The organism is Acinetobacter sp. ANC_7635 (genome assembly GCF_056779945.1).
Map to the genome: position 1 here is coordinate 403,700 of NZ_JBWYIS010000001.1, position 230,686 is coordinate 634,385.

The 230,686-nt window shown below is 38.9% G+C and carries 248 protein-coding genes, 1 tRNA gene, 1 other RNA gene, 1 pseudogene and 2 riboswitches (2 of these 253 cut by a window edge); of the genes and pseudogenes, 164 read left to right on the forward strand and 87 right to left on the reverse strand.

Going from position 1 to position 230,686, the window contains the following annotated elements:
• The 5 genes from rpsA to AC1M89_RS01985 form a co-directional block, all read left to right on the forward strand.
• Positions 1-1,130: the 3' portion of a 30S ribosomal protein S1 gene (rpsA, locus tag AC1M89_RS01965; protein WP_035264556.1), read on the forward strand. The gene continues 547 nt to the left of window position 1, outside the view; 1,130 of the gene's 1,677 nt are visible here — the last part of the coding sequence; its start codon lies beyond the left edge, outside the window; its stop codon occupies positions 1,128-1,130.
• Positions 1,131-1,292: 162 nt separating this feature from the next.
• On the forward strand, positions 1,293-1,598 hold the full coding sequence (locus tag AC1M89_RS01970) for an integration host factor subunit beta (protein WP_035264555.1): 306 nt from the start codon (positions 1,293-1,295) through the stop codon (positions 1,596-1,598).
• 20 nt (positions 1,599-1,618) lie between these two features.
• Positions 1,619-1,984 carry a lipopolysaccharide assembly protein LapA domain-containing protein gene (locus AC1M89_RS01975; RefSeq protein ID WP_035264552.1) on the forward strand — a complete coding sequence of 122 codons (366 nt, stop codon included), beginning with the start codon at positions 1,619-1,621 and terminating at the stop codon, positions 1,982-1,984.
• A 139-nt stretch (positions 1,985-2,123) separates the two neighbouring features.
• Entirely contained in the window at positions 2,124-2,822 is a 699-nt protein-coding gene (pyrF, locus tag AC1M89_RS01980; protein ID WP_481591148.1) for an orotidine-5'-phosphate decarboxylase, read from the forward strand.
• Positions 2,823-3,157: 335 nt separating this feature from the next.
• Positions 3,158-3,370, forward strand: a complete 213-nt coding sequence (locus AC1M89_RS01985) for a hypothetical protein (RefSeq protein WP_481591147.1) — start codon at positions 3,158-3,160, stop codon at positions 3,368-3,370.
• 427 nt (positions 3,371-3,797) lie between these two features.
• Here the strand turns inward: AC1M89_RS01985 and dapC are convergent, their stop codons facing one another.
• From dapC to AC1M89_RS02010, 5 genes are all read right to left on the reverse strand, one after another.
• A complete protein-coding gene (gene dapC / locus AC1M89_RS01990; RefSeq protein WP_481608414.1) occupies positions 3,798-4,967 on the reverse strand; it encodes a succinyldiaminopimelate transaminase in 1,170 nt (389 codons plus the stop codon).
• 31 nt (positions 4,968-4,998) lie between these two features.
• Positions 4,999-7,665 (reverse strand): [protein-PII] uridylyltransferase, encoded by a 2,667-nt coding sequence (gene glnD / locus AC1M89_RS01995; protein ID WP_481591145.1) that lies wholly within the window; start codon positions 7,663-7,665, stop codon positions 4,999-5,001.
• 23 nt (positions 7,666-7,688) lie between these two features.
• On the reverse strand, positions 7,689-8,906 hold the full coding sequence (gene purT / locus AC1M89_RS02000) for a formate-dependent phosphoribosylglycinamide formyltransferase (RefSeq protein ID WP_481591144.1): 1,218 nt from the start codon (positions 8,904-8,906) through the stop codon (positions 7,689-7,691).
• Between the two features lie 185 nt (positions 8,907-9,091).
• A complete protein-coding gene (ygaH, locus tag AC1M89_RS02005) occupies positions 9,092-9,433 on the reverse strand; it encodes an L-valine transporter subunit YgaH (protein ID WP_179998205.1) in 342 nt (113 codons plus the stop codon).
• The gene (locus AC1M89_RS02010; RefSeq protein ID WP_180027874.1) at positions 9,430-10,158 is read right to left on the reverse strand and encodes an AzlC family ABC transporter permease; all 729 of its coding nucleotides are present in this window, start codon (positions 10,156-10,158) and stop codon (positions 9,430-9,432) included. The genes ygaH and AC1M89_RS02010 overlap by 4 nt, the downstream gene beginning before the upstream one ends.
• Before the next feature lie 125 nt (positions 10,159-10,283).
• On the opposite strand from AC1M89_RS02010, the gene AC1M89_RS02015 reads away from it, so the two are divergent.
• Entirely contained in the window at positions 10,284-10,766 is a 483-nt protein-coding gene (locus AC1M89_RS02015) for a hypothetical protein (protein WP_035264529.1), read from the forward strand.
• A 66-nt stretch (positions 10,767-10,832) separates the two neighbouring features.
• Here the strand turns inward: AC1M89_RS02015 and AC1M89_RS02020 are convergent, their stop codons facing one another.
• Positions 10,833-11,525, reverse strand: coding sequence for a Crp/Fnr family transcriptional regulator (locus AC1M89_RS02020; RefSeq protein ID WP_481608415.1), 693 nt, complete (start codon positions 11,523-11,525; stop codon positions 10,833-10,835).
• A 99-nt stretch (positions 11,526-11,624) separates the two neighbouring features.
• Between AC1M89_RS02020 and AC1M89_RS02025 the strand changes: the two genes are divergently transcribed.
• Positions 11,625-12,179: an Mpo1 family 2-hydroxy fatty acid dioxygenase gene (locus tag AC1M89_RS02025; protein ID WP_035264513.1), complete on the forward strand. Its 555-nt coding sequence runs from the start codon at positions 11,625-11,627 to the stop codon at positions 12,177-12,179.
• Positions 12,180-12,241: 62 nt separating this feature from the next.
• On the opposite strand, the gene ychF is transcribed toward AC1M89_RS02025, so the two are convergent.
• From ychF to AC1M89_RS02065, 8 genes are all read right to left on the reverse strand, one after another.
• Positions 12,242-13,333 carry a redox-regulated ATPase YchF gene (ychF, locus tag AC1M89_RS02030; protein ID WP_035264512.1) on the reverse strand — a complete coding sequence of 364 codons (1,092 nt, stop codon included), beginning with the start codon at positions 13,331-13,333 and terminating at the stop codon, positions 12,242-12,244.
• Between the two features lie 123 nt (positions 13,334-13,456).
• Positions 13,457-14,116, reverse strand: a complete 660-nt coding sequence (locus AC1M89_RS02035; RefSeq protein ID WP_481613775.1) for a methionine ABC transporter permease — start codon at positions 14,114-14,116, stop codon at positions 13,457-13,459.
• A complete protein-coding gene (locus tag AC1M89_RS02040; RefSeq protein WP_481594333.1) occupies positions 14,097-15,167 on the reverse strand; it encodes a methionine ABC transporter ATP-binding protein in 1,071 nt (356 codons plus the stop codon). Before AC1M89_RS02040 ends, AC1M89_RS02035 begins: the two co-directional genes overlap by 20 nt.
• A gap of 11 nt (positions 15,168-15,178) precedes the next feature.
• Entirely contained in the window at positions 15,179-16,012 is an 834-nt protein-coding gene (locus AC1M89_RS02045; RefSeq protein ID WP_481613776.1) for a MetQ/NlpA family ABC transporter substrate-binding protein, read from the reverse strand.
• Positions 16,013-16,021: 9 nt separating this feature from the next.
• Entirely contained in the window at positions 16,022-16,864 is an 843-nt protein-coding gene (locus tag AC1M89_RS02050) for a MetQ/NlpA family ABC transporter substrate-binding protein (RefSeq protein ID WP_481613777.1), read from the reverse strand.
• Between the two features lie 25 nt (positions 16,865-16,889).
• On the reverse strand, positions 16,890-18,320 hold the full coding sequence (locus AC1M89_RS02055) for an LLM class flavin-dependent oxidoreductase (RefSeq protein WP_481613778.1): 1,431 nt from the start codon (positions 18,318-18,320) through the stop codon (positions 16,890-16,892).
• Entirely contained in the window at positions 18,320-19,543 is a 1,224-nt protein-coding gene (locus AC1M89_RS02060) for an SfnB family sulfur acquisition oxidoreductase (protein WP_481587041.1), read from the reverse strand. Before AC1M89_RS02060 ends, AC1M89_RS02055 begins: the two co-directional genes overlap by 1 nt.
• 9 nt (positions 19,544-19,552) lie before the next feature.
• Positions 19,553-20,755 (reverse strand): SfnB family sulfur acquisition oxidoreductase, encoded by a 1,203-nt coding sequence (locus tag AC1M89_RS02065; protein ID WP_481613779.1) that lies wholly within the window; start codon positions 20,753-20,755, stop codon positions 19,553-19,555.
• A gap of 373 nt (positions 20,756-21,128) precedes the next feature.
• Here AC1M89_RS02065 and AC1M89_RS02070 point away from each other — a divergent pair, with 373 nt between their 5' ends.
• Together AC1M89_RS02070 and AC1M89_RS02075 are read left to right on the forward strand one after the other, a co-directional pair.
• A complete protein-coding gene (locus tag AC1M89_RS02070; RefSeq protein WP_481589873.1) occupies positions 21,129-21,893 on the forward strand; it encodes a glutathione S-transferase family protein in 765 nt (254 codons plus the stop codon).
• Positions 21,894-22,006: 113 nt separating this feature from the next.
• The gene (locus AC1M89_RS02075) at positions 22,007-22,477 is read left to right on the forward strand and encodes an Lrp/AsnC family transcriptional regulator (RefSeq protein ID WP_035264497.1); all 471 of its coding nucleotides are present in this window, start codon (positions 22,007-22,009) and stop codon (positions 22,475-22,477) included.
• 76 nt (positions 22,478-22,553) lie between these two features.
• Here the strand turns inward: AC1M89_RS02075 and AC1M89_RS02080 are convergent, their stop codons facing one another.
• Positions 22,554-23,303: a YebC/PmpR family DNA-binding transcriptional regulator gene (locus tag AC1M89_RS02080; RefSeq protein ID WP_035264495.1), complete on the reverse strand. Its 750-nt coding sequence runs from the start codon at positions 23,301-23,303 to the stop codon at positions 22,554-22,556.
• Positions 23,304-23,410: 107 nt separating this feature from the next.
• Positions 23,411-23,977: a 1-acyl-sn-glycerol-3-phosphate acyltransferase gene (locus AC1M89_RS02085; protein WP_171076734.1), complete on the reverse strand. Its 567-nt coding sequence runs from the start codon at positions 23,975-23,977 to the stop codon at positions 23,411-23,413.
• A 328-nt stretch (positions 23,978-24,305) separates the two neighbouring features.
• Here AC1M89_RS02085 and AC1M89_RS02090 point away from each other — a divergent pair.
• Positions 24,306-24,382: transfer RNA gene (locus tag AC1M89_RS02090), tRNA-Ile, on the forward strand.
• 153 nt (positions 24,383-24,535) lie between these two features.
• On the opposite strand, the gene AC1M89_RS02095 is transcribed toward AC1M89_RS02090, so the two are convergent.
• From AC1M89_RS02095 to AC1M89_RS02160, 14 genes are all read right to left on the reverse strand, one after another.
• On the reverse strand, positions 24,536-24,985 hold the full coding sequence (locus AC1M89_RS02095; protein WP_481613780.1) for a hypothetical protein: 450 nt from the start codon (positions 24,983-24,985) through the stop codon (positions 24,536-24,538).
• A gap of 29 nt (positions 24,986-25,014) precedes the next feature.
• The gene (locus AC1M89_RS02100) at positions 25,015-25,233 is read right to left on the reverse strand and encodes a hypothetical protein (RefSeq protein ID WP_481613781.1); all 219 of its coding nucleotides are present in this window, start codon (positions 25,231-25,233) and stop codon (positions 25,015-25,017) included.
• On the reverse strand, positions 25,233-25,433 hold the full coding sequence (locus AC1M89_RS02105) for a hypothetical protein (protein ID WP_481613782.1): 201 nt from the start codon (positions 25,431-25,433) through the stop codon (positions 25,233-25,235). The genes AC1M89_RS02100 and AC1M89_RS02105 overlap by 1 nt, the downstream gene beginning before the upstream one ends.
• Positions 25,426-25,854, reverse strand: a complete 429-nt coding sequence (locus tag AC1M89_RS02110; RefSeq protein ID WP_481613783.1) for a DUF2528 family protein — start codon at positions 25,852-25,854, stop codon at positions 25,426-25,428. The genes AC1M89_RS02105 and AC1M89_RS02110 overlap by 8 nt, the downstream gene beginning before the upstream one ends.
• The gene (locus AC1M89_RS02115) at positions 25,847-26,146 is read right to left on the reverse strand and encodes a hypothetical protein (RefSeq protein ID WP_481613784.1); all 300 of its coding nucleotides are present in this window, start codon (positions 26,144-26,146) and stop codon (positions 25,847-25,849) included. Before AC1M89_RS02115 ends, AC1M89_RS02110 begins: the two co-directional genes overlap by 8 nt.
• Positions 26,143-26,628, reverse strand: coding sequence for a hypothetical protein (locus AC1M89_RS02120; RefSeq protein WP_481613785.1), 486 nt, complete (start codon positions 26,626-26,628; stop codon positions 26,143-26,145). The genes AC1M89_RS02115 and AC1M89_RS02120 overlap by 4 nt, the downstream gene beginning before the upstream one ends.
• A complete protein-coding gene (locus tag AC1M89_RS02125; protein ID WP_481613786.1) occupies positions 26,628-26,867 on the reverse strand; it encodes a hypothetical protein in 240 nt (79 codons plus the stop codon). Before AC1M89_RS02125 ends, AC1M89_RS02120 begins: the two co-directional genes overlap by 1 nt.
• A 130-nt stretch (positions 26,868-26,997) precedes the next feature.
• On the reverse strand, positions 26,998-27,615 hold the full coding sequence (locus AC1M89_RS02130) for a lambda exonuclease family protein (RefSeq protein WP_481613787.1): 618 nt from the start codon (positions 27,613-27,615) through the stop codon (positions 26,998-27,000).
• On the reverse strand, positions 27,596-28,444 hold the full coding sequence (gene bet, locus AC1M89_RS02135; protein ID WP_481613788.1) for a phage recombination protein Bet: 849 nt from the start codon (positions 28,442-28,444) through the stop codon (positions 27,596-27,598). The genes AC1M89_RS02130 and bet overlap by 20 nt, the downstream gene beginning before the upstream one ends.
• Positions 28,445-28,455: 11 nt before the next feature.
• Positions 28,456-29,472 (reverse strand): hypothetical protein, encoded by a 1,017-nt coding sequence (locus AC1M89_RS02140; protein ID WP_481613789.1) that lies wholly within the window; start codon positions 29,470-29,472, stop codon positions 28,456-28,458.
• 10 nt (positions 29,473-29,482) lie between these two features.
• Entirely contained in the window at positions 29,483-29,884 is a 402-nt protein-coding gene (locus tag AC1M89_RS02145) for a hypothetical protein (RefSeq protein ID WP_481613790.1), read from the reverse strand.
• Positions 29,859-30,080, reverse strand: a complete 222-nt coding sequence (locus AC1M89_RS02150; RefSeq protein ID WP_481613791.1) for a hypothetical protein — start codon at positions 30,078-30,080, stop codon at positions 29,859-29,861. Before AC1M89_RS02150 ends, AC1M89_RS02145 begins: the two co-directional genes overlap by 26 nt.
• Entirely contained in the window at positions 30,077-30,307 is a 231-nt protein-coding gene (locus tag AC1M89_RS02155; protein WP_481613792.1) for a hypothetical protein, read from the reverse strand. Before AC1M89_RS02155 ends, AC1M89_RS02150 begins: the two co-directional genes overlap by 4 nt.
• 190 nt (positions 30,308-30,497) lie before the next feature.
• On the reverse strand, positions 30,498-31,244 hold the full coding sequence (locus AC1M89_RS02160) for a LexA family transcriptional regulator (protein ID WP_481613793.1): 747 nt from the start codon (positions 31,242-31,244) through the stop codon (positions 30,498-30,500).
• 134 nt (positions 31,245-31,378) lie between these two features.
• Here AC1M89_RS02160 and AC1M89_RS02165 point away from each other — a divergent pair, with 134 nt between their 5' ends.
• The 45 genes from AC1M89_RS02165 (at position 31,379) to AC1M89_RS02385 (ending at position 57,283) form a co-directional block, all read left to right on the forward strand.
• Positions 31,379-31,609 (forward strand): hypothetical protein, encoded by a 231-nt coding sequence (locus tag AC1M89_RS02165; RefSeq protein WP_481613794.1) that lies wholly within the window; start codon positions 31,379-31,381, stop codon positions 31,607-31,609.
• Positions 31,610-31,645: 36 nt separating this feature from the next.
• Positions 31,646-32,314, forward strand: coding sequence for a phage antirepressor KilAC domain-containing protein (locus AC1M89_RS02170; protein ID WP_481613936.1), 669 nt, complete (start codon positions 31,646-31,648; stop codon positions 32,312-32,314).
• A complete protein-coding gene (locus AC1M89_RS02175; RefSeq protein ID WP_481613795.1) occupies positions 32,311-32,949 on the forward strand; it encodes a hypothetical protein in 639 nt (212 codons plus the stop codon). The genes AC1M89_RS02170 and AC1M89_RS02175 overlap by 4 nt, the downstream gene beginning before the upstream one ends.
• Entirely contained in the window at positions 32,946-33,683 is a 738-nt protein-coding gene (locus tag AC1M89_RS02180) for a replication protein (protein WP_481613796.1), read from the forward strand. Before AC1M89_RS02175 ends, AC1M89_RS02180 begins: the two co-directional genes overlap by 4 nt.
• Positions 33,683-34,282, forward strand: coding sequence for a restriction endonuclease (locus AC1M89_RS02185; protein WP_481613797.1), 600 nt, complete (start codon positions 33,683-33,685; stop codon positions 34,280-34,282). Before AC1M89_RS02180 ends, AC1M89_RS02185 begins: the two co-directional genes overlap by 1 nt.
• Positions 34,279-34,527, forward strand: coding sequence for a hypothetical protein (locus AC1M89_RS02190; RefSeq protein WP_481613798.1), 249 nt, complete (start codon positions 34,279-34,281; stop codon positions 34,525-34,527). The genes AC1M89_RS02185 and AC1M89_RS02190 overlap by 4 nt, the downstream gene beginning before the upstream one ends.
• Before the next feature lie 2 nt (positions 34,528-34,529).
• Positions 34,530-35,048, forward strand: a complete 519-nt coding sequence (locus tag AC1M89_RS02195; protein WP_481613799.1) for a hypothetical protein — start codon at positions 34,530-34,532, stop codon at positions 35,046-35,048.
• Entirely contained in the window at positions 35,045-35,224 is a 180-nt protein-coding gene (locus AC1M89_RS02200; protein ID WP_481613800.1) for a hypothetical protein, read from the forward strand. The genes AC1M89_RS02195 and AC1M89_RS02200 overlap by 4 nt, the downstream gene beginning before the upstream one ends.
• Positions 35,221-35,595 carry a hypothetical protein gene (locus AC1M89_RS02205; RefSeq protein ID WP_481613801.1) on the forward strand — a complete coding sequence of 125 codons (375 nt, stop codon included), beginning with the start codon at positions 35,221-35,223 and terminating at the stop codon, positions 35,593-35,595. The genes AC1M89_RS02200 and AC1M89_RS02205 overlap by 4 nt, the downstream gene beginning before the upstream one ends.
• On the forward strand, positions 35,592-35,963 hold the full coding sequence (locus tag AC1M89_RS02210) for a hypothetical protein (RefSeq protein ID WP_481613802.1): 372 nt from the start codon (positions 35,592-35,594) through the stop codon (positions 35,961-35,963). Before AC1M89_RS02205 ends, AC1M89_RS02210 begins: the two co-directional genes overlap by 4 nt.
• Entirely contained in the window at positions 35,960-36,334 is a 375-nt protein-coding gene (locus AC1M89_RS02215) for a hypothetical protein (RefSeq protein WP_481613803.1), read from the forward strand. Before AC1M89_RS02210 ends, AC1M89_RS02215 begins: the two co-directional genes overlap by 4 nt.
• Positions 36,331-36,822: a RusA family crossover junction endodeoxyribonuclease gene (locus AC1M89_RS02220; RefSeq protein WP_481613804.1), complete on the forward strand. Its 492-nt coding sequence runs from the start codon at positions 36,331-36,333 to the stop codon at positions 36,820-36,822. The genes AC1M89_RS02215 and AC1M89_RS02220 overlap by 4 nt, the downstream gene beginning before the upstream one ends.
• Positions 36,823-36,832: 10 nt before the next feature.
• On the forward strand, positions 36,833-37,393 hold the full coding sequence (locus AC1M89_RS02225; RefSeq protein ID WP_481613805.1) for a hypothetical protein: 561 nt from the start codon (positions 36,833-36,835) through the stop codon (positions 37,391-37,393).
• A gap of 158 nt (positions 37,394-37,551) precedes the next feature.
• A complete protein-coding gene (locus tag AC1M89_RS02230) occupies positions 37,552-37,947 on the forward strand; it encodes a Gp49 family protein (RefSeq protein WP_481613806.1) in 396 nt (131 codons plus the stop codon).
• Positions 37,948-38,328: 381 nt separating this feature from the next.
• Positions 38,329-38,577 (forward strand): hypothetical protein, encoded by a 249-nt coding sequence (locus AC1M89_RS02235; RefSeq protein WP_481613807.1) that lies wholly within the window; start codon positions 38,329-38,331, stop codon positions 38,575-38,577.
• A gap of 82 nt (positions 38,578-38,659) precedes the next feature.
• Positions 38,660-38,851: a hypothetical protein gene (locus tag AC1M89_RS02240; protein WP_481608564.1), complete on the forward strand. Its 192-nt coding sequence runs from the start codon at positions 38,660-38,662 to the stop codon at positions 38,849-38,851.
• Positions 38,826-39,104: a DUF968 domain-containing protein gene (locus AC1M89_RS02245; protein ID WP_481613808.1), complete on the forward strand. Its 279-nt coding sequence runs from the start codon at positions 38,826-38,828 to the stop codon at positions 39,102-39,104. Before AC1M89_RS02240 ends, AC1M89_RS02245 begins: the two co-directional genes overlap by 26 nt.
• 104 nt (positions 39,105-39,208) lie before the next feature.
• Complete coding sequence (locus tag AC1M89_RS02250; RefSeq protein ID WP_407410733.1) at positions 39,209-40,276, forward strand: (p)ppGpp synthetase; 1,068 nt, start codon at positions 39,209-39,211, stop codon at positions 40,274-40,276.
• Between the two features lie 48 nt (positions 40,277-40,324).
• A complete protein-coding gene (locus AC1M89_RS02255) occupies positions 40,325-40,813 on the forward strand; it encodes a recombination protein NinB (protein WP_481613809.1) in 489 nt (162 codons plus the stop codon).
• Positions 40,814-40,855: 42 nt separating this feature from the next.
• Positions 40,856-41,032 (forward strand): hypothetical protein, encoded by a 177-nt coding sequence (locus AC1M89_RS02260; protein ID WP_481613810.1) that lies wholly within the window; start codon positions 40,856-40,858, stop codon positions 41,030-41,032.
• A gap of 52 nt (positions 41,033-41,084) precedes the next feature.
• The gene (locus AC1M89_RS02265; RefSeq protein ID WP_481613811.1) at positions 41,085-41,744 is read left to right on the forward strand and encodes a putative metallopeptidase; all 660 of its coding nucleotides are present in this window, start codon (positions 41,085-41,087) and stop codon (positions 41,742-41,744) included.
• Positions 41,745-41,790: 46 nt separating this feature from the next.
• Positions 41,791-42,258 (forward strand): DUF2280 domain-containing protein, encoded by a 468-nt coding sequence (locus tag AC1M89_RS02270; protein WP_481613812.1) that lies wholly within the window; start codon positions 41,791-41,793, stop codon positions 42,256-42,258.
• Positions 42,248-43,651: a phage terminase large subunit gene (gene terL / locus AC1M89_RS02275; protein WP_481613813.1), complete on the forward strand. Its 1,404-nt coding sequence runs from the start codon at positions 42,248-42,250 to the stop codon at positions 43,649-43,651. Before AC1M89_RS02270 ends, terL begins: the two co-directional genes overlap by 11 nt.
• Positions 43,652-43,653: 2 nt before the next feature.
• Positions 43,654-45,081: a DUF4055 domain-containing protein gene (locus AC1M89_RS02280; RefSeq protein ID WP_481613814.1), complete on the forward strand. Its 1,428-nt coding sequence runs from the start codon at positions 43,654-43,656 to the stop codon at positions 45,079-45,081.
• A 51-nt stretch (positions 45,082-45,132) separates the two neighbouring features.
• Positions 45,133-45,777, forward strand: coding sequence for a hypothetical protein (locus AC1M89_RS02285; RefSeq protein WP_481613815.1), 645 nt, complete (start codon positions 45,133-45,135; stop codon positions 45,775-45,777).
• Between the two features lie 10 nt (positions 45,778-45,787).
• The gene (locus tag AC1M89_RS02290) at positions 45,788-46,918 is read left to right on the forward strand and encodes a minor capsid protein (RefSeq protein WP_481613816.1); all 1,131 of its coding nucleotides are present in this window, start codon (positions 45,788-45,790) and stop codon (positions 46,916-46,918) included.
• A gap of 24 nt (positions 46,919-46,942) precedes the next feature.
• Entirely contained in the window at positions 46,943-47,086 is a 144-nt protein-coding gene (locus tag AC1M89_RS02295; RefSeq protein ID WP_481613817.1) for a hypothetical protein, read from the forward strand.
• Between the two features lie 40 nt (positions 47,087-47,126).
• Complete coding sequence (locus AC1M89_RS02300) at positions 47,127-47,396, forward strand: hypothetical protein (protein WP_481613818.1); 270 nt, start codon at positions 47,127-47,129, stop codon at positions 47,394-47,396.
• Between the two features lie 198 nt (positions 47,397-47,594).
• On the forward strand, positions 47,595-48,350 hold the full coding sequence (locus AC1M89_RS02305) for a DUF6651 domain-containing protein (protein ID WP_481613819.1): 756 nt from the start codon (positions 47,595-47,597) through the stop codon (positions 48,348-48,350).
• A gap of 14 nt (positions 48,351-48,364) precedes the next feature.
• Complete coding sequence (locus AC1M89_RS02310; RefSeq protein WP_481613820.1) at positions 48,365-49,321, forward strand: major capsid protein; 957 nt, start codon at positions 48,365-48,367, stop codon at positions 49,319-49,321.
• A gap of 43 nt (positions 49,322-49,364) precedes the next feature.
• Positions 49,365-49,832 carry an ATP synthase subunit B family protein gene (locus AC1M89_RS02315; protein WP_481613821.1) on the forward strand — a complete coding sequence of 156 codons (468 nt, stop codon included), beginning with the start codon at positions 49,365-49,367 and terminating at the stop codon, positions 49,830-49,832.
• Between the two features lie 7 nt (positions 49,833-49,839).
• On the forward strand, positions 49,840-50,223 hold the full coding sequence (locus AC1M89_RS02320; RefSeq protein WP_481613822.1) for a hypothetical protein: 384 nt from the start codon (positions 49,840-49,842) through the stop codon (positions 50,221-50,223).
• On the forward strand, positions 50,220-50,606 hold the full coding sequence (locus AC1M89_RS02325; RefSeq protein ID WP_481613823.1) for a hypothetical protein: 387 nt from the start codon (positions 50,220-50,222) through the stop codon (positions 50,604-50,606). Before AC1M89_RS02320 ends, AC1M89_RS02325 begins: the two co-directional genes overlap by 4 nt.
• On the forward strand, positions 50,599-50,976 hold the full coding sequence (locus AC1M89_RS02330) for a hypothetical protein (protein WP_481613824.1): 378 nt from the start codon (positions 50,599-50,601) through the stop codon (positions 50,974-50,976). Before AC1M89_RS02325 ends, AC1M89_RS02330 begins: the two co-directional genes overlap by 8 nt.
• Positions 50,943-51,323, forward strand: a complete 381-nt coding sequence (locus AC1M89_RS02335; protein ID WP_481613825.1) for a hypothetical protein — start codon at positions 50,943-50,945, stop codon at positions 51,321-51,323. Before AC1M89_RS02330 ends, AC1M89_RS02335 begins: the two co-directional genes overlap by 34 nt.
• Complete coding sequence (locus tag AC1M89_RS02340) at positions 51,320-51,580, forward strand: hypothetical protein (protein WP_481608581.1); 261 nt, start codon at positions 51,320-51,322, stop codon at positions 51,578-51,580. The genes AC1M89_RS02335 and AC1M89_RS02340 overlap by 4 nt, the downstream gene beginning before the upstream one ends.
• Entirely contained in the window at positions 51,564-52,046 is a 483-nt protein-coding gene (locus AC1M89_RS02345) for a hypothetical protein (RefSeq protein WP_481613826.1), read from the forward strand. Before AC1M89_RS02340 ends, AC1M89_RS02345 begins: the two co-directional genes overlap by 17 nt.
• Positions 52,033-52,662, forward strand: a complete 630-nt coding sequence (locus AC1M89_RS02350; RefSeq protein ID WP_481613827.1) for a hypothetical protein — start codon at positions 52,033-52,035, stop codon at positions 52,660-52,662. Before AC1M89_RS02345 ends, AC1M89_RS02350 begins: the two co-directional genes overlap by 14 nt.
• A gap of 10 nt (positions 52,663-52,672) precedes the next feature.
• Complete coding sequence (locus AC1M89_RS02355) at positions 52,673-53,071, forward strand: hypothetical protein (RefSeq protein WP_481613828.1); 399 nt, start codon at positions 52,673-52,675, stop codon at positions 53,069-53,071.
• A complete protein-coding gene (locus AC1M89_RS02360; protein WP_481613829.1) occupies positions 53,068-53,469 on the forward strand; it encodes a hypothetical protein in 402 nt (133 codons plus the stop codon). The genes AC1M89_RS02355 and AC1M89_RS02360 overlap by 4 nt, the downstream gene beginning before the upstream one ends.
• Positions 53,470-53,709: 240 nt before the next feature.
• On the forward strand, positions 53,710-54,240 hold the full coding sequence (locus AC1M89_RS02365; RefSeq protein ID WP_481613830.1) for an antA/AntB antirepressor family protein: 531 nt from the start codon (positions 53,710-53,712) through the stop codon (positions 54,238-54,240).
• 85 nt (positions 54,241-54,325) lie between these two features.
• Positions 54,326-55,264, forward strand: a complete 939-nt coding sequence (locus AC1M89_RS02370; protein WP_481613831.1) for a phage tail tube protein — start codon at positions 54,326-54,328, stop codon at positions 55,262-55,264.
• A 38-nt stretch (positions 55,265-55,302) separates the two neighbouring features.
• Positions 55,303-55,818, forward strand: a complete 516-nt coding sequence (locus AC1M89_RS02375; RefSeq protein WP_481613832.1) for a hypothetical protein — start codon at positions 55,303-55,305, stop codon at positions 55,816-55,818.
• Between the two features lie 344 nt (positions 55,819-56,162).
• On the forward strand, positions 56,163-56,864 hold the full coding sequence (locus tag AC1M89_RS02380) for a hypothetical protein (RefSeq protein ID WP_481613833.1): 702 nt from the start codon (positions 56,163-56,165) through the stop codon (positions 56,862-56,864).
• Between the two features lie 11 nt (positions 56,865-56,875).
• Positions 56,876-57,283 (forward strand): hypothetical protein, encoded by a 408-nt coding sequence (locus tag AC1M89_RS02385; protein WP_035266196.1) that lies wholly within the window; start codon positions 56,876-56,878, stop codon positions 57,281-57,283.
• Between the two features lie 221 nt (positions 57,284-57,504).
• Here the strand turns inward: AC1M89_RS02385 and AC1M89_RS02390 are convergent, their stop codons facing one another.
• Entirely contained in the window at positions 57,505-57,774 is a 270-nt protein-coding gene (locus tag AC1M89_RS02390) for an Arc family DNA-binding protein (RefSeq protein WP_481613834.1), read from the reverse strand.
• 111 nt (positions 57,775-57,885) lie between these two features.
• Here AC1M89_RS02390 and AC1M89_RS02395 point away from each other — a divergent pair, with 111 nt between their 5' ends.
• The 14 genes from AC1M89_RS02395 to AC1M89_RS02460 all read left to right on the forward strand — a co-directional run bounded on the left by AC1M89_RS02395 (position 57,886) and on the right by AC1M89_RS02460 (position 71,769).
• A complete protein-coding gene (locus AC1M89_RS02395) occupies positions 57,886-58,047 on the forward strand; it encodes a toxin-antitoxin system HicB family antitoxin (protein WP_481613835.1) in 162 nt (53 codons plus the stop codon).
• A gap of 77 nt (positions 58,048-58,124) precedes the next feature.
• Positions 58,125-58,982: a BRO family protein gene (locus AC1M89_RS02400; protein WP_481613836.1), complete on the forward strand. Its 858-nt coding sequence runs from the start codon at positions 58,125-58,127 to the stop codon at positions 58,980-58,982.
• A gap of 82 nt (positions 58,983-59,064) precedes the next feature.
• A complete protein-coding gene (locus tag AC1M89_RS02405) occupies positions 59,065-59,538 on the forward strand; it encodes a hypothetical protein (protein ID WP_481613837.1) in 474 nt (157 codons plus the stop codon).
• Positions 59,535-59,873, forward strand: coding sequence for a hypothetical protein (locus tag AC1M89_RS02410; RefSeq protein WP_481613838.1), 339 nt, complete (start codon positions 59,535-59,537; stop codon positions 59,871-59,873). Before AC1M89_RS02405 ends, AC1M89_RS02410 begins: the two co-directional genes overlap by 4 nt.
• Positions 59,874-59,944: 71 nt before the next feature.
• The gene (locus AC1M89_RS02415) at positions 59,945-63,340 is read left to right on the forward strand and encodes a hypothetical protein (RefSeq protein WP_481613839.1); all 3,396 of its coding nucleotides are present in this window, start codon (positions 59,945-59,947) and stop codon (positions 63,338-63,340) included.
• Positions 63,341-63,342: 2 nt separating this feature from the next.
• Positions 63,343-63,813, forward strand: coding sequence for a hypothetical protein (locus tag AC1M89_RS02420; protein WP_481613840.1), 471 nt, complete (start codon positions 63,343-63,345; stop codon positions 63,811-63,813).
• A complete protein-coding gene (locus AC1M89_RS02425) occupies positions 63,810-64,310 on the forward strand; it encodes a DUF1833 family protein (RefSeq protein WP_481588281.1) in 501 nt (166 codons plus the stop codon). Before AC1M89_RS02420 ends, AC1M89_RS02425 begins: the two co-directional genes overlap by 4 nt.
• Entirely contained in the window at positions 64,307-64,687 is a 381-nt protein-coding gene (locus AC1M89_RS02430; RefSeq protein ID WP_481613841.1) for a hypothetical protein, read from the forward strand. Before AC1M89_RS02425 ends, AC1M89_RS02430 begins: the two co-directional genes overlap by 4 nt.
• The gene (locus AC1M89_RS02435; protein ID WP_481613842.1) at positions 64,653-67,532 is read left to right on the forward strand and encodes a host specificity factor TipJ family phage tail protein; all 2,880 of its coding nucleotides are present in this window, start codon (positions 64,653-64,655) and stop codon (positions 67,530-67,532) included. Before AC1M89_RS02430 ends, AC1M89_RS02435 begins: the two co-directional genes overlap by 35 nt.
• A 38-nt stretch (positions 67,533-67,570) precedes the next feature.
• Positions 67,571-69,511, forward strand: a complete 1,941-nt coding sequence (locus AC1M89_RS02440) for a hypothetical protein (RefSeq protein ID WP_481613843.1) — start codon at positions 67,571-67,573, stop codon at positions 69,509-69,511.
• 9 nt (positions 69,512-69,520) lie between these two features.
• Complete coding sequence (locus AC1M89_RS02445; protein WP_481613844.1) at positions 69,521-70,384, forward strand: hypothetical protein; 864 nt, start codon at positions 69,521-69,523, stop codon at positions 70,382-70,384.
• Positions 70,385-70,593: 209 nt separating this feature from the next.
• The gene (locus AC1M89_RS02450; protein WP_481613845.1) at positions 70,594-70,851 is read left to right on the forward strand and encodes a holin; all 258 of its coding nucleotides are present in this window, start codon (positions 70,594-70,596) and stop codon (positions 70,849-70,851) included.
• A complete protein-coding gene (locus tag AC1M89_RS02455) occupies positions 70,835-71,374 on the forward strand; it encodes a glycoside hydrolase family protein (RefSeq protein ID WP_481613846.1) in 540 nt (179 codons plus the stop codon). The genes AC1M89_RS02450 and AC1M89_RS02455 overlap by 17 nt, the downstream gene beginning before the upstream one ends.
• The gene (locus AC1M89_RS02460) at positions 71,374-71,769 is read left to right on the forward strand and encodes a hypothetical protein (RefSeq protein ID WP_481613847.1); all 396 of its coding nucleotides are present in this window, start codon (positions 71,374-71,376) and stop codon (positions 71,767-71,769) included. Before AC1M89_RS02455 ends, AC1M89_RS02460 begins: the two co-directional genes overlap by 1 nt.
• A gap of 218 nt (positions 71,770-71,987) precedes the next feature.
• Here AC1M89_RS02460 and AC1M89_RS02465 read toward each other — a convergent pair whose 3' ends face one another.
• From AC1M89_RS02465 to AC1M89_RS02475, 3 genes are all read right to left on the reverse strand, one after another.
• Positions 71,988-72,833 carry a hypothetical protein gene (locus AC1M89_RS02465; RefSeq protein WP_481613848.1) on the reverse strand — a complete coding sequence of 282 codons (846 nt, stop codon included), beginning with the start codon at positions 72,831-72,833 and terminating at the stop codon, positions 71,988-71,990.
• A 229-nt stretch (positions 72,834-73,062) separates the two neighbouring features.
• Entirely contained in the window at positions 73,063-73,293 is a 231-nt protein-coding gene (locus AC1M89_RS02470; RefSeq protein ID WP_481613849.1) for a hypothetical protein, read from the reverse strand.
• A 46-nt stretch (positions 73,294-73,339) separates the two neighbouring features.
• On the reverse strand, positions 73,340-74,611 hold the full coding sequence (locus AC1M89_RS02475; protein ID WP_481613850.1) for a tyrosine-type recombinase/integrase: 1,272 nt from the start codon (positions 74,609-74,611) through the stop codon (positions 73,340-73,342).
• Between the two features lie 543 nt (positions 74,612-75,154).
• Here AC1M89_RS02475 and AC1M89_RS02480 point away from each other — a divergent pair.
• From AC1M89_RS02480 to AC1M89_RS02510, 7 genes and pseudogenes are all read left to right on the forward strand, one after another.
• Positions 75,155-76,538 (forward strand): annotated as a pseudogene (locus AC1M89_RS02480) (methylenetetrahydrofolate reductase C-terminal domain-containing protein).
• Between the two features lie 207 nt (positions 76,539-76,745).
• The gene (locus AC1M89_RS02485) at positions 76,746-77,426 is read left to right on the forward strand and encodes a GntR family transcriptional regulator (RefSeq protein ID WP_481613851.1); all 681 of its coding nucleotides are present in this window, start codon (positions 76,746-76,748) and stop codon (positions 77,424-77,426) included.
• Between the two features lie 214 nt (positions 77,427-77,640).
• Complete coding sequence (locus tag AC1M89_RS02490; protein WP_481613852.1) at positions 77,641-79,734, forward strand: TonB-dependent receptor; 2,094 nt, start codon at positions 77,641-77,643, stop codon at positions 79,732-79,734.
• Positions 79,734-80,750 (forward strand): ABC transporter substrate-binding protein, encoded by a 1,017-nt coding sequence (locus AC1M89_RS02495; protein WP_481608427.1) that lies wholly within the window; start codon positions 79,734-79,736, stop codon positions 80,748-80,750. Before AC1M89_RS02490 ends, AC1M89_RS02495 begins: the two co-directional genes overlap by 1 nt.
• Positions 80,747-81,763 (forward strand): FecCD family ABC transporter permease, encoded by a 1,017-nt coding sequence (locus tag AC1M89_RS02500; protein WP_481608428.1) that lies wholly within the window; start codon positions 80,747-80,749, stop codon positions 81,761-81,763. The genes AC1M89_RS02495 and AC1M89_RS02500 overlap by 4 nt, the downstream gene beginning before the upstream one ends.
• A complete protein-coding gene (locus AC1M89_RS02505; protein ID WP_481608429.1) occupies positions 81,760-82,524 on the forward strand; it encodes an ABC transporter ATP-binding protein in 765 nt (254 codons plus the stop codon). Before AC1M89_RS02500 ends, AC1M89_RS02505 begins: the two co-directional genes overlap by 4 nt.
• A 1-nt stretch (position 82,525) precedes the next feature.
• Complete coding sequence (locus tag AC1M89_RS02510) at positions 82,526-83,029, forward strand: GNAT family N-acetyltransferase (protein WP_481589882.1); 504 nt, start codon at positions 82,526-82,528, stop codon at positions 83,027-83,029.
• A 54-nt stretch (positions 83,030-83,083) separates the two neighbouring features.
• Here the strand turns inward: AC1M89_RS02510 and AC1M89_RS02515 are convergent, their stop codons facing one another.
• On the reverse strand, positions 83,084-83,752 hold the full coding sequence (locus AC1M89_RS02515) for an epoxyqueuosine reductase QueH (RefSeq protein WP_481613853.1): 669 nt from the start codon (positions 83,750-83,752) through the stop codon (positions 83,084-83,086).
• Between the two features lie 336 nt (positions 83,753-84,088).
• On the opposite strand from AC1M89_RS02515, the gene AC1M89_RS02520 reads away from it, so the two are divergent.
• From AC1M89_RS02520 to uca, 9 genes are all read left to right on the forward strand, one after another.
• Positions 84,089-85,072, forward strand: a complete 984-nt coding sequence (locus AC1M89_RS02520) for a putative oxygenase MesX (RefSeq protein ID WP_481613854.1) — start codon at positions 84,089-84,091, stop codon at positions 85,070-85,072.
• Positions 85,073-85,122: 50 nt separating this feature from the next.
• Positions 85,123-86,166: a methionine synthase gene (locus AC1M89_RS02525; protein WP_481608431.1), complete on the forward strand. Its 1,044-nt coding sequence runs from the start codon at positions 85,123-85,125 to the stop codon at positions 86,164-86,166.
• A 96-nt stretch (positions 86,167-86,262) separates the two neighbouring features.
• Positions 86,263-86,757 carry a flavin reductase gene (locus AC1M89_RS02530; RefSeq protein WP_481608635.1) on the forward strand — a complete coding sequence of 165 codons (495 nt, stop codon included), beginning with the start codon at positions 86,263-86,265 and terminating at the stop codon, positions 86,755-86,757.
• A 43-nt stretch (positions 86,758-86,800) separates the two neighbouring features.
• Positions 86,801-87,601 carry a sulfite exporter TauE/SafE family protein gene (locus tag AC1M89_RS02535; protein WP_481613855.1) on the forward strand — a complete coding sequence of 267 codons (801 nt, stop codon included), beginning with the start codon at positions 86,801-86,803 and terminating at the stop codon, positions 87,599-87,601.
• A 103-nt stretch (positions 87,602-87,704) separates the two neighbouring features.
• Positions 87,705-88,622: a LysR family transcriptional regulator gene (locus tag AC1M89_RS02540; RefSeq protein ID WP_092766426.1), complete on the forward strand. Its 918-nt coding sequence runs from the start codon at positions 87,705-87,707 to the stop codon at positions 88,620-88,622.
• A 299-nt stretch (positions 88,623-88,921) separates the two neighbouring features.
• A complete protein-coding gene (locus tag AC1M89_RS02545) occupies positions 88,922-89,584 on the forward strand; it encodes a hypothetical protein (protein ID WP_481596963.1) in 663 nt (220 codons plus the stop codon).
• Between the two features lie 232 nt (positions 89,585-89,816).
• Positions 89,817-89,928: riboswitch (guanidine-I (ykkC/yxkD leader) on the forward strand.
• Positions 89,929-89,956: 28 nt separating this feature from the next.
• Complete coding sequence (locus AC1M89_RS02550) at positions 89,957-90,694, forward strand: urea amidolyase associated protein UAAP1 (protein ID WP_481613856.1); 738 nt, start codon at positions 89,957-89,959, stop codon at positions 90,692-90,694.
• A 15-nt stretch (positions 90,695-90,709) separates the two neighbouring features.
• The gene (locus AC1M89_RS02555) at positions 90,710-91,363 is read left to right on the forward strand and encodes an urea amidolyase associated protein UAAP2 (RefSeq protein ID WP_481596965.1); all 654 of its coding nucleotides are present in this window, start codon (positions 90,710-90,712) and stop codon (positions 91,361-91,363) included.
• Between the two features lie 2 nt (positions 91,364-91,365).
• Entirely contained in the window at positions 91,366-94,986 is a 3,621-nt protein-coding gene (gene uca / locus AC1M89_RS02560; protein WP_481613857.1) for an urea carboxylase, read from the forward strand.
• 58 nt (positions 94,987-95,044) lie between these two features.
• Here the strand turns inward: uca and AC1M89_RS02565 are convergent, their stop codons facing one another.
• Together AC1M89_RS02565 and AC1M89_RS02570 are read right to left on the reverse strand one after the other, a co-directional pair.
• Positions 95,045-96,094: a hypothetical protein gene (locus AC1M89_RS02565; protein ID WP_481613858.1), complete on the reverse strand. Its 1,050-nt coding sequence runs from the start codon at positions 96,092-96,094 to the stop codon at positions 95,045-95,047.
• 237 nt (positions 96,095-96,331) lie between these two features.
• Positions 96,332-96,709, reverse strand: a complete 378-nt coding sequence (locus tag AC1M89_RS02570) for a winged helix-turn-helix transcriptional regulator (RefSeq protein WP_481594561.1) — start codon at positions 96,707-96,709, stop codon at positions 96,332-96,334.
• A gap of 128 nt (positions 96,710-96,837) precedes the next feature.
• Between AC1M89_RS02570 and AC1M89_RS02575 the strand changes: the two genes are divergently transcribed.
• The 10 genes from AC1M89_RS02575 to AC1M89_RS02620 all read left to right on the forward strand — a co-directional run bounded on the left by AC1M89_RS02575 (position 96,838) and on the right by AC1M89_RS02620 (position 105,639).
• On the forward strand, positions 96,838-97,695 hold the full coding sequence (locus AC1M89_RS02575) for an SDR family oxidoreductase (RefSeq protein ID WP_481613859.1): 858 nt from the start codon (positions 96,838-96,840) through the stop codon (positions 97,693-97,695).
• A gap of 41 nt (positions 97,696-97,736) precedes the next feature.
• Complete coding sequence (locus AC1M89_RS02580; RefSeq protein ID WP_035263843.1) at positions 97,737-98,369, forward strand: NAD(P)H-dependent oxidoreductase; 633 nt, start codon at positions 97,737-97,739, stop codon at positions 98,367-98,369.
• Positions 98,370-98,623: 254 nt separating this feature from the next.
• On the forward strand, positions 98,624-98,749 hold the full coding sequence (locus tag AC1M89_RS02585; RefSeq protein ID WP_257219874.1) for a hypothetical protein: 126 nt from the start codon (positions 98,624-98,626) through the stop codon (positions 98,747-98,749).
• Positions 98,742-99,185, forward strand: coding sequence for a CopG family ribbon-helix-helix protein (locus tag AC1M89_RS02590; protein WP_035263841.1), 444 nt, complete (start codon positions 98,742-98,744; stop codon positions 99,183-99,185). The genes AC1M89_RS02585 and AC1M89_RS02590 overlap by 8 nt, the downstream gene beginning before the upstream one ends.
• Before the next feature lie 11 nt (positions 99,186-99,196).
• The gene (atzF, locus tag AC1M89_RS02595) at positions 99,197-101,005 is read left to right on the forward strand and encodes an allophanate hydrolase (protein WP_481613860.1); all 1,809 of its coding nucleotides are present in this window, start codon (positions 99,197-99,199) and stop codon (positions 101,003-101,005) included.
• Positions 101,002-102,018, forward strand: coding sequence for an ABC transporter substrate-binding protein (locus tag AC1M89_RS02600; RefSeq protein ID WP_481587094.1), 1,017 nt, complete (start codon positions 101,002-101,004; stop codon positions 102,016-102,018). Before atzF ends, AC1M89_RS02600 begins: the two co-directional genes overlap by 4 nt.
• 271 nt (positions 102,019-102,289) lie before the next feature.
• Positions 102,290-102,538 (forward strand): TIGR03643 family protein, encoded by a 249-nt coding sequence (locus tag AC1M89_RS02605; protein WP_035263835.1) that lies wholly within the window; start codon positions 102,290-102,292, stop codon positions 102,536-102,538.
• 20 nt (positions 102,539-102,558) lie between these two features.
• Positions 102,559-103,728 carry an efflux RND transporter periplasmic adaptor subunit gene (locus AC1M89_RS02610; RefSeq protein ID WP_481608443.1) on the forward strand — a complete coding sequence of 390 codons (1,170 nt, stop codon included), beginning with the start codon at positions 102,559-102,561 and terminating at the stop codon, positions 103,726-103,728.
• A 2-nt stretch (positions 103,729-103,730) separates the two neighbouring features.
• On the forward strand, positions 103,731-104,942 hold the full coding sequence (locus AC1M89_RS02615; RefSeq protein WP_481613861.1) for an ABC transporter permease: 1,212 nt from the start codon (positions 103,731-103,733) through the stop codon (positions 104,940-104,942).
• Positions 104,935-105,639 (forward strand): ABC transporter ATP-binding protein, encoded by a 705-nt coding sequence (locus AC1M89_RS02620; RefSeq protein WP_481595391.1) that lies wholly within the window; start codon positions 104,935-104,937, stop codon positions 105,637-105,639. Before AC1M89_RS02615 ends, AC1M89_RS02620 begins: the two co-directional genes overlap by 8 nt.
• A 91-nt stretch (positions 105,640-105,730) precedes the next feature.
• On the opposite strand, the gene AC1M89_RS02625 is transcribed toward AC1M89_RS02620, so the two are convergent.
• Positions 105,731-106,624 (reverse strand): ABC transporter ATP-binding protein, encoded by an 894-nt coding sequence (locus tag AC1M89_RS02625; RefSeq protein WP_481607460.1) that lies wholly within the window; start codon positions 106,622-106,624, stop codon positions 105,731-105,733.
• Positions 106,624-107,568, reverse strand: a complete 945-nt coding sequence (locus AC1M89_RS02630) for an ABC transporter permease (protein ID WP_481588250.1) — start codon at positions 107,566-107,568, stop codon at positions 106,624-106,626. The genes AC1M89_RS02625 and AC1M89_RS02630 overlap by 1 nt, the downstream gene beginning before the upstream one ends.
• Positions 107,569-107,808: 240 nt before the next feature.
• Between AC1M89_RS02630 and AC1M89_RS02635 the strand changes: the two genes are divergently transcribed.
• From AC1M89_RS02635 to AC1M89_RS02655, 5 genes are all read left to right on the forward strand, one after another.
• Positions 107,809-108,246, forward strand: a complete 438-nt coding sequence (locus AC1M89_RS02635; protein WP_481587099.1) for a cation efflux protein, CzcI-like — start codon at positions 107,809-107,811, stop codon at positions 108,244-108,246.
• Between the two features lie 45 nt (positions 108,247-108,291).
• Entirely contained in the window at positions 108,292-109,611 is a 1,320-nt protein-coding gene (locus AC1M89_RS02640; RefSeq protein WP_481609549.1) for a TolC family protein, read from the forward strand.
• Between the two features lies 1 nt (position 109,612).
• On the forward strand, positions 109,613-110,830 hold the full coding sequence (locus AC1M89_RS02645) for an efflux RND transporter periplasmic adaptor subunit (RefSeq protein ID WP_481613862.1): 1,218 nt from the start codon (positions 109,613-109,615) through the stop codon (positions 110,828-110,830).
• Positions 110,820-113,963: an efflux RND transporter permease subunit gene (locus tag AC1M89_RS02650; RefSeq protein WP_481613863.1), complete on the forward strand. Its 3,144-nt coding sequence runs from the start codon at positions 110,820-110,822 to the stop codon at positions 113,961-113,963. The genes AC1M89_RS02645 and AC1M89_RS02650 overlap by 11 nt, the downstream gene beginning before the upstream one ends.
• A gap of 76 nt (positions 113,964-114,039) precedes the next feature.
• Positions 114,040-114,945: a cation diffusion facilitator family transporter gene (locus AC1M89_RS02655; RefSeq protein WP_481608449.1), complete on the forward strand. Its 906-nt coding sequence runs from the start codon at positions 114,040-114,042 to the stop codon at positions 114,943-114,945.
• 49 nt (positions 114,946-114,994) lie between these two features.
• Here the strand turns inward: AC1M89_RS02655 and AC1M89_RS02660 are convergent, their stop codons facing one another.
• Positions 114,995-116,410, reverse strand: a complete 1,416-nt coding sequence (locus AC1M89_RS02660) for an LLM class flavin-dependent oxidoreductase (RefSeq protein WP_481608450.1) — start codon at positions 116,408-116,410, stop codon at positions 114,995-114,997.
• 207 nt (positions 116,411-116,617) lie between these two features.
• Between AC1M89_RS02660 and AC1M89_RS02665 the strand changes: the two genes are divergently transcribed.
• Together AC1M89_RS02665 and AC1M89_RS02670 are read left to right on the forward strand one after the other, a co-directional pair.
• Positions 116,618-117,868: an SfnB family sulfur acquisition oxidoreductase gene (locus AC1M89_RS02665; protein WP_481596982.1), complete on the forward strand. Its 1,251-nt coding sequence runs from the start codon at positions 116,618-116,620 to the stop codon at positions 117,866-117,868.
• Between the two features lie 13 nt (positions 117,869-117,881).
• Positions 117,882-119,144 (forward strand): acyl-CoA dehydrogenase family protein, encoded by a 1,263-nt coding sequence (locus tag AC1M89_RS02670; protein WP_481608451.1) that lies wholly within the window; start codon positions 117,882-117,884, stop codon positions 119,142-119,144.
• Positions 119,145-119,305: 161 nt separating this feature from the next.
• Here the strand turns inward: AC1M89_RS02670 and AC1M89_RS02675 are convergent, their stop codons facing one another.
• Positions 119,306-120,625, reverse strand: a complete 1,320-nt coding sequence (locus AC1M89_RS02675) for an acyl-CoA dehydrogenase family protein (RefSeq protein ID WP_481608452.1) — start codon at positions 120,623-120,625, stop codon at positions 119,306-119,308.
• 197 nt (positions 120,626-120,822) lie between these two features.
• Here AC1M89_RS02675 and AC1M89_RS02680 point away from each other — a divergent pair, with 197 nt between their 5' ends.
• Positions 120,823-121,032: a hypothetical protein gene (locus AC1M89_RS02680; RefSeq protein ID WP_481608453.1), complete on the forward strand. Its 210-nt coding sequence runs from the start codon at positions 120,823-120,825 to the stop codon at positions 121,030-121,032.
• Positions 121,033-121,078: 46 nt separating this feature from the next.
• Here AC1M89_RS02680 and bioB read toward each other — a convergent pair whose 3' ends face one another.
• Positions 121,079-122,068: a biotin synthase BioB gene (gene bioB, locus AC1M89_RS02685; protein ID WP_481608454.1), complete on the reverse strand. Its 990-nt coding sequence runs from the start codon at positions 122,066-122,068 to the stop codon at positions 121,079-121,081.
• A gap of 290 nt (positions 122,069-122,358) precedes the next feature.
• Positions 122,359-123,462 (reverse strand): tRNA epoxyqueuosine(34) reductase QueG, encoded by a 1,104-nt coding sequence (queG, locus tag AC1M89_RS02690; protein WP_481589909.1) that lies wholly within the window; start codon positions 123,460-123,462, stop codon positions 122,359-122,361.
• Positions 123,463-123,482: 20 nt separating this feature from the next.
• Here queG and AC1M89_RS02695 point away from each other — a divergent pair, with 20 nt between their 5' ends.
• A complete protein-coding gene (locus tag AC1M89_RS02695) occupies positions 123,483-124,994 on the forward strand; it encodes an NAD(P)H-hydrate dehydratase (protein WP_481613864.1) in 1,512 nt (503 codons plus the stop codon).
• Positions 124,995-125,009: 15 nt separating this feature from the next.
• Complete coding sequence (locus tag AC1M89_RS02700) at positions 125,010-125,288, forward strand: acylphosphatase (protein ID WP_092766403.1); 279 nt, start codon at positions 125,010-125,012, stop codon at positions 125,286-125,288.
• Between the two features lie 23 nt (positions 125,289-125,311).
• Here the strand turns inward: AC1M89_RS02700 and ruvC are convergent, their stop codons facing one another.
• Positions 125,312-125,857: a crossover junction endodeoxyribonuclease RuvC gene (gene ruvC, locus AC1M89_RS02705; protein ID WP_035263804.1), complete on the reverse strand. Its 546-nt coding sequence runs from the start codon at positions 125,855-125,857 to the stop codon at positions 125,312-125,314.
• A gap of 122 nt (positions 125,858-125,979) precedes the next feature.
• Here ruvC and AC1M89_RS02710 point away from each other — a divergent pair, with 122 nt between their 5' ends.
• On the forward strand, positions 125,980-126,564 hold the full coding sequence (locus AC1M89_RS02710) for an FxsA family protein (protein WP_035263802.1): 585 nt from the start codon (positions 125,980-125,982) through the stop codon (positions 126,562-126,564).
• A gap of 106 nt (positions 126,565-126,670) precedes the next feature.
• The gene (locus AC1M89_RS02715; protein WP_179998148.1) at positions 126,671-127,312 is read left to right on the forward strand and encodes a LysE family transporter; all 642 of its coding nucleotides are present in this window, start codon (positions 126,671-126,673) and stop codon (positions 127,310-127,312) included.
• Here the strand turns inward: AC1M89_RS02715 and AC1M89_RS02720 are convergent.
• The gene (locus tag AC1M89_RS02720; RefSeq protein WP_035263798.1) at positions 127,256-127,465 is read right to left on the reverse strand and encodes a hypothetical protein; all 210 of its coding nucleotides are present in this window, start codon (positions 127,463-127,465) and stop codon (positions 127,256-127,258) included. The two genes, AC1M89_RS02715 and AC1M89_RS02720, sit on opposite strands and share 57 nt — an antisense overlap.
• Before the next feature lie 306 nt (positions 127,466-127,771).
• Here AC1M89_RS02720 and AC1M89_RS02725 point away from each other — a divergent pair, with 306 nt between their 5' ends.
• Complete coding sequence (locus AC1M89_RS02725) at positions 127,772-128,014, forward strand: hypothetical protein (protein ID WP_035263796.1); 243 nt, start codon at positions 127,772-127,774, stop codon at positions 128,012-128,014.
• Between the two features lie 45 nt (positions 128,015-128,059).
• Here AC1M89_RS02725 and metK read toward each other — a convergent pair whose 3' ends face one another.
• Entirely contained in the window at positions 128,060-129,226 is a 1,167-nt protein-coding gene (gene metK, locus AC1M89_RS02730; RefSeq protein WP_035263794.1) for a methionine adenosyltransferase, read from the reverse strand.
• A 443-nt stretch (positions 129,227-129,669) separates the two neighbouring features.
• On the opposite strand from metK, the gene tkt reads away from it, so the two are divergent.
• Together tkt and AC1M89_RS02740 are read left to right on the forward strand one after the other, a co-directional pair.
• Entirely contained in the window at positions 129,670-131,658 is a 1,989-nt protein-coding gene (gene tkt, locus AC1M89_RS02735; protein WP_481607447.1) for a transketolase, read from the forward strand.
• Between the two features lie 114 nt (positions 131,659-131,772).
• Positions 131,773-131,988: a hypothetical protein gene (locus tag AC1M89_RS02740; protein ID WP_035263790.1), complete on the forward strand. Its 216-nt coding sequence runs from the start codon at positions 131,773-131,775 to the stop codon at positions 131,986-131,988.
• Positions 131,989-132,047: 59 nt separating this feature from the next.
• Here AC1M89_RS02740 and AC1M89_RS02745 read toward each other — a convergent pair whose 3' ends face one another.
• Positions 132,048-132,575 carry a nuclear transport factor 2 family protein gene (locus AC1M89_RS02745; protein ID WP_035263788.1) on the reverse strand — a complete coding sequence of 176 codons (528 nt, stop codon included), beginning with the start codon at positions 132,573-132,575 and terminating at the stop codon, positions 132,048-132,050.
• A 330-nt stretch (positions 132,576-132,905) separates the two neighbouring features.
• Here AC1M89_RS02745 and AC1M89_RS02750 point away from each other — a divergent pair, with 330 nt between their 5' ends.
• A complete protein-coding gene (locus AC1M89_RS02750; RefSeq protein ID WP_481613865.1) occupies positions 132,906-133,490 on the forward strand; it encodes a YceI family protein in 585 nt (194 codons plus the stop codon).
• Between the two features lie 394 nt (positions 133,491-133,884).
• Positions 133,885-134,466: a hypothetical protein gene (locus AC1M89_RS02755; protein WP_179998143.1), complete on the forward strand. Its 582-nt coding sequence runs from the start codon at positions 133,885-133,887 to the stop codon at positions 134,464-134,466.
• Positions 134,467-134,626: 160 nt separating this feature from the next.
• Here the strand turns inward: AC1M89_RS02755 and AC1M89_RS02760 are convergent, their stop codons facing one another.
• Together AC1M89_RS02760 and AC1M89_RS02765 are read right to left on the reverse strand one after the other, a co-directional pair.
• Positions 134,627-135,328, reverse strand: coding sequence for a glutamine amidotransferase (locus AC1M89_RS02760; RefSeq protein ID WP_481613866.1), 702 nt, complete (start codon positions 135,326-135,328; stop codon positions 134,627-134,629).
• Between the two features lie 88 nt (positions 135,329-135,416).
• Positions 135,417-135,989, reverse strand: coding sequence for a TetR/AcrR family transcriptional regulator (locus tag AC1M89_RS02765; RefSeq protein WP_481613867.1), 573 nt, complete (start codon positions 135,987-135,989; stop codon positions 135,417-135,419).
• A gap of 86 nt (positions 135,990-136,075) precedes the next feature.
• Here AC1M89_RS02765 and AC1M89_RS02770 point away from each other — a divergent pair, with 86 nt between their 5' ends.
• From AC1M89_RS02770 to AC1M89_RS02780, 3 genes are all read left to right on the forward strand, one after another.
• Entirely contained in the window at positions 136,076-136,846 is a 771-nt protein-coding gene (locus AC1M89_RS02770; RefSeq protein ID WP_035263780.1) for an SDR family oxidoreductase, read from the forward strand.
• 22 nt (positions 136,847-136,868) lie between these two features.
• Positions 136,869-137,471 (forward strand): 2-hydroxychromene-2-carboxylate isomerase, encoded by a 603-nt coding sequence (locus AC1M89_RS02775; RefSeq protein WP_481613868.1) that lies wholly within the window; start codon positions 136,869-136,871, stop codon positions 137,469-137,471.
• A 101-nt stretch (positions 137,472-137,572) separates the two neighbouring features.
• Positions 137,573-138,625, forward strand: a complete 1,053-nt coding sequence (locus AC1M89_RS02780) for an NAD(P)-dependent alcohol dehydrogenase (RefSeq protein ID WP_481613869.1) — start codon at positions 137,573-137,575, stop codon at positions 138,623-138,625.
• Positions 138,626-138,684: 59 nt separating this feature from the next.
• On the opposite strand, the gene exaC is transcribed toward AC1M89_RS02780, so the two are convergent.
• Complete coding sequence (gene exaC / locus AC1M89_RS02785) at positions 138,685-140,196, reverse strand: acetaldehyde dehydrogenase ExaC (protein WP_481613870.1); 1,512 nt, start codon at positions 140,194-140,196, stop codon at positions 138,685-138,687.
• 204 nt (positions 140,197-140,400) lie between these two features.
• Between exaC and AC1M89_RS02790 the strand changes: the two genes are divergently transcribed.
• Positions 140,401-141,576 carry a sigma-54-dependent transcriptional regulator family protein gene (locus AC1M89_RS02790; protein ID WP_481595370.1) on the forward strand — a complete coding sequence of 392 codons (1,176 nt, stop codon included), beginning with the start codon at positions 140,401-140,403 and terminating at the stop codon, positions 141,574-141,576.
• Positions 141,577-141,778: 202 nt separating this feature from the next.
• Here AC1M89_RS02790 and mdh read toward each other — a convergent pair whose 3' ends face one another.
• The 3 genes from mdh to AC1M89_RS02805 all read right to left on the reverse strand — a co-directional run bounded on the left by mdh (position 141,779) and on the right by AC1M89_RS02805 (position 145,105).
• Positions 141,779-142,951, reverse strand: coding sequence for an iron-dependent methanol dehydrogenase (gene mdh, locus AC1M89_RS02795; RefSeq protein WP_035263769.1), 1,173 nt, complete (start codon positions 142,949-142,951; stop codon positions 141,779-141,781).
• A 306-nt stretch (positions 142,952-143,257) separates the two neighbouring features.
• Positions 143,258-144,235, reverse strand: a complete 978-nt coding sequence (locus AC1M89_RS02800) for an alpha/beta hydrolase (RefSeq protein WP_481613871.1) — start codon at positions 144,233-144,235, stop codon at positions 143,258-143,260.
• 39 nt (positions 144,236-144,274) lie between these two features.
• Positions 144,275-145,105 (reverse strand): SDR family oxidoreductase, encoded by an 831-nt coding sequence (locus AC1M89_RS02805; RefSeq protein ID WP_481613872.1) that lies wholly within the window; start codon positions 145,103-145,105, stop codon positions 144,275-144,277.
• A 229-nt stretch (positions 145,106-145,334) separates the two neighbouring features.
• Here AC1M89_RS02805 and AC1M89_RS02810 point away from each other — a divergent pair, with 229 nt between their 5' ends.
• The 3 genes from AC1M89_RS02810 to AC1M89_RS02820 all read left to right on the forward strand — a co-directional run bounded on the left by AC1M89_RS02810 (position 145,335) and on the right by AC1M89_RS02820 (position 149,627).
• Positions 145,335-147,377 (forward strand): hypothetical protein, encoded by a 2,043-nt coding sequence (locus tag AC1M89_RS02810; protein WP_481613873.1) that lies wholly within the window; start codon positions 145,335-145,337, stop codon positions 147,375-147,377.
• Positions 147,378-147,490: 113 nt separating this feature from the next.
• Positions 147,491-149,206: an AAA family ATPase gene (locus tag AC1M89_RS02815; protein WP_481589920.1), complete on the forward strand. Its 1,716-nt coding sequence runs from the start codon at positions 147,491-147,493 to the stop codon at positions 149,204-149,206.
• 52 nt (positions 149,207-149,258) lie between these two features.
• Entirely contained in the window at positions 149,259-149,627 is a 369-nt protein-coding gene (locus AC1M89_RS02820; protein WP_035263762.1) for a 5-carboxymethyl-2-hydroxymuconate Delta-isomerase, read from the forward strand.
• Positions 149,628-149,661: 34 nt separating this feature from the next.
• On the opposite strand, the gene thiM is transcribed toward AC1M89_RS02820, so the two are convergent.
• The 3 genes from thiM to AC1M89_RS02835 all read right to left on the reverse strand — a co-directional run bounded on the left by thiM (position 149,662) and on the right by AC1M89_RS02835 (position 152,167).
• Positions 149,662-150,534: a hydroxyethylthiazole kinase gene (gene thiM / locus AC1M89_RS02825; RefSeq protein ID WP_481613874.1), complete on the reverse strand. Its 873-nt coding sequence runs from the start codon at positions 150,532-150,534 to the stop codon at positions 149,662-149,664.
• 9 nt (positions 150,535-150,543) lie between these two features.
• Positions 150,544-151,704 (reverse strand): hypothetical protein, encoded by a 1,161-nt coding sequence (locus tag AC1M89_RS02830; RefSeq protein WP_481613875.1) that lies wholly within the window; start codon positions 151,702-151,704, stop codon positions 150,544-150,546.
• A gap of 199 nt (positions 151,705-151,903) precedes the next feature.
• A complete protein-coding gene (locus AC1M89_RS02835; protein ID WP_035263756.1) occupies positions 151,904-152,167 on the reverse strand; it encodes a hypothetical protein in 264 nt (87 codons plus the stop codon).
• Between the two features lie 304 nt (positions 152,168-152,471).
• On the opposite strand from AC1M89_RS02835, the gene pepN reads away from it, so the two are divergent.
• Positions 152,472-155,081 carry an aminopeptidase N gene (pepN, locus tag AC1M89_RS02840; protein WP_481613876.1) on the forward strand — a complete coding sequence of 870 codons (2,610 nt, stop codon included), beginning with the start codon at positions 152,472-152,474 and terminating at the stop codon, positions 155,079-155,081.
• Between the two features lie 51 nt (positions 155,082-155,132).
• Here the strand turns inward: pepN and putA are convergent, their stop codons facing one another.
• Positions 155,133-158,882 carry a trifunctional transcriptional regulator/proline dehydrogenase/L-glutamate gamma-semialdehyde dehydrogenase gene (gene putA, locus AC1M89_RS02845; RefSeq protein WP_481613877.1) on the reverse strand — a complete coding sequence of 1,250 codons (3,750 nt, stop codon included), beginning with the start codon at positions 158,880-158,882 and terminating at the stop codon, positions 155,133-155,135.
• A gap of 125 nt (positions 158,883-159,007) precedes the next feature.
• Here putA and AC1M89_RS02850 point away from each other — a divergent pair, with 125 nt between their 5' ends.
• Positions 159,008-159,499, forward strand: coding sequence for an Lrp/AsnC ligand binding domain-containing protein (locus AC1M89_RS02850; protein ID WP_035263751.1), 492 nt, complete (start codon positions 159,008-159,010; stop codon positions 159,497-159,499).
• Positions 159,500-159,544: 45 nt separating this feature from the next.
• Here AC1M89_RS02850 and putP read toward each other — a convergent pair whose 3' ends face one another.
• Positions 159,545-161,059: a sodium/proline symporter PutP gene (gene putP / locus AC1M89_RS02855; protein ID WP_180027777.1), complete on the reverse strand. Its 1,515-nt coding sequence runs from the start codon at positions 161,057-161,059 to the stop codon at positions 159,545-159,547.
• Positions 161,060-161,427: 368 nt separating this feature from the next.
• Between putP and AC1M89_RS02860 the strand changes: the two genes are divergently transcribed.
• A complete protein-coding gene (locus AC1M89_RS02860; protein ID WP_481613878.1) occupies positions 161,428-162,885 on the forward strand; it encodes an aspartate ammonia-lyase in 1,458 nt (485 codons plus the stop codon).
• 168 nt (positions 162,886-163,053) lie between these two features.
• The gene (locus AC1M89_RS02865) at positions 163,054-163,941 is read left to right on the forward strand and encodes a DUF4349 domain-containing protein (RefSeq protein ID WP_481613879.1); all 888 of its coding nucleotides are present in this window, start codon (positions 163,054-163,056) and stop codon (positions 163,939-163,941) included.
• Positions 163,942-163,950: 9 nt separating this feature from the next.
• On the opposite strand, the gene AC1M89_RS02870 is transcribed toward AC1M89_RS02865, so the two are convergent.
• The 3 genes from AC1M89_RS02870 to AC1M89_RS02880 form a co-directional block, all read right to left on the reverse strand.
• Positions 163,951-164,673, reverse strand: a complete 723-nt coding sequence (locus AC1M89_RS02870) for an SIR2 family NAD-dependent protein deacylase (protein WP_481613880.1) — start codon at positions 164,671-164,673, stop codon at positions 163,951-163,953.
• Positions 164,674-164,748: 75 nt separating this feature from the next.
• Positions 164,749-165,657 carry an alpha/beta fold hydrolase gene (locus tag AC1M89_RS02875; protein WP_481613881.1) on the reverse strand — a complete coding sequence of 303 codons (909 nt, stop codon included), beginning with the start codon at positions 165,655-165,657 and terminating at the stop codon, positions 164,749-164,751.
• 11 nt (positions 165,658-165,668) lie between these two features.
• Positions 165,669-166,211: a PadR family transcriptional regulator gene (locus tag AC1M89_RS02880; RefSeq protein ID WP_092766380.1), complete on the reverse strand. Its 543-nt coding sequence runs from the start codon at positions 166,209-166,211 to the stop codon at positions 165,669-165,671.
• A 138-nt stretch (positions 166,212-166,349) separates the two neighbouring features.
• Between AC1M89_RS02880 and AC1M89_RS02885 the strand changes: the two genes are divergently transcribed.
• From AC1M89_RS02885 to AC1M89_RS02895, 3 genes are all read left to right on the forward strand, one after another.
• Positions 166,350-168,374 (forward strand): 2,4-dienoyl-CoA reductase FMN-binding domain-containing protein, encoded by a 2,025-nt coding sequence (locus AC1M89_RS02885; RefSeq protein WP_481613882.1) that lies wholly within the window; start codon positions 166,350-166,352, stop codon positions 168,372-168,374.
• Between the two features lie 146 nt (positions 168,375-168,520).
• Positions 168,521-168,928: a nuclear transport factor 2 family protein gene (locus AC1M89_RS02890; protein ID WP_035263736.1), complete on the forward strand. Its 408-nt coding sequence runs from the start codon at positions 168,521-168,523 to the stop codon at positions 168,926-168,928.
• Between the two features lie 51 nt (positions 168,929-168,979).
• Positions 168,980-170,080: a YheT family hydrolase gene (locus AC1M89_RS02895; protein ID WP_481613883.1), complete on the forward strand. Its 1,101-nt coding sequence runs from the start codon at positions 168,980-168,982 to the stop codon at positions 170,078-170,080.
• A 97-nt stretch (positions 170,081-170,177) separates the two neighbouring features.
• Here the strand turns inward: AC1M89_RS02895 and AC1M89_RS02900 are convergent, their stop codons facing one another.
• A complete protein-coding gene (locus tag AC1M89_RS02900) occupies positions 170,178-170,576 on the reverse strand; it encodes an internalin (protein ID WP_481613884.1) in 399 nt (132 codons plus the stop codon).
• A gap of 227 nt (positions 170,577-170,803) precedes the next feature.
• On the opposite strand from AC1M89_RS02900, the gene AC1M89_RS02905 reads away from it, so the two are divergent.
• Genes AC1M89_RS02905 through eno form a run of 3 tightly spaced genes read left to right on the forward strand, consistent with a single transcriptional unit; the run spans position 170,804 to position 174,670 of the window.
• A complete protein-coding gene (locus tag AC1M89_RS02905; protein ID WP_035263731.1) occupies positions 170,804-172,444 on the forward strand; it encodes a CTP synthase in 1,641 nt (546 codons plus the stop codon).
• Positions 172,445-172,476: 32 nt separating this feature from the next.
• Positions 172,477-173,334 carry a 3-deoxy-8-phosphooctulonate synthase gene (gene kdsA, locus AC1M89_RS02910; protein ID WP_035263729.1) on the forward strand — a complete coding sequence of 286 codons (858 nt, stop codon included), beginning with the start codon at positions 172,477-172,479 and terminating at the stop codon, positions 173,332-173,334.
• A 46-nt stretch (positions 173,335-173,380) separates the two neighbouring features.
• On the forward strand, positions 173,381-174,670 hold the full coding sequence (gene eno / locus AC1M89_RS02915; RefSeq protein ID WP_180027787.1) for a phosphopyruvate hydratase: 1,290 nt from the start codon (positions 173,381-173,383) through the stop codon (positions 174,668-174,670).
• Positions 174,671-174,732: 62 nt separating this feature from the next.
• Here eno and AC1M89_RS02920 read toward each other — a convergent pair whose 3' ends face one another.
• Positions 174,733-175,290, reverse strand: coding sequence for a hypothetical protein (locus tag AC1M89_RS02920; RefSeq protein ID WP_481589931.1), 558 nt, complete (start codon positions 175,288-175,290; stop codon positions 174,733-174,735).
• A 254-nt stretch (positions 175,291-175,544) separates the two neighbouring features.
• On the opposite strand from AC1M89_RS02920, the gene ftsB reads away from it, so the two are divergent.
• The 4 genes from ftsB (at position 175,545) to AC1M89_RS02940 (ending at position 179,713) form a co-directional block, all read left to right on the forward strand.
• A complete protein-coding gene (gene ftsB, locus AC1M89_RS02925) occupies positions 175,545-175,934 on the forward strand; it encodes a cell division protein FtsB (RefSeq protein ID WP_035263725.1) in 390 nt (129 codons plus the stop codon).
• Entirely contained in the window at positions 175,900-176,625 is a 726-nt protein-coding gene (gene ispD / locus AC1M89_RS02930) for a 2-C-methyl-D-erythritol 4-phosphate cytidylyltransferase (RefSeq protein ID WP_481613885.1), read from the forward strand. Before ftsB ends, ispD begins: the two co-directional genes overlap by 35 nt.
• Before the next feature lie 82 nt (positions 176,626-176,707).
• On the forward strand, positions 176,708-177,844 hold the full coding sequence (gene rodA / locus AC1M89_RS02935) for a rod shape-determining protein RodA (RefSeq protein ID WP_481613886.1): 1,137 nt from the start codon (positions 176,708-176,710) through the stop codon (positions 177,842-177,844).
• Between the two features lie 396 nt (positions 177,845-178,240).
• Positions 178,241-178,329: riboswitch (glycine riboswitch) on the forward strand.
• A 139-nt stretch (positions 178,330-178,468) separates the two neighbouring features.
• Positions 178,469-179,713, forward strand: coding sequence for a D-amino acid dehydrogenase (locus AC1M89_RS02940; protein WP_481613887.1), 1,245 nt, complete (start codon positions 178,469-178,471; stop codon positions 179,711-179,713).
• 42 nt (positions 179,714-179,755) lie between these two features.
• Here AC1M89_RS02940 and nfsB read toward each other — a convergent pair whose 3' ends face one another.
• From nfsB to AC1M89_RS02960, 4 genes are all read right to left on the reverse strand, one after another.
• On the reverse strand, positions 179,756-180,409 hold the full coding sequence (gene nfsB / locus AC1M89_RS02945) for an oxygen-insensitive NAD(P)H nitroreductase (RefSeq protein ID WP_035263717.1): 654 nt from the start codon (positions 180,407-180,409) through the stop codon (positions 179,756-179,758).
• Positions 180,410-180,522: 113 nt separating this feature from the next.
• Positions 180,523-180,942: a hypothetical protein gene (locus AC1M89_RS02950; RefSeq protein WP_035263715.1), complete on the reverse strand. Its 420-nt coding sequence runs from the start codon at positions 180,940-180,942 to the stop codon at positions 180,523-180,525.
• Positions 180,943-181,077: 135 nt separating this feature from the next.
• Positions 181,078-181,809 carry a UDP-2,3-diacylglucosamine diphosphatase gene (locus AC1M89_RS02955; RefSeq protein WP_035263713.1) on the reverse strand — a complete coding sequence of 244 codons (732 nt, stop codon included), beginning with the start codon at positions 181,807-181,809 and terminating at the stop codon, positions 181,078-181,080.
• Between the two features lie 117 nt (positions 181,810-181,926).
• On the reverse strand, positions 181,927-182,436 hold the full coding sequence (locus tag AC1M89_RS02960) for a peptidylprolyl isomerase (RefSeq protein WP_035263711.1): 510 nt from the start codon (positions 182,434-182,436) through the stop codon (positions 181,927-181,929).
• 165 nt (positions 182,437-182,601) lie between these two features.
• On the opposite strand from AC1M89_RS02960, the gene AC1M89_RS02965 reads away from it, so the two are divergent.
• Positions 182,602-184,323, forward strand: a complete 1,722-nt coding sequence (locus tag AC1M89_RS02965) for a glutamine--tRNA ligase/YqeY domain fusion protein (protein ID WP_035263709.1) — start codon at positions 182,602-182,604, stop codon at positions 184,321-184,323.
• Between the two features lie 218 nt (positions 184,324-184,541).
• Here the strand turns inward: AC1M89_RS02965 and AC1M89_RS02970 are convergent, their stop codons facing one another.
• The 5 genes from AC1M89_RS02970 to AC1M89_RS02990 all read right to left on the reverse strand — a co-directional run bounded on the left by AC1M89_RS02970 (position 184,542) and on the right by AC1M89_RS02990 (position 188,174).
• Positions 184,542-185,129, reverse strand: a complete 588-nt coding sequence (locus tag AC1M89_RS02970) for a lecithin retinol acyltransferase family protein (RefSeq protein ID WP_051586486.1) — start codon at positions 185,127-185,129, stop codon at positions 184,542-184,544.
• A 147-nt stretch (positions 185,130-185,276) separates the two neighbouring features.
• Positions 185,277-185,513 carry a hypothetical protein gene (locus AC1M89_RS02975; protein WP_092766368.1) on the reverse strand — a complete coding sequence of 79 codons (237 nt, stop codon included), beginning with the start codon at positions 185,511-185,513 and terminating at the stop codon, positions 185,277-185,279.
• 115 nt (positions 185,514-185,628) lie between these two features.
• On the reverse strand, positions 185,629-185,862 hold the full coding sequence (locus AC1M89_RS02980) for a hypothetical protein (protein ID WP_035263705.1): 234 nt from the start codon (positions 185,860-185,862) through the stop codon (positions 185,629-185,631).
• A 241-nt stretch (positions 185,863-186,103) separates the two neighbouring features.
• Complete coding sequence (gene trmA, locus AC1M89_RS02985) at positions 186,104-187,189, reverse strand: tRNA (uridine(54)-C5)-methyltransferase TrmA (protein ID WP_481613888.1); 1,086 nt, start codon at positions 187,187-187,189, stop codon at positions 186,104-186,106.
• An 85-nt stretch (positions 187,190-187,274) separates the two neighbouring features.
• Positions 187,275-188,174 carry a LysR substrate-binding domain-containing protein gene (locus AC1M89_RS02990; protein WP_035263702.1) on the reverse strand — a complete coding sequence of 300 codons (900 nt, stop codon included), beginning with the start codon at positions 188,172-188,174 and terminating at the stop codon, positions 187,275-187,277.
• 186 nt (positions 188,175-188,360) lie between these two features.
• Between AC1M89_RS02990 and AC1M89_RS02995 the strand changes: the two genes are divergently transcribed.
• Positions 188,361-188,684 (forward strand): hypothetical protein, encoded by a 324-nt coding sequence (locus tag AC1M89_RS02995; protein ID WP_481592687.1) that lies wholly within the window; start codon positions 188,361-188,363, stop codon positions 188,682-188,684.
• Positions 188,685-188,929: 245 nt separating this feature from the next.
• On the opposite strand, the gene AC1M89_RS03000 is transcribed toward AC1M89_RS02995, so the two are convergent.
• The 4 genes from AC1M89_RS03000 to ilvA form a co-directional block, all read right to left on the reverse strand.
• Entirely contained in the window at positions 188,930-190,279 is a 1,350-nt protein-coding gene (locus AC1M89_RS03000) for a TrkH family potassium uptake protein (RefSeq protein ID WP_180027881.1), read from the reverse strand.
• Positions 190,279-190,935 carry a potassium channel family protein gene (locus tag AC1M89_RS03005; RefSeq protein WP_035263698.1) on the reverse strand — a complete coding sequence of 219 codons (657 nt, stop codon included), beginning with the start codon at positions 190,933-190,935 and terminating at the stop codon, positions 190,279-190,281. The genes AC1M89_RS03000 and AC1M89_RS03005 overlap by 1 nt, the downstream gene beginning before the upstream one ends.
• Before the next feature lie 107 nt (positions 190,936-191,042).
• Complete coding sequence (locus AC1M89_RS03010; RefSeq protein WP_179998108.1) at positions 191,043-191,390, reverse strand: hypothetical protein; 348 nt, start codon at positions 191,388-191,390, stop codon at positions 191,043-191,045.
• Between the two features lie 114 nt (positions 191,391-191,504).
• The gene (gene ilvA, locus AC1M89_RS03015) at positions 191,505-193,043 is read right to left on the reverse strand and encodes a threonine ammonia-lyase, biosynthetic (protein WP_481589942.1); all 1,539 of its coding nucleotides are present in this window, start codon (positions 193,041-193,043) and stop codon (positions 191,505-191,507) included.
• A gap of 104 nt (positions 193,044-193,147) precedes the next feature.
• Here ilvA and rpiA point away from each other — a divergent pair, with 104 nt between their 5' ends.
• From rpiA to AC1M89_RS03055, 8 genes are all read left to right on the forward strand, one after another.
• Complete coding sequence (gene rpiA, locus AC1M89_RS03020) at positions 193,148-193,819, forward strand: ribose-5-phosphate isomerase RpiA (RefSeq protein ID WP_481591051.1); 672 nt, start codon at positions 193,148-193,150, stop codon at positions 193,817-193,819.
• A 112-nt stretch (positions 193,820-193,931) separates the two neighbouring features.
• Positions 193,932-194,615, forward strand: a complete 684-nt coding sequence (locus AC1M89_RS03025; RefSeq protein ID WP_481613889.1) for a M48 family metallopeptidase — start codon at positions 193,932-193,934, stop codon at positions 194,613-194,615.
• Positions 194,616-195,263: 648 nt separating this feature from the next.
• A complete protein-coding gene (gene argC, locus AC1M89_RS03030; RefSeq protein WP_481589944.1) occupies positions 195,264-196,313 on the forward strand; it encodes an N-acetyl-gamma-glutamyl-phosphate reductase in 1,050 nt (349 codons plus the stop codon).
• Positions 196,314-196,389: 76 nt separating this feature from the next.
• Entirely contained in the window at positions 196,390-197,139 is a 750-nt protein-coding gene (locus AC1M89_RS03035; protein WP_035263690.1) for a DUF6776 family protein, read from the forward strand.
• 16 nt (positions 197,140-197,155) lie between these two features.
• On the forward strand, positions 197,156-197,569 hold the full coding sequence (gene clpS / locus AC1M89_RS03040) for an ATP-dependent Clp protease adapter ClpS (RefSeq protein WP_035263688.1): 414 nt from the start codon (positions 197,156-197,158) through the stop codon (positions 197,567-197,569).
• Positions 197,570-197,578: 9 nt separating this feature from the next.
• Positions 197,579-199,855 carry an ATP-dependent Clp protease ATP-binding subunit ClpA gene (gene clpA / locus AC1M89_RS03045; protein WP_481613890.1) on the forward strand — a complete coding sequence of 759 codons (2,277 nt, stop codon included), beginning with the start codon at positions 197,579-197,581 and terminating at the stop codon, positions 199,853-199,855.
• 61 nt (positions 199,856-199,916) lie between these two features.
• Positions 199,917-200,270, forward strand: coding sequence for a YnfA family protein (locus AC1M89_RS03050; RefSeq protein ID WP_481613891.1), 354 nt, complete (start codon positions 199,917-199,919; stop codon positions 200,268-200,270).
• Between the two features lie 215 nt (positions 200,271-200,485).
• Positions 200,486-201,778 carry an MFS transporter gene (locus AC1M89_RS03055; protein ID WP_092766357.1) on the forward strand — a complete coding sequence of 431 codons (1,293 nt, stop codon included), beginning with the start codon at positions 200,486-200,488 and terminating at the stop codon, positions 201,776-201,778.
• Positions 201,779-201,827: 49 nt separating this feature from the next.
• Here AC1M89_RS03055 and argF read toward each other — a convergent pair whose 3' ends face one another.
• Together argF and AC1M89_RS03065 are read right to left on the reverse strand one after the other, a co-directional pair.
• Entirely contained in the window at positions 201,828-202,748 is a 921-nt protein-coding gene (gene argF / locus AC1M89_RS03060; protein ID WP_092766356.1) for an ornithine carbamoyltransferase, read from the reverse strand.
• Between the two features lie 118 nt (positions 202,749-202,866).
• Entirely contained in the window at positions 202,867-203,520 is a 654-nt protein-coding gene (locus AC1M89_RS03065; protein ID WP_092766355.1) for a TetR/AcrR family transcriptional regulator, read from the reverse strand.
• A 219-nt stretch (positions 203,521-203,739) separates the two neighbouring features.
• Between AC1M89_RS03065 and prpB the strand changes: the two genes are divergently transcribed.
• Both prpB and prpC read left to right on the forward strand, forming a co-directional pair.
• Positions 203,740-204,624 (forward strand): methylisocitrate lyase, encoded by an 885-nt coding sequence (gene prpB / locus AC1M89_RS03070; RefSeq protein WP_035263679.1) that lies wholly within the window; start codon positions 203,740-203,742, stop codon positions 204,622-204,624.
• 4 nt (positions 204,625-204,628) lie between these two features.
• Positions 204,629-205,759, forward strand: coding sequence for a bifunctional 2-methylcitrate synthase/citrate synthase (gene prpC / locus AC1M89_RS03075; protein WP_092766353.1), 1,131 nt, complete (start codon positions 204,629-204,631; stop codon positions 205,757-205,759).
• 32 nt (positions 205,760-205,791) lie between these two features.
• On the opposite strand, the gene AC1M89_RS03080 is transcribed toward prpC, so the two are convergent.
• The 3 genes from AC1M89_RS03080 to glnL form a co-directional block, all read right to left on the reverse strand.
• Positions 205,792-206,445, reverse strand: a complete 654-nt coding sequence (locus AC1M89_RS03080; RefSeq protein ID WP_481588197.1) for an aminotransferase — start codon at positions 206,443-206,445, stop codon at positions 205,792-205,794.
• Between the two features lie 104 nt (positions 206,446-206,549).
• On the reverse strand, positions 206,550-208,040 hold the full coding sequence (glnG, locus tag AC1M89_RS03085; RefSeq protein WP_481591044.1) for a nitrogen regulation protein NR(I): 1,491 nt from the start codon (positions 208,038-208,040) through the stop codon (positions 206,550-206,552).
• Complete coding sequence (glnL, locus tag AC1M89_RS03090) at positions 208,027-209,136, reverse strand: nitrogen regulation protein NR(II) (RefSeq protein ID WP_180027802.1); 1,110 nt, start codon at positions 209,134-209,136, stop codon at positions 208,027-208,029. Before glnL ends, glnG begins: the two co-directional genes overlap by 14 nt.
• Positions 209,137-209,497: 361 nt before the next feature.
• On the opposite strand from glnL, the gene rimO reads away from it, so the two are divergent.
• The 12 genes from rimO (at position 209,498) to lpxA (ending at position 221,808) form a co-directional block, all read left to right on the forward strand.
• Positions 209,498-210,841 (forward strand): 30S ribosomal protein S12 methylthiotransferase RimO, encoded by a 1,344-nt coding sequence (gene rimO, locus AC1M89_RS03095; RefSeq protein ID WP_481608485.1) that lies wholly within the window; start codon positions 209,498-209,500, stop codon positions 210,839-210,841.
• 47 nt (positions 210,842-210,888) lie between these two features.
• Positions 210,889-211,617: a UMP kinase gene (gene pyrH, locus AC1M89_RS03100; RefSeq protein ID WP_035263670.1), complete on the forward strand. Its 729-nt coding sequence runs from the start codon at positions 210,889-210,891 to the stop codon at positions 211,615-211,617.
• Positions 211,618-211,693: 76 nt separating this feature from the next.
• The gene (gene frr, locus AC1M89_RS03105) at positions 211,694-212,248 is read left to right on the forward strand and encodes a ribosome recycling factor (RefSeq protein WP_035263669.1); all 555 of its coding nucleotides are present in this window, start codon (positions 211,694-211,696) and stop codon (positions 212,246-212,248) included.
• A gap of 8 nt (positions 212,249-212,256) precedes the next feature.
• A complete protein-coding gene (gene uppS / locus AC1M89_RS03110) occupies positions 212,257-213,003 on the forward strand; it encodes a polyprenyl diphosphate synthase (RefSeq protein WP_481587503.1) in 747 nt (248 codons plus the stop codon).
• A 2-nt stretch (positions 213,004-213,005) separates the two neighbouring features.
• A complete protein-coding gene (locus AC1M89_RS03115) occupies positions 213,006-213,830 on the forward strand; it encodes a phosphatidate cytidylyltransferase (protein WP_035263666.1) in 825 nt (274 codons plus the stop codon).
• Positions 213,831-215,027 carry a 1-deoxy-D-xylulose-5-phosphate reductoisomerase gene (gene ispC, locus AC1M89_RS03120; protein ID WP_481592676.1) on the forward strand — a complete coding sequence of 399 codons (1,197 nt, stop codon included), beginning with the start codon at positions 213,831-213,833 and terminating at the stop codon, positions 215,025-215,027. It abuts the gene before it with no gap.
• A 1-nt stretch (position 215,028) separates the two neighbouring features.
• The gene (gene rseP, locus AC1M89_RS03125) at positions 215,029-216,384 is read left to right on the forward strand and encodes an RIP metalloprotease RseP (protein ID WP_481613892.1); all 1,356 of its coding nucleotides are present in this window, start codon (positions 215,029-215,031) and stop codon (positions 216,382-216,384) included.
• A 41-nt stretch (positions 216,385-216,425) separates the two neighbouring features.
• Entirely contained in the window at positions 216,426-218,948 is a 2,523-nt protein-coding gene (bamA, locus tag AC1M89_RS03130) for an outer membrane protein assembly factor BamA (protein ID WP_092766346.1), read from the forward strand.
• Positions 218,949-218,976: 28 nt separating this feature from the next.
• Positions 218,977-219,465, forward strand: coding sequence for an OmpH/Skp family outer membrane protein (locus tag AC1M89_RS03135; RefSeq protein WP_373683274.1), 489 nt, complete (start codon positions 218,977-218,979; stop codon positions 219,463-219,465).
• 3 nt (positions 219,466-219,468) lie between these two features.
• Positions 219,469-220,539, forward strand: coding sequence for a UDP-3-O-(3-hydroxymyristoyl)glucosamine N-acyltransferase (gene lpxD, locus AC1M89_RS03140; RefSeq protein ID WP_092766345.1), 1,071 nt, complete (start codon positions 219,469-219,471; stop codon positions 220,537-220,539).
• Between the two features lies 1 nt (position 220,540).
• Positions 220,541-221,023 (forward strand): 3-hydroxyacyl-ACP dehydratase FabZ, encoded by a 483-nt coding sequence (gene fabZ, locus AC1M89_RS03145; protein ID WP_035263658.1) that lies wholly within the window; start codon positions 220,541-220,543, stop codon positions 221,021-221,023.
• Complete coding sequence (lpxA, locus tag AC1M89_RS03150; RefSeq protein ID WP_035263657.1) at positions 221,020-221,808, forward strand: acyl-ACP--UDP-N-acetylglucosamine O-acyltransferase; 789 nt, start codon at positions 221,020-221,022, stop codon at positions 221,806-221,808. Before fabZ ends, lpxA begins: the two co-directional genes overlap by 4 nt.
• A 46-nt stretch (positions 221,809-221,854) precedes the next feature.
• On the opposite strand, the gene AC1M89_RS03155 is transcribed toward lpxA, so the two are convergent.
• A complete protein-coding gene (locus AC1M89_RS03155) occupies positions 221,855-222,682 on the reverse strand; it encodes a YbgF trimerization domain-containing protein (RefSeq protein WP_481608487.1) in 828 nt (275 codons plus the stop codon).
• A 285-nt stretch (positions 222,683-222,967) separates the two neighbouring features.
• Between AC1M89_RS03155 and ffs the strand changes: the two genes are divergently transcribed.
• An RNA gene (gene ffs, locus AC1M89_RS03160) (signal recognition particle sRNA small type) lies at positions 222,968-223,064 on the forward strand.
• A 27-nt stretch (positions 223,065-223,091) separates the two neighbouring features.
• On the opposite strand, the gene AC1M89_RS03165 is transcribed toward ffs, so the two are convergent.
• The 4 genes from AC1M89_RS03165 to AC1M89_RS03180 all read right to left on the reverse strand — a co-directional run bounded on the left by AC1M89_RS03165 (position 223,092) and on the right by AC1M89_RS03180 (position 226,093).
• Complete coding sequence (locus AC1M89_RS03165; protein WP_481613893.1) at positions 223,092-223,718, reverse strand: regulatory protein RecX; 627 nt, start codon at positions 223,716-223,718, stop codon at positions 223,092-223,094.
• A gap of 68 nt (positions 223,719-223,786) precedes the next feature.
• Positions 223,787-224,830 (reverse strand): recombinase RecA, encoded by a 1,044-nt coding sequence (recA, locus tag AC1M89_RS03170; RefSeq protein ID WP_035263652.1) that lies wholly within the window; start codon positions 224,828-224,830, stop codon positions 223,787-223,789.
• A gap of 146 nt (positions 224,831-224,976) precedes the next feature.
• Positions 224,977-225,417 carry an RNA-binding S4 domain-containing protein gene (locus tag AC1M89_RS03175; RefSeq protein WP_035263651.1) on the reverse strand — a complete coding sequence of 147 codons (441 nt, stop codon included), beginning with the start codon at positions 225,415-225,417 and terminating at the stop codon, positions 224,977-224,979.
• Positions 225,401-226,093: an HAD-IA family hydrolase gene (locus tag AC1M89_RS03180; protein WP_481587498.1), complete on the reverse strand. Its 693-nt coding sequence runs from the start codon at positions 226,091-226,093 to the stop codon at positions 225,401-225,403. The genes AC1M89_RS03175 and AC1M89_RS03180 overlap by 17 nt, the downstream gene beginning before the upstream one ends.
• A gap of 297 nt (positions 226,094-226,390) precedes the next feature.
• Here AC1M89_RS03180 and AC1M89_RS03185 point away from each other — a divergent pair, with 297 nt between their 5' ends.
• The 3 genes from AC1M89_RS03185 (at position 226,391) to AC1M89_RS03195 (ending at position 228,498) form a co-directional block, all read left to right on the forward strand.
• Entirely contained in the window at positions 226,391-226,528 is a 138-nt protein-coding gene (locus AC1M89_RS03185) for a hypothetical protein (RefSeq protein ID WP_171076720.1), read from the forward strand.
• A 322-nt stretch (positions 226,529-226,850) separates the two neighbouring features.
• Entirely contained in the window at positions 226,851-227,699 is an 849-nt protein-coding gene (locus tag AC1M89_RS03190) for a 3'(2'),5'-bisphosphate nucleotidase CysQ family protein (RefSeq protein ID WP_481613894.1), read from the forward strand.
• A 61-nt stretch (positions 227,700-227,760) separates the two neighbouring features.
• Complete coding sequence (locus AC1M89_RS03195; RefSeq protein ID WP_092766340.1) at positions 227,761-228,498, forward strand: histidine phosphatase family protein; 738 nt, start codon at positions 227,761-227,763, stop codon at positions 228,496-228,498.
• Positions 228,499-228,576: 78 nt separating this feature from the next.
• On the opposite strand, the gene rpsT is transcribed toward AC1M89_RS03195, so the two are convergent.
• Entirely contained in the window at positions 228,577-228,846 is a 270-nt protein-coding gene (gene rpsT, locus AC1M89_RS03200) for a 30S ribosomal protein S20 (RefSeq protein WP_035263646.1), read from the reverse strand.
• A 215-nt stretch (positions 228,847-229,061) separates the two neighbouring features.
• Here rpsT and AC1M89_RS03205 point away from each other — a divergent pair, with 215 nt between their 5' ends.
• The 3 genes in view from AC1M89_RS03205 to AC1M89_RS03215 are tightly spaced (at most 30 nt apart) and all read left to right on the forward strand, a layout consistent with a single transcriptional unit that may run on beyond the window.
• A complete protein-coding gene (locus AC1M89_RS03205) occupies positions 229,062-229,727 on the forward strand; it encodes a Rossmann-fold NAD(P)-binding domain-containing protein (RefSeq protein ID WP_481613895.1) in 666 nt (221 codons plus the stop codon).
• A gap of 11 nt (positions 229,728-229,738) precedes the next feature.
• Positions 229,739-230,248, forward strand: a complete 510-nt coding sequence (gene rraA / locus AC1M89_RS03210) for a ribonuclease E activity regulator RraA (protein WP_035263643.1) — start codon at positions 229,739-229,741, stop codon at positions 230,246-230,248.
• A 30-nt stretch (positions 230,249-230,278) separates the two neighbouring features.
• Positions 230,279-230,686, forward strand: the 5' portion of a protein-coding gene (locus tag AC1M89_RS03215) for a glutathione S-transferase N-terminal domain-containing protein (protein ID WP_481613896.1). 378 nt of this gene lie beyond the right edge of the window; 408 of the gene's 786 nt are visible here — the first part of the coding sequence; it begins with the start codon at positions 230,279-230,281; its stop codon lies off the right edge, out of view.

Below are 230,686 nucleotides of genomic sequence, written 5' to 3' on the forward strand. Positions count from 1 at the left end.
AAGCTCTTCTTTCTCAACTTGAAGAAGGTCAAACAGTTACTGGTACAATCAAAAACCTTACTGACTACGGTGCTTTCGTTGACCTTGGCGGTATTGATGGTCTTCTTCACATCACTGACATGGCTTGGAAACGTATCAAACATCCATCAGAAGTTGTTGAAGTTGGTCAAGAAGTTACTGTTAAAGTACTTAAATTTGACAAAGAGCGTAACCGTGTATCATTAGGTCTTAAACAACTAGGTGAAGATCCATGGTTAGCGATCATGAACCGTTACCCTAAAGGTTCTATCGTTAAAGCGCGTGTAACTAACTTAACTGATTACGGTTGCTTCGCTGAAATCGCTGAAGGCGTTGAAGGCTTAGTACACGTTTCAGAAATGGACCACACAAACAAAAACATCCACCCATCTAAAGTTGTTCAGATTGGTGATGAAGTTGATGTTATGGTTCTTGAAGTTGATGAAGAGCGTCGTCGTATTTCTCTTGGTATCAAACAAACTCGTGCTAACCCATGGGAAGAGTTTGCTAAGGCTCACGACAAAGGTGAAAAAGTTTCAGGTACAATCAAGTCTATCACTGACTTCGGTATCTTCATCGGTTTACCAGGCGGTATCGATGGTCTAGTTCACTTATCTGACATTTCTTGGAATGAACAAGGCGAAGAAGCGATTCGTCGTTACAAGAAAGGTGACACTGTTGAAGCGGTTATCCTTTCTGTAGACGCTGAAGGCAACCGTATCAGCCTTGGTATCAAGCAAATGAACAGCGATCCGTTCAACGATTTCTTAGCTGCTAACGAACGTGGTGCTCTTGTTAAAGGTACTGTAGTTGCAGTTGATGCTCGTGGCGCAACAATTAAGTTGGCTGACGAAGTTGAAGCTTCTCTTAAAGCTTCAGAAATCAACCGTGACCGCGTTGAAGATGCAACTAAATTCTTAGAAGTTGGTCAAGAAGTTGAAGCTAAGATCATCAATGTTGATCGCAAATCACGCGCAATCAACTTGTCTATCAAAGCGAAAGACGAAGCTGAAGAGAAAGAAGCTGTTGCTAACTTGAAAACTGCTTCTGCAGGTCAAGACAACGGTCCTAAGACAATTGGTGATTTGATCAAAGCTCAAATGAACCACTAAGTCTTTCGTGTTCAATGTATTGTTAATGTAATTTAACTAATACTTTTTACACAAATACTGTAAACGGTAGCGTAGTATTGACTTACTGCGCTACCGTTTTGTATTTAAACAGGTTATTATCTCGCTATGCACAGAGTAGCTTGATAATTAAAGAGGTCGCAGATGACTACTGAAGCACTTAATAAGTCTGACTTAATAGAACGTATTTCTATCAAAAACCCTCATTTGGCTGAGCCATTGGTCGAAGAAGCTGTTAAAATTATGATCGATCAAATGATTGAGTCATTATCAGCTGATAATCGTATTGAAATTCGTGGGTTTGGAAGTTTTGCTTTACATCATCGCGAACCGCGAGTTGGGCGTAATCCTAAAACAGGTAAGTCAGTTGAAGTGGCTGCTAAAGCTGTACCTCATTTCAAACCAGGTAAAGCACTAAGAGATGCTGTAAACGAATCAGCAGGAAAATAATAAATTACTCAGGGGTGGTTATGCGTTACGTATTAGTTGCACTGTTAGTTGTAATCTTCGGATATGCATTGGCATTGGTTCTGCAAAATGGTACAGAACTGACTGTTGATCTTCTATTCACTCAAGTACCGGCAATGAGATTAGGTTTATTGCTTTTGTTGACTTTGGCACTTGGGATCATCGTTGGATTATTACTCGGAGTTCAAGTTTTCCGTGTATTCCAAAATAGTTGGGAAATTAAGCGTCTTCGCAAAGATATTGAATATCTTCGTAAAGAACAAATCCAAAATGCTCAGTTAGCTGCTGCTGAAGCTGCTGCAAATGTACGTCATGAAAAGACAGTACTAGATGTGCATTCAGATCCGCGTAACTCAAATCCGCTGTAATTTATAAATATTTAAAAAACCTCTAAAATTTATTTTAGAGGTTTTTTTTATTGAAAATAAACTGTTGAATTTTAAGCTGAGTTTTTGAAAGTTAATTTTGCAGCTTAAGTTGAACATCTTTATAATGACGCAACTTTAGATGGACGGAAGAACAACCTTGAGTATCATTGTTGCTTTAGATGCAAAAAGCCAATACGACGCATTGAAAATTGCTGAAAATTTGGATCCTAAACTTTGTCGTGTAAAGGTGGGTAAAGAACTTTTTACACATGAAGGTCCGACCGTTGTAAAAGCATTGCATGATCAAGGTTTTGAAGTATTTTTAGATTTAAAATTTCATGATATTCCAAATACGACAGCACAAGCCGTTTGCGCTGCTGCAGATCAAGGGGTATGGATGGTCAATGTTCACGCATCTGGTGGACGAAAAATGATGGAAACTTGTGTAGAAAGATTAAAAGCAGGTAACTATCAAACACAGTTGATTGCAGTCACTGTATTAACTTCAATGGGGCGAGAAGATCTACGTGATCTTGGTTTGGATATCGAGCCTTTTGAACATGTGAAACGTCTAGCGACTTTGACTCAAGAAAGTGGCTTGGACGGTGTTGTATGTTCTGCGCAAGAAGCAAAAATGTTACGTGAAACTCTAGGTCAGAACTTTGCTCTCGTCACTCCGGGAATTCGTCCAGAAGGTTCTGCAGCGGATGATCAAAAACGTATTGTTACACCTAAGCAAGCTATGTTAGATGGTTCTACACATTTGGTGATTGGTCGCCCGATTACTAAATCAGAAAATCCAAATCGGACTTTAAGAGATATTCTAGCGACTTTGTAATTTTCAAATTACAGTCTTGAACTATTTTAAAAAGCCATGAATGTTCATGGCTTTTTTTTAACTAGGATTAAGATTGTAATAAACAAGGTTTATAAAGAAGCGAGAAGAAGCCTTGTGCTAAGACAGTTAAAACTTAATAACATGATAAAATCAAAGAGTTGGATAAAAGGTTTAACAAATAAACAAATTGGAAAAGCTGTTTAGCATGGTGTTGTTGCTGCATAAAAGGTACGAAAGGAAAAAAATATGCAAGTTTGTAACTGGGATTGGGGAGCAATTACTACTTTAATAGGAGCTGGAATAGCATCTACTACTGCATGGTGTATTTCAAATGAATGGAGAAATCAAAAGGCAGTGAGGTTATTGCAAATGAAGCAAAAGAATATATTTATAATTTAAATAAACTTGAATTAATACAGAACGAAATTGAAACTAAAAGCACTACAGCAAAAAGAAGGAAGGAACTATTAGAAGAATATATTTTATATAAAAATAAAGCATCTAAACATTCAAATTTTCTCGGAAAAGCATGTTCTAAGGATTTATAAGTAACTTAAGCTCAAATTATGGTTCTCCATGTATAAGATATATAAACTTTATTAAGGTAGAGAAGAATTATGACATTAAAGATACACCACATCCGAATGATGTATATTTACTCATTGAACACTTACTCATATATGCCTTGTATAAAAATGGTTCTATAAAAAGTAAAATAACTAGTAAATTAAAAGGTTACCATCATGCATAAAGTACTAATTTATTAAATCCCATAGGCATAATACAACTCACACTTGAGAGTGATCCAAACTTTATCATGGGCAATCCATTCTTTTTAGTTCTCTCTCCCTTTGGGAGAGAGTTAGAGAGAGGTTTGTTAGAAAATATCAATTTCCGCTCAAACTATGCCTAGAATCATCAATAAAAAAAATAAGCCCTCTAAAAAGAGGGCTTAAAATTAAAGATCATGCACGATTAGAGAATTGATTTTAAGCGTTTAACAACTTCTTTACATTGGTCTAAATCTGCTACGAGAGCAAGACGAACATGGCTTTCACCTGGGTTTCCTTGTTCAGTATCACGAGATAAATAACGACCCGGTAAGACTTTGATATGTGCTTTTTCCATCAGCATTTTGGCAAAAGTTTCATCATTATCGACCTTTAACCAATAATAGAAACCCGCATCAGGCTTTTTCAGTGGTAGCAAATGACCTAATTCTTGTTGGAATAAATCAAATTTAGCACGGTATTGTTTACGGTTTTCTTCAACATGTGCCTCATCATTCCATGCAGCAATCGATGCCAATTGATGTTGTACTGGCATTGCAGCACCGTGGTAAGTGCGGAATTTTAAATAAGGTTTTAATAGACTAGCATCACCTGCAACGAAGCCAGATCGCATACCTGGTAAATTAGAACGTTTAGACAGAGAGTGGAATACGATACAGTTTTTATAGTCATCACGACCTAATTCTGCACAAACTTCTAATAAGCCAACTGGTGCTTCATCAAACCATAGTTCTGAATAACATTCATCAGATGCGATGACAAAATTGTATTGATCAGAGAGCGCAATTAATTTTTTGAACTTTTCTTTTGAAAGCACAGCACCTGTCGGATTTCCGGGGGTGCAGACAAAGAGCAAAGCTGTCTTCTCCCATACTTCCGCAGGGACAGCATCGAAGTCGCCAAGGTAACCATTTTCTTCAGTACAGTTGATGAAATAGGGTTGAGCGCCAGCGAGTAAAGCTGCACCTTCGTAAATTTGATAAAAGGGATTCGGCATAACTACATAAGGCGCTTCATCACGATTGATCAGCGCTTGTACGAATGAGAAAATTCCTTCACGTGTGCCAGTCACAGGTAAAATATGATCTTCTGCGCTAATAGCATTTAATTTGAAACGGCGTGTGAGCCATTGCGCAATACTTTCACGTAATTCTGGTAAGCCTTTACTGTTTGGGTATGTCGAAAGATGATTGAAGTTATCGACAATAGCTTGTTTTACGAATTCAGGTGCAGGATGTTTTGGCTCACCAATTGACAATGGAATTAACGGAAGATTTGCAGGTTTTACAAACTGAAAAAGTTTATTCAACTTTTCAAATGGATAAGGATGTAATAGGTTTAAACTAGAGTTCATGAAACAGTTACCGTCGGGTTAAATCTAAATTTTAATGATGATTACAGACCTGATTTGAAGCCTCATCTAATGCTGCTTTTAATTGTTCAGCAAAAGCCTGAGCTTCAGTTAAATTCATAGGTTCGCCATTCTTTTTGGTTACAAAGAAAATATCTTCTGCGCGCTCACCCAAGGTGGCGATTTTCGCGGAATGGATATCGAGACCTTGCATCATAAATAAGCCACCGATACGGGCAAGTAATCCAGGCTGATCGAGGGTAGAGATCTCGACCATATTTTGCTGCAGCGCCTCGTTCAACGTAATATCAATTGTGTTTTCGATATCAAAATGACGAAGTTGGCGTGGTATACGGCGTTGCATTAAACCTGGATAATTTTGTGAATCTGTTAATGCGTGCACCAATGATTCTTTTACCGTATTTTCACGTTCTGGATCTGTCACTAATGTGCCAAAACGATCAAGCACCACGTAGGTGTCTAAGCTGAAGGATTTAGTTGCTGTAATAATGCGTGCATCTTGTACATCTAGATTCATACGATCTAGAACTGCAACAGTGGTGGCAAAAAGATTAGGTTGATCTTGAGTGTAAATAAAAATCTGCACAGCATCTTGCGCTGATTTACGGTGCGCGCGCATCATCACCAATGGTGCTGAATTATCACCATGATCTAGGATTGCACGTGTATGCCATGCGACTTCATCTGCAGTTTCTTTGAGGAAGTATTCGTCACCAAGTTCTTGCCAAACTTTTTCAACAGCTTCTAAAGCATAATCATTGACAAGTAATTCACTTGCTGCAAATTTGGTATCTTCGATCAGCATTTGGTAATCGACAGGACGTCCCAAACCACTACGAATAACGTCACGAGCATTGGTATATAACTGACGCATGAGCGATGCTCGCCATGTGTTCCAAAGCTTAGGATTGGTTGCGTTAATGTCAGCCACTGTAAGCGTATACAGATAGTCTAAGTGTTCCATATCACCTAGCTTCTCGGCAAAATCTTTTACAACATCTGGATCAGAAATATCTTTTTTCTGCGCAGTCATCGACATCAATAGATGATTTTGGATCAACCACGCAACAAGATTACACTCACGCTCAGTAAAACCGTGCTTGCTACAGAACTCAATGGCATCAACCGCGCCCAATTCACTATGGTCTCCACCACGGCCTTTGGCGATATCATGGAACAAAGCAGCGAGGAATACGATGTCTCGGCGCACCAGACGCTGGAATACCGAACTTACGACAGGAAAATCTTTAGCAAATTCTGGCGCTTTAAAACGATTTAAATTTCGTAAGAGTAGGAGCGTATGTGCATCTACAGTATAGATATGGAATAAATCGTATTGCATAAGGCCCATGATTTGTCCAAATGCAGGAATATAGTTGCCGAGTACACCATAACGTTTCATCGCAAGCAATGTTTCATATAAGTTATTTGGTGATCGGATGATCGCCATAAACAAGGCTTGATTAACTGGATTGTCTCTATACGCTTGATCAATGCGTTTTGCAGCTAAAGTAAGCAATCGAAGTGTACGAGCTCGAATACCATCAATATCAGGGCGATTTGCTAGGATATAGAAAATCTCAAGGATGGCTGTAGGCTTCTCTGCAAAAATTTTATGGTGTTGAACTGCGAGTTTACCATCCACCAATTTGAAGTTTTCATTCACTTCTTCAATTTTACGCTCATAGTTGGGTAAGCGAGGAGTGATGACTGATTCATTAAAATAGGCGAGTAGCATTTCATTCAGGGTTGAAACCTGCTGAGCTGCTCGATAGTAGCGTTTCATGAACTGTTCAATTGGATAATTGATATGTTCACCTTCGACTTTGTGGTAACCAAATTTTGCTGCGATATCGCGTTGGTAATCAAACAATAGTCGGTTTTCATCACGCTTAGTTAAGCGGTGTAAATGATGACGAATTTCCCAGAGAAAATTCTCAGCATCTTCGAGCACCCCAAGTTCAAACTCAGAAATGAAACCTAAATGTACAAGATCGTATATACGATTTACTCGGAAATGCCGTTTTGCAATCCAACCAATTTGGTTAATGTCTCGAATGCCGCCCGGTGCATTTTTGATATCAGGTTCTAAATTACTTTCAGTGTTGTTGTGCTGAGCGTAGCGTTTGGCTTGTTCTTCCATCTTGGCATCAAAGAAGGTTTTATCCGTCCAAGTTTGTGAAACAACACGACGAGGCCATTTCGCTAAGTGTTCATTGCCAATAATTAAACGAGACTCAATGAGAGATGTTGCTACCGTTAAGTCATTCATGGCCTGTTCAAAGCACTGTTGAATGGTTCTTACACTTACGCCAGGTTTAAAATTTCCAACATCCCATAGAGAGGAAATAAAAATGGTAATGGCATTTTCTTGTTCTTGTGTAAGATCATCTTCTGAAAGGATCAGAATGTCGACATCAGAGTAGGGCATCATTTCACGACGACCATAACCTCCTACAGCGAACAAGCCCAGATCGGTTTGATCTAACTCAGCATGTTGCCAAAGGAATTTAAGTGCCTCATCAATCAGGTTAGATCGAGTGAGGATGATCTCACGTATCGCCTTACCATTTTCAAACTCATGTTGTAATTGATTTTCAACATCTGAGCGCCATTGATTAATTGCCTTGATGTCGTGATTACTCGAAACATAGTTTGCTAATGGAGACGTATTGATCATGAAATGATGGCCTACCTAATGAATTATTTGTTTTGATTTACAATTACTTTTGAAGCTGCTTCAGTCGCTAATTCGCGTGCAATGTCAGTTGTTTCAGCACGTGCAGTTGCGACCCCCATACGGCGACGTTTAAAACCTTCAGGTTTACCAAAAAGACGTAAATCGACATTAGGATTTTGCATAGCAAGATTTACGCCAGAAAATGACAAATTCGTATCATCAACACCTGCATAGATCACAGCGCTTGCAGCAACACTGTGACGTTGCGTGTTCACTGGAAGACCTAAAATCGCACGGGCATGAAGTTCAAATTCACTTTGATATTGAGATGCAAGTGTGACTAATCCAGTGTCATGTGGACGAGGAGAAACTTCACTGAACCAAACTTGATCACCTTTAACGAATAATTCCACACCAAAAATACCGCAACCGCCGAGCGCTACTGTGACTTTATTGGCAATACGTTTTGCTTCATCAAGGGCAGCTGTGCTCATAGGTTGAGGTTGCCAGCTTTCTACATAGTCACCTGCATCTTGACGGTGTCCAATAGGATCGCAGAAGTGCGTTTCGATTTCTCCTGTTTCAGGATTTTTTGCCCGTACTGTGAGTAATGTAATTTCGAAATCAAAATCAATTTGCGATTCTACGATGACAGTACCTTGATTGACACGACCACCTGTTTGAGCATATTCCCAAGCAGCGTCGACTTCATCAAAAGATTTTACGCGTGATTGTCCTTTACCTGATGATGACATCACAGGTTTTACAAAATTTGGATAGCCAATATCATCACATGCTGCACGGAATGATTCCAAACTATTGGCAAAACGATAAGCCGAGGTTGGTAGCCCTAGTTCCTCAGCTGCGAGGCGACGAATTCCTTCACGATTCATGGTGAGATTCACGGCTTTCGCAGAGGGAATAACTACGGCAGTTTTAGCATCTTCGATTTCCACTAAGACTTCAGTGGCAATGGCTTCAATCTCAGGAACAATTAAATGAGGTTGAACTTGTTCAATCAGTTTTTTTAATTCTTTTGGGTCCGCCATATTCAAAGTGTAGGAATGATGAGCAACTTGCATGGCAGGTGCATTGTCATAGCGATCTGCTGCATGTACTTCTACACCTAATCGTTGTAATGATATTACCACCTCTTTACCCAACTCACCTGAACCCAATAATAGAACTTTAAACGCCGAAGATTGAAGTGGAGTACCGAGTGTAATAAGCATTTGATTCATCCGTGCTTGATATTATGGACTTTTAGCATATCAGAACTAAAACCTCTTGAGCGCGATGAATACAAGAAAAAGCAAGAAATTATTTTGATATCGTTTAATTTTTTTATTGATAAAAATTTATAAGCCTTATCCGAGGATCAGGCTTATAAATTTAGAATCTGAATGAATAATACGCGAGAAATGTTTTAAAGTGGGAAATAGGTATACACCAAACCGTATGTGAGTGCCGCTGTGAGTGTTGCAGGTACAATCTGTTTAAATTTGAAATACAAACCCGAGAGCACAATAAAACCAATTAACATGGCAACGCTCTTATTGGGTGTTTCTAAGAGCGGCGGTAAAGTCGCGACCACGAGCATTGAACTGATTGCTGCAATACCGATAGATCCAAGGGCGATTTTAAGCCAAAGAGCACCGCGTTTCTGGCGACCTTGTTGTAGTTTCTGAATCACAAAAAAAGGACCAAAGCGTGAGGCGAAATTCGCGATGCCGACCAGAATACCGACACAAATAATTTCTAGATTCATGATTGTTCACCTGTGTGCAAAGGATCATGTTGCTTCAGTACATAATGTTTAAACAAACCAGCCAAAATACCAGAGCTTATGCCAATGAATATCGCTGCAGATAAATCGATAAAGTAACACGAAATAGCAGAAACAATAATGGTGATGGTCACGACAAAGGTATGTTTTTTCTCAAATGCAGCCAATAAAAAGCTCAAGAAAAGTGCAGGTAATAGAAAGTCGAGCGCTGCTTGCAAAAATTGGGGGAGATGACTGACTTGATCTGCAAATAAGCCCCCGAGAAAAGATCCAAGTGCCCAAGACAACCAGCTAAACAGACTCAGACCTAACATCCAAGATTCAGACCATTCTTGACGGCGTTGCGAAAGTTTAATCATGCCTGATGCAAAGACTTCGTCGGTCAAGCCCCATGACCAAATTGCTGTTTTTTTCAGATTGAGTTTATCTTGAATTAAGTTTTGTAAAGCAGGGCCATATAACAAATGTCGAATATCAAGTGCTATTACAGTTAAGGCTGTCATCCAGATAGAAGTGCCACTGCCGAGTAAGGCAACCACCAAAAATTGACTGGCACCTGCATACATCGAACAGGATAAAAATAATGCTTCCCACGCCGTAAATCCAAATTGAGTTGCCGATACACCAAACGCGAATGAAACAGGCAAATAGGTGAAAATGATGGCTTGGCTGTCTTTGGCACCTTGCCAAAAACCTGCCGGTGTCATGTGTGGGGAGCTTGATTGGGTCACGATAAACCTAATTGGAGATTGGAACAAAAGGTATAAAACGAGATTGAGTATTCTACCCGAATTTACTAGCATAGTGCCGAATAGTTTATTAGAGCGATGTCATGTTTGCGATTCAATCTCCCTTTAAATTAGCTGCATTGACTACATTCCTCATCTTCACTTTATCCGGTTGTGGTGGTCAGGCAGAAACTGCCGATGAAAAGGTTGAAATTAAAGAAGCACCGAAGCTGACTAATGACGCAACTGAATATGCAAATCATGCTTGGCAATTGATTAATCAGGTTGATCCTATTCTGTATCAAGCCAATAAAGCGCTTATACCATCACAAGTACGCGAGCCTGTGCGTCAATTGGTATTGGATTGGCGTATTAATGTCAAAATGACCGACTCAGTGACTGAAGGGAAATATGCGCTTTGTCGTAAAGCGCTAACAACCATAGATGCTTGGGCACGTGCAATCGTGGAAAATGAGGGCCAGCTCGCACAGCGTCAAGCCAATTATGAACGCGATAAAGCGCAGTGCAAAACTGCAATTGAGCAACCAGAATTAGGAAACACTAAGGCGTATACAAAATTATTTTAAGTGACCCTAGCGACCCCAATACAATGATTAATCCAGATTTTACTGAAGCACATCATCTTTAATCGATTAAGTTTGATCGGCTAAAGCTTTAAGTTGATTAAGATTAATCACCTCAATTTTTTTAAATGCAATTTTAATTGCGCCAATTTTTTCTAAATGTTGTAGTTCTTGATTAATGGTCTGTCTTGAGCAGACCAACATTTGTGCCAATTGTTCTTGAGATAGGTTGATGGTGTTTTTTTCAATCTCTTTGAGATTACCGTATCCATTTAAGATAAAGATTAATCTTTGAGCTAAACGTTGAATAAGGGGTTGTGTTTGAATAGACACCAACTCCATGAAAGCATAACGGAGTTTATGACTGACCAATTGGGCCAGATAAAACCAAAATTTTGGATATTGTTCTAAAATTAGATCAAGTCCTACACGACTTATTTTGAGGATTTTGGATTTTTTACTGGTAATCGCATGATGAGAGCGGGGTTGTTGATCAATCAACGAAATTTCACCAAACCACATAATGGGATCTGCGATAACTGTCACCGCCTCGCGACCATCTACGTCAATATGTGCTAAACGAACAGCACCATTAATTACGGCATAAATGCCATCAAATTGATCAGCTTTAGAAAATATCAGTTGTTCTTTGCCATATTCAATGAGCTGTCCATGTTCGAGCATCAGCTGTTGTAGTTCATGATCAAACTGGCTAAACCACCAATTATTTTTTAAAAGATAAACGTATTGATTTGAAAGCAAAATTATCCCTTTTATACTGTTTATTTGTCGTCTAGTCGACAACTTATTGGTTTACATTTATATATAGTGAAGGAAATAGTCAGAAAAAGGAATGATAACATGACTCGTTTAGAGAGCTTGCTTGGACAATATGCAGCTTATCACCTAGATCGTAAAAACGTATTTTCACATTTTATTGGAATTCCCTTGATTGTATTTTCGATCTTGTGTTTTGCAGCCAAAGCACAATTTACAGTTGCAGGATATCCCATTGATCTTGCAATGTTATTGATCGTCGCATCGGTGATTTATTACTTGAGTTTGGATCTCATTTTTGGGGTAGTGATGGCAGTGCTATTTGCTTTAATTTATCAACCAGCCACACAAGTAGCAGCTTTAGCGACATCCTCTTGGGTATTGGTAAGTGCTGGATTTTTTATTGTGGGATGGATTATTCAATTTATTGGGCACTATTATGAAAAGAAAAAACCAGCTTTTGTGGATGATCTTGTTGGACTCGCTATAGGTCCTTTATTTGTGGTAGCAGAATTTATATTTCTTATTGGTTTACGTAAGAAACTGGAAGAGAAAGTATTGGTTCGAGCTAAACAATTACGCTATGACATGGACCATAAACACGTAAATCACTCGAGTACTTCAACTCAAAATCCATGATCTCAATCTTTTAAATAATCTTTGCAAAAAAAAAACAGCCTTTCGGCTGTTTTTTTAATGACTTAAACGTTGAAACGGAAATGTAAAACATCACCATCTTGAACGACATAAGTTTTACCTTCAAGACGCCATTTTCCAGCTTCTTTAGCGCCAGCTTCGCCGTTGTATTGAACAAAATCGTCATAGGCAATGCATTCTGCACGAATAAAGCCTTTCTCAAAATCAGTGTGAATCACACCAGCAGCTTGAGGAGCGGTCGCACCAATTTTTACAGTCCAAGCACGGACTTCTTGAACGCCTGCAGTGAAATAAGTCTGTAGGCCAAGTAAGCCATAACCTGCACGAATAACCACGTTAAGACCTGGTTCTTCCATGCCCATCGCTTCTAAGAATTCAGCACGCTCATCATCTTCAAGCAAAGAAATTTCAGCTTCGATTTGGTTGCAAAGTGGGACAACAATGGCATTTTCTTCTGCCGCTAATTTTTTAACAGCATCAAGGTGTGGATTGTTTTCAAAACCGTCTTCAGCAACGTTTGCAATATACATTGTTGGTTTAAGGGTTAATAAACCAAAGCCACGAACTAATTTGCGCTCGTCGTCATCAAGATCAGCTGCGCGAGCAGGGCGACCTTCATCAAGTAATGGCTGAATTTTTTCTAGTACAGCTTTTGTTGCAACGGCTTCTTTATCACCACCTTTCGCAGACTTTGCTAAACGTGTAACCGCTTTTGATACTGTTTCTAAATCTGCTAAAGCAAGCTCAGTGTTAATAGTTGCAATGTCATCAAGTGGGTCAATTTTGCCGTTCACGTGAATAACATTTTCGTCTTCAAAACAACGTACTACGTGTGCAATTGCATCAGTTTCACGAATGTTGGCTAAGAATTGGTTCCCTAAACCTTCACCTTTAGAAGCACCAGCAACTAAACCTGCGATGTCTACAAATTCCATTGTGGTTGGAATAACACGTTGAGGTTTAACAATAGCAGTTAATTTATCTAAACGTGGATCTGGAACAGGAACGATGCCAGTGTTTGGTTCAATGGTACAGAATGGGAAGTTTTCTGCAGCAATAGCAGCTTTCGTCAATGCATTGAAAAGTGTAGATTTACCAACGTTCGGCAAGCCGACAATACCGCAATTAAAACCCATGAAAAGACTCACACAGTGTTATTTAAAAATTGTCGGTGATTTTACATCAAAGCCATGACAAAGTCAGGTCATGGCTTTGATGTTTCTCGAAAACACTGATGAGACTCAATTGAATAGAGTGAATTAGATTTTACGTTTGTCCAAACTATGTGCCAATTGATCGCCTAAAGCTTGAATCAGCATCACCAATACGACTAATACAATGATCACTGCCAACATAATTTGCATATCGAAGCGTTGGTAGCCATATCGATAGGCGATGTCACCTAAACCCCCCGCACCAATAGCACCCGCAATCGCAGAGGAATTGATCATGGTTACAAGCGTGACAGTAAAACCTGCAACAATACCAGGCAGTGCTTCTGGTAAAAGCACATGCCAAATAATTTGTTTGCGATTACAGCCCATGGCTTGTGCAGCCTCTATGAGTCCATGATCAACTTCTCGTAGACTGACTTCCGCAACACGTGCGAAAAAAGGTGTAGCTGCAATAGTTAAAGGTACAACCGCAGCCCATACCCCATAACTGGTCCCCACAATCAATCGAGTGAAGGGAATGAGTGCCACCATTAAAATTAAGAAGGGAATAGAGCGCGTAATATTTACCACCCAACCCAAGGCATGATTGATTTTTTTTGATGGATAAATCCCATTTTCTGAGGTGTTGACGAGGATCACGGCCATAGGCAAGCCAATGAGAAGTGCTAAAAATGCAGAAATACCGACCATTAATAAAGTATCAATAGTGCCTGTAATTAAAAGATCAATGAGCTGGTTGTGCATAGCCAAGCACCTCGATTTGTGATGTTTTATGGGGGAATTGCTGATGGAGCGTATGCACATCAACATCTAATTGAGGAATACCTACGATGAGTGAGCCAACCAGATGATGTTGAATAGTGTCTACATGGCTTTGATATAAATGCACAGGCAGTGTAATTTTAGAAAGTACATCATTTAAGTTGGGAGGATTTTTCAAATCAGTTGCATAGCTGATTTTCAAAATGGTATGCGTTAAATGTGTAGCTCGCTCTTGATGTAACTGGAATGGCAAATCAAGCTGTTCCAAATTGAGGAGTTCTTGCGTGATTTTCTGCTGGGGACGAGAGAAGACTGACCAAACTTGCCCTGATTCAACGATTTCACCTTGATCAATAACCACCACTTGATCGCAAATTTCACGAATTACCTGCATTTCATGTGTAATGAGAACGATGGTGAGTCCTAATTTTTGATTAATTTCCTTCAGTAAAGATAGAACAACAGATGTGCTTTCTGGATCAAGTGCCGATGTTGCTTCATCGCACAATAGTATTTCAGGTTTACTGACCAATGCACGGGCAATCCCAACACGTTGTTTTTGCCCACCCGATAATTGTGATGGATAGTGATGATGCTTTTCAGCCAGACCGACTAGATTTAAAACCTCATCCACACGAGTTTGAATCTCAGCAGCAGGCACTTTTGCGATTTTCAATGGAAGCGCGACATTTTCCCAAACTGTTTTGGCAGATAGTAAATTAAAATGCTGAAAAATCATGCCAATACGCTGGCGTAGGGCGATTAATTCATTGTGATTAAGCTGCCCTAAATCATGTTGATGTATATGAATACTACCATCAGAAATAGTTTCTAACCCATTTAAGGTGCGAATCAATGAAGATTTGCCCGCACCACTTTTGCCGATAATGCCGAAAATTTTTCCTTCGGGAATATCCAAATTAATGTTTTTGAGTGCGTGAACTTGTTTTCCTTGTACATCGTAATACTTATTTAAATGACGAATTGTAATATGAGGTACTGCAAATTCAATGTGTGAACCAAAACTCACCATGATCATTCTCCTTATTTCCAGCCTTCAAACCACAAACCTTGTCCAAAGTCTTTGTCTAGAATCTGACGGACTTTTGCAGAGTTTTGGAAGGTTTCAACCACAGTTTTTAATTTGTCATCCTGATCTTGATAATCTCGACGCGTTACAAACAAAATCGCAAATTTTTTATTAATCGGATCTAATAACAGTGCAGACGTAGGATCAGCAACTTTTGCCATTTTCAAATAATGAGGAAAACCCATAATTAAGTCAGCTTCATTGTAAGCATGCGCGGTTTGCGGGCCTTCAACTTCAATAATCTTGAGTTTTTTAGGATTACTGATAATATCTCGGGTGCTGGTGAGCTCATTATTAATATCTTTGACTTGAATTAAGCCTGCACGAGCCAGCAAATTTAAACCACGTGCCATGTTAACTGGATCATTCGGTACGACTACTTTCGCTTGATCAGGTATTTCCTGTAGGGATTGATATTTTTTTGAATAAAGTCCGACATGACTGCCTGAACCTTTCGCAAAAGGCACAAGGTCATAGCCTGTTTCACGCACTGCATTCGCTAGAAAAACACTTTGTTGAAAGAAATTAGCGTCAATATCACCATTTTGCACAGCAACATTGGGTGCTTGCCAGTCTGAAAACTCAATCAACTCGAGATGGATTCCTTGTGCTTTTACATCCTCAGCGACACTTTGCAGTAATTCAGCATAGGGTGGGCTAATGCCGATTTTAATCACTTTATCATTTGAGTTTTGACTGATATAACGATATCCCACTAAGGCCACCAGTACTGCGACGATGATGACTGCAATTTTGATGAATTTAGATGATTGAGTTGAAGTAGACATGAACACTCCTTATTTCCAGCCTTTGAACCATAGTTTTTCACCAATATCCTCATTCAATGCTTGTTTAACTTTGTCTGAGCTTTGATAAATTTGGATAAATTTTTTCAGTTGAGCTGCTTTTTCAGGCTGAGTTTGTTCAAAGTCATCGCGAACAACAAATAAGATGGCATAAAGCGTGTTGTTAATTTCATCCAAAATTAAGGCATCATTTGGATCAATTGTTTGCGCTAAGCGTAGGTACATTGGATAGCTAAATACGAGGTCTGCATCATCTACGGCACGCGCAGTTTGCGGGCCTTCGACTTCAATAAAGTTCAATTTTTTTGGATTGGATTTAATATCTTTTAAGTTGGATAAGTGGTTGTTGGAATCCTTAAGTTGTATTAATCCAGCGTGTTGTAAGAGGAGTAGGGCGCGACCCTGATTCACAGGATCATTTGGCAGTACAACTCGAGCGCCATTTTTAACTTCACTAATCGCTTTATATCTTTTTGAATATAAACCGACATGGGTTCCTGAGCCGATGCCCAAGGGTTTGAGCTTAAAGTTGGTTTCTTTTAACGCATTATTCAAGAAAGGTTGATGCTGAAAATAATTTGCATCAATATCCCCATGATTTAGGGTGATGTTGGGTGTATTCCAATCTGAAAATTCTACCAAACGTACATGAATGCCTTGAGCCTTTGCTTCTTCAATTGCGGCTTGAAGTGGTTTTGCAAATGGTGGGCTAATGCCAATCACAATTTCTTGTTGATCATTTTTTTTCAATAAGGACCATGCAAACGCTGCAATCACAATAATGGCGATTGCAACGCCGATCCATTTAAGTCGAGAAGACTGAGCTTGTGCCATAGAAAGACCCCTAAATATTAAAAACTTAAGCTGAATGTTGGTGTATAGGATTTAAATTTGATTGTTGTATATCTTGTGTTGAGCTTGGACATCGGAAATGATGTGCAGGATGTGAATGTGGTAAATGATCTCCCGCATTGAATAGCTTGTGCCTTAAGCTACCCTCAGCATAGGCGGTCTTATAGCGACCACGTTGTTGGAGTTCAGGAATGACATAACGAATAAACTCTTGATGTGACTCTGGAGCGACTGTACGGGCAAGGTTAAAACCATCTAATCCAGAAATATCAATGAATTCGATTAGCTGTTGAGCAACTGTTGCTCCACTGCCAACAAATAAGGGATAACGTCCACCGAGTACATGCTGAGCTTTTAAATCTGCCAAAGTGACTTTGTTTTCCTTAAAGCGCTCATTTACAGAAACGATGCTGTTGGTTTTTTTATATGGAATAGCATTCTCATCTTTTAGATGACCTAAGTCTGTTCCGATTGAGCTTGAAAAATGCGCAATCCCTGCTTCAGGACTTGCATATTGAATATAGTCCTGCAGTTTTTCTTGCGCTTGTTGATCTGTTTCAGCAGTAACGACAGTGATACCCGCAAATAATTTAATTGCTGTACCATCACGACCGTGTGAATGGGCTAATTGGCGAATCTTTTGTGTTTGCGACGCAATTTTTTCAGCAGTATCTCCACCAATAAACATGGCTTCTGCATGCCGAGTGGCAAACTGTAGTCCTTTAGGTGATGCTCCTGCTTGATATAGCACAGGTGTACGTTGCACTGAAGGCGAGACTTGGAAGACGCCGTGACTGTTATAGAACTGTCCTTGATGGTGGATCGTATGTACTTTAGTCGGATCGGTAAAAATGCGATTGAGCTTATCTTGGATGACAGCATCATTTTCCCAAGAGCCTTCCCAAAATTTGTAGCAGAGTTCTAAAAATTCTTCAGCTTGTTCATAACGTAAATCATGATCTTTCAGTCCTTGCTGACCGACCAATCGCGCTGCGCTATCCAAATAGCCAGTGACTATATTCCATCCCAAACGTCCTTGGGTCAGATGATCCAGACTCGCGAAGCGACGAGCAAATTGATAAGGAGATTCATAACTTAAGTTCACTGTAATACCGAAACCCAAATGCTGTGTGACGGCTGCCATTGCAGACACCAGCGTGCTTGGATCATGGCTCGGCAGTTGAATCGATTCTTTCAAGGTTAGATCAATGCCATTTTGATAGACATCGTAAACGCCAGTAATATCGGCAATGAATAATCCATCGAAAAGACCTTTCTCTAAAGTTTGAGCGAGTTCTGTCCAATAACTTAATTCATTAAATCGGTAGGATTGATCACGTGGGTGTGTCCAAAGCCCATGGTTGATATGACCTACACAATTCATATCAAATGCATTGAACAGGATCTGTTTTTGAGGTTTCGATTGAATTTTTGTCATTACAGCGTACCTCGTCTTGGGGGGAATACGCCGTTTAAAACATAATTGGCTATGAAGAAATATTTCCAACGCGCTGGATCATGCAAGGTATGAACACGTGCGTTTCTCCAGTATCGGTCAAGATTATCTTGTCGTTGACTTCCACGACTACCAGCCAGTTCAATCAGTTTTGACGAGACTTTTAGTGCAGTCTCGGTACTGTGTGCACGTGCTTTAGCCACTTGAATAGAAGCATGTGCAACTGAATGTTCTGAAGGGGAGACTTTGGCATCTTGAACCGCTTGCGCTGCTTGTTTTAGTAGTAACTCGGTGGCCTTGACGTCTGTTGCAATTCGACCAATTTCGTATAGTGTCAAAGGGTCTTGAGTGGCATGTTCAACTTTTGCATCTATCCAAGGGCGTGCTTGACGAACGCGTATTAATGTTTCTTCAAAAGCAGCTCGAGCAATGCCTGTTTCAATTGAGGCATGAATAATTTGTGCAAATGGACCTGAAATGGTGGCAGTTGAATAAGCCAAATCAAAAGGGACTATATCCTCTGGGTCAATCTGTACATTTTCAAATTTAACAGTCCCACTGCCTGTGGTACGTTGACCAAATCCACTCCAGTCATCTAATAGGCTTAAGCCTTCGCTATCATATGGAACAAAGACTAGAAACTGGCGCTCTTGTTCATCACTAGCAAGGGTTGGAATACGGTGAGCGAATAGACTGCCAGTGCAATAAAATTTTTCTCCATTGAGGACATAACCATTTTCGACTTGTCTTAAAGAGGTATGGCGTTGTGCTGCATTTTTAGTTTTAAACTCAGCCAAGGCATTTCCAAAGCGAGCACCTTGTAAAACTTCAGTAAATAAACGTCTTTTTTGAGCCTCAGACCCAGTATTCCTCAAAATTTCAAGTGCATAGAAATGATTTTGTGGAATTTGTCCGATAGAGCCATCAACACCACTCATTAATGCGATGATTTTTGTCAGTGTATGAATAGAAACATCGGCACCGCCATATTGTTGAGGTACTGTAATGGCCCATAAGCCAGATTGACTGTACGCTTCGATTTCTTCATGAGGAAGCTCACGATTTAAATCTCGTTCAGATGCACGGTACTTAAACTTTTCTGCAAGTTCGTGTGCGACTTTTAATGCTTCTTCATCAGAGCGAATAATATGCGCTGGTCTATAACTGCCTGATTCTTGGATCTCTAAAGCTTGTAAAGATGACATGATGACTCCTTAAATCCAGGCATGACGTGCAGGAAAAGTATGGTTTAAGTAATACGAACCCAGCGCGTGAAGTTTCCAGCGAATAGGATCATGAAGGGTATGTACACGTGCATTTCGCCAGTGTTGATCAAAATTATGGACATTGAGGCTGGCGCGACTTCCCCCGAGCTCAATCAACTTTTCTGAGATATGCAGTGCAGCATCATTGGCATAGACTTTAGCTTCAGCAACTTTGATCGAAGCTTCAGCAATCTGTTCATCAGAGAGTTGTTCAACTACATTGAGTGAATCTAAATAATCAGCTGCTTCATCAAGCAAAAGAATGGCGGCATCTAACAAAACATTAGCTTTGCCAACTTCTTGTAAGGTGAAATACTCATCACTGGCACGCTCAACTTGTGCATCCACAATTGGGCGTGCTTTACGGATCGCAAACAACATGTCCTCAAATGCTGCTTCAGCAATACCAACATCGATAGCCACTTGCATCAGCTGTGAAAACGCGCCTCTAAAATTAGGGACGTTCAATAATTTTCTTTCATCAAAAATCAGTAATGGATCAACTTCAACATGGTCTAAAATCACTGTGCCACTTGAAGTGGTACGTTGACCAAATCCATCCCAGTCATTGATGACTTCGATACCAGTGGATTCACGGTTCACTAAAATTAAAACCACGTGACCTTCAGGGTGTATGGCTTTGATGGCTAACCAATGTGCAAATGAACTGCCTGTAGAATAGAATTTTTTTCCTGAAACTCGATATTTCCCATCCTCCAAAACAAGGTGTGTGTCTAAAGTCTTGGTATCTTTGGTATGTCGTTCTGGCCCCCCATTGGCAAGACGCTTACCTTTTAAAATTTCGTTGAAAATAAATTGCTTTTGTTCATCGCTTCCCATGATGTTGATCATATTGAGCAATGCAATTTGATTTTGTGGAATTTGCCCTAAACTTGAATCCGCTTTATTTAGAATACGAAATACTTGGGCAAGGGTACGATGAGATACTTCAGCACCGCCATATACGTGGGGGATGCGTAAGCCTCCTAAACCTTTTTGGCTGAATAATTCAATTTCTGCAAATGGTAAAGCTCGTTGTTGGTCACGCTGATTGCGACCTTCGAGCGCATAATCAGCAACATGATAGGCTGCATGAATGGCATCTTGATCATTTTCAATAACATGAACATTTTCAGTAATTAAACGAGACATAGATCAATTCCTCTTTGAGGAGATATACGCTACGCCCATAGAATATTTTTTTTAAATGCTGGTTTTCGTTGAACTATTCAAAAAAAATGCTTAAGACAAATATAGATATCGATTGAAAAATATTAGAAAACTTAAAATTTTGATTAATAATGAATTTTAATAAATTTCAGTGCTCTAAACACGTTGAATTCATTTAGACTTTGCAATAAAAAAGATAAAGATTTGCTAAACATTTATAATTTAACGGATTCATATTTCCAAAAATAACAATTTAAGTTGCAATTGATGCATTATCACATTGTGTTTTGGCATAGGGTTGCATAAAGTAAGCAAAACAATAAATCCTATGATTGATCAAGACTTCGGAGATTTTATGCGCATCCTTTACCAGTTTCCTTTATCTCACTTTTGTGAAAAAGCTCGCTGGTTACTTGATCATAAGGAATTGGATTATGTTGCTCAAAATATGATTCCGGGCGTACATCGTGCATTCGCAAAATTAAAAACAGGTCAAAATTCTCTACCGATATTACGTGATAAAGAAAAGTGGATTGCAGATTCAACCCAAATTGCCCTGTATTTGGATGATGTTTATCCAGAGCATTCATTGCTCAGATCAGATTTAAAGTTAAGAAAAAAAGCACTTGAAATTAATGACCTGAGTAATCAATTGGGTGTATCAGTGAGGCGCTGGGGGCTTGCTCAAGCTTTATCTGAAAGTGATGAGCCACTAGAAATCATGATCGGTGAAAAAGGATATCTGAGAAAATTTCAAAAGATCAGTAAGCCACTTATTAAAACTTTAGTTTCAACCAGCTATCAACTTGATGATGAACAAGTTGCGCTTGCTAAAGAAAATATGCATGAAATTATTTTGCAGTTAAACGATCAATTGATTCAGAATCAAGCTCGATATATGGTGGGAGATCGTTTGGGTTTGGCAGATATCGCCGTTTGTTCAATGCTTGCTCCACTACTTGAGATCTCTGGTACACCTTGGGAAAGAGAATATCATCAGCCAGTTTCATCTGAATTTGAGGACTATCAAAATCAATTGCTTGATTTACCAATAGGGCAATATGTCAAACGTATTTATGCCAACGAACGAAATGCGCGGGTAGATTGGCGCGGGATATAACAGAGCATATTTTCTATTAAGTTGTCTGATTGGTTAATTTATTTTCATTTTAATCGATATTTTTGAAAAAACAACGCATAATCATTTTATGCCATGAAAATATTGAGAAGAAGATGGAATTAGATCGTTACGATAAACAAATTTTAGAAATTCTTACACATGAAGATTTGAATCTGAACGAGCTTTCGGAGCGTATTAACCTGTCTGTAAGTTCAGTGCACCGTCGTATTAAACATCTCATTGAAACCAATATCATGACGAATTTAAAGCGTGATATTAACTATCAAAAATTAGGGTTTAATTTACATGTGTTGTTACAAGTATCATTGAGTAAGCATGACTCAGATACTTTTGCAAAATTTTTAGATGAACTTAAAAGTATTCCTGAAGTGATCAATGCTTTTTTAGTCACAGGGCAATCTGCTGATTTTATTATAGAAGTTGTTGCTCGTGATATGGAAAATTATAGCCAGATTTTGTTACAGCGCATTGGTAAAATTGATCATGTTGTGGCATTGCATTCAAGCTTTGTCATTAAAGAATATGATGTATTTAACTGTCATGGTTTATTGAGTAAAGCATAATTCAAGCTTGCAAAAAAAGACGCCTTTCAATTAAAAAAACGCACCAGAAGGTGCGTTTTCTAATTCTGAATATGGATTAAGCATCCAATTGCGCTAAAACTTCTTCAGAGAATTCAACGTTGGTATATACGTTTTGTACATCATCTAAATCTTCAAGCATATCAATCATTTTCATGATTTTTTTCGCTTGATCGATATCTGTGATTTCTGCTTTAGTTGAAGGGTTCATCACCACTTCTGCATTGTCAGATTTTAAACCTGCAGCCGCTAAAGCATCTTGCACTGTTCCAAAAGACTCAGGTGTGGTGATCACAAGAATTTCATCTTCTGTTACTTCAATGTCTTCTGCACCAGCTTCCAACGCAACGTCCATAATTTGGTCTTCTAAAGAAACATCTTCAAAAGTAATTTCGCCACGTTTAGTGAAAAGGAAAGCAACAGAGCCGTTAGTACCTAAGTTACCATCTGTTTTAGAGAAGCAGTGACGAACATCTGGTACTGTACGGTTTAAGTTATCAGTCATTGTCTCAACAATAACGGCTACACCACCAACACCATAACCTTCGTATGTGACTTCTTTTAAATCATCATTGTCTTCACCACCAGCACCACGCTGAATGGCACGGTTGATGACATCACGAGTCATGTTAACGGACAATGCTTTTTCAACAACTGCACGAAGACGTGGGTTGCTTGCTGCATCTGGACCACCGAGTTTTGCAGCTGTAACAATTTCACGAATATATTTTGTGAAAACTTTACCACGACTAGCATCTTGTTTAGCTTTACGATGCTTAATATTGGCCCACTTGGAATGACCCGCCATGCGAAATATGCTCCTTGTAGATTGGCCTTATGCCTAATCAAATCTGCGAAATTCTACCATAAGGGCTTTTTTTTAATAAAGACCCTTATTTTAGCAATTGTTCAAGATCAGGCTTTATTCTTAGGTTCAGGAATAATAATGTCTAAACCTGTATGTTCCTTATAAAGTTCCTGAATCAACTTCAAATCATGATCCAACTCTGATGGCATGATTTTGCCAAAAATTCCGCCTTGTTTGGTTTTTTGGTTTACAAACAAGAAAACGATAGGAACGTTTGCGGCTTTTGCGATATGCCAAAAACCGGTGCGGATCGGTTTACGTTGTTCACCATTTTTCGCACGAGTCGCTTCAGGCGCAATCACGAGATTAAATTTGTCATTGGAGTTGAAGAGTTCAACCATTTGAGCCACGATATCTTTATTTGAGTGACGGTCAACTGGAATACCGCCAACCCCTTCTAAAATTGGCTTAAAAGGTCCTTTGAATAGTTCTTTTTTAATTAGTGTGTGAATCGGGATATCATGGATTTGAAACAGTGCGATTGAGAGTACAGCATCCATCATCGTGGTATGTTCAAAACCGATAATGACTTGTTTATCACCAAGCACATTCGGTTCAACATGATATTTGACACCAGCAAGTTTAAATGCCATTTCGGCAATGTGTTTTTTCATGATTCACAGAGATATTTGAATTTTATATGGCAGAGTTTCTTACTTCATTTTAAAAAATTCAATCCCTTTAGTGATAAATTATAGAAAAATGGACTACTAAATTTAGATTTTCTCTGCAAACTTTACATCCTCTACGCTTACCGAAAATTCATAATTTTTCACATATTTGTGACTGAAATTCTAAAGATGACCAAGATCGTACGTGATTTGCAAACTGCAATGAATAAATTTTGGTCAAGCTGAAGATAAAAAAATGAAAAACCTTGTTTTTGAATTTGATATTGGCTAGTATTCTGATTCGAAAATACTTGAGAAATCAGTATTTATAGGGCCTATAGCTCAGTTGGTTAGAGCAGCGGACTCATAATCCGTTGGTCGACAGTTCAAGTCTGTCTGGGCCCACCAAATATTTCAAGCACTTAGAGGTGATTCTTCTAGGTGCTTTTTTAATTCTTGAATCCATGTAAGCATTATGTAAGCAGTCAAAATAAATTAGTGTAAGCAGGGTAGGCAATAAAAAAGCCACTATTTAAGTGGCTGTAAGTTAGATTCCCAATATTAAGCATCTTCTATATAGAGACTTAAAATCTCCGTACCAATTGCATATTGGGTGTAATCCTCATTTTCATGATGCTCTGTAGTTACGACTTCATCAACAGAGTAGGCAGCAGAACCAAGCACTACACCATAACAAACATCATTAAAGTTACCATCTTCATCAACATGATAGCCATCAGCAACTCTATCTCGATAGTGATCAAGGTTTACTTCAGTGTTCTTTTTGGCTTCATCTATAGTTTTATGAAACTGAATGCCTTCACCATTAAAGTCATAACTAAAGAATTTAGGGTCTTTAGGAATTAGATCTTTAGCGCGTTGATATTCAGTTACTAGACGCTCAACAATTTCGGTGAATGAACAACCTTCCATATTGTGCTCAGCGCCAAACTTGCACAACTTAACTATTGTCTTTTCACCATGAATTTCAATTGTATTTGGATTAGCCATAATAATTTTCCTTTTACTTATAGTTGGGGTTACACACCCACCAAATTTCTAATATCAGTCAAACGCCATTTATAAGTGTCATTAATGATCACTGGTTTAATTGGTCCATTTCCTCGAGTAGCCCAAACTCGGATTGTATTTGCTTTAAGACCCATGATTTTGGCAAAGTCAGTATGACCAACAAGACTTGCGCCAGACTGAATCAACTGAGCCAATCGTTCTTCAGGTTTTAATTCCACAGTAGCCATTAAGAAACCTCCCTTAAGCTCTCAACCACGCTCTCAGGTAAATCATGTTCAAATAACCACTCTTGAACGATGTGATATAGAGCGCCTAATTCACCATCTGTTAATGTGCCTTGAATACCTGTTCCATTTCCCACACGTGGACCAATCAATTCAAGAAAGTTCTTTGCAAAATCAATGTTTGTGCGTTGAATTTCAGTCATTTAGCACCTCTACAACTACAGGCTCAAACTCAAAAGCATCATCATCAACATAGTTGTCAAAATTCAATTTTGTTATTTCAAAGCAAATTGGACTCCAACCCTCATCTTTAAAAATAGAATTCACACCATAATCTTTATGCACTGAATTTGAATTGTGTTCATAGCACCACCAAAAAACCTTACGCCCTATCATTTTCAAAATAACAGCAACAATATCCCCCTCATTGTCCTCAAGTCGACTTTCACTGCTTGACCAAAAATTATTTATATCGTGCAGCACATCATCAATACATTTGATTATGACCGTGAACTCAAGCTCACAAGTATCATCATGCCAATGATTTAATTTGACTTTAAAGGTGCGTGGTTCACACTGTAAAAAATCAGGTGTATCTTGTTGTTCTTTCTTAATTTCAGTCATTGTCTTGCTCCATTTCAATATCTTCATCGGTAAATTCACGAGATCCTGGAGTCGCAAACTTTTCGGTTGCTCCATATTCTTCCTGCAGATAAGCATTAAAGAATTCGGATTTATCCATCACGCGAAAGCCTTCAGGTAGAGCATCTTGAGCTTGCTTAAAAATAGACTCTAATGTTGTTCGAGTAGGGTATTGACCCAAAGGAAGCGACATGGTTACAACTGCTTGCTGCCCAGACTCTTCTTCAACCGCATAAACCTTCATTTCAATTTTAATTGGTGCATTCATTTTCATTTGGCTGGCTCCTGTGCTTCATCACCATTCCAATTTTTTAAACAGTTCTCTGCAACCAAGTCTGCTTCATCTTTACTTTCATAAAACTCCCAGCAATCAGCAGCTTCATCATTTTTATTCCAAGGGCGAGCGGCATATAAAGTCCGTTCATCAATAATTAAGTAATCTTTTCTTTTGACTGCTTGAACATCACCAATATCCAATTCGCTTAGGAAATTATCAGGCTCATCGGTATACATGCCCTCATAATCATCTAAGTACCAGGACTCAATTTTTGATTTATCAACCAAAACAAACCCTTCCGCCACACTCGCTTTGGCTGCTTGCCACATTGTCCACATTTGACGAGTTTGCTCTTTCATCCAAATGACTTTAGTGCCTTCAACCACATGATCAAATAACTTTTCGTCAGACACGTAATCTTTAAGCATGTCGTAAACGAAAGTCTTCTTAAATTCAGTTATAAAATTTTGAATATCCATCACGCCACCTTCGCCAATTTCACATCCAATGGACTCACCAAATGGACTTTGAATTCTTCACACAACTTCTGACATGCAGAGTTGCCACTCATCTTTGAATCAATAAGCACATAATCCAACTTTGTGCCTTTACCTTTAAATGTCGATCCACCGTCAGCAAGGTCTTTACGCACACACCCGAGCAGTACAAGCCATATTTTGAAGGCTTCAAGGTCGCGCTGTTTTATTCTAAAAATCATCTATACCCCCACGTACCCACAAAGTCTTTAATACAAGCTTCAATACCATGCAGATTTATATCTCGATAAGTTTTAACTCTGCCTCTGCATGTGATTTCAACTGTGCGAGTTTGACTGTTGTATGTGTAGCTCATGCTGCCACCTCGAAAGCTTGTAGCTGTTTTAAGGCAATATCGACATTGCGATTAAAAGCAATCACTTCATTTTCAACACCCTGAATATCTAAGTCCTTTGCATAAACTCTTTTAATAAAAAGCTGTAAATGTTCAGGTAGGCGAGGGTCGTAACTCACAAAATCACACCACGCTCGACGAGTACAAGCCAACTGCCATGTGATCTGTGGAATATGTTCAGCAGGCACCTCATCCATTAAAATGGTGTTCAAGTGTATAGTCGTGGATGGGCACTTAATTTCTAATTGACCATCTTTACCAACCAAACCATCTGGACTCGCCCCACTCATTTCAATTGCAGGGTGGTCAACCAACCCCACATTTGAAACAATCGCACCACGCTCATTTTCATAAGCAGTAATTGCAAAAGGCTCTTGATCAATACCCCATTGCATCAATGCGGTCGGCTTTGATTCCTCCTGAACGCCAGTGATGCGCTCAGAAAGAATAGTCAGTGTTAAGGCGTTATACTTCTTGCCTTTAGTTGGCTTAGCACCCATGTCTTTTATGCGCGACGCGGTAACTTTTCCACATCTTTGAGCATGCCAATCATCATTACGCTGGAGAATGTTCATAAGTCTCTCCATGTGATTGATCTGCTTTTTCTGCTGCTGCTTTAAGCGACTCTTTATGTATAGTCCAGAAGTGCGAACGGCATTTACCTTTAGGTAGTGAATCAAAACCAGCTTGAAGAGCCTCAAGACCCTCAAGAGCTAAGGCGCGCATTTCATTCAGATGCTGCGGCTCAAATTCCTCATAACCATCAGGGATTGTATTTTCATCGAAGCCACTCACTGTTTTAGGTGAGCTATTCTCCTGAATTCGTTCCGCTTCATCTTGGTCATAAATACCAACAAAACCAAAAGCTAAGCGTGCGCACTGAATCAAAGCCTTATGGCGCAAAAAACGCTTAGGGTGAGATTGCCATGGTCCTGCAAAACCATTAGCACCCATTGGCTCACGATATACTTCATCCAGATATTCACGAACTACAGTAGGGCGGTCACGGTCTTTGCGGTAAATCAAGCAGTCCACCCATTCAGGGCAATCAACCTTTGCCTTATTCATGCGAACCATGTTGTCCGAAAATACAAACTCAATTCCGTTAAGGTTTGGGTTGCTATTGATGATGCGAGACCAACCATCAACACCCACTACAGGAATAATGCCCTTACTTTTATCAGGGAAAGCGTAAATTTCCTTGGTCCATGGATTTAATTTGTACTGACTTGCAACAATCAGCAGTGCGCCCATTTGCTCGCGTGTAATTTGTGTCGATGATTTAAAAGCGGTTTGAATTAAAGTTTGTTCAAGTTCAGCGGGATCAACGTTGTGCAAACCAAGCACAGTAGAAAGTTGACTGATCTGTGCGGTAATTAAATTTGTTTGTACTGGTGCATTCATCTTCTTATTCCTTAAAATTTGATTGAAACGTGAGGAATGCGACCCTTATAAATCGCAGCCAAGATGCTTTTTGCAAGTTGCTCATTCACACCTGGTAATAAAGCAAGATGCTCAAGTGCCTCTGCACAAACTCTTTTTGTATGAGCTTCGTCAGCCAAACGCGCTTCTTCAGCCTTGCGCTCTGCCTCAGCTTTAGCAAAAGTCTCCGCTTCAAGACGCTTACGTTCATTTTCAGCAGCTTGAACAGCGCGTAATTCCGCCGCTTCTTTTTCTACTTTTAGTCGAGCTTCGCGCTGTTCTGCTTCAAGTTTTTCGCGTTGTACACGTTCAGCTTCTAAACGAGCTTTTTCCTCTGCTTCACGGGTCGCACGTTCAGCAGCTTCACGAGCAATTTGTTCTTCACGTTCACGCTGTAAGCGCTCAGCCTCAGCTATGCGTAAGCGCTCCAATTCGGCTTGTTCAGCTTCAAATTTTTCACGTTCGATCAATATGACTTTCATGTGCTCTAAGCACTCATATTTACGAAGCTTTGCAACGTCCTTGAAATCATCAAATGAGTCATCTATCTCGATTGATTCGATTTCGGCTATTACTGATTTAATTAGCTCAGCAGGAGAACCAATATCGATACGCCCTTTATCAAATTCAGCTATTTTGCTCTGAATCTCTACTTCGCGTGCTTTTTTAGCATTCTCCCAATCAGTTAACGGCTTGCGAATCTCATCACGTAGTGCATCACACTGGTCACGGAATAGTTTTCGATCTGCATCGATCTTGTTTGTGATTACCGTGTATTGCTCTTTAAGGGCTTTGCCGTGAGCATCAAAAGCAGTTTTTGTGGAAGCAACTTTACGAGCCACCGATGCAATCTCTTTGCGACCCTTGTCGGTTAGCAAATCAGGTACAATTGATCTAGCTTGACTAGCAATACGATCAAATAAGGCTTGTGCGCCACCTTCAGTTTTAAAAGCCTCAACAACCTCGTTAGAGTTTTCACTCAAAACTTCTAATTCAAATTTTGCATTCATTTCCAATCCCTCAGCATTCTTCGGCAGCTAACTTCTTTGCTGCTAATTCCTTTTCAAAAGCTTCTTCAACAGCCCACTCGATGCGCTCATTTAATCGATAAATTTGATCATCTGTGAGCATGAATTGCTGACCTTCCTGAATAGCCACACCATCACTTGCAAGCACATCAACAAGTGTATTTTCAATGGCTTTCCATGAGTCGATATCTAAATCAATTTCGTTTTGTGGGTCGGAAGTGTGGTTGATCAAAAAGCTTTGTGTGGTTTTAAGCACAGGCATTGAGCAATCAATCGAACAACAACCAAGGCTTAAAACAAATTGGATTCGATCGCCTAAGACAATTTCCAATTCAACTTTAAAAGCTGGAAAACAGGGAGCTAACAAGTCAGTTTGAATTGATATTGCGTTCATGCTGCACCTCATTTATTTCTTTTTTACAGTCACTAACAGCCTCTTTAAGAAGTGTGAGAGCACAATTTTCAGGGAGTGAAACGCACATTTTCAAAAGCGACATAGCGTTTTTTGCTTTAGCTGTTCCGCTGTGCATCATGTGTTTCGCAACCGCTTGATCAATGCCAGCATACTTCTCGATTTGAAATTGATTCACTTCACCACCTCCGCACGAACTTCGGCTTTATTTTGTTGATATTCCGCTTCTTTATCGGCTGCATAGAAGCAAGCAGTTGTGAGACCACTCATAATTGAAACTACGACTAGAGCCATAACTATGTTGTGAATAGTGTCTTTAATGAATGACTTAGGTTTCATTTCGGCTTTAGTAGGTGGCTGATATAAGATCTGAGTCGTTTGACTCTTTGGATGTATTTGATTCATAATTACCTCGTTGTTGTGAAAAGCCCGTTTGATGTGAGAGTCGCGGGCTTTTTGCTTAAGTACGAGATAATAATAACGATGTTATTATTTTAATACAATAGCAATGTTATTAAATTTACAAATTATTTAAAACATTGTTATAAAAAAACCCGCAAAATGCGGGCTTAAATAATTTTGTTATTAAGTTTGACTAGAAATATCTTGCAGCTTTCTTAAACGTTCTTCTGTGCTCCACTACAGTTCCAATAATTTCAACATGCTGTCTATCAGAATGAATAGTAGGGAAGTCAGGATTTAATGGCACCAAATCAAAGATCTCTACACCGTTCTCATTAATACCGCGGCTACGGTATTTCTTGAATGTAATTTCTCCATTTGCATTTTGAGCAAGTACAAAATCAGTTGGTGCAGGCTTCACCTGAGTATCAATGATAATTAGATCACCATCTCTAAACTCATCCATCATACTATCACCAACGACATAAGCACCAAAAGATTGGTTACTTAAATCAATACTGGTGAACGTATAGTCTTCAGCAGGCATATATATAGATTCTCTCCAATTCCCTGCCTGAACATACGTTAAAATAGGTATTCTTTTCAATGCTTTAACAGCTGTAACTTCGGCATTATTATCTAGACTTTCGTTTAACATAGATGCTGCGCTGTTGATGCCAGAAGCAAGCTCAGGACTGATCTCAAAAGGATTTACACCGAAATAACTGGAAAGTTTTATTAGGGCATCGTGATTGAGCGGTGTTCTGCCGTTAATGTAAGCACTAAATGCGCCTTGCGTAGACCATCCACACGCAGAAGAGACATCTTCTTGCGTAATCTTACTCCCATTTAGCTTTTCCGCTTCACGAAATTTACTCCAAACACTTTTCAATCGCTCAGCATCCTTTTGACGCTCTAACGAGATCGGTTTCCTAGCCATGATGCACATTTCTTTTAACACCTGTGATGCATTTATTTTAATAACGCTGTTATTAAACAACAAATAACAATGTTATTGCAAGCGTTAAATAGCAATGTTATTATTCAGTAGTTTTTAATAGCAAAGTTATTATTATGGAAACATTACCGTTAGCAACATTGGTTGAGAAACATGGAAGAGCGGAAGTTGCTGAAATGGTTGGTTGCCACCTAACGAACATTAATCATGTTCTGTCAAATGCCCGCGAGGTTTATGCGGTTTTAGACGATAAGGCGCAATTAGTTCACTGCTTTGAGATTCGAAAGTTTCCAAATCCAAAAATCGCTAAAGCTAAAAAAACAAAAACCCCAGCTGATCAGAGCTGAGGTTTGGTGTTCACACAGGAGTTAACTAATATGAACATGCCAATTTTAACACAGTTTCAAAATGCAGAGCAATCAATGACTAGCTTGGAAATTTCAGAGCTAGTTCAAAAGCGTCATGACAATGTTAAGCGCACTATTGAAAGCCTCATTCAATCAAAAGTAATAGCACATCCTCAAATTGAGGTCGTGCAAAAAGAAGCTAATAGTCGAATCTATGATGTTGAGGTTTACGTCTTCACAGGCGAACAAGGCAAATTAGATTCAATCACTGTGGTTGCTCAGCTTTGCCCGGAATTCACCGCAGCAATAGTAAAGCGTTGGTACGAGCTTGAAAGTGCTCAAAACAAATTACCTCAAACCTTCGCCGAAGCCCTACAACTCGCAGCCGATCAAGCGCGTCAATTAGAGCTTGCAGCACCTAAAGTTCAATACTTCGACACAGTTGTAGAACGCTCAACCTTACTGAACGCAACTCAGGTAGCTCAAAAGCTTGGTATGTCAGCAATGGCTATGAACAAGTTTCTTGATGCTCTCAATGTCTACAGTCGTGGCGTAAAGCGTGCACGTGTATTCCAACAATGGTTCATCGATAAAGGCTTTGGTGAGCTTAAACAAACTGAACTTGGATTTTCTCAACCTATGTTCACAACTAAAGGTGAAGCGTGGGTTATTGAGAAGCTAGTGAGTGAAGGAGTGGCGGCATGAAAAATCGTTTTTACCTTCGCTCACCACACGGAAACATTGGCTCAAACATGGTTTTTCATGCAAAAGATGGCAAAGGGTACACCACAGACCTAGATCAAGCTCATGTTTACACTCTTGAGGAAGCTCAAAAAAAATATGAGTTAGCTAGAGATGACGAGTATCCAATTTCTGCTGACCATATAGATGAGCTATCTGCTTGGAAGGTTGACCATCAATGCCTACCGATAAATTCAGACTTTAGCCATGACTCTGAATATGTTGTTTTTAAAAAAGGCTTGTTTGATGGGAATGATGTGTATTGGGTTTGGCATGGTGGTGTTTCCCCAAAATTAGCAGATGCTGACACAATCAATCGAAGTGAAGCACTACAAATTGATCAAGATGCTTATGTTGTTGTCCCATTTGACTTTGCAGTAAAACAAGCTCGACGAACCTTTAACGCATCTCTTTTCAACAAGAAAACAATGATAACTGGTGCAGGATTAAAAACACCAGAACATATAAAAAAACAACGTCGCAGAGTACCAAACCCAATGACTCGCTTCAATTGCCTTAAGTGCGGAAAAATCAACTGGCAACACGATCCGTACACATTTCACGGTTGCAATTATTGTGATGAGGGGGCTGCGGCATGAGTAGCTTTATATCTAATGCTTTCATGCTTCCTAATGACCTTATCGACAAAGGTTATATGGCTCACATGAAAGGCCCGGCATTACCTTGCTATTTGTTCATTGTGCGTAAAACACGTGGATGGAATAAGTCTGATGACAGCATTAGCGTATCTCAGTTGGTAAAAGGAACTGGGTACAACAAAGACTCTGTTTTAAAAGGTTGTGAAAAGTTAGTTTCAATGGGTGTTATTGAACGCAAATCATATTCAAATCAGCCAGCTAGATATGTTCTAACTGACAGTATTTTTGCAGTCGATATTTTAGATAGCGAAAAAATCGCTAGCGAATCTTTAGAGGGGGGAGTCGATATTTTAGATAGCACGCTATCTAAAGATTCGACCCACAATAACAACTCAAAAACAACTATTACAAAAGCAAATATATATAAGAGCAAATTCGATTTTGCTAAAGCGCTTTTGGAAAACGGAGTTGATCAAAAACTCATTACTGAGTTCATGGAAGTTCGCAAGATTAAGAAAGCTGTTAATTCTGAAACTGCATTCAAATCTCTTATTTCTGAACAAAAGAAATCTAACCTCACCCTTAACCAGGTGGTTGAGCACTGTGTTGTGAACTCTTGGAAAGGATTTAAAGCGGAGTGGATCAAGAATCAAAACCAGAACCAGTCTACCCAACCTAAAGCACATCGCTTTGGACAAAGTGCTGCTCAACCACAAATGAAGGATGTGAACTAATGAATAGTATTCAGTTATTTCAAGACGCTTTCACGGTTGATTTCCCGATCGAAGTGGCTGATCAGGTTTTAGGTCGTATTCAACAGCTTTATGGGAATGAGTTTGACAAGAAGTATGGTGATGTTGAGGCGGACCAACTAAAGCTAACAGCGTGCACAGTGTTGAATGGTCTTAAACCTGCAGATATCAAACGCGGTTTGGATCGCATGTTAACAGAGAAATGGTGCCCATCACTTCCTGAATTCAGAAGTTGGTGTATTGCATCAGATTGGTGGACCGCAGATCAAGCATGGGCTAAAGCTATGAACTTTGAAGCTGATAGAAGTAAGCCGATCACAGAGCTTGCTAAATGCGCTTTAGATGAGGTTCGCCATATCTTGAATATTGAGGGGCAGAAAGCAGCCCACAGAGCATTTAAAGACATCTACGAAGACTACCTACAAAAAGCTAAGGATAAAGGGCGTGTTCAGCAGTTGTGGAAGAAGCCTGAGACTAAAGCCATTGGTCATAACAATGCGCCTGTTCAAGGGATTCCATGTCCAGCAGAATTGGCGGCAAAAATTAAAGGTGCGGTAAAGAGTGTTGGGGGTGCGGCATGAGAGAGTCTAAAAGACCCAAAGGTAAAACATCGTTCGAAAGACGGCTGGATATTCTTATTTTTGCAGTGCATACACCGAGACATATAACAGTCGGTGATGTTTCAGAAGCCGTATTGGATGGAACTAGATCAACAATACGCGAATGCATGAATGACTTAGTGTCGTGTGGCTATCTTCAAAAAGTATCGATTTATGAATATTTGGCAACAGCCAAGGCTAAGGAGTTATTTGGGGTGGCAGCATGAACATGGAATTCAATCGTGTTTGGGCAATGCCTAACAAGAATACATTTTCAATCAAAGCAATTTCATCATTGATTGAGAGGCACAACAACCCTGAGTTTTTGAGCATTGATCCATTCTCCAATACATCGCGTTTGGCAAAGGTGACAAATGACATTGATTGGACAATGGGAGCTGACTTTTCACTTGATGCTTTGAGCTTCTTGAAGACTTTCAAGGATGAGTCTGTGGATCTTGTTTTACTTGATCCCCCTTACAGCCCTAGGCAGGTTTCTGAATGTTATAAAGCTCTAGGTCTTGCTGTGTCGGCACAAGATACTCAATCAAAGTTTTGGGGTGATCTTAAGAAAGAAATTGCCAGAATCACCAAGTTAAACGGAAAGGTTATTTCGTTTGGATGGAATACAAACGGTATAGGAAAAACGAAAGGTTTTCAGATTATTGAAATTATGACGGTTGCTCATGGTGGAAATCATAACGACACGATCTGCACTGTTGAAGTCAAGCAAGGAGTGGCAGCATGAACGATCTAAAAACATTACGAGACAAATTAAACGGATCTACAAGTCTTGCACCAGGTGAAACTCATGAATCACTAAAACAGGAATGGGATGCTATTCACGCTGAGTTTGAATTGCTGAAAGCGGAAGATGAGCGAAATTATGTGGGTTTTGGAGAAGTTGAGGGGTGGAGAGGGTGAATTCTGATTTTGAAAAATGGTTCATGAACCAAGACTTCTACACCAATATGCGATTCATTCATGGTGATGGATTGTTTGCTAAAGATGGCGATGCATACCGAGTGTTGCCAGTGCAGATGACTTATCAAGCATGGCAGACAGTTAAATATATAACCAAGGATGAGCGTGTAGCTATAACCCAAGAATGGCATACAAAGGGTTGGAACGCTCGTCAAGAGGAAATCGATCAGCTCAAAGCGGAAAAGACGGTGTTGGAGGGTCGAACAGCCAAAGCTTTGCAAATGCTTAAAGATTGGGGTGATCAAACATTTCGTGATGATATGGAGCAGTTAATCGGTGAATTGGGTGATGTTTTGCGAGGTGGGTCATGAAAGCAATAAAAATACCTTGTGAACATGACTTGCTAAGCAAAAACCACAATGTTTGGGCTAATGCTGTGATGCGCTGTAAGGGTGGAAGTCCTTATTGTGGCGCTGACGGATATTGCCATGTAGGTGGTGAGTGTTTTGCGGACCAAGAACTCACCAGAGAACAAGCAATTTTAGAGGTTGATCGACTTGCTCAAGAATTACATAACGCAAAGATTGAAAACGATAAGTTGAGAAATGCAGCGAGTCGGCTTACCAGTCATCTTGAATTTGCATTGGAGCAAAACAAGAAGTCTGGAAAATCGGAGCGTGTTTTTGCGATTCGATATTGCATTGGTGAGATCAAGAAAACCCTGCGAGGTGAGTTATGAAATTTTCAGACAAATTAAATGCATGTTTTCAGAATGGCGGTGTTGATCTTAGAGCTTTGATGGAAATTAGCAGTGTTCGTTTTGAAAACCTAAGTCTTGATGATGTTCGATTCATTGAATCTGAATGTCGCGAATTGCGTCAAAAATTTGAAGATGCTGAAAAGGTTGAGTGTTTTAAAACTAGAGGGGTTTTCTCCGTTGGTTGGGGTGATGTTGCTTACTTTTCACTAGATGAGTCTGAATTGGTTAAGAAGTTGTCAAAAAGTCAGATTGATAAAGGTAATTTTGACATCGAGATCAAGAAAATAAAAATCTCCAAAGCGGTGCTTGAAGGGCATATTCGAGATCGTAAGGAGTGGGAGAAAGAGTGACTGAACGAATGACCACCTCTCAATACAGGAAACTTCAAGGTGTGGCAAAGGTCACACCCAAAAAGAAACGCAATCCTGATCCATCGCCAAAAATACCAGCTCACATGGTGAAAGGATTTGCGAGTGATGGGTTGTTTGAAGATGACTTGCTTATGTGTGAGATCGAGATTATCCCGCCATCGGTAAATAATTATTGGTTGGATTCAGGAAGAGCCAAGAAAAGACTAAGTAAGCGCGCATTGCATTTTAAGGCTGTTATGGGGCGATTTATTAATCCGTGTAGGTACGATGGGAAAGTGGCGGTAAACATCCAATTTGCGCCACCAGATGCAAAAGTAAGGGATATAGACAACATAGTTAAGCCAATCTTTGATTCCTTATCGAAATGCGGATTGATTTTGGATGATAGGCAGGTTGAAAAATTGGTGGTCGAACGTCTGCCAGTTCGGAATTCTCCAGCGTTAATAATTTATGTGAAGAAGATTTAAGGGGATGGGGATGAGCACAATTAATATTGATTTAGCGATTGAAAAATTTGAACCATTTGAATGGTTGGCAAAAGGCATTACAGCTAAAACTGCAAATTATGAACCTACTGTTCGAGGAACTGCAGAAAAGCCTTTAGATTATCAAGATCGTCTTGGTGCGATTGCGAGTATGGATACTCAATTAGAGAAGTCAGTGACGAGTTTGATTATATATGGGGATTTGGCAAAATCAGACTATGAGTACATTAGAAATCATCTAGCGAAGATAATGCTCATTAATGCGCAAGCAGATAAGAAGCGCGAGCCACAGGGAATTGCAATGTATCACCTGGCATGGTTAATGGCTCGAAAGGTATTGGATTTTGCAATGAACCCAAGACTTGAAAATGCATATACGAAATATGGGTGTATGTATTACATGGGTATTGGCGATCATCAAATGTCACTTAAGGCTTATGAATGCACTTGGGAGCAATATGAGAAATTGATGGTTATTGCGATTGAAACTGCTATAAATGGAGCATCTGAGGCGATCAAGAAGTATAAGAAAAATACCTTTAAAGAAATGTGAAAATAGTTCTAGGAAAATTTTCCTTGGAATGGTATAGTAAAACTATACTGGTCGTATTACGCAGTTTCAGACCATGTTTAAATTAAGCTCGCCAAATGGTGGGCTTTTTTGTTGTCTGAATAAAACCCAACTCTCATATAATGAACAGAGATAACCAAATGACAAAAGTAACCGAACAAGAACTTCAAGAAAAAGCTGTAGCACCGCGAGTGACCAAGGCTCATATCGAATCAATTATTGAAAGCGTTCATTACTTTACTGCTGGTGATGGTTTTGCAGGTGCATTGACAGTAACAGAAGAATTTAATGCACTACCTGAAGATCAGCGCTTTGTTAATGTTCCACCACAATTAGATTTATTAACCTTTTGTGTATTAATTCTCAAAAATGGCTTCACTGTGACGGGTGAAAGTGCATGTGCAAGTCCTGAAAACTTTGATCCTGAAATTGGCCGTAAAATTGCGTACGATAATGCATTTAATAAAATTTGGTTACTCGAAGGTTATTTACTAAAAGAAAAGCTTCATGATGCTGAATTGGATAAGCAGTTTTAATCAATCCTTTATCGCCAACTTTGGGATTGAAAGACACCTGAGAACTCGGTGAGAGGGGTATTTCTCATCGGGCATACCCCACCTTGGGCAAGTGGGTGTATGTATAATCGCCCACCCATTTATTGGAAAGTTGAATGCTCCGTAAGTTGCTTTGTATTTTAGGCTTTCATGGCGCCACAGAAATTGATTACACGATTGATGGTGATCAGATAAAAGTGTGCCGAGATTGTTTGAAAGAGGTTGAGTGAGTGCCAACCAAGGTTGCGCTATGAATGCAATGAATGCATTAAATATCAATATCTTATGATTTTTGGCTTTTCCACGAGTGCTTAATTATCTGCTAAAATACAACCTATTATTTTTATAAAATAGGTAATACGGATGAATTCAAACTGGTCAACAAATAAGGTTAATAAAATCCTTGGATGTCTTTATTGTAAATCCAATCACATTGAAGAAAACGTGTTTGAAGAAGATATGCAGTTGGACACTATGGAAGCGGAGAAACTTAATGCTGTGGTCATATTGAGTAAAAAGATGTTAAAGCAAGGCAATGGAATTGAATGCTGGATTGAAAGGAAAGATGAAAACTCATATCCATTATTAAAGTATCGAATTATTTTACGTTGATAGCCGAATGAATTACGGCACATAAAACCCCGCTATAGATTCTTAAGAATTGGTGGGGTTTTTCTTTTTTATGAGGTGTCGAATGGTCGATATCGTAGAAGCTGAGAAAAGCCTTAAGAAGCTAGAAAGCGATCATTATCATCTAGCGCATCTTAATCACTTAAATAGTCGTGAATCATTCAAACAAGATTGTCAGCGTCGCATGAATGAAATCAGAATCCAAACTGACAACTTAAGACATTTGATAAATGCGGAACGCAAAAAGACTCGCTGAGATTCGAAAGCTACCTTGTGTGAGGTGTGGTCAATCGCCAAGCCAAGCTGCTCATTCAAATAGCTCAAAGCATGGCAAGGGTAGAGGGATTAAGGCAAGTGATGACTTCACGGTGCCGCTATGCCATTCCTGTCATTTCCAGTTCGATACCTTTCAATTGGGTAATCGGGCAGAGAGTGAAGCAATGTTTGATCAGTGGCTGGTGAGAGTTGAGCGGATGTTGAATCTTAAAGATCAGGATGATGTTTTTTGATAGAGTTAACTTAAATAATAATTTAATATCAATATATTATGAATTTTTAAAATTTAAGAAAAAATACATGATATTATACTTATACAATGCTTGGAGGTGTTGTTATGGGTGATGAAGATAGTAAGATACTAAGCAGAACGCGAGTGATTAAGGCTGGTAAAACCTTAATAGATGAAACCTCGTCTGAAGAAAAGAAAACAGAGGCATTAGAGATTCTATCTGAATGGCGGTCTTATCACGCAAAACCTTTAGATGCTTTTCAAAAGTACATAAGAACGAGGGAAATATGCGTAAAGCGAAAGGCAATCATTGCTCAAAGGCTTAAACGACTCCCTTCAATTATTCATAAACTTGAAAGAATGCCATCAAACAACCTTGCAAGAATGCAGGATATTGGTGGTATTCGGGTGGTATTACCCTCAATAGCGGATGTGCTTGCTTTGCATAGCGAGGTTTTGATTAAGCCGAACAATAGATTTTTATTTACCCCTAAAATGCCGGCAAAAGACTACATAACCAACCCAAAGCCAGATGGCTATAAAAGTATTCATCAAGTTTTTGAATACAAGAGGGATGAGGTTAATAATACTGCCGGGTTGTGTATTGAGCTTCAGATAAGAACTGCTTTGCAGCATGCATTTGCCACAGCGGTTGAAACGCTTGGTATGGTAGAAAGACTTTCATTTAAAACCGGGCAAGGAAGCGAAGACTTTAAGACATTTTTTAAAGTTGTTAGCGCGTTGTTTTCTCACAAGGAAAAAACAACGGTACTTGATGAATATAAAGAAAATACCATTTCTGAATTAATTGTATTAGCAAAGGAATTAGAGTCAAAGCTGCAAGTCTTTCACAAGTTGCAAGGCATTGCGCTAACTGCGAGAAATATTGATAGTGATGGGAAGTGGAGTTCTAAAAAGTACCAATTATTAGAACTACAAAATCTAGAGGATAGTTGGAAGATACGAATAAGAGAGTTCAAGGAGTCAGATATTGATCTAGCTGAAATGTTGTACGCATCCTTAGAAAAGAAATATAAAGATGATACAAGTATGGATGTTGTTTTGGTATCAGTTGGCGACTTAAAAGCAATTAAGCGAGCATATCCAAACTACTTTCTTGATACGAACGATTTTATTGCCAAGTTGAAGCACATATTTGAAAATGGAATTTAATTCCCGAATAACAACCTCCTTCGGGAGGTTTTTTATTAGGAGCAGGAAATGCAAAAAGCCGTGTTTCCTATCCAGTCGCATGCTGACATCACCAAAGCCATTAACTTCATGCATACCAATTACACTCAAGCGATTAATGAGGGTAAGCCGTTAAGGGTGGTGATTGATCAGAAGCAGGATGATAGATCAACAGCTCAGAATCGTTTGTATTGGATGTGGCTTGGCCAGATTGAAAGAAAGACTGGTCAGGATAAAGACTCACTGCATTATGAGTTTAAGAAGAAATTCCTGATTTATATCTATCGTCGTGATGATCAGGATTTTGCTGAGACCTGTAATGCGATTGCAATGCTTAAGCAGAATGAGTGTGAAGAATACCGGGTGATTGCAGAGCAAGTGATAAGACTTTGCAGTACAACTAAATTAAGCGTTAAGCAGATGACTGAGTATTTGAATTATGTGCATGACTTTGCTGTGACTCAGTTGCATGTGTATTTGACTGTGCCGGATGATTTGAAGTGGTGTTGGGTAGAATAGATTTCATGTTATATATAACCTTCAAACAATCAGGAGAATAACGTGACTTCATTAGAATCAGAAACACTTAAAGAAATTGAAAAAATTAAGGCAAAAGCAGCGATTGCTGTGGCAGTTATAGAAAATATTGCCAGTGGTGGGATCGCCTCAATAAATGAAACTAAGGTTGAGAAGCTTTATGAAATCATCAGAGAAGCGCAAGCCACAATTGATGATTAATAGTTTGAAATACCAAGACCTCCTTCGGGAGGTTTTTTAATGGCTGAAGATTATGAAAAGACCATATCCGCCAATCCAAGATAATCAAAATACAGATGTCGAGGATGATGAGTTTATTGAAACTGGTGGATTGCTTCATTTTGAGTCTGCCAATAATGATTTGTGGCCTTGGATTAAAGAAACATTTCTTGAGACATGGGGTGAGCTTCATAACCCTGATCATGAGCATCTACTTAGTTTTCAACCACCTGAAATCTCATTCCTTTGGGCTTATACAAAATGCGAAGCTAAAGAGCGTCGTGTATTAGGTCAGACTGAAAAAGTGATGATTAATGTTGGTGGTTGGAAGCGTGACCGACAAGAGATGCAATTAATAGATTGGTTTGGTGATGTTCCAAAATACTTAATCACATTGGATGCTCGAGTATGCCAGGTGATGAGTGATGTTGATTTCTGTGCATTGGTCGAACATGAGCTTTATCACATAGGGCATAAGCGAAATAAAGAGTCTGGCGAATTTGAATACACATCGGCAGGTGAGCCTAGATTGTTCTTACGTGGTCACGACGTTGAAGAATTCAATGGTGTGGTTAGACGTTATGGTGCTTCGACTGATGTTCAGAAGATGGTAGAGCTTGCAAACAATGGTCCAACAATAGGTAAGGCTAAAATTGCTCAAGCATGTGGTACGTGTTTATTGAAGTTGGCTTAAATTTTTTTGCTTATCTTCTGATACGTCCTGATACAAAGGGGAGCTTATGGCAACACTAAAAGAGCCTGTAAAAATCTTTATAGTTCAGTCTCTTGCTTGCCGTGATACCCCTCAAGAAGTGGCTGATGCGGTAAAACAAGAATTCAAGATAGACATTGAACGACAGCAAGTTGCTGCATACGATCCAACGAAAAGCCGCGGCAAAGACTTAAGTAAAAAATTTGTTGAGTTATTTCATAAGACACGCGCTGACTTTGATGCGGGCTTGATCGATATTCCAATTGCAAACAAGCATTACCGACTCAAGCAATATCAGAAACAGCTTGAACGAAATTCGAAAAATACAGTGATGTCGCTGAAGATTCTAGAACAGGCTGCTAAAGACTGTGGTGGTCAATTCACTAATCGCCAGGAAATCACTGGTAAAGATGGTAAGCCTATAGAAACAATTAATCAGAACGTGCCTACCGAAAGCTATTTAAAAGCTCGGGAGCAAGTTATTAATGAGTATTGATCCAGCGAGAGAACTAGCAATACAGATTGAAGCACGAGAAGATTTATATTTTTTTACGCGCTACATGTTTAAAGAACGTCGAAAATATAAATGGATGCACAACTGGCATCATCGAGTGCTTTGTGATGCGCTAATGAAGGTTTTCAAAGGTGAAACGAAGCGACTCATAATTAATATTCCACCACGTTATTCAAAGACTGAAATTGCTGTAATTAATTTTATGGCTTGGTGTTTTGGAAAAGTTCCAGATTCGGAATTTATTCACATTAGTTATTCAGCGACTTTAGCGGCAAACAATGCTTCGCAAACGAGAAACTTGGTATTAGAGCCGTCATTTAAGCGTGTATTTCCTGATCTTGCGCTACGTGAAGACAGTAAGGCTAAAGATGACTGGCGAACTGTTGCCGGTGGTGTGTGTTATGCACAAGGTACAGGTGGAACAATTACGGGTTTTGGTGCTGGTAAGATTCGATCAGGTTTTGGTGGGGCAATTATCATTGATGACCCACATAAAGCAGCGGAAGCAAGCTCTGAGACAATCCGAAACAACGTCATTGAGTGGTTTCAGAACACATTAGAGTCTCGAACAAACTCACCTGAAACCCCAATCATTGTGATTATGCAAAGGCTTCATGAGCATGATTTGTCTGGTTGGCTTTTAGATGGTGGTAATGGTGAAGAATGGGAACATCTATGTTTGTCTGCAATTCAAGATGATGGAACGGCTTTATGGCCTGAGAAACACAGCATTGAACGCTTAAAACAGATGGAAGATGCAGCACCCTATGTTTTTTCGGGGCAGTATCGTCAATTACCTTCACCTCCAGCTGGAGGTTTTTTTAAACCTGATCGAATTGAAATTGTTGATGCATTACCACCTGATATTGTCAAAGAAATACGAGCATGGGATTTAGCAGCCTCTGAAAACGAAGGTGACTGGACTGCTGGACCTAGAATGCTAAAAACCACAAATAACACAATTTACATTGTCGATATGGTGCGTGGTCGTTGGGGTCCTGATGGTGTTGAAAACACGATCAAACAAACTGCTCAAATGGATGGCAAAAAAGTCATGATTCGCCTACCGCAAGATCCAGGTCAAGCAGGTAAGGCCCAAGCTAAAAACTTCGTCACGATGTTGTCAGGATTTAATGTCAAAGCTGAAACAGTTTCAGGCGACAAGGTGACAAGAGCACAACCTTTTGCAGCCCAAGTCAATGTGGGTAATGTGAAGATGCTTCGCGGTGATTGGAATAGGGAGCTTATTAAGGAGCTTCGAGTGTTCCCGAATGGTGTTCATGACGACCAAGTAGATGGTTTGAGCGATGGATTCAATGAATTAAATGAAGCACCTCAAGTCACATCAATCGACCTACCAATTTTCGGATTTTAATTATGAGTATCACAAGCAAACATGCCGACTTTCTAGAACATGAAAAAACTTGGAAAAAGTTGGATGATGTTTGTAAAGGTCCTGAAGTAATTAAGAAGGCTGGTAAAATTTATTTGCCATTGCCAACGCTTTTCAAATCCAAAAATGATGAGACAGGTGAAGAGCGTTACAAGGAATACAAGGGTCGAGCAATCTTTCCGAGCGTAACTTCTGTAACACTGTCAAATCACATTGGCTTGGCATTTGGCAAGACGCCTGTATTTAATCGCCCTGATGATCTTGCATATTTAGAACGAAATGCGGATGGTGCAGGGCGTTCAATTTGGCAAGTATCGCAGCGTGCAACACGGTTGGTGGAGAGAAATTATCGATGTGGTATTTACGTTGACTATCCAGCAACCACACCGAGTCGCACTCTAGAAGAGGATAAATCTAAAAACGCTTTTCCAATGATTCATGTGATTGAGGCGGGCTTAATTGAAGATTGGGATCACATTGTGATTGGTAATCAACGAAAATTAAGCTACGTCAAGATACTTGAGACAGTCAAAGAACGTAATGGGTTTGAAACCTCTGAGACTAAGCAATATCGCTGCTTATGGCTTAGAGTCATCAATGGTTTATTAACCTACGTTGTTGAGGTTTATAAGCAAGATGATAAAGGGAAGTGGTATTTATTTAGTGAGTCCACTCCGACTGACTTTAATGGTAAAACTTGGGATTACATTCCATTCACTTTCTGTGGTGCCGTAGATAACTCTGATGAGATTCAAATGCCACCTTTGTACGGATTGGCTGAGTTAGAGTTATCGTATTATCGCAGTTCAGCAGATGTTGAGGAATCAGCTTTTATTGTTGGTCAGCCGACTTTATGTTTTCCAAGCATCACACCTGAACAATATGCAATGGTAAAAGAGTCGGGCGCTCAAGTGGGTAGTCGGTCTGGAATCCCAACCGATGGTAAATTCATCCAAGCTGATGAAAATGGTCTAGCTTACAAGCGCATGCAAGATAAGTGGGATCAGATGAAAGAGCTTGGTGCAAGGCTTATTGAGGTTGGTTCGGCAAATAAGACAGCAACTCAAGCAGATAATGAAAACTCAATTCAACATTCAGTTTTGTCACTTGTGGTTGCAAACGTGTCTGAGGCTTTCACTAATGCCTTACGTTGGTGTGCAAAATTCGCAATGCCTAGTCATGATTTTACGATTGAAGAACTAAGTTATTCGATTGCTCAAGACTTTAATAAACCGAAATATGATCCTGTTCGATCTCGCTTAATCTATGAGGCTTGCTTAAATGGCTCGATGCCATGGTTTGTTTGGTATCACTATGAACAGACAGGCACTTTCACGGATTCTAAATGGGAAGATGTAGTGAAGCAGATTGAGGCTAGAGAGGATGGGGTAGATGGCTCGCATCAAGAGTAGTGTTAAGTCTGAAGGATTTTATGTAATATCCCTCTAAAAATAGGGGGATTTATGAGTGATATTCAAAAAAAGATAGAAAATTATAAATGGATATGGATTGTTGTAATATTCTCAATCCTACATTTTATTGTTGGTGTATGTGTTAAATCTGATGGGCCTTATTTTGACCCCAAAAAGGCTTATAGCATTTTTAACAACACAATTACTTTAACGGCTTATTTCTTGGCTCCAGCTATAGCAGCGACGCTATATAGTGATTGGAGACTGCAGCATCGCGCATTAAAAAATGAAAGGGTAAGTAGTGAAATTAAATTTAAGCTTATTGAAATAATTCCTTATTTACGTTCGTATCCATTTGCCAAAAATTTTGATATTGCAGATTTTAATTCAGGCTTTAAAAGTATTTTAGCCAAGTTAAGTGAATTAAAAGATCAACTTGTAGAACAGGATGAAAAATCTACAAAGTTTAAGACGGACTTAAGTAATCAAATAAAAAATCTTGGCGATTACCTCGAGACTTTTAAAAAGCAATATAATCTTAATGTTGATCATCACAACTTCATTCAATTAGGTGTTAGAAATGACACAGAATTAAATAAAATATTGTCTGAAATTAACCAAGCAGATATAGAAAGATCTAAGTTTGCTAATGCTTTTGTTAATTATTTACAAAAATTTATGGTTTTAAATGTTTAACAGGTAACACATGAACATCTCAACGCAAAAAGCCTTGGTCAATGCGTTGAGTCAACACAACGCTTATCTATACCGAGCTTCATCACAATCAGTTAATGAATTAATCAAGCACTTCAATTCTATCTCAAATGCGAAATTACAGCGTTTAGCAGAGTTGCTTGAGGATTTATCAGACTCAGAACAAAATGCGCTGAAATCGCTTAATTTTGCGAGTAAAGCGAAGGCTTCAAAGAACATTGAGGAAATTAAAACCATTCTAAATGAGTGGTTTAAATCCATCGATGTTGACCTAAGTGAGCAATTCAATAAAACAGCATTAGAACTAGCAATTTACGAAGCATCTTACGTTGCCAAAATTGCAGGTGAAACAGCAGCAGTTGTAAAAGGCGCTGAGCTATTAAAAAACGCCAGAGCAATTCCCTTTGCTGGCGGTGCTTTAGTTGATTATCTATTTGCCGATATTGCGGATTCACTAAGAAAGAAAGTTGAATTCATTATTCGTGATGGTATTTCGCAAGGTCAAACCAATCAGCAGATTGTTCAGCGAATCAAAGGTCGAAAGTCTTTAGATTATAAAGATGGTGTGCTTCACGCATCTCGATCAAGCATTGAAAGACAGGTAAGAACAGCTCGAAGTCATGTGTCGAATGCGGCATATATTGATACATATAAAGCCCTTGGATACACACATGTAAAAGTTGTCGCCACTTTGGATGGTAGGACATGCAAGTATTGTGCATCAATTGACGGCAAAGTGTTTGAAATTGATGATCCAAAACGTCCTAGATTTCCTGTTCACCCTAATAATCGAACCACTTATGTGGGATGCAATGCTGAAGGAAAGATATTCGGCAAGCGTCCTTTTGTTGCAGATGAGCGAAAAGTTAAAGATATTCCGAAAGATCAACGTGATGGCATTATTGGTCAGGTGGATGCAAATACTACCTATCCCGAATGGTTCGCTAACCAAGATGAGTTCTTTCAACGTAAATGGCTGGGTAAATCTAATTACTTGCTTTACAAGCAGGGTAAATTCCCAATCGAGAAGTTTGCCGACCCATTAAATAAGCGCGGTTACACATTGGCTGAGCTTGAAGAAATGGATAAAGAGACTTTTAAACGAGTATTGAATGTGGCTTAAGTGCTAAAAAAAAGGGGATAGGTTATGAGTTGGCGGGAAAAATTTGTTCAAGTCTTAATAATTGCAACCATTTTTTTAAGCGCTGCAATGTTTTTTGATGCAAAAAATACGCAGTGTGCTACTGATAAAACTTTCCAATACTTACTTCGTGTTTATGCGTGTTTCTAATTGGATGATAGAAGTAATTGATGCTTAAGGTGGTAAGGTTATGAGAATAACAACAGAGGATTTTATTAGTAATCCTGAATTACAGCGCAAGTTTCAGGGTGTGAAAGTTTTAGTTAATGGTGTGGAGCATCAAAATGTGATTGTTGCTGACCAAGAACAAGGCTACATAATAAAAATACCCACAGATTCGCAAGGTCGATTAATTACTAATGATGATGCGGATCAACTGCTTCAGGAATATGCTCATGGTAAAGTAGAGTTTATTTTTAAAGATTCAGGGCAGCTTAAAATAATGACACCAAAGCAATAAGTGGGAGATTTATTTAAGCTTGTTTAGGCTTAAGAATTTAAGCGGAAGCAAAAAGCTAAAATTGACAGACATTTTTTATATGCACAGCTTGAATTAAAACCAAATTCTCAACATGCACCTACGGGTGCTTTTTTATTGCCTGAAATTCGGATGGATAGGGCGCAACCGAGCGGATGCTCATAATTATGGTGGATACCAATGAAACTTAAAACGACACAAATCGATGGCAAAACGTATGCAGAAGTAGATGGACAAGGCTTACCAATCTTTGTGCATGACGATGGTAAAGAAGTGGGGTTTGATGCTGGCTCAGCAATGCAAAAAATTAGCTCACTCAATGCGGAAGCGAAAACACATCGTGAAGCAAAAGAACAGGCGCTTGCTCAACTTAAAAACTTTGAAGGTATTGAAGATCCAGCAGCTGCAAAAAAAGCTTTAGAAACTTTGAAAAATTTTGATGACAAAAAACTTGTGGATGCAGGTGAAGTCGAAAAAATCAAAGCCGAAGCAATCAAGGCTGTTGAAGAAAAATACGCTCCAGTGGTTCAAAAGTTGGAAAAAGTCGAAAACGATTATTACCAAGAGCTAATCGGTGGTGGATTCTTACGTTCTAAGTTCATAGAAGAAAAAATCGCAGCGCCACGCGAGATGGTTCAAGCCACTTTCGGCAAAAACTTTAAAATCGAAGATGGAAAAGTTGTGGCTTACGGTGCTGACGGTCAAAAAATTTACTCACGCTCACGACCAGGTGAAGTTGCCGACTTTGATGAGGCTTTAGAAACTTTGGTTGGTGGATGTCCATTCAAAGATTCAATTCTAAAAGGCAATCAAGCTCAAGGCGGTGGTTATCAGGGTGGTGGTGGATCAAACAATTCAGCCCCTAAATCTTTGGCTGACTGCAAAACTAAAGATGAAAAAATTGCTTACATGAAGCAAGTGGGCGAACAAGCTTAATATAGGAGAGGCACATGCCTTTTGATTTACAAGTATTTAATAAACAAACTTACGCTGCAATGTCTGAAACTGTTGCGCAAGATGTAGCTAAGTTTAATGAAGCCTCACAAGGTGCTGTTCAGTTAATTTCACAACCATTTAATGGTGATTTTGACATCGAAGCATCATTTAAAGCCATTGATGGTATTGTGCGTCGACGTAATGCTTATGGTCAGGGATCTGTTCAAGCTAAGCGCTTACAGCAAATGCTGGATGTGGCGGTAAAAGTTGCAGCAGGTACACCACCAATTCGCTATGAAAAACAGCAATATTTATGGGTGCTTCAAAACCCTGAATTAGCAGCATTAACTATCGGCGAACAACTTGCGAAAGCTAAAATTGCCGACATGTTAAACGCTGGACTTTTAGCTGGTTCTTCAGCAATTGGTGGCAATGCGAATGCCACTCACGGTGATGGTGCTGGTGATGCAACATTCCGCTTGTTAAACGCTGGTGCTGCAAAGCTTGGTGATCGTTCAAGTGCGATTCGTGCTTGGGTGCTTCACTCAACAACCATGCATAATCTTTTTGATAATGCTTTAGCTAACTCAGAAAACCTTTTCCGTTACGACGGTGTTAACGTTGTGCGTGATCCGTTTGGACGTTTATTCGTTGTTACTGACTCGTCTGCTTTGATTGGTGATAACTCAGGTACTGCATTCTATAAGACATTGGGTCTGGTTGAAGGTGGTGTTGTTGTGAATGATAGCAATGACTTTAATGCTGAGCTTCGCCCTATTACTGGTGGTGAAAACATCGAGTATGAATACCAAGCTGAATGGTCATACGGTGTAGGTGTTAAAGGTTATGCTTGGGATCAGTCTGCTGGTGGTAAATCACCAAATGATGCAGCAATTGGCACAAGCACAAACTGGGAATTAATTGCAACCAGCGTAAAAGATACTGCTGGTGTGTTAGTTAAATCAAAATAATAGAAACGCCCTCGAAAGAGGGCTTTCTTTTTGAGGATTAAAAATGTCTCGGAAGCACAAAAAGATTTATTTCACTAGCGATTTTTCGCAAGAAAATATCCAAAAACTAAAAGCTGAAGGCTGGATTATTCGTGACCGTCGTGCTGTCAATATTGGAGACTTTATTGAAGAAGCCAACGAATACGGTGGTGATGTACCTGAATTTTATAAGTCAAAAGCACAACAACTCACCGTTCAATTGAATGCTGAAATCGCACCCGAACTTCAAAAAGCAATCGATGATGCTAAAGCTGAATGCGAAAAAGTTGTTGCTGAAAATGAAGCCTTAAAAGCTGAAATTGAAGGCATTAAAACTGAGCGTGATGCCTTAGCTCTAAAAGCAAAAGAACTTGAAGAGCAGCTTAATGCATCCCAGGCTGAATTTGTTGCTATTAAAAATGCAGGTACAACTGGTGATTTGCTGTCTGAAAATACAGATGCAACAACAACCAAAGAAACAAAGAAAAAATAGGTGAAACATGAGCTTTATTACAGAACAGCAAGCGCTTCAAATCATTGGAACACCGTTTGAAATCTCCAGTGATAAAGCTCAAACCTTGATTCTTGCTAATGCTTGGGTGAAAAATCAGATTGGTTTTGTTCCTGAATCAATTGATGAGAATCTTACTTTAGCTGCTGCTGAAATTGTTCGTGGCATCATTAATGAAACACTATTTGTCGGTGTAGATCGTCAAACGATAAGCGAAACGGTTAATGCTAACGGTGTGTCGGTGAGTGAAACATTTGCCGAGGGTTCAGTTGTTGTGACTCGCTATGAACAAATTGCTAAAGCATTGATTCAGTCTGTTGATCTTGTGAATCCAAATAAGTCGAATGGCTTTGGTTTTGAGGTGTATCGATGACCAAAAAATTACGCCTACCAGCTTGGCATGAGACGCCATTTCAACATATGCGCTACACGCTAGTCACAAATCAAGAGCAGCTTGATAAATTGCTATTAAAGATGGCATGTAAGCCGAAACTATTTGAGTTTCTTGAGGGTGGTGCAAGCGCAAGAGTGAATTTCCTACCAGATGATTCTGCAATAGTGCAAATTAGCAACCAAACCGATTGGACAATAAATCAGATTCACAGTCTTCTAACGCACGAAGCGGTGCATATATGGCAAGAAATTACAAAGAGAATGGGTGAAGAAAACCCGAGTGTTGAGTTTGAAGCGTATTCAATTCAGCTCATCACGCAAGATTTATTTTATCTATATGATTGGAGTTTGGGTCATGATTAAAAACAAAATTCAATCCAAACTTGCCAAAGCGTTAGATAGTAAATTAATCGATGCAACTCACCCTTTTTCATGCACAAGAATAATTTCAAGTGGTCGATGGAATCCAATTACTGGTCAATATGAAAACCAAGAAACCGAGACTTACACAGGTCGAGGCGTATTGTTTGGCAATTACCTGAAGGATTTGTCAAAACCTTCTGACTACCTGGTAGATGACTGTAAAGCGATTGTATTGCAGAACGAAGTTACAGCAGAACCTAAAATTGGTGATATTTGGGGCACTCCTAAAGGTGATTTTAGAGTGATAAATGTTTCGCCTGATGCTGCGGATGCAACATGGCTTGTGCAGATACGCAAGGTGACCGAATGATTAAAGACCACAACAACTTAATCGATCATGAGATTAAGCAAGGTGATAGTGAGCCAATCATCTTTGAATATACTGATGAAAATAATCAACCTTACGACTTATCTAATGCGGAAATCATTTGCCAAATCAGAACAACTAAAGGTGAAGTCATTGCAGAACCTGCAGTAACTGGTACTGCTGACGGTGACATTATTATTGATCTTGGTGTGACTGATGATTGGCAGATCGGCACGTTTGAATGGGATTTAAGAATCACTTATCCGGGTGGTGAGTCGCACTCACTGCCACGTACAGGCGTCAGTCTTTTTAAGGTTGGACGTTCAGTTTCTAAAAAGGCTAAGCCATGAGTAACTTGGTTAAAAAGAAAGTTGTTCAGAAGATTACAACAAATAAAGTCATCTCAGTCTCAAAAACCAATGCTAAGCAAATCCAACTAGAACGACCAATTAAGAATGTGACTTTGGCTCGAACAGGGGCGCAAGGACCTAAAGGTGATCCCGGTTTAACACCCGAAGAAGTCGATCAACGTATTGATGAACGGCTTGAAGAAAACAAATTGGTATTTAGAGATATCGCAGGGAATATTTATGAGAACGGTGATTGATTTTGTTGCGCCTAGTGACTTTGGAAACAGCTTTGAGCTTGATGTAAATAACAAAATTCAACCTAAAGTTGATAACTCAACCATTGAGCGAAAAGTAAATGGTGCATTAGGGCTAAAGACATCATCACAAGAATTCATTGAAGCTGTGAAAGCGAATGAATCAATCACTGTGCTTAACACCCGAATTGAAGATGGTAAGCGCTATATCACTTATCAGAATGAATTGGGAGTTGTATCTGAAATCGACATGACGTCATTCATTGTTGATATTCACACGAATGGAATGGTGCTTGATGGTCAGGTATTAGTAACAACTGATACTAACGGGATTGAGCGACGAGTTGATCTAAGTAATTTCACAACCGAAGATGAAGTTCGAACAATTATCCGTGAAATGGCGACTGTTGTACTTCGGACTTTGGGTGGTGAAGAGGTGTTAAGGGGGTTCCCTATTGACAGTCCATAAATTTCTAATTGGTGTAAACGATCTTTCAGATGATTTTGTTTGGGATCCGAATGCAAGAAAAATCTTTGTAGATTACTCTCGTGCTATTCGAGATATTAAAACTTTAAACAATGTGGACTTGGTAGGTGAAGGCAATATCACACTTCAACAGATTGGTGCTGAAGATCGTGGAACTGCAAACAGTGTGATGAGAGAACACACTGGTCAAGAGAACCCGCATGGGCAATATCTGCTTGCTGGTGCACTACCGATTACCAAATTTATCGACGGCAATGTATTTCCCAATCAAAACATGAATGGGGTTGTGGTCTGGTCTAAATCTGTAAGGACGCCAGAAACATCGCCTAACAACCTGGTAGTTCATGTGACGGTTGATGGTAATGAGTCGTCACCAGCGATTTTTAGCCAAATTATTCTACCTTTGGCGATGACGATTAATCCTGTCGGGACAATCAACGCTACTCATTTGATGGGTTGTTATGAAATCACAGCAAATCAAAAAACGATTCGTTTCTCTAATATCAAGGGTGGTATCTCGATTGTCGGTGGTGCTGGTCTTCAAGCTGGTGATGCGGGTGTAGAGGTTAGGATTATGGTGATTGGTATCCCTGTGTGAGGTGAATATTATGAGCTGGAAAGGTTATAAGCCCACACAATTTGCTTTAGATGTAATTGAAGAAAGTGAAGAGCATGTGAAGAAGATTAGTGCAGAAATGCTTCAGGCTGTTATTGTTGGTAGCCCAGTGATGGATGGATCTTTTCGCAATTCCAATTTAATCACAATCAATCATCCAACATATCACTATATTGAGGGTGAGGGTAATACAGCGCCTCAAGGGACATTGGATCAAAAAGCATTTGATCGCGGTGCAAAAGAGATACTGAAATTTAAACTAGGCGATAAGGTTTATTTAACCAACGCACTCCCTTACGCACTAAAAATTGAAAACGGTCACTCTGAACACCAAGCTCCACACGGGGTTTATGCATTAGCATTTCAAGCAGTATCGAGTAAATACAAATGATGACACTAAGCCAAGCTGAGCAATTGCTTTACAACCACTTAATGTCTTTTTCCAGTCCTGAGGTTAAAGCTAAAAACATTATTTTTGAGAATTCACCAATATTTACAGCACCTAAAAATGAATTATGGTGCAAGGTTTATGTTGATTATGCTAATTCTCGAATTGCTGGTATGGGAAATCAGCCGTGTAAGCGCCATTTTGGGATGATTCAAGTCCAGTGTTTTGCACCCTTAGCCACCTCTACAACTGCAATAACCAAGCTTTGTGAAGATTGGGATCAGCATCTACAAAACTTTAATGAATCGCACTTAGAAATTTATTTGGTTCATGCTCCAGCGCGTATCGATGACCCTAACTTTTTGGGGCGAATTATCAGGGCTGAGTTCCGAGTGAATTAGCTTAAACACTTAATCAAACCGTCCTTATTGGGCGGTTTTTTTATGCCTGTTTTCAGGCAAACCACTGGCTAGAGCGACGGCTCGAAAAGCATATTTTCATGTTCAATGTGCCTGCCAGTTTCTTTTTTAAATATCTAATTTTAAAGATAAATCAAACCTGGATTAACTGTTTTGCCATACAGATGTGTTTCGTTACCGCATGTCTGTGTGGCTTTTTTATTTGGTAACGAGGTAAACGATATGAATGCAATTGTAAAAATTGAAAATCAAACTCCATTTATCGAAGTTGAATTAAATGGAAAAGTTCAGTTTGGTGTGAATGCGCGTGACCTGCATAAAATGCTAGAGAGCAAGCAGGACTTTTCAACTTGGATAAAGCGTCGAATTTCCCAGTGTGGATTTGAAGAGGGTTTTGATTACGTTCGCCTCCACCAAAAAATGGAAGCCAATAACGCCACCCTAATTGAATACATTATCTCGGTGGATATGACGAAGCACCTTGGAATGATGGAGCGCAATAAAAAAGGTCACGAAATCCGTAAATACTATATCGAGCAAGAAGAATTAGCTCGTCAGCTTAAAGATGGGCTACAGGTGCGCATTGGTAAACTCTCAGCGCAAATTGAACTGATTACACAATGCTTGTCTGAAGCAGGGCGGTTTTTATCAGTAGAAGGCAAGCAGACCAAGCCAGCCATGCTTAAAGAATTGGATGAGCTGGTTAGAGAAGCCCAGCCAAGCTTAGATTTTAAAGATGATGAAGACGAGTAGCCCCGCCAAATGCGGGGTTAATTATTTAAAGACCAATTCCACCGCCTACATGGCGGTTTTTTTATACCTAAAATAAGGAGCCGTCATGTCAAAAGGCACTGATGTGGTGATCTATATCGCCAAAGAACAAGCACCAAATACGTTACCACCAACACCGGTGTGGAAAACTGTACGTCGCACATCGGACTCATTAGATGAGAAAACCACAACTACCGCATCAGATGAAGTTATAAATTCACGTTTTGAGCAGGGTTCATCTGCTACTAGTGGTGAAGCGGGTGGGTCGATTAATTTTGAGTTTTCAGCAGGCAGCCAAGATATTTTCTTTGAAGGTGTTGCGGGAAATGTTTTTGTAGAAGATGCATTGACTGATGTGGCAACGCTTGAAATTGGCGGGCCTGAATTGCCAACATTTACGATTGTTAAGCACGACAACAAACTAGGCTTAATTGAAGTATTCTCGGGATGTCGTATTGGTGAGTTATCAATTACTGGAGATACGGAAGGTAAAATCACTGGAAGTGTTACTGTGAGCGCTACAGGCTATGATGACACACTTACTACTAGTCCAGTTATTTCGCCTGAACCACCTACAGAAACAACCTTCATGTCTGCTGTTAATGTTGATGCATTCAAAGTGGATGGTGTGAGCACGGTTGGCACTGCTTGCGCAGAATCATTCACAATTACGATCAATAATAATTTAACAGCTAAGCCATGTTTGGGTAACAAGTCGCTTATCCCTAATCGCTATTCAGAAGGATTGGTTTCAATCAGCTTAAGTGCAACAGTAGTACTTACAGAAACATCCCAGGCATGGAAAGCCAAAATTAAATCACGTGACACTCTAACGTCTGAAATCGGTATTGAAGATGCAGATGGCAATGCTTACGGCTTTAACTTCACCAAACTTCAACTTGATGGCGCTGATAAGTCAGAAACTAATGCAACCGATGACCACACTCTTTCTTTAGAGTTTAAACACATCAAAGTTGCGCCAACGATCACGCGAATCCTAGTTTAATCATGACCGCCTTCGGGTGGTTTCTTTTTGAGGTTTATATGACTTTAGTTGTTGAGATTAAAGAAAGTAAAAATGTTTCCTTATGGAAGGAATACAAAGATGCTAAAGGTAATGTTTTAGCTGAATTTAAGATTCGTGGTGCGGCATATCCTGCTTATCAGGTTGCAATTGAGCGTGCGCACAATCAGGTATCTTCAAAAGGTTTTGATGTCACCAAGGCGAGTGCTAGTGATCGATTACTTCATGAGCTTCATCTTGATGCTGCTGCATGCCACCTCATTGAAGATTGGAAGGGTGTAGCCTTAAAGGAAAAAGGTGAAATTATCGAAGTGCCTTATTCTCCCGAAAATGCAATGAAGCTTTTTAATTTGGGTGATATTGGTCCGCAAATTTGGGCGTTCATTAAAACTCAATCAGAACTTATTCAATATCAGTCTGATTTGGAAAAGGCTGAAATTTTGGGAAAGTCAGAGAGTTCTACGAGTACGCAATCGGAGTTGGAAGCCTTACCGACTTCCAAAAGAAGCAAAGGAAAGCAAAAGGCATCAAAATAGCCGAACCGCCTGAAGAATCCTATGTTGCACACCTTATTTTAAATGCTTTCAACATCATTGCTCGATCAAGAAACTATGAGCAAGGCACACCATTGCCTATTGATATGAGCGCAATTGCTCAGTATCTACAGATTTATGAAGCACCTTGTCAGCTTCATATTTTTGTAGATTGCATTGTGATGATGGATAACAAGTTTTTAGATGGGGTTTATAAGAAGCGAGCTTAGACACATTTATATACATTGACCAAAAAAATTAAGACAAAAGGCGTTTTACTGATACAATGAGATGAAACAATAACTTTTAACGAGCCGTTGTTCATCGTGATTAATGGTATTTAGTATATGAAAGCACAACCCTTAACTGAGAAGTTACTTGATGAGCTTACCGGCTTCGATCAAAGCGTCACTCTGAATGAATTTACGCAGCGTAGATATTTACTCGAATGTGATAAAGCTATTCGAGTAGAACCCGCTGAAGGCTATATGTGCAAAGGTATTGTTTATGCACTATCTAACAATTTTGACAAAATGTGTGAAAGTTTCCAGAGAGCAAGAATGCTAAGCCCTAGCGACTACTTAATTAAAAGCAATTACATTGCAAGTTTAGGTAATTACGGAAGGTTTGAGGAATTGATAGGGTTGGTAAAGCCTGAAGAGGCTATCGAAAACTCTAATCTACTACATGCATTGTTTCGTGCATTAATTGCCACTGTTGAAATCGAATTGTTAACGCAAATTAATCCCAAATATGCGCAAAGAATTAAACAAGCGATCGCAAATCAATATCTTGAATTAGAAACAGTAAAGCAGTACATATTTCTTTTTAACAATTTGATGCGCCAAAAAAAATTAAGGTTCGCCATGATCCCTTCTATCAGTTGGCTAGAAGATGATGGGGATTTATTTGTCTATTATGATTTTGTGGGATCTGCGTCTGAATCAATGGAACTAATGGATGAGTTTGACAATCTTGTGGCCGAAAGAGGGTTAAAACAAGTAGCACGAAAGCTAACTATAGTTTTAATACCACTTAGACCATGCTAGGTTAGCAATCAATGAAGTTTAAGCCATACGACAGATTTTTGAGCGCAAAAGACATTCTAGCAAAGTGTGAACAAAATCAAGCGACTTATAGAAGCGTTATCCATCAAGCTTACTACGCAACATTCAACCAAGTGGTTGGAGAGGTGGATAATCGTTTATTTTATCCAGTTGATTCACTCACAAAACAATCTAGTGTGCATAAAGCCTATTTAGATGCTTGTATAGATAGGCACGACAAGCTGAAATTTGATCATATAGACTTCGATACTTTGGAAACTGTAATCAAAGACTTTAAAAGGTTGAGAGGGCTACGAAGAGTATCTGATTATGAGTTGGAAAAAGAGGTATGCAAAGGTGAGGCTGAACTTTCGATACAGCTTTCAAACAGGGTATTTGAATCAATTGAAAAATTAAATTAATAAAAGCACCTTAGGGTGCTTTTTTAGTGTCTCTCATATTTGAGGGGTGCTCTGCAAATTTGCAGATGCTTGATGCTTAGATTTGAGCATCATATCGAGAACCTCAATTTGAGGCTCTGGAAGCAAAGGCCAGATCTGGTACTTGGCACCCAGATTGGGGGGTTAATGGTAACGGCACTCGGATTGAGGGTCGTTGCTGAGTGATTAGGGTGGTTTTCTTATTACTCGCCTATTTCTCTAGGTCTTACTACCAATTGTTTAACCATATTTTGTAGTTGATCAATTTGGTCCTGTTGATTTTGGATCACCTGTAAAACAAATTCCTTGTCAAATTCAGCAGCATCTTCTTTTTCAAAGCTTTGCTCAAGGCGAGCAACAATTTCCGCATTCATTGAGCGGTTGTTTTCTTTTGCGGTAGTTGCAATCTTCTCTCGGAACTCAGCAGTTACGCGAACCTTAAGAGTAACAATATTGTTTTGATCTTCACTCATAAAATGGGCATTAAAATAAAATGAATAATAACCCCATTATGGGTATTGACCAATAACCCCAAAATGGGTACTATTCTTTTTGTACCCAGTATGGGGACTAAGGAGAAGCGAATGAAAGATAAGCCAAAAAACTCAACCGATGTGCGATTTCGTTTAACAAATGAATTGCATAAGCCATTAAAAGATATGGCAAAAAAAGAGCAGCGTTCAATGAATTATTTGATGAATAAAGCAGTTGAACTTTTAATTAAACAAGAGAGTGCGAAAGCATGAATTTAATAGACAACAAAAAAGCCCCTGATTCTTGGCGGAAGCGGAGCTTTAATGTGGTCACAATAGGAAATGTAACTATGACAAGTTTAGCATTAAGTTTTAACGAAGTAAATTTTTCACCAGTAGAGCAGAATGGTCAAATTTGGCTAACAGCTCCTGAGTTAGCAAGCGCTCTAGGATACTCGAAGTCTGATGCTGTAACTCAGGTTTATGAGCGCAACAAGGATGAATTTAATTCATCTATGACTACAACAATCACAGTGAAATTGAATGATTCTATCGAGACCCTCAATTTGAGTGTCTCGAAAAGATCCAAAAACCTAACCAAAACTATCCGCATCTTTTCCTTGCGTGGTGCTCACTTAATTGCAATATTCTCTAAAACCGCAATCGCTAAGCAGTTCCGTAAATGGGTTTTAGATATTCTTGATCATGAAGTTGTGACGCAGCAAGTCAATTCACGCCAAGTGATTACACCTGAACAAAAAGATACCCTGCAAAAAATTGTTGACCACAAAGTAAATGGAAATCAGGGCTTGCGTGCGCAGGTTTGGACACGACACAACCGCCATTTCAAAATCAATTCCTATCATGAATTACTGGCTATCCATTTTGATGATGCTGTCAAATACTTGCTTGAAATGGAAGTGAAGCAAAGAATTGAGAAGCAAGAAGTTAAAGCCTTGCCTTATCCACAAGAAGTTATTCAAGTTGCTGAACAGATTAATCAGGAATTTAATAACTCACGGTATGATTCTTGGCATGTATCTGCTCGTAACGGTGTGCTGACCGCAATGCCACTTCCACCAGGCTTCTACCCAACAATGGATATTGCTGAATTTACTAAGCGTTTTGATAGTTTGCTGGACTTACTGTATGGAACAGATACGTTGCGCGTAGGAAGACATTTTCTAAAAGAGCGAAATTCTAAATAAAACAAGAACCACCTTCGGGTGGTTTTCTTTTGATCGGATTGTTAGTATCTTGTCCTAAATTATAAATTTGGGGTGGGGTGTTGTGATTGATATTACGGATTTTTTAGATGTGCCCGAAAGGGATGAAGCGATTTTTAGAGTCAAGCTTATAAATCAATTTGAATTATTGGTAAAGAGTGGCCAGTTGATTCTTGCTGCAAAATTACTTGAAGAGTCTTGCCAGAAACCACACATTTACCATGGCCATTATAAAAAACTGTTTATGATTTGGCGAAAACTAAATAAGCAGGATTTAGCGCTACATAATTATCAAGTTGTAATTGAAAGGGTTAAAAAAACAATAAAGCTAAATAATGAAATGCTCAATGAGATGAGCTTATATTGGAGTAAAGTCCACGGAGTGCCTAGATCTAAATCATATTTTGCAAAATACAGTCATATAAAAATCACAGATTTAAAAGCTCTACTTGAATCAGCTAAGGCTTTGAGTGATATGAATTCGCTAGAATTAGCCGAATCTCTTTTAAAAGACTTTCCCTCAAGGGTAAACTCATGAAAAAAATACTACTAGTTGGATTGATTTCACTAGGAACTTCAAATATTTCAATCGCTAAAGATTTTTTGAAAGGAGAGGCTCTATGTGATTTTTACAGTGGATATGCAGAACAAACCATGATCGAAAGACAGGGTGGTGGTGTAGCAAATAAAGAGATCAGCCGCCTTAACACTTTAACAATTTCTGACCCTATGGTTAAGAGATACTTAAAAAAATTAGTGATGGATGCTTATGAAATTCCGCGCTTTGAGACAAAACAGATGCAAAATAAAGCTGTGATTGATTTCAAAAACCAAGTTTACGTTAAGTGTTTTCGTGTGATTGACCAAAAATAAAGATCTTTTTTAATACCTAAAATTTATAGCTCGCATATTGCGGGCTTTTTTATTGCCCGCAGGAAAGTGAAATGAATGAGTCTAAATCTCGCTTAGTTGTAGAAATTGATACAGCAAATGCAAAAAGAAATGCCGATGAGGTTGGAAAGGCGCTCAGTGAGCTTTCATCTAAAGGCGATAAAGCAGCAAGCGCGATGGTTGAAATGTCGAAGGATGTTAAAACTACGGCTACAGCAAACAGCCAATTAAAAGCAGAAGTTGATAAATCAACCAAGGCGCTTTCACAAAATACAGAAGTATCAAAGCGTAATAGCAATGCGCTTAGAGAACTGGCTATTCACACAAAAAATACCCTACTTGCATCAACAGCACTTGCTGGTGGTGTTGGTGGTCTCACAACGGTGTTGGGTCAAGCAGCCACAGACATTGATCGTTATTCAAAATTGACTCAGATGTCTACGGATGAGTTTCAATATTTCGCATTGGGTGCTGCTAAGGCTGGCTATAGCATGGATAGCTATGCGATGGCTTTAAAGGATGTGTACGACAGATTGGGTGATGTTACTGATGCTCAATCTGGTGAAATGATGGATTTTTTCACCAATATTGCACCCAAAATTGGTTTAACTACAGATGCCTTTAAAGACTTATCGGGTCAAGAGGCGCTCCAACTCTATTACAACTCCTTAAAGCAATTGAACTTGCCACATGCTGAGATGGTTAAGTACATGGAGCAGTTGATCGATGATGGTACGCTTCTAATGCCATTGTTGGAAAACAATGGTGCTGGCTTTAAAAAATATGGCGATGAAGCTCAACGAGCTGGCGCCATTATGAGTGGTGAGCTGATCAATGGCTTAAATGAAGTTAATGCAAACCTGAACAGTGTGAAAATTGAAGCGTTAGGTTTTGCAAACACAATTGCAGGCCATGCACTTCCAGCTGTAAAACTTATAACTGCAAACCTAGATACCTTGGCAACTGTTGGTGGTGTGATAGCTGCGCTTTATGGTGGTCGTGTGGCTGCTGCCTTTGCATTGAGTGCACAGAAAACAGCTTGGAATACTGCTGCACTAGTCGCACAAACAAGTGCTACAAATGCTGCAACAGTTGCAGCTAGAGGATTATACACAGCTCTAGGTGGACCTGTGGGTTTGGTGGTCTCTATAGCTACGGTAGCTGCTGGCTATCTCATGATGCGAGACAGCACCGAAGCAGCAAATGACGCTATGGAGGCTAATGCTCGATACAGTGCAATGGCTACAAGTGAGTTGATTAAGCTTGAAGGCGCACAAAAGAGAGCAGCGCAAGGTGAATTGGCTGATTCAGTTGATGATCTATCAACAAAGTTAAAAGTTGCTCAAAACGATTTTAAATCGCTTGTTGAAGAAATCTATTCACAAAACAAAAGCAGCAAAGAGGCTCAGCGAATTTGGGCTGAATTAACAACCAATGTTATTGATGCAGATGAAGCAGTAAGCCGATTAAACAAGCTTGGATTTATCACGCCTCAGCAAATTAACAGTTTGACTGATGGTAAAAACAAGATTGATGCTGCAAATCAGGAATTAAAACAAGCCAAAATCGCTTTTGATGCTGTTGGTAATGCTGCGAGTGGTAGTGTTGGGAAGATTAACGACAACACTAATGCGTTACAAGGGAATGAGAATGCAGCTAGAAATGCTGCAAATGCACTTTCTGAATATGCTAAACAAGCACAGGATGCTGGTAAAAAAGCCCAAATTACCAACACTTTAATCTCCAAAGGTTATTCGCAGGGTGTGGCTTCTGATTTAGCTGAAGTTGCTGCAAAAAATGGCAAGGTGACAGCTAGCGAGGCTGCGGCGATAATTTACAAAAATCGCCAAATTGAGCGGCTTAATTCAACACTGGAGAATCAAAGAAAACAACAGCAAGAGGTAACAAAGTCCAGCAAGGATTATGAGGGTCAGTTAAAAAAATCTGCAAAAGAGGTAGGGCGAACCACTGAAGAAGTAGCGAGATTAGTCTATGAATATTCTTCAAGCGAAGATCAGAAGCTACTAGATTTAGAGAATGAAATTGCTCATTTGAGAAAAAATGGAATGGAGCAGTATATTTCTCTCGCTCAAAATCGCCATGACCAAGAAGCCAAGCTCATTAAAATGCAGTTTGAGTATGAGCTGGTTGAGCACCGCCTTACAGAAGAGCAAAAGCTTAGATTTAGGTCAAATATTAGAGAGCAAGAAATCAAATCAGATGCCCTGTTAACTAAAGAGCAAAGAGAGCAGAAGCTCAAATCACTAACCTCTGAGTTTAACCACGAACTCGCCCTAATCAAACTAGCTCAAGAAACACGCATCTTCTATATGAAGCAAGCTTTGATGACTGAAACATCTGCAACTGAAGAGCGCTATCGATTAGAAAGAGAAAGCATTGCAAGAAACTCCAACCTCACAATTGAGCAAAGAAAAAAAGAACTAGCTTTAAGTAAAGCTATGCAACAAGAGGAGTCTCGTCAAAATCTAAACACCGCTATTCAATCATGGGGGCAAACCCAAGCAAACATGAATGGAACTGGCGATCAATTTGCTTTAGAGCAAGATCGGTTTGATCGATATGGACAATCTCAAAAGATTTTCGATAATGAGTTGTCGATGGTAAACCAGCAAGCCGAAGATCCAAACGCTGATATGCAGTTAATCGCACAACAGCGTGAGGAGATTTGGCAGGCTCATACAGACCGAATGAAAGCGATTGATGAGCAGTATTATGCTGATTCGTATTCGCTTCAATTGGCTGGAATGCGGCAGATTGCAAGCGGTCTTACATCCATTATGGGCGATATGGCTGGTGAGCAATCAGCAGCTTACAAAGCTATGTTTGCAATTGAAAAAGGTTTTGCTATTGCTCAATCTGCGCTAGCTATCCAGACAGGTATCTCTAAAGCAATTGGTTTAGGCTTCCCTCAAAACATCCCTGTGATTGCTCAAACAGTCATGGAGGGTGCGAAGATTGCTAGTGCGATCAAATCTATTACAGATACAGGATTTGCTGGTGGCGGCTTCACAGGTCATGGTGGCAAGTATGAAATTGCTGGTTTTGTTCATAAGGGAGAAGGTGTTTTACCTCAAGAGGAAATACGTGCGATTGGTGGTGAGACTGGGTTTAATCAGCTCAGACAAGATATTAGAAACGGGAGTTATAGAAGCGGGCTTGTGAAAGACACGCAGCGCATGAGCGTTGATACTGTAAGAGCTGTAGGTGGCGGTAATAGCCGAAGTTCGAGCCCTTTTGAAGCAAATATCAGTATTGTCGTGGAAAACCATTCTAAAGCAACAGTTGATGCAATTATGGATGATGAAAGACGAGTGCGAGTGATTATTCGTGATGAAATTGATAAACACATGCCAAGTCAAATGCAAAACCCCAATTCACGTGTTCACAAGTCAATAACTCAAAACACGACCGCAACCACTAAGAGATAATCATGCAAAGATTTGTAATCCCTCCTTTGCGGGAGGGTTATAGCTTTACGCCTGCACAGAATGTAATGGAGCAGCAAAGAATAGGAATGCCAAGGCAAAAACGTTTTGCTATTGGCATCCCTCATCAAGTGTCTGCAAGTGTTTTGTTGAGCCATGAGTTGGAGCAAAAATACTTTTGGGCTTTTTGGAACAACTATCAAAGAAAACCTGCAAAATTTTTGTGGGCTTTAAAAACCGATACGTTTGATTTAGAAGATCATGAGTGCAAATTCATGGTTAATAACTCAATTAGTGTTCAGGAAATTGGTGCCAATAAAATCATTGTTAATTTTGGCGTGTGGGTCAAACCACTCCATCGTGACGCCGTTATGGATCAAACGATTGTTGAGTATTACTCATCTGGCTTTAATCCAAATATTTCAAATCTCCTTGAGCACCTGGTTAACGTGGTAATGCCTGAGAATTTACAATGAGTGAAACGAATGAGTTTTATTTAGATTCCTCACCATCAGCTGTAATGCTTGAGTGTGTTGAAGTTAAACATAGCTTATGGCCTGAATCGCTAAGATTTGTGCGTAATCACGGTGATGGTGTCACTGTTAAGCATGAGGATAGGCTTGAGTATTTTTATCAGTTTATGCCTCTACAGCTTGACCGTGGTGCTACCACCAATGACTTAGATCAAACCATCAAAATTACGGTGGGTGATTTGGGTGAAGTAGTTCCGCAACTTCTGAAAATCATTGAGGATGCCGAATCAGACGAAAAGCCAGAAGTTATATACAGAAGTTATTCTTCAGAGAATCTTGATTCACCCCTATGGGTGATAGATGGCTTATTTGTAGATGAAGATGTTGGTGATGATCAGGCAACCACTTTTGATGCTTCAACACCAAGCGCAAACATGAATGAGACTGGCATGCGCTATACAGTCGAAGAATTCCCGGGTTTGAGAGGCTTCTTCTTATGAAAAGCATTGATCCATTGTTGGGTAAAAAATACTCATCGTCTTACCACTGTGTTCATTTTGTGATTGACGCAGCCGCATATCTTTTAGGTTTGGATTATTCACAAAATTTCATTGGTTTTACATCGTCATTACACGAAAGCCTAAAAGCTGAAAGACGTACGATGGTGAAGAACAAAGAAATAGAAGTGCCAATTCAGGGTTGTATTGTCCGAATGAAAAATGCAAAAGGTAGCTCCCATGTGGGGCTTTTTTATTGTGGTCAAATTCTACATCTAACTGAGTTGGGTGTTCATTACTTACCAAAAATTTCGCTAGAAAAGTTCTACAAGGATTTTACATATTATGACCCGTGTGCGTATTTATCCAAACCAACTTGATAGCCAAGATTTTACTCAGATGAGAGTCAAAGATGCTCTCGAAACATTCAAGATTATTAAGAAAAAACACCCGCAAGCGCGGGTTTTTTTACGCCCTGCGTGTAGTCAAAACGACATCACGCCAACCGATCAAAAAAGCCTAGAGCGCTTTAAATTATTAGCAAGTTACAATGAATTAGATATTGTTTGTTGTGCTGGTGAAGCAGCAACAATTATTGCTGTGGTTTCTCTTGTGGTGTCGGCAGGTATGGCTTTATATACCTACCTCAATATGCCAGACATGGATGCACCAACACGCGGATCGCCTAATAATGAGCTGGCAAATCGAACCAACCGAGAGCGTATAAACGGTCGTGTTCCAGATATTATGGGTTGCGATAAATCAATCCCTGATCTTATTGCACCGCCATTTGAGTATTACCAAAACAATATTGCTGTTGAAGAAAACTTAATGTGTGCAGGACGTGGATATTACGATATACAAGAAGTTCAAGACGGCAATACACCGTTAGGTGCAATTGAAGGTTCTGCAGCTAGTTTTTATGATCCAGGAACCGATATCACAGGTACGCCAGCACTTCAAATAGGCGAAACTTTTACTCATAAGCCGCCATTAGCTGTACGCTCAAGTTCTGTAAACGGGCAATCTTTAGAAAAACCAAATGAAGTGATGCTTGAAGGTGGAGTGTACTTTACCAGCGGTGGAATAATTCACTCAACAAGCTCAGATTTTACATCATTATTCGCTGTAAATGATCGTGTATCGATCAACTATGCTGAATTTGTTGCACAAGGTTTGATTACATCGGGTGCTGTTAATTTTAATCAATATGATCAGTTGGTTTTCACAAGATCAGTAGATATATCGGGAATAGATGCTTTTAAAACTGTCACCATTACTGGTGCGACAACTTATAAAGATATAACAGTTACGAATGCTGAAACACTCGAAGAAGAAATTCAGAGAATTTATTTTGATCTATCTGGAACTTATTCAATCTCAGCAGCTACCAAAACAACAAGCGGCTCAAATTTTATCTACACATTGACATTAGATAATCCTGAATCAGTGAACCCAAGTTGGACACATATTGATTCAGAAAAATCCCTAAACGTGGGTGTGGAGTTATTAAATTCATCAAATGTGATGGATTTAGATGGTTATTACACTGTTGCCAGCGTGACATCAACAACCCTAGAGCTGACAAACGCCTCATCAATTAATAGCGATTGGTTAAAGTTGCCAACATTTAACAATGGGTCCACTCTTGGGCTGCCAACCGATACGCCTATTCATATTGAGAAATTAAACAATAAGTGGGTTGGTTGGTTTGAAGGCAAATTAGACGGTGCTGAGAAATGCGTTTTTAATATCATTATGCCAAATGGTATTTCAAACGTGACCAATAAGGGTAAATTCACTCACGCATGGCTTGAACTTCAAGTTCAGTGTGAGGCTTATGACGAGGATAATGTAAAGATTGGTCCAACCATATCCGAAACACTATTTTTGCAGTTTGCTACACGAGATCAAATTGCCCGCACTATCTCCATTGATTTACCAGTAGGCACACATCGAGTCAGATTTAGAGCAGCTAAGGTTCGTGCAGAAACTCGAAACTCACCTGTAACAGAGGCAAAGTTGAAGTCTGTGTTTTTAGTTAAAGATATGGACAAGCTGGTTTATGAGAATGTGACTATTGTTCGTAGTAAAACTATTGCAACAACTGGCGCATTATCACTTAAAGAGCGCGAATTAAATGCAGAACTCACTAGTAAACTTTACAGTTACTCAGCTGGCGAAAAATCTATTACACGAGTAGCCACAACAAAATTTGCTGACATCGTTTGTCATCTGCACACTGATCCACTGATTGGTCGTAGAGATATCAGCACACTTGATGTTGAGGGGTTGTATTCAACACAGAGTGAAATTGAAGGCTATTTTGGCACACAAAAAGCGACTGAATTTAACTATACGTTTGATCAATCTAACTTTTCATATGAGGAAAGCCTCGCACAGATTGCTTCATGTGTGTTTTCAAATGCTCGACGAGAAGGCTCTAAGATTCACTTTAGATTTGAAAAACTAAATCCGAACTCATCCATTCTCTTTAATCACGCAAATAAAAAGCCATTCACCGAGACTCGATCTCGAAAATGGGGAAAAAATCGTGAGTTTGATGGAGTGGAAATTACTTGGAAAGATCCAGATGATGAATGGATTGAAAAGACTGTTAAAATTCCACATGACCTAATTTCAAACCCTAAAAAGATCGAACTAAATGGTGTGACAAACAAGTTTCAAGCGCACTTCATTGGTCATCGAGCTTGGAACAAGATGAGGTATCACAAGCGAACTGTGAGCTTTACAGCGTATGGTGAAGCCGACTTGGTGACGATCAACGATCGTATTTCTGTGACTGATGATCGAAAGCTCTACAAGATGTTGAATAATCTTGATTTGGGCTTATTGAGTGGTGAGATCGTCGAATGGGATTTACAAACCATTCGTGTTTCGATACCTACAAATCTAGATCCAAATAAGTCATACACAATTCACATCCAGCACATCAACCGCAGTGTCGAGACCATGAGTGTGATACAAGGTAACGATGAATGTGAGTTGATTTTAGGTAGGCTTCCAATCATGCCCTTGATTACGGCTGATCAGAGTGAAGAAGGGGCTAAATACTCAATTACGCTTGATACTGAAGCAGAGAGTGAAGCATTCCTAATCATGGAAAAGTCCAATTCAGGTTATTTGGAAAGCTCAATAACAGCTATGAACTATGACAGTCGATATTATTCAAACGACTTTGATCACATTAACAATTTAATCTAATCCACGCCCTCATTTGAGGGCTTTTTTATGGGTGGGGTATGACTCAGAATTTTGACGAAATTATCGAAGGCACAATCATTGATGCTGGGACAATGGGTGAAGCACTTAAAGAGGATAAAATTGTAGTGACTCGCTATGGCAATACTTTTGAGTCGCTCCCAATGATTGCAAGAGAAGCTAAGCAAGCCACAGACCAAGTCGTAGAAGAAATCCGTCTACGAGGTGGTTATTTTAAAACATACAACACTTTGGATGAAGCAAATGCTGATATAGCGAATATACCACTTGTTGCAACCGTGAAAGTGCGTGATGTAGCAGAAGGTGGGGATTATTACAAAGAATCGCTAGAGGCTACAAGCTTAACAAAAAGCTCTTATGATCCATTATCAAGTTCAAAAAATTATACGGATCAAAAAACAGCGTTTTGGCAAGTTTCCAACACGAATGTAAAAATGTTTGACTCATTTTCAGAATACTCAGTTGGTTTTGTTGGTAAAAACGGAAAAATGCCATTTGGCATTAAAAAAGATGGCACTGTAGTTTCTGAAAAAATAGAAGCTCAGAATCTTGCTGTTGAAGAATTTAATGTGAATGAATTTCAAGCAGAACAACAAACTATCGCAAGCATGAAAATGCAAGCATTAGATCCATTCTCAGGGTATGTTTTTGGCATCGGCAACGGACATAAATACCCTTTTGCACTCCGCAATGATGGTGTTATTCAGATTGATAAATTGAAAGTCAATAAAATTGAACTTTCAACCGAAGAAACAAAGAGTGAAAAATTTGGAAAAGCATCTCAAGAATGGTGGATTCATCCAGTCCATACTTATACAGAGAAACCATACCCTCGCGTAATTTCTGGGGTTTATGGTGAAGATGGCTCAATCATTGTTGGTGAATATGTTATTGGCCAAGGCATTACAAAACAGTTTACAGTCGGTAAATCATCTGTAATTGATGATCATGATGCACCCTCGGTCTGGCACAAGGAGGGTCGTCGGGCTATTGTGATGTGGCAGCATCATGATCGCACAAAATATCTACTTGCACGCACTTCAACGAGAGATGGCGATATTAGTACGCTGGAGTACGCAGCGACTCAACAGATCAGCACCGGTACAAGCAATATTTCTTATACGCAACTGCATTATTCTGAGACTGAAAGTACAGAATCGGATGATATTTTCTATGTGTTTTCTCGCTTTGCTCAAACAGCGTGGGGTTTTACCAAAATTGCAGTAAACCAGCTAACCGGCATTATCACTACGCTTGATCAGCATAAAATTTTGTCAGCTTCTGGTCAGTACTATATGACTTCAACATTTGCTGAAAACAAAATCAGGATTGCTTCTTATTACAATCCATCGCAGGAATTGAATCAAATCCATTATTGGGAGATTGACTTAGAAACTGGCGCTATGACTGATCATACAGGCGCAGTGGTTGGGAATATTATTTCGCACAATAATTTGCCTGTTGACATATCAATGGTAACGCCTGTTTTGGAACATAACGCAGCAATTGATAGACGCATGTTTTATGTGCGCTCTTTGCCGATGTCTCCTGCGATTCTCTATTTAGAGTGGACGGCAGGACAGTTGCAAAGCACCGGAAACTATAAAGTAATTTCTCTTGAATCTGACGGCAGCTGGAAAATTCGCACCTATGCAGCATCAGGTAAGCCCTTTTATTCCAACTACTTCGACGGTGCATCATTTCCTGATCCATGTATGAAAGATGAAATTATTGTTTGCAGGTATGACAACGCAAACAACCAAGGTGTACTCGAACGAGTAATTAATGACAATGAAACAATGATTACGATTGAATCTGCACGCGTTGATGCAGAACATTTAATCAGACCTATTTCGCCAAGAAATGGTGGAAATTTGTGCACGTACGTTCAGTTGCATGCATACGCAACTACAAGTGCTTTCAGTTTTGAAAGTGACGTTAATTTTATATTTTTAAAATAAGGAAAAATCATGACTGGCGTAAAATTTATTATTGATCGTGACTTCGATTACGGTATTGATGTAAATGAAACAGACGTGCGCTTAAATGCTGGTTCATTAGTTTTAATTGAGCCAGCACGCGATGGAGCAGTTGGTATTCCAACCCACTTGGTGAACTATGCCGCTGATCAAGCACGCACAATCACAGGTGCAACAATTGACAGCATTGAAGTGCGCAATACTTTAGCAGAAGTGGGTGGGCTTGCAGAACGAACCTTAAAGGGTGCTTTACACGGCATCTACCCTCCGTCTGTCAGCTCTGGTACCCCGCGCGGGGTATTGTCTGGTGTTCTACCCATTGCTATTTTAGATTATATGAAAGCAAACCCCACACATGCTTACTACTTATCATTGCATGCTGTGGTAACCAAAATTTCTACGGTATCAGGTTCAGAGGGCATTACCATTGCTGGTGTAAATGCTACTGCTGATCCACAGGATGCTAGTCAAATTACACCGTTGATTTATCAAAATAAATCAACGGGTCGAGTTGCTGGCGGTCGCGATGCTGGTTCAGATATGCTAGGGCGTTCAGTGGCTGCAAATTACAATCAGCCATTTCATGTTGATGTGGGGCAGTCTAAGTTAGTCTTAAATACATCAACTTCACCCAGTAGCCTTCGCGAGGAAATATTTACAATTGGTAGTCCGTCTGCTACGTCAGGTCGCTACAACGGCAATCCTTCATGGGCGCTTTATAGTTTGTATTTAGAAGACTTAACTGTATCTGGTCAAACTTACGAACAAGCACATGAGAAATCGCAAGAAGTATTCAACTCACGTTTCTCGTCGGGAGGCATCTATGCTAATGACACATGGACTACCCCAACTTAACCCCGTAGACATCATTTGATGTCTTAAATATCCAACAAAAAGCATAAGTTCTAATCTTCAATTAAATCAGGGTTTTTATTACCAAAATTTAGGGGGTTTAATGTCCGAAAAGGCGCAGTTAGCAGTTGATGCAGCGGTTGCCGCGTCCACAGCTACAAAATTTACATATGGGTGTCTAGGTATAGGCGCCCTTTTTTTATGGGGATGCCATGTCTGAAACAACTACAGCAGTAGCAGAAACTTCAATAGCAGCATTGGGCTCAAAAGCGACTTTAGGTGGTAGTGCAACAAGTGCTGCCGCTTTTTTTATAGGTATTAATTGGATTGGATGGCTTTCACTCGGGATAGCACTGCTCGGTCTAATTATAAATGCTTATTTTTCATGGCAAAGAAATCGACGCGAAAAAGCTGAACATGAATTGCGAATGGAGCAACTAAGAGGTCGATGCAATGTCAAACAAGACTAAATTAGCTATAGCTCTAACAACCGCCATCACAGGCGGTTTTCTTATATATGGACCTAGTGAAAAACAGGTTCAAGAAACAGCAGTAAAAGAGGGTTTTACCCCGCGCCCAGTAATACCAGTACCTGGTGATGTGCCAACTATCGGTCACGGCACTACAGCTTACCCTGATGGAACTAAGGTTAAACTTTCCGACCCAGCCATTACAAGAAAAAAAGCACATGAGTATCTTAAGGCGCATATGAATAAAGATGCTGTGCGATTTAATAAGTCATTACAAGGTGTGAAGTTAACCCAAACAGAATACGACCTTTACTTTGATTTTACTTATCAATTTGGGATTGGTGCATGGTCAAGCTCTTCTATGCTGCGCAACTTGAAAGTAGGCAAATACAAGGCCGCTTGTGAATCTTTACTTAAGTGGAGATATGTCGCGAAGCGTGACTGTTCTATTCGCTCAAATGGGTGTTATGGGGTTTGGCTGCGCCAGAAAGAACGCCACACAAAATGCATGGAGGTTAATTAATGTCAGCACTTATAGCCAAATTTTACGAAGCCGTCATCATTGCACTGACGGCTTTTTTATTAGTTGCACTTATTGGGTTTGGAATTCAGTCATGGCGTGTAAGCCACTGGCAAAACAAATTTAATGGTGCTGATGCAGAATGTGTTGAGCGAATAAACAAAGTTAATCAAGCCTACCAAAGCGCTTTAGAGGCTTGGAAAGCAAAAGTATTCATTGTTGAAAATGAACTCGAAGCCGAACGCAACAACATCAAAATTGAATTTAGAGATATTCGACATGAGACTCAAAAAATCATTACTGACCGCATTTACACTGATTGCAAGTTTACTGATGACGGCTTGCTTATCGCCAAAACCGCCATCGCTACCGCAAATTCCAGCAAGCCTATTAATTGATTGCCAAGATTTAAAGCAATTGGAGACTGGCGAAATGGGTGAGGCATTAATTTGGATTGTTGATACTTCTGAGCAATACGCAGATTGTAGAGCTAAAGTTAAAGCATTTATTAAAATCCATCAGCCCTCTAAATGAGGGCTTGCACAGCTCATTCGATTACAACGAATGTGAATGTTGGGGTATGTGTTGGAGTAGTTTAAATAACCCTAGATAATTACTAAGAATATCTATTAATCCAAGTTTTAGTTCGCTTAAAAAGCTTTAAATCAGCGTAAAAGAATGGGAACAACTCACCATAGTAGGGGAGTTTAACCAAGCTATTTAAATCAGTATTAGGCCCATTATTACAATCAATTGAGATTTTATCCAACATTCTATAAATGGGTTTTAAGGTCTGAATTAGATCATTCATTATATAAGGTTTAGATCGCTGTACTATATATTGATACATAAGAAGGTCAAGCCGCATTAATGGTTGTCCACTAAAGTCCAGATAATAAGTAAATCCAGCTGCATTTGGATACTTGTTATAATGTTTTAACAGTTCTGACTCTATTTTTTCACCTTTTACATACTCTCTTAAATAAGCCTCAGATATCTCCGCCCAACTATGAATTGGATGTTTGTCATACCTTTCATATTTGTTGGTTAATTTATTTAGATTTTGATAGCGCGTTTTATTGGCGTACGAACTTAAAAAATTAAATAGTTCGTAAGCCTGATGCTCTGTATCCAGCAGGGCGATTGGCGTGTTGTATTTGCTTCCTATTTCTGCGCAGCTATTAAAAAGTTTTATAAGATTATGGCCTTTCTTTTCTAAAAACTTAGCATCTGGTTTTTGGAAATTATTCGTATACATGTACTCTGACACTAAAGCTATTTTCAAAAAACGCTCTATACCGATACTTAAATTAAAAAATGAGGAATAAAATAATCCATCTTTATTATCATAAATGTTGGCTTTTGTTAGAAATTCGATTCCAGACAACATAGAAGATTGGATTAAATAACATTCTTGAAGCAAATCATTAAAATCGCTATTGCCGTACAATAAATTCATCATTTAAAATTTTATCCTTAATTAAATTTTCGGCCTGAATTTTAGTTTTTCTACTCATTAACTCCACACCCCACTCAAAACCACATAATTACTCTGCAAATTTAAACCCCACCCAGGCTCCTTCCTAAAAACCTCACCATTCCTAATCGTGTGTTCTATGTAAAAATAGACCCATGTTTTCATTATTATTCCTTCCAGCTATCCACCATATCAACCAAATCTTGCATCATGTTTACCCACTAACAACCTTAGCCCCATTCCAAAATTCACCTCTATTGCGCAACAATATTTTTTCAGCAACACCTCTGTCAATAAAAGTCTTTGCCTTTTCCTCATCATCTGTCCAGTACCATCCGCTTTTTATCTGCATATTAATTTCTGACACTTCCAAATAATCTGACTCATCAACAATATCTTGATAAGCTAAAAATTTGCCGTTCTTTTTGATATAGATGGGGCGCATGAGATTTCACCTTTCTATTTTAAATTTGACTTAAATATAGCAACGCTTAATTAGCTTTAATTACACCTGCTTCTTTTAAAATCCATTCTTCAATTCTTGTGTGGTGTACTCGCAGTAAATCTACAGGTCTGTCCTTATAATGCTTCTCAGCTGTTGCACTTGGCTTATGACCCATAATCTGTGCAACAACACCAGTTGGTATTTCAAGCCACTCGGCTAAATTTGAGAACGAACGACGTAAGTCGTGGATAGTAAATTTCGGCAAACCTTTTTCTTCTAAAGCTGCATAGTAGCTTCTTCGTATATCAGTAATATGACCAGACTTGGATTGTTCTGACCAAAAAACAAAGTCTAACTCGGGGTGTTTTGGAAGTTTTTTAAACAATTTTTCCACATAGGGGGTCATAGGGATAATACGATCTTCTTGCTCGACCTTATCCCATATAGAAATCGTTTTCCATTTAAAATCTAATTGTGAGTAGGTGAGAGAGCGCATTGACTCAGATCGTGGACCACACAAAATACTGATCTGTAAAAATGTCTTATGCATGATGTTTTGAATATCATTTACCGCTAAAAACCAATCCCTTAACTGATTTCTTTGCACCGAATTTTTAACAGGTTTAAGTACAGGAACAGCACGACGAACACGTTTTGCTTGATGCACTTTGGCGTCAATTAAATGCATATAGATGTCATGCTCTTGACACCAGTTTATGCATGATCTCGCGATTCTAAAACCAAGTGCTGCACGCCCTGGTCGTGTCTCAGCTTCTTTTGTCTGCCAATCGATCAGAGTGTCTGATGTGATTTTAACAAGTGGGATGTCCAACATTGATGCAAGAGCACCAGGTACTGTTAATCCCTTACCCCTAATTTTTTCTTCACCACCTCGGTGTGACAGTTCGATGTGGTCTCGCAAGTGACGATCCGACCAAAGATGCTTATTTGCATTTACATATTCTGCGAACACATCGCCAAACGTGATTTTTTCATTTTGCTTAGATTGAGAAAATTCATCATTTTTTTGATCTTCCTCAGCCTTGCTTCTTCTAGGGTCTATACCTTGGTCACAGAGTTGTTGTAGTCGCCTAGATTCTTTTCTAGCATCATCTAACGACCAAACGTTTACATCGCCAATGGTTATGCGTAAACTTTTACCTGAAGCACGACCTTGAAAAATGTAAGATCGATTCTCATTTTTTGTAACCCGAACAGAAAGACCAGGTGAATCTAGGTCCCAATAGAAAATTTGATTTTTGCCATCAGTGGGCTTTTCAAGCTTTAAGACCTTGGCGGTCGTGAATTTGAGCTTCATTTGCTTACAAGTGCTTACATCAGGGGTGGTGTAAGCACTATGTAAGCAAATTAATTCACTAATGGTCAACAAAAATAAATACTGTATTTGATTAAGTGTTTAATTTAATAAGACATTTAGCGTGTTTTTCAACATTGATAAATAGTGGTAAATTGGTAAAATTCAGGACTCATAATCCGTTGGTTGACAGTTCAAGTCTGTCTGGGCCCACCAAATAAAACGACCACTTACGCGCATTAATCGTAAGTGGTTTTTTATTTTTTAAATTTTGGTAAGCAAATGGTAACAGCTTAAAACATCAATTATTTATAGTGACCTTTAGGGAATAAAGAGTTCAAAGATAGAATATCCTGATTTAATCAATTTTAATGATTGTTCTACAATCTTGTTCAAAAGTCGATTTTTCCTAAGCTATTTAAATTTAATAGATAATTTGGATATGGGTTACACTCAATTTAGTAAATCTTTGAATAAGTGTATGAAATCTATTCATTTGGATTTAGACAATGATTGCAGTCTAAAAAATTCGGTCAATCAAGACACATGCTTATTTTTTTTCAACACTTAGAACTTCAAAAATTCTGTATTTTAGTAGAGTATTTAACCTCAACCAAAAGCCAACAGATCACACGTAATATAGCGGGCTTTCCAGCCTTTGTAGCCATTGCCGATCGTGTCCAATCGGATGACGATATGGCACCCCTTGAAGCAAGTCAGGATTATCCAAAATCAATCGATAAAGTTTGGCATTTTTCAGGGTAAGGTCGTGATATTAAGGATTTTGAGTTATTTCTTCATCAGGCTAGTTCAGCTCAGATTAGAAATTTACTTTTGATCACTGGTGATAAGCTTAAAGAGCATAGTGATGGGAATGATCAATTTGAACGTACCCGATATCTAGAATCGATTAATGCAGTGATGTCCGCAAAGAATTATGGTGGCTTTAATATAGGTGTAGCATTTAGTCCCTTTAAATATACTGAGGCTGAGCATTATGCTCAATATTTAAAATTACATAAAAAATTTAGTGCCGGCGCAGATTTTATTATTACTCAATTAGGGTATGACATGGATGCCTCAAAAGAGATAAAGTCTTTTCTAAATCATTACCATTACAAACAAAAAATACTGGCTTGCGTTATGCCACTGAGCTTGGCACGGGCCAATTTTATAGTCAAAAATAAAGTCGCTGGTATTGTGATTACACCTTATATGTTGAGTTGGCTGAGGAAAAACAGAATGGATTGGCTGAAAATGCGTATAAGCGGTGTGCCATACAAATATTGATGTGTAAGCTTTTAGGTTTTAATGGTGTTCATCTTTCAGCATGCGAAAATTCAGAAGAACAGAAGGTTCTGCAAAATTATATTAGCAATATCAACATGATGATTTAGAGGAACTTGAAGCACGCTGGAAATCTCTTTGGCAGATTAAGACTGGAGATGAGTTTGTTCCAGAATTAACTTATGATGCGCGTCAACCGACATTAGGTCAGCTGATTAAATATCATCATTTGCATGTCATGCATAAAGCCCTTTTTGAGTCCAAAATCTCTAAAGGTGTAGGTAGGTTTATTTTTAAAGCGTCCTTTTGGGATAATGAGTTGGCATCAAAAACTTTGTTAAAAACCGAATTTAAGTCAAAACATATGGTTGTGGGCTGCGAAAATTGTGGTCAATGTAGATTGGCTGATACTTTATATATTTGCCCTGAAACATGTCCTAAAGGACTTGCAAATGGTCCTTGCGGTGGCACCACATTAGATCGATGTGAGTTTGGAGATCGTGAATGCATTCACTCTGTAAAAGCCCGATTAGCCAAAGCCGTAGGACATACTGACGTTTTAAAAGATACCCTGATTGCAACCGTACCCATTGAAGTTCGTGGAACCAGTTCTTGGAAAAATTGGTTTTTGGGAAAAGTTTAAGTCTTTTCAATTTCTTGTATGGGTTGATTTATAGTATTGAAATGCAATTATTAATTAGCGTTATATAGGGGCTTAAATTAAATTATCCTATAAATCTAAAAGCCAAAATTTAATCTATTTTCCTATATATCAATATTTACTGATTCTTAAATTCTCATGATGGCTCTATAATTTATTTATTACATAGATGTAAAACGAGAATTAAGGATGAGCATAACGCCCATTAAGTCAGGCACTGGCAATTTAGCTAATGTGATTTATCAACAAATAAAGAATGATATTTTTAGCTTTAAGCTCAAACCTGGACAACGTTTTACTGAAACGGACCTTTCTGAAAAGTATGAGGTCAGCCGTACCCCAACACGGCAAGCACTGTATCGTCTTGAACAGGAAGGCTATGTGAATGTGCATTTCCGCAGTGGTTGGGAAATTAAGCCTTTAGATTTTACCTTTTATCAGGAGCTCTTTGATTTACGTATGATCTTGGAAAAAGAGGCTGTTAAACGTTTATGCGTAATGGATCATGAGCAATCTGAAGAATTACAGAATTTAAAGCGATTATGGCTTGTAGACGAACAGGACTATAACCAGAACACCCAAGCATTGGTGCTGCAAAGTGAAGATTTTCATTGTGCCTTGGTTAGAGCTGCAGGAAATCGTCAAATCGCCAAGATTCATCATGAAATCAGTGAAAAAATCCGAATTGTGCTCAGTCTAGGCGCTATGCGTGAATTCGATATCCAGCATGCTTATCATGATCATGCTGCAATACTTAGATGTATTTTAGCTCGTGATGCTCATGGGGCGATCCATTTAGCAGAACATCATGTCTTACATAGTATTGAAGACGTGAAGAAAATTACCCTTAAAATATTTTCAACTGTTTAGGATAATTTATTAAAAAAATGCCAATTTTCAAAAATTGGCATTTTTTTTGCTTCTAATCCATATCTTGTATACAAGAATGTACACAAAACTAATCCAGCGATGCTAGAACAACTTGCGCTTAGTTTTAGTGCATTAATTTTATGAATAGTGCACCAATTTGAAATCACTATTTGTAAATGCATCAATATTGTGCGTATAGATGAGGATAGTTTTTTTGAAATCGCGTGTAGTTTTTTTAATGAGTTTGGTTGGTATAAATGATCAGGTGATTGCAACAGATCAGGTCAAAACCTTAGATACGATTTATGTCAGCACAACTTTAGCCTCAGAATCTACACAGCAATCTCAAGCTTTAAGCAAGTTTCAGCATGATCTATTGGATATCCCGTTTAATAAAAGCCATTTGTCGCAAGACGTTATCCAGCAGCAAGATATTCAGCGCATGGATCAAGCCCTCAGCATCGTGAGTGGGGTATTGCATCAAAATAATTATGGTGGGGGCTTTTGGGATAACTATTCATTCCGAGGATTCCAAGGCAATCCCAATATGGGGGTGAATGCCATTCGTAATGGGCTAAGTGTCAATCGTGGCATTTCTGCACCTAAAGATATGGTCAATATTGAATCACTGGATTTTTTAAAAGGTCCCAGTGCCGCACTGTATGGACGTGGTGAGGTCGGTGGGGCATTGAATGTCACCACAAAAAAACCAAAATGGACGTCTGAAACAACGCTTAATCTTCGTGGGACAACACAAGATGAATATCGTTTAAGTCTTGAACAGACCGCGCCAATCAGCGATGCGTTGGCGTATCGAATAGCCGCTGCAATGGAAGATAACCAGTCTTTCCGTGATCATGTCAGTAGCCAACGTTTATTTGTCGCGCCACAATTCTCATGGAAATTATCTGAAAATACCCAAGTGGATTTAGATACTGAATTTACCCAGCATCTAGGCACATTTGACCGTGGTATCACGGCTGTCAACAACCAGTTATTGATGGATCCAAAGACCTTTACGGGTGAGCCTTCTGATGGTGATATGCGCGTCAAAGACAATCTCTATCAAGTACGATTAAAGCATCAGCTCAATGACGCATGGCAGATGAATGCTGCGATCAGTTATAAAGATGCGCAAATGGTCGGCTATTCAACAGAACCACGCAAATTACAGGTCGACCTTGAAACATTAGAGCGTCAGCGTCGTCATCGTGATTATCAGACCGAGGATATGCTGCTCCAAAGTGAATTACTTGGTCAACTGCAACTCGGTCATGTTCAGCATGAATTGGTACTCGGTGCAGAAACAGGGCGTTTGGACTTTATGCAACGTCAATTGCGTCTTAATCACTCGGCTGCTCAGCCAAATTGGATCAACATTTACAATCCCACTTATGGGCAATTTAGCTCTGAACTACCTTTACATACCGATTCCGATGAACGTCAGCAGTACATGGCTGTGAATGTACAAGATCAGATCTTTTTTAATGACCAATGGAATGTGTTATTCGGAGGTCGATTCGATCGTGTCGAACAGCGCTTCATCAACCATCGCACGCAGTTCAAGGATCAGAGTACAGCACAAAAGTTTAGCCCACGCATAGGCCTTAATTACCGTCCTACACCAGCACTGTCTGTATATAGCAATTATGGTGAAGCATTTTCCATGAATAATGGCATGGGTCGTACAGGGGAGACGTTTGCACCTGAAACAGCGAAAAGCTATGAAATCGGCGCGAAATACCAATGGCAAGATCACAGTATGCTTAGCATCGCCTTGTTTGATATGAGCAAAAAAAATGTCCTGATGACGGATGCGATTGACCCAAACTTTGAAGCTGCAGTCGGTGAAGTGAAAAGCAAGGGACTTGAAATTGACTTCAACCATCGTATCAATGACCAGATGCTGGTGTCAGCAGGCTACGCCTATATGGACGCCAAAGTCAGCAAAGATGATGTGTTGCCTGCAGGCTCAGCACTGAGCAACGTACCCAAACATAGTGCACATGTCATGGCAAGTTATGACCTTTGGCAAAATACGCAACATGCAGCAGGTCTAAATTTCAACCTCAATTATGTCGGGCAACGGAGTGGAGACAGCCCAACCAATACGGCTAATGGTTTCAGCTTACCTGCCTATACCGTATTGAACCTTGGGGCTTATTACCAAGCAAATCCAAATTTACGCTATCAACTGAATATTCATAATCTGTTAAACGAGGAATATTATCTATCCAGTTATAGCCATGTATGGATTCAACCCGGTGAGCCGATCAAAGCAGCGTTATCGGTACAGTGGCAATACTAATGCAAAGATTTATTGTCCTTTTACTGAGCTGTGTACTGTTGGGTTGTACGGCAACAGAGCAACCGATATCAGCAAAAATACAAAGCCCAACATCGCACTGTGTGGTTGATAGCTCAGAGACCGAAGTCTGCCTAGCTCAGCCAGCACAGCGCATTGTGTCCTTGTTTGAATCAGGTTTAGACGGGCTATATATGTTAAGGCAGGGTGCAAAGGTCGTGGGGATTCCTGCTGAGGTGTATTTACAGCCTTTGTTATTTGATGCCTACTCAAAAATGGATCCGCGTATTGCAAATAAAGAACTTACCACACCTTCGCAAGGTTCAAATGCCACTAATATTGAAAGCTTAATGCTGTTAAAGCCGGATTTGGTCATTTTAGTCAGTGGACAAACACAAACCATTCAATTGCTTAGACAGTTTGGTATTGCGGTCTATGTGATGGAATCAGGCACTTACGATCAGGTGAAAGAAGAGCTGTATGAAATTGCACAGCTTACAGGTGCTGAGCAACGGGCTAAAGAAATTCTCGAATTTTCAGATGCGCTTCTGGCTGAAGTGGCATTCACAACCTCAAAGCAAAAATATAAGCAATCAATATATTACGCATGGTCAGGTGGGCGAATTTATTCAACTTCAGGACGCAAATCGATTACCAATGATTTTATTGAATTGGCAGGGGCTTACAACGTGGTTAAAACGGAGACCAGTCAACCGAATGTCAATCCTGAAACACTGATTGAGTGGAATCCTGACAATATTGTGCTGTGGAATACCGACCCCAAACTGATTTATCAGCGTAAAGAATTGCAAGGTCTAAAAGCAGTGCAACAGCAGAAAGTATTTAATCTCAGCCCTGCATTTATCTATAACCCACATACCATCAAAATTATTGTGACTGCGATTTATCTACATCATCACATTTATCCTGACACCTCAGACTTAGCAGTTGAAGCTTTGCAACTCAAGATTTTACAGAAGCTCTATGGTCAGAAAATTGCCAAGGAGTTGATGTCATGAGCCATACCTCATGGAAATACACTTGGTTTTATCCATTGCCGATTCTGCTGATTTTTGTGTCGCTGTTGCTCGGCCCCAGTCAAACATTAAACGCAGGGGATTATGCACTATGGTTTATCCAGTGGATATTTGGTACAGCGTATTTTGATGCGCAACAATTTAGCTTGATGCAAAATATTGTCTTCAATATTCGCCTACCACGCATCTTATTAACCTTTATGGTCGGGGCGGCTTTGGCAACAGCCGGCAATGGTTTACAAGCTTTATTCCGCAATCCCTTAGTAGATTCATACGTACTCGGGATTTCTTCAGGTGCCGCCTTTGGTGCGGCTTTAGCATTATCTTTGAGTTGGTTATCGCCCAATTTATCGGCGTTTATTTTTGGCGTATGTGCAGTGGCATTAACCTATGTGTTTGCCCAGCAAAAGCATGAAAGCCAAACTTCATTGGTGATGGTGATTTTATCCGGCATGATTGTTTCAGGTCTGTTTTTAGCAGGACTGACCATTATTCAATATTTAAGTGATCCTTTTAAATTACAAGCGATCGTGCAGTGGACCATGGGGAATTTACATCAGGCATCGTGGCAGAAAGTCCAATATGCGATTGTGCCGATTACGGTGGCTTTAATGGGCTTATACGCCATGCGTTGGCGCTTGAATCTGATGGCATTGGGAGCTGATGAAGCACAAGCTGTGGGGGTGAATCCGAAGTGGGAGCAACTCATACTGATTGTATTGGTGACGCTATGCACCTCTACTTCAGTGGCTGCTGCAGGCATCATTAGTCTATACGGACTATTTATGCCGCATATTGTGCGCATGCTGGTCGGCCCTGACCACCGCTACAGTATTCCTGCCAACATGATTCTAGGCGGTAGTTTTTTACTGCTGATTGATAATTTTTCACGAGTTATACTGAGCTTTGAAATTCCAATCGGCATTTTCACCATGCTCCTCGGTGCGCCATTTTTTTTATTATTGATCAAAACACAAAGGACGGCTTGGGCATGATTCATATTGAACAGTTGAACTATGCCTATGGGCATAAACACGTGTTAAAAAATATTCAGCTTGAATTCTCAGCGCATCAGTTCTCGGTGATTTTAGGTCGCAATGGTTGTGGCAAATCCACCTTATTTAAGCTGATGGCAGGTTTAGAACAGACCACAGATGGGCAAGTACTTTATGCGGGTCGGGCTTTAGAACATATAAAAGGCAAGGAAAGGGCCGCGCTACTTGGGTTTTTACCGCAGTTCCATAAAACGGTTTTCCCATTTTTAGTTAAAGACGTGGTGATTACAGGTCGGGCTGCATTCAGTCGATTTCGACCATCCAAGCAAGATTGGGACATGGTTGATCAGGCTTTAATGGATCTCGATATCGAACATTTAAAAGAGCGTCCTTATACCGAGCTGTCAGGGGGGGAACGTCAATTGGTGATGATTGCCCGTATTTTGGTACAAGCACCAAAAGTGATTTTATTAGATGAGCCGACTAATCATTTGGATGTTTATTATCAATCTTATTTGATGAAAAAACTACGTCAATTGTCGCGACAGAATTTTACTGTGATCGCTATTATGCATGACCCGAATTTGGCATTTTTATTTGCCGATCATTTGTTCTTTATGCGTGAACATGAAGTGATTCGTCCTGATTCAAAAGCGCGTCTCACCGATCCGAAATTTTTAAAAAGCGTCTACGATGTCGAGTTTCATGAAGCTATGATTCAAGATAAAACCATTGTTATCCCTGATCATTCTTGGTTGTAAAATGAATTTAACCTATGAAACACTGCAATCCGCCGATCAATCTGTCATTCAATTTGCTTTATATTCACGGCAGCTTTTATTTCCAGAACTGTATGGTGCTTGTATTCCAAAAGATATTGCCCAGTTTGAGCAGTACTATGTGGACAGTCCTTTAGGCTGTTTTATCGTGGTCAAAAATCAAGCCAAAATTATTGCAACGATTGCTTACCGTGCCTATGACGGACGTTTTGATTTGGATATTGCTGAAGGTGCTGTTGAGGTGGTCAAACTTTTTGTACTGCCTGAATATCGTCGACAAGGCATTGCCACGCAACTGTGTCAGTTATTATTTACACATGCCGAGCAACACGGCATAGAAACCTTGTATTTGCATACACATCCATTTTTACCTGCAGCGGAGCAATTTTGGCGTTTACAAGGTTTCGACGTGATTAAACGTGAGTGGTTAAAAACTTACAATACCATTCATATGTTAAGAACTATAAAATCTGATCATCGATTTTGAAATTTAGCCATAAGCTTAATTATTTATATAGATTATAGCTAAATACTGAAGTAATCAGTCTAGATCATCCAGAGCATTTGAATAGAATTTCACACCTATTTTGATGCGATCACGCCCTTGGCTCATACGCCAACGATTAGTATCACGTAAGGAATAGGCGCAACCACAATATTCCTGTTGGTAAAACTCCTCTTTTTTGCTGATTTCGAGCATACGCACAGCACCACCATTCTTACGCCAGTTGTAATCCCAATAAGTTATCCCTTCATAATGTGAAGCTGAACGATGACCACAGTCGTTGATTTGCTTCATATCTTTCCAACGGGAAATACCAAGCGAACTACTTATTAGACTGAAGCCATTTTCAGCTGCATATAAAGCTGTACGTTCAAAACGCATGTCAAAACACATAGTACAACGAATGCCTTTTTCAGGTTCATTTTCCATACCTTTGGCGCGTGCAAACCAATTGTCTGTATCGTAATCACAGTCGATAAAAGGAATGTTATGTTTTTCGGCAAAGCGAATATTTTCTTCTTTACGAATTTCATATTCTTTGACAGGGTGAATATTGGGGTTATAAAAAAAGATCGAAAAGTTGATGCCTGATTCAATCAGGGTTTCCATCACTTCACCCGAGCATGGTGCACAGCAGGAATGAAGTAGAAGTTTGTCGTGACCTGCTGGGAGAGACAGTTTTTGACGTTCAAGTTTGTTTGACATGGTTATATAGGTTTAAATTTAAACCCTATATTTTAAAGATTGAGTTGATAATTAAACCTCTAATAAGCTGATATTTTCTAAGGTTAGGTTGAGATAAATTCACTTGAGCACCATTTGAGTGAACGGAATCGCATCCGTATACCAGTGATCTACTCATTAACTGCATGGATAAGTTAGCTCATCTATTCTAAATCGCTTTGAAATAGCGAATATGCTTTAACATGAGGGATTCTCATCTTAAGCTGAATTTATATCGTTTTACTCACTTTATTATTCACGTTTAAATACAGCCATTCAGAAATTTAGCTTTTTATAAAATTTTAGGTGGCAATCTCCATGAGTACAGCATTTGAGTGTTCAATTAAACGTATCCGTTTTGATGAAAACTATACGCCAGCAGAAAGTACACGTTTGACTACAAACTTTGCTAATTTGGCTCGTGGTGAAAGTCGTCAGGAAAATCTGCGCCGTACACTTGCGATGATCAACAACCGTTTTAATAACTTGGCGACTGTCGATAATCCTAAAGGTGATCGCTATTCACTTGAGATCGACATCATTTCTGCAGAAATTGATATCGAAGGCAATGGACAAACTTTCCCATTTATTGAAACACTGAAAAGTGTGGTGATTGACCACCAAACAGGTGAACGTATTGAAGGTATGATTGGCAATAGCTTCTCATCTTATGTGCGTGATTATGACTTCAGTGTGGTATTGCCTCAGTTGGGTTGTGGCGTGGGTGAAAAACCTGAAGATTTTGGTGATCTACATGGCAAATTGTATAAACATTTGGTGAATTCAGCAGTATTTAAAGCAGAATTCAATAAAGAACCAGTAATTTGCTTAAGTGTTTCAACCTCTAAAACCTATTACCGTACCACCAACGTACATCCTATTTTGGGTGTGGAATACAAAAATGATGAATATTCACGTACCGATGAATATTTTGCCAAAATGGGCTTACGTGTACGTTATTTCAAACCTGAAGGTGGTAACGCACCACTCGCATTCTATTTTGCTGGCGATTTAGTCCGAGACTACACTGATTTTGAATTGATCAGTGCGATTGCGACCATGGAAAGTTTCCAACGCATCTATCGACCTGAAATCTACAACACCAATTCTCCTGCAGGTGTGGTGTATCAACCAAGTTTAAGCTATGGCGATTATTCACTTACACGTGTGGTGTATGACCGTGTAGAACGTGCTGAGTTAGCAGTCAAACAAGGTAAATGGACAGAAGAAAATTTCATTAAGCCTTATCAAGACATTTTAAATGAATGGGCTGAAAATTTCGAAGTCGAAACAGCTGCTTAAAACATCCAATTGATATACAGATTCACGAATTTAGAGAAAGAAGATTAGACATGGCACTTACACCACCGAAATTATTACTCCCAACTTCAACTGCGGGTAGTTTACCGAAACCATCTTGGTTAGCTGAGCCTGAAAAACTATGGTCTGCATGGAAACTCGAAGGGGAAGAGCTTCTTGAGGCAAAACGTGATGCATTGAAATTATCATTACATGAGCAAGTCACTGCTGGTATTGATATCGTGAGTGATGGTGAACAAACCCGTCAGCACTTCGTCACTACATTTATTGAGCATCTTGAAGGTGTGGATTTCGAAAAGCGTGAAACCATGCGTATTCGTAATCGTTATGATGCAAGTGTACCTTCTGTTGTGGGCGAAGTTTCTCGTAAACAATCGGTATTTGTTGAAGATGCGAAATTCTTGCGTAGCCAAACCAATCAGCCAATTAAATGGGCGTTGCCTGGTCCAATGACCATGATTGATACTTTATTTGATGGTCACTACAAGAGCCGTGAAAAATTGGCTTGGGAATTTGCCAAAATTTTAAACCAAGAAGCTTTAGAGCTCGAAGCAGTAGGCGTGGATATTATCCAATTCGATGAACCGGCGTTTAATGTATTCTTCGATGAAGTAAATGATTGGGGGGTACCAACCTTAGAGCGTGCACTTGAAGGTTTAAAATGTGAAACTGCGGTTCATATTTGCTACGGTTACGGGATTAAAGCCAATACCGATTGGAAACAAACTTTGGGTAATGAATGGCGCCAATACGAAGAGTCATTTCCGAAGCTACAACAATCTAAGCTCGATATTATTTCGCTTGAATGCCAAAACTCACGTGTGCCAATGGATTTGATTGAATTGATTCGTGGTAAGAAAGTCATGGTCGGTGCAATTGATGTGGCAACTAATCAAGTTGAAACCGCAGAAGAAGTCGCGAATACCCTGCGTAAAGCTTTGCAATTTGTGGACGCGGATAAGCTTTATCCATCAACGAACTGTGGTATGACGCCGCTCTCTCGTCAAGTGGCACGTGGCAAGCTTGAGGCTTTAAGTGCTGGAGCTGCCATTGTCCGTAAAGAGCTAGAAGCTTAATCAAACGTAGTCTTGCATTAATCAGGGCAAATCGTCGCAAGATCATTTGTTCTGTCTAATGTACGACACGTCATATGTATATTTGAGATGAAAGAGATGATTGAAGCAACAGACTTTAGAAATGCAATGTCTTTACTTACAACTGCGGTAAATGTGATTACAACCTCAGGCGAAGCAGGGATGCATGGCTTTACTGCATCTGCGGTATGTAGTGTCACAGATACTCCGCCAACACTATTAGTCTGTATGAATCAGTCCTCTCGTTCACATGCACATTTTGTTGAAAATAAAATCTTAGCTGTAAACGTACTGAGTACTCAGCATGAACAGCTTTCGAATGCTTTTGCTTCAAGCAAGCTCAGCTCAGAAGATCGCTTCAGACTAGGTGATTGGATTGATTTAAAAACTGGGTCGCCGATTTTAGAAGATGCTTTAGTCAGTTTTGATTGCGAGATTGAGAATATTCAACAAGTCGGTACACATAGTATTTTTTTATGCCGTGTGACTGCAGTAAAGCAAAGTAATCAAGAAGAAAGTTTGGTGTACTTTAACCGTGCTTATCATCAAGTGGGTCAGTTGGAACACGCTTAACTCAACCCCTTAATCCCTTCATCTTTTTAAAAGTTAGTCTATTGTGGAACTTATAACATTTTTAATCATCGGTGCATTTGCTGGTTTTGCGGCTGGGCTGTTTGGTGTAGGCGGTGGTACGATTATTGTGCCACTACTTTTTATTGTCTTTACCCAAATGGGTTATGATCATGATGTCATTATGCATCTGGCACTAGGAACATCTTTAGCAACAATCGTTGTCACTTCGATTAGCTCATTAATGGCACACCATAAAAATGGTGCTGTGCTATGGCCTGTATTTAAAAATTTAGCTCCACCCATGGCCACCGGCTGTTTTGCAGGTGCTGGAATTGCTGGTTTGTTACCGGGATTACATCTTCAAATCATGGTCGGCTTATTTTTGATTTGGGTGGCGTATACTATGTTTACAGGCGCGAACAAAGCAGTTAATTCAACAATGGCTCTTCCTTCATCAAGTCAGCAAGTTGCAGCAGGTAGTGTCATTGGGATTGCATCGGCACTCTTTGGGATAGGTGGTGGTAGTCTGACCGTTCCATATCTGAATCGTTATGGGGTGGTGATGCAAAAGTCTGTCGGTACATCTGCTGCTTGTGGATTACCAATAGCTCTAGCTGGTGCTATAGGGTTTATGGTTTTTGGTATGACTGCTGAGATCAATGTGCCGAATACCATCGGGTATGTTCATATTTATGCTTTCATTGGCATTAGTGTGATGAGTTTTATAACAGCAAAATTTGGTGCCAAAACTGCACATGCCTTATCGCCAGCAATGTTAAAGAAATGTTTCGCTGTCTTGTTGGTTATCATAGGAAGTATCTTCCTTGTAAAAGGATTGATTTAATTTCACCCAAATGTCTTATCAGCCTAGATAGCTCACTTAATGTGGGCTAAAGCGAAGATTTTAATATGTCCCTAGAGGGATCATGATTTGAGTTTTTTCCCATATGATCGAACTAAAACATTTGAAAATGCTATTGGCTTTGAGAGAGCATGGCTCTTTAGTCGCTGCAGCGAGTGATCTCTGCATTACACCTTCAGCCGTATCTCATCAGTTACGTGAGCTTGATCAGTGGATGGGGGTTGAAGTCGTCAACCGCAAGACGAGACCAATTACTTTTTCTAATGTTGGCTTAAGACTGTTGCAGTTAGCGGATGAAATTTTACCGCAAGTTCAGATTGCTCAAAGCGATATCACGCGTATTATCCATGGGCAAACTGGTAGAATTACATTTTCTTCAGAATGCCATAGTTGTTTTGATTGGCTCATGCCGATATTAAATCAGTATCGAAACCAATATCCTGATGTTGATTTAGATTTCGCATCAGGGTTTGAAGCAAATCCTCATGAATTGCTACAAAATGGCGAATTTGATTTGTTGATTACTGCAGACCCAATTGCATTAAAGGGAGTTGAATATTTCCCAGTATTTGAATATGAATCACGACTTGTTTTATCTACAACACATCCTTTGGTACGTGCAAAAAACATTACTGTTCAAGATTTAGCTGATGAAACGCTGATTACATTTCCAGTAGACAAACATCGTTTAGATATCATGTCGAAGTTGTTCATTCCTGCAAATATTCTTCCAAAAAATATTCGAACCACAGATCTGACCCAGATGCTGATTCAGTTAGTCGCAAGTGGGCGTGGAATCGCAGCTTTACCAGATTGGGTGGTAAACGAATATGAAACCAAAGGGTGGGTCACTTCACGTCGCCTAGATTGCGTTGCACCAGAGGGGTTAAGGCGTACTTTATATGCAGGTTTTCGAACTGAAGATAAGGAAAAAGATTATTTCGATTCATTTATAAAAAAATTAGCTAAATTTTCAGAATCAAGAAAACTCTATTACATGTAAGAAAGTTTAATCATTCTGAATAAAGTGAAGATTGAACCTCGAATGAATCTTCATATCAATAATGAGCGAAGTTAAGATGAAAATTAGATAGACGCTATTATTTGTATGAAGACGAATTTTTTGCTTTTGATTATACTTTTTTAACTAAGATTGATGTCTGACATCGAGACATTGGACTCATCATCTGTTTGTAGAAAGTAAACGATTTGATCTCAGTCCATTGTCCATTATTTTGGTCATTTATCTAAGTGGTTTTTTAATTATAAAACTCAATACATTATAAATTTAAGATTATATCCATGATACAACTCATACCTTCTTTTTCAGTTTCAGACTATCTCAGCTTATTTTCGATTATCTGTACGACGCTGATAGGCATCGTTGCTGTCTTTTACGGTCGAAAAACGTATTTTGTGAGTCTGAAAAGTTTTAATGAAAATAAAAATTTATATGAGGCTGCATCTTTTTACATTCGAGAATTTATCTCTGTAAGCCCGAATAAAACAATAGATCCTTTTTTGAAGAAAATTGCCAGTGATCAACTCAATGGCGGTGTCGAGATTCCTTCATTTTTAACCGATATACTTATACGTAAATATGCAGATTACTATTTTTACTTAGTGAAGTCCCTTCGCACTACTTGGAAGTTTTTTAAAGTTGAAAATGGAGAAATTCAATGTATTTATTCAGAACGGGAATTAGTCTTTAAAGGGTTAGCGTATGGTGCCTTATATACCGTCACCGGTTCTTTAGCTTTTTTTATATTTTCAAATTTTACTTGGTTTTTAGCTCGTTATACTTCAGATAGCGCATTAAACACAGGGATGACTTTAATCATTTTACTTGTATTTCTTTTGTTCGTAGCACTTGGAAGCTTAGTTATGATTTTTAAGTTAATCACTGTGCGTGATATCAACCAGAGTCTAAACCTACTTAAGCAATCAGAAAATAAACGCTCATAACAAACAGAATAGAATCACGAGTTAGCTTTTTTCTTTGCACAAAAAAATTGCACGCAGGTTAATTTCGGTGCTTACCGAGTATTCTTTACTCCGACTGATTCAACAGGTTTACTTCAATAAAGTTCCGTTCAATACAATCAGCTCTAAGAGAAATGTTATATATCAAGCGATAGTAATACTAAAATAAAAAAAAGTATTACTTTGGCACAGCCTTTGCATCTATCTACATCATCATAAAGTGATCTAGGGTTCCGATACATGAAGTTTCATGTAGGTCTGCGACCGAGAGTTCACGGCTTAAGTTGCAAGCTCAAGCTACACGGAGGGATAAAAGCCCGGGAGGTAAACCGTAAAAGATTGGGATGGATGCATATGAGCACAATAAACTATCACGAAGATCAAGTCCTTTGGACAGAACGTTTACCGGGTGGACACCACTGGTCAGCACGTATTCAGCGTGGCGCAGTACTACAAGTTAAATCCTTAGGCAAAAATGCCAATGTGGCACTGTACTGCATCAATAGCGAAGATAAGCTCGAACGCTACAACATGCCAGACAGCTTAAAAGGGCAACATACGGCATTTTTAAGTACAGGACATATCCTTGCATCTGACCTAGGTCGCGCGATGATTTCCATTGTCAAAGACGACCACGGTTGGAATGATGCATTTTGTGCACCAAGTACCGCACAACAAATTGAACAACAATTTGGTTCAAAAACCTTTCAAGATGCACGCAACGACATGTACCGTAACGGTAAAGATTCTTTACTGCTTGAAATGACCAAGTTTGGTTTATCTGCAACGGATTTGAGCAGTACTTTAAATCTATTTTCTAAAGTTCAACCGGATGACCATGGCAATCTCAGCTATGTGGCATCTGACAATACGAATCAAGTGATCGAACTCCGCTTTGAAATGGATTGCTTGGTGTTCTTATCATCCGCACCGCATGCTTTAGACAACAGTGGGGAATATGCACCTGCCGATGTTCAATTGTCTTTATACAAAGCACTTCCTTTAAGCGACAGCGATGTATGTCGTGATTCATGCCCGCAAAATCAGCGTGCATTTCAAAACAACAATCGTTACTACGCACTCAGCGCTTAATTGGGAGAATACAACATGACTGCACTCGTAAAATTAGAAAAATCAGTTTTAAGCGAAGTTTGTCCAGCTGGTGAAGCATGGATGTGCGAAGTCAAAAAAGGGCAATATTTCCGTATTGTGGATTTAGAAGGCAACCAAGCGGTAGATACGCTCTTTATCTCTGCGTCAAACCCTGAAGAACGCTATAGCGCAACTGATACCTTAGCGATTAATAAACAAATCTATTTAGAAAAAGGTACAGCTTTATACACCAACTTTGGCAACAAAATTGCCACCATTCATGATGATAACTGCGGTCGCCATGACACCTTAGGCGGTGCTTGTTCATGTGAAAGTAACACCGTTCGTTATGCACATGACAAATATCCAATGCACAGTTGCCGTAACAATTTCATGATTGCGCTGTCTCAGCATCCAATTGCCAAAAAACACGGCTTAAACGTGCGTCACATCGGTCCAAATATTAACTTTTTTATGAATGTGCCCGTGACCTCTGAGGGACATCTAAAGTTTGATGATGGTATTTCTGCACCGGGTAAATATGTGGAAATTAAAGCGGAAATGGATTTGATCGTGCTGATCTCCAACTGCCCACAACTGAATAATCCTTGTAATGCCTATAACCCAACCAAAATTCAATTGATCATTCGTGACGGCGAGGACGCATAACCATGACTAAAAAATATGGACTGAATAAAGTTCTAATCGCCAACCGTGGTGCAATTGCGTGTCGTGTCATTCGTACCCTTAAAAAATTAGGTATCCAATCTGTTGCAGTCTATTCGGAAGCGGATCGTGATTCATTGCATGTGACTTTGGCCGATGAAGCGGTCTATATCGGTGAAGCACCAGCGAGCCAAAGCTATTTAAATGTCGATAAAATTTTAGAAGTGGCTAATCAAACCGGCGCACAAGCGATTCACCCAGGTTATGGCTTCTTGTCTGAAAATGCTGAATTCTGCGACCTATGTGAATCACAGGGTATTGCTTTTATTGGACCAAATTCTGCGCAGATGCGTGCCTTTGGTCTGAAACACACGGCGCGTGAGCTTGCAATTCAAGCCAATGTGCCATTATTACCGGGTAGTCAATTACTTGCAGATGAAGCTGAAGCCTTAACGGAAGCGAATCGTATTGGTTATCCTGTGATGCTGAAAAGTACCGCAGGTGGCGGTGGGATCGGCATGCGCTTGGTCTGGAACGAAGCTGAACTGAAAGATGCCTATGCAACCGTATCCTATTTAGCCCAAGCCAACTTTAAAGATGCCGGTTTGTATCTTGAAAAATTTGTACAAAATGCCCGTCATATCGAAGTGCAAATTTTTGGTGATGGCCAAGGGCAGGTGATCGCACTCGGTGAGCGTGATTGTTCAGTACAGCGTCGTAACCAAAAAGTAATTGAGGAAACCCCGGCACCGCATATCAATGATGAACAACGTGCCTATATCCAAAATGTTGCCATTCAACTGATGCAATCGGTGAACTACCGTTCTGCCGGTACGGTTGAATTTGTGATGGATACTGACACACAAGCATTCTATTTCTTGGAAGTGAACACCCGTCTACAAGTGGAACATGGTGTGACTGAGCAAGTCTTTGGTGTGGACTTGGTGGAATGGATGGTGACATTAGCCAGCGGTGATTGGACCGCGCCAACTAAAAAATTGGAATCTAATGGTCATTCGATTCAAGTACGTTTATATGCTGAAGACCCAATCAAAAACTTCCAACCCAGTGCCGGTTTACTGACACATGTTGAGTTTGATGCTAATGCCCGTAATGAAACATGGGTAGAAACAGGTTCAAATGTATCATCATTCTATGACCCGATGATTGCTAAAATCATTGTCACAGCAGGCGATCGTGCTTCTGCGATTCAAGCCATGACGGATACTTTGGCGAAAACTTCAGTTGCAGGGATTGAAACCAATCTTGAATATCTACAAAACATCATCGACTGTGAGGTATTTAAAGCGGGTACACAAACCACACGCTTCCTCAATACCTTTGAGTGGAAAACCCAAAAGGTTGAAGTGTTGCAAGCGGGTATTCAAACTGCCGTGCAAGATGTCACAGGGCGTTTGGGCTATTGGGATGTCGGTGTGCCACCATCCGGTGCGATTGACCCATTATCACTGAATGTTGCAAACCAATTACTTGGCAACGCCTATAACACCGCAGGGCTTGAATGTACGTTACAAGGTCCAACTCTAAAATTCCATTGTGATAGCCAAATCGTGCTTGCCGGTGGTGATATGCCATCAACACTAGATGGTGCTCAAGTTCCGATGTGGCAAACCGTGAATGTGCGTAAAGGTCAGATTCTCAAATGTGGCAAAATCGCGACAGGTTGCCGGACTTATATCGGCATCAAAGGTGGTCTGAATGTGCCTGAATATCTCGGCTCACAAGCGACTTTTACCTTGGGTCAGTTTGGTGGTCATGCCGGGCGTAACTTACTGATTGGCGATATGCTCCCAATTACAGCATTCACAAGCGATGAAATTAAAGCTCTTGCACCTGAACAAGTGCCTTCATTTAGCCATGAATGGGAAATTGCGGTGATGTACGGCCCACATGGTGCACCTGAGTTCTTCACCAAAAATGATATTGATACCTTCTTTGCCAATACCTTTGAGATTCACTTTAACTCGAGCCGTACCGGTATCCGCTTGATTGGTCCAAAACCAGAATGGGCACGTGAAGATGGTGGTGAAGCGGGTCTACATCCATCCAATATTCATGATAATGCCTATGCCATTGGTGCCATCGACTTTACCGGTGATATGCCAATTATTCTCGGTCCAGATGGTCCAAGTCTCGGTGGTTTCGTCTGTCCTGCAGTGGTGATTCATTCCGAACTATGGAAACTCGGTCAGCTTAAAGCCGGTGACAAAGTGAAATTTGTCCCTGTAAGCTATCACCAAGCCAAACTTTTAAATGAAAAATATCATGCGCAATTAGAAGCTTCAGATACAGAAGCGGTGGCATTTGATGAGTCGTTCTATCCTGAACTCGCAACTCTAAAAAATGCGGTTCTCGATACCTTAAAAGGTGAAAATGGTGCGCCTGATGTGGTGTATCGTCCTGCCGGCAACAACTACATGTTGGTGGAATATGGCGAATTGGTGCTGGATCTAAACTTACGTTTCCGTATTCATGCTTTGATGCAATGGGTACAAAAGCAAAATATTCAGGGCATTATCGACCTGACACCGGGCATTCGTTCACTACAAATTCACTTTGACTCATTAAAAATCGATCAACTTGATTTACTGCGTTTATTACAAGTGGCTGAAGCTGAATTGCCTGATGTGACCGAGATGCAAGTCCCATCACGGACTGTATATTTACCACTGGCTTGGGAAGATTCACAAACGCAACTTGCCACCGAACGCTATATGCAAACCGTTCGTCCAGATGCACCGTGGTGTCCAGACAATATCGAATTTATCCGTCGTATTAATGGCTTAAAAGACAAACAAGCAGTGAAAGACGTGGTATATGATGCAAGTTATTTGGTCATGGGCTTGGGCGATGTGTACCTTGGTGCACCTGTCGCAACACCACTTGATCCACGTCAGCGTTTAGTCACCACCAAATATAACCCTGCACGGACATGGACCCCTGAAAATGCTGTGGGTATTGGCGGTGCCTATATGTGTGTCTATGGTATGGAAGGTCCGGGGGGCTATCAGTTTGTCGGTCGTACCACGCAAATGTGGTCTCGCTACCGTAAAAATGCCGACTTTGAGCAAGGTAAACCGTGGTTGTTACGCTTCTTTGACCAAATTAAGTTTTACGAAGTATCTGAAGAAGAGCTGATGCTAATGCGTGAAGACTTTAAAGCAGGTCGCTTAAAACTTCGTATTGAACAAGGGGTATTGAACTTAAAGGAATACAATGACTTCTTAACCAAAAACCAAGCGTCGATTTCTATATTTAAGTCTATACAACAAGCCAATTTTGACGAAGAACGTCGTCGTTGGCATCAAGCAGGACTTGCAGAATATGTGTCCGAAAGTTTAGATACTATCGAGGATGCTGAAAGTGTTAAAGTACCTGAAGGTGGCTGTGCGGTGGAGTCACATATGCCAGGTTCCATTTGGAAAATTGAATGTGAGTCGGGTGATATTGTGGAAGAGGGTGCGACGCTTGCAGTGATTGAAGCGATGAAGATTGAGATTCCGATTATTGCACCTGAACGTATGAAAGTAGAGGAGATTGTGATTACAAAAGGACAAAATGTGAAGACAGGTCAAGTGCTGTTTACCTTAGCACCAGTGGCTTGATTTAATAAATTAAATGTCCAAGCTTACTATTTAGTAAGCTTGGACATTTTTAGTTATCTCAAAACATATTTAAATAATATTCATCATAGTGATAGTTAATATATCTTTCAGATTTCAGAGTCTTAATAAAATTAATGCCACTGACCGTTTTTTTGCCAGAACTATCATAATTTTCAATAAAATCAATTATTTTAAGTAGGAAAATTCTAGTATATGCCATGTAGAAACTACTGATTCGGATATCTGAAATATTTAAATAAACATCATTTGATCCAAAGTATTTTTTTAAAACTTTTTGTAAATCATTAACTCTTTGATTCCAATTTTTGAAGTAATTATCATCTGTGACAGGAATATCAGTAGTTACAATGCTTGTTCCATGTGCAAAAATATTTCTTAGCGTGAATAATGAATTAATTATATTGCTAATATCTTTATTCATTAAAGACGATGTGTTTAATTCAAATATAATTGAATACTCATCTAAAAGCTTTTTAAATGAGCTACCTGACTCTATACTTGATTGTTTTGCAACAAGCATCTTCTGATAATTATTATGTTTATTTCTTCCTTTTTTAGTACCTTCTTCAACATAGTAGTTAATTTCATTCTGAAAATATTTCGCTAATATTTCCCTTAAAGTTCCCTCAAGTATTGCAGATATTATTGATATCGCAGGGATAGTGTATATAAGCATTTCGTTTGATTTATATGGAATTTTGGGTATTTTGTTGATATTTTCTTCCACTATATTTGATTTTTCATCGTTATTAAATTTTGTTATAACTTCTTTCAATTTTCTTAAAAAATTAATTTTTAATGATATGGCTTTTTCATACATATTAGATCGACAAGAGGCATTATGTCGGTTGAAAAATAGCCATATATTTTTAGGTGTGTAAATAAAATATCCACAATTAAACATAGGGAATGTGTAAATGGTATTGACAACACCTTTTGTCTTTGGTGGTTTTTGAATGTAAATAAAGCAAAAACTGTAGCGTTCAATTGTCCCACTCTTTATCCTAAGTTTTGTATCAATTTCGACCCAAGATTTGTATAAAACTGATATAACTTCTAAGCGCTTATAACGAAAATTGTCTGCCACAAGATTCTCTTATTATTTGATAGATATAACTAATTTTAACATTTAAAAAAAATTAGAGATGGATGTTGATAAAATATTTCCAAATTAATAAAAAACAAACTCAGTGGATCGGTCGATTTGTATAATGTAAAACTCAGGTCAGCAGTCTATCATTTGGTTTATCAAGTCATCGATGCAAAAATTGTGCTACTGGTCTTAGACTTAGACCGCCTTGATACGATCTATAAAAAATTATAATTATTTCAAACTCTCTTTATGCTCTTGTCCCCAAACCGCCATTTGTACCATCAACTTTTCTAGGCCACGACCTGATGGTGTCAGATCATACATTGAGGTCGTTTTACCCGTGGTTTCATCAACAGACTCAATTTTTTCAACAACATTGTTCAATTCAAGTTCTTTGAGCTCTTTAGAAATCATTCTGGGTGTAATGCCTTGCAGCAGACGTTCAATCTCATTAAAACGGCGTGGCTGTTTAATCATGGTTGCAACAATCGCTAATTTCCATTTGCCATTAATGACGTTCATGGCATTTTTAAGCGCTACAATAAACATCAAATTACATTGGTCATCTTCACTTAATGTTTCTGCATTCTCTTTCATAAAATCAGCCATCTATCCTCCCATCTCGTCATAAAATTTAATCAAATAAAATCCTAAATTCACTATACAACAGTATAGTGATCTCGTTTTTTAACTCGCCTATAAATTACATCATTGCAAAAATAATCCAAGGTTATTGAATGATTTTAGTTACTGGTGCTACTGGCCATTTAGGGCGAAGTGTAGTGCAACAATTAAAGCAACAGTTACAAAACAATGAGTTTGCTGTATTGGCGAGAAACTTAGAAAAAGCCAAACCTTATGTCAATGAACATATTGAAGTCCGTGAAGGAGATTTCAATCAGCCTGAAAGTTTGATCAAAGCCTTTCAGGGTGTCGACAAGCTACTTCTCATTTCAACGATGGAAATGAATCGCTTTGAACAACATAAGAATGTCATCGACGCTGCGCGTGAAGCAGGTGTTCAACATGTGTATTACACAGGTTTGTCCATTCAAAATATTGCAAATTCAGCGGTGAAAGATTTGATGATCAGTCATTTTCAAACTGAAGATTACCTCAAAGCAAGCGGACTGAAATATACACTCCTACGCAACACCATGTATGCAGAAGCGATTCCACAAATTATCGGTGAAGGAGTCATCGATACAGGCATCCAGCTCTCTGGAGGAGCGGGAAAAGTGCCTTATGTGCTAAGAGCAGAGTTAGGAGAAGCAATAGCAAATGCCTTAATTCAAAATGATCATGAGAATAAGGTCTATGAGTTAGTCGGCAGCCAAACTTATAGCTATCAAGATATTGCTGATGAGCTAAGTCAACTCAAAACAATACCAGTGGAATATCACGATCTCACTGAAGAAGCCTATCAACAGTTGTTAAAAAGAATCGGTTTGCCCGAATTTCTGATCTATCTCACACATGGCACAGTCGTAGATATTAAACATCGACAGTATGAAGTTCAAAGCCAAGATTTAGAACAACTTTTAGGTCGTCCAAGCCAATCACTCAAATCAATGTTGGCGAGTTTATACGCTTAAAGAATTAAAAATATTCACATTTAAATATTATAGGTAAATACATGAAATTATTAGAAGCTTTACAGTGGCGTTATGCAACCAAACAAATGACTGGTGAAAAACTACCGCAAGAATTAGTCGATCAAATTCTTGAAGCTGCGCGTTTAGCACCGACCTCAGCGGGCTTACAACCGTTCCATATTATCTCGATCAGCAACCAAGAACTTAAAGAGAAAATTTCACCAGTTGCATTGAATCAACCGCAAATTACCCAGTCATCGCATCTTTTGGTATTTACGGCTTGGGATACGATTCCAGACGAGCGTATCGATGAACGCTATAACGCAATGAATCGTGAGCGTCATTTACCTTTAGATACGACCATGGATGTGGTGCAAAACTTAAAGAACCTGTTCTCGACGTTTACTGAAGAGCAGCAATACCACCATACTGCAAAACAAGCGCATATTGGTTTTGGTATGGCAATTGCGGCAGCAGCTGAGTTAGGTGTAGATGCAACACCAATGGAAGGTTTTGATAAAGATGGTCTGGATGAATTATTAGGTTTAAAAGAAAAAGGCTTAAAGTCTGTGGTGCTATTGGCACTAGGTCGACGTAATCCAGAAAAAGATTGGTTAATTGGATTGAAGAAATTCCGTATTCCGCGTGAGGAGTTCGTCACTGATATCCAGTAAAGTATTTCATTAGAACAAGAAGACAAAATAATAACCATTCGAGTTGACCGTCTATCTCCAGAAAGGCGGTCTTTTTGCATTTCTGAACATTGAACAAATCAAGTGCACAATTTTGATTCATGCACATTTTTGAATCTTTCCGACGACTTTTTTTCTAGCTCTCTTTTATATATCTCAAGAAAAGTTTTGGCACGCTTTCTGCATTTACCAAGTATTACCAATTCTTTTTTTTGTAATACCTAGAGGTGCTGCAGATGACGACAAATCAATCCAAACAATCGAAGCATCCCATCCTTCAATTCTTCATTGAACTGATGAGTGTCCGTGCGGGTTTACACCTACAACAATCTCAAAAACCTAAGGAGCTCAAACGTGCCTAAACAGAAGCTGGCGCGGATCAGCATCACTTTACCTGAAAATACATTGCAGGCTATGGATCAAAAAATTGTAGATCAACATTATGAAAGCCGATCTCAAGCCATTGTTGACATGATTAACCACCATTTGATCAATGACCTTGTTAGCCGAAATGAAGTCATGGTCGGTACTTTAACCTTATTGTATGACGTCAGTTTAAAGCCATTAAGAACACAACTTATTGATTTACAGCAACAGTTTTTGACTCAGGTGATTAGTTCACTACATATCCAATTAGATGATGACAAAGTCATGCAGGTGATGTTGATGCAAGGGGTCAGCAGTGACCTAAAAGCCATAAGTGAGCAATTTAAAGCATTAAAAGGGGTAATTAAGGGGCATTTAGAGCTGATGGATGCAGTCATGCCACCTATTCCTCAAAATTCGGAACACGTATAAGGAGCACCGTCGTGCAGACATTATGGACTATACAAGATTGGCAACAGGCTTATGCAAATCAAACTATTCAACTGAATGATTTGAAGCGTTATCTTGCTGAATTCTCCAATGATGATCACGCTTGGATTTCAATAGCCAGTGCCGAGCAAATACAGGCGCAGATTGATGCATTAGCCCATCAGGATATCGCTGATCTTCCGTTATATGGTGTGCCATTTGCTGTCAAAGACAATATTGATGTTGCTGGATTTTATACCACTGCGGCGTGTCCAGATGCTGCTTATTTAGCAATGCAAGATGCAACCGTAGTGGCTAAGCTTAAATCTGCTGGTGCAATCGTGGTGGGCAAGACCAATCTAGATCAATTTGCCACGGGATTGGTTGGCGTGCGTTCACCCTTTGGGGCTGTAAAAAACAGTTTCAATCCGGATTATATTAGCGGTGGATCAAGCTCTGGCTCAGCGGTTGCAGTAGCAAATGGGTGTGTACCATTCGCCCTCGGTACTGATACAGCAGGTTCTGGCAGAGTTCCCGCGGGTTTCAATAATATTGTCGGACTCAAACCAACCAAAGGCTGGTTTTCAGCCACGGGTTTAATCCCTGCATGTCGAAGTATTGATGTGATCTCAATCTTTGCAACTCAAGTGGATGATGCTTGGACGGTAGCGCAATTGATGCAAGGTTATGATGCGACCGATGCTTATTCAAGACAGCATCCGAGAACAGTCCCGACACAATTTTCGAAGGGCAAGATTGCAATCCCAGATCACTTAGAATTTTATGGTGATACTCAAAGTGAGCAAGCATTTCAAACAGCCATTGCTCGAATGAAATCGCTCGGATTTCAAGTTGAAGAGATTGATTTCACAGTTTTTAATCAATTGGCTGCTGCATTGTATAACCGCTCATGGGTTGCTGAGCGTACGCATGCCGTCGAACACAAAGTTCGACGTGAGCAATGTCATCCGGTAATTAAGCAAATCATTGATCAAGCTGATCACTTCAATGCTGTAGATGTGATGCAAGATGAGTATCAGCGTGCAGAATGGGCTAGGCAGATCAATCTTCAATTAAAAAATTATGATGCGTTGATGGTGCCAACAGCTCCTACGATTTATCTCATTGCAGATGTTGAAGCAGATCCGATCCAAAAGAATTCGCATATGGGGGCTTATACCAATTTTGTTAATTTTGCTGATTTATCAGCATTGGCACTCCCAAATGTCATCCGTGATGATGGTTTGCCAAGTGGTATCACTTTAGTTGCTGGCGCTTGGATGGATCAAGCTTTGGCACACTTCGGTCAGCAATGGCAAGCGACTTCAGGATTAAATTTAGCAACGTCAAAGCAAGGCTATCAAATTCATAAATCAATAGGATCTGAGCACACCGTTAAATTAGCAGTGGTGGGAGCACATCTTACAGGCATGCCGCTGAATTTTCAGTTAACGAGCAGACAAGCCACCTTGGTTAAAAAAACGCGTACTGCGCCGTATTACAAACTATTTGCTTTAAAAAATACTCAGCCACCTAAGCCGGGGCTACAACGAGATACATCAGGTCATTCTATTGAAGTGGAAGTGTGGGATGTACCAAGAGCATTGTTCGGTGACATTGTTGCTGAAGTCCCAGCACCACTTGGTATTGGCAATGTCCAACTCATTGATGGAACATGGGTGAAAGGCTTTATATGTGAAAACCATGCTTTAGCAGATGCACTTGATATCAGTCACTTTGGTGGATGGCGTGATTATATTCAAGCCTCAAATTTTACCAATACTAAATTTAAGTGCACGAGCATTGGTGAGGTGGTGCAATGAAAACGATGGTCTGGGGAGTCATTGGAACTGCACTGTTATTCGTGGGTTGTGATAAAACCGCAAAAATTCCAGAACCAAGTCAACATGCTCAAGCCGAAAAATCAATGCAACCGATTCGTATTGGTTACAGTGATTGGCCAGGATGGGTGGCATGGCAAGTTGCTATTGAGAAAGGGTGGTTTAAAGAAGCTGGATTAAACGTAGAGTTTAAATGGTTTGATTATTCAGCCTCTATGAATGCTTTTGCAGCAAACCAATTGGATGCGGTTTCTGTTTCTCATGGGGATAATTTGGTCATTGCCTCAGGTGGAACGCGGGGCATTATGATTTTAGCAACTGATTATTCATCAGGGAATGATGTCATTCTTGCAAAAGAGGGCATTCATAGTGTGGCAGATCTTAAGGGTAAAACGATTGCAGTCGAAAAAGGGCTGGTCGATCATAATTTATTGAATACCGCACTTTCAGATCAAAATATATCAGCCAATGAAATCAAACTGATTAATGCAGCAACCAACGAATTACCCCAAGTATTTAGCAGCCAAGATGTGGATGCCATCGCTGTATGGCAACCTGTAGCAAATCAAGCTTTAAAAAGCGTAGCTGGGTCCAAAATCATCTATAGTTCTCAAGATAAACCAGGATTGATCTATGATACGTTGACGGTAAATATGACGCATTTATCTAGGCATCAAGCAGAGTGGAAAAAAGTGCTTCAAGTATGGGATCGAACCGTCAAATTTATTCAAGACCCTGAGACGAGAAACGATGCTTTGATGATTATGTCTAAGCGTGTTGGTGTTGAACCTGAGCAATATGAACAATTTATTCAAGGCACACATTTGTTGGATCTTGAGGCAAATCAAAAGGTATTTAAACGCTCTTCAACTTTAGATTCTATTTATGGATCAACTTATCATGTCAATAAGTTTAATCTTGAAAATGGAGTTTATACGGTAAAACTAGATATTGATGGGCTGATTTATCCAAAATTGGTTGAATCATTTAAATAAAAAAAAGCCCAGTGCAGAGGGGCTTGCACTGGGCACAAAGTTGGACTGAATGATTGGTCGGTAGAGCAACAGAGTTGCCTACCTTGTATGGATTAAGAATAGATAAAAATGGAAAAACTAGGAAACGGATTAAAATCATAAAATCAATCGTTTTATACAATGAATGCGTTAGCGTGTATGAAGTGTCTATAAATCAACAAAAAATCACATATTTTTCACGAATGAACAATTAACATCGAGGTTTAATGCGTATAAAAAAGGATCATGTGCGTTGTATACAACAGCTGATATTTCTAGAATCATTGAAATGGCATGGGAAGATCGGACACCCTTCGAAGCCATTCTGCTGGAATACGGATTAAACGAAAGTGCAGTCATTCGATTGATGCGACAACAATTAAAAAAAAGTAGTTTTGAAATGTGGCGTAAACGTGTTGCGGGGCGGAATACCAAGCATCTTCACAAGCGCTCACCAGATATTTTAAGAGCTTACTGTACTCGACAATATAAACCGAAGTAGGCCTATTGGGAGATAAAGCTTTGCGTATTTTAAAACAACGAAAATGGTGGATTCTCATTCTGCTCATTTCGATGGGTGGGATATATTTCATTTTCCGTTGGTGGCAAGGTCCTGTAGTCGAAACTTACCTAATCGAAGAAAAACCACTGATTCAAACAGTGGTCGCTTCAGGTCGTGCTGAAAATGTAGCACGTAGTGAAATTGGAAGTGAAATTTCGGGTGTGGTGATTGAGCGACGCGTGCAAGAAGGTCAACGAATAGCAGCAGGAGATGTACTGTTAATTATTCAATCTGATGATTTAAAAGCACAAGTCCGTGAAGCAGAAGTTGCGCTAGAGGAATTGCGGAAAATTCGCTATCCACAAGCGCAGGTTGAATTGAAAACGGCAGAATTCCAATTACAACAAGCCAGTCGCGAAGCAAGACGTCGTCAGCAAACGGAACCGGGAGTGCTTTCTGTAGAGGAAAAAGAACAAGCCTTAGAAGCTGAACGCTTAGCGAGAAATCAATTATCTGCGGCAAAACTGAAGGCGCAAAGCCTTGCTCCAGGTCAAGTGGAAGAAAAAACCTTAAGTGAAAGATTAAATGCACTACGTGCCCAATTGGCAAAAAGTGAAATTCGGGCACAAGTATCGGGTACGATCTTGACGCGTGAAGTCGAAAAAGGGGATGCGATTCAACCTGGAAAGGTGCTCTTTACAGTCGCAGTTGATAGTCCAACGCAAATTAAAGTGGCGGTGGATGAGCAAAATTTACCTTATCTGAAATTGGGTCAAAAAGCGGTAGTGATTGCAGATGCTTATCCAGAGCAAGCATTTCCAGCTGAAGTTAACTTTATTGCACCTAATATTGATCCTCAACGTGGTACGGTTGAAGTCAAATTGGCGGTGAACTCTGTACCCAATTTTTTGAAGCAAGATATGACAGTCTCAGTGAATGTCGAAACAGCACGTCGAAATAAAACCAAAGTAATAGCCAATGACGCGCTTATTGACCCTTCAACCACGCAAGCTGAAGTTATGGTGGTAAGAGAGGGCAAGGTCCAACGTCAATCTGTAAAATTAGGGTTGCGTGGGACTGCCATGTCTGAAATCTTATCAGGGTTGGATCACAATGATCAGGTCGTTATAAAGCCTGATCAAGTAAAAGCGGATCAGCGTGTCAGAACTAAGCAGGTACAAGCACTTTGAAGATGAAGCGTTTATGGACCAATTGGCTCATCGCTGTTGGGTTTTTACGCGAGGGTCGCAGTCAAACACTGATGATTATTGGTGGTGTTGCTATTGGTGTTGCCGTTATTGTCTTTATTAGTGCATTAATTCAGGGGCTTCAGTCCAATTTGATTGAGCGTACGTTGGGTACTCAGGCACATATTAGTTTACATGCACCAGATGAGGTCAATCGCGTCGTTAAAGTGCCTGAGGGCGTAGCACACATCATCCATGAAGATCAAAGGGCTCAAAGACTCAAGTCGATCAATAACTGGCAAGAAGTTCTTGAAAATCTAGACAATATCAAGACGCTCAATGCCGTTTCTCCCATGGTTTCAGGGCCTGCACTGGTAAAACGGGGGGAAGCGATTCAGTCAGTTGCGATTATGGGGGTTGATTTACCACGGTATCAACGTATTGTACCTTTGCAAGAGTATCTAAAAACTGGTCAGCTTCGTTTAAAAGCAGATGATGTACTCATCGGAAGTGAGTTGGCCAAAGACCTTGGTGTGCGCGTAGGCAGTAAAATTCGCGTTGATAACGGTCAAGATATTAACGCCGTCATGAATGTAACGGGTATTTTTGAACTCGGGGTCAAAGAACTAGACTCACGCTATATGTATATCGATCTAAAGCGGGCACAGTCTTTATTGGGTTTGCCGGGTGGGGTTACCATTATTGATCTTCGTATTTCTGATATTTTCTCCGCAGATCAGGTCGCAACTCAAATTCATCGTCTCACTGGATTAAAAGCTGAAAGTTGGATTGAAAGTAATGCGCAATTGATGAATGCGATTTCAGCGCAAAGTCTTTCAACCAATATGATTATTATATTTGTTGGAATATCTGTTGCATTTGCGATCGCCAGCGTACTCTCCATTACAGTGGTACAGCGTACACGTGAGATCGGAATCTTGCGTGCTACAGGTGCGAGCCGAGAACAAATTTTGATGATCTTTCTCATTCAAGGTGCGATTTTCGGCTTACTTGGTTCTATTGTTGGAATCCTGACCAGTTATGCATTGGTTTGGTCATTTAATGAATTTGGCCCAGGGTTATTCTACATTCCAATTTCACCTTATTTGATTGGATCCGCTTTATTACTTGCAACATTGAGCGGTTTAATTGCAGCGGCGATTCCTGCCCGTCGTGCAGCGCGTTTAGATCCTGTGGAGGCAATCCGTCATGTCTAATCATGATGAAGTACTACGTTTAGAGGCTTTGAAAAAGTCTTATAACATTGGACAACCCAATGAAATTGAAGTGCTGCATGGGATTGATTTTGCGATACATCGTCAAGATTTTGCTGCGTTAATTGGACCTTCAGGTTCAGGTAAAAGTACGTTATTAAATATTTTAGGTTTACTGGATCAACCCACCAGTGGTGAAATTTATTTACTTGGTCAACCAACCAGTCAAATGGAAGATCAACAAAGAACGGAATTGCGTGGAAAGAGCATTGGATTTGTGTTTCAGTTTCATCATTTGATTCAAGCGTTCACCGTTATTGAGAATGTTTTGATGCCTCTAATGTTGGCGCATGGCAAACCCAATCAGCAAGCTTTAGATCGGGCACATGATTTGTTAAAAGCGGTAGGATTGAGTCAATTTGCACAACGAAAAGCTAGTCAACTTTCTGGTGGGCAGCAACAACGTGTCGCAATCGCCAGAGCTTTAATCACTCAGCCTGCTTTACTCCTCGCTGATGAACCTACAGGTAATCTAGACAGTCAAACAGCGAGCGAAGTCTTTGAGCTGTTTCGTGAAGTAAATGAGCAACAAAATTGTGCGGTATTGTTAGTGACCCATGATCCACGATTATCCGCTACATGTGATCGAACCATTCAACTGGTAGATGGGCGAATTGAACGTGATGAAATGAAGTCGTGATTAATCCAAGGCTGCATTTAAAATGGTGTGGTCAAAAGGATTGATGTTGCATGCTTTATCCTGACCGTTTGTGTGATCAGGATATAGCGCCTTATTTAGAATGACTGACCTTGGTCATTCTTGGAATTTTAGGTAAGTCGGCGAGTGCTGGATCAAGTTCATCTTCTTCAGCATGTACCAAAGCATCTACACGTTGTCTTAAATATTTAAATTTTTCAGTGAGCATCAATTCATGCTGACGTGGTCTTGGTAGATCAACCTCAATGATTTCCTTAATTTCGCCAGGATTGGCCTTCAATGCCACAATCCGATCGGCCAGTAAAATCGCCTCGTCCATATCGTGTGTCACAAAAATAATCGTGATATCGATATTGGCCCAAAGATCGATCAGATGCTTTTGCATTTTTTGACGCGTATGAGGATCTAAAGCTCCAAAGGGTTCATCCATTAAGAGAATTTTTGGCTGATTCACGAGCGCGCGAGCGATGGCAACGCGTTGTTTCATCCCTCCAGAAAGTTCATGAGGGTATTGCTGCTCAAATTTTTCAAGTCCGATAATGTTGATCCATTCGCGGGCTTGCGCCTCAGCTGTAGCATTGCTGGCACCTCGCATGAGTGGACCAAACATGACATTTTCTTTTACCGTTTTCCATGGAAACAGTGTGTAGCCTTGGAAAACCATGCCACGCTCTGGACTCGGTCCTGTGATGGTTTCACCGTCTACCAGTAATTCACCACTGGTATATGGATCAAGACCTGCCACAATACGGCTAAAGGTAGATTTACCGCATCCTGAAGGACCAATAACACAGATAAATTCACGTTTATGAATTTTTAAATCTAAAGTATTTAAAATGGTGCGCTCAGTTTTTCCGTGGCTAAACTTTTGGGTGAGATTTTTTGCTTCTAAAATGACGGGACGAGCGTAAATTTTGTCAAAGTAAGCGCGGGCATCAAAATCTGAGGGTTGAAGTGCTGAAGACATTAGCGAACTCCCGTTTTCCATTTAAATAATTGCTGTCCAAGTTTCATTAAAATCACGTCGCAAATCAGACCAATCAAACCGATAATCAAAATTGCGGCAAAAACATTGTCAAAGTTTTGATAGCGAGCTTGTTGAGTGATGAACCACGTGATACCGGATGTACTTCCTATGAGTTCTGCAACGATTAAATAGGTCCAAGCCCAACCTAAAAGTACACGAAGGTTTCGATAAATTTCTGGGAGTGCAGCAGGGATGACCACATAAAATAAACTTTTGATTTTATTAGTTCCTAAGGTGAATCCAGCTTCAATAAGACTGCGGTCGACCAGACGGGTGGTATTGGCAATAATCAGAATTTGTTGGAACAAGGTACCAATCACAATAATGGCAATTTTAGGTGCGTCATTAATGCCCAAAATCGCAACAGCAAGAGCGCCAAAGGCTGGTGCAGGCAGATAGCGAAAGAACTCTACAAAAGGTTCAGTTAACTGAGAAATTTTATGAGAAAAACCGCAAAGAATACCCAAAGGAATCCCGATCAAAGAAGAAATAAAAAATGCGGTAAACACCAGTTTAATGCTGTGCCATAAACTTTCATGAAACCATGGTGCATTTGCTTGAGCGGGTGGCGTTGTAAATGCGGTCACTAAGGCTGTAGCGACTTCATCTGGTGCGGGTAGGTAAATGGGATTTACCAAAATTCCCCGAGGTGGTGGCAGTCCTTGATCGACTGCCAATTGCGCTTCAGCATAATAAACTTCTCTACTGACACGGCTATCGAATTGTAAAAATGTTGTGCTACCAGAATCTGTGATTTGAACTTGGGGATGCCAAATAAAAGGCAAATAACTCACTGCACACCAGATTAAAATTGGAATTAAAAACGATCCAAAACCAAGCAAAAATTTATGCTTTTGACTCAATTCTCGTGCAACATAGCTCATCGTTGCCACCTCAGTAATACAAAAAATAAAATTCGTATGATTAGGTTGCAAAATCGATGCCATTTTCGAAGCGTGCTTTAAAAGCGCTAAATTTTTAAGTTTTCATTCATTTTTCTTATGTACATTCTTTCAATATCAAGGTTTCGATCATCAAAATATGATGGAGAATTACAACTCTTCACTTGATGGTGATCACTATCACGTTTTAAATGCAGATAGAAAAGATGAGAGCCTGCTTAAATGAGATCGGCTAAATTTGTGACATTCTTAGCATGTATGTTCATGTTCCAAAGCCTTTGGAATGTGGCGGCGGCTTTTTGTGTTCATGAAAGCGACTCAACATCGACACAAAGTTTTCACTTTGGTCATCATCAACCTGTACTTTGCCAAGCCGATCTTTCAAATAAAAGTCCGAAGTCCCAAATTGAAAAAGGCTTCGTGCTTGGTGATGATCAAAGCGTGACGCTAGAAGAAAAAGCGCAAATCGATGTTTTGGATCATCAAGATCATCTGCCGTCAATGTCTCAGTTTATTCTTGCTGTAAACGAGAATTTGCCTTCGTCACAACACATCGAAAAGATTTACCAAAATCACTTTCTTTGGATTAATGCCTATCAATCGCCTCATTTAGGTAAAATCCCTCCGCCTCCTGAATTAACCCCGCTATTGGTGGGGTAGCCTAAAAATTTCCCACCACTTATTTTAAATTAGTGGGAAATTCACATGTCTTTTAAATTAAAACATTCCATTCGATTATGGCTGGTTTTAGGTTCGCTTAGTTTGGGTGCAAATGCTCAAGCAATGACAGTCAATTCGCTTGAACAAGCACTGGTTCAAGTGTCTCAATATCAACAATCAGAACAGATTTGGCAGCAACGACAAGAAATGTCAGAACTTGCAGTCAAGCAAAGTGGACTTTGGCAAAACCCGACTATCAATCTCTCTCGAGATGGCTTTGGCTCGAATCAAGATCAAGAGTTAAGTCTAGGTATTAGTCAGCCGATCGACATTTTTGGTCAAAGACGGATTCAAAAAAATATAGCGCGTTTGGTTGGGCAACAAAATGAATTGCGAGAAAAGTTGTGGGAAGCACAAAGCCAATTAATCGTGAAGTATGCTTGGTCACAGTTTTTAATTTCGCAATCTGAAGCGCAAATTCAAAAGTCTCAACTGCAAGTCAGTCGTGAAACTTTAGACAGCGCTAAAAAACGATATCAGGCAGGAAGCATAGCCTTAGTTGAGTATGAACGAGCGCAGATTGAAGCGGCAGAAAATGAACGCAATTATCAGCAAGCCATTTTAAATAAGGAAATTGCAAAACGTAATCTTTCTAATCTCTGGGGAGAAACTGAAGCAGAGGTGAAGGTTGATTCAAATCGGATTTATTGGCCTGACCAAGTTGAACAGAATGTTCAAAATTATATTTCTGCAGGTTATTTAGAAAAGCTTTATGCACTCAATGTTGTTCAGGCTAATCAACGAATTGAGCAACTTAAAGTAAAAGCAAAACCAAATCCAAATTTGAATGTAGGGATGACGCGAACAAAAGCGCCCAATGAGACAAACGATACTAGTTTATCTGTGGGTGTCGATATTCCGTTCAATATTTTTAATCGTCAGCAATACCAAATTCCGCTTGCCCAACGTCAGCAATCTCTACTTGAGCGTCAACAACAAAGAGAACTCAAACAACAAATTTTAGAGATTGCAAACTCATTTCATCAGGTGCGTGGCTTAAAACTACAGTATGACGCTGTACTGAGACAAAAAGGCTTGTCTGAAAAAGTACAGACGCGCTCTTTGCTCGGTTTTAAAAATGGAAAACTTTCAATCACTGAGGTGCAACAAGCAACGACACAATTACAAAATATTCGGCTCAGTCAAATTCAGCTCTTGAGAGAGGCATGGCAAACCGCACTTGCTGCTGAGGCATTAAGTATTGGTACCAGTTATGAACAAATTAGTCGTTCGGATGCCTATACCCAATTACTCAAAGAGGCTGTGTCACAGTCAGAAAATTTCATCAATATAGGGGCAGAATAAAATGAGATCTATACAACAAGGAAAAATAAACCAAGCATTCCTCATCGCCCTGATTATTGGGGTGACGGTAGTTATCGGGATTTGGATTTTTTTCAAAGATAATAAGAAAACAGCAATTGTTGAGAGTGAAGAGCAAGCTGAAACGTCGAATGGCGCAGAAGCTGATCATGCAGAAGAAGGTGAGATTGAACTGACATCTAAACAGCTAGTCGAACATAGTATAAAAATAGAATCAGCTCAATTAGGTGCAATTCCGCGATACACAAACTTGCCTGCAAAATTGATGGTAAATACAGATCAACAAGCGCATATTTCCCCTAATTTTGCTGGTCATGTTGAACAAGTGAATGTAGCACTGGGACAAGAAGTAGGTAAAGGTCAAATACTTGCAGTATTAAGTGTCCCAGAGCTCATTGACCAACAAGCAAATTTAAGAATGGAACAATCCAATTTAGATTTGGCACGCCAAGATTTGCAACGTGAACAACGGATGTGGTCGCAGGGGATCTCTGCAAAACAGGATTTGCAACGTGCTGAAAATGCATATCGTCAAGCACAAATCACAGTGCAAAGTGCCAATGCACGTTTACAAGCTTTGGGAGCTTCAGCAGGTTCTAATGGTCGTTTTACCATTCGTTCGCCTATCTCGGGCGTGATCAGCCAAAAAGACATCGTGGTGGGTGAAAATGTGCAACTTGCAGATCAGATTTTCATCATCGAACAATTAAAAGATTTATGGCTCGAATTTGTGTTACCTGCAGATGCGAGTAATCAAATTCGTGCACAACAAAATATTCAATTTAAATCTTTACAGTCAGGTCAGACCTATACAGCTCTTGTGCAATCGTTAACGTCGCAAGCAGATGCGCAGACTGGTCGCTTGATTGTTCGCGCTAAAGTTCAAGGAAAGGCAAGTGAGTTAAGACCAAATTTGATGGTAAATGTTGAACTTCAAAGTCCCGATGCATCCAATGTATTACGCGTTGCAAAAAATGCAGTGCAACAAATCGAAGGTAAATCAGCAATATTTATTGTTACAGAACAAAAAAATGGAAAACTCCACTTTAAAGCACAACCCATTGAAGTAGGTGAAATGTCTTCAGATGGTCAATGGGCAGAAATTAAGTCTGGTCTTCAAGCGGGGCAAAAATATGTCAATCAAGGCAGCTTCTTACTGAAATCGGAGTTAGAAAAAGGAGAAGCTGACCATGGGCACTAATCATGACATGCCGGAGGCTGAAGGGCTATTTGAGCGAATTATTCAGTTTTCAATTCAACATGCGATTTGGATCATGCTGTTTGCCTGTGCTTGGATTGCTGTTGGAGTTTATAGTTATCAAAAATTGCCAATTGATGCAGTTCCAGACATTACCAATACACAGGTTCAAATTAATACCCAAGCTAATGGATTTACTGCGCTCGAAGTTGAGCAACGCATTACGTATCCAATTGAAAATGCCATGGCGGGGATACCAGATCTTGAATTAACACGTTCGATCTCTAGATATGGTTTATCTCAGGTGACTATTGTCTTCAAAGATGGCACTGATATTTACTGGGCACGTCAACAAATCAATCAGCGTGTTCAAGAGGTTCAATCCGAATTACCTGATGATATCGCACCTACCATGTCTCCAGTATCTACGGGGCTGGGTGAAATTTATCAATGGGTACTAAAAGCTGAGCCAAAGGCTAAAAAACCTGATGGTGCTTCATACACAGCAATGGATTTACGCGAAATTCAAGATTGGATCGTGCGTCCACAATTGCAACGCGTAAAAGGCGTTGCTGAGGTGAATAGTATTGGAGGATTCAATAAAACATATGTTGTTTCGCCAGACTTGAATCGTATGCAACAACTACAAGTCAGTTTGACGCAACTTCAACAGGTTCTCACTGAGAACAATGAAAATCGTGGAGCAGGATTTATTGAAGATGGAGGTCAACAACTGACAGTACGAGTTCCTGGAACACTGAACACGATACAGGATATTGAAAATACAACGGTGGTTACCTTAAATGGAAATCCTGTCCGTGTTTCAGATATTGCTTCAGTGTCGATCGGGCATGACCTTAGAACAGGTGGAGCTACCTATAATGGAGAAGAAACCGTACTCGGCATCGCCATGATGATGATGGGTGAAAACAGCCGTAGTGTTGCACAAGCTGTTGATCAAAAAATTCAAGAAATTCAAACCACACTGCCCGAAGGCGTAAAAATTGAAACTGTTTACGATCGTACCACCTTAGTCGAGAAAGCCATTAAGACAGTTCAAAAGAACTTAGTCGAAGGGGCGATTTTGGTGATTGTGATTTTATTCATTTTCTTGGGAAATATTCGAGCAGCTTTAATTACAGCATGCGTGATTCCACTTTCGATGTTATTTACATTATCAGGTATGGCACAGCAGAAAATTAGTGCCAACCTTATGAGTTTAGGTGCGCTAGATTTCGGAATTATTGTAGATGGGGCGGTAGTGATTGTCGAAAACTGTATTCGCCGATTAGCTCATGCCCAAGAACAGTTAAGACGACCTTTAACACGTTCAGAGAGATTTAAAGAAGTATTCCTTGCTGCTCGTCAAGCGCGCCGTCCTTTAATTTTTGGTCAAACGATTATTTTAGTGGTGTACTTGCCCATATTTGCTTTAAGTGGTGTTGAAGCAAAAATGTTTTACCCTATGGCACTCACCGTAGTATTAGCTCTTATTGCTGCGATCATTTTATCCATCACTTTTGTTCCTGCTGCAGTGGCTTTATTTGTAACAGGTGAAGTAAAAGAAAATGAAAGTAGATGGATGTTATGGTTAAAGAAAAAATATCTAAAAGCATTAGACATGACTTATTTATATCGAATGGTCATGTTAACACTCGCAGTTAGTATTTTGGTTTTAACAGGGTTGTTGGCGACACGTCTAGGAAGTGAATTCGCACCGCAATTAAGCGAAGGTGATTTTGCTATTCAACAAATGCGTTCACCCAGTACCAGCTTAGAAGAATCATTAAGAATGCAGGAAATGACTGAGAAACTTTTGCTTCAAAATTTTCCAGAAATTAAAAATGTTTTCGCACGAACGGGTACTGCTGAAGTGGCAACAGATGTGATGCCACCCAATATCTCAGATGGATTCATTATGTTGAAACCTCGTCAAGAGTGGCCGAATCCCAAAGAAAGCTTAGATGATTTAAGGTCACGTATTGAAACTTTTTTGGATACTTTGCCTGGCAACAATAGTGAATTTTCTCAACCCATTGAATTGCGTTTTAATGAGCTCATTTCTGGAGTCCGCAGTGACATAGGTATAAAAATTTTTGGCGATGATATGCAGGTGTTAAACGATGAAGCTGCCAAAATTGCCAAGATTGTGCAAAAAATCAGTGGCAGTACCGCAGTCAAAGTAGAACAGACTTCAGGTTTACCCTTATTAAATATAGACGTAAATCGTTCTTTAGCAGCGCAATATGGTCTTTCGGTTCGTGAAATACAAAATTTAGTCGCTTCAAGTATCGGTGGTCAACAAGTCGGTGAAATTCTACAAGGCGACCGCCGTTTTGATTTTGTTATTCGACTTACTGATCAAGATCGGACAGTCATAGGGATTGCACAATTACCTATACAACTCCCCAATGGTGGGACAGTAAGACTGGCAGATGTGGCTACAGTTTCAAATATTGATGGTATGAATCAGGTGAGTCGTGAAAATGGCAAGCGTAGGATTATTGTGACGGCAAATGTTGAAGGGCGAGATCTGGGTTCATTTGTCCAAGAGTTGCAATCTAGCCTCACGACATATGCATTACCGAGTGGCTATTGGATTGAATATGGTGGACAGTTTGAGAATTTGGCATCTGCCAAAGCTAGAATGACTATCGTGATTCCATTGGCTTTGATTACGATTTTTATCCTGCTGATGGCTGTATTCAAAAATATAAGAGAAAGTTTATTGGTATTCACGGGCGTACCCTTTGCTCTCACGGGGGGAGTCTTATTTTTATGGTTACGTGATATTCCCATCTCAATGTCTGCGGGTATTGGTTTTATCGCTTTATCAGGTGTCGCTGTTCTGAATGGACTGGTTATGTTGACCTTTATTAAGGAGCTAAGAAGTGAATACAGTTTAAAAGATGCCATTTGGCAAGGTGCAATGTTGCGATTACGTCCTGTGCTGATGACTGCTTTTGTGGCGTCTTTAGGATTTGTTCCAATGGCGCTTGCTACGGGTACGGGTGCTGAAGTACAGCGACCGCTTGCGACAGTGGTTATCGGTGGAATTATTTCATCCACCATACTGACGCTACTACTTTTACCTGTATTGTATAGGTGGATGAATCAAGCAAAAGCAAAACAATAAATTAAACAATAACATTATGTATATGAATCAGAAGCCTCACTTTATTTTAAGTGAGGCTTCTGATGAGGAGTATAAAATGGGTAGTTCGCATAATCATGATCACAGTCATGTGGAAGTCAGTAAAGATAACGCAAAGAAACTAACTTTTGCTTTAGCCTTAACCACGACATTTTTAATTATTGAAGTTGTTGCTGCATTTATTACTCAAAGTTTAGCTTTGCTGTCAGATGCTGCACATATGTTTACTGATGCTGCTGCTCTAGCCATCGCGTTGGTTGCAATTAAGATTGGTCAAAAGCCTGCAGACAATAAGCGAACTTTTGGTTACCAGCGATTTGAAATTTTGGCAGCTCTATTTAATGCGGTGATGTTATTTATCGTTGCAATTTATATTTTGATAGAAGCGATTCATCGATTAAGTAATCCTCCTGAAATTCAGAGTGTTGGAATGATGATAGTCGCCGTCATTGGCTTAATCATTAATTTAATTTCGATGAAGATGCTTTTTTCGAGTAGTAAAGATAGCCTCAATGTCAAAGGTGCATATCTAGAAGTATTAAGTGATGCACTTGGTTCTGTAGGTGTGATCATCGGTGCTGTGATTATTTATTTTACAGGCTGGGTACTTATTGACACGATTATCGCAGTCCTGATCGGATTTTGGGTCTTACCACGTGCTTGGATTCTCGCCAAGCAAAGTGTAAATATCTTACTTGAAGGTGTACCTGATGAGATTGATATTGAAAAGCTCCGTACAGATTTATTATCGCTTGAAGGAGTTAAGGACATTCACCAATTAAAAGTTTGGGCGATCACGTCCAAAAAAGTCATGCTCACAGTTCATTTGGTTGCACCGAATGTCGATCCTAAACGTTTACATCAACAAGCTTTTGAAATGTTAAGTCATGATCATCATATTACTGAAATGACCTTGCAGATAGAAGATGATGCATATCACCATGAACTAGAACATCAGCATTAAAAAAGCCCCCGAAAGGGGCTTTTTTTAGATTTAGAGAATTTAAATGGATCTACACAGATTCAAGTGATGCGTTTTTGGTTGTGGTGTGCAGCCCATTCGTTGATGACTTACGGTATTGAGCACCACGATGATCATCTGGAAGTAATGGTCCATGACCAAACAACTTTTCTCTAAGCGTCCCCTTGGTATATTCAGTAGGGTAAACACCGCGACGTTGTAACTCAGGAACGACGTATTCGACCACGTCTTCAAAAGATTGATGTGCCAAAATATAAGCCAAATTGAATCCATCAATGCCAGTTTCATCCACCCATTCTTGAAGACGATCGGCAACTGTGCTTGGTGAGCCGACAATCACGGGTCCATTTCCACCAACACTGGTCCATTTTGCAATTTCTTCTATGGTCCAAACTTTGTCTGGATCTGCTTCTACGTATGATTGCAACATAGATTGAATGGCATTGGTATGAATATATTCAACCTGGTCTGTAGCTTTGAATTGTGAAAAATCTACACCAGACCACCCTGAAGCGAGTGTCAATCCACCATCATAACTACCGTAAGATTGATACTCTGCAAATTTAGCCTGCGCTTTCTCATCAGTTTCATCGACCACAATCGCAAGCATCGTATAAATTAGAACTGCATTTGGATCTTTACCTTCCTCAATAAGATTCTGACGAATTCCTTGTGCTAACTTTTTTACAGCAACTTTCGTTGGTGCAGATATAAATACGCACTCTGCATTTTGACTGGCAAATTTCTGTCCACGCTTTGATGCACCAGCTTGGTATAATACAGGTGTGCGTTGCGGAGAAGGTTCACAGATATGAATACCTGGCACGCTAAAATATGTACCTTCATGAAGGATTGGATGAACTTTGGTGTGATCCGCAAAAATACCAGCAGCTTTGTCGCGTCGTACCGCATCATTTTCCCAAGAGCCTTCCCAGAGTTTATATAGAACTTCCAGATACTCGTCTGCAATATCATAACGATTGTCGTGACTTACTTGGGTTTTTAAACCTAAGTTTTTGGATCCGCTTTCTAGATATGAAGTCACAATATTCCAACCCGCGCGACCTTTGGTGAGATGATCCAACGTGCTCATACGTCGTGCGAAGGGATAAGGATGTTCGAATGAAATAGAGGTGGTTACGCCAAAGCCTAAATGTTGGGTGACTGCTGCCATTGCTGGAACAATTTGAATTGGATCATTCACAGGAACTTGAACAGCACCATTTAAAGCATGTTGAGCCGATTGATGATACACATCATAAATACCCAAAACATCTGCAAGAAAAATACCGTCAAAAATACCTTTTTCTAATATTTTTGCTAAATCAGTCCAATATTCCAAATCTTTATATTCCGTAGAGCGATCGAGCGGATGACGCCATAAGCCTGGGGACTGATGTGCAATGCAATTCATTTCAAAAGCATTAAATCGTATATGTTTAGTCATAATGAAAATATAAAATAATTAAATGTTTATATTCTGATTATATGAAATGTCATACTTATTATTTAATGAGAAAAACTGCAATATACATAATAAAAAAATAAATGATTTATTTTGTTTGAAATTAGATTAGTAAATAAAATAATCGTATAAAAAATTAAAATAATTAGTGCTAGTTTAATTTTATTCAATTTTTTTGAAGAGAATAAAATGACTGCACAAATAGATATAAAATTGCATGAGGCTGAAATTTCAAAAGAATTCTACCAAATTCATCAGCCAGCGCATGTGATTAAGACAGATGAAGAAGCGATTCAAATCGCACAACAGCTCGCTGAAGATTTTGCAAAGGAAGCCTCCATTCGTGATCATGAACGCCGTTTACCTTTGAGTGAAATAAACAAGTATTCTCAATCAGGGCTTTGGGCAATTAACATTCCAAAGCAATATGGCGGTTCAGGAGTGAGTTACAAGACTCTAGCTGAAGTTGTAAAAACCATTTCTAGCGCTGATCCATCACTAGGTCAAATCGCACAAAATCATTGGGTGTTTCTCGAGCATATCCGTTTAGATGCCACCGAAGAACAAAAACAATTCTTTTTTAAAGCCGTACTGGGTGGAGAGCGTTTGGGGAATGCTTTCTCAGAAAAAGGGTCTAAGACGGTTGCCGATCTCACCACAAAAATAGAATTTGATGCTTTTGGTAATGGGATTGTGAATGGACAAAAATTCTTTGCGACTGGAGCTTTACTGGCACACCGCATTCCAGTTGTTGCGATTGATGCTGAAGGAAAACCATTTGCTGCAATCGTGCCACAAGGGACAGAAGGTGTAAAAATTACCAATGATTGGAGTGGGTTTGGTCAGCGTACAACGGTCAGTGGATCAGTCGAATTAAACAACGTTAAAGTAGATGCAAAATATATCGTTCCAATTTATCAAGCTTTTGTAAGACCGACAGCAGCTGGAGCAATTTCTCAATTTATTCAAGCTGCTGTAGATGCTGGGATTGCACGTGGTGCGATTCAAGAAACGATTCATTACGTTCGTAACTTTGCACGTCCATGGATTGATTCAGGTTTAGATAAAGCAAGTTCAGATCCATATACCATTGCCAATATTGGTGAATTGAAAATTAAGCTGCGTGCTGCTGAAGCCGTTCTGGATTTGGCAGGATTAGCGATTGATTTAGCACTTGCTGAACCGACCGAAGATCATATTAATGAAGCAACATTGCTCGTGGCTGAAGCAAAAGTCTTAACGACTGACATTGCGATTTTAGCAGCGAATAAATTATTTGAGCTTTCTGGCACGCGTTCGACCTTATCAGAATTAAATTTAGATCGTTATTGGCGCAATGCCAGAACACACACTTTGCATGATCCCGTGCGTTGGAAATACAACATTGTAGGAAATTATTTTCTAAATGATGTCCCACCACCACGTCATCCATGGAGCTAAGGAGAAATTTATTATGACTATATTAAATCAGAATGAAGAACTTTCACTTGGTGCCAACTATGAAGAGGTTGCAGCAAAGTTTCGACCGATTTTTAAGCGGATTGCAGAAGGGGCCGTTCAACGAGAAACCGATCGTGATTTGCCTCATGAACAAATTAAATGGTTAAACGATGTAGGTTTTGGTGCATTACGTGTACCAAAAAAATATGGCGGTGCAGGTTTTACCCAACAGCAACTTTTCCAAATCTTAATCGAGTTGGCGACAGCGGATTCAAATATTGTGCAAGCTTTACGTGGACATTTTGCATTTGTCGAAGACCGTTTAGTGGCCCATAGAGATCAATCACAAGCGTTTTGGTTTAAGCGATTCGTAAATGGTGAAATCGCAGGAAACGCTTGGACAGAAGTCGGTAATGTTGAGATAGGCGACGTCATTACCCGAGTGAAACAAAATCAACAAGGCGAATATGAAGTTTCAGGAGAAAAGTTCTATTCTACAGGTACTATTTTTGCCGATTGGATTGATCTTTTTGCCTATGATGAGACCACTGATCAGCATGTGATTGCAGCGGTCTCAACTAAAGCTAATGGAATTAAAGTACATGATGATTGGGATGGATTTGGTCAAAAAACCACTGGAAGCGGGACTCTAAAAATCAACCAAGTGGCGATCGAACGAGATCATATTTATCCTTTTGATCAGCGTTTTAAATATCAAACAGCTTTTTATCAAGTTGTACATCTAGCAACACTGACCGGCATCGCATTTTCTGCGGTTGAGACCTTTAGTGAGGAAGTGCGTAAGCGTACTCGAATCTTTAGCCACGGGAATGCTGATCTTGTCCGTGATGATGCTCAGATTCTACAAGTGATTGGTAAGGCATCTTCCCAAGCATTTGCCAGTCAAGCCATTACTTTAAAAACAGCTGCAGCACTGGATGATGCATATTTAAGTCACTTTAATGCTTCATCTGAAAAAGATCATGAGATTAACCAAATTGCAGAACTAGAATCTGCTCAAGGGCAGGTCGTCATTTCAGATCTTGTACTTGATTTAACAACTAAACTATTCAATAGTTTGGGCGCTTCGGCCAGCGCTTCATCGAAGCAGTTAGATCGTTTCTGGCGTAATGCACGTGTCGTATCCTCACATAATCCGATTATTTATAAGGAGAAAGTGGTGGGGGCTTTTGTCGTGAATCAAACTGAATTGCCATTTGTATGGCAAATTGGTAATAGTCCTTTGGCGAAACACTTGAAAGCTCAAGTGGCTTAATTGATGTAATTTCTATGATGCTGCTAAGAAGGTCCTGTTAAGGACCTTTTTTCTAGCTTCGTAAATAAGAGCTCTAATAGCCTAAGCGATTTAGATAGATCACTTTAAAAAACACTAAAAAAAGACACTAAAAAATAGTGTCTTAACGATTTAAAGCGAGCTCAAGAAGCCTTATCTGTTTGCAGAAGCCCTGATTCATCAACTTTACCGATACGCCATTGATAAGGGGGTAATGCACCATTTACGCTAAAGTCTCCGACAATTCGATCTTTATAAATTCTTGGGTTGTGTGATGCGAGCGTACGAATATTTCGCCAGAAACGATCTAAAGCTAAGTTTTTATCAGTGGCTGATGCTCCTAGAGCATCAAAAATAATGGTCGAAGCATTTAATGCAAGTGTGGTGATAATGGTTTGAGATTGAGCAACCTCTAATTCTGCTATGGCATTTTGATCTGCTTCGAGTTGTTCATTATCATTCAACCCAGCTTCAAAAGCACGTTGTATAGCCTGTGCATTTTTTTCAATAATTGCTGCAGTGGTGTAGGCGACACCGCGAATTTGACCCACCACTTGTAGGATTTGAGCATCATTACGGACGAAGGAAGCATTGGCATGCGTATAATTTCTTTCACGTTTATAAACCTCAGCTGATACTTCATAGCTTGCTGCTCTTGTAAGCCCTGAAATAATTGCCAATTGAATCAGTTGATAGAATGCTGCTGAATATTTAAAGCGCTGTTGGTCTCCGATGACATCTTGTTGATTCACAACAACATGATTGAACTTAGTAGTACCGCTTGCTGTAAGAATTTGACCAAAACCATTCCAGTCATCCACAATCTCAACACCTTCAGCATGTCGAGGGATTAGAATACTGGCTGATTCTCCATACAAATCAGTAATACCCACATCAATCCAGTCTGCATACAAGCTTCCTGTGGTATAAAATTTTTTTCCATTCAATACCGTACGTCCCTCAGCATCTTTTGAAAGTCTGGTTTTAAATTCATGAATGGACTCATTTCCACCTTCAGACCATGCGCTTCCAATAATTTGACCTTGAGCCACTCTAGGAAGCCATACAGATTTAAACTGTGGGTCGCGGCTGAGCAGTAAATCTTCCACAAAGCCAAAATGTACGCGAAGTGCCTGCGGTAAATTTGCATCAGCTTCGGCAAGTTCGATTAATAGATTAAATAATTCTGGAATAGTTGCATCAAATCCCCCTTGCGAACTGGGTAAGCGAAGTTTCGTAAAACCGATGTCTTTTAACCATTGAATCTGTTCAAAAGCTAAAACTCGTTTTTTTTCGCGTTCAGATCGCGAAGCTTTGATTTTTTCAAATGTAGGTCTGAATAACGAGGCGAGGCTTTCATAACGTGAAGAAGGTCCTTGTCCCCATACAGCATTAATTTGTGTGGTCAGTGCGCTGGGGCGGTGTTGCAATGCAGTTTGAGGTTTTAAATCAATAATACTCATAATAATCAGTCTTTATTCTAAATTAAAATAAAATAATAGCGCTTATAAAATGTGTGGAAATCGATTTATTGTGATATGTAAATATAATATATTGGATTAAAGGAAATTTAGATATTATCTTAAATATAGAAAATGATATTCAATAACATGAATTGAGATATAATAATATTGTGATTGAAAAAAAGGATTTAAATTAAATGAGTAAAGATTTTAAATCGAATACTTATATTTGTGATGATCATGTCGTAGATACGATTTATTGGTTGATGCACCACCAAGATAGTTATGATCGCTTTGAGTTTGATGCATTTAGTCAAAAAATAACGGTACACCATGCCAATGGAACAGATGAAATTAAGCCGGGACAGTATCTTAATGCCTGTTATGGCATATTGATCACATCATAAAAAACCGAAGCAAAGCTTCGGTTTTTGATTGAGCGAATCTTATAAGTTAACTTGCCATTGCATCTATAGTCAGCTCTGATACAGTCGGCTTCGCTTTTTCGGCTTTTAGACCTAACTTATCGAATAACTGCTTATCTTTGCCTTCACCAGCATTAGGTGTCGTTAAAAGCTTTTCACCTGAGAACAAAGAGTTAGCACCTGCTATAAACGCTAAAGCTTGATCAGAATCAGAAAGAGATTCACGACCCGCTGAAAGTCTTATATAACTTTTTGGCATGATAATGCGCGCTACGGCAATGGTGCGAATCCATTCAGTCACATCGAGTTTTTCAACATCTGCTAAGGGTGTGCCTTCGATCGGCACAAGCATGTTGATTGGTACCGATTCTGGATGAATAGCTAAGGTCGCAAGTTCATGTAATAGACCAATACGATCTTGAGTATCTTCACCTAAGCCAACAATTCCACCGCTACACACTTTCATGCCTGCTTGGCGCACAAAGTCTAAAGTATTTAAACGATCATCATAAGTGCGTGTGGTAATCACATTTGGATAGTACTCACGAGAGGTATCTAAATTGTGGTTGTAATAATCTAACCCCGCTTCTTTTAAACGTTCCGCTTGTGATTGATTAAGCATCCCTAAGGTCATACAGGTTTCAAGTCCTAGGGCTTTTACCTCACGTACCATTTCAAGTACATAGGGCATATCGCGTTCATGAGGATTTCGCCATGCAGCACCCATACAAAAACGAGATGATCCAGAAGCGAGAGCTTCTTTGGCTTCATGAATTACTTTTTCAACAGCAATTCTTTTTTCAGCTTCAAGTTTGGAATCATAACGTGCAGATTGAGAACAGTATTTACAATCTTCTGGACATTTACCCGTTTTGATCGATAGTAATGTGCTGACCTGAATGGTATTTGCATCAAAGTATTGACGATGCACGCGTTGTGCTTCGAAAACTAAGTCCATGAAGGGTTGTTCATAGAGTTTTTGTATTTCTTCACGCGTCCAATCATTGCGTACTTGCATAATTTATCCATCAATTAAAAAGCTACTTATTTGATCATACTGTAATTTTAACAATGCAAAATCGTAAAATATGACAATAATGACTCAAAAAAATTATCAAATTCGCCAACTCAATAGAAATTAATCATTGTTGATTTAGTTACAAACTTAACTATTTTTATGCATTTTTCGCCGCAAAATTATTTTTTGGGAACTTGATGCTGAGAACTTGTTGCTAACGTGTACTTAAAATTTCAGATCATGCTCAAAACGGTGTTTTTGCGCTGTCAAGTCATCTTGGAAAAGTACAATTAATTATTTCTTTTTGATTGTTGTTCTTGTACTGCCCAGTCAATATGGATTTGCACAATCTCACTAGACTGATTTCTTTTTAGTATCAATTGCTCAATATTGTTTGGATGATACGGTGCATTCCCGATTCCAATCGCAATATTCCGCATAAAGCTTTCATAGCCTGTTCTACGCAGTGGACTGCCTTCTGTGTTGGCTAAGAATGTTGCTTCGTCCCATTGCCATAATTCAATTAAAGAAAGACGATCCAGCCCATGACGGGGATGGAAATCAGCAACCGTTGTAGTTTGTGCGAAACTATTCCAAGGACAAATCAGCTGGCAATCATCACATCCAAATACGCGATTACCTATGCCACGGCGTAGTTCTTCAGGAATCACCCCTTGGTATTCAATGGTCAGATAGGCAATACATTTACGGGCATCTAATTGATATGGCGCTACAATCGCCTGCGTTGGACAAATATCAATACATGCTGTACATGAGCCGCAATGTGCACTGGCAGGCTCGTCAAAGGGTAATTCAAGAGAACTAAACAGTTCACCGAGTACAAAAAAGGAACCCGATTTTTTGTGGATGAGCAGGGTATGTTTACCTGTCCAACCCATACCTGCAGATTCAGCGAGTGATTTTTCAAAAATAGGGGCTGAATCGGCGAAAGGTCTTGATTCAAACGGACCGACTTTTTCACGAATAAGGTTTGAAAGTGTTTTTAATTTACCGCGCATGGTTTTATGGTAATCCCGTCCGCGTGCATATCGCGCAATAACGGCAGAATTAGGGAAATCAGGTACTGTTCGAGGTTGAGGTCGTTCAACCAAATAATTCATTCTGACGCAGATAATACTTTTTGTATGGGGAACCAACAGTGTTGGATTAGCACGTTTTTCCAAATTTTCTTCGAGGAACTTCATGTCACCATGAAATCCTTGATCTAAATATGCTTTTAATCGAGGTAATTCATCTTGAGCATCAGGTCGGGCAATGACACAATCAGCGAAGCCCAGTTCCAATGCTTGAGATTTAATCCAAGCTTTAAGCGCATGAGGATCAAATTGCTGTGTTGGAATACGAGCTGGTATAGATGAGAGAGATTGAGTCATAAATAAAAAAAGGAACGATAATGCATCAACAAGTTTATCACAGCAGTGAGATACAAGCTTGGGAACAGCGCTGGTTTGACGATCAAAATAGTGCTTTTGGTCTTATGCAGCAAGTTGCTTGGATGATGGCACAAGAAATCATCACAATTCTTCAAGGTATTGAAAAAAAGAAAATCCGTATCGCAGTCTGCTGCGGCAAAGGAAATAATGCAGGGGATGGTTATCTTGTTACGTACTATTTAGCACAGCACTCTTTATCACGACATTGTTCATTCAACCAAAATCTAGAAATCGATATTTTTTCTTTTTCACAAGTCGATCATCACTCGGCTGACTCCTTGCAGAGTGCTTATAAAATGAGTCAATCCATACCACTTAAGCAGTTCACCGATCTGAACCATTGTAAGGGTTATGATGTCTATATTGATGCATTGTTTGGAATTGGAATTAATCGTACTTTAAGTGAAGACTGGCAGAGAATTATCCATCATATTAATGAGCAAGACGGCGTCAAAATTGCGATTGATATGCCGAGCGGTTTAGATGCAAATACAGGTCAACCATTACCAATGGCTATTCATGCTCAGCATACGCTTACCGCACTCGCATATAAGGTAGGGCAATTTGTAGGGCGTGCACAGGATTTTATAGGACATCTAAAACTCATTCCCATTTTACCATGTGACTCAGATTTAAAACCTGTGGCCCGATTAAGCCCAGTCAAAACAATTTTGCCGCGACGACACTCTACAGGACATAAAGGAACGTATGGGCATGTGCTCGTGATTGGCGGTCATGCACAAATGGGAGGTGCGGTGATTATGGCGGCTGAAGCTGCATTTGCCGCTGGGGCGGGTAAAGTCACGATCGTGTGTGATGCTAAACATCATTCAGCAATTTTGTCACGATCTCCCAATGTAATGGTGCAGGATATTAATCGTTTCGATCCATCACAACGAAAAAATTTGCTACAGCAAGTCGATTCGATTTGTTTTGGAGTGGGGTTGGGACGTGATGATTGGGCAGCTGAGCAATATGATCAATGGATGAGTATTCTGTCCTCTACGAACAAACCTACTGTACTCGATGCTGATGCATTGTGGTTCTTATCTGAAAAGCCCATTCGACTCAATGAGAGAACTTACGCAACGCCACATCCTGGTGAGGCTGCAAAACTTTTACACTCTAGCGTGGCGGAAGTTGAGCATGACCGCATCAAAGCAATTAAACGATTACAAACACTGTATGCTGGTGAATGGGTATTAAAAGGTGCAGGAAGTTTAACGATTGACGCGCAGCAAACTATTTGGATTTGCACCCAAGGTAATCCAGGAATGGGTACAGGTGGAATGGGGGATATCCTTGCAGGAATGATTGCTAGTCTTAAAGGACAATTGTCTAATTCTATTCAACTTCATGAAATTGTTAACTTACATGCCATGGCAGGTGATGTATTGGCTCAACAGGGTGAACGTGGTTTGTTAGCTCAGAATATGGCTCAAGCGATTTATCAAATAGTAAATCTAAAATAAAATTCAGGGATAGATATGCGATATTTAAAATTAACGATACAAGGTCTTGTTCAAGGGGTCGGATTTCGTCGCTGGTTTATGGAACAAGCCTTAAAGTTGCATTTAACTGGTTACGTTAAAAATATGGATAATGGGGATGTGGAAGCTATCATTGTTGGCACATATAAAGATGTAAATGACATGATCAAACTGGCCATGGCAGGGCCTCATAATAGTAAAGTTAAGCAAATCTTCTATGAAGACTTAATTGACATCAAAGAGCGTGATTTCGATAACTTTCAAATTCGCCAATAAGTGCATTGAGTGTCGAGAGACTTTTAACGTCGACGACTACTGCTGCGGCTTCGTCCACGTGCCATTCCACCTAAAGCATTTAAAACAGCCAATTTACTCATACTGCCAGAGGCATGTGCATGGCAAATTGCTGCGGCAAGTGCATCTGCAGCATCGGCTTGTGGTTTAATACTTAAATTAAGTATGCGCATAACCATCATTTGAACCTGTTCTTTATCAGCAGCGCCATAGCCAACAACAGATTGTTTAATTTGACGCGCAGTATATTCAGCCACTTGTAGATCTAAATTGACCAATGCCGCTATAGCTGCACCGCGTGCTTGACCAAGTTTTAAGGCAGAGTCAGGATTGACCGCCATAAATACCTGTTCCACAGCAGCTTCGGTAGGACCATGAAATTTAACGATTCTTTCAATGCCTGAAAAAATTCGTTTTAGACGCTCAGGCATGTCAGGTGTTTCAGTGCGAATTGTTCCAGCATCAACAAAAGTGAGTTTTTGCCCCTCTTTTTGAATAATACCGTAACCTGTTAGACGTGAACCAGGATCAATTCCGATAATTAATGACATTCCATGACTTTAAAAATAAAATAATGCCCATATTGTTACATAAGCGTATGAAAAAAGCTTGATACAGATTGAGCAGATGATTACGACCCTATATTTAAATTTTTGAGATTAGATTACATTTCATGAAATTAGCTCTTATTGTTTTAATCGGTATAGTCCTTGAAATCTTCGTATGGGTCGGTGTGGGTGATCTAGTCGGAAGTATGTGGTATGTATTCTTCTGGTTTATTGCTGCATTCTTTATTGGTTTAAATATGGTTCGTTCTCATGCATCAGGTTTAATGCCACAGATGCAGCAAATGCAACAAGGTCATATGAGTGCTGATCCGAATTTGACCAATAACTTACCTAAAATTATTGCGGGTATTTTCCTTTTGATTCCGGGGTTAATTTCCGATCTATTCGCCTTACTTATTCTAATTCCACCTGTTCAAACAGCATTTAAAGCGGTGATGATGAAAACCATGATGAAGCGTCAGCAAGCCATGATGGAAAAAATGATGGGTGGTATGATGGGAGATATGGGCGGCATGGGTGGTCAAGCAAATGGTCAGAATCCATTTGCAGATTTAATGCGCCAAATGCAAGAAATGCAAAGCCAGCAGCACGGTCGTGGTTCAAATGACTCTACTATCATTGATGGTGAAGCAAGAGAAATTACACCTGAAGCAAAGAAAATTGAAATGAAAGACGTTAATCAAAAGTAAATTGCGCATGTTCAAAACCAGATGTAATGTCTGGTTTTTTTATTTTTGTATCTCGATTTTCCTAAAAAACAGTATAATTCAAACAATTTTTATTCATTTTTGATTTATGTCTCTATTACTTACCATCTGTGTCCTACATCTTGTTGCTCAATTGAGTCCTGGACCTGATATTTTGTTGATTGCCAAATGCGCAGCGTCAACCACAATCGCAAACACGTTGAAAGTTATTTTAGGTATTTCTATTGGAATTTTATTTTGGGTGATTTTAACCTTATCAGGTTTTGCACTTTTGATTGCCCAATTCCCATGGATTCAACAAGTCTTAATGTTAGTCGGTGGTTTATTTTTGGCAAAAATGGGCTGGGCGATGCTAAAGGGTGGTTGGCAAACCTATAAGTCTTTCAAACTTGATGCAATTGATGAAAATCAGTTACCTTTAAAAGCTGAAAAATACTTTCTGATGGGGTTGTTTACAAACCTATCCAATCCTAAAACACTGATTTATTTTAGTAGTGTATTTTCACTTGCCTTAACTGCTTCAGCACCAGAGATGTTGAAAATACAACTGGCAGTCATTATTCCGATTCAAACGTTTTTAACCTTTACGTTTTTGATGGTCGTTTTAGCACGACCTAAAATTAAACAGCTCTACCAGCGTTCAGGGCATTACATAGATATGGCATCGGGTGGTCTATTTTTGATCTTTGCAGTCTGGTTGTGGATAGATGCGCTTATTTTGCTTAACTGAATCCTGATCTAACTCTTCTGTTTGAGTCAGAACGAGCGTGTCTTGCTGATAACGTCTTGGTCGCAAAGTTGCTTCAGTATTTTCAGAACCTTGATAAGAGCGACTTCTGTTTGCTCTTTCTCTCAAGCCGCCTTTCTTAATTAATTGAACCATCGTCATATCATCATTTTTTAACTACGTTTATTTTACTTCAATTTATGATTTCCATGCGGATATGATGGGCGAGTGCGTGAATAAAATATGGATAATCTCTAGAAGAAAAAAGAATGATAGAGCAGGTTGTCAAAAAAAATTCATATAGATATCTGATAATACAAGATATTGAATGAAGACATAGATGGTTGCTGTTTTATAGCTACATCTGAGGTTGATTATTGGTGAAGGCTTATATAGTATAAATATTAGCCTCTAAGGTGATGTAGATAAAAATAAAAAGACAGTCAAATCGGGAGGATGAGTATGCTGTATCAGTATCATTGTGCGTGTTGCGACAAGGTGGTTGCTTCGACAGACAAAGTGTGTTCTGAATGCGGATCACAAAATATCAGAACACCTTATGGTTTTTGGATATTTTGTATCATTGCGTGTTTAGCCGCAGCCATTGTGTTTAAAGTGGCCCATTTATATTTACAAGATAACCAAAATGTCCCTGTGAAGCAGTCGTTTTTGGACACGCTTCATCAAAGTGATAAAGCAAATTGAATCTATAAAAAAGCCCACATCAATGTGGGCTTTTTTATTTGGAAATTACAAACCAGCTGATGCTTTAAGCGCTTCAACCTTGTCTGTCTTTTCCCAAGTGAATGCAGTATCAGAACCTTCACGACCAAAGTGACCATATGCAGCAGTTTGCTTATACATCGGTTGAATGAGATTCAACATACGTGTAATACCATATGGACGTAAATCGAAATGCTCTCGTACCAATGCAATAATCAATTCTTCAGAAACCTTAGCAGTATTGAATGTATTGATTGAGATAGATGTTGGTTCAGCAACACCAATCGCATAAGACACTTGAATTTCACATTTATCGGCTAGACCAGCGGCAACAATATTTTTTGCAACATATCGACCAGCATAAGCAGCAGAGCGGTCTACTTTAGATGGATCTTTACCAGAGAAAGCACCACCACCGTGACGAGCCATACCACCATATGTATCTACAATGATTTTACGACCTGTTAAACCACAGTCACCGACTGGACCACCAATCACAAACATACCAGTAGGGTTGATGTGGAATTTGGTATCCGCATGGAACATATCTGCTGGAATTACTTTTTTCACGATTTCTTCAATGACAGCTTCTTTTAAATCAGTCTGTGAAATCTCAGGATCGTGTTGAGTCGATAATACGACCGCATCTAAACGAACAGGTACGCCATTTTCGTATGCAAAAGTCACTTGGCTTTTCGCATCTGGACGTAACCATGGCAAACTTCCGTTACGACGAAGTTCTGCTTGTTTTTCCATAAGACGGTGCGCATACGAAATAGGAGCAGGCATTAAAACATCTGTTTCGCGACTCGCGTAGCCAAACATTAAACCCTGATCGCCAGCACCTTGATCTTCAGGTTTTTGACGATCTACACCTTGAGCAATTTCAGGAGATTGTTTGCCAATCATGTTGATGACAGCACAAGTTGAACCATCGAAACCTAAATCAGAATGATGGTATCCAATGCCATTTACGGTTTGGCGTACAATTGCTTCAAAGTCTACATTTGCAGTTGTTGTGATTTCACCTGCAAGAACAACAGCACCTGTTTTTACAAGCGTTTCACAAGCAACCCGCGCATATGGGTCTTCTTTTAAGATTGCATCCAAAATAGCATCACTGATTTGGTCAGCCATTTTATCTGGATGGCCTTCGCTTACAGATTCTGAAGTAAATACAGCGTACTCGCGCATAAGTCCTATCACAGTTATTTCTAAAGACGCAATATGGTACATCGACTTAACGTTAAGGACTAGCTTAACCTGACTAAAAAGCATGAATTTATGTCATTTTTGTGTTTTTTTAATTGATATCATCATCTGTTAAATTGATAAGTGAAAACTTTTGTATAAGACTTATTCTTTTTAAGACTGAGCTGAAATAAAAAACAGCTTAAGTGGGTACGAAAGAATGTGAATACATGATTCAACATCAGTACTTTAAAAAAAGGCCAAGCCACTAAAAAATATTGGATTGAATTGAATATTGATAAAACCGACTCGCATTGTATGAATTTTTTCGCTTTAGGGCTGAAATATACGTTTCTGGGCTTTACGCTGTTTGATTTTTTTAAGACAATACACCCAGTTTTTGAATTTTATTCATTTCCCATCTTTAATTTATCGGACACTGATCTATGACAACCCCGCTGAATGAACGTCGCATTGCTAACGCAATTCGTGTACTTGCAATGGATGCTGTGCAAAAAGCAAATTCTGGACATCCAGGTGCACCAATGGGGATGGCTGATATTGCTGATGTTGTATGGCGTCAATTCTTAAATCACAATCCGACAAACCCTCAGTGGGCTAACCGCGACCGTTTTGTATTATCAAATGGTCATGGCTCAATGCTTCAATATGCATTATTACATTTGACTGGCTATGATCTTTCAATTGAAGATTTAAAAGCATTCCGTCAATTGCACTCAAAAACACCGGGTCACCCAGAATTAGGTTATGCACCTGGTATCGAAACAACCACTGGTCCATTGGGTCAGGGTATCGCGAATGCTGTTGGTTTTGCTTTGGCTGAAAAAACCTTAGCAGCGCAATTCAACAAAGAAGACATTAAAGTCGTTGATCATTTCACTTACTGTTTCTTAGGTGACGGCTGTTTAATGGAAGGTGTTTCTCATGAAGCATGTTCATTGGCAGGTACTTTGGGGCTAGGTAAATTAATTGCTTACTATGACGACAATGGTATTTCAATTGATGGTGAAGTAGAAGGTTGGTTCTCTGACGATACAGAACAACGCTTCTTAGCTTATGGCTGGCAAGTATTGAAAGTTGATGGTCACGATGCAGATGCATTACGTGCGGCAACTTTAGAAGCGAAAGCTGAAACGAAGAAACCAACAATCATTATCTGTAAAACGATTATTGGTTTAGGTTCACCAAACAAACAAGGTAAAGAAGATTGCCATGGTGCACCACTGGGTAACGACGAAATCGCATTAGCACGTGAAGCGTTGGGTTGGACTGAAGGTCCATTCGAAATTCCTGCTGACGTTTATGCTGCATGGGACGCGAAAGAAAAAGGTCAACAAGCAGAAGCAGCTTGGAACGAAGTATTTGCACAATATGAAGCAAAATATCCAACTGAAGCGGCTGATCTTAAACGTCGTTTAAGCGGTGAATTACCTGCTGACTTCGTTGCAAAAGCGGATGCGTATATTGCTGAAGTAAACGCAAAAGCTGAAACCATCGCAACACGTAAAGCAAGCCAAAATGCAATCCAAGCATTTGCCCCAATGCTGTCTGAAATCTTAGGTGGTTCTGCTGACTTAGCAGGTTCTAACTTAACACTTTGGAAAGGCGCACAAGGCGTTCAAGACAATGCTGCAGGTAACTACGTACACTATGGCGTACGTGAGTTCGGTATGACTGCAATCGCAAACGGTGTTGCACTTCACGGTGGGTTCATTCCTTACGTAGCAACATTCCTCATGTTTATGGAATATGCACGTAACGCAGTACGTATGTCTGCATTGATGAAACAACGTGTGATTCATGTTTACACACACGATTCTATTGGTTTGGGTGAAGATGGTCCAACACACCAACCAATTGAACAAATCGCATCTTTACGTGGTACACCAAACCTCAACACATGGCGCCCATGTGACACAGTTGAAGCAGCAATTTCTTGGAAATCTGCGTTAACACGTTCTGAAGGTCCAACTGCGTTGATCTTCTCTCGTCAAAACTTAGCATTCCAAACACGCACAGAAGCACAAATTGCTGATGTTGCGAAAGGTGGTTATGTATTGGCTAAAGAAAAAGGCGAATTGAAAGCGATTATCATTGCAACAGGTTCGGAAGTTGCATTGGCAATGGAAGCTTATGCACAGCTTGAAGGTGTGCGTGTTGTGTCTATGCCATGTGCTGAAGAATTTGTTAAGCAAGATGCTGCTTACCGTGAGTCAGTTCTTCCATCTAATATCCGTGCGCGTGTAGCGGTTGAAGCGGCGCATGTTGACTACTGGTGGAAATTTGTAGGTCTTGATGGTCGTGTGATTGGTATGACTACGTATGGTGAATCTGCACCAGCGAAAGATTTGTTCCAACACTTTGGTATTACGACTGAAGCAGTTGTCGCAGCAGTGAAAGAAATTACTGCTTAATTCTTAGAATTAAGTGTTTTAAAAGGCGTCCCAACTGTGGGGCGTCTTTTTATTTTTATGTATCTATATAGATACATTCATTCCCTAGATTTCAGATTGGAAGTGAGTAGCGCAATGAGTTTGTATGAGCAAATTAGTGATGAAATTACTTTAATGGATGCGGGTGAGCAAAAGTGGATTGGTGAAGACTTACCACTTGAAGCGATGGTAGCAGTAGAATTATTGCTACAAGATATGGCTGAAGAGAAAATCATTAAAGTACGTCGAAAAAATCGTGAAAAAACTTCAGGATTAAAACAGATTGATCGTATTCTGATTGAAAAGCTTTAACAGTCATAAAAAAGCCTCTTATGAGGCTTTTTTATTATCCTATTTTTATTATTTTACAGTTAATTAGCCGTAGTTTCTGACACGGTAAAATTTAATTTTGGATCAGCATTTTGTTGAATTGTCCATTCACCACTTACTCTGAAAGATGCTGCTGAAGCATAAGTATCTTCCATAAACTGGAAATACGTGATTAAGCCATCTTTAACTATTGCTTTAATTGAAAAAGGTGAAGTAAAAGTGCGCTTAGCGTAAACAGATGTATAAGTAAATTGACCGAATACAGCCACTGTTTCATCTTCAGCTAAAATATCTGTGATTTGAAAATCATCGATCGTCCAATAAGTTCCGACATTAGAAAAAGTATAAATGTAGACATCACGACCTGTAGAAGTACCAGCCCAAGGTTCAATTTGTTTAAGTTCAGGATTATTAAAATTTAGCGAAGTATAAATGGCATCTTCAGCCACTAACTTTTCTGAAGCAATCGCTACTCTTGATTTATCAGTATTATATAAAAAAGCCAATACGACATCTTTAGGTGCTTTAGTTTTAAGCGCTTTATCAATCGCTTGTTGTTGTTCACTCATCATTATTCTCCAGTTCAAAGTGGTAATTTTAGTATTATAAATGAGACAAAATATTAGTATATTGTATAAATGTTTAATTTAATCTCATATTTAAGATATGTGTTGATGTTAACTGCTTATTAGGAGAAAGCTTAAAGATGAAAAACATGATCTATACACAAGTGATAGTCATAATCTGATCAAATTGATTTGATAAAAGTGACACCTTCTTAAGGTGCGTTCTAATCTTGCAACAAACTGTTCTATCTGTACTGATGCAAGAATTTCAGAATGCTATACATTATTCACTATCCATTTCATAAATGTTTTAAAAAATTTGAGGAAAAATTGATGAACTTTAAAATAATAGCGTTAAGTGCCGTAGTGCTTTCTGTAGCAACAGTTTCATTTGCTAAACCAGTTGAATATAAAATTGATCCAACTCATACAGCGACAGTATTTACTTGGGATCATTTTGGCTTTTCTACACCATCAGGTAATTTTAGCGATATCCAAGGAACGATCAAAGTAGACAATGAAAAGCCTGCGAATTCAGCGGTGAATGTCACAATTCCACTTTCAAGTATTAATACAAATGTCAGAGCATTAGATGAACATTTATTGAAACCAGATTTCTTTGATGCTGAAAAATATCCGAATATCACTTTTAAAAGTACTAAAGTTCAACCAAATGGTAAGAACAAGTATAAGATCACAGGTGATCTAACGATTAAAAATGTTACTAAGCCTGTCGTACTAGATGCTGTTTTGAATAAACAAGCTGAACATCCTATGACGAAAGCGCAGTCTATTGGTTTCAATGCAACGACTTCATTTGACCGTTCTGCATTCGGTGTAGGCGCATATGTGCCTAATGTAGGCGATAAAATCACGGTGAATATTACAACTGAAGCTTCAGTAGATAATAAAAAATAATAAAATCAATTTGTTAAGTGATAAATAAGCCGCCTGAATGGGCGGTTTATTATTTTCTTATGAGGCCAAAAGCTTCTCTTTTTAATGCTCTACCCGTAATTATCGAAAGTAAGATGAACCAAATCTACAACAAGAATTTTATCTAAATAGCTTAAGTCATTGGCGTGGCTCAAGCTTTAGAATCAATGTCACATACGATTTTACACAGGGAGATAATAACCATACTAAGAAGTTTGTAGATCAATTCATTAAACGTGATATACGCTTGCAGAGATAGGAGTAGAAATATTTAAAAAAGTCATGGATATTGTATGGTTTAAAAAAATTGCATTTATTTAAAATAAATTTAGATTTATGATTTGGACTGATTATAATTATTTAGTTTATTTTAAATATGTATTTGCAAATATTTGAAAAAGCCATTGAGCTTATTACACCATCATACAATCGAAAAAAATATCTTGAGCGCCACTTACGTCTTAAATCTTTTTTTGAAGAACGAGAAAGGATTAAAAATCTTAATGAAAGCGAGGAAGTTAAAACGCTTCTGCTAAATTCAGCAATTTCTGCACTTACTGGAGCAAAAAACGTTGATATAAAAGAGCTGGAATATTTCTTAGATAAATTTAATGCAATGGAGTTTGAGTTACTTTATTGGACTTTTGTATGGAATAGAGCAGGTTATCAGGTATTAAAAAACTCTAGAGGTGAAATCATTAGACTAAAGGTATCAAAAAAAGGAAAAATAAAAGTTTTAGTAATGAATTTACTAGTTTTATTTTCTATGAGTTTTGCTCCCATAATGTTTTACTTTAAAAAAGATGAATATTGGAGATTGTTTAATTCTTTAGGTGCATCACAGATAGTTCCCGAAATAATTTATGGAGTTATATGTGTGATATGTGGACTCACCATAGTCAAACTTCTTAACGATTGGGTACATTGGAAAAATTTGAACAAAATTTTAGACACTTGATATCAAAAAAATATTAACTGTTGCAAGCGGTTACTCACTCTATCAAATTCGGTTGAATGGGATGCAACGGAGTGGATGCTTATAACGAACGGTGGATTGATTGGCATAGCACAATCAAATATCCTGATCTACAGTTGGGTTCAAGGCTATCAAATCAAAATCATTTAATCTGTTCAATAAAACGGCTTAAGATTGAACCTGCCACAGATTCTAGCTTTTCAGCATAACGGTGGTTATCTGCACGTAATTGAGTAATATCTATACCCGCTTTACGCAATTCGCAAGTATGACCAATCAACCATTTCTCTAAACTATCTGAGGTCACTTCAGGATGGAACTGGAGTGCTAAAATATTAGATCCAACTTGAAAAGCCTGATTTTTATAAATTTGAGTGCTCGCCAGAAGTTTCGATTGCGAGGGAAGATCAAAGGTATCACCATGCCAATGCAAAACTGGTACACCATGTAAAGAATTTAGAAGGTTGTCTTGTTCATTTATAATATCTACCGTACTCCAGCCAATTTCTTTAGTGTGGCCAGCATATACTGCACCGCCCAAGGCTTTTGAAATGAGTTGAGCACCTAGACAGATGCCAAGCGTAGGGCGTTGGAGTTTTAATCTTTCTTTAAGTAAGTCTATTTCTGTTTGTAGGAAAGGGTAATCTTCTGTCTCATAAACACCAATCGGTCCACCCAAAATAATGGTCAGACCTTCGTACTTTAAGGCTACTGAAAGATCATCCACACCTGCATCAAAATATCTGACCCGATAACCCAGTTGATATAGTGTCTCCTCAAAAGAACCTAGATCTTCAAAGGCTAAATGCTGTATTGCATATACTGTTTCAGGAAGCTTTCTCATGATGTGACGTTCTTAAAAGAATGATGAGGAGATTATAGTATAGAACTTTTGGAACTAAGGTTTCGTCCATAAAACAATATAAAACGATTTATTTCGCAATCCCATTTTTTAATAATGTCTTGAGCATCGCTAGACTAGAATTGAGAATATCTTTTTTTAAGCGTTCATCTTGAACTCCACGCGCTAATAGTACGGAGCCCACCATTTGACAGAGTATGGCCCAAGCGAAATCAGGTTCTGGAGCATACTGCGCAAATAGTTTGTAACCACGCTGAAGTTCTTTTTCAAAACATTGTTTAATGTCAGCATCAGCGCGTGAAACTTCAGCAGCAAGTGAGGGTAAAACACAGCCTTTTTCTGGGTGTTGAACGTGTAATAGAGAAAGATATCGGTTCATTTCAAAATCTAACCAAGATTCTGGATCTTGATGAGGATTCATTTCCCACTGTTGAATACTTGCTCCGATTTCAGATTCGATTAAGGCTTTAAATAAGTCGTTTTTTGAAGAAAAGTGAGAATAGAAAGCACCGCTGGTCATATTTGCAGCGTGCATAAAACCATCAACCCCAGTATTGTTAAAACCTTGTTTTTTTGCGAGTTCACCACTGGTTTTTAAAATTTCGCGACGTTTTTCTTCTTTGTATCCTGCTTTATATCTCATATTGAATATTCAATAACCATTGACTGTGCCTCAAAACTATAACATAGTGATCGTTATAATAACGATCGTTATTTAATGGAGAGATGATGAACGATCAGCAGTCAGAAATTAATCATTCAGAAGAAAAATCAACATATAACAAGGTCGCACTGATCATTGGTGCAGGAGATGCCACAGGCAGTGAGATCGCAAAACGCTTTGCACGAGGTGGATATACTGCTTGTATGACTCGACGCAATGCAGACAAGCTTGCACTTGTTATCCGAGAGATTGAAGCACACGGTGGTAAAGCTTATGGATTTGCTTCAGATGCAAGAAAAGAAGATCAAGTGATTCAACTGATTGACACAATTGAACGTGACATTGGTCAGATTGAAGTATTGGTTTTTAATATTGGAGCAAATGTGCCGTGTAGCATTCTAGAAGAAACAGCACGTAAATATTTTAAAATCTGGGAAATGGCTTGTTTTAGTGCTTTTTTAAATGGTCGTGAAGTCGCTAAACGGATGGTCGCAAGGCAGCGCGGCACTATCATTTTCACTGGTGCAACAGCAAGCATCCGTGGTTCATCATATTTCAGCGCTTTTGCTGGCGCTAAACATGCGTTAAGAGCCTTAGCCCAAAGTATGGCAAAAGAGTTAGGGCCTCATCATATTCATGTTGCGCACATCATTATTGATGGGGCGATTGATACTGATTTTATTAAAGATACTTTCCCTCATTTGTATGAAAAAAAACAGCATGACGGTATTTTGAATCCTCAACATATAGCTGATAACTATTGGCATATTGCTCATCAACCACGAGATGCTTGGACACATGAATTGGATTTGCGACCATGGTCTGAACAGTGGTAATCATATTTAATAAGGATAAGACATGACTACACAACAACAAAAAGTTGAATTTTATTTCGATCTTGGCAGTCCATTTAGTTATTTGGCTTTTTATAAGCTACAAGAAATCACCAAAAAATATAATGCAGTGATTGATTATACACCAATTTTATTGGGTGGAATTTTTAAGTCGACTGGTAACAAGAGTCCAATTGAGGTGCCTGTTAAAGGGATCTATTCAATGCAAGACTTAAGTCGTTGGTCAGATTATTATCAGATCCCGATGCAGATGAATCCATATTTTCCAATGAATACATTGACTTTAATGCGTATATTAACGGGAGTCAAAATCTATCATGATGAATATTTTGAAGTGATTTTGACCAAGCTTTTTGATGCGATGTTTAGAAAGCCCTTGAATTTAGCCGATCCAGAAGTTCTGATAAATTTATTTCAAGGTGATGCAATCGACGGTCAGCAACTTTTGGATTTAAGCCAAGATCCGGTGGTAAAACAAAAATTGATTGATGAAACAAACAATGCCGTACAACGAGGGATATTCGGAGCACCTACATTTTTTTTGCGGGAAAATATGTACTGGGGGCAAGATCGCTTGCATTTTGTAGAGCGCGAATTACAAAAATAAGTGAAAAAGAAATTAAATTGAGACTCAGCTAAATTTATTAAAAATATTGATGTGATATAACGAATAAGAGAGTACGAAATTAACAGCTTGAGGGAGTCACGATGACCCATAATGTTTTAGCTTACGCAGCGCTTGATTCTAAAAGTCCATTGGTTCCATATACGTTTCAGCAACGTCAAGCTCGCCCCGATGATGTCATTATTGATATTGAATACTGCGGTGTATGTCATTCTGACTTACATCAAGCGCGTAATGATTGGGGTTTTAGTCGTTACCCAATTGTACCGGGTCATGAAGTAATTGGTCGCGTAAAAAGCATCGGAGCATCGGTAACGAAGTTCAAGGTTGGAGATCTGGTCGGAATCGGGTGTATGGTAGATTCATGTCGTACTTGTTCTGCTTGTCACCAAGGTTTGGAGCAATATTGTGAAGCTGGCAATACACAAACGTATGGTAGTTTAGATCGTCATGATCAAACACCTACTTATGGTGGCTACGCACAAACGATCATTGCGAGCCAAGATTTTGTATTGAAAGTACCTGAAAATTTAGATACACAATCCATTGCACCCATCTTATGTGCTGGGATCACGACATGGTCGCCATTAAAGCATTGGAATGTCGGTGACGGCTCTAAAGTGGCTGTTGTTGGACTCGGTGGTTTAGGTCATATGGCGATTAAACTTGCTCATGCACTTGGTGCAGAAGTGACTTTATTTACACGATCAGCAAATAAAGAACAGGATGCACGTGATTTAGGTGCAGATCATGTCGTGTTATCAACAGATCCAACACAAATGAAATCAGTGAAAAATCAGTTCGATTTAATTATTGATACTGTGCCATATGATCATGATCTAAAGCCTTATATTCCGACACTTGCATTGAGTGGGACACTAGTATTGGTAGGCTATCTCGGAGAATTTAGCAGCAATTCCGTACCCATGATTATGGGAAGAAAATCAATCGCTGGATCGGTGATCGGTGGGATTCAAGAAACTCAAGAACTACTTGATTTTTGTGGTCAGCACAATATCGTGTCAGATGTTGAAGTCATTGATATGCAAAATATTAATGCGGCATTTGAGCGAATGCTTCAAAGTGATGTGAAATATCGTTTTGTGATTGATATGAAAAGTCTACAAGCCAGCTAATCCATTAAGCTCCTGTAGCAGAAAAGAAGCGGCAATCAGCCGCTTCTTTAGCTATTGTTTTAGAAGAAACCCATTGGTTTAGTTGAGTAACTCACCAATAAATTTTTAGTTTGTTGGTAATGATCCAGCATCATTTTATGATTTTCACGACCAATCCCTGATTTTTTATAACCACCAAAAGCAGCATGAGCAGGGTAGATATGGTAGCAATTTGTCCAGACTCGACCTGATTGAATTGCACGTCCTGCACGATATGAAGTATGCGCTGATCGTGACCAAACACCAGCACCTAATCCATAAATGGTGTCATTGGCAATGTTGATAGCATCGTCGAAATCTTTAAATGTTGTCACAGCCAAAACTGGTCCAAAAATTTCTTCTTGGAATGTTTTCATGCTGTTATTGCCTTTGAAAATCGTCGGCTCAATATAAAAACCTTGTCCAATTTCTTCACGTGCTTGACCACCTGTAAGAATTTGAGCACCTTCTTCACGACCTGTCGCAATACAACCTAAAATTTTATCTTGTTGCTCTTGCGAGGCTTGAGCACCAATCATGGTTTCTGTATCAAGTGGATGTCCCGTTTTAATTCGCTTCACGCGCTCTACAGCCATCTCTAAGAATTTATCAGCAATACTTTCCTGGACTAAAGCGCGTGATGGACAAGTACAAATTTCTCCCTGATTCAGGGCAAACATGGCAAAACCTTCAAGCGCTTTATCTAGATATTCATCATCCTTATCCATGATGTCTTCGAAGAAAATATTTGGAGATTTGCCACCCAGTTCTAATGTCACTGGAATAATATTTTCGGTGGCATATTGCATAATTAATTGACCAACCGCAGTTGAGCCAGTAAATGCAATTTTTGAAATACGTGGATTTGTGGCAAGAGAGCGTCCTACTTCAACACCATAACCATTGACGATATTCAGCACACCTGGTGGTAAAATATCTTGTATCAGTTCAACTAAAACTAGAATACTGACAGGAGTTTGCTCAGCTGGTTTTAAGACAATACAGTTCCCCGCTGCTAATGCAGGCGCAAGTTTCCACGCCGCCATTAAAATCGGAAAGTTCCATGGAATAATCTGTCCAACGACACCCAACGGCTCATGAAAATGGTAAGCGATAGTATCTTCATCGATTTCTGAAATACCACCTTCTTGTGCGCGGATACAGCCAGCAAAATAGCGGAAATGGTCAATACACAGTGGAATATCTGCAGCTAAGGTTTCACGGATAGGTTTACCATTGTCCCATGTTTCTGCCACAGCAAGTAATTCTAGATTCTCTTCTAAGCGATCTGCTATTTTTAATAAAATGTTAGAGCGAGTTGTTGCAGACGTTTTGTTCCATTCAGTTTTAGCGGCATGAGCTGCGTCCAAAGCGAGTTCAATATCCTCGACTGAAGAACGGGGAACTCGAGTAAAAACTTTCCCATCTACGGGAGAAAGATTATCAAAATACTCACCTTTTACTGGAGGAACCCATTTCCCACCAATGAAATTTTCGTATTGTGCTTTAAATTGAACTTTAGAATCTGGTTGATTGGGATCAGCGTAGCGCATAGTGTCCATCCTTTGGTTGTGCTGTAAAGTTATGGAAAATATCTTCGTCTTTGGTATTAGATATCTTCTATTATTGATGAGTTAACATAACCACAATAAGGTTGGAAAAAGGTTGGAATGATGAAGGTTTACAACTGATCAACAAATACTATAACTATAATAAGTACAACATATGCATATTGGGAAATGTTGAGATAATAAGGAATGAACTCAATGCAGACTCTTATCAAGCAAAGACAACAAATAGAAACACTTAGAGAGAAAATCAGTCTTTCAACTGTACAGGCGAAACAACTTGGTCAGCATATTTTAAAGTCTTGGCAAAGATCGAAGTTGGCAGAAATTCCGAAAGAGCGAATGGTAGCGCCGTTGATCACAACGAGTACTGTTGAAAGTAACAGCCTAAATCAAGCATTGAAAATATGTGAACAAGAGTTAAAACATGTTGCACAACAATCATCTATGGTACTTGCGGTAGGCGATATCAACAGCACCATTATTTGGACGGAAGCTAGTCAACAAATGCGTAAGGCTGCAGAACGTGTTCACTTTATTGAAGGCGGTCAATGGCGGGAGGAAGTGGTTGGAACCAATGCTTTAGCATTAACCTTGAAAACTGAAAAATCAAGTTGTGTGTTTTCAAATGAACACTATATGGAGTCTATTCATGATTGGGTGTGCTATGCAGCACCAATTGTTGATCCATTTTCGAAGCAACTCATTGGTGTATTAGATTTATCAACGACATGGGATCATCACAATAGTTTTGGACTACTCGCAGCAGAACGTTGTGCATCTTTAATACAATCAGCATTACTGAATTATCAACGCCAACATTTATTTATTCGTACCTTTGGAATTCCTCAAGTCATATTTAACGGACGTACCTTGGTGGTTACACCTAGACAGATTGAAATTTTGACAATATTGGCATTATGTCCTCAAGGGCTTAGCTTAGATTCGCTTCATCAAGCTTTGTATGGGGAGCGAAAGGTAAGCATGGGAACTTTAAAAGCTGAAATGTCGCAGCTTCGAGATTTATTGGGTGGAATGTTAGGCTCAAGACCCTATAAATTACTGGCGCATATTGAGGCTGATTTCCTCCGAATCGAAAATGCTTTAGACGTTGGATTTATTGATAAAGCTTTACAGCAGGTCAATGGTGTAATGCTCGCAAAAACAGAAAGCCCATTCTTATGTTCTTGGCGAAATTGTTTAGATTCGCGTTTGAGTGAAGCAATTTTTAACTATTGTGATGTTGAAGTGCTTTTAAAATACATTGCACGAAATCCTGATGCAGTTGATGCAATGGAGCGTTTAATGGAGTTGTCACCGCAAGATTATTCAACGCAACAACTTTTACAGCACTATCGTAATTGAGCCGAATTAAAGTAAAACACAACGGCCTAAAGCATATTCTTCGTATTGTTAACGTATTTTATCCTCATTTATTTATACCTACAAAAATTTAACGCCGCCGTTCCTGATGTAATGCACTATCAGATTCGATTGAGAATCAAAGAGTAAAAAAGAGAATCTGAAGTGTATCCAGATTCTCTTTTAGATCTAGCAACTCAAAAGTTTACATTGCAGCTTTAAAAATGTTGATGACTTGTTGGAGATCTGCTTTACGTGGGTTAGTGAGCATGCAGGCATCTTTTTGTGCATTTTGAGCCATCACTTCTAAATCTTCCTCTTTAACCGAAAGCTCTTTTAATCCTGTTGGAATGCCAATAGATTGAGAGAGGATTTTTATCGCATCAATTGCTGCATATGCAGCTTCATTAATGGTTAATCCTTCAATATTTACACCCATTAATTCAGCTATTTTGGCATAACGATCAGGGCAGGCAATTAAGTTGAACTCACAGACATGTGGGAGTAAAATCGCGTTACACACACCATGCGGAAGATTATAAAAACCGCCTAATTGGTGAGCCATGGCATGTACATAACCTAGAGAGGCGTTATTAAATGCCATGCCTGCCAAATATTGTGCATAACTCATTGCATCACGTGCTTCAATATTCTCACCATTAGCAACCGCAGGACTCAGCCATTGACTGATCATGCTGATGGCTTTTTCAGCACAGGCATCTGTAATTGGGTTTGCTGCTGTTGAAACATAGGCTTCGACGGCATGAGTAAGCGCATCCATACCTGTTGCAGCTGTCAATGCTGCAGGTTTTGCGATCATCAGTTTAGGATCATCTATGGCAATGAGTGGAGTGCAACGCCAATCGACGATTGCCATTTTTACATGAGTTTCTGTATTGGTAATAATACAGAAACGCGTCATTTCCGAAGCAGTTCCTGCAGTTGTGTTGATTGCAATAAGAGGTGTCATCGGAACGGTACTTTTATCGATTCCTTCATAGTCGCGAATGTGCCCACCACCTGCAGTCACTAAACCAATACCTTTAGCACAATCATGTGAAGAGCCACCACCTAAAGAAATAATAAAATCACAAGCATTATTATTGTAGGCTTCCACACCATCGTGGACATTAATATCAGTCGGATTAGGCTCGGCACCAGCAAATATGTAGCTCTCCACTTGCGCTTCTTTTAAATAGCCAGCGATGATATCTGCGACACCAAATTTGTATAAACCTGCATCAGTCACAATCAGTGCTTTTTTAGCCCCTAAATTTTGAGCTTTGCTTCCAACTTCTTTAGCACTACCTGGTCCGAAAAGTGAAACACAAGGGATATAAAAACCGTTTGTTTGGTCTGCAATATTTTTAAAAGCCATGGTGAGATTCCTTTTACCATTTATTGTTGTGTTCGGCGATATTTACCGTGTTTGCAGTATTGGACACGCTTGAGAAGATGTGTACCTACCAAATACCAACCCAATTTCTCCATGGCTCAAAACAAGAAACAGAAAGCAAGAAATAATATTTCAAATGGGTGAAAAGGAGATTGGTCGCAAAGGTCTGTGAAGAGATGGGAACGTTGAAGAATAGAAATATTGTATGACCAAGAGAAAGTCCATTCAGCTTGATCAATACACATTAACAATCAAGACCAGTAAAATGAGGTCTTAGATGAACTGAATTTATAGATTTTTTGAAGAAAGCCAAGCAAAGAGTTGGTCATACACTTGCTGACGAACCAGTTTTTTTGAAAGAACCAAATCATGCAGGCCATCTTTAATTGTCATTACAGTGACATCACCTTGTAATCCTTTTGCATATTTTTCGATGGTTTTTACATCTAAAATCACATCAGAGGTCTGAACATCAATATTGTATTTCTTCGGATTGGTCGTGCGACTTGAGTGCATAACAAGGAGCGGAACTGAAATTTTAGGACCAGATTGAATTTTCTGTTGTGCTTTCACAACAGCACCAATAAAACTCAAATACACTTTGGTGTAGGTTTTAGGTTTAAGCTTGAGATCAAAACTCCATTCACCGTTCAAATTTTCGTGCAAACTCTTCACGTAAAACTTATTTAATTCACTTGGTAATTGCATCAACGGAAATTGCTGAGCTAATTTTGCAATCATTGGAAGCGCATATTTCTTTTTTAATACATTCATATTGAAATCATAAAATGGGCTGTTGGCCCAGATTGCTTTAATCAATGGATGATCAGGGTGTCGAATTGAAAAATAAGTGGCAGTTAAACCGCCTGTAGAATGACCGCATAATAATACCGATTCATTTCCGTCACTTTGAATTGTATTCAATGCGGCATGAATATCTTCATCATATTCGGTTAGGTCTTTCACAAAATAAGGTTTTTGATGCGGAAGTAGTGATCTACCGTATTTTCTAAGGTCAATGGCGTAAAACTGAAAACCTTGGGCATTAAATTTTTTCGCCATTTCTTGTTGGAAGAAATAATCAATAAAGCCATGGATATACAGCACAGCTTTAGTTGATGGAATATCTGATGGACGACGTACTAATGTTGCAATAACCTCACCATCATAATCAGGCGAAAATTTGAAAATATGTTGCTCAAATTTTTCACCTAAAATGTCGGGTTGGTAGTGTAGCGTTGTCTCAGCACTCTTTTTTTCGATCATCTATTGATTCAATCCCTGATTTAAAACTGTTTAGGTTGATTATAAATATTCTTTTAAAAGTTGTTCTGTCTCGTCAAACAATCGCTGAGCTAAACTACGATTTTTTGCATGTGCAGATTGAAAAGCTGGTGTTTGCAAACTTTTGTATTGACCTGTTTTCTTAGACCATTCAGGTGATAACGCAATTTGATGAATAAGATTTGCTGGTTTGTTGGGTGAGATTAAGAACAATTTTAAAGCGCGATATTGATAGTTAGGAAGCTCGCGATAAATTTCGGAATCCACACCACCTGGATGAATTGCATTACTGGTGATAGATGTACCTCTGAGCTTTTCAGCTAAGGCATGACTAAATAGTAAATTTGCTAATTTACTATTTCCATAGCTGAGTACACCGTTATACTTTTTAACAGAATGAAATTTAAATTGATGTGTGTCAATTTTACCCAGAACATGCATCATGGATGCAAGATGAATGATACGGCCTGAAGGCGCGTTTTGAAGTAAAGGTAACAATTGTATTGTCCACACAAAATGTCCTAGATAATTGACACCTATTTGTTTTTCAAAACCATTAGCCGTTTCTTCTAATTTAGGCGTCATTAGACCTGCATTGTTGACCAAAATATCAATCTGTGAATATTTTTCTTTTAAAGTTTGTGCTGCAGATTTGACTTGATTTAGATCATTTAAATCTAATTCTACAATATCAATTTGACCATGACCTTTGGTGCTGATTTCTGCTTTAGCTTTCTGAGCTTTATCCAAATTACGACAGGCAAGTACGACGTGATGACCACTTTCAACAAATTTTTTTGCTGTCGCTAATCCAATTCCTGTATTTGCACCTGTAATCACCACTGTTTTCATTATTGTCTCTAAAGTTCTTAGTATGAGATTGTTTTAATACAGTCAGAGCAGTGAGTCAAACGTACTTTCAAGAAATTTTCATATAATTGTTGCATGATACGAACTGCTTATCTGACTCATACAAAAGTTACAGAATCTGAATAGCACAACTCATTTTAAGATAGAATAATATAGTTATATCGTTGTTATTTTTAAAATTCTTCCAGTCTTTCTTATTTAGGCAAACTGTATGCTGGCGTGTCCTCCGCAAAATCCAAAGCAACGTCATCAATATACTGCACAGGCATTAATTGATCATTGCGATACACTCAAAGCCGTATTTCAGGATCAGTGGTTATATCTATGGACGATTACGCCTGAAAATTTATTCGTAATTGATCAGGAAAATAATAGCTTAGTGATCGCAGATGGACTGCTCACAGTTGAGTGTATCGATGATTATAAAATTCAATTTTATACATCCCACTCAAATGTCGAGATTCAAAAAATTGCGGATTTTATGTTCAATGATTTTAGTTTTATCTTTAATCATAAGGCCTCACATCATTCTCTATATTTAAAAACGAAAGTGCAGTTATTTCGTCAAATGCTGGTTGAAGAAGTCTTTAAATGGGTCGATGGAGAAAATCGTGTTGAACAGTGCCTTTATAATTTGACCGATCAGCAAGCGATGCAGTTAGATCGAATCATGATGCAAAGTGAGTATTATGATGAACCTCATTTGCTGAATTTCAGTCGATTTGGTGCTGAAATACCTTTGGAAGTTGAACTGAATTTTAAACATCTGTGTTTGGTCAATTCAGTCATGGGAGATAATTTTCTTGCAGTGCAAAAATTGATTCCAGTATACGATCGGTTAAGCACTTCAGCAGAATTAATGTTGCCAAAACGGTTATATCGTATGGCACAAATTTCTTTCGAAGAACAATTTAGCTTATCTCAATTGGTAGACTTAGAGCCTGATTTCAATTTACTCAAACAACATAATGAGCAAACACCGCATTTATTAGGTTTTACACGTTGGATCAAACGAGGGTATTGGCAGTATCAAGATATTTTCAATAAACAAAATTTTTTAAATAAAGATGTGCAGTATTGGGTAGAAGATATAGCGCAACAGTCGCCACTGTTTATACACAAAAGAGCAGTGAATTGGTTATTTAAACAAGATTATCTTGTCATCGATTGGGTAAGTGAAAATTTAAAAGATCCCAATATTCGATTGGCCGTCACCGCTTTAAGTTTTGTGGATTGCTCTAAAGTACATCCGCATGTCATACAACTCTCGATTCAATATTTTGAACAGGTTATCGGTCGTTTATTTATTTCTGAGTGTTTACGTATTTCACAGCAACAAGCATGGTTTGAACTATCTGCTGAGCCTCATTCATATGCATTTAATGAGGCACAAAATGCTCAAGATTTTAAAAAATCACAGCCACTCACGGCTTCTATTTTATATCTTAAGGAATGGTTGGACTTGTTATGGTCATTGGATCAGCAAGGATTGAGTTCAGTGAAATATGTCTTTAAACGTATTTCTCAAGTGATGCAGTCTTATATGTTGTTTTTAAATGACTTAGTTAAAGATCTACCTGATGAAATCATCAAATTTATTGAGCCCTCAACACAACACCAAACGCATTTTCATTTCTTGATGCTGCAGTATCATATCAATCTAGATGAGTTTAGGCAGCGCTTTAAACATCCAAACTCTCAATATAACCGCAGCAATAGTATTTTTGACTCTTATGTCGCAGATTATCTCATTGATTTTTTTCAACAAGATAGAACTATTTCGAAAAACATGACATGGCCCGCATGGTATCAGCAAGCAATACGTTGGCATCAGCATTTACATTATGTGGATACATTGACGACTTTGAAATTGAGACATGCTGAAAGTCATTGGAAACGAGTATCACCTCAAGCAGTCATGTATACAGAGAATTGGAAATTTGTGGAGTTGAATGAATTAGAGCAAATTATTCAAGAGTCTGTAAATTATAAACATTGCCTGGCTTTATCTTATACCCAAAGAATTATTGATGGTGAATATGTGGCGTTCCATATGTCAAATTTACATGATCCCTCACAGCATTTGACACTCGGTTGTTTTTTTAAATTCGATCAGCTTCATTTTGACCAACTGCGTTTGCCCAATAATGAAGTTGCTGATCTAAAGGTTGTGAGGGAGGCCAAAGAGTTTGTACATCAAGTCAATGAAATGTTGATTTGGAATTTTGGAGATCCGGAACAAATCAACAACTGATGCGCCTTAAATTGACGTATTCACGCGTTAACATGATCATAAGACTGATTTTTGGCTTAACTTTTTGATGAAATGTCGTTAGGCTATGAGCGTTTAAATTAGGTTAAGCACATATGAAACAAGAAACTGCACTGAAGTTAATGAAAGCAGGAGAAAATGTCTTTTTGACAGGTTCTGCGGGTGCAGGAAAAACGTATACGCTTAATCAATATATTAATTATCTTAAGGCACGAAAAGTTTCAGTCGCCATTACCGCATCTACAGGCATTGCAGCCACACACATGAATGGGATGACCATTCATACGTGGGCGGGGATCGGGATCAAAGATTTTTTATCAGATGATGATCTAAAGCGCATGAAAGAGCGTAAATATCTCAAAGAGCATTTAGAAAATGCGCAGGTATTGATCATCGATGAGATTTCGATGCTACATGCGAAGCAGCTTAATTTAGTTAATCAAGTGCTTAAGTTTTTTAAAGAGTCTGATGAAGCATTTGGTGGCATACAGGTGATTGCCGCCGGAGATTTCTTCCAGTTACCACCAGTCGGACGCAATGACGAAAAAAATCGAGATAAATTCTGTTTTATGTCCCAGGCTTGGGTAGAAGCGAAATTTCGTGTTTGTTATTTAACTGAACAACATCGACAAGATGACTCAGCCTTGAATGATATTTTGAATGCAATCCGTGCACAAAATATTCAAGCCGAGCATATTCAAGCTTTACAACAAACGCGTGAGCAAGATATTGGTGAAACATTTACACGTTTGTATACCCATAATATGGATGTTGATGCCATTAATTACCGTCATTTAAATGAGATTGATGGGGATGGTCATCAATTTTGTGCACAAATGGATGGTAATGAAAAATTAATAGAGACATTAAAATCTTCCGTACGTGCACCAGAAGAATTGACCTTAAAGAAACATGCCAAAGTCATGTTTGTAAAAAACAATTTTGATGTGGGTTATATCAATGGCAGCCTTGGTGAAGTCATTGGCTTTGAAGAAGTAGATGATCACGGGGTATTACCTAAAGTGAAATTAACAGACGGCACTGTTCTGGTGGTCGAACCTGAAACCTGGTCTGTTGATAATGATGCAGGAAAGACAATCGCGAGTTTTTCCCAAGTTCCTTTGCGGTTAGCTTGGGCGATTACTATTCATAAGTCTCAAGGGATGACTTTATCAGCGGCAGAAATCAATTTGGCGAATACCTTTGAAAAGGGTCAGGGCTATGTCGCCTTATCTCGTTTGAAATCTATTGATGGTCTGAGGTTGCTAGGCTTCAATGAGCAAGCATTAGAATTAGACAGTTTAGCAATTAAAGCCGACCGAAGATTTCAAGAGCTCTCTGATGAAGCAGAAGCGCATTTTGGTGATGCTGATTTAGAAGCGCAACACAAGGCATTTATTCGGCACTGTGGTGGCACACTCAATGAGCTTGAGATTAGTCGTAATGAGAAAAAAATTGCCAAAAATGCAGGTAAAGCCAATTATGCCACCGCGACTCTCGATGAAACTCGCGAACTCTTTGAAAATGGTTATGAAATTCAGGATATTGCGGTTGAGCGTGGTTTAACGCCAGCAACCATTATTAACCACTTAGGCAAACTCCATCGTGAGCAGGGCTTAGATATCTCGGTTGCTCATCCTGGGGATGAAGTCGTTGAACAAGTACGTAAAATCTATAAAAAATTACTTAAAAGACAGAGTCCTGAACATTTCGGTGAAGATGGTGCGATCAAGTTGCGTCCGATCGTGGAAAATACCAATCCGCGTATGGGCTATGACCAAGTGAGATTAGCCTTATTATTCATTGAATAATGAGTTACGCATTTGAAATTGATTTTTTAACACACAAGCAAAGGGAATTAAGATGCCACAGATGATCGTTGAGTATTCGGATAATATCCAAAATTTAGATGCGCAAGCGTTACTTTTAGGCTTAAACCACGCTTTATTTGATACAGGTCTAGTGGGGCATCCTTCTGATATCAAATCACGTATTCGTGCTAATAGTGATTTCCTGATTGGTTTTGGCGAAGAGCCTCAAGCCTATATTCATGTTCGTTTAGGGATCATGACGGGGCGTAATGAAGAGCAAAAGAATCTTATTTCAGATCGCTTAAATGAGTATCTTCATAGCTTTAATGGTTATCATGCTCAAGGCTTAACGGTTCAATTGATCATTGAGTTAGCGGAAATGCCAAAAGAGCATTATCGTAAAGGTAGAGTTCAGAAGTAAGACTAAAAAGGCTGAAGTGATCTTCAGCCTATCGTTATGCAGCAAAAGTCAGTATTTCGATATCTGCACTGTTTTGAATTTTTTCAGCCGAATAGCTATAGAGTTCATCGATGAAAGCGACATTAAAACTTCCGACAGTTTGAGCCTGCGTATAAGCGAGCTTACCTGCGATGGCAAAGTGTACATGGGCAGCAATACATGCAATGGTTGGGTTTGTTACGCCAGCATAAGCAGCAATTAATGCACCTAAGGCGCATCCTGTAGCGGTAACTTTTGGCTGTAAATGTGAACCTCCATTAATCTTAACCATACATCCATAAGACTTAGAAAGAAGAAAATCAGATTCGCCAGAAATTGCGATACATTCAGAGTAATCTAATAAAGTTTTTGCCTGTTCTACTACGGCAGCGCTATCGAGGGTACTGTCTACACCCTTAGATTGATTTTGTTGTCCTGCTAAGCTCCCAATTTCTGAAGCATTACCTCGGATAATGGTGGGTTTAAACCGCAATAAATCATTTGTAATTTCAGTACGCCATGGCAAAACAGCACTATAGCCAACAGGATCTAATACCCAAGGTATATTTTTTTTGTGAGCAGTTTCTGTGGCAATTTTCATTGCGGCAACTTGTTCTGTATGAGGAGTCCCTAAATTGATACTTAAAGCTTGACTAATACTCACGAAACTTTCAGCTTCAAAAGGATTATCAATCATGGCAGGTGAGGCACCAGCAGCTAACAGTACATTTGCGACATAGTTGGCAGCAACCTGATTGGTCATACAATGCACTAAAGGTTGAGTGGTTTTTAACAGATGCCATGCTTCAATGACCTGTTTAAGAATCTCTTGGGTTTGAACCACAATATCTTTTGGAGCATTTGCTATCAAGTTTTCTGGATGATTCATAGTCGTTCGCTAGCGTGTAAAATAGTGGTCTTGGTGATTACAATTACGACAAATTAAACTGACATAGTCATCTGCGTCATAATCCACAGTAAGTTCATTCGAGCCACAATTCATACAACGTTTTTGTGAGTAGAAATTTAAACGTGGCTCGATTTTACTCCACGATCGCCAAACAGGTTGAAAAAAGATTGATTCATCATAGCCTAGAAAATGAAAAAATAAGATTTCGCTCATTTTACTTAAAGGTAAGTTAGGTAGCCTTGGCAGTGTTGAGGTTTCCCATTTTTCAGCTAAAGAACGTTCACGATATTGCTGTAAGGTCTTTTTTAAAAGGTTGGTATTGATAAAATTTTCATTACGGGCTTGGAGTGCTTTCTGATGGTGCAAATACTCAAGCGCAGTTTGAACTAAATAATAGATTTGACCCACAGCAAGAGAGTCTAATAATCTAAAACAAAAGGTTTGAAAACTCTGATTTCCAGCAATTTGAACGCCCCAAGTACGACAGTAGTATTGCGCAAATTGAATAATTTCTTGGTACAACAGAGTATAGAGTGCACTTTTGACTTCATCACTATTTTTAAATGGTACACCTTGGCTCAGATTTTCATAAAAGAGCTGACGTAACGCTTGGGTAATACTAAACAAGCTCGGCTCAGAATAGCCGTCAAGACGGACATTAATATAGTATTGACTGAGTTCACTCGAAAAGTCACGTGGGACAAGAATATTGTCTTTCAAAAGTTGTTTCATCAAATAATTTTGAAATAAATAACTTGGGGTAATGGTGTGATATTTAATATTTTCCCAATTAATGAATTCTTGATGTTGGGTATGCTCATGAACTTGTTGATCTAATATTGAGAGTAAAAACAACTTGTGCATAAAGCTCAGTTGATGCAAATCGAGTTCTTGTATGTCCTTATTCTTTGATGCAATTTTACGTTGTTCTTGAATGCGAGTTTCCTGCATCATTTTCTTTCGTTTTGCTGTGCATCGCTCACAATGACAGTTGCGGTTTTCATCTTGAAAGACTTGATGGTGGCAGTGAGAGCATTGATGGAATAGGATTTCTTTATCAAATTCTTCTGCTTCAATAAAGTACATACTGGCCTGACAAAGTGGACAGAAACTACTTTCATCAGCATTTTTTTGGAGAATTTGCAACATAGCAGCACTTTAATTTCAAGATAAAAGAATTATACACACGATTGTTCAGCATCGCTTGATTGAGTCAGGATTGAAAACAAATTTGACTGGTGTTGCGATCAATAAAATAAGCAGGTGAATGCCTGCTTATGTGAAATATATGAATAGATCGAACCGGAAAATCATTTCCTCAAGCGTTAGATCGACTTGAATGGAGGGTTTAATAGGTTAAAGGGCAAGGGAGCTCTGAATCGGAAAAATGTTGCATTTTAGCTTGGATCAGTACCTGAGATTTCTTTTGAGATAATCTCTTGATTCCGAGTGCATCATAGTTTTTCAATACAGCTGTGACTTCTGATGTTTCAATAGGCATTCCCTCGCTGGTTAAAAATGCTGCAATCACGCGATGATCAATTTTAGCAGCATCCATCATCTGCATGGTTTTGATGTTTTCTACTCTGACTATGTGGTCCCTGATGAGCATATTTCACCTCATTTATGATTTATAAGTTTTTTGATGATTACCGCTCTTAAACTGAAGCAATAATTATGCTTGAAAATAAAGAAGTGAATTTTTGTTACATTTCTATCGTACTTAGACAAGATATTTGAAACGGGTAATAAAGAAGCAAACTGTTGTTACTACAAATAAATTAAATTGAAAAAAACATGAATAGACCCATATTAAATAGAGCGTCAAACACAGACAATTCGTCAATTTTGACCTATGATCAATTGACTTCACATAAAAGCATAATCGCTGTAAAGAACAGCTTATAGGACGAGTTATGAATATCGCGGCAAATCCAGTGATCGAAGCAGATCAAACGATTTTTTTGAAAGATTATCAGAAGCCAGCATTTGTCGTGGATTCGATTGATTTAAATATCCAAGTCTATGACGATCATACGATGGTGACAGGCACACTAAAAATGCAACGTCAGACTGAAGGTGATTTGGTTTTGCTTGGTCGTGAGCTTGAGTTGAAGTCAATTACACTGAATGGTCAAGAGTTAGATTCTTCGCAATATCATCTAGATGATGAACAGTTAGTGATTAAAGATGCACCTGATGATGCATGCATCGTTACAGTCGTTGAAATTCATCCTGAATCAAACACACAACTTGAAGGTTTATACCAAGCAGCATCTGATCTGTTTGTTACACAGAACGAACCAGAAGGCTTTCGTAAAATTACGTTCTATCCAGACCGTCCAGATGTGCTGTCTGTTTTCACAACACGTGTCGAAGCGGATAAGAAATTTCCAGTCCTACTGGCGAATGGTAATTTAATTGAAGCGGGTGAAGTAGGCGAAGGACGTCATTATACCATTTGGCAAGATCCAACCAAGAAACCAGCCTATCTCTTTGCATGTGTCATTGGAGACTTAGCGGTTTTAAAAGATCGTTACGTCACTTCTGAAGGTCGTGATGTAGCTCTAGAAATTTATGCTGAAGAAAAAGATATTCCGAAGTGCCATATTGCCATGGAAGCACTTAAACATTCTATGCGTTGGGATGAAGAGCACTATGGATTACCTTATGATTTAGACAATTATATGATTGTCGCGACCAGTGCATTCAATATGGGTGCAATGGAAAACAAAGGGCTTAATATTTTTAACACATCATGTGTTTTAGCTGATGAAGAATACACGACTGATGCTGCGATTATGCGTGTTCAATCTGTTATCGCTCATGAATATTTCCATAACTGGACGGGTAATCGAATCACTTGCCGAGACTGGTTCCAACTTTGTTTGAAAGAAGGTTTAACCGTTTTCCGTGATCAATCTTTTTCTGAGGATTTGCAGTCTGCTGCTGTTCAACGAATTGATGATGTAGCAGTGCTTAAAGCGCACCAATTCCCTGAGGATTCAGGCCCATTGTCTCATCCTCCACGTCCAGATCATTTCGTAGAAATTAATAACTTCTATACAGCGACTGTGTATGAAAAAGGTGCAGAAATTAACCGAATGATGGCGACTTTATTAGGTAAAGAAAAATTCCGTAAAGGAACGGATGAGTATTTCCGTCGCCATGATGGTCAAGCTGTGACTGTGGAAGATTGGGTTGCTGCATTATCAGCAGGTTCTGGTGTGGATTTATCTGGATTTTTAACTTGGTATAACCAACCAGGCACACCTAAGCTTGAAGCCAATGGGGAGTATGATGCTGAGCAGAAAACTTATCGTTTAAACTTTAAGCAAAGTTTAAAACCACATCCAAAATATCCAAACTTAAAAGCGGTTCCAATTCCTGTCGCTTTGGCATTGTTTGATGAACACACTGGTGAGCAACTTCAACTTGAATGCTCGGCTTTGGTTGAAGATCAAGGCAAAGATGGTGTTTACTTATTCACGACTGATGAAGCAACGATCGAGTTTAAAAACGTGGCGAAGATGCCTGTAATTTCACTATTACGAAATTTCTCTGCACCCGTGAATTTAGAGTTTAATTATACTGATGAACAGCTTGCGTTCTTATTACAGTACGAAACCAATGGCTTTAATCAGTGGCAAGCGACGCAAACATTGCTTGAGCGCATCTTATTAAATGACCAACCTGCTGACATATATATTGAAGCGATGTTAAAAACGCTACCTAGAGTAATTCAGCAAGATCCGCTGTTAGCTTCACGTTTATTTGATGTTCCGAGTGAAGGTTATTTGGGTAGCCGTATTGACTACGATTATCAACCGACAGCGATCTATGAAAAGCGTAACGCTCTATTAGATACTTTGTCTCGCCGTTTAGGTGATTTTGCTAAAGAGACTTATTTATCATTAGATCCAGCAACACAGTCAGATTTTTCCCAAGCTATGGGTACACGTGCTTTAAAGAACATCATGCTTTCTTTTATTGCGCGTCAAGGAGATGAAGCTGCATTTGACTTAGCTGAGCAACAGTATCGTCAAACACGTAATATGTCTGAACGTTTAGGTGCTTTAAAAGTGTTGGTGTGGAATGATGCACCACAAGCTGCTGAAATTTTAGAAGATTTCTATGCGCGTTTTAAAGATGAGGCTCTATCAATGGATCAGTGGTTTATGATCCAAGCAGCTCATCCGAAAGCGACAGCAGAGACGATTCAAAAACTGACATCACATGCTGATTACGATCTTAAAGTACCTAATCGAATCCGTGCTGTAACTGGTGGTTTAAATTCAAACCCTGTGAATACTTGGAGTTTTGGGGTAGATCACATTATTCAGTTGGCTCAATATTTGGACGAAAAGAATCCGATTGTAGGCTCACGTTTGTTACAACTTTTGTCACGTTGGTACACGTTAGCCCAACCTCAACAAGCCGAAGTCAAAGCGAAACTCGAAGCATTGAAACCTATCGTGAAATCTAAAAATGTATCGGAAACTTTAAATAGTATGCTTGCTGTTTAAATCACAAATAAAAAACCAGTGCAATGCACTGGTTTTTTTGACTCAACAGAATCAAGCTTGCATGGTCATTAGACTCGCATTACCACCAGCAGCTGCGGTATTAATACTAATTGCACGTTCAATAAAGAAGCGTTCTAAAGGAATGTCATAATTACCAGGCTCTAGATGTGTAATTCCGATGATCGGACCTTGTCGCTGAGCCACTTTATCTTGCAATTTTAACAGTTGATTTTTGGTGCCATGATGTATAATTGCATCAAAAGTACCTGTCTCAATATCAGCAATAATGGCGATACGTTGAGCGACCTCTTTAGGCATAGACTGTAAGTATTTTAAAACAAAAGTATTTTCGCCTAGAACAGTTGGCTGAGAGCCGACCGCGAGAATGGCATGAAGTTGATGAATCTGATCAATTTCCTGATCTGCCAAGCTTAAAACACGATGTCTCGGTAACACAATATATTGATTGCTTTCACCTGTTGGCCCTTGTAATTCATAGCTATGTCCGACACAACTTGGTTGCAACGCCTTCATTTGATAATGAGGAAATGACTTATTGACCCAATCTTTATATTGATTCAATAAATTTTGATGTTCAGTCAATTCAACTGCTTGTTTTGTTGCATAAGGTTGTGCAATTTTTTTATGGTTACATTCATGCATTAACCGATAAATATACATCGGTCCACCAGCTTTTGGACCTGTACCAGATAAACCTTCTCCACCGAAGGGTTGTACACCGACAACAGCACCTACAATGTTGCGGTTAATATAGAGATTTCCAACTTCTGCTTTTGAAATTACGGTTTGTATGGTTTCATCGATCCGTGTGTGTAAGCCCATAGTCAAACCATAGCCTTTGGCATTGATTTGATCAATAAGTCGATCAAGTTCGCCATATTTATAAGTAATGACATGCAGTACTGGACCAAAAACTTCACGTTCAAGATCATCTAAATGTGGTAACTCAACCAAAGTCGGTTTAACAAATGTCCCTTGCTTGAGATGAGAGTCATCTTCATCCAACATGAGTTGTTGAACGGGATAGCCCAAAGATTTCATTTTATTGATATGTTGATCAATGGTTTGTTTTGCTTCTCGATCAATTACAGGTCCGATATCAGTTTTTAATAAACTTGGAATACCGACACGCAATTGCTTCATTGCACCTTTGAGCATTTTGATCACGGTATGCGCATTATCTTCTTGAACACATAAAATTCGTAGTGCTGAACAACGCTGACCAGCACTATCAAATGCTGAGCTGACAACATCTAATACCACTTGTTCAGTCAGGGCAGAAGAATCTACGATCATGGCATTTTGACCGCCAGTTTCTGCAATGAGAGGTATTGATTGACCAAATTGATTCAGTCGTTTTGCAACGGTTTTCTGCAAAATTTTCGCAACCTCAGTTGACCCTGTAAACATAATACCTTGAATACGATGATCACTACTGAGTTGTGCACCCACTGTTTCACCACGTCCTGGCAAGAGCTGTAAGACAGATTGTGGTACGCCAGATTCCCAAAGGATCTGAACTGCAATTGAGGCAATTAAAGGAGTCTGCTCCGCTGGTTTGGCGATTACAGTATTCCCTGTTACAAGTGCCGCCGCGATTTGACCTGTAAAAATTGCCAATGGGAAGTTCCAAGGACTAATACACAGTACTGTACCTAAGGGTTGAATAACGGCTTTGTGTTCTAGATCTTTCACTTGTGCTGCGTAGTAGCGTAAGAAATCTACTGCTTCGCGTACTTCAGCAATCGCATTGACAAATGTTTTACCGCTTTCACGACTGAGCAGAACCATTAGCTCTTCAAGTCGAGACTCCATCACATTGGATGCTGTAATTAAATATTCTGCACGTTGATCTTTTTCTAAATTTTGCCAATCCTGCTGTGCTTCAGTCGCATTAACTAACGCCATTTCCACTTGCATGGCATGAGTTTCCGTCACTTCACCGACAATATCTTGATGGTTTGCAGGATTGAGAATTGCCATTGACTCTGTATCGTGTACGTATTCATCTAATCTCAGACCCATTGGGGTGGCTTTAATTTGAACTTTAGACCATTGTTGATAAGTATGATTCAAATGTTCAAGGTCTTGGTCATTTGCAAGATCAATTCCAAGAGAGTTAGGGCGATGATCAGCATATAAATGTTTCGGATATGGAATAGCAGGGTGCTTTAATCCAACTTTGCCTTCGATTCGACTTGTGACATCAATGGTTTGATGGGGATTTTCAATCAAGGCATCAATTTTGAGTGTTTTATCAGCAATACGATTTACAAAAGACGTGTTTGCACCATTTTCAAGCAATCGTCTAACCAAATAAGCCAAAAGGGTTTCGTGATTTCCGACAGGTGCATAAATTCGGCAAGGTACGCCAAGTTTATCATCTGCTTTAGAACCGACGACTTGTTCATAAAGTGGTTCGCCCATGCCATGTAAACATTGGAATTCGTATTGTCCCTTATAATATTGTTCAGGATTTGCTAAATGATAAATAGTGGCTAAGGTTTGTGCATTATGTGTCGCGAATTGCGGATAAATAAAGTCTGGTTCGGCTAAAAGTTTGCGAGCACAAGCGATATAAGATAAATCTGTATGCACTTTTCGAGTAAAGACAGGATAATCGGCCATGCCTTCAACTTGTGCTTTCTTAATTTCACTGTCCCAATAGGCGCCTTTGACTAAACGAATCATTAAACGTTTTTGACTACGCTTAGCTAAATCAATGATGTAATCGACCACGTAAAAACATCTTTTTTGATAAGCTTGAATCACAAATCCAATGCCTTTCCAGCCATTCAATTTCGGTTCGAAACATAAGCGTTCAAGAAGTTCCAATGAAATTTCCAGACGATCAGTTTCTTCAGCATCGATATTTAGACCAATATCATATTGTTTCGCTAGAACCGCTAGATTAAAGACTTTGTGATAAAGCTCATCGTGTACACGGTCAATTTGCGAGCGTTGATAACGTGAATGAAGTGCTGAAAGTTTGATTGAGATACCGGGGCCTTCGTAAACATCTTTGTCAGACGATGCCTTACCAATCGCATGAATCGCATTTGTATAATCTTGATAATAGCGCTCCGCATCATGATCTGTAAGTGCTGCTTCACCTAACATATCATATGAGTAACGGAAGCCTTGTTCTTCTAATCGTTCGGCATTATTTAACGCCTCATCAATGGTTTCACCTGTCACAAACTGTTCACCCATCATACGCATAGCAACATCAACGGCTTTGCGAATAATGCCACGGCCACTTCGTGCCAAGATGCCTGTGAGTAGACCAGATAAACTATTTGCTTTAGGTGTTTCCATTAATTTACCGGTCAACATTAAGCCCCATGCTGCCGCGTTTACAAACATTAGGCTGCTTTGACCTAAATGATCTTTCCAATTGCCTTGGTTGATTTTGTCTTTGATCAATAAGTCACGTGTTGCTTTATCAGGGATACGTAACAGCGCTTCAGCTAAACACATGAGCGCAATACCTTCTTGTGAAGATAATGAAAATTCTTGTAATAAACCCTGTACAATGCCTGCTTTGCCCGCTGACCCTTTACGTTCACGTAATGAATGCGCTAAATTGAAGGCTAATTGATAAATTTTGTCTGAAATTTCTTGATCAATCTCGGTCTGTTCGAGAAGTGTTTCGACACATTCAGATTCATCACGGCGCCATGCACGATTTATTTCTAATTCTAGATCTGATTTATCTTTAAATTCAGTAATGTCTTGAATGTCTATTGGGCGAGAAAGGGGTGAGCTAAGTTGTTCCATGAGATATACGCCAGCGTCCTGTGACAATGAAATAGATTTATCTTTAAGGTTTATTTAATTTATAATTACAGAAAATATGGTGCATAACTCACTATAATTAGAGTTAAATTTAGAGAATAATTCGCATGCAGACTCAAATGATGACCTTGGATCGTACAGATTTAAAAATTTTAGATATCTTGCAAAAAGATGGGCGTCTATCAAATATAAAACTTGCTGAAATGGTCAATCTTTCTCCCACAGCAGCGCTTGCTCGAGTACAAAAACTAACCAAAGATGGATATATTACAGGTTATGAAGCCAAGTTAAATCCAGATCTGCTGAATCGAAGTTTTGTGGTATTTGTCGAAATTTTATTAGATAAAACAACTCCAAATGTATTAGAAGAATTTTCTGATGCAGTGAGAAGTTACCCTGAAATTGTTGAATGTCACATGATCAGCGGTGGGTTTGATTTTGTAGTTAAAATTCGTTGCGCCAACATGGAAGAGTTTCGTAAGATCTCTGGACAGGTTTTATGGCAACTGCCTGGCATCAAAGAAACCCGTAGCTATCCAGTGATGGAAGTTATTAAGGAATCTTCGCAAGTGCAACTTAAGCAAACATTTAAAAAGTAAATGTATAAGAAAGGGGCTATAAGCCCCTTAATTTTTTATTTCTCATTACCTTCCATTTTTGATTTCTTGCATTTCAATTTCATATTTCTGTTGAGCTTCATCAAAACGGTCAGTCACATCTTGCGCTGGCGGGCGGCCTAATAAACTCACCACCATAATACTCACCCAAGATAAAATAAAGCCAGGAATGATTTCATAGACGCCAGTATCAGCCATGGTGTTTTTCCATACAATGACGGTAACAGCACCAACAATCATACCTGCCAATGCACCATTGATGGTCATTCGCTTCCAGAAGAGAGAAAGGATAATCAGTGGTCCAAATGCTGCACCAAAGCCAGCCCACGCATAAGCAACTAAACCGAGTACCTTGCTGTTCGGATTCATTGCAAGGAAGATTGCCATAATCGCAACAATTAATACCATCAAACGACCTACCCAAACCAGCTCGGTTTGTGAGGCAGATTTACGAATAAATGCTTTGTATAAGTCTTCTGTAAGCGTAGTAGAGCATACCAATAGTTGGCAGCTTAGGGTACTCATCACTGCAGCAAGAATCGCGGCAAGAATCACTCCTGCAACCCATGGATTAAATAAGATTTTAGTTAATTCCATGAAGACTGTTTCAGGATTTGCATTGACTGCAGCACCGAGTTGAGGAAACGTATCAAAGTAAGCGATTCCGAAATAACCGACAGCGACTGCACCACCAAGACATAGAATCATCCATGTCATTCCAATTCGACGTGCTGCTGGAATAGACTTCACGGAATCTGCTGCCATAAAGCGCACAAGAATATGTGGTTGACCAAAGTAGCCAAGTCCCCATGCCATTGAAGATAAAATTGCTACAGTGCTGAGATCTGAAAGTAAATTATTCGCTAATGGGCGTGCGGATTCCACAATGACACTAACTTGCTGAGCATTTTCACCAATGGCTAAATAGGTCATTACTGGAGCAAGTAAAAGCGCAAAGATCATCAAGCCTGCTTGGAATGTATCTGTCCAACTGATGGCTAAGAAACCGCCAATACAGACATAACTAATCGTTGCCACTGCTCCAATCCATAGGGCTGTGTTGTAATCCCAACCAAATAGGCTTTCAAATAAACGTGCACCTGCGACCATGCCAGAGGCACAATAAATTGCAAAGAAAATCAAAATTACAAAAGCTGAGATGATACGAAGAACTTTTTTCCGATCACCAAAGCGGCTGGTGAAATAGTCGGGGAGAGTCAATGCGTTATGTTGTATTTCGGTATGAACACGTAGACGACCCGCGACCAACAGCCAGTTCAACCAAGCACCGATAATTAAACCAATGGCAATCCAAGCTTCGGATAAACCTGAGAGATAAATTGCACCAGGTAGGCCCATGAGTAACCAGCCACTCATATCTGATGCACCTGCGGATAATGCAGTGACGACACTGCCTAAACTCCGACCACCTAAAATATAATCATCAAAATTATTCGTGGCTTTGTAGGCATAAAGCCCAATGCCAAGCATCGCCACAATATAAAAAATAAATGTGATTAGCGTAGGATTTAATTGGCTCATTGCTATGCCATCCTTTGTCTGTCCTAAATGACCATCTTTCCGAGATGAATTTTTAATCGAATTATTCGAGGAGCTGATTCAAGCACGTTTTGAAAATTACGCTCTGTTACATTTGAGTGAGATTTATAGTCGTTTAGTGAAACTGAATGTAATTTTGGTTACAAAGACTATTTTTTCAAAAAAGTTTACTTTGATGTTTAAAACAATTCTATAAATGATTATTTTTAACATAAAGTTACATTTGTCACTTAAACAGCGAAGTTGTAATTTTTTATTGCATAAAGAAGTATTAAATCAATAGTGAAAATAAGCATGAAGCCTATCATCGATATTGCACGATAATGGTGCATTATTGTTGAGTAATAAAAGTGTCTACGGTTCAATTTGATAAAACAAGAATAGAGCATGATCTGCTCGGTGAAAAAGCGGTTCCTTTCGATCGTTACTATGGGATTCATACCCTACGTGCGATGGAGAATTTTCAGATTTCGCATCAACAAATAGGTGAAAACATACATTTTATTCGTGCATTGGCACAGGTAAAAAAAGCATCAGCACAGACAAATTTAAAATTTTCCAAATTGAGTCAAGATGTCAGCCAAGCGATTCAATGGGCTTGTGATCAACTGATTGAGCAGCCTGAAAGTTGGAAATCATCATTTCCAATTGATATTTATCAGGGTGGGGCTGGAACTTCTATTAATATGAATAGTAATGAAGTAGTGGCTAACCTTGCACTCGAGCATCTCGGCTTGCCAAAAGGTCAATATGATGTAATTCATCCAAACGACCATGTGAATAAATCGCAATCGACCAATGATGTTTATCCAACTGCATTGAGACTAGCAACCTATTACAGTTTAGAAGATTTATTGTCTCAAGTTCGCTCATTAATCGCTGCTATTGAGATCAAAGCATCTGAATTTCAACACGTAATTAAAATGGGGCGAACTCAACTCCAAGATGCTGTACCCATGACACTCGGACAAGAGTTTCGTGCATTTGCGACGCTATTAAAAGAAGACTATCGCCTCATCCAAAAGATGCGTCATTTACTGCTAGAAATAAATTTAGGTGCGACTGCGATTGGAACGGGTGTGAATACACCTCATGGATATGCACAAGAAGTAGTTCAAACGCTTTCTCAAATTACTGGATTGAAATTACAGGGTGCTGAAGACTATGTTGAAGCCACCAGTGATTGTGGCGTATTTATTATTTTATCAAGCACTTTAAAGCGTTTAGCTGTCAAGCTCTCAAAAATTTGTAATGATCTACGATTATTGAGCTCTGGACCTCGTACAGGATTAGCTGAAATTAGATTACCTGAATTACAAGCCGGTTCATCCATTATGCCTGCGAAAATCAATCCAGTTATTCCTGAAGTAGTGAACCAAATTGCTTTTAAAGTCATTGGTAATGATTTGACAGTGACCATGGCAGCTGAAGCGGGGCAATTACAATTAAATGTCATGGAACCTGTAATTGCACTGACCATGAATGAATCAACCAATTTATTAATTCAAGCAATGCAAACACTGGAAAACAAGTGTATTCAAGGTATTACTGCAAATGAACAGTCTTGTTACGATGCAGTGATGCGAAGTGTTGGTATCGTCACATTATTAGATCCGATCTTAGGTCATGCCAAATGTGATGAAATTGGGAAGGTTTGTCTTGCAGAAAATAAAACCATTCAGCAAGTTGTCATTGAGCAGAATCTTTTGACGCAAGAGCAGTTAAATCAAATTTTCTCTTTTGAAAATTTAGTGTCTGAGATCGCTGGTCATGTTGTCGATGATATGAACATGGACAAAGTAAGCTAATAGAGTAGATAGAATCTGAAAATCAATTGAATATGAATTGATGGCATATTTCGTTCAATGAGGTATGCCATTTTCATTGAAACTTTTAAGTATAATTTCTTAATTGAATGTTTATAATAATTAAAATTATGAGCCATCAATACAAACATTATAATTTAGAGAAAATGAATGAAAAGAATAGTAATAAGCACGCTGCTGTGTTCGATGTTGCTGGCATCCTGTTCAAAAAAAATAGAGGAACACTCTGCTGAAGCAGTTCAAGAAAATACTGCTGATACGCAAGTTGATATGCAAGAAGTGGCTGAACCAAATACTTCGCCCGTCCAGGAGCAAAAACCTGAGGTCATATTAAATCAAGAGGTTAATCCAGTTGAACTGACTCGTCGTATGGTTCGAGAGGCGCAAGTTAACTTTACTGTTAAAGATGTGGTGAAAAGCAGTTTAGAGATAGAAAAAATAACCCTTGAAGCAGGCGGATTTATTGAAAGAAAAGATATTGATTTCAATGTGGTTGATCTTAAACGTCAGAATATTTCAGAAGGCAAAGTAAAGGTATTTGAAAAAGTTGAACCTGTATCTTTTATGGTGCTACGTGTACCGAGTGAGCGTGCCCCACATGTTGTTAATCAACTTTTACCTTTAATGTTTTTTTTGAATCAGCAACGCTATAGTGCACAACGTTTTGAATTGAAGCTTCTTCAAGAAAAAATGAATCAAGCACAGACTATTTCTAGTCAAGCACGACCAGCTCATTTGAATGAAATCACACGGCTCACTCAACTCGAAGTTCAAGACCGCGTTAAATTCAGTACGATCAGTTTACAACTGAATCAACCAACACTGGTCCGAGAAAGGGTTGATATTGATATTGATACAGTGGCGCGATTAAATGGTGATCACTTTACTCAGCGTGTTTGGAATAGCATCAAATATGGCTGGCAATTTGTGCTCGATCTTTTGGTGTTTTTATTAATGATTTGGCCTTTGTATTTGATTGTCTTACTTGGCTTCTTGTTATATCGATGGTTAAAACCTTATTTTGATAAACTCAAATAAGCCCATGCCTCAATTTGGCTGAACTGAAGAAAGAAGTTTGGCCAAATCTTGCATTCCTTCGGTTGCTGATTTTGAGATACATGTATAGTATTGTGGCACACGGCCGAGATCGGCTTTAGGGTCGATATAATACGCATCACAGCTTGGTGAAATACTGTGTACTAAGCCTGCAACAGGATAAACAGCTAAGCTTGTTCCAATCACAACAAAGATTTCAGCTTGCTGGCAAATCACTTCTGCTTCTTCAAAAGCGGGAACGGATTCACCAAACCATACGACATGTGGACGAAGCGGATATCCAGCGTCACAGAAGTCACGAGAAATATCCAGTTCAATTCCTTCAATTGTGTAAAATTTGTCTGTGAATTGAGCATCTGGCCCCGAGGTTTTGGCTAGTCTTATATTTCCATGAAGATGCAGTACTTTTTTACTACCAGCGCGTTCATGTAAGTCATCAATATTCTGCGTGATCACATGGACATCATAATGTTGCTCAAGTGCTGCAATCGCCAAATGTGCTGCATTAGGTTCAGATGCTAAAATTTTTTTTCGCCGTTCATTGTAAAAGCGCTGTACTAAAACAGGATTGTTACGCCAAGCTTCAGGCGTTGCGACGTCCTCTATGCGATGGTTTTCCCAAAGTCCATCGCTATCTCGAAATGTATTGATACCACTTTCAGCACTCATACCAGCACCCGAAAAAATCACAAGCTTTTTTTTAGACTGATTCATCCAATCTCCATCCTATTGATTTTATGCCCACGTATGACGTCTGGATCAACTTAATATTCAAATATTCATTAGAGCTTATTTAGTTTGATTCAGAAATTTAGAAATTTCTTGTGCGAATTTAATGGGTTCATTGATCAAAGGCGTATGCCCTGAGCGCTCAAACAGTACGATACGATGATTTTTAACCGATTCAGCAATGAGCTTTTGCCCTTGCGCTGGATAGAGTGCGGATTTAGCGCCGATAAAAAAAGTTGCTGGACATTCTAACTTTGAGATCGCGGCTCTGTAATCTTCTTTATGGTTTAGATAGTTGTCAATGTACCAACGCATATAGTCGAGACGTTGCATAGGGAGGATTAACTTTTGAATTTTCGGTTGATTGAGTGTTGTTTTAAAAATTTTAGCGCTCAATTGATGATTATCTTGTAAAGATAAAAATTTAACCCAAAGCTCGACTAATTCGCGGCTTAAGTGAGTAGGTAATTCACTCAGGTTTTGATAATTTTCATGTTGATGTAAAAAAGAAGAAAGTTCGATGAGTAGCTTTTTGAACTCTGGATAGCGATCGCCCAATAGCCCGAAACTCCAAGTTTCATCAGAAGGTATTTTAGGGGTTTGATCAATATGCAAGTATGCTTGGATTTGATCAGCAAATTGACCATATTGCATACCATGCATGGCAGTAGTTGCCCCCATAGAATAAGCAATCACTTTATATTGTTGTCTAGAGCGTTGACTGATCAATGCCTGAATATCGTTCCAGTGACTTGAAATAGCATCAGCATCTGGAATTTTACAATGCTTAGACCCACCAAAACCACGCCAGTCAGGAATAATAAATTTATATTTCTTTAAATTAAATGCAAAAAAAGGAATCCATTGCCAACTTTGCATTCCTAAACCAGATAGCACCAAAACAGGTTCACCTTGACCTATTTCACGAACATATAATTTTTCGTCATCTTGCATGGTATAAAATGGCATAGATATATCCTTTATTTTGTATTCATTATTTTCAATTGTGGAATTACACGTTCTAACCAACTGATCCAACCTTGCTCTAATTCAATGCCTAATTGAAGAATCATTTTATGAATATAGAGTGTACGATCATCATTATTTTTATTGGCAAAATCTTTGTCGTAAATCGCTTGGTATATTTTTAACTTATTTTTATGAATTTCTAAATGAGACTCCAATTCTGTCAGCACATTATTACCACCTAGTTGTGCTTCAGCTCTTAAACGCACCATCAATTCTTCTCTGAGTTGGGCAGGCTCACTATGCTGTACCATCCAATTGGCAAGTTCAGTTCGACCTAGAGCATCAACTTTATATTTTTTCTTTCTCGAGTTGGGGTCGCCTTCATCAATAGTCGAAATCCAACCTTTTTTTTGCATAGCATTGAGTTCACGATAGATTTGTTGGTGAGTTGCATTCCAAAAGAATCCCATAGAACGGTCAAAGCGACGCGCAAGTTCAATACCTGTACTTGGTTTTTCAATGAGACTGGTCAACAAAACATGTGCTAAAGACATAAATCATATATCGTAAAATGTTGAATCAACTTTATTATGCAACATGTTGCATAAAATGCAAAATTAGAATATATATTTATGCAACAAGTTGCATGAAGCACACAATAATAGCAAGCAAACGCGAGCCATGAGGTCAGAATGTCAAATTATCCAAACTTACTTGCACCACTAGATTTAGGTTTTACCACTTTAAAAAATCGTGTATTGATGGGTTCAATGCACGTAGGTTTAGAAGAGGTTGAAGGTGGCTATGAACGTATGGCCGCATTTTATGCTGAGCGTGCTCAAGGACAGGTCGGTCTTATCGTGACGGGGGGGATTTCACCCAACGATGCTGGTGTGACTTTTGCTGGAGGGTCAAAATTAGACTCGATTGCTGAAGCTGAGAAACATAAAATCATTACACAAGCAGTACATGATGCTGGCGGTAAGATTGCAATGCAGATTTTGCATACTGGTCGATATTCATATCAGCCTGAAAATGTTGCACCATCAGCAATTCAGGCACCAATTAATCCAGTTAAACCTCATGCTTTAAGCTCGGCTGAAGTTCATCAAACCATTGATGATTTTGCCAACTGTGCAAAGCTGGCTCAATATGCAGGTTATGATGGTGTTGAGATTATGGGGTCTGAAGGTTACCTCATCAATGAATTTATCGCAGCACGTACCAATCACCGTGATGACGAATGGGGTGGGAGTTATGAAAACCGCATTCGTTTGCCGATTGAAATTGTAAAACGTACCCGTGCAGAGGTGGGTGAAAGCTTTATTATCATTTATAGACTTTCGATGCTCGACTTGGTTGAGGGCGGTTCAACGCTTGAGGAGGTCATCCATCTTGCAAAAGAAATTGAGAAAGCCGGAGCGACTATCATTAATACAGGGATTGGTTGGCATGAAGCGCGTATACCCACGATTGCAACGAAAGTACCTCGAGCAGCATTTACATGGGTGACAGAAAAGCTAAAAGGTGAAGTTAATATTCCATTGATTACCTCAAATCGTATCAATACCCCTGAAATGGCTGAACACGTGTTAGCTTCAGGTCATGCAGATATGATTTCTATGGCTCGCCCAATGCTTGCAGATGCAGAATTTGTACTAAAAGCTGAACAGGGTAGAAGTGACGAAATCAACACGTGTATTGGCTGTAACCAAGCGTGTTTGGATCATATTTTTTCACTCAGAATTGCGTCATGCTTGGTTAACCCACGTGCATGCCATGAAACTGAACTCATTTTTAAAGAAACCCATACGCCTAAAAAAATTGCTGTCATTGGTGCAGGTCCTGCTGGATTGAGTTTTGCTACTTATGCAGCTGACCGTGGTCATCAAGTCACCATCTTTGAAGCAGCCGATCAAATTGGGGGGCAATTTAATATTGCAAAAACGATTCCAGGAAAGGAGGAGTTTTATGAGACATTGCGTTACTTTAAGCGAAAAATTGAGCTGCAACCTTTAATTCAATTAAAACTTAATCATACTGCAACTTTTGAAGAGCTCAATACAGATCAGTTTGATGAAATTGTCGTCGCTACAGGTGTGACACCTCGACATTTAGATATTGAAGGAATTGATCATCCAAAAGTGTTGTCTTATATCGAAGTTTTAAGAGAGAAAAAACCAGTCGGACAGCGTGTTGCGATTATTGGTGCTGGTGGTATTGGTTTTGATACTGCTGAGTATCTAACCCATGAGGGGGAAAGTGGAAGCTTGAATCCTCAAAAATTTTATGATGAATGGGGAATTGATACATCATATTCTAATGTAGGAGGTTTAAAACCTGCTCAATTAGAACAGCCATCACGTGAAATCTACTTATTACAACGTAAAGCCACTTCAGTTGGTGCAGGCTTGGGTAAAACAACGGGTTGGATTCATCGTACTGGATTAAAAAATCGCGAAGTAAAAATGATTCCAGGTGCAACGTATAACAAGATTGATGACCAAGGTTTACATATCACAATTAACGAACAAACTACCGTCTTAGACGTGGATCATGTGGTGATTTGTGCAGGTCAAGAATCATATACGGCTATGTTTGATCAACTTGAGCAGGTAGGTAAAAAAGTTCATTTAATTGGTGGGGCGAAAGAAGCGGGTGAGCTAGATGCAAAACGTGCGATTCGTCAAGGTGCTGAATTGGCTGCAAAGATTTAAGCCAGAAAATTTCTCTCCTGTATTCTAGATGAAAGTGCGAGAAGAGGATTTGGAGAGGGTACTTAATTAAATGTGACTTCTCCTTGACATAGTATTCTCCCTTTTCTTCTAAAAGGTTGGACTGATACAACAAAAAGGACATAAAAATGACACTCGAAACCACACAAAAATCCATTCAACGTTGGCACCACATGCTTGAAACGCGTGATTTAAGTCTATTGAATGAGCTTTTGTCTGAAGAAGTCGTATTTAAATCACCCGTCGCATTTAAGCCTTATCCAGGCAAACAAGTTGTTACTTTTATTTTGACCAATGTGATTGAGATCTTTGAAAATTTTCGTTATCACCGTGAGTTCTATACAGCAGATGGGCTCAGTGTTGTGCTCGAATTTTCCGCAAATGTCGGTGAAAAAACATTAAAAGGGATTGATATGATCCAGTTTAATGAGCAAGGTCAAATTATTGACTTTGAGGTGATGATTCGGCCTAAAAGTGGTTTAGAGGCTTTGGCGTTGCAAATGGGCCAACGTATGGCTCAATTTCTACCAAAATAAATTAGGCATGTTTTTGGCTTATGAATTGGAGTAAGTAAATTCGGAGTCTGTATGAATCTTAATAAGCGTTTCAAGTGGATGCAAGAATTCACTCAAACCCAACTTGATCATTTTACTGGTGCAGCTATACCTTCAATCTATTTTAATCCGCAAGGTGAGTTAGCGCATGTGATTTCAAACTTGAAACGTTTGCATTATAAATATAGACCAACGCCGTGGCTCTCGAATACGCATGCTCACTTGGTGTATTTTGATAAAATTCGAAAGAAAACCGTAAAATTAGAATATGACTTCATTGAACAGTTGACAATGTCTGATGGGGGAACGACGGGTATTGCTTGGTATGGTATGCATCTGCCTGCGGAAACACCTACTATTTTAGTGCTGCATACCATTACTGGAAGCCCAGCCAGTATGAGTGAATTGGTCAGAGACTTACATCAAGTAACTGGTTGGCGTATTGCATTGTGTTTAAGACGAGGGCATGCAGGTCTACCACTTTCAGTTCCTAAAATTAATCTTTTTGGAAACACGCAAGATCTAAGAGAGCAGATTGAACATATTCAACAGCGCTTACCATATTCTAAATTGTATGCAGTTGGGTCTTCAGCAGGAACTGGATTATTGGTCAGATATTTAGGGGAGGAAGAAAGCTCCACACCAATTCAAGCGGCTTTCGCACTTTGTCCTGGATACAATACGGAAACTGGTTTTTCAAATGTTCATCCTTTTTATAGCCGTTTGATGGCAAAAAAGTTAAATGCACATTTTTTAAAACCGTATGAGCAACATTGGCGAAATTTAGAAAGTTTAAAGCAACTGAGTGTTGCTAAAGATTTATTTGATTTTGAAAAAACATATTATCAGTTCGCTGGATTTGAAAATTATGACGCATATTGTAAAGCGACAAATCCCATCTATGTCTTTGAGAAGATTGGAGTGCCGTTGATGATTTTAAATTCGGAAGACGATCCAGTATGCCATATCCGCAATTTAGAGCCTTATAAAGAAGTGATACAACATATGCCGAACATGGCAGTAGTGACCACAAAAAAAGGAAGCCATTGCTGTTTCTATGAAGGTAATAAAAATCCAGAATCTTGGGCACACAAATTAATTGCAGAATTTTTTTTAGAATTAGAGAAAGCCTGACAATTTTTGTTGTTTATAAATGAATAACAATTTGACTTTCATTCATGTTGACATAAAAAAACCGAGTCTTGTCACTCGGTTTTTTTAAATTTGAAAATTAGTTTTCTAAAGCAGGGGTAGCAGCAGCAATAGCAGCGGCAACAGCATCATCTTCAGATTGAGAAGCACCTGTTGATGCACTTGGAGAAGGTGTAGGGCGTTCTACATTTTCAACAGTTGGTGCTGGCGCAGGATTCGTTTGTGCAGGAGCATCACGGTATTCACGACGAATAGTCGCTGACGTATTGTTTGTCTCCTGATGCTCAATTTCAACTTGAGTTGGTGGCTCAGGTTCGATTTCAGGTTCAGAAATCTCTATGTTCTCAATTTGTTCTGCCTGTTCAGTTGTTTCAACAGTTTGTTCCTGTTCTTCTTCCTTAGGCGCTTCTTTTTTTACACATGCAGTAACGAGGAGTGCAGATAAGATTGCACCACCGATTAAAAATTTTTTATTCATAGTTGCTCAAAACAAACTAGCTAGATCGACTGACGTAGTATAACAGCAAATTAACAGATGAAAATCACTGAAAGTGTGCGTGAATCTTTATTGGAAATGATGATAGAATAACCAATTGTTTATTGTTCTTTGAATTGATGCGGATTGACTTTGCTTTATAGGTACAGAGTAAAGTAAAATTGCGCAACATTGCAGGCCGATTTAGGCTCGATTGTACGAGAAACCCAATGACCCATTTTATTTTCGTTACTGGTGGTGTTGTTTCATCACTAGGTAAAGGTATTTCAGCTGCTTCAGTTGCTGCACTTTTAGAAGCCCGTGGATTAAAAGTAACCATGGTGAAAATGGATCCATATATTAATGTCGATCCAGGGACGATGAGCCCGTTCCAACATGGTGAAGTTTTTGTCACAGAGGATGGTGCGGAAACTGACTTAGACTTGGGTTATTACGAACGTTTCTTGCGTCGTGCGAAAATGACCAAGCTTAATAACTTTACATCTGGTCGCGTGTACCAAGACGTTTTAAATAAAGAGCGTCGCGGTGATTACCTTGGTGGAACAGTTCAAGTTATTCCACACATTACAGACAATATTAAAGAACGTGTTCTTCGCGCTGGTGAAGGCTATGACGTTGCTATTGTTGAGATTGGCGGTACAGTAGGTGACATTGAATCTCTCCCATTCATGGAATCTGTTCGTCAGTTAATGGTTGAACTTGGTCACAAACGCACAATGCTGATGCATTTAACGTTGTTGCCATATATCAAGTCAGCTGCAGAGTTGAAAACAAAACCAACTCAGCACTCAGTGAAAGAATTACTCTCAATCGGTATTCAACCAGATATTTTGATCTGTCGTACTGAACACGATGTTGATGCTGATACAAAGCGTAAAATTGCGTTGTTCACGAACGTAGAAGCTCGTGCAGTTGTGGTGTGTAAAGATGCACGCACAATTTACGAAATTCCACGTACGTTCTATGAACAAGACGTTGATGATTTAATTTGCGAGCGTTTTGGTTATAACGATTTACCAGAAGCCGATCTTTCAGATTGGGATAATGTCGTAGAAGCACTATTAAATCCTGAGTACACTGTTCGTGTTGCGATGGTGGGTAAATATGTTGAACTTCCAGATGCTTATAAATCTGTAAACGAAGCACTCTTACATGCAGGTATCCAAAACCGCGTTAAAGTTCAAATTGATTATGTCAATGCCGAAGAACTAGAAAGCCAAGATGTAGCGGAAGTGTTGAAAGATGCTGACGCAATCTTAGTTCCTGGTGGTTTTGGCGAGCGCGGTACTGAAGGTAAGATGCAAGCGATTAAATTCGCACGTGAGAATGGAATTCCATTCCTTGGTATTTGCTTGGGTATGCAACTTGCGGTCATTGAATACGCACGTAATGTTGCTGGTATCGTAGATGCAACTTCAACTGAATTTAACCGTTCAACTAAATCGCCTTTAATTGGTTTGATTACGGAATGGTTAGACGAACGTGGTGAAGTACAACAACGTTCTGTAGATTCTGATCTTGGTGGAACAATGCGTCTTGGCGCTCAAAAATCAGAATTGGTTGAAGGCACTAAAACTGCAGAAGTGTATGGTTCAGTAGAAATTATTGAACGTCATCGCCATCGTTACGAAATGAATAATCGTTATATTCCTACTTTAGAAGAAAAAGGTATGAAAATTTCTGGTTATTCACCAATCCAACGTTTAGTTGAAACTGTTGAAATTCCTCAACATCCTTGGTTTATTGCTGTACAATTCCACCCGGAATTTACAAGTTCTCCACGTGATGGTCATCCATTATTTGCTGGTTTTATTGATGCTGCTAAAAAACAGTATCAAAAATCGAAATAATGAATGTCTTAGGACATAACTAGGAAGTTTAAATGTCACAATTAAAAGCACAAGAAATTGTACGTTTAGGCGATATACAAATGGCAAATCATTTGCCATTTGTATTATTCGGCGGAATGAATGTACTTGAATCAAAAGATTTAGCTTTTGAAATTGCAGAAACTTATGTTGATATTTGCAAACGTTTGGATATTCCATATGTTTTCAAAGCAAGCTTTGATAAAGCAAATCGTTCGAGCTTAAATTCTTTCCGCGGACCTGGTCTTGAAAAAGGAATTGAGTGGTTAGCTGACATTAAAAAACATTTTAATGTTCCGATCATTACAGATGTTCATGAACCATATCAAGCAGCACCTGTGGCTGAAGTGGCTGACATCATTCAATTACCTGCTTTCCTTAGCCGTCAAACAGATCTTGTTGAGGCGATGGCAAAAACTCAAGCCATTATCAATATCAAAAAAGCGCAATTCTTAGCACCGCATGAAATGCGTCATATCTTGCATAAATGTTTGGAAGCCGGGAATGACAAGCTGATTTTATGTGAGCGTGGCTCAGCATTTGGTTACAACAACTTAGTTGTCGATATGCTTGGTTTCGACATCATGAAAGAAATGAATGTGCCTGTCTTCTTTGATGTGACACATGCACTTCAAACCCCGGGTGGTCGTGCAGATTCAGCAGGTGGTCGTCGCGCACAGATTACGACATTAGCGCGTGCGGGTATGGCTACAGGTCTAGCAGGTCTTTTTCTGGAAGGACATCCTGATCCAGAAAAAGCAAAATGTGATGGACCTTGCGCTCTTCGAATGTCTCAACTTGAGCCATTCTTAGCTCAGCTTAAAGAATTGGATACCTTGGTTAAAGGTTTCAAAAAATTAGATACACACTGATGCAGCGTTAGACGCATCGTTTTATTAATCAACTGAGGAATTGTTCATGAGCCAAATCGTTGACATTCGTGCACGTGAAATTTTGGACTCTCGTGGTAACCCAACCATCGAAGCAGACGTTATCTTAGCATCTGGCGTAGTTGGCCGTGCATGTGCACCATCTGGTGCTTCAACTGGTTCTCGTGAAGCTTTAGAACTTCGTGATGGCGATAAAGCACGTTACTTAGGTAAAGGTGTTAAAACAGCTGTGAACAACGTAAACACGTTAATCCGTGACGCGTTAGTGGGTAAATCAGTATTCGAACAAAAAGACATCGATAATACGATGATCGCTTTAGACGGAACTGAAAACAAAGAAAAATTAGGTGCGAACGCAACTTTGGCAGTGTCTTTGGCTGCTGCGCGTGCTGCTGCTGACGAAAAGAAAATTCCTCTTTTCCAATACATCGCAGACCTTCGTAACAACAGCATTTTAACAATGCCTGTTCCAATGATGAACATCTTAAACGGTGGTTCACATGCGGACAACAACGTTGATATCCAAGAGTTCATGATTGAGCCAGTTGGCTTCACTTCATTCTCTGAAGCACTTCGCGCAGGCGCAGAAATCTTCCATTCTTTAAAATCAGTTTTAAAGAAACAAGGTTTAAATACTGCTGTTGGTGATGAAGGTGGTTTCGCGCCGAACTTACGTTCAAACGAAGAAGCAATTACAGTTATTCTTGAAGCAATTGAAAAAACTGGCTACAAAGCGGGTTCTGACATTATGCTTGCGCTTGACTGTGCATCTTCAGAATTCTACAAAGATGGTCAGTACATCCTTGCTGGTGAAGGCAATAAAGCATTCACAAACAACCAATTCTCTGACTACCTTGCAGGTCTTGTAAACCAATATCCAATTATCTCTATTGAAGATGGTTTAGATGAATCTGATTGGGAAGGTTGGTCTTACCTAACTTCGATTCTTGGCGACAAGATTCAATTGGTTGGTGATGATTTGTTTGTTACAAATCCTAAAATCCTTCAACGTGGTATCAACGAAAAAGTTGGTAACTCTATCCTGATTAAGTATAACCAAATCGGTACGTTGACTGAAACTTTAGATGCGATCTATCTTGCTAAAGCAAATGGTTACTCTACAGTGATTTCTCACCGTTCTGGCGAAACTGAAGATTCTACAATTGCGGATCTTGCAGTAGGTACTGGTGCTGGTCAAATCAAAACTGGTTCACTTTGCCGTTCTGACCGTGTAGCGAAATACAACCAATTGCTTCGTATCGAAGAATTGACGAATGCTATTTACCGCGGTAAAGCTGAGTTTAAAGGTTTAAATTAATCGTTTAGATTATTTTGAATTTTAAAAAACCACTCTATAAAGAGTGGTTTTTTATTTAATTTCTAAAGTTTATGTTTAAGCCTCAATTGAGAGAGTTTTGCTTCCAAAGATTGATGACTTTCAATACTTAAATCATTTCTTAATAATTTTGCAAAGTCGAAAACTTTCTGTTCAAGGGTTTTGCTAGAGTCTAAAGGGAAATTGTTAAAGAAATGGTTAGATACAGAAGTTTGATAAGTTATGAGGACTTTTTCTAATTCATAAAGTTCTAATCGTATTGATGATGTTGTAATTAAATTAACTTTATTGATACATCCAATCAATCTAATGTACTTGGACAAATGAGTGTCCCACTCAATATCGGGTTGATGATTGTCTGAATCTTGTTTTTTGTGCTTAAGTAATAATGATGAAACTAAAAATTGTGTATATGCGTCTGTAAGATCGATATATTGATCTCGTTTAGATTCAGCAATTTTATCAATTTTAATTTGTTTTACTGTATTCTTTGCTGTGCTTCTCAGGGAGAAAATTACGACAGCAGCACCAATTAATGCACCTAGAACCCCTAAAATACCTTGAATATAGGCTGCACGAATCGTTATCTCAAATTCATTCATTAATTGAAATCCTTTTTTATGAAGCTCTTAAGCAAATTGTTATGTTATCAAGCTATGAAATAAAAAGTGTAAATATAATGACTCTAGAATATTCAATAACTTTTGATATTTAACAGTACATATTTTTAAAAGAAATCAATCAATGTGAATTTGTTTAACATTTGCATATTTAACACAGTTTCACATACTACCTTTCTTTGTTTTAGGGTATATTAGTGCTCTAATTTCATGATGTTAACTAAGCCTCAAAAATAATGTTAGACGTCTTTAAAACTACTTCAAGTAAAGTGATTTTGCTGGTGGCAATAATTTTAATTGCCATCTTTCAATATCGCTTTTGGCTCGGTGAAGGAGGATATTTCCCTCATCAGGCGCTACTTCAGCAAATGAATCAACAAGCTGAAACAAATGAAGAGTTAAAAGAGCGTAATCGTATTCTGGCTGCTGAAGTATATGATCTAAAAAATGGTGTAGAGGCGATTGAAGAACATGCACGTTTAGATCTTGGCTTAATTAAGCCTCATGAAACGTTTATTCAAATGAGTACCATCAGTACGAATTACAAGCCGATTTACATCGACCCAAATGCTAACGTAGATTTAAGAACCAATGAGTCTAGACAACCTGAATCTGAACAACCGTAAATTATGGGCTATTATTCCGGCAGCAGGTTCTGGTAGTCGATTTTCCAAATCAGCGTTAAAGCAATATCAAATTATCCAGAATAAAACTGTACTTGAGCATACTGTAGAACGTATTGCTCAATTGCCTATTGCTGGCTATGTGTTGGCAATCTCAGAGCATGACCAATTTGCTCAGACACTTCAATTTGCTAAATCTGAAATCCTTCATTTCTGCTTAGGTGGTCAGGAGAGGGTTGATTCTGTACTTAATGGTTTAAATTATTTAACCAATATTGCAGATGAAAATGATCTGGTGTTTGTGCATGATGCTGCTCGACCTTGTGTGAGCTTGAGTAATTTAGAATCTTTGATTCGCCATGTTATCGAATCTAAGCATAGCGCAATTTTAGCAACGCCTGTACGTGATACTTTAAAAAGAGTAGATCCGTCGAGTGCCATTGAAAAAACTGTTGATCGAAGTGCATTGTGGCAAGCACAAACTCCACAATTGTCGACCATTAAATTGCTAAAAACCTCGATTGAACATGCATTAACTCACAAGATCACAATCACGGATGAAGCGAGTGCGCTTGAATATGCTCATCATCCAGTAGATGTGGTGATTGGACGATCTGATAATATTAAAATTACTTATCCTGAAGATTTAGAACTTGCTCGTCTGATTCTTCATTCACAGTCTGACTCGAAATAATTTAGTTTTATGTTTGGGACTTTGCTTAAATAGCCAAAACATTGTCTTATAATAACGCCACTTAGAATATGCAATTCAGCCAATGATACCTTCACAACAGTACCGTTTTTTGCGTCATGCCTTGAGAGATGGACGAACAATCAAACATGATTCGTCACGTTGGACTAAATTACATTTAGATCCATGGTTACTTGGTTTTTTGATATTAAACGCAGCTTTTGGACTCATGGTTGTTTATAGTGCAACCAATCATGATTCAAGCATGGTGATTCGTCAGGCAACCAGTTTTGGTATCGGTTTTATTTTGCTGTTTATTTGTGCACAAATTCCTCCAAAAGTTTATCAAATTGTCAGTCCTTATCTGTATGCATTTTCGATTGTGCTTCTGCTTTTGGTATTGCTAATTGGTGATGTCCGCTTAGGCGCAAAACGCTGGATTTCTATTCCTGGATTAGGGAGTGTGCAGCCCAGTGAATTTATGAAATTTACGATGCCACTCATGATGGCTTGGTTTTTTAGTCTGCGGACTTTACCACCCAAATTTATGCATATTCTCTTTGCATTATTTCTGATGATGATTCCTTTTGTTTTAGTCGCATTACAGCCTGACTTAAACATTGGATTAATTATTCCCGGAATTTTTGTCATTTTTTTAAGTGGTATTTCTTGGCGTTTAATTGGGGCTGTCATTGCTGGGTTTGCAGTAGTTGCACCATTATTATGGAATTTCTTTCTACAGGAATATCAGAAAAAGCGAATTTTAACTTTGTTTGATCCTGAATCAGATCCGCTAGGTGCAGGGTGGAATATCATTCAGTCTAAAATTGCGATTGGTTCTGGTGGACTATTTGGTAAAGGTTTTAATGAAGGAACACAGTCTCATTTAGGTTATCTCCCTGAACATCATACAGACTTTATTATGTCTGCTTATGCAGAGGAATTTGGCTTTTTTGGTGTGTTCGTATTATTTGTTATTTTTGCTGCGATCATTATTCGTTGTTTGATTATTTCCATGAACAGCTTCCATAATTTTGGACGTCTTTATGCGGGTGCGGCAGGTTTAACTTTCTTTTTCTTTGTGTTTTTGAATAGTGGAATGGTGAGTGGAATACTTCCAGTAACGGGTGATCCATTGCCACTCATGAGTTATGGTGGTACGGCAGTCATTGCAACGCTTGCAGGTATGGGCATTGTAATGTCTATACATACTCATCGCTAAAACATCTGGGGTTGACAGCAAATTTTCAACTCACATTCTGCTTACTCTCACATCTATTGAAACTTTGAGCTTCAATGATTGCTCTAATCAGTCATTACACTTTTATGCTGAAGAAGATGAAAGTGTGGATGGAAGTTGATCTATGCTATTTGAGAGAGTAACTCTAAAAAAATTAACTTATTTCCTCATTTTTTTGTAATAACTAAATTGTTCTCGATGGTAGAGAAAATTTGAGCTAAACAATGATCTTTGTAAGGTTTCCCAAGCTAAAAATTCCTGTCTTAGCTGTTGTCTTAAACTTGGTGATCCATTTGTATAAAAATATTTTTTAAAATTGATTTTCGTAGATGTATAAAAAAATTAACTATGGCATATTAATTGCTGAATAAGAATTAAACGAATATTGCAGGAGAGAGGTCTTCTGTAGATCCGCCGAAGGAGCAACGACCCCGGAATCTCTCAGGCAAAAGGACTGTAATTATTCTCAATCATCTGGAGAGAAGTCTAATGATGTTTAGACTCACCGAAGGGGATGGAAAAATTCATATGTCATGAAGATTTCCGAAGCTCTCAGGTACCGTGACAGATGGGGCATTGAAAATATAAAATTTTCAAGGAGCTTTTATGTCACATATTATGGTGATTGGTGCTGGCATTACAGGAATAACCACTGCCTACGAATTATTAGAACTTGGTTATCAAGTCACGATTCTTGATAAAAACTTATACCCAGCAATGGAGACTTCATTTGCGAATGGAGGTCAACTCTCTGCATGTAATGCAGAGGTGTGGAATCAGAAAGCAACGGTACTGAAGGGTATCAAGTGGATGACCCAAAAAGATGCACCATTATTACTCAACCCATCTTTTGATTTGCATAAATACGCTTGGCTGATTGAATTTATGGGTAATATCAAGCATTACGAAGCCAACACACAAGAAACGGTAAGGCTGGCATTATTGGCAAGAAAACGGCTATTCGAAATTGCACAGAAAGAAAATATTCAATTCGATTTGGAAAAGCGTGGAATTTTGCACTTTTATCATAATCAGCAGGATTATGATGTCGCAATAAGAGTGAATGATTTGTTATGCAAAGGTGGATTAGAGCGTCACGCTGTTACAAATGGAGAAATTCACAGTATTGAACCAAGTTTGAAGGGAGAATATTACGGTGGTTTTTATTGTCCTGACGATGCCACAGGAGATATACACAAATACACCACGCATTTAGCCCAAGTGGTGGCGAATAAAGGTGGGAAATTTTTATACGGTGTAGAAGTTGAAGATTTAAATCTGGATCATTCAACAGAACAAGTTTCAGCTAAATATCGCGCTTGTGATCCTAAAAGTAGAGATATACCCGATGGATTTATTCAAGCTGATGCAATGGTCATTTGTGGTGGAGTTGGAAGCTATCATTTAGCACAACAGGCTGGAGATCGTGTCAATGTTTATCCAGTGAAAGGGTACTCGATTACAGTTCAGTTGAATGATGAACATAGCCAACAACATGCACCATGGGTAAGTTTATTGGATGAAAGTGCAAAAATTGTGACGTCGAGATTAGGTCGAGATCGTTTAAGAATTGCTGGTACTGCGGAATTTAATGGCTATAACCGAGACATCCGTATTGATCGCATACAACCTTTAGTTCATTGGGTGAATCGTAATTTTGATATTTCAACTGAGCATTGTGTCCCTTGGGCTGGATTAAGACCGATGATGCCGAATATGATGCCAGTGGTAAGACAAGGGAAGCATCCGAGAGTCTTTTATAATACCGGTCATGGGCATCTGGGTTGGACGCTGTCAGCTGCAACTGCTGCAATGATCAGTTTAGAAATTTCACAGAAAATAGCGGCTTAATGAAAAGCCACAATAGTATGAAAACTATTGTGGCAAATACATTTATAGTCGAGTGAAAACTTGATCTGCATTCAAACGAGATTTAGGTAATTTGGCATTAAAATCTTTTTCACTTCGATAACCAAGTGCCAATAGCACTGACGGAATCAGGCCTTTTGCGTCAAGATTTAACTCTTCAGCGATAATTTTTTCATCGAATCCTCCAATTGGAGTGGCATCGATACCTTCTAAACCTGCAGCAAATAAGGTTTGCCCAAGTGCAATAAAAGTTTGATTTTCAGACCAGCGCTGGATATCGCCTTTTTCGTTGCGATAATAATCAACATAGCCTAAGCGCGTATCTTTTTGAGCTTGTTTTGCTTGGTCATCTTTAAAACGACCACTGATTTCATCTTGATTTAATAATCGATCTAGATGAGAGTCTGTAATGTCTTTATGCGTACAAAACAGAATTGTGTGTGAAGATTCAAGGACTTTGGGTGCATTATAAACATACTTACCAACCAGTGCTTTAGCAATGCGCTGTTTGGCTTCATCAGTTTCGATGACAAAGAAATGCCACGGTTGAATATTGATAGACGAAGGTGCGAGCCTTAAAGATTCCAATAATTTTTCAAACTTTTCTTGAGGGATCTTTTTTGAAGAATCGTATGCTTTGGTGGTGTAGCGAGATTGGGAGATGTTTAACAAATCCATATTATCCTCCGATTATTCACAATATATTCATCTAAAAATTTTAAATGACTCTGAACTTAAATATTTTCTATAGTTGATGCTAAATGATATGAAAAATCTGACTTGTCTTTAAATCAATAGGCATATTTTAAATCAGTATATTTTTCTAATGACATTGCAATTTGTTGGTTGATAAATGCGCGCACATCTTCTTCAGTCATAGGCTGACCATTCTTGCTGATATTATGTTCGATCGGTGCTTGGTCTGCGGCCTTAATTTTGTAGACAAGGTGGGTGATCAATTCGTAATCGTTATTATGGTTTACGATGTTAGTCACATATTGATATGAATGCTCAAAGTTGAGATCTTGATGGGAAAATATAAATTGTTCAAAGATTGTCAATGCGGCGCCATCAGCAAGATTTTTGAGTTCATCAATAATTGTGGCATCTAGCCGTACATCATAACGTTCAGAGATTGCTTTACCATCGATTAATAATGACACTTTATCATCTTCATGGTGTTGAACAGTAATATTGCTGAAATTAGACATGACAAACTCACGAATTGAATTGAGTCGTTATTATCATATGCAAAAAAACTTAAAGCAAAACATACTGATTAATATTCAAACATTGAGTGAAATTTCAATTTAAAGGTTGATGAGATCATTATAAAAATAGAGGAACTAATAAGACCATGTTTTCAGTGTCAGATCATTGATTGACTGCTTAGAGAATTTCGATTGATTAATTTCCAAAATTTGAGCTTGATCCAAACGCCAGTCGCCTAAAACAATTCTTCTTTTATCTTGAGAGATATGGATTTGAGGGCGATGCGTATGACCATGAATTAGTAAATCAACTTCTTTCAATGCATCGTGGACAGCATCTTGATTTACATCCATGACATCATAAGATTTAAATTCTTTTGATTCGTGGCTTTTTTTTCTAAATCCATTTGCAAGTTGAGTACGAAAAGAAAGTGGGGTATTTCGCAGTATCCAAATGATGAGTGGATTTCTGATTATTTTTTTAAAACGTTGATAGGCGACATCGTCTGTACACAGTGAATCACCATGTTCTATACGAATTTGGACGTCATTTATTTTTAAGTTAGAGACTTCGGACAATAAGATGCCACCAAATTTATTTAAAAAAATTTGATTCAGCGCAAAATCACGATTGCCGACAGAAAATAAAACTTGATTTCCCTGAGCAGTAAATCTTTTTAAGCGTTCAACGATTTCATCGAGCCAAGGAGCTGTATAGTCATCACCAATCCATGCATTAAACCAATCACCTAAAATATAGAGTTGGGTTTGCTGGTCTTGATAATGATCTAATAAATCTAAAAACCCTCGAACGAGTCGAGGGTGTTCAGGTGACAGGTGTAAATCTGAAATAAACAGATAGGTCACTTAATATTCCTTATTTGCCTACATCCCCATCAACTTTAGATGGCGAAACGATCCCTTGAACATGATATTCGTTTTAAAGCAGTGCTTGAAAACTTAATAAGTTAAGGGGTAGGTTTTTTATTCAGAGATAATTTTAGCAGATTCGATCACAACGTTTTCTAGTGGAACGTCAGCGTGGTAGCCACGGTTACCAGTGCGAACGCCTTTGATTTCATTAACAACGTCCATACCTTCTACAACTTTACCAAATACTGCATAACCCCAGCCTTGAGCTGTTTTACCCGTATGGTTAAGGAAAGCATTGTTTTTCACGTTAATGAAGAATTGTGCAGATGCTGAGTGAGGAGCTTGAGTACGTGCCATGGCAATCGTACCTTCGTCATTGCTTAAACCGTTGTCAGCTTCATTTTCAATAGAATCGCGAGTTGCTTTTTCTTTGAAGTTTTCATCCATGCCACCGCCTTGGATCATGAAACCGTCAATTACACGGTGGAAAATTACGCCATCATAAAAACCATCACGAACGTACTCTAAAAAGTTAGCAACAGTTTTAGGTGCTTTTTCAGAGTTAAGCTCTAGAACAATACGTCCTTTATTGGTGTTTAATTCGACTTGAGGAAAACTCATTCTATAATCTCCTGATCATGGACAAAAAGCCATGGGTTTGTGGTTGAGAGAAGCATAAGCAAACTGTAAACTACAAGGCAAGCAAAAACGTTATTTTCTTTGTTAATAATATGAAGATAGCGTTTTAATTATCCTATTTTATCTTATAGAAGTGATTTATCAACTATGAAGCCGAATGATGTTGTTTCATCCCTGCCAAATACCCCGACGACTAACAATCCATCAGTCGATGCTGCGCAGCAAGAACAACAACCGGGCTTAGACTTTGTACGTCAAGTAATTACAGAAGATCTTGCAGCAGGGCGTACAGATAAAGTCGTGACGCGCTTTCCACCAGAGCCTAATGGTTATTTACACATTGGACATGTTAAAGCGATTTGCCTGAATTTTGGTATTGCAGAAGAATTTTCTGGTTTATGTAATCTTCGTTTTGACGATACAAATCCAGATGCAGAAGAACAAGAATATGTAGATGGTATTGCGAACGATGTTAAATGGCTCGGTTTCGACTGGAATGGTGAACCACGCTACGCATCAAGTTACTTTGATCAATTGTATCAATGGGCGATTCAATTAATTAAACAAGGTGATGCATATGTCGATTTGCAATCTCCTGAAGAAATTAAGCTGAATCGTGGAAATTTTGTAGAACCAGGTAAAAATTCTCCGCAACGTGATGCAACGGTTGAAGAAAACTTAGCACGTTTTGAACAAATGCGTAATGGTGAGCTTGGAGAAGGCCAAGCAGTACTTCGTGCCAAGATTGATATGGCATCACCGAACGTACATATGCGTGATCCAATTCTTTACCGTGTTTTACATTCTGAGCATCATCAAACAGGCGATACGTGGAAAATCTATCCAATGTATGACTATGCTCATCCTTTGTCTGATGCGATTGAAGGCATTACGCACTCGTTATGTACGCTTGAATTCCAAGACCATCGCCCGTTCTATGATTGGGTTGTCGCTAAGGTAAATTCTCCAGCAGTTCCACGCCAGTACGAATCAAGCCGTTTGAATGTTGATTACACCATCACCTCAAAACGTAAATTACGTAAGCTGGTCGAAGGTGGTTACGTCAATGGTTGGAATGATCCACGTATGCCTACAGTCGTGGGAATGCGTCGTCGTGGCTTTACTCCAGAAGGCTTACGTGATTTCTGTAAGCGTGTGGGCGTATCTAAAACTGATGGTATTGTCGATGTTGCAATGCTTGAATTCTGCATTCGACAATCATTAGAAAATACTGCTGCACGTGGTATGGCGGTATTGAATCCTCTTAAAGTGACATTGACCAACCTTCCAGAGGATATGGATTTAACACACGCACGCCATCCAAATGTTGATATGGGTGATCGTGTAATTCCACTGACTTCTGAATTGTATATTGATCGTAAAGATTTTGAGGAAGAGCCGCCTAAAGGGTTTAAACGCTTAATTCCTGGTGGTGAAGTCCGTTTACGTCATGCTTATGTGATTAAATGTGATGAAGTGATTAAGGATGAAAATGGCGAAGTTGTTGAACTTAAATGCTCTATCGATCCGCATACTTTAGGTAAGAATCCAGAAGGTCGTAAAGTCAAAGGTGTTATTCATTGGGTATCTGCAAATAAAGGGATTCCTGCTGAAGTTCGTATTTATGATCGTCTATTTACTGAAGCCGCACCTGATGCGGACGATGATTTCTTAGCGAATTTAAATCCAGATTCTCTAAAAATTGTTCAAGCGGTAATTGAGCCTGCTTTAGCTCAAGCGAAACCTGAAGATCGATTCCAATTCGAACGTGAAGGTTATTTTGTCGCTGATCAATTTGATCATACTGTTGAAAAACCTGTCTTTAACCGTATTTTGGATTTAAAAGATAGTTTTAAGCCTGCAAAATAAAGTTTGGTAATATCAAAAAAAGCCTGATTGATTCAGGCTTTTTTTTATTCAAATTTAGGTTAATAAATAATTTTTGTGATTAAATTCACATGATTAGATAAAGGTGAGTATTTAAGAATAATTTAATAATTTATAAATAAAAACTAAAATAACATTATATTTCAAATATATATTTGACTATTTGGATTTTCAAGCGCATATTTAATTCAACCGAAAGGTTAATTTGAAACTTTGTTTTCCTCGAAACCCTGCTTAAGCGGGGCTTTTTTTTGCTTTAGTTTCTGATGTTGCTGTAAAGCGATATACACAGGGCCTTTCAGTTTGCGCTGATCATTTAACTTTTTCTTAATATAAAATACCAAAGCAAAACAGGTGGTTGCTAAAGTTAAAAGAAGACTATTTAAGTAGCTCATGAGTGAGCTGATATAACCAATAGTGGTGAGTCTATTCATCATTTTGATGACTTGTGGACTACTTTCGATGCCCGTGATCGCCCAAGAACATAAGTGTTCACAATTATTAATAATGAGATGATAGTTATTTTCATGCATTCGAGAGCGCATTCGTCTTACGACAGCACGACCTGAATATTTGGGGGTGCTATAATGCCGAATCGTAATTTTTTTGCCATGTGCAAATTTTTGCAGAGATGTAATTTCGATCGGATGTTTTTTAAAGAGATGGGCAAAACCTGAATAATGAATAACACGACCCTTACCCACATAAATACCATGATGTGAATAACCAAAATGCTTAACAATTAAGTGAGCACCAAGAGGGAATGTTTTGACGTGTTTATGCCGCATTTATAAAATATTCCAATAACTTTACAGATGTACATTTATTGAAAGAGAGTCCACAGTATAACCGAATTGGAAATAAATAATGAGGTATAAATACAATATAAGCACCCTAAAAAAGGTGCCTAAATTTTTTATTCAACTCAAATGAAGTTATGAGAAGAAAGCATTTTGTGCTTCACAATTTTTAATTGCATCTTCTTTAGGAAGCTGTTTAATTTGCTCTTCAAACTCGATTTTTTGACGATCTATGGCAGTTTGAGGAATACCGCTCTCTTTCGCTAATTTTTCAATGTTGCCCCAAACTTCCTCACATGCTGAAGGTAGCTTATTACAACCACTAAGCGATATGAAAGTCGCCCCTAAAATAATGAATAGAATATTTTTCATTGAATCCCCAAATGTATTTTTAATTATCCTATGAGCTTATCTTAATTGAACATTTTTAAATTGAACAGAAAATTTATCATAAAAAAAAGCACTGTCTATGCAGTGCTTTTTTTCTTTACTGAAGGGTGATTTTGTTACTCAATAAATCAGTAAGATCTTTTTTTGAATAGCCACGCGAAATAAGAACTTTTTTGATTCCGCGGATTACATCTTCATCTGATGCCTTTTGTAAAGCCTCGATCAACTGATCGTTAGTCTTACATGAACAATCATTTTCAACACAAGCAATTTGATTTTTATGCTCGTTCTGCTGCGAATCTGATGAAAACAGCTTTTGCCAAAAACTCATAGAGCCTTCATTTGCAACCAAAGATAGGTCGAAATATAGTCGATTTAAAATTTAATGCAAGTTTGTAATCGTGATTTAAGGCACATTTTAAAATAAATATTTCGATGATAAACCTAAAGTTTAACGAAATTATGACATTAAAAAATTAAATTTTCTTTATTCATATGATTTTTAAGTGAAATTCAAAAAGCATAAAAAATGGACAGTGTAAGAACTGTCCATTTAGTAAGAAATAAATTGTTTAAATTTTCTCTAAAAGAACGCCTGACTCGACATGGTGGGTATAAGGAAATTGATCGAACAGCGCAAATTTAGTGATTTTATGAGTTTCCGATAACATCTTTAAATTGTCGTGCAAAGTATCTGGATTGCATGAAATATAAATAATACGGTTAAAGCGTTGAAGCAGCTTCAAGGTATCATCATCAATGCCTGCACGAGGTGGATCTACAAATACAGTATCGAAGTCATAACTTTGAATATCAATATTGGCTTCTTGTAAACGTCTAAACTCACGTTCTGCATTGAATGCTAAGGTAAAATCTTCAGCTGAAAGGCGAGCAACTTGAATATTATTAATTTGATTTTGCTCAATATTCCATTGCGCTGCATAAACTGATGATTTAGCCAGTTCCGTTGCTAGAACGCGATTAAACTTTAGCGATAATGGAAGGGTAAAATTACCATTACCGCAATAAAGCTCTAAAAGATCTTTATCACTGGTTTGAGCTGCATTACATGCCCACTCCAGCATTTTTTGACAAACTTGTGCATTAGGTTGCGTGAAGCTACTTTCAATTTGCTTATATTTGAATTTACGGTCAAATACTTGTAATTCTTCAACTACATATTCATCCGTCAATACAATTTTTTGACCACGGCTGCGACCAATAATCTTAATATTGAGTTTTGAAGATAAATTTTTTGCTAGTTGTTCCCAGTCTTGATCAAGCGGACAACGATAAATCAATGAAACCAGCATTTCACCGTTCAACGTTGAAAGAAAATGTACTTCAAACAGACGCTTAGAGAGCACTGCATTTGATTTTAGTTCAGAGAGGAGAACTGGCATTAAATCATTAATAGATTTATCCGCGATTGGAAACTCATCAACACGTACAACTTTCTTTTGAATACCATCTTCCGTGCGTTCAAACATGGCATAAAACATATCATCTTCTGTATGCCAAATACGGAACTCAGCTCGCATACGGAAATGTTTTTCACGAGATGAAAAAACTTCTAGTTCAGGTGGTTGATATTCAGCAAATTGATTGCGGATACGTTCAATTTTTGCATCAAGTTGTTGTTGATAAATAGAAGTCATAAAATCTAAAAAAAACTAGCACAAAGCAGAGTGAATGGTAGCAAATAATAAGCCAACATTCTTCTAAATCTTTATGCTGTTGTGACTATCTTTTGGTGAGGTGCTCAACTAAGTAGTCGATGAACACACGTACAGCTGGTAATAAACCACGGCGAGAAGGGTAAACCACATGAAAAATACCGTGTGGTGCATTCCAGTTAGGCAGAACCTTAACAAGACGCCCATCTTTAATATAATCTTCAACAATACTGTCTGGGAGTAATGCTACCCCACAATTGTCACTTGCAAGTTGTGCAAGCATAAGTAAGTCAGAGCCCATCACGACTGGACTCACTTTGACTTTAATCGATTTGTTGTTTGAATCATGTAGTACGAGTTGTTGATCAGTATGTTCATCAACCATACTTAATATTCGATGATTTGAGAGTTCTTCAGGTTTTTTGATAGATCCAAATTCATTGAGATAAGCCTGGCTGGCGAAAAGATGTTGTTCAATATTTTCAAATTTTCGAATGACCAAACTTGGGTCATCATCCAAACTTGAGCGAACACGAAGCGCTAAATCAATTCCTTCATTGATGATATCGACACGTCGATTAGTAACCATCAATTGAACTTTAATTTCAGGATACTGCTTAAGGAAATTTGGCAGTATTTTGGTCATTTCATGCTGGGCAATTGATACGGGTAAACTGACACGAATTAAGCCTCTTGGTTGTTCACTTAAATGATCTACCAAATCATGAGCAGATTGGGCAGCATTCATCATTACTTGCGCATGGCGATAAATGTTCATCCCAATATCAGTGACAGCAAAATGACGTGAACTACGTTGAATAAGCCTTACACCGAGATTTTCTTCTAAATTATAAACACGTCGACTCAATTTTGATTTGGGAATGTCGGTTGCTCGCTCGGCAGCGCTAAAACCACCATGTTCGACAACAAGGGCAAAGCAATAAAAATCATCTAAATCTGAAAGCATGGATTCATTCCATATATGCGACGTTTTGTTAAAAAATACATTATTGTTCTGAATAGTCAATTGAGTTGCTGTGTTTTCTCTAAAATCTAAGGTTGTTATATGTAGTAATGAATAAAGAGGGCTATTTAAAAATCTAAAAGCAATGGTTAAACTTATGTTTTATAGCACGTAATACTTAAGGTTGACATGGCTTATACAACAATTGAACTTCAAGATCCTCAAGAAAATGTACAGTGCCCGCATTGTCAACACGCTGTTATCGACTGGAATGAAGAGCAATATATTCAACCTTGTGATCATACATTGTTTATTGCTATGGACTTGGGATTTGAATTTATTTCAGATGAATTTGAAGCAACTATGCCTCGCACAGTAGATGAAATTCATGCAGATGATGAAAACTCGGATGTGTTTACTGAGATTACACGTTCTGATTTAGCTCAGTTTAAAATTTATAAAGTTGCATTGGGTGTCGAAAACCTCAATCGTTATATTGGTTTCCAATCATAATTTTTTTAATCACACGCATATGGTGAAAAGACTTGGAGTTACCTTGAGTCTTTTAATTTCTTTGTATTGGGTTATTGATTGCAAAGTTCTAAGTTTGTGTTAATTCATGATAAGTTCAATGCTTTGCATAAAGAAATCATGGCTATCATACATAAAACGCACTTATGGCTATAAACATCTGATCTATTTTTGGATTGGTTCGTGTTTTATCGATCAACTTCACCTTAGATCCAAGTGAATTCTATCTAACCCACTTGGATTTCAGCATTAGGATGACTCAACCTGCTTTTTTTAGGGGTTGCAATTAAATAAGCCAATGTCAAAGGACCGAGACGACCCGCAAACATCAGTATCATGAGCATATATAAACTTGCAGGTTGTAATTCTGAAGTAATACCTCTAGATAATCCGACTGTACAAGCCGCGGAAACAGCTTCAAATAGTAAATCTAGAAAACGTTTATTAGGCTCTAAAATTAACAGCGTAAAGAAACCAATGAAAATGAGCATAGCAGTTATGCTAATGACCGCAAGAGCTTTATAGGTGACAGTTGCAGGAATCGAGTGTTTAAAAACAGTGACTTCGTCAGCTCGTCTCAAAAACGTGATCACACTTAATACTACAATAATAAATGTACCTACTTTAATACCACCAGCAGTACTTAAAGATCCGCCTCCAATAAACATTAATAGCATAGTCACCAAGGTTGCTGGATCACTCATACTGGCCATATCAATACTATTAAATCCAGAGGATCGCGGTACTGTGGCATGAAACCAAGCATTTAATGCTTGGTCTCCAATTGACATTGGGGCGAGGGTCAATGGATTATTTGCTTCTAAACACCAAATCATAATAAAGGCAAATAGATTGAGTCCTGCGATAGTAGAAAGAATGAGTTTGCTGTTTGTTGAGAGTTTTTTCCACTTATGAGCGCGTTTGATATCCATAAGTACCACAAAACCTATTCCACCAATAATATACAACATACTGATGGTCAGTGTTACAGCATATTGACCTGAAAAGCTCATTAAGCTGTTTGGAAAAAGAGAGAAACCACCATTATTAAATGCTGAGATACTGTAAAAGGCTGCATAAAACAGAGCATCACTAAAATCGTAGTATTGAAGCCATGTAAATGTCAGGATGAATGTTCCAATCCCTTCGAAAAATAGAGAATACAATAAGACGGCTTTAACAGTGAACGAGGCCCTTGCTAAACTGGTTTGACCAATTGTTTCTTGAGCCATCACTTGTTGCTTTAAACCAAGTTTAGTGGAAAGGCTCAATGCAGCCAAAATTGCGAAGGTCATGAATCCTAAGCCACCACATTGGATGAGTAGCATAATGATGAGCTGACCAAAAGTCGTATACGCCTCGCCAATATTGACCACAGAAAGTCCCGTAATTGTCACAGCAGACGTGGCGGTAAATAAGGCTTCTAGCCAAGAGACATTTCCTTCGTGTGCAAAGGGAAGTTTTAGCAGTAATGTTCCAATGATAATAAAACTGAGAAAGCCCAAAGCAAGCAAACTTGGTGGACTCAAATTGATACTTTGCGTTTTTTTATTGATCAATTGATCATAAAATTTCATCATTTCGAAATAAATCTCGATGAGAGTTTACGTAAAAGATTGACAGGACCTTCAACAATTAAAATGTCATTTTTTTGCAGCAATGTACCAGGTGCGATGTCATAAATTACATGTGTGCCACGTTGTAATAGTAATGTTTGTACGCCGTCGCTGTGCTCCATGATATCTTTAAATTCTACACCTTGTAGTTTTTCACCCACTTCCACTTTGACAATATAACGGTCATCATTCAACGCCATATAGCGTCTAACCATTGGATAACTTAATGATTGTGCAACGCGAATACCCATGTCTTCTTCTGGATGAATAATTTGACCAATACCGAGATGCGTCAAAATCATATGATGGGCTTTCGATTTTGCTTTTACTAGGATTTTTTCTACGCCTAAATTTTTAAGGTTGAGGACACATAGAATACTGGCCTCAATATCTTCTCCAATTGCGACAACGACGGCATCGCAATTCTGTACATTCAGTTCTCGAAGTACATGTTCATCTGTGGCATCGGCGATGACAGCATGACTGATGTTATCAGAGATATTTTCAACGTATTTTTTTTCAGTATCGATTCCAATCACATCATGTTTTAATTGAGTGAGTTCTAATGCAACTGTACCGCCAAAGCTGCCTAAGCCAATTACTGCAAATAGCGCCATTGAATATCCTAAAATTTTAAAGATCAGAAAGTGATGATTTGATTTTAATTTCGCTTTGAGTGAGTTTATCTTGTTGATCTGAGTTGATTCAATTCATTTGTTGAGGATTATTTGTGATCACTATAAAAATAGTAAATCGTGATTGAAATCAATGTCCATGAAAGTGCTAAGTAAATATAAGTTAAATGAATATGATCAATCATAAAGTTAGCATGAACGAAACTTGTTGTGATCACAATTGCCATCATATATATCAACGTCATACGATAACGATAAATAGGTGCTAATCCCAACATGATATAGGGGAGTGCTGCATAACCTAAAAAAATAAAAACTTCGAGGAATTTGCTTAAGGTGGTAACTTCAGGATATAGATATTTCGAAATAAACAGAATTGCGGAAAAGATGATCCACATGAGAAAAGGAATTACTACAAAACTGAACCATATTTGCATGATTTATCTTAATATCTAAAATTTTAAAGTGATCGTTTTTTCTATCTTTCGATTTTAATTGTATATCAATTATTGAATTAAAAAAGCCTGTCAAAATGACAGGCTGTATTGATTTTATTTGAGGAAGCGTTGATAACCAAGATTATTGGTAATTTCTTCGTATGGATAATTGATACTTTCTAACGTTTCAACTAAACCATCAGGGTTTTGTTGTGCATCTTCAGCTTCGAGTCCAACCAATACACGACCTTCAGCCGCACCATGATTACGATAATGGAACAGGGTAATGTTATGCGTTGGACCAAGACGTTCCAAGAATGTTAATAATGCACCTGGACGTTCAGGAAATTCAACGCGGAATAAACGTTCATTTTCAATATCAGCATGACCACCGATCAGGTAGCGAATATGTAATTTGGCAACTTCATCGTCAGATAAGTCATCCACATCATACTGAAACTTTAATGTTTCGAATATTTCTTGACGTTCTTTTTCGCCGCTTTTTAAACTAATTCCAACAAATACTTGCGCTGCAGTCGCACTACTTGCACGGTAGTTGAATTCAGTAATATTTCGACCTTGAAGGGCACGACAGAAATTGAGGAATGCACCTTTTTGTTCAGGAATCGTAACAGCAAAAATAGCTTCTTTACGTTCACCTAATTCAGTTCGTTCTGCAATATAACGTAAACGGTCAAAGTTCATATTTGCACCGCATACAATTGAAACGATGTTTTTACCTTCTAAGCCGTGCTCAGCCACATATTTTTTAATCCCTGCAAGTGCCATCGCACCTGACGGCTCAACAATACTACGGCATTCATCATAGGTGTCTTTAATTGCTGCGCATATTTCATCAGTATTCACAAGAACAACTTCTGGTTCTACGATTGGACCTGAATTGTCAGATTTTTGCAGACGAATCACTTCAAAAGGTTTTTCACCGATTTGCGCCACGGCTGTACCATCGGCGAATAAACCAACTGAAGGCAGAATCACACGTTCATTTACTTCTAAAGCAGCTTTTAAACAAGCTGACTCGTCATATTCCACAGGAATAACTTTGACATGCGGTGCTACATCACCAAGGTAAGCAGCAACACCTGCAATCAAACCTCCACCACCAACGGCAACAAATACATAATCCACATCTCGCCATTGACGTAAAATTTCATTGGCAATTGTACCTTGACCAGCCATAACGAGTTCATCGTCATAAGGCGGAATAAAAGTCATTCCTTCTTCTTGCGCACGTTGAATTGCGTATTTATTTGCGATGTCAAAAGAATCACCATGAAGTACGACTTCACCACCCAAACGCTTTACAGCTTGGACTTTAATGTCTGGTGTTGTCTTAGGCATCACAATAATCGCGCGAATTCCTAATTTTTTTCCTGAGAGTGCTACACCTTGAGCATGGTTACCAGCAGAAGCGGTAATGACACCTCGTTCTAGTTGAGCTTTAGGAAGTTGGCTGATTCTGTTATAGGCACCGCGGAGTTTGAAGGAGAATACGGGTTGTAGGTCTTCACGTTTAAAACGAATATTATTGTTAAGACGTTCACTAATTCGTGGTGCCGCTTCGAGTGGGGTTTCGATAGCAACGTCGTATACCGTTGCTTGTAAAATTTGTCGAACCAAACGAGACAGCATGTTAATTTTCCATCTAACAGTTTAAAATAGGCGCTTATTGTAACAAACCATAAGGCTTAGCGGTTTAAAATAACTGCAAAAGTCCAAATTAGTTGAGTGAAGTCATGAGTCTATATGCAACCCAAGATGAGAAAAAACAAGCAGCAGCACAAGCAGCTTTAAAACACTTACCGAAAGGGGGCATTTTAGGCGTAGGCACAGGCAGTACTGTTAACTTTTTGATTGATTTACTTCCTGAACTTCAATTAGAAGCTGCAGTTGCAAGTTCGGAAGCGACTGCGCAGCGTTTGAAGAAGCTGGGTATTGAAGTGGTAGATATGAACTCAGTGGGTGGTCTTGATGCATATGTAGATGGTGCAGATGAGATTGATCGTCATATGCACATGATCAAAGGTGGTGGTGCGGCATTGACACGTGAAAAAATCGTGGCATCGATTGCAAAAAAATTCGTCTGTATCGTAGATGATTCTAAATGGGTAGATCAGTTGGGGCGTGATTTTCCACTTCCTGTTGAAGTGATTCCAATGGCACGTTCTGCTGTTGCTCGTAAAATTGTCTCTTTAGGTGGCGACCCAGCGTACCGTGAAGGTGTAGTGACCGACAATGGTAACGTGATTTTAGACGTGCATAACTTAAATATCTTAAATGCACTTGAGCTTGAAAAAACATTGAATGATATCCCTGGTGTGGTATGCAACGGTATCTTTGCTTTGAATAAAGCAGACATTGCGATTGTTGCGACCAACAACGGTATTGAAGAGCGTACAGCGATTTAATTTTAACTCCTTGACGAGCTAGTCTCCCTAAACTCCCTCTTTTTAAATAGAGGGGCTTTTCTTCCCCCTTTCTTAAAGGGGGAGATGGGGATTTAATAATTAAAGAATAACAATGACTTTATCCGACCTTCCTGATATTGAAATCACCAAAAGTATTCGATCGAAAAGACTACGTCTACGTATAGATGGAACGTCAATTCGTGTGACTGCGCCATGGTTTTGTACCCATAAACAAATACAACAGTTTGTTCAAGATTCAGAAGCTTGGATCGTTCAAACTTGGCAGGCACAACAAAGTAAAATTCAACAGATTGATCGCGTTTTACCTTTATCTTTACAGTTATTTAATTTAGAAAATTCTATTAAAATTCAATATATTCAGCAGAAATTAAACTATAAGTTTGATTCAGTGATGAATGAGCTGAGTGTGAGTGATCGTCAGCCTCAACAATATTTAAAAGCCTTTGTTATTGATTATGCTAAACAGCATCTGCCTGTATATCTGGCTCAAGTATCTGATCAGTGTGGTTTAGCTTATCATGGCTGTAAGATTCGTCAGCCAAAAACGCGGTGGGGAAGTTGTACAGCACGTCAGGACATTATGTTGAATAGTGCTTTGGTGCTTTTTCCTCAGGAAATAACACGCTATGTTTGTGTGCATGAATTAGCACATACAAAGCATTTTGATCATAGTGCTCAGTTTTGGGCGGAAGTGGCGAAGTATGATCCAGATTTTAAACTTAACCGAAAAAAATTAAAAATAACGCCGTTGCCATATTGGTGGATGCATAATTAATTATTATGCTGGGATTGCTTTGTCGATATTAAAAAATCAATTGTTTAGCGCTAGTCAATTAGTCTGATCTGGCGACTGGTATTCTAAATTTTGGCTATCATGATTGCTCTGTTTGGTTAGTTTGTCTCTAATATGCTCATAAGACGAATTGGTGTGTGTTTTTTTGATTCTAATTTTGTCTGTACCTGCTTTAATGCTTTATAGCATCCTCATGTATATTCTACTGAACCCGAGTAATCCTATTCACTTTCATTGGACGAACTATTTATCGCTTTTTGGCGGGGCTATAGCGTGGTTGATATTATTGATCATGGCAATTTTATAGATAAATCAAAAAAAAGATTTCTAAATTGCTTTCCGTGAGTGGAGGGTTATGTTCGGTATGGGGAGTAACTCCTTTTGTTGTGAAACAGGATCCGATCGTATTTCTTGCTCTCCCAGGGTTTATATTTGCACTGTATTTATGCTATTTGAGTTGGCAGGTAAATCAATGAAGTCACATGATAGACTTTATTAGATGCTTAACAGAGCCATCTAAATTATTAAACTTATAAAATAACAGCATTACCATATGAAAGGGTTCAGAAAGTCACAAGTTCCTGTCATACTACTGCCTGTAACGAATACAGTCATTTAGAGGTAGATATCGTGATTTCAGTTGGTATTGTTGGTGGTACAGGATATACAGGCGTTGAACTTTTGCGTCTTTTGCTGCGACACCCAAATGTTCAAGTGAAAGCACTGACTTCTCGTACTGAGGCTGGTCGTCGTGTCGATGATATGTTTCCAAGTTTACGTGGTCATACCGATCTAGAGTTTTCAGATTTAAGCTTAGATTTATTAAAGTCTTGCGATGTTGTGTTTTTTGCGACACCACATGGTGTAGCGATGAAACACGCTGAAGAATTAGTAGCAGCGAATACAAAAGTAATCGATTTAGCCGCTGACTTTCGTTTGCAGGATTTAGCGCAATTTGAAAAATGGTACGGTATGGAGCATGCTTGTCCAGATCTACTTAAAAATTCAGTGTATGGGCTTTCTGAGCTCAATCGTGAAAAAATTAAACAAGCTCAAGTGATTGGTAATCCTGGTTGTTATCCAACGACAGTTCAAATTGGTTTGGCGCCTGTACTGAGATCTTCAGAAGTATTGGTAAAACCTGAAAGTATTATTATTGATGCAAAATCTGGTGTATCTGGAGCTGGACGCAAAGCAAGTTTAGGCATGATCTATACTGAAAATGCTGATAACTTCAAAGCCTACGGTGTTGCAGGGCATCGCCATCATCCTGAAATTGTTGAAGCGCTTGAAAATATATCGGGACAGAAAGGTGTATTTGACAATATCCTTTTTGTTCCGCATTTGGTGCCGATGATTCGTGGCATGTTATCTACAATATATATCGACTTAACAGAAGCAGGTCAGCAAGCCGATTTGCAAGTAATTTACGAACAGTTCTACCAAAACGAGCAGTTTGTTGATGTTATGCCGGCAGGAAGTTCACCAGAAACTCGTTCTGTTCGTGGATCAAATGATTTACGTATTGCGTTGTATAAACCACAACCAACAAAGTTAGTCATTTTAGTTGCCCAAGATAACTTGGTGAAAGGTGCAGCAGGACAAGCTGTTCAAAACATGAATTTAATGTTTGGATTTGCGGAAAATGCAGGCCTTAACGTGATTGGTTTATTACCATAAAAAACCTTTTTTGACTTCACACACATTTAACTTTGCAGTTAAATGTGTGTTTTGATTTTATAAATTAGAGATGACGATGCAAAACTCAGAATCAAATAATACGTCACAGCATAAAGATGAAAAAAATATCGGTTTTTTTCAATCGAATAAACCCCTTATGGCGGGTGGAATCATCTTATGTGCAGGCAGTTTACTTCTGGGCTATACGGTTGGTCATCGTCAAGGTCTAACTGTAGTTGGTTATGATGCTGACGCGGAACAATTGGTTGAAGTTGTCGAAAAACAAAAAAAAGAATTATCTGAGCTGAATAAGAAATTAAATACCTCAGTTCAAGAACGTGATGTTGCTGTAACTAACTCAAATGATATGTATGCTGCATTAAATCAAGCCAACGCTGAAAAACTTCAAATTGAAGGTCAGAGTGCGATTTTCCGAGAAGTGCTGAGACAACGTGGTGGATTAAGTTTAACAGTGCAAAATTTAGCTGTTAAGTCGCTTCCAGAAAATGTATATGAATATCAGGTTGATTTAGTTCAAGTCAGTCCGAATAAACGTAAAGCATCTGGTGAAATTGAAATCAGATTAATTCAAGGTACGGAAGTCTTGGTTGTTCCAATTTCAGAAAAATCATTCAATTTCGACCATTATCAGCGATTAACTGGTCGTTGGACGATGCCAAAAGGCTTTACGCCCCAATTTATTGAAATCCGTGTAAAAGGCTCAAGTGCTCAAACCAAGCGCTTTAGTTGGCAACGTGGTGAAGCAATCGAATCAACTGCTGCATTTGCAGCTGAAGTACCGCAAGCTGCGGCAAATTCTCAATAATAGATTATAGAGTGCTATGCGAAGTAATAAACGTCATAAATGTCTCAATGACATTAAATTATCATTTCAACAATCTGGATTGGTGGATTGGCACTTCAATCCACGATTGAGTGATGCACAAAATGATGAAGCCGATGGCGATTTAGCTGTAGCAACAGCACCACCGCAATTTAAGCGACCTCCCTTATACAATGTGGTATTGTTGAATGATGATTACACGCCAATGGATTTTGTAATTGAAATTTTACAACAATACTTTGCATTGAATCTTGACCAAGCTACCGAAGTAATGCTAACAGTACATTATCAAGGGAAAGGTATCGCAGGTGTCTATCCTAGAGACATTGCTGAAACCAAGGCGAATCAAGTCAACAATTATGCGCGCTCTCAAAGTCATCCATTGCTTTGCCAGATCGAGCCACAAGAATAAGGGGATCACATGCTCAGTCGTCAATTAGAAGTATCACTGCGTTTGGCTGTTAGCATGGCTCGTCAAAAGAGACATGAGTTTCTTACAGTTGAACATTTGTTACTCGCACTTTTAGATAATGATTCTGCCGTGAATGCACTAAAAGCCTGCGGTGCAGAAATTGTCAGTTTGCGTAAAGAACTTGAAGAGTATGTAGAGCAACATACGCCTAAATTAGGCGATAATGCTGAGCAAGCGCCTCATCCTACAGAAAGCTTTGATCGTATATTGCAACGTGCAATTTTCCATGTTCAGTCTAGTGGTGGAGATCGGACAGTTGAAGGTGCAGATGTACTGGTTGCAATGTACTCAGAAAGAGATTCATTTGCGGTTTATTTGCTAAAACGCCACCAAATCAATCGTCTTACTTTAACTCAATATCTTTCACACGGTGCGCGTAAGGAAGATGTTCCAGCTGAAGAAGAAACGGATGACTTAGATGGTGAAAACTCAGCCTCAGCAAATGCAGGTCCATTAGAACTTTATACCCTAAATCTCAATGCAGAAGCTTTAAAGGGTAAAACCGATCCTTTGATTGGTCGTGAAAAAGAAATTGAGCGTGCAGCTCAAATTCTATGTCGACGTCGTAAAAACAATCCGCTTTTGGTGGGTGATCCAGGTGTGGGTAAAACATCCATAGCAGAAGGTTTGGCTTGGCTGATTGTTAACCATAAAGCACCAAAGCCACTGCTGAATGCGGAAATCTATAGTTTAGATATCGGTGCACTTGTTGCAGGTACAAAATACCGTGGTGACTTTGAGAAACGATTAAAGCAATTGTTAAATGCCCTAAAGAAGAAGCCCGAAGCAATTTTGTTTATTGATGAAATTCATATGATCATTGGTGCAGGCTCAAGTATGGGTAGCACTATGGATGCATCGAATTTAATCAAACCTGCATTGGCAAATGGTACTTTACGTTGCATTGGCTCAACAACGTTTCAAGAATATCGTCAAGTTTTTGAAAAAGATCATGCATTATCACGCCGTTTCCAAAAAATTGATGTTAATGAGCCATCAATTAATGAAACAATTGATATTCTTCGTGGACTCAAGTCTAAATTTGAAGAATTTCATAAAGTTCAATATGATGATGCAGCTCTTGTTTCTGCAGTTGAGTTATCGGCTAAATTTATCAATGATCGCTTCCTCCCAGATAAAGCGATTGACGTAATAGATGAAGCAGGGGCACAACGACGTTTGAGAGCTGATCAAGATAACACTTTGATTACAGTTGAAAATATTGAAGATATTGTTTCGAAAATTGCACGAATTCCACCTAAAACTGTGTCTAAAGATGATAAATCTGTACTTGAGCACTTAGAGCGTGATCTTAAACGAGTTGTATTTGGTCAAGAAGAGGCGATTACCGCATTATCCTCTGCAATTAAATTGTCACGAGCTGGGCTTAAAGCACCAGATAAGCCAGTTGGTAGTTTTGTATTTGCAGGACCTACTGGTGTAGGTAAAACTGAGGTAACAAAACAACTTGCAAAACTACTCGGTGTTGAACTAGTCAGATTTGATATGTCTGAATATATGGAACGCCATGCGGTTTCACGTTTAATTGGTGCACCTCCAGGTTATGTTGGTTTTGATCAAGGTGGCTTACTGACTGACGCAATACATAAAAATCCACATTGTGTATTGTTATTGGATGAGATTGAAAAGGCACATCCTGATGTGTTTAATTTATTGCTGCAAGTCATGGATCATGGTTCATTAACTGATAATAATGGTCGTAAGTCAGACTTCAGAAATGTCATTATAGTGTTAACAACGAATATTGGCGCTGAAAGTATTTCCCGTACAAGTATTGGTTTTACAGAGCAAGATAATAGTCGTGATAATCAGGAAGCAATGAAGAAGGCATTTACACCAGAGTTTAGAAACCGCTTAGATGGGGTTATTCAATTTAAAGCTCTACCTACGACAGTAATCGATTCTGTAGTAGATAAATTCCTTACAGAACTTCAAGCTCAACTTGATGACAAAAAAGTTGTTTTAGAAGTAGATCAGTCTGCACGAGATTGGTTAAGTGAAAATGGTTATGATCGTCTGATGGGTGCTCGTCCAATGCAGCGTTTGATTCAAGAGCATTTGAAAAAGCCGCTTGCTGAAATGATTTTATTTGGTGAGCTGGCTGAAAACGGCGGTAATGTAGCAGTAACAGTTAAAAAAGAAGATGGCAAAGCTGTTGGATTAAAGTTGGAAGTATTTGAAGATTCTGCAGCTGAACCAGCATAGTGTGTTATTAATTGTATTAAAGCCCGTTTATTTAAACGGGCTTTAATTTTTGGGTGAAAGTATGGACATACAAGTTACAAAAGTAATATCTACGACAGCTTTATTTTTTCTGACAACACTGATGGAAATATTAGGGTGTTACTTTCCATATTTGATCCTAAATCAAGGGCGTTCGCATTGGTTGTGGCTACCCACTTTTGTCGCACTCGCTGCTTTTGTGTGGTTATTGACTTTGCATCCAGCAGCATCAGGTCGAATATATGCTGCATATGGAGGTATTTATATTTGTTCGGCATTGTTGTGGTTAAAGTTTGTGGATCAAATGGATCTTACTAAATGGGATATCATTGGTGGCGGAGTGGTTATTTTCGGGGCGCTGATTATCATTTTACAGCCACAAGGCTTAATTCGGTGAGCTGTTATAGGAGAAAGTCTGTTTAATTAAATTAATAATAAATCGACCTTGAATATTTTTGATAAAAATTTAGAAGCCTATTTAATAAAATTTACATAAAGGCTTTTTAAATTGGCATGAAATAGGCATATATTTTCCGCCTATAATTTTGAAATACTTCAGAGTTTCATCATTATTCGACAATAAACAATGTAATTAGAATAAGGATTTTTCATTTGTCTACAACATATTCCAAGCAAGAAAAAACCAGCCGTATCAAAGGAATTATTGGTGCAGCTTCTGGTAATTTAGTTGAATGGTTTGATTTTTATATATATGCAGTATTTGCTGTATATTTTACCCAAGCTTTAACTGCGCCAGATATGGATAGTTCTACCCAAGCCATCTATGTGTGGGGTGTATTTGCAGCAAGCTTTTTTATGCGACCTATCGGTAGTTGGCTTTTTGGTCGAATTGCAGATAAACACGGTCGAAAAAAATCAATGGTCATCTCAATTATATTGATGGCTATAAGTTCTTTCATGTTTGCAGCGTTACCAACGTATGAGCAAGTGGGTATGGCTGCACCGTTTTTATTATTAATGGTTCGATTGCTTCAAGGCTTATCCGTTGGTGGTGAATATGGTGCTGTGGCGACTTATATGAGTGAATTGGGTTTAAAAGGTCAACGTGGCTTTTTTTCATCATTTCAATACGTAACGCTCACGGGTGGTCAACTCCTTGCAAGTTTATTGGGTGTAATATTCTTAGCTTTTATGTCTGAACAGCAGCTTTATGATGGGGGATGGCGAATTCCATTTATTATTGGTGGTGTTGCAGCAATTTTATCTTTATTAGCGAGAAGTAGATTAGAAGAGACTTTATCCAGTGATGAAAGTGATAAAGAAGATTCTGGTACACTTCGTGAGCTTTTTAAAAATCACTGGAAAACTTTCCTTTTGGTAGTTGGTTATACTTCAGCAGGCTCTCTTAGTTTCTATGTGATTACAGTTTACTCAAAAACTTACCTTACCAATATTGGAATAGATCCTAAAACGGTAGGGTTGATGATGACAGCCTGCATTTTTGTACTCATGGTGGCGCAACCATTCTTTGGTGCATTGTCAGATCGTATTGGTCGCAGAAATTCTATGCTGTTGTTTAGTGGTCTGATGGCTATATTTATCTATCCAGTCATGGCAATCGGGATGAGATATTTCAGCGAAACTCCATTCATTGTCGCGATGCTACTGATTTTCCTGATGCTATTGCTTAGTTTGTATACCTCTATTGGCGGTATTGTAAAAGCTGAAATGTTTCCTCCGCATGTACGTGCGTTGGGTGTAGGTTTCTCTTATGCGATAGGTAATGCCGTATTTGGTGGTTCTGCACCTTCTGTTGCCTTGCAGTTTAAGGCCGCAGGAATTGAAAATTCATTTTTTATTTACGTGATCATTATTTTAATCGTATGTTTCTTTTGTAGTTGGCAACTTCCCAAAGAACCTAAATATTTAAAAGATGATCATTAAGAATTAGAAAATAAAAAAGCACCCGAGGGTGCTTTTTTAGTGGATGAAATTAATCTTTTTTTAAGCTTTCATTGATGAGGAACTCAACAAGTGCTTTTTGAGCGTGAAGGCGGTTTTCAGCTTCATCCCATACCACAGCATTTTTGTGATCGAGCATATTTTCTGAAATTTCTTCACCGCGATGGGCAGGTAAACAGTGCATAAATAAACAGTCTGGATGAGCAAGATCCATTAGACGTTCATTGACTTGAAAATCAGCAAAAGCTTTTTCACGAATTTTTTGCTCTTCTTCTTGTCCCATGCTGGCCCAAACATCAGTAACGATAAGGTCGGCATTCACTGCAGCATCTTCAGCAGAGTCTACAACTTCGGCGCAGTGCGCGAATTCAGAGAGAAATTCAGGTTTTGGTTCATAACCTTTTGGTGATGCAATCTTAAGTTTAAAGCCCCACATATGTGCAGCTTCGATATATGAGTTACACATATTATTACCATCACCAATCCACGCAACGGTTTTGCCTTGGATAGCGCCACGGTGTTCTACGAATGTTTGAACATCAGCAAGCAATTGGCAAGGGTGGTGATCATCGGTCAGTGCATTAATAACTGGGACTTTAGAATATTCTGCAAAACGTGTGACAATATCGTGGCCAAAAGTACGAATCATAACAATATCAAGCATGCTTGAAATAACGCGAGCTGAATCTTCAATCGGTTCGCCGCGACCTAATTGCGTATCCCGGGACGAGAGGAAAATTGCGCTACCACCAAATTGGGTCATACCAGCTTCAAAAGAAACACGGGTACGTGTGCTCGATTTTTCAAAAATCATTCCCATTACTTTACCAACAAAGGGTTGGTAGACTTCATGATTATGCTGCATGCGTTTTAATTCTATAGCACGATCAATAATGCGATTTAATTCTGCAGTTGAAAGGTCACGTAAAGTAAGAAAATGTCGTAGAGCCATGGTTACTCCACAATCATTGTTTCGTCAAAATAGTGAATGAGACGACCAATAATTGTTGGTTGATGAAAAAAAACGAGAATCGACTAATATACTATATGTAAAGAGAATTGCAAAAAAACTAGACTTTTTGGTGCCCATCTAGGAAGCGATCGACAGAATAGCTGATGTATTCGATGGTTTCTTGATCGGTTTCAAGTACTGGTATCCCCATTAAAATTTTCCATTCTAAATTTCTTAAGATTCCAAAATATAATTGAGCAGAAAATAAAGGATTTTCACATTTTAACACACCAAGTTTATGCGCATTTTCTAATGCATTTGCGATCGCTAACTGGATATGTTTAGGGCCTTTTTCGTGCAAATAAAGAGCAAGTTCTGGATTTTTTTGGGATTGCTCAATCACGAGGCGCATAAAGGCGGTATGATCTTCTTTTTTAATGTGGCGATGAAAGTTAAGTAGTGTATGTATCAGATAAGATCTAAAATCGCCATGATCTGGATCATATGCAACACAGATATCTTTAAAAAAGAGTTCACGTCGATAATCACATATAGCAGTAAAAAGGCCTTCTTTGCCGCCAAAATATTTATAAATAGATGCTTTGGAGCCTCCAGCATGTTGAACAATATCATCCAAAGACACAGCATCGTAGCCACGTTCCAAGAATAGCGTATTGGCGCTTAGCAATAATGCTAAACGTCGTTCTTGACCACGGCGAGTATGGGGCATATCACAACCAGAAGTTTCAATATGCGGAAATGGATGTTGCATGCAGTAACAATAGCGAAAAATGAAATTGAAGATGGAGTATAACAAATTAAAGCACTTAACGCCTGACACTCAAAATAATAACAAAATCAAAAAATGAATGATAATTCATTTTTATATGACTAAAGTTTTAGAGCAAAAATACTAAACGGTCATATATCAAACTAAATTTATAGATATACTAAAAACTCGATAATTATAGTAAACACTGTGGAAAGGAATATGACAGAACAATCGTCTGCAGGCTTAAGATTTAGACAAGCATTAGAAGTGGAAAAGCCATTACAAATCATCGGAACTGTAAATGCATATGCAGCAATGATGGCAAAACAAGTTGGCTATAAAGCAATTTATCTATCAGGCGCAGGTGTTGCAAACTATTCCTATGGTCTTCCTGATTTGGGAATGACGAGTTTAGATAATGTGCTTGAAGATGTTCGTCGTATCACTGAACGTGTAGATACGCCTTTGCTTGTGGATATTGATACAGGTTGGGGCGGTGCATTTAATATTGCACGAAGTATCAAGCAAATGATCGCTGCTGGAGCTGCTGCTGTTCATATTGAAGACCAAGTTGCGCAAAAACGCTGCGGACATCGTCCGAATAAAGAAATTGTGTCACAACAAGAAATGGTAGACCGTATTAAGGCTGCTGTTGATGCAAAAACTGATTCTAATTTCGTGGTCATGGCACGTACGGATGCACTGCAAAAAGAAGGGCTTCAAGCTGTCATTGATCGTGCATGTGCATGTGTTGAAGCTGGAGCTGATGCTATTTTTGCGGAAGCGATGACTGACATAACGATGTATAAAACAGTCTGTGATGCTGTTGGTGTGCCTGTGCTAGCGAATATCACTGAATTTGGTGATACCCCTTATTATACTACCGAAGAGCTAGCAGAACAGGGGATTTCAATGGTGTTATACCCATTGTCTGCGACACGTGCGATGCAGAAAGCAGCATTAGAAGTGATGCATTCAATCCGTAAAGACGGCACGCAAGTGAATGTTATTGATAAAATGCAACAACGAAAAGAATTATACGAGTTCCTTGATTATCATACTTTCGAAAACACACTAGATAAGCTATTCACTCAGGAGAAATAAAAAAATGGCTGAAGGAAAAGTATTGACTGGCGCAGGATTGCGTGGACAAGTCGCAGGTAAAACAGCACTTTCAACCGTTGGGAAAAGTGGTGCAGGCTTAACATATCGTGGTTATGATGTTCAGGATTTGGCGGAAAATTGCCAATTTGAAGAAGTTGCATATTTAATTTTCTTTGGTGAACTACCTACGGCGCAACAACTTGCGGACTATAAAGCAAAACTAAAATCACTGAGAGCGTTACCGCAAGCATTAAAAGAAGTGCTTGAACGTATCCCAGCAGATTCACATCCTATGGATGTTATGCGTACAGGTGTTTCTATGTTGGGTAACTTAGAAACAGAACAGTCCTTTGGTGAACAGCAAGATATAGCTGATCGTATTTTGGCAACATTGCCAGCCATTATTTGTTATTGGTATCGATATAGCCATGATGGTGTTCGTATCGAAGAAAATACTGATGACGACTCAATTGGTGCTCAATTCTTGCATTTATTGCGTGGCGAAAAACCTAATGAATTGCATGAACAAGTCATGAATGTTTCTTTAATTCTCTATGCAGAACATGAATTTAATGCTTCAACATTTACGGCACGTGTGTGTGCTTCGACGTTATCAGATTTACATTCGTGTATTACAGGTGCGATTGGTTCTTTGCGTGGTCCACTGCATGGCGGTGCAAATGAAGCGGCAATGGATATGATTGAGCAATGGAAATCTCCTGAAGAAGCTGAGCGCGAAATGCTGGGTATGCTCGAACGCAAAGAAAAAATCATGGGCTTTGGTCATGCAATTTACAAAGACAATGATCCACGTAATGGGATTATTAAGGTATGGTCTGAGCGCTTGGCTAAGGATGTAGGAGATACTGTTTTATATCCAGTATCAGTACGTTGTGAAGAAGTCATGTGGCGAGAGAAAAAATTATTCTGTAATGCTGATTTCTTCCATGCTTCTGCTTATCACTTTATGGGTATACCAACGAAGCTATTCACGCCAATTTTTGTGATGTCTCGTGTAACAGGATGGGCGGCACATGTGATGGAGCAGCGTGCGGACAACCGTATTATTCGACCAAGTGCAGATTACACAGGACCTGAATTACGCAAAGTTGTACCAATTGAACAGCGTGCTTGAAAAGCATAATAAAAAGCTCTTTCGGGAGCTTTTTATTTTGTTGAGCAGAGTAAAATGGCATCTTGTTTTTCGTAGCCTGTTTCAGTAGGAATACCCATATAACTAATAACTGCAACGCGATAATTGGGGAAAGTGTGAGGAAATGCGTAAAGTTTTTTGATCTGAGGTAAATTACGATGATATCGAATATTCTCGAATTGTTGGCTTTTATACATTGAAGGTTTAGAACTTTGGCTGAGTTGTACCTGAGATTGGAATTTACTTACTTTAATTTCAGGCACGTTTAACCAAAAATTTCCAGTCTGTTCTCTTTGTTTATTTAATTTTAGGTTAGCAGTCTTAGGGCTTAATGGCGCTGGTTTGACAAGGCGAGCTTGAATACTTTGAATTTTGCGAAGCGTATGCTGAGTTTCAGTAATGTGATTTCGGCTATTTAATGGGGTATAAATGGATTGAACCTCAATCGCTTTATGTGGGTTTCTGCTGTTGAGCAAATAATAATAAAGTGTTGGTAGTCGACCAGATTCATCATGGTAATGGCGTAAATAATATATTTTCTGATCTTTAATATCTGAACCTAGTACTTCTATTGTCTCCGGACCGCCGACTGTGGCAAAGGAGGGTGAAGAAATAAGGCAGAAGATGATACCTAGATAAGTTTTATGCTTTAAGTGATTATTGTTCATTTGGACTCATCTTTTTGTATTTTATATTGAGCATGATTTAAAATTTTAGAATTATGATGAAGAATAGGTTAATCAAATGTGTTGATTAACCTAAATCTAGAAGTTTACTCGGCAGTAGTGCTTACAACTTCATCTTCATCATCTTCAGCAGTATCCATTCCTAATTCTTTTAGCTTACGAGTCAAGGTATTGCGACCCCAACCTAAAAGCTCAGCAGCATGGCGTTTTCTTCCTCGAGTTTGTTGTAGTGCAGCATTAATTAAGGTGCGTTCAAACATAGGCGTGGCGATATCCAATAATTTCATTTCGCCATTTTTGAGTTTTTGTACAGCCCACTGACTAAGCAACTCATCCCAATGCTGAATAGCGATACGATCTGCTTGATTGTGTGGATGATTTGGATCATCAGATTTTTGGATTGGTAGTTGTTTTAACTCAGAAGGAAGATCTTCTGGGTAAACCTCTCTTCCAGTAATCATCACTGTCAGCCAGCGACATGTGTTTTCAAGTTGACGTACATTACCTTGCCAAGGTAACTGTTTCATGTATTCAATAGTTTCTGTACGTAAAATCTTTGGACTAACACCAAGTTCTTTACCTGCTCGTGCGAGAAAGTGTTGTGCGAGCATCGGAATGTCTTCCGAGCGGTGAGCAAGTTTAGGAATATGAATACGAATTACATTCAGACGATGATAAAGATCCTCACGGAAGCGTCCATCATGTACTAATTTTTCTAGATCTTGGTGAGTCGCAGCGACAATGCGGACATCAACACGCACTGGAATGTGTCCACCGACGCGATAAAACTCGCCATCAGCTAAAACACGCAATAAACGCGTTTGGGTTTCGAATGGCATGTCCCCAATTTCATCGAGGAATAATGTACCGCCATTGGCTTGCTCAAAACGACCTTGTCGCTGAGTATTAGCGCCAGTGAATGCACCTTTTTCATGACCAAATAATTCAGTTTCAATCAAATCTTTCGGAATGGCAGCCATATTAAGCGCAATAAATGGCTTGCTGCTACGTGGTGAATGACGATGCAATGCATGAGCGACTAACTCTTTACCTGTACCTGACTCACCATTAATTAATACCGTAATGTGTGATTGCGACAAACGTCCAATTGCTCGGAAGACTTCCTGCATTGCAGGAGATTCTCCAATGATCTCAGTTGATTGAATTGGCTGTACGGATGATTTCGCAGATTCTTGTTGTTGGAGCTTATTAATGTGCATGATGGCACGATTGACAAGTGCTAAAGCCTCATCAATATCAAATGGTTTTGGTAAATATTCAAAAGCACCCGTTTGATAGCTTGATACTGCTGACTCTAGATCCGAATGTGCCGTCATGATGATCACAGGTAGATCAGGATAATGACCTTTGACTTTAGCGAGAAAGGTAAGACCATCAATTCCTGGCATCCGTATATCTGTCAAAATTACATCAGGTGTATCATCAAGTAACTGATCCAGTGCAGATTGAGCTTCTTCGAAACTGGTAACATCTAAACCTTCTTCTTTAAATGTTTTTTCTAGAACCCAACGCATGGCGCGATCGTCATCTATTACCCAAATTTTATTTCGCGACATGGTTTAACTCCCAAGGTATATAAAGACTAAATACGGTTTTGCCTGGAACAGATTGGCATTCAATCATTCCATTGTGTTGATGCATAATATTTTGTGCGATGCTCAGACCTAAGCCTGTTCCTTTAGCGCGTCCTGTGACTAATGGATAAAATACGGACTCTAAAATTTCCTCTGGAACGCCAGGGCCGTTATCTTCGATATCAATTCGAACAGTTGAGCGATGTAAAGTTCCGTTAATCGTGACAAGGCGATGAATACGTGTACGCAGGGTTAATTCAGGTTGAGTGTCTTGAAAAAACTCTTTATTTTCAGTCATGGCCTGAATAGCATTTACACTGATGTTCAACATCACTTGAATAAGTTGATCCCGATCTGCTTCAACATCAGGTAAAGAAAGATCATAATCACGAGTAATTTTAATTTTCTTTTTTGTTTGGTTCACAATCAGAGAACGAACGCGTTCCAAAGGCTCGTGAATATTTACAGGTTCATAGCTTGGTAACTGCCGAGAACCGAGCATTGTGTCAGCAAGATTTCTCAGGCGATCTACTTCACTAATAATAATGTCCGTAAATTCTTTATATTCAGGATCATTTAAACTACGTGCCAATAATTGAGTTGCGCCACGTATGCCCCCTAATGGATTCTTAATCTCATGCGCGACACCTCTGATTAATTGGCGTGCGACCTGATGTTGTTGAATAAAATTTTCTTCTTTAGAAATTTTCAACATTCGATCAATTGGATTGAGTTCAATCAGAAGGAGGGGGTGATAACTTTTGCCAGTGTTAAGTTGGGCAACAGAATAGTCAACATGTACATCTTTAAAGTTCACAATAATAGTCGCTTCACGGCGGGTATAAGCTTGCCCCGTGAGTAATGTATTCGTGAGTGCTTCTTCTGTGTTAAATGAATCACCTGGAGATTGTAAAATACTGAGCACAGATTGACCTGATGCTCTTAATAAGCTGATATCAAAGAGTGCTTCACATGAGGAATTTAAATAAAAAATATTTAATTCACTATCGACTAAAAGTATCGCAGTGCTCAAGTTGTCTACGAGTAAACGGTAATCAATCGTTGGTTGTTGATTCATTAACCTCAAAATCCTGTCTTAAAATAGAGCAATTGCATCTATGAGTTTTTCCATCACTGCTCACAAAGAGGGAGTTATTTAATTTTAACGTCCTCAAATAAAGCAAAATATGAGCCAACTTTGTTTGAAATCGTTAAATACAACTAAAATGAACTCATTTATTAAGAAAAAAAGCGCGAAGCGATTGCAAAATATTCATGCAAAGTTGGGTTTATTTAATAATGCATCATATTGGTGCGATTGCAATATTTTTTAAAATTTATAGGAATATTTTGGTGCGTTATGCAAAGAGTGGGGTTTTCAACTGTTTTTATGAATTGAAAAGACATACAATACGCGGATTCTAGTGGAGCGCAGATTCATGAAATCCCCCAAAGTCGGTTTTGTTTCTTTAGGTTGTCCTAAGGCATTGGTAGATTCCGAGCGAATTCTTACTCAGTTAAAAACTGAAGGTTATGATGTAGCGTCGGATTATGACGGTGCTGATTTAGTTGTTGTTAATACCTGTGGTTTTATTGAATCTGCAGTACAAGAGTCATTAGACGCGATTGGCGAGGCGATGAGTGCGAACGGTCGCGTCATCGTAACAGGTTGTTTGGGTAAAGATGAAGAAAAAATTCGTCAAATGCATCCAAACGTACTTAAAGTGACTGGTGCAGCAGCTTATCAAGAAGTAATGGAAGCTGTGCATCAATATGTTCCTGAACCTCCTAAACATAATCCGTTTATTGATCTTGTGCCAGAACAAGGTATTCGATTAACACCAAAACATTATGCATATTTGAAAATATCTGAAGGCTGTAACCACCGTTGTACCTTCTGTATTATTCCAAGTATGCGTGGCGATCTGGTATCTCGCCCAGTTGGTTCTGTATTAGAAGAAGCGGCGGCTTTAAAACGATCTGGTGTAAAGGAAATCTTGGTTATTTCTCAAGATACTTCGGCATATGGTGTAGATACAAAATACAAGCTTGATTTTTGGAATGGTCAGCCTGTAAAAACTAAGTTCTATGATATGTGTGAAGCATTAGGTCAATTGGGTATTTGGGTGCGTCTGCATTATGTCTACCCATATCCACATGTTGATGCGGTTATCGATTTGATGGCACAGGGTAAGATCTTGCCTTACTTAGATATTCCATTCCAACACGCTAGCCCTAAAATTTTAAAACTGATGAAGCGTCCAGCGCATAGTGAAAACACGCTAGAGCGTTTAAAAGTTTGGCGTGAAAAGTGTCCTGATTTAGTCATTCGTTCTACATTTGTTGTTGGCTTCCCGGGTGAAACTGAAGAAGATTTCGTGCAACTTCTAGATTGGTTGAAAGAAGCTCAGCTCGATCGCGTTGGTTGTTTTACATACTCTCCAGTTGAAGGTGCAACTGCAAATGATCTGCCAGATCATGTGCCTGAAGAAATTAAACAGGAACGCTACGAACGCTTTATGCAGGTTCAGCAAGAAATTTCTGCTGCAAAACTACAAAAGCGTATTGGTCAAACCATGACTGTGCTGGTTGATGATCTAGAAGAAGAGTTTCCAGTTGCAGTGGCGCGTTCTTATGCAGATGCCCCTGAAATTGATGGAAATGTCTTTGTGGAAGATATTGATAAGAGCATGATTAAAGCAGGTGATTTACTGGTTGTTAAAATCACTGATGCGGATGAATACGACCTTTATGCAGAATTGATTGAAATTAAAACCGCATAATTGTTTGAAGAAATACTTATAAATGAATTCGGATATTGGAGTTTGTAATGTTAGATTCTAAAAAACCACGCTTTGGTCGTATTCTGCTAAAACTTTCGGGTGAAGCGCTAGCAGGCAATAAAGATATGGGTATCGATGCACAAGTGCTTGATCAAATGTCTTTATCTATTGCTCACTTGGTTGGTCTAGGTGTGCAGGTTGGTATCGTTGTGGGTGGTGGTAACCTTTATCGTGGTAGCCAATTACAGCAAGATGGGTTGGTTGGTCGCGTAACAGGTGATCAAATGGGTATGCTAGCAACTGTGATGAACGGTTTGGCGCTACGAGATGCATTGGTACGTCGTAATATTAAAACCCGTTTAATGTCAGCATTACCAATCGGTACAGTTGTAGAATCATATTCTAGCCGTGATGCGATTCGTCATTTAAATAATGGTGAAGTTTGTGTGTTTGTGGCGGGTACTGGTAATCCATTCTTTACGACAGATACCGCTGCTTGCTTACGTGGTATTGAGATTGAGGCCAACTTAATTCTTAAAGCGACGAAGGTAGATGGTGTCTACAATAAAGATCCAAGCAAATACGAAGATGCTGTTAAATATGATGCATTGACATTTGACCAAGTCTTAGATGAGAAACTTGGTGTAATGGATTTAACCGCGATTTGCTTATGCCGTGACCATAATGTTCCACTTCAAGTATTCGATATGAATAAATCAGGTGCGTTATTGTCAGTGGTTATGGGTGAAAAAGAAGGTACTCACGTTACTAATTGATGTACGTGGCTTTCAAAGCTATTTATACTAAACACTATTTTGATTTAAATTTTGAGAATTAGGTAAGGAAGATCACATGATTAACGATCTTAAAAAAGATGCTGAAGAGCGCATGAATAAATCATTGGACTCATTAGAGCATGGTTTTGCTAAAGTTCGTACAGGTCGTGCACATCCATCAATTCTTAACGGCGTAATGGTTCCTTACTATGGCTCTGATGTGCCATTAAACCAAGTTGCTAACATTGGTGTTGAAGATTCGCGTACATTGCTTGTTCAACCTTTCGAGCGCACCATGGTTGCTGCAATTGATAAAGCAATTCGTGAGTCAGATTTAGGTTTGAACCCAATTACTGCTGATTCAATTCGTGTACCAATGGCGGCATTAACTGAAGAAACACGCCGTGATATGCAAAAAGTGGCACGTAACGAGGCTGAAAATGCAAAAGTTGCGATTCGTAATATTCGCCGTGATGTATTAGGTGATATTAAAGCGTTGCTGAAAGAAAAAGAAATTTCTGAAGACGATGAGCGTCGTGCTGGCGATGAAATCCAAAAAATCACAGATAAATTTGTTGCTGAAGTTGAAAAGCGTTTAGCAGCAAAAGAAGCAGAGTTGATGAAGGTCTAAGCTATATAATGACCATCTCAGCAGAGCTTCTGCCTCAACATGTTGCCATCATTATGGATGGCAACAATCGTTTTGCAAAAAAGAAACATCTACAAAAAGGTGATGGACATCGTGAAGGAAAAAATGTCCTTGATCCGATTGTAGAGCATTGTCGTAAAGTGGGTGTAAAAGCACTTACTGTTTATGCCTTCTCAAGTGAAAACTGGAATCGACCTCAATACGAAGTTGATTTGCTCATGAAACTGTTGGAAGAGACGATTAATGAACAAATTCCTCGAATGATAAAGTTTCAGATTGGGCTTAGATTCATCGGGGATCGCTCTCGTTTATCGCCAGAATTGCAACAATTAATGTTGCAAGCAGAACAAAGGACTGCTACTTTCACAGAAATGACGCTCACAATTGCTGTGAGCTATGGTGGAATGTGGGATATCGCACAAACTGCTAAAACAATCGCACAACTCGTCAAAGAACAAAAAATTGATGTTGATCAAGTTGATGTTGATTTGTTTGCTCAGCATGTCAGTTTAGGTGACTTACCTCCAGTCGACTTATTGATTCGTACTGGTGGTGATTATCGATTGTCTAATTTTTTATTATGGCAATCTGCATATGCTGAGTTGTATTTTACTGAGACGTTGTGGCCAGAATTCACAACAGAAGAATTGGATCATGCCTTTGGTGTGTTTTTAGGGCGTGAAAGGCGCTTTGGAAAAACCTCTGAGCAGGTCCAACAAGAGAAAATAGAGAACTAATAATGTTAGAGCGGATAATTACCGCATTGATTTTAGTGGCTGTAGTCTTGAGCTGTATGTTTGCAACTACATCCATTTATCCAATGTTAGCGTTAATGATTATCGCTGCCGGGGGGGCTGGCTATGAGTGGTTTAAACTCATGCCTCGTCAAACTGATCAAGTGAATAAATTTAAAGCAGGATGCTTTGGTGTAATCACTGCGGTATTTTCTGCAATTGCGCTTTATTTTGATGATCTAGTACTGCTGTTGTGGAGTGCTTCGATTATTACTTGGGTTATTACCATTTATTGGGTTAAGCAATATCCTCTTTATGATGCGTGGTATAACACTTCACTGAATTGGATTGGTGTAGTGATTATTAGCGCTGCAGTATCGGCAATATACGAAGTCTGGATAAGTTCACCTTGGTGGCTCATGTATCTATTCCTCTTAGTGTGGGGTGCTGATAGTGGGGCGTATTTTGTAGGTAGGAAGCTTGGTAAGCGTAAGCTTGCACCTGAGGTGAGCCCGAATAAATCTATTGAAGGGTTAATCGGTGGTGTAATTACAGTCATCATTGTTATCTTATTTGTACAATTTAACTATTTAGATTTAACCGCAGTAGAGCATATTCTATTTTTACTCCTATCTGTGCTGACAGTATTTAGCTCAGTTCAAGGTGATTTATTTGAATCAATGATTAAGCGTCGTGCAGGTATTAAGGATTCAGGTCGTATTTTGCCTGGTCATGGTGGTGTATTAGATCGCATTGACTCATTGCTTGCTGCCGCACCTATTTTTGCTGCGGGAATATTTGTTTTAAAACTTGTTGGTGTAGATTTATAGATGTCTCAATCAGTATGTATATTAGGTGTAACGGGTTCAATTGGACAAAGTACCTTAAAAGTCATTGATCGACATCCAGAGAAGTACAATGTTTTTGCGGTATCTGCATTTAGTCGTGTAGAGCAGTTAAGCGAAATATGTCAACAATATCATCCACAGTATGCTGTTGTACCTTCAGGCAAGGTGGATGAACTACATCAATTTTTCAAATTAAAAAATATCACTTCAACCGAAATTCTCTCTGATGAGTCGGGTTTAATCGCTGTTGCTGAGCATCCTCAGGTTGATATCGTGATGGCGGCGATAGTGGGTGCGGCAGGATTATTGCCAACACTCGCTGCTGTTCAAGCTGGTAAGCGTGTTCTTCTAGCAAATAAAGAATCGTTGGTGATGTCTGGTGACATCATGATGAAGGCCGCTAAAGAGAATAAAGCCTTATTATTACCTGTAGATTCTGAACATAACGCAATATTTCAGTGCCTGCCTCAAAATTATTTACAATTAGATACAGGTGGTAAACCCCAGTTAGGTGTTTCACAAATTTTGTTGACTGCTTCTGGGGGGCCATTTTTGCATCATACGCTAGATGAGCTCAGTAAGGTGACACCTGCACAGGCTTGTAAGCACCCTAATTGGTCTATGGGGCAGAAGATATCAGTTGATTCGGCAACGCTAATGAACAAAGGTCTCGAATTGATCGAGGCCTGTCATTTATTTTCAATTCAAGAACATTTTGTTACAGTGGTTGTGCACCCACAAAGTATTATTCACTCAATGGTTCAGTATGTTGATGGTAGTACTTTGGCTCAAATGGGTAATCCTGATATGTGTACGCCGATTGCACATGCATTTGCATGGCCAAATCGAATTGAAACACATGTTCCTCCGCTAGATTTATTTGTAAACGATACGCTTAATTTTAAGCAGCCTGATACTGTGCGCTTTCCAGCGCTGCAATTGGCTCGTGAAGCAATGAAATCTGGAGGATTGGCCCCTGCGATCTTAAATGCTGCAAACGAAATCGCGGTTGAAGCATTTTTAAAAAATAAAATCAAATTTTTAGATATTCCTAAAGTTGTTGAATCAACTTTGAACCATATTCAAAATTCAAATGCTGATTCTTTAGAGCTAATCCTAGAGACTGATTCGCTTTCACGTCGTTATGCTATTCAACTCACGAATTCACTGAGTACCTAAGATGAATATACTTTTCATTATCGTCGCGGCTATTTTGCTTCTAGGTCCATTGATTGCAATTCATGAATTTGGACATTACTGGGTAGCACGAAAACTTGGCGTTAAGGTTCTTGTGTATTCAATTGGATTTGGTCCAACAGTTCTAAAGTGGACCTCTAAAAAGTCAGGCATTCAATATCAGCTCTCTGCATTGCCTTTAGGTGGTTATGTAAAAATGCTAGATGAGCGTGAAGGTAATGTAAGTGCAGAAGATTTACCTTATGCGTTTAATCGGCAATCCCCTTTAAAACGAATTGCAATCGTTGCTGCGGGACCACTTGTTAATTTAATTTTTGCTGTTTTACTTTTTTGGATTCTGTTCTTACCAGCTCAGGAACAATTAAACACTCGAGTTGGTAAAGTGATTAAAAATACGCCAGCCGCACAAGTAGAGATGCGTTCTGGTGATAAAATCATAGCAGTGGATGGAACTGCGACACCAACTTGGGAAAAATTGAATTATGCGCTGATTGATCGCGTAGGTGAAACTGGTACGATTCAAATTCAAGCTGATCGTGATGGTCAGGTACAAACTTTTAATTTACCGATTCAGCAATTTTTAAAAGATCAGTCTCAATCACCATTGGATGTCTTGGGGTTTTTACCATATCGACCTTATATTCAACCAGTTGTACATAAATTATCTGAAGATGGTGCTGCTATACGCCAAGGGATGAAAGAAGGTGATGTAATTGTCGCGATTGATAATAAAAAAATTAACGATTGGTTTGAAGTTGTTGATATAGTACAAAAATCACCAGAAAAACTATTGAATATCGAAGTGATGCGTCAAGGCGAGATTGTTCAATTAAACGTCATGCCGCAAGGAAAGCGTGACAATATGGGCAATACGACAGGAATGTTGGGAGTGCAAGCTCAATCTGGTCAGATCAATATTCCTGCTGAATATAAGCATACAATTCAATATAATCCAGCGGAAGCTTTCGTGGTAGCGGTTGAAAAAACGGGTCAATTATCTTCTATGATCCTTGGCTCAATTGTCAAAATGATTCGAGGATTGATTGGGTTGGATAATCTCTCGGGTCCAATTACGATTGCTAAAGTTGCAGGTCAAAGTGCTGAAATGGGGTGGCAAACTTTCATTTCATTTATGGCATTAATGAGTGTAAGTTTGGGGATATTAAATTTGCTTCCGATTCCGATGTTGGATGGTGGGCATTTAGTTTATTACATAATTGAATTAATTCGTGGTAAACCTGTTTCTGAACAAATACAATTGGTTGGATTAAAAATTGGTATGGTGTTGCTGGGAAGTATGATGTTTCTCGCAATATTTAATGATTTTATGCGTTTATAAGCGTTATAGATGGATAATTAACTTACTGGAAAACAATAGGCATGCAGCACAAACATTTATTTATGCCATTGGCACTCGTTAGCGCAATGGCAGCAGTACAACAAGTATATGCAGCAGACGAGTTTATCGCGCGGGATGTGCGTGTTGATGGATTAGTTCGACTAACGCAAGCTAATGTACTCGCAATGTTACCGGTGAATGCTGGGGATCGCATTAATGATCCAGTGATTGCGAATGCGATTCGTGCGTTGTATGCCTCTAATTCGTTTGATGATATTCAAGCTTTCAAAGAAAACGATGTTTTGGTTTTCAAAGTCGTTGAACGTCCTATTATTTCTAAAATCAATTTCAAGGGTAATAAGCTCATTCCAAAAGAAGCCTTGGAAGAGGGCTTGAAGAAAATGGGTCTAGCTGAAGGTGAGGTGCTCACTAAATCTGCACTTCAGACGCTAGAAACTGAGCTTGAACAGCAGTATTCACAACAAGGTCGCTATAATGCGGATATTCAGGTCGAAACTGTTGCAAAAGCCAATAACCGTGTTGATGTCAATATTAATTTCATTGAAGGTAAACCAGCTAAAGTTTTTGAAATTAATTTAATTGGTAATACTGTATTTAAAGACGATGAAATTAAGCAAGTCTTTGCTGTCAAGGAAAGCGGATGGTTATCTGTCATTTCCAGAAATGATCGCTACGCGCGTGAAAAAATGGCAGCAAGCCTTGAAGCATTAAGAGCTTTATACCTTAATAAAGGTTATATCAATTTTGAAATTACCAACTCTAATTTGAATATCAGTGAAGATAAAAAAAATATTTTCATTGAAGTTTCAATGAATGAGGGTGAGCAATTTAAATTTGGTGAAACCAAATTTTTAGGTGATGCTTTATATAAAGACGAAGATCTTCGTGCACTAAAGATTTATAAAGATGATGCAACTTACTCACAAGAGTTGGTGAATGCAGTAAAACAGTTGTTACAGCGTAAGTATGGTAATGCTGGTTATTACTATGCTGAAATTAATGTTGTGCCTCAAATTGACAATGAAACAAAAAAAGTTAATTTGAATTATTACATCAATCCGGGTCAGCAAGTTACGGTTAGACGTATTAATTTTACAGGTAATACCAAGACTGCTGATGAAGTTTTACGTCGTGAAATGCGCCAGATGGAAGGTGCATTAGCGAGTAACGAAAAAATTGATCTTTCAAAAGTCCGTTTAATGCGTACTGGATTTTTCAGTAAAGTAGATGTTAAGCCGGTACGTGTTCCGGGGGCGCCTGATCAGATTGATTTGAATATCGCTGTTGAAGAACAACACTCAGGATCAAGTACTTTAGCTGTGGGTTATTCGCAAAACGGGGGTATTACGTTCCAAGCAGGTTTAAGTCAAACTAACTTCTTAGGTACAGGTAACCGTGTAGCGATTGATCTTTCTCGTTCTGAGACACAAGATTATTATAACCTAAGTGTTACTGATCCATACTTTACAATTGATGGTGTCAGCCGTGGTTACAATCTCTATTATCGTAAGACGAAATTAGACGAAGACTATAACGTTAACAATTATGTTACAGATAGCTTCGGTGGTGGTCTGAGCTTTGGTTACCCAATTGATGAGAATCAGAGCTTAAGTGCTGGTATTAATATTGATCAAACTGAAGTAACGACTGGTCCATTTGTTTCTACTTATGTGCGTGATTATTTACTTGCCAATGGTGGTAGGGAAACAAGTACTGGTAAGTATTGTCCAGTCGACTTAGAGCCAATTAAAGATGATAACGGTAATGTAATTGGTTATGAACCTTGCTCTGAACCTGAAGTTGAGTACGGTAATGAGTTTAAAGGTGATTTCTTTACTTATAGTTTAAATTTAGGTTGGTCTTATAACACATTAAATAATCCACGCTTCCCAACGTCGGGTATGTCTCATCGTGTTAATGCAGAGATTGCATTGCCGGGTAGTGATGTTGAATATCAGAAGGTAACATACGATACTCAAGCCTTTATTCCTTTAGGAAAGGATTTTGTATGGCGTGGTTATGGTAAGGTAGGTTTCGGTAATGATTTACCATTCTATAAAAACTATTACGCTGGTGGTTATGGGTCTGTTCGTGGTTATGATAATAGTACATTAGGTCCAAAATATCCGAGTATTACAGATGCTGCTCTAACTCGAGAAGATAGAAACCCTGAAGAGGTGGGGGGTAATGCATTAGTTCAATTTGGTACTGAATTAATCTTACCAGTTCCTTTTAAAGGCGACTGGGCGCGACAGGTCCGTCCTGTTATTTTTGCAGAAGGTGCTCAAGTGTTCGACACTCAATGTGACGTACCTACTGGAAATATTTATTTTGGCGCAACCAATTCGACTGCATTCGATGCTAGACAATACTGTAAAGACAACTTTGGTTTCGATGCTGGAAATATGCGATATAGTGTTGGTGTAGGCTTCACATGGATTACGATGATTGGTCCACTATCATTAAGCTATGCGTACCCACTGAATGATAAGCCTGGTGATGAAACTAAGTCTGTTCAATTTGAAATTGGTCGTACTTTCTAGTACGGCCTTTTGCCTTTAAGGAATAATAATGAATATGTTTAAAACAACGATTTCAACGGTTTTACTCACATCTGTAGTTGGCTTTGCGCATGCAGCAGGATATGGAGTAATTGATTTAGAAAAAGTCGTTGAAAATAGCACGTACTTAAAACAGCAGAATACTCAGCTTGAGCAGACAATTAAACCGCAAACGGTAAAATTAGAACAATTGGGTAAAGAAATTGAAGCGTTGGCTAAATCGGCTCAAGCCAATCAATCGAATGCCCAGCAACTATCCTCTCAATATCAAACGAAGATGAACGAATTTCAATCTTTGCAACAGACTGTTCAATCACGTGTTCAAAGCACCATTCAAAATACAAATAAAGTTTTCGACTCAAGAATTAAACAAGTTGCTGAACAATTGCGCAAAGAAAATAATCTTGATTTAGTTTTAAATAAAAATGCTGCCTTGGCATATGACCCAAAATACGATTTAACTGCTAAAATGATTCAAAAGGTTAATGCAATCAAATAGTCAATGAAATCAAATCAATTTCGTCTCGATCACTTGGCCAAACTTGTACAAGGCCAAGTTATTGGTGATGCAGATCTGTTGCTAGAGGGTCTTGCAAGTTTAACTCAAGCGAACTCAAACCAAATTTCTTTTGTAAATTCTGATAAGTATTTAGACGAAGCGATTTCATCTCAAGCAGGTGCCTTAATTGTCACTTCTGAGATGCAGGCTCAGCTTAATCAGCATAATAATTTTATTGTCGTACAAAATCCGTATCTTGCTTTCGCGATTTTAACTCATGTGTTCGAATCTAAAACTGTGCAACGTGGAATCGAGGCCACCGCAGTAATCGATCCGAGTGCTATGATTGGAGATAATGTATACATTGGTCATTACGTTGTAGTTGGCCCACATGCCGTGATTGGTTCAAATACAGTAATTCATTCGCAAACTAAAATTGATGAGTATGTTGAAATCGGTGAGGATTGTTTCATTGATTCGCATGTCACGATTACGGGTCGATCTAAAATTGCTAAACGTGTTCGTATCCATGCGAATACCGTAATTGGAGGAGAGGGTTTTGGCTTTGCTCCTTATCAAGGTAAGTGGAACCGAATTGCTCAACTCGGGTCTGTTCAAATTGGAAATGATGTCAGAATTGGTTCTAACTGTAGTATTGATCGTGGCGCTTTAGATGACACTATACTTCATGATGGTGTGATTATTGATAATCTTGTGCAAGTCGCACATAACGTTCAAATCGGTGAAAATACTGCAATTGCTGCAAAATGCGGTATTGCGGGCAGTACTGTGATTGGCAAAAACTGTATCCTTGCAGGTGCTTGTGGTATCTCAGGACATCTAAAAATTGTAGATAATGTGACGCTAACTGGAATGTCAATGGTCACAGGTAGCATTTTAGAAGCTGGTACATATTCTTCAGGAATGGGATTGCTCGAAAATTCTCGTTGGAAACGGACAGTTGTTCGTCTAAGACAATTAGCAGATGTGCCATTGACCAAATTAGTCAAACAAATAGATGATATGCAGGCTCAGTTAGAGTCAATCGAATCAACTTTAAAATTGCGTAAATAATATGACAGAGTCTACTTTATCTTTTTCAATTCCTGAATTGCCGATGAATATTCAAACAATTCGTGAATATTTGCCGCATCGTTATCCATTTCTATTGGTAGACCGTGTTACAGAAGTGACTGAGAATGGAATTGTCGGATTTAAAAATGTCTCCATAAATGAAGAGTTTATGCAAGGTCATTTTCCAGGTTATCCAATCATGCCGGGTGTCTTAATCGTTGAGGCGATGGCACAAATTTCTGGCGTTCTTGGCTTTATTATGAACAATGAAAAACCCAAACCGGGTTCACTTTTTCTTTTCGCTGGCGCTGAAAAAGTTCGTTTTAAAAAACAAGTCGTTCCTGGTGATCAACTCGTGTTAAAATCAGAGCTTGTAATGCAGAAACGTGGTATTTACAAGTATCTTTGTAGTGCGAGCGTTGATGGTGTAATTGCAGCGACAGCTGAAATTATTATTTCTCATCAGAAATTAGAGCAAGCATGAGTAACAGTGATTTAATCCACCCTACAGCAATTATTGATCCTACGGCAACGATTGCTTCTGATGTAAAAATTGGTCCTTATTCGATTATTGGTCCTCATGTGACGATTGATAGTGGGACAGTGTTACATTCTCATGTGGTGGTTGGTGGATATACTCGCATCGGTAAATCAAACGAAATTTTCCAGTTTGCCAGTGTGGGTGAGGTGTGTCAGGATCTTAAGTATGCTGGTGAAGAAACTTGGCTTGAGATTGGCGACAACAACAAAATTCGTGAGCATTGCAGTCTGCATCGCGGTACAGTGCAGGATCAAAGTATTACTAAAATTGGTAGTAATAATCTGTTGATGGTCAATACGCATATTGCGCATGACTGTGTGGTGGGTAATAACAACATTTTTGCAAACAATGTTGGTGTCGCAGGTCATGTGCATGTTGGTGACTTCGTTGTTGTCGGTGGCAACTCCGGTATTCATCAATTCTGTAAAATCGACTCATACAGCATGATTGGTGGAGCATCATTGATTTTGAAGGATGTTCCTGCTTATGTGATGGTGTCTGGTAATCCGGCGCATGCATTTGGAATGAATGTAGAAGGTATGCGTCGTAAGGGTTGGTCCAAAGATGTAATCAATGGTTTACGAGAATCATTTAAGTTGATTTATAAAAGTGGTCTGACGACACAACAAGCCATTGAGCAGATTACTGCTGAAATTTTACCAAATGTTTCTGAAGCTCAGCTCCTCATAGATTCTCTAAATGAATCTAAGCGCGGTATTGTTCGTTAAGAGCTTTTGCTAGCAAAAAAAAGACATCTTATGATGTCTTTTTTATTTAACTTTTTTTGAAATATCCAGCTTCTTCTGAGTCAGGATAGGTGCTTAGTAGTTTATTTTTATAAATTTCAGCAGTTTGAGCGTTTTTATTTACATCTTTCGCGATGCTATACAGCTGATATAAAGATCGCGGTGCTTTTCCTGAGTTTGGAAACTTCGAAGCGACAGTTTCATAGTGTTTTCTTGCTTCTTCATAATTGGGTGGTTCAATTGCTAAATTGAATTCAGCTAACCAAAAATAGGCATTACCTGTATACACACTATTTGGATTATTACGTACAAAGTTTTGCATAGGTGCAATGGCTTTTTTTGCGCCACCTTGTTTGTATGCATCTAAGGCAACTGTATAAGCTGCTTTATCAAGTTCTTGTTGGTTGGTTTGATTCAAGTTCGTTGCATTTTGTGATGCTGTGGTATTTGAGTTAGTGCTAGTGCTTGGTGCAGTTGACTCATTAGGAACGGGTGGTGCAGCATTAGGATCCTCGATATTGGACTCTTCCACAGGATCAATTTTTTGTTGAAGGAGTTCTAATCTTTGATCTAGATCTGTATAGCGATTTTTTAATTCGTTGGTCAGTTGATTAATTTGATGTTCTTGTTCTTCTAATTTGCCTTGAAGTGCACGAATTTGATTTTCTAAGCGTTGACTTTGTTGGATAAGCTGCCAACTGGTGTTGGTAGGGGCTGTAGCGGTGTTATTCGCTGCGACTGCTGTTTGGTTCAAACTCGAATTTTGGCTTAATCCTTTTGATTCGATAGGAATATTGGCAAAAACTGATGTTGAGCTCATCAATGCTAGTGCAAGAAAAGTACGCTTATTGAGCATGTTCATTATTCCATTTGTGTCCATACTCAAATTTGAACTTTGAGTATTTTCAATTCTTAATAATCAGATCATTAAAAACGTCATAGCATTTAAAATCAATATAAATTTACAATGAAACTGTATAAATGAAGAAATTTAAGTTGAAGTTATTTAGATGAAAAATATCAAGTTTGTTGTTAATAGATTAGTAAATATTCACTTGAACTTTTTTAGTGCCTTTAAAGCCCATTATGGTCTTGCAAGATCGTTAAAAATCTCTATACTCTGTTCTTGCAATGGTAGCCCTGCTGGTGGCTTCGCAATTGTACTCTGAGAACCCCGCCAGGACCGGAAGGTAGCAACGGTATCAGAACTATGATGTGCCGGAGTTTTGCTAGTAGGGTTGCCACCATTATAATAATTTTATTTCTTATTCTTCATTCTCTTTTCTTTTTATAGCTTTCATAATCGCATCCATTTCAAAGCCTCTATATTGTAAAAAGCGAATTTGTTTTGCTTTTAATTTTGCGTCCTGAGCAACTTCATAGCCATATTTTTTGACCTTCAATAAGTATGCTTGTTCATACCAATCTATTTCTTCCATTTCTGGTTCAGCCAAGGCTTTATCAACGTGTTTGCTTTTAAGCGCTAGCTTTATTCGATTTGGACCTTTTCCTTTACGTAATTGGCTGCGTACCGTCATTTCTGCAACGCGAGCATCACTTTGATAATTTTCTCGCGCTAGCTCATCAACTAAGCTCAAAACCTCTTCCTTATTTTGTGCATACAAAGCAAGTTTATCGATTAAGTCTTTTTTTGAGTATTCTTTGCGAGTTAAGACTGCAAATGCATACGATCTCAAACGAGTTCCTGTTAAGCCTTTATTTTGTGCTAGAGTTGATGAATGGTTGTCATCTAAATCACATTCATCTGATGCTTGATTTTTCGGGTGTTGGCTAGCCACATGTTGATCATTGATGAGATGTTGAGGTTCATCTTCATTCATTATTGATTTTAAGTCCTCATAATGAATGAACTTGGGAAACTTCTCTGACATTTTAAATCCATGCTCTTAAACAAAAGCGCCCATAATTTGGGCGCTTCGATTTCAAATTTTTTTAAAAATTATACTTCAAATAAATCAGCTTCTTCGTCATTTTCTTCGGTTGGAGCTGGAGTCGCTGTGGTTAACAACTGTTCACGAATCATGCGATCAAGATCTTGTGCAAGTTGAGGATTTTCCTCAAGATGACGAATCACGTTGTTCTTACCTTGTCCAATCTTGTTACCTTGGTATGAATACCAAGCACCAGCTTTTTGAACAAGTTCTTGTTGTACAGCGAGATCGACCAATTCAGCAAGCTGATTTGTACCTTTACCGTACATGATTTGGAATAATGCTTCACGGAAAGGAGGTGCCATTTTGTTCTTCACCACTTTAACGCGTGTTTCAGAACCAACAATCTCATCGCCTTCTTTCACTTGACCAATGCGGCGAATATCTAAGCGTACAGAAGCATAGAATTTGAGCGCATTACCACCAGTAGTGGTTTCTGGACTGCCAAACATGACACCAATTTTCATACGAATTTGGTTAATGAAGATCACCATGCAGTTGGAGCGCTTTGCATTACCTGTAATTTTACGCAATGCTTGGCTCATCAAGCGTGCTTGTAGACCCATATGAGAGTCACCCATTTCACCTTCAATTTCGGCTTTAGGGGTTAAGGCTGCTACAGAATCGACAACAATTAAGTCGATAGCGCCAGATCGTACCAGCATATCTGCAATTTCTAGTGCTTGTTCACCGTGATCAGGTTGTGACACCAATAAGTTATCGATATCTACACCAAGTTTGCGAGCATATTGAGGATCTAAAGCATGCTCAGCATCGATAAATGCACAAGTACCACCAGCTTTTTGACATTGCGCAATCGCTTGAAGTGTCATGGTGGTTTTACCTGATGATTCTGGACCATAAATTTCAATAATACGGCCTTTAGGTAAACCACCAATACCTAGTGCGATATCCAATGTAAGAGAGCCTGTAGATACAGCTTCTACAGCTTGAACAGTATTGTCACCAAGGCGCATTACCGTATTTTTACCAAATTGTTTTTCAATTTGGCTTAAAGCAGCACTCAGTGCTTTGCTTTTATTATCATCCATCTCATAACCTCAAAACGATGTAAATCACTGATAACTTAAGTGGATGTCTTTAATTAAGTCTAATGTCCACGGCATTTATAGTGACAGAAAAAATCGAACTGTTCTATAATTTTAAACTTCAAAACGACAGTATTTGTCGCTTTAACTTATTCATCATCGTATGACCAAACTTCGTCATATTGCTGACCATTTTGTTGACGGAATCTTGTAATATCACGTCGATCTTTTTTGCTTGGTCGATGATCTGGTCGTGCAAGATTATGCAATTTTCTTTGTGCAGAAAGCAACTCACGACGCGCGATACTGACTTCAGTTTCTTCATAGAGTAATTGTGCAGTAGGTGCCCCGCCTCGTACAGATGATAATGCTTTCACAATGACGGTTTTCTTTTCAAATCCCTGCTGAATCGTTAACTCCATTCCTACACGTACTTCTCTGGAAACTTTAACACGATCATTGTTGTGATGAACTTTACCACCTTCGATTGCTGCTTTGGCAATTGAGCGGGTTTTAAAAAAGCGTGCTGCCCAAAGCCACTTATCAATTCGCATTGAATCAGTGATTTTAGTTTCATGCTGTTTTGACATTCATTTCTTTCTCATGGTTAATTTGGTCTAAATAGGGGATTAATGATCTTAGATCATTAATTGCAGGATACTGAAGTTTAGACCTTTCGCGCTCAGGTTGAGCGCTAGATGGTTGGGTAATTGTGATTAGATGCTCAATACCAAAAGATTTAGCACCTTCGAGTACAACCGCAGTATCATCAACGAGAACGCAGTGACGAGGTTCAAATGGGTGCATTTGCTGTAATTGATCCCAAAATTCAAAACGCTCTTTAGCAAAACCGATTGTTTCACTACTGATCATCACTTCAAAATAAGAGGTGAGGTCAACTTGATTCATTTTCAATGCCAAACCTCTTTCATCAGCATTGGTGACTAACCATATTCGGTATCCAGCTTGCTTAAGGCTTGATAATAACGCAATGCATCCCTGTCTCGGCTTGATGAATTCTTTGTGATCGTGTTGAAGCTGAAAAGTATCAACGCCGACTTTGGCTGTCCAAAAGCGCGTAGAATACCAATCGAGCGTGTGCTTATGATCTTGATAAAATTTAAATAGAATTTGATTGCTCTGCTCTAAACTGATTTGATGAGTTTTGGCATGTCGCTCAGGGAGTTTGTGATTCCAAATTAAATCGTCAAAAGCAAGATCGAGTAGGGTTCCATCCATGTCGAACATGATGATGGGTTTATTCATTCATCTTTCCTCAGGTATTGTTGCAATTTAGCACAAATAAAAACAACAAAATGGGTGTTATTTAAATATCGATTTACACCATCATTTGATGCAAAAGGTTGGACTCGCATCAGCATTTTAAAATTGAACTTCAAGAATGGGTGTGCGTGGTGACTTCTATATTTCATTCCATTCGTATTATATCGAATTAGATGTGTGAGGTCACAAATTTAGATCTTGATAATGAATACAAAAATAGTATAGAAGTCGCTATGAAAGCATCATATTTTTTGAAAATGGTGCATAGGAGTTTTAAGTATGACAAAACATGATAATAGTTCGAAACCACACAAAGAATCTAATGAGGATAAAGGGAATCAGGACTCTTTTAAAAATAAAGAGCCTGTAAAAAAACCGAATGAACAGCCTGAAAGTCCAGTCAAAGAGCAAAAATAAAAAACAAGCCTTCTTTAAGAAGGCTTGTTTTTTTATGTTGATACTGACTCTAAGGCGCGCTCTGATTTTTGGAACTATTGCGGGTGTTATTTAAGATGTATTGAGGGTTGTTGGCAATCACGCTTCGGATTTTGTTTTAAAAGTGTTAGAGTTCTTATGATTGAAATGGGTTATGTGTTTCAAAGTGGTTATATTTTATAGGTTTGCTACTATAAATATAAATCCAACAATGCAAATTAAATCACGCTGCATTTTAGGCTGAGGTTCTTAATATGATCGTCGTGCTTAGAGTGTGTAGCGCCAGAAAAAATAGGTTTTATCCATGTTTATCACAACGCATGCTCCCCAAGATCAACAAATGTTAAATTTGGTTCCGATTTTGGCTGTTGCAAGCCAAATATTATTAGAAGAATATCAAAACTATTGTGCTGGACGTGATTTTAAAATCAACGAAAAAGATGACCATTCTCCTGTAACTCAAGCAGATTTAAAGGTCAATCAATATCTGCTCAGAGAGCTTGCAAAACTTACACCTGATATTCCGATCATTTCTGAAGAAAGTGATTATTCAGAGCGACATGAATGGCCTCAATGTTGGATGCTAGACCCTTTGGATGGTACGAAGGAGTTTATTCATGAACGTGATGAATTTACAATTAATCTGAGTCTTATTCAGAACCATCAAACTGTATTTTCAGTCATAGTCGTGCCGACTGAGAAAGTTATGTATATGGGCTATTTGACGGATCTTCCTTATAAATATTCATTTATGAACAATATTTGGGAAAAATATTGCAAATTTAAAGCCTCACCAGTCGATGCCATCCAAATTGGGCTGAGTCATAGTAGTAAAAATCTTAAGTATCAACACTATATTGATTATATTGAAAGAGAAATACCGGTTATACGTCGTGAAGCTGGAAGTGCTTATAAATTTTGTATGATGCTTGAGGGTGAAATAGATATTTACCCAAGATTTCATCCAACCTCCGAGTGGGACACTAGTGCTGGACAAGGCTTGCTAGAGAGCATAGGAGGTGGTTTGTTGACCTTGGATTCTGTGCCATTTACCTATAATCAGCGTGATACTGTTTTGAATAATGGTTTTATCGCCTATCGTGATCCTGAAATGAGGCAATTGGCTTTAGATGCGTTGTCAAATGTACTTTAGGGGAGTGGAACTATAATTTCATCGTGTTATAGTCAAATTAATTTCATTTATTAGAATTATTATGTCGCTGAAGTTGCTTCCTCCAAGTATGCTCAGAGCGGTTGATTTACTGCCCGATGTTGCTGTGCCTGTTACACTATTTACTCGCCACTCAATTCGTGAAATGGTAGTGGGTCAAGGACTCGCTGGATATGATTTGCAATTAACAGATCAAGGTAAGGATCTGGCGCAGGCTTGGGGGGCTTATCTTATTGATCAAACAGATCGTGTGATTGAACACTGTATTTCTAGTCCAATTCAACGTTGTATTGATACTGCAGCACTGATGATTCAAGGTGCTGATCAAATCAATCCTAAGTCAAATACCCATCATATTAAAATTGTTGAGCAGGGGCTTTTGGTCGAGCCTGGTAGCTTCGTTTTAGATATCGAGCAAGCTGCGCCATATTTTAAGCAACAAGGTGCTTTGGGATTTATCAATAGCTTTGTAAACAATACTTTACCTGGGATGAAGCAGCCAATTACAGGTGTGATTGATGTTTTACATTTGCTTTATCAAACTCACCCTCAACAGAATCATGGATTAAGTTTGGCGGTTAGCCATGACACTATTCTGGCTGGTATTCTGGCTGTGATTTCAGGTAAAACACAGATTATTCAGCAGGATTGGCCAGAAATGATGGAAGGTTTGTTTGTTTGGTTTGAAGGTGAAGCATTCATAGATGCAAAATTGAAATGGATATGGCGTGGTGAACGTAATGAGCTGTCTATTCGTGAATTTGTAGAGCAAGAAAGATAGTAATTTTAATATTATTTAAGTATTGTTGATAAATTTAAGATATAAAAAAAGCCCTTAAAGGGCTTTTTTTAACGCAACTTAGTTAGAAGCTAAAGCTTTAACTTGTGCATTTAAACGGCTCTTATGACGAGCAGCTTTGTTCTTGTGGATGATACCTTTGTCAGCCATACGGTCGATTACAGGTACTGCAGTTTTGTAAGCTTCAGAAGCTGCTGCATAGTCACCCGCAGCGATCGCTGCTACTGTGCGTTTAAGGTAAGTACGAACCATAGAACGTAAGCTTGCGTTGTGTTTACGTGCTTTAACGTTTTGACGAGCACGTTTTTTTGCTTGAGCAGAGTTTGCCACTCGTGCACTCCTTGAAATTGATTGGTCTGGGCGGGCTGAAATTTCAACTAAATACAAACATTAGAAGAATTTACACCAGCCCGTAAACAAGTGCCATATTGTGATTAAATGATGCGGCAAAGTCAAGTCTTGACATGCTTTGACAACATTTTTGATGCAGATAAAATGCGGTTAGCGCGTTAGATTATATGAATATTGGAAGGAATGGCGAAAAAATGATTAAAAATATTAAAAGTGCAATAGTTATAGGGGCAACTGGTTTAGTTGGTCGATCTTTGGTAAATCATTTGAATCAATTGGTAGATTGCGAAAGAATTGTCGTAGTTGTTCGTAAGCATGATGAACAATTTGAAAAGTTCACTAAAGTTGATCAGTTGGTCATTGATAACTTTTCAATGTTAAATGATGAGGACGCTTCTGGATTCTCACATGCGTTTAGTTGCCTAGGAAGTACAATTAAAAAAGCAGGCTCTAAAGAAAATTTTTACAATATCGATTTTGAGATAAATGCTCATTTTGCTGATTTGCTCGTGAATACCGATACTTTTTTTGCAATTGTAAGTGCGGAAGGTGCGAATGAAAGATCTCCATTCTTTTATAATCAAGTGAAGGGAAAGTTAGAAAATTATCTAAAATCATTATCACTCTATCAATTGGCGATCATTCGACCTTCACTCTTAATTGGTGAAAGAGCTGAAACAAGGACACTCGAAGATATTTCTCAGAGTATTTTCAAGCGAGTATCGCAATTTCTGCCAAATACATTCAAATATAAGCCAGTGACAGCAGAGCAAGTCGCTAATACTATGGTCGTGAGCGCAAGAACTCAAAATGAAAAAATTAAGATTTATGATAATTTAGAGATTCAAAAACATAACTGAGGGTATAAAAAGTGACAACGCCAACATTTGTGACGTGTGATTTACTGGATGACCATCCTGATTTAGATATTCAAGTATTGTATCCATCTATTGATGGAAAATTCTTCAAAAGTTACGGCGGTGTAAAAAGCTTTGGGGGTGAAGCTGTCACTGTTAAATGTTTTGAGGACAATTCACGAGTAAAAGAGTTACTCGCTACAGATGGGCAAGGCAAAGTTTTAGTTGTAGATGGTGGTTCTTCCATGCGTTGTGCATTGATGGGAGATATGATTGCTGAGTCTGCCGTTAAATATGGATGGAGTGGTGTCATTATTAATGGTTGTGTTAGAGATGTTGATGCCATTGCGAGTTTAAATCTAGGCGTGCACGCACTTGCGGCTATACCTCAAAAAAGTAATCGCAAAGGGGTGGGCGAAACCAATATCACGATTCAAATTGGAAATATCACAATCCAACCAGGTGATTATATCTATGCAGACAATAATGGAATTATTGTGTCCAAGACAAAATTAGTCGATTAATTTAAATAAAACAAAAACGAGGTAATCAGTATGGTGATTCATCAATTAAAAGTGGCTCAGGCGCTAGCTTCAGCTGTTGCAGAAGGTGGACGTGGGACTTCAGGTACACCGTTTCCTAAACAGCCAGAAAAAGCATTAAAGCTTTACGAATTTGAAGGATCACCATTCTGTCGTCGTGTAAGAGAGGTGTTGACTTTACTTAATCTTGACTACGAAGTGTATCCTTGTCCGAAAGGTGGAAGGGTCTATCGAGATCAAGTAAAAACACTTGGTGGTAAGATTCAATTTCCTTTTTTAATTGATGAAAATACTGGGGCTAAACTTTACGAGTCTCAGGATATTATTCACTATCTTTTTAAGCATTATGGTGAGACAGGTCAAACACCGAAGCAATTCTCACATTACCCCAAATTGCCTGTAGTTGCTCTAGCTGGAACA

Coding starts and splice junctions, on each gene's coding strand:
- AC1M89_RS03175 (WP_035263651.1), bottom strand. CDS start 225,417: ATGTCAAAACAGCATGAAACTAAAATCACTGATTCAATGCGAATTGAT.
- AC1M89_RS03050 (WP_481613891.1), top strand. CDS start 199,917: ATGGACATACAAGTTACAAAAGTAATATCTACGACAGCTTTATTTTTT.
- AC1M89_RS02505 (WP_481608429.1), top strand. CDS start 81,760: ATGATTCATATTGAACAGTTGAACTATGCCTATGGGCATAAACACGTG.
- AC1M89_RS02065 (WP_481613779.1), bottom strand. CDS start 20,755: ATGTCTCGTTTAATTACTGAAAATGTTCATGTTATTGAAAATGATCAA.
- putP (WP_180027777.1), bottom strand. CDS start 161,059: ATGAGCCAATTAAATCCTACGCTAATCACATTTATTTTTTATATTGTG.
- AC1M89_RS02120 (WP_481613785.1), bottom strand. CDS start 26,628: ATGGATATTCAAAATTTTATAACTGAATTTAAGAAGACTTTCGTTTAC.
- AC1M89_RS02425 (WP_481588281.1), top strand. CDS start 63,810: ATGAGTGAAACGAATGAGTTTTATTTAGATTCCTCACCATCAGCTGTA.
- AC1M89_RS02740 (WP_035263790.1), top strand. CDS start 131,773: ATGAGTTTGTATGAGCAAATTAGTGATGAAATTACTTTAATGGATGCG.
- AC1M89_RS02255 (WP_481613809.1), top strand. CDS start 40,325: ATGCAAAAAGCCGTGTTTCCTATCCAGTCGCATGCTGACATCACCAAA.
- AC1M89_RS02495 (WP_481608427.1), top strand. CDS start 79,734: ATGCAAAGATTTATTGTCCTTTTACTGAGCTGTGTACTGTTGGGTTGT.
- ruvC (WP_035263804.1), bottom strand. CDS start 125,857: ATGTCATTAATTATCGGAATTGATCCTGGTTCACGTCTAACAGGTTAC.
- AC1M89_RS02940 (WP_481613887.1), top strand. CDS start 178,469: ATGTCACATATTATGGTGATTGGTGCTGGCATTACAGGAATAACCACT.
- AC1M89_RS02655 (WP_481608449.1), top strand. CDS start 114,040: ATGGGTAGTTCGCATAATCATGATCACAGTCATGTGGAAGTCAGTAAA.
- glnD (WP_481591145.1), bottom strand. CDS start 7,665: ATGATCAATACGTCTCCATTAGCAAACTATGTTTCGAGTAATCACGAC.
- AC1M89_RS02620 (WP_481595391.1), top strand. CDS start 104,935: ATGTCTAATCATGATGAAGTACTACGTTTAGAGGCTTTGAAAAAGTCT.
- dapC (WP_481608414.1), bottom strand. CDS start 4,967: ATGAACTCTAGTTTAAACCTATTACATCCTTATCCATTTGAAAAGTTG.
- AC1M89_RS02585 (WP_257219874.1), top strand. CDS start 98,624: ATGACGACAAATCAATCCAAACAATCGAAGCATCCCATCCTTCAATTC.
- AC1M89_RS02070 (WP_481589873.1), top strand. CDS start 21,129: ATGCGCATCCTTTACCAGTTTCCTTTATCTCACTTTTGTGAAAAAGCT.
- AC1M89_RS02365 (WP_481613830.1), top strand. CDS start 53,710: ATGAATGCAATTGTAAAAATTGAAAATCAAACTCCATTTATCGAAGTT.
- AC1M89_RS02100 (WP_481613781.1), bottom strand. CDS start 25,233: ATGGCTACTGTGGAATTAAAACCTGAAGAACGATTGGCTCAGTTGATT.
- rodA (WP_481613886.1), top strand. CDS start 176,708: ATGATACCTTCACAACAGTACCGTTTTTTGCGTCATGCCTTGAGAGAT.
- AC1M89_RS03010 (WP_179998108.1), bottom strand. CDS start 191,390: ATGCAAATATGGTTCAGTTTTGTAGTAATTCCTTTTCTCATGTGGATC.
- AC1M89_RS02630 (WP_481588250.1), bottom strand. CDS start 107,568: ATGAGCTATGTTGCACGAGAATTGAGTCAAAAGCATAAATTTTTGCTT.
- AC1M89_RS03000 (WP_180027881.1), bottom strand. CDS start 190,279: ATGAAATTTTATGATCAATTGATCAATAAAAAAACGCAAAGTATCAAT.
- AC1M89_RS02045 (WP_481613776.1), bottom strand. CDS start 16,012: ATGTCTACTTCAACTCAATCATCTAAATTCATCAAAATTGCAGTCATC.
- AC1M89_RS03165 (WP_481613893.1), bottom strand. CDS start 223,718: ATGTCAGAGAAGTTTCCCAAGTTCATTCATTATGAGGACTTAAAATCA.
- AC1M89_RS02080 (WP_035264495.1), bottom strand. CDS start 23,303: ATGGCGGGTCATTCCAAGTGGGCCAATATTAAGCATCGTAAAGCTAAA.
- AC1M89_RS02500 (WP_481608428.1), top strand. CDS start 80,747: ATGAGCCATACCTCATGGAAATACACTTGGTTTTATCCATTGCCGATT.
- AC1M89_RS02675 (WP_481608452.1), bottom strand. CDS start 120,625: ATGAGTATTATTGATTTAAAACCTCAAACTGCATTGCAACACCGCCCC.
- AC1M89_RS02240 (WP_481608564.1), top strand. CDS start 38,660: ATGGTCGATATCGTAGAAGCTGAGAAAAGCCTTAAGAAGCTAGAAAGC.
- exaC (WP_481613870.1), bottom strand. CDS start 140,196: ATGCGCTACGCTGATCCCAATCAACCAGATTCTAAAGTTCAATTTAAA.
- AC1M89_RS02875 (WP_481613881.1), bottom strand. CDS start 165,657: ATGCCATTTTATACCATGCAAGATGACGAAAAATTATATGTTCGTGAA.
- AC1M89_RS02290 (WP_481613816.1), top strand. CDS start 45,788: ATGAACATCTCAACGCAAAAAGCCTTGGTCAATGCGTTGAGTCAACAC.
- AC1M89_RS02055 (WP_481613778.1), bottom strand. CDS start 18,320: ATGACAAAAATTCAATCGAAACCTCAAAAACAGATCCTGTTCAATGCA.
- AC1M89_RS02575 (WP_481613859.1), top strand. CDS start 96,838: ATGATTTTAGTTACTGGTGCTACTGGCCATTTAGGGCGAAGTGTAGTG.
- clpA (WP_481613890.1), top strand. CDS start 197,579: ATGCTCAGTCGTCAATTAGAAGTATCACTGCGTTTGGCTGTTAGCATG.
- AC1M89_RS02190 (WP_481613798.1), top strand. CDS start 34,279: ATGAGAGAGTCTAAAAGACCCAAAGGTAAAACATCGTTCGAAAGACGG.
- AC1M89_RS02085 (WP_171076734.1), bottom strand. CDS start 23,977: ATGAAAAAACACATTGCCGAAATGGCATTTAAACTTGCTGGTGTCAAA.
- AC1M89_RS02475 (WP_481613850.1), bottom strand. CDS start 74,611: ATGAAGCTCAAATTCACGACCGCCAAGGTCTTAAAGCTTGAAAAGCCC.
- AC1M89_RS02820 (WP_035263762.1), top strand. CDS start 149,259: ATGCCACAGATGATCGTTGAGTATTCGGATAATATCCAAAATTTAGAT.
- AC1M89_RS02920 (WP_481589931.1), bottom strand. CDS start 175,290: ATGAATGAATTTGAGATAACGATTCGTGCAGCCTATATTCAAGGTATT.
- AC1M89_RS02520 (WP_481613854.1), top strand. CDS start 84,089: ATGAGTACAGCATTTGAGTGTTCAATTAAACGTATCCGTTTTGATGAA.
- AC1M89_RS02400 (WP_481613836.1), top strand. CDS start 58,125: ATGACAAGTTTAGCATTAAGTTTTAACGAAGTAAATTTTTCACCAGTA.
- argF (WP_092766356.1), bottom strand. CDS start 202,748: ATGGCTCTACGACATTTTCTTACTTTACGTGACCTTTCAACTGCAGAA.
- bamA (WP_092766346.1), top strand. CDS start 216,426: ATGCAGCACAAACATTTATTTATGCCATTGGCACTCGTTAGCGCAATG.
- terL (WP_481613813.1), top strand. CDS start 42,248: ATGAGTATTGATCCAGCGAGAGAACTAGCAATACAGATTGAAGCACGA.
- AC1M89_RS02580 (WP_035263843.1), top strand. CDS start 97,737: ATGAAATTATTAGAAGCTTTACAGTGGCGTTATGCAACCAAACAAATG.
- AC1M89_RS03135 (WP_373683274.1), top strand. CDS start 218,977: ATGAATATGTTTAAAACAACGATTTCAACGGTTTTACTCACATCTGTA.
- AC1M89_RS02600 (WP_481587094.1), top strand. CDS start 101,002: ATGAAAACGATGGTCTGGGGAGTCATTGGAACTGCACTGTTATTCGTG.
- queG (WP_481589909.1), bottom strand. CDS start 123,462: ATGACTCAATCTCTCTCATCTATACCAGCTCGTATTCCAACACAGCAA.
- AC1M89_RS02805 (WP_481613872.1), bottom strand. CDS start 145,105: ATGAAAACAGTGGTGATTACAGGTGCAAATACAGGAATTGGATTAGCG.
- AC1M89_RS02680 (WP_481608453.1), top strand. CDS start 120,823: ATGAGTAAAGATTTTAAATCGAATACTTATATTTGTGATGATCATGTC.
- AC1M89_RS02235 (WP_481613807.1), top strand. CDS start 38,329: ATGAATTCAAACTGGTCAACAAATAAGGTTAATAAAATCCTTGGATGT.
- AC1M89_RS02890 (WP_035263736.1), top strand. CDS start 168,521: ATGACACTCGAAACCACACAAAAATCCATTCAACGTTGGCACCACATG.
- glnL (WP_180027802.1), bottom strand. CDS start 209,136: ATGAATCAACAACCAACGATTGATTACCGTTTACTCGTAGACAACTTG.
- AC1M89_RS02750 (WP_481613865.1), top strand. CDS start 132,906: ATGAACTTTAAAATAATAGCGTTAAGTGCCGTAGTGCTTTCTGTAGCA.
- AC1M89_RS02325 (WP_481613823.1), top strand. CDS start 50,220: ATGACCAAAAAATTACGCCTACCAGCTTGGCATGAGACGCCATTTCAA.
- AC1M89_RS02670 (WP_481608451.1), top strand. CDS start 117,882: ATGACTATATTAAATCAGAATGAAGAACTTTCACTTGGTGCCAACTAT.
- AC1M89_RS03190 (WP_481613894.1), top strand. CDS start 226,851: ATGTTTATCACAACGCATGCTCCCCAAGATCAACAAATGTTAAATTTG.
- AC1M89_RS02695 (WP_481613864.1), top strand. CDS start 123,483: ATGCATCAACAAGTTTATCACAGCAGTGAGATACAAGCTTGGGAACAG.
- AC1M89_RS02880 (WP_092766380.1), bottom strand. CDS start 166,211: ATGTCTTTAGCACATGTTTTGTTGACCAGTCTCATTGAAAAACCAAGT.
- AC1M89_RS02980 (WP_035263705.1), bottom strand. CDS start 185,862: ATGAGTTTTTGGCAAAAGCTGTTTTCATCAGATTCGCAGCAGAACGAG.
- AC1M89_RS02720 (WP_035263798.1), bottom strand. CDS start 127,465: ATGGTTCAATTAATTAAGAAAGGCGGCTTGAGAGAAAGAGCAAACAGA.
- recA (WP_035263652.1), bottom strand. CDS start 224,830: ATGGATGATAATAAAAGCAAAGCACTGAGTGCTGCTTTAAGCCAAATT.
- AC1M89_RS02570 (WP_481594561.1), bottom strand. CDS start 96,709: ATGGCTGATTTTATGAAAGAGAATGCAGAAACATTAAGTGAAGATGAC.
- AC1M89_RS02295 (WP_481613817.1), top strand. CDS start 46,943: ATGAGTTGGCGGGAAAAATTTGTTCAAGTCTTAATAATTGCAACCATT.
- AC1M89_RS02615 (WP_481613861.1), top strand. CDS start 103,731: ATGAAGCGTTTATGGACCAATTGGCTCATCGCTGTTGGGTTTTTACGC.
- AC1M89_RS03155 (WP_481608487.1), bottom strand. CDS start 222,682: ATGCTCAATAAGCGTACTTTTCTTGCACTAGCATTGATGAGCTCAACA.
- fabZ (WP_035263658.1), top strand. CDS start 220,541: ATGACAGAGTCTACTTTATCTTTTTCAATTCCTGAATTGCCGATGAAT.
- AC1M89_RS02195 (WP_481613799.1), top strand. CDS start 34,530: ATGGAATTCAATCGTGTTTGGGCAATGCCTAACAAGAATACATTTTCA.
- uca (WP_481613857.1), top strand. CDS start 91,366: ATGACTAAAAAATATGGACTGAATAAAGTTCTAATCGCCAACCGTGGT.
- AC1M89_RS02015 (WP_035264529.1), top strand. CDS start 10,284: ATGTTTGCGATTCAATCTCCCTTTAAATTAGCTGCATTGACTACATTC.
- AC1M89_RS02300 (WP_481613818.1), top strand. CDS start 47,127: ATGAGAATAACAACAGAGGATTTTATTAGTAATCCTGAATTACAGCGC.
- mdh (WP_035263769.1), bottom strand. CDS start 142,951: ATGGCTTTTAAAAATATTGCAGACCAAACAAACGGTTTTTATATCCCT.
- trmA (WP_481613888.1), bottom strand. CDS start 187,189: ATGACTTCTATTTATCAACAACAACTTGATGCAAAAATTGAACGTATC.
- AC1M89_RS02545 (WP_481596963.1), top strand. CDS start 88,922: ATGATACAACTCATACCTTCTTTTTCAGTTTCAGACTATCTCAGCTTA.
- AC1M89_RS02250 (WP_407410733.1), top strand. CDS start 39,209: ATGGGTGATGAAGATAGTAAGATACTAAGCAGAACGCGAGTGATTAAG.
- eno (WP_180027787.1), top strand. CDS start 173,381: ATGAGCCAAATCGTTGACATTCGTGCACGTGAAATTTTGGACTCTCGT.
- ilvA (WP_481589942.1), bottom strand. CDS start 193,043: ATGCTGTCTCGTTTGGTTCGACAAATTTTACAAGCAACGGTATACGAC.
- AC1M89_RS02905 (WP_035263731.1), top strand. CDS start 170,804: ATGACCCATTTTATTTTCGTTACTGGTGGTGTTGTTTCATCACTAGGT.
- uppS (WP_481587503.1), top strand. CDS start 212,257: ATGACCATCTCAGCAGAGCTTCTGCCTCAACATGTTGCCATCATTATG.
- AC1M89_RS02830 (WP_481613875.1), bottom strand. CDS start 151,704: ATGTTGCAAATTCTCCAAAAAAATGCTGATGAAAGTAGTTTCTGTCCA.
- AC1M89_RS02470 (WP_481613849.1), bottom strand. CDS start 73,293: ATGCGCCCCATCTATATCAAAAAGAACGGCAAATTTTTAGCTTATCAA.
- AC1M89_RS01970 (WP_035264555.1), top strand. CDS start 1,293: ATGACTACTGAAGCACTTAATAAGTCTGACTTAATAGAACGTATTTCT.
- AC1M89_RS02850 (WP_035263751.1), top strand. CDS start 159,008: ATGCAGACTCAAATGATGACCTTGGATCGTACAGATTTAAAAATTTTA.
- AC1M89_RS02130 (WP_481613787.1), bottom strand. CDS start 27,615: ATGAACATTCTCCAGCGTAATGATGATTGGCATGCTCAAAGATGTGGA.
- AC1M89_RS02340 (WP_481608581.1), top strand. CDS start 51,320: ATGAGTAACTTGGTTAAAAAGAAAGTTGTTCAGAAGATTACAACAAAT.
- AC1M89_RS02870 (WP_481613880.1), bottom strand. CDS start 164,673: ATGAATCAGTCTAAAAAAAAGCTTGTGATTTTTTCGGGTGCTGGTATG.
- AC1M89_RS02225 (WP_481613805.1), top strand. CDS start 36,833: ATGAGCACAATTAATATTGATTTAGCGATTGAAAAATTTGAACCATTT.
- AC1M89_RS02710 (WP_035263802.1), top strand. CDS start 125,980: ATGAAATTAGCTCTTATTGTTTTAATCGGTATAGTCCTTGAAATCTTC.
- AC1M89_RS02395 (WP_481613835.1), top strand. CDS start 57,886: ATGAAAGATAAGCCAAAAAACTCAACCGATGTGCGATTTCGTTTAACA.
- AC1M89_RS02970 (WP_051586486.1), bottom strand. CDS start 185,129: ATGCGGCATAAACACGTCAAAACATTCCCTCTTGGTGCTCACTTAATT.
- AC1M89_RS02270 (WP_481613812.1), top strand. CDS start 41,791: ATGGCAACACTAAAAGAGCCTGTAAAAATCTTTATAGTTCAGTCTCTT.
- AC1M89_RS02665 (WP_481596982.1), top strand. CDS start 116,618: ATGACTGCACAAATAGATATAAAATTGCATGAGGCTGAAATTTCAAAA.
- rseP (WP_481613892.1), top strand. CDS start 215,029: ATGAATATACTTTTCATTATCGTCGCGGCTATTTTGCTTCTAGGTCCA.
- AC1M89_RS02420 (WP_481613840.1), top strand. CDS start 63,343: ATGCAAAGATTTGTAATCCCTCCTTTGCGGGAGGGTTATAGCTTTACG.
- AC1M89_RS02660 (WP_481608450.1), bottom strand. CDS start 116,410: ATGACTAAACATATACGATTTAATGCTTTTGAAATGAATTGCATTGCA.
- AC1M89_RS02765 (WP_481613867.1), bottom strand. CDS start 135,989: ATGAGATATAAAGCAGGATACAAAGAAGAAAAACGTCGCGAAATTTTA.
- purT (WP_481591144.1), bottom strand. CDS start 8,906: ATGAATCAAATGCTTATTACACTCGGTACTCCACTTCAATCTTCGGCG.
- AC1M89_RS02035 (WP_481613775.1), bottom strand. CDS start 14,116: ATGCACAACCAGCTCATTGATCTTTTAATTACAGGCACTATTGATACT.
- AC1M89_RS02460 (WP_481613847.1), top strand. CDS start 71,374: ATGTCAGCACTTATAGCCAAATTTTACGAAGCCGTCATCATTGCACTG.
- AC1M89_RS02175 (WP_481613795.1), top strand. CDS start 32,311: ATGAAAAATCGTTTTTACCTTCGCTCACCACACGGAAACATTGGCTCA.
- AC1M89_RS02965 (WP_035263709.1), top strand. CDS start 182,602: ATGAAGCCGAATGATGTTGTTTCATCCCTGCCAAATACCCCGACGACT.
- AC1M89_RS03025 (WP_481613889.1), top strand. CDS start 193,932: ATGACTTTATCCGACCTTCCTGATATTGAAATCACCAAAAGTATTCGA.
- AC1M89_RS02640 (WP_481609549.1), top strand. CDS start 108,292: ATGTCTTTTAAATTAAAACATTCCATTCGATTATGGCTGGTTTTAGGT.
- AC1M89_RS02435 (WP_481613842.1), top strand. CDS start 64,653: ATGACCCGTGTGCGTATTTATCCAAACCAACTTGATAGCCAAGATTTT.
- AC1M89_RS03205 (WP_481613895.1), top strand. CDS start 229,062: ATGATTAAAAATATTAAAAGTGCAATAGTTATAGGGGCAACTGGTTTA.
- AC1M89_RS01985 (WP_481591147.1), top strand. CDS start 3,158: ATGGAGAAATCAAAAGGCAGTGAGGTTATTGCAAATGAAGCAAAAGAA.
- AC1M89_RS02555 (WP_481596965.1), top strand. CDS start 90,710: ATGACTGCACTCGTAAAATTAGAAAAATCAGTTTTAAGCGAAGTTTGT.
- AC1M89_RS03080 (WP_481588197.1), bottom strand. CDS start 206,445: ATGAACAATAATCACTTAAAGCATAAAACTTATCTAGGTATCATCTTC.
- AC1M89_RS02125 (WP_481613786.1), bottom strand. CDS start 26,867: ATGATTTTTAGAATAAAACAGCGCGACCTTGAAGCCTTCAAAATATGG.
- AC1M89_RS02550 (WP_481613856.1), top strand. CDS start 89,957: ATGAGCACAATAAACTATCACGAAGATCAAGTCCTTTGGACAGAACGT.
- AC1M89_RS02715 (WP_179998148.1), top strand. CDS start 126,671: ATGTCTCTATTACTTACCATCTGTGTCCTACATCTTGTTGCTCAATTG.
- AC1M89_RS02780 (WP_481613869.1), top strand. CDS start 137,573: ATGACCCATAATGTTTTAGCTTACGCAGCGCTTGATTCTAAAAGTCCA.
- AC1M89_RS02445 (WP_481613844.1), top strand. CDS start 69,521: ATGACTGGCGTAAAATTTATTATTGATCGTGACTTCGATTACGGTATT.
- pyrH (WP_035263670.1), top strand. CDS start 210,889: ATGTTAGATTCTAAAAAACCACGCTTTGGTCGTATTCTGCTAAAACTT.
- ygaH (WP_179998205.1), bottom strand. CDS start 9,433: ATGAATCTAGAAATTATTTGTGTCGGTATTCTGGTCGGCATCGCGAAT.
- AC1M89_RS02215 (WP_481613803.1), top strand. CDS start 35,960: ATGAAATTTTCAGACAAATTAAATGCATGTTTTCAGAATGGCGGTGTT.
- AC1M89_RS03195 (WP_092766340.1), top strand. CDS start 227,761: ATGTCGCTGAAGTTGCTTCCTCCAAGTATGCTCAGAGCGGTTGATTTA.
- AC1M89_RS02895 (WP_481613883.1), top strand. CDS start 168,980: ATGAATCTTAATAAGCGTTTCAAGTGGATGCAAGAATTCACTCAAACC.
- tkt (WP_481607447.1), top strand. CDS start 129,670: ATGACAACCCCGCTGAATGAACGTCGCATTGCTAACGCAATTCGTGTA.
- AC1M89_RS02810 (WP_481613873.1), top strand. CDS start 145,335: ATGCTGGCGTGTCCTCCGCAAAATCCAAAGCAACGTCATCAATATACT.
- AC1M89_RS02355 (WP_481613828.1), top strand. CDS start 52,673: ATGAGCTGGAAAGGTTATAAGCCCACACAATTTGCTTTAGATGTAATT.
- thiM (WP_481613874.1), bottom strand. CDS start 150,534: ATGAATCATCCAGAAAACTTGATAGCAAATGCTCCAAAAGATATTGTG.
- AC1M89_RS02310 (WP_481613820.1), top strand. CDS start 48,365: ATGCCTTTTGATTTACAAGTATTTAATAAACAAACTTACGCTGCAATG.
- AC1M89_RS03180 (WP_481587498.1), bottom strand. CDS start 226,093: ATGAATAAACCCATCATCATGTTCGACATGGATGGAACCCTACTCGAT.
- AC1M89_RS02775 (WP_481613868.1), top strand. CDS start 136,869: ATGACTACACAACAACAAAAAGTTGAATTTTATTTCGATCTTGGCAGT.
- AC1M89_RS02375 (WP_481613832.1), top strand. CDS start 55,303: ATGACTTTAGTTGTTGAGATTAAAGAAAGTAAAAATGTTTCCTTATGG.
- rimO (WP_481608485.1), top strand. CDS start 209,498: ATGAAATCCCCCAAAGTCGGTTTTGTTTCTTTAGGTTGTCCTAAGGCA.
- AC1M89_RS02345 (WP_481613826.1), top strand. CDS start 51,564: ATGAGAACGGTGATTGATTTTGTTGCGCCTAGTGACTTTGGAAACAGC.
- AC1M89_RS02450 (WP_481613845.1), top strand. CDS start 70,594: ATGTCTGAAACAACTACAGCAGTAGCAGAAACTTCAATAGCAGCATTG.
- AC1M89_RS02245 (WP_481613808.1), top strand. CDS start 38,826: ATGCGGAACGCAAAAAGACTCGCTGAGATTCGAAAGCTACCTTGTGTG.
- AC1M89_RS02075 (WP_035264497.1), top strand. CDS start 22,007: ATGGAATTAGATCGTTACGATAAACAAATTTTAGAAATTCTTACACAT.
- AC1M89_RS02305 (WP_481613819.1), top strand. CDS start 47,595: ATGAAACTTAAAACGACACAAATCGATGGCAAAACGTATGCAGAAGTA.
- pyrF (WP_481591148.1), top strand. CDS start 2,124: ATGGACGGAAGAACAACCTTGAGTATCATTGTTGCTTTAGATGCAAAA.
- AC1M89_RS02525 (WP_481608431.1), top strand. CDS start 85,123: ATGGCACTTACACCACCGAAATTATTACTCCCAACTTCAACTGCGGGT.
- AC1M89_RS02960 (WP_035263711.1), bottom strand. CDS start 182,436: ATGAGTTTTCCTCAAGTCGAATTAAACACCAATAAAGGACGTATTGTT.
- AC1M89_RS02430 (WP_481613841.1), top strand. CDS start 64,307: ATGAAAAGCATTGATCCATTGTTGGGTAAAAAATACTCATCGTCTTAC.
- AC1M89_RS03115 (WP_035263666.1), top strand. CDS start 213,006: ATGTTAGAGCGGATAATTACCGCATTGATTTTAGTGGCTGTAGTCTTG.
- AC1M89_RS02770 (WP_035263780.1), top strand. CDS start 136,076: ATGAACGATCAGCAGTCAGAAATTAATCATTCAGAAGAAAAATCAACA.
- AC1M89_RS02990 (WP_035263702.1), bottom strand. CDS start 188,174: ATGCTTTCAGATTTAGATGATTTTTATTGCTTTGCCCTTGTTGTCGAA.
- AC1M89_RS03035 (WP_035263690.1), top strand. CDS start 196,390: ATGCAAAACTCAGAATCAAATAATACGTCACAGCATAAAGATGAAAAA.
- AC1M89_RS03005 (WP_035263698.1), bottom strand. CDS start 190,935: ATGGCGCTATTTGCAGTAATTGGCTTAGGCAGCTTTGGCGGTACAGTT.
- clpS (WP_035263688.1), top strand. CDS start 197,156: ATGCGAAGTAATAAACGTCATAAATGTCTCAATGACATTAAATTATCA.
- AC1M89_RS02510 (WP_481589882.1), top strand. CDS start 82,526: ATGAATTTAACCTATGAAACACTGCAATCCGCCGATCAATCTGTCATT.
- AC1M89_RS02200 (WP_481613800.1), top strand. CDS start 35,045: ATGAACGATCTAAAAACATTACGAGACAAATTAAACGGATCTACAAGT.
- bioB (WP_481608454.1), bottom strand. CDS start 122,068: ATGCAAGTACGCAATGATTGGACGCGTGAAGAAATACAAAAACTCTAT.
- AC1M89_RS02650 (WP_481613863.1), top strand. CDS start 110,820: ATGGGCACTAATCATGACATGCCGGAGGCTGAAGGGCTATTTGAGCGA.
- AC1M89_RS02110 (WP_481613783.1), bottom strand. CDS start 25,854: ATGACTGAAATTAAGAAAGAACAACAAGATACACCTGATTTTTTACAG.
- AC1M89_RS02645 (WP_481613862.1), top strand. CDS start 109,613: ATGAGATCTATACAACAAGGAAAAATAAACCAAGCATTCCTCATCGCC.
- AC1M89_RS02025 (WP_035264513.1), top strand. CDS start 11,625: ATGACTCGTTTAGAGAGCTTGCTTGGACAATATGCAGCTTATCACCTA.
- AC1M89_RS02095 (WP_481613780.1), bottom strand. CDS start 24,985: ATGGCTAATCCAAATACAATTGAAATTCATGGTGAAAAGACAATAGTT.
- AC1M89_RS02010 (WP_180027874.1), bottom strand. CDS start 10,158: ATGACACCGGCAGGTTTTTGGCAAGGTGCCAAAGACAGCCAAGCCATC.
- glnG (WP_481591044.1), bottom strand. CDS start 208,040: ATGTCGCGAAATAAAATTTGGGTAATAGATGACGATCGCGCCATGCGT.
- AC1M89_RS02320 (WP_481613822.1), top strand. CDS start 49,840: ATGAGCTTTATTACAGAACAGCAAGCGCTTCAAATCATTGGAACACCG.
- AC1M89_RS02815 (WP_481589920.1), top strand. CDS start 147,491: ATGAAACAAGAAACTGCACTGAAGTTAATGAAAGCAGGAGAAAATGTC.
- AC1M89_RS02360 (WP_481613829.1), top strand. CDS start 53,068: ATGATGACACTAAGCCAAGCTGAGCAATTGCTTTACAACCACTTAATG.
- prpC (WP_092766353.1), top strand. CDS start 204,629: ATGGCTGAAGGAAAAGTATTGACTGGCGCAGGATTGCGTGGACAAGTC.
- AC1M89_RS02515 (WP_481613853.1), bottom strand. CDS start 83,752: ATGTCAAACAAACTTGAACGTCAAAAACTGTCTCTCCCAGCAGGTCAC.
- AC1M89_RS02760 (WP_481613866.1), bottom strand. CDS start 135,328: ATGAGAAAGCTTCCTGAAACAGTATATGCAATACAGCATTTAGCCTTT.
- AC1M89_RS02700 (WP_092766403.1), top strand. CDS start 125,010: ATGCGATATTTAAAATTAACGATACAAGGTCTTGTTCAAGGGGTCGGA.
- AC1M89_RS03185 (WP_171076720.1), top strand. CDS start 226,391: ATGACAAAACATGATAATAGTTCGAAACCACACAAAGAATCTAATGAG.
- AC1M89_RS02440 (WP_481613843.1), top strand. CDS start 67,571: ATGACTCAGAATTTTGACGAAATTATCGAAGGCACAATCATTGATGCT.
- AC1M89_RS02160 (WP_481613793.1), bottom strand. CDS start 31,244: ATGGCTAGGAAACCGATCTCGTTAGAGCGTCAAAAGGATGCTGAGCGA.
- prpB (WP_035263679.1), top strand. CDS start 203,740: ATGACAGAACAATCGTCTGCAGGCTTAAGATTTAGACAAGCATTAGAA.
- AC1M89_RS02050 (WP_481613777.1), bottom strand. CDS start 16,864: ATGGCACAAGCTCAGTCTTCTCGACTTAAATGGATCGGCGTTGCAATC.
- AC1M89_RS02155 (WP_481613792.1), bottom strand. CDS start 30,307: ATGAATCAAATACATCCAAAGAGTCAAACGACTCAGATCTTATATCAG.
- AC1M89_RS02540 (WP_092766426.1), top strand. CDS start 87,705: ATGATCGAACTAAAACATTTGAAAATGCTATTGGCTTTGAGAGAGCAT.
- AC1M89_RS02745 (WP_035263788.1), bottom strand. CDS start 132,575: ATGAGTGAACAACAACAAGCGATTGATAAAGCGCTTAAAACTAAAGCA.
- AC1M89_RS02465 (WP_481613848.1), bottom strand. CDS start 72,833: ATGATGAATTTATTGTACGGCAATAGCGATTTTAATGATTTGCTTCAA.
- AC1M89_RS02315 (WP_481613821.1), top strand. CDS start 49,365: ATGTCTCGGAAGCACAAAAAGATTTATTTCACTAGCGATTTTTCGCAA.
- AC1M89_RS02790 (WP_481595370.1), top strand. CDS start 140,401: ATGAACTCAATGCAGACTCTTATCAAGCAAAGACAACAAATAGAAACA.
- frr (WP_035263669.1), top strand. CDS start 211,694: ATGATTAACGATCTTAAAAAAGATGCTGAAGAGCGCATGAATAAATCA.
- ispC (WP_481592676.1), top strand. CDS start 213,831: ATGTCTCAATCAGTATGTATATTAGGTGTAACGGGTTCAATTGGACAA.
- AC1M89_RS02185 (WP_481613797.1), top strand. CDS start 33,683: ATGAATAGTATTCAGTTATTTCAAGACGCTTTCACGGTTGATTTCCCG.
- nfsB (WP_035263717.1), bottom strand. CDS start 180,409: ATGGATTTGTTAAACATCTCCCAATCTCGCTACACCACCAAAGCATAC.
- AC1M89_RS02115 (WP_481613784.1), bottom strand. CDS start 26,146: ATGAAAATGAATGCACCAATTAAAATTGAAATGAAGGTTTATGCGGTT.
- bet (WP_481613788.1), bottom strand. CDS start 28,444: ATGAATGCACCAGTACAAACAAATTTAATTACCGCACAGATCAGTCAA.
- lpxA (WP_035263657.1), top strand. CDS start 221,020: ATGAGTAACAGTGATTTAATCCACCCTACAGCAATTATTGATCCTACG.
- kdsA (WP_035263729.1), top strand. CDS start 172,477: ATGTCACAATTAAAAGCACAAGAAATTGTACGTTTAGGCGATATACAA.
- AC1M89_RS02165 (WP_481613794.1), top strand. CDS start 31,379: ATGGAAACATTACCGTTAGCAACATTGGTTGAGAAACATGGAAGAGCG.
- AC1M89_RS02285 (WP_481613815.1), top strand. CDS start 45,133: ATGAGTGATATTCAAAAAAAGATAGAAAATTATAAATGGATATGGATT.
- AC1M89_RS02370 (WP_481613831.1), top strand. CDS start 54,326: ATGTCAAAAGGCACTGATGTGGTGATCTATATCGCCAAAGAACAAGCA.
- AC1M89_RS02170 (WP_481613936.1), top strand. CDS start 31,646: ATGCCAATTTTAACACAGTTTCAAAATGCAGAGCAATCAATGACTAGC.
- AC1M89_RS02635 (WP_481587099.1), top strand. CDS start 107,809: ATGAGATCGGCTAAATTTGTGACATTCTTAGCATGTATGTTCATGTTC.
- AC1M89_RS02800 (WP_481613871.1), bottom strand. CDS start 144,235: ATGATCGAAAAAAAGAGTGCTGAGACAACGCTACACTACCAACCCGAC.
- AC1M89_RS02950 (WP_035263715.1), bottom strand. CDS start 180,942: ATGTCTAATTTCAGCAATATTACTGTTCAACACCATGAAGATGATAAA.
- AC1M89_RS02995 (WP_481592687.1), top strand. CDS start 188,361: ATGGCTTATACAACAATTGAACTTCAAGATCCTCAAGAAAATGTACAG.
- AC1M89_RS02410 (WP_481613838.1), top strand. CDS start 59,535: ATGAAAAAAATACTACTAGTTGGATTGATTTCACTAGGAACTTCAAAT.
- ispD (WP_481613885.1), top strand. CDS start 175,900: ATGAGTCTAGACAACCTGAATCTGAACAACCGTAAATTATGGGCTATT.
- AC1M89_RS02180 (WP_481613796.1), top strand. CDS start 32,946: ATGAGTAGCTTTATATCTAATGCTTTCATGCTTCCTAATGACCTTATC.
- AC1M89_RS02040 (WP_481594333.1), bottom strand. CDS start 15,167: ATGGTGAGTTTTGGTTCACACATTGAATTTGCAGTACCTCATATTACA.
- AC1M89_RS02885 (WP_481613882.1), top strand. CDS start 166,350: ATGTCAAATTATCCAAACTTACTTGCACCACTAGATTTAGGTTTTACC.
- pepN (WP_481613876.1), top strand. CDS start 152,472: ATGAATATCGCGGCAAATCCAGTGATCGAAGCAGATCAAACGATTTTT.
- AC1M89_RS02280 (WP_481613814.1), top strand. CDS start 43,654: ATGAGTATCACAAGCAAACATGCCGACTTTCTAGAACATGAAAAAACT.
- AC1M89_RS02865 (WP_481613879.1), top strand. CDS start 163,054: ATGAAAAGAATAGTAATAAGCACGCTGCTGTGTTCGATGTTGCTGGCA.
- lpxD (WP_092766345.1), top strand. CDS start 219,469: ATGAAATCAAATCAATTTCGTCTCGATCACTTGGCCAAACTTGTACAA.
- rpiA (WP_481591051.1), top strand. CDS start 193,148: ATGAGTCTATATGCAACCCAAGATGAGAAAAAACAAGCAGCAGCACAA.
- AC1M89_RS02455 (WP_481613846.1), top strand. CDS start 70,835: ATGTCAAACAAGACTAAATTAGCTATAGCTCTAACAACCGCCATCACA.
- AC1M89_RS02265 (WP_481613811.1), top strand. CDS start 41,085: ATGAAAAGACCATATCCGCCAATCCAAGATAATCAAAATACAGATGTC.
- metK (WP_035263794.1), bottom strand. CDS start 129,226: ATGCGCGAGTACGCTGTATTTACTTCAGAATCTGTAAGCGAAGGCCAT.
- AC1M89_RS02145 (WP_481613790.1), bottom strand. CDS start 29,884: ATGAACGCAATATCAATTCAAACTGACTTGTTAGCTCCCTGTTTTCCA.
- AC1M89_RS02390 (WP_481613834.1), bottom strand. CDS start 57,774: ATGAGTGAAGATCAAAACAATATTGTTACTCTTAAGGTTCGCGTAACT.
- AC1M89_RS02330 (WP_481613824.1), top strand. CDS start 50,599: ATGATTAAAAACAAAATTCAATCCAAACTTGCCAAAGCGTTAGATAGT.
- AC1M89_RS03065 (WP_092766355.1), bottom strand. CDS start 203,520: ATGCAACATCCATTTCCGCATATTGAAACTTCTGGTTGTGATATGCCC.
- AC1M89_RS02140 (WP_481613789.1), bottom strand. CDS start 29,472: ATGAATGCAAAATTTGAATTAGAAGTTTTGAGTGAAAACTCTAACGAG.
- AC1M89_RS02230 (WP_481613806.1), top strand. CDS start 37,552: ATGACAAAAGTAACCGAACAAGAACTTCAAGAAAAAGCTGTAGCACCG.
- AC1M89_RS02725 (WP_035263796.1), top strand. CDS start 127,772: ATGCTGTATCAGTATCATTGTGCGTGTTGCGACAAGGTGGTTGCTTCG.
- AC1M89_RS02835 (WP_035263756.1), bottom strand. CDS start 152,167: ATGCTCATCAGGGACCACATAGTCAGAGTAGAAAACATCAAAACCATG.
- AC1M89_RS02380 (WP_481613833.1), top strand. CDS start 56,163: ATGAAAGCACAACCCTTAACTGAGAAGTTACTTGATGAGCTTACCGGC.
- AC1M89_RS02105 (WP_481613782.1), bottom strand. CDS start 25,433: ATGACTGAAATTCAACGCACAAACATTGATTTTGCAAAGAACTTTCTT.
- putA (WP_481613877.1), bottom strand. CDS start 158,882: ATGGAACAACTTAGCTCACCCCTTTCTCGCCCAATAGACATTCAAGAC.
- AC1M89_RS02060 (WP_481587041.1), bottom strand. CDS start 19,543: ATGTCATCTTTACAAGCTTTAGAGATCCAAGAATCAGGCAGTTATAGA.
- AC1M89_RS02485 (WP_481613851.1), top strand. CDS start 76,746: ATGAGCATAACGCCCATTAAGTCAGGCACTGGCAATTTAGCTAATGTG.
- AC1M89_RS02625 (WP_481607460.1), bottom strand. CDS start 106,624: ATGTCTTCAGCACTTCAACCCTCAGATTTTGATGCCCGCGCTTACTTT.
- ftsB (WP_035263725.1), top strand. CDS start 175,545: ATGTTAGACGTCTTTAAAACTACTTCAAGTAAAGTGATTTTGCTGGTG.
- AC1M89_RS02210 (WP_481613802.1), top strand. CDS start 35,592: ATGAAAGCAATAAAAATACCTTGTGAACATGACTTGCTAAGCAAAAAC.
- AC1M89_RS02335 (WP_481613825.1), top strand. CDS start 50,943: ATGGCTTGTGCAGATACGCAAGGTGACCGAATGATTAAAGACCACAAC.
- AC1M89_RS02385 (WP_035266196.1), top strand. CDS start 56,876: ATGAAGTTTAAGCCATACGACAGATTTTTGAGCGCAAAAGACATTCTA.
- AC1M89_RS02755 (WP_179998143.1), top strand. CDS start 133,885: ATGTATTTGCAAATATTTGAAAAAGCCATTGAGCTTATTACACCATCA.
- AC1M89_RS02530 (WP_481608635.1), top strand. CDS start 86,263: ATGATTGAAGCAACAGACTTTAGAAATGCAATGTCTTTACTTACAACT.
- AC1M89_RS01975 (WP_035264552.1), top strand. CDS start 1,619: ATGCGTTACGTATTAGTTGCACTGTTAGTTGTAATCTTCGGATATGCA.
- ychF (WP_035264512.1), bottom strand. CDS start 13,333: ATGGGTTTTAATTGCGGTATTGTCGGCTTGCCGAACGTTGGTAAATCT.
- AC1M89_RS02975 (WP_092766368.1), bottom strand. CDS start 185,513: ATGAAAAATATTCTATTCATTATTTTAGGGGCGACTTTCATATCGCTT.
- AC1M89_RS02900 (WP_481613884.1), bottom strand. CDS start 170,576: ATGAATAAAAAATTTTTAATCGGTGGTGCAATCTTATCTGCACTCCTC.
- AC1M89_RS02415 (WP_481613839.1), top strand. CDS start 59,945: ATGAATGAGTCTAAATCTCGCTTAGTTGTAGAAATTGATACAGCAAAT.